General features: G+C 43.4%; 197 protein-coding genes, 6 rRNA genes, 2 pseudogenes and 2 riboswitches (2 of these 207 only partly in view). Of the genes and pseudogenes, 180 read left to right on the top strand and 25 right to left on the bottom strand.

Translation table 11 applies throughout. The features are described from left to right. Together DESACI_RS17130 and DESACI_RS17125 are read left to right on the top strand one after the other, a co-directional pair. Positions 1-430: the final stretch of an iron-containing alcohol dehydrogenase gene (locus tag DESACI_RS17130; RefSeq protein WP_014828461.1), read on the top strand. The gene continues 773 nt to the left of window position 1, outside the view; only the last 430 of its 1203 coding nucleotides appear in the window; its start codon lies off the left edge, out of view; the stop codon is at positions 428-430. Positions 431-467: 37 nt separating this feature from the next. Continuing rightward, on the top strand, positions 468-1838 hold the full coding sequence (locus tag DESACI_RS17125) for an aldehyde dehydrogenase (RefSeq protein WP_014828460.1): 1371 nt from the start codon (positions 468-470) through the stop codon (positions 1836-1838). Between the two features lie 149 nt (positions 1839-1987). Here the strand turns inward: DESACI_RS17125 and DESACI_RS17120 are convergent, their stop codons facing one another. Both DESACI_RS17120 and DESACI_RS17115 read right to left on the bottom strand, forming a co-directional pair. Further along, a complete protein-coding gene (locus tag DESACI_RS17120) occupies positions 1988-2263 on the bottom strand; it encodes a hypothetical protein (RefSeq protein ID WP_014828459.1) in 276 nt (91 codons plus the stop codon). A 255-nt stretch (positions 2264-2518) separates the two neighbouring features. Beyond that, complete coding sequence (locus tag DESACI_RS17115; protein WP_014828458.1) at positions 2519-2734, bottom strand: hypothetical protein; 216 nt, start codon at positions 2732-2734, stop codon at positions 2519-2521. A gap of 430 nt (positions 2735-3164) precedes the next feature. Here DESACI_RS17115 and DESACI_RS17110 point away from each other — a divergent pair, with 430 nt between their 5' ends. Beyond that, complete coding sequence (locus DESACI_RS17110; protein ID WP_014828457.1) at positions 3165-3443, top strand: hypothetical protein; 279 nt, start codon at positions 3165-3167, stop codon at positions 3441-3443. 179 nt (positions 3444-3622) lie between these two features. On the opposite strand, the gene DESACI_RS17105 is transcribed toward DESACI_RS17110, so the two are convergent. Then, a complete protein-coding gene (locus DESACI_RS17105; RefSeq protein ID WP_014828456.1) occupies positions 3623-4621 on the bottom strand; it encodes a G1 family glutamic endopeptidase in 999 nt (332 codons plus the stop codon). Between the two features lie 371 nt (positions 4622-4992). Here DESACI_RS17105 and DESACI_RS17100 point away from each other — a divergent pair, with 371 nt between their 5' ends. Next, the gene (locus DESACI_RS17100; protein WP_014828455.1) at positions 4993-5625 is read left to right on the top strand and encodes a YajG family lipoprotein; all 633 of its coding nucleotides are present in this window, start codon (positions 4993-4995) and stop codon (positions 5623-5625) included. A gap of 214 nt (positions 5626-5839) precedes the next feature. After that, the gene (locus tag DESACI_RS17095; RefSeq protein ID WP_014828454.1) at positions 5840-6769 is read left to right on the top strand and encodes a polysaccharide deacetylase family protein; all 930 of its coding nucleotides are present in this window, start codon (positions 5840-5842) and stop codon (positions 6767-6769) included. Positions 6770-7000: 231 nt separating this feature from the next. On the opposite strand, the gene DESACI_RS17090 is transcribed toward DESACI_RS17095, so the two are convergent. The 4 genes from DESACI_RS17090 to mch form a co-directional block, all read right to left on the bottom strand. Continuing rightward, complete coding sequence (locus DESACI_RS17090; RefSeq protein WP_014828453.1) at positions 7001-7375, bottom strand: MerR family transcriptional regulator; 375 nt, start codon at positions 7373-7375, stop codon at positions 7001-7003. Positions 7376-7394: 19 nt separating this feature from the next. Next, entirely contained in the window at positions 7395-8501 is a 1107-nt protein-coding gene (locus DESACI_RS17085; protein ID WP_014828452.1) for a DUF362 domain-containing protein, read from the bottom strand. A gap of 347 nt (positions 8502-8848) precedes the next feature. Beyond that, a complete protein-coding gene (locus DESACI_RS17080; protein WP_014828451.1) occupies positions 8849-9787 on the bottom strand; it encodes a ribonuclease Z in 939 nt (312 codons plus the stop codon). Between the two features lie 32 nt (positions 9788-9819). Next, positions 9820-10794 carry a methenyltetrahydromethanopterin cyclohydrolase gene (mch, locus tag DESACI_RS17075; protein ID WP_014828450.1) on the bottom strand — a complete coding sequence of 325 codons (975 nt, stop codon included), beginning with the start codon at positions 10792-10794 and terminating at the stop codon, positions 9820-9822. Positions 10795-11554: 760 nt separating this feature from the next. On the opposite strand from mch, the gene DESACI_RS17070 reads away from it, so the two are divergent. The 7 genes from DESACI_RS17070 (at position 11555) to DESACI_RS17040 (ending at position 20226) form a co-directional block, all read left to right on the top strand. Then, positions 11555-12691 carry a BMP family ABC transporter substrate-binding protein gene (locus tag DESACI_RS17070; protein WP_014828449.1) on the top strand — a complete coding sequence of 379 codons (1137 nt, stop codon included), beginning with the start codon at positions 11555-11557 and terminating at the stop codon, positions 12689-12691. Positions 12692-12773: 82 nt separating this feature from the next. Continuing rightward, on the top strand, positions 12774-14294 hold the full coding sequence (locus DESACI_RS17065; RefSeq protein ID WP_041276121.1) for an ABC transporter ATP-binding protein: 1521 nt from the start codon (positions 12774-12776) through the stop codon (positions 14292-14294). Beyond that, on the top strand, positions 14284-15357 hold the full coding sequence (locus tag DESACI_RS17060; RefSeq protein ID WP_014828447.1) for an ABC transporter permease: 1074 nt from the start codon (positions 14284-14286) through the stop codon (positions 15355-15357). The genes DESACI_RS17065 and DESACI_RS17060 overlap by 11 nt, the downstream gene beginning before the upstream one ends. A gap of 4 nt (positions 15358-15361) precedes the next feature. Then, the gene (locus DESACI_RS17055) at positions 15362-16294 is read left to right on the top strand and encodes an ABC transporter permease (protein ID WP_014828446.1); all 933 of its coding nucleotides are present in this window, start codon (positions 15362-15364) and stop codon (positions 16292-16294) included. Positions 16295-16675: 381 nt separating this feature from the next. Further along, positions 16676-17374, top strand: a complete 699-nt coding sequence (locus tag DESACI_RS17050; RefSeq protein ID WP_014828445.1) for a response regulator transcription factor — start codon at positions 16676-16678, stop codon at positions 17372-17374. Position 17375: 1 nt separating this feature from the next. Further along, the gene (locus tag DESACI_RS17045; protein WP_014828444.1) at positions 17376-18770 is read left to right on the top strand and encodes a sensor histidine kinase; all 1395 of its coding nucleotides are present in this window, start codon (positions 17376-17378) and stop codon (positions 18768-18770) included. Further along, positions 18763-20226, top strand: a complete 1464-nt coding sequence (locus tag DESACI_RS17040; RefSeq protein ID WP_014828443.1) for a hypothetical protein — start codon at positions 18763-18765, stop codon at positions 20224-20226. The genes DESACI_RS17045 and DESACI_RS17040 overlap by 8 nt, the downstream gene beginning before the upstream one ends. 387 nt (positions 20227-20613) lie before the next feature. Here the strand turns inward: DESACI_RS17040 and DESACI_RS17035 are convergent, their stop codons facing one another. Then, on the bottom strand, positions 20614-20802 hold the full coding sequence (locus DESACI_RS17035; RefSeq protein ID WP_014828442.1) for an alpha/beta-type small acid-soluble spore protein: 189 nt from the start codon (positions 20800-20802) through the stop codon (positions 20614-20616). 297 nt (positions 20803-21099) lie between these two features. On the opposite strand from DESACI_RS17035, the gene DESACI_RS17030 reads away from it, so the two are divergent. Next, entirely contained in the window at positions 21100-21711 is a 612-nt protein-coding gene (locus DESACI_RS17030; protein WP_014828441.1) for a DUF3786 domain-containing protein, read from the top strand. 37 nt (positions 21712-21748) lie between these two features. On the opposite strand, the gene mazF is transcribed toward DESACI_RS17030, so the two are convergent. Together mazF and DESACI_RS17020 are read right to left on the bottom strand one after the other, a co-directional pair. Next, complete coding sequence (mazF, locus tag DESACI_RS17025; RefSeq protein WP_014828440.1) at positions 21749-22087, bottom strand: endoribonuclease MazF; 339 nt, start codon at positions 22085-22087, stop codon at positions 21749-21751. Continuing rightward, a complete protein-coding gene (locus DESACI_RS17020) occupies positions 22081-22305 on the bottom strand; it encodes an AbrB/MazE/SpoVT family DNA-binding domain-containing protein (protein ID WP_242833077.1) in 225 nt (74 codons plus the stop codon). Before DESACI_RS17020 ends, mazF begins: the two co-directional genes overlap by 7 nt. A gap of 326 nt (positions 22306-22631) precedes the next feature. Here DESACI_RS17020 and ku point away from each other — a divergent pair, with 326 nt between their 5' ends. The 44 genes from ku (at position 22632) to dapA (ending at position 66196) form a co-directional block, all read left to right on the top strand. Then, positions 22632-23519, top strand: a complete 888-nt coding sequence (gene ku, locus DESACI_RS17015; protein WP_014828438.1) for a non-homologous end joining protein Ku — start codon at positions 22632-22634, stop codon at positions 23517-23519. Positions 23520-23642: 123 nt separating this feature from the next. Continuing rightward, entirely contained in the window at positions 23643-24761 is a 1119-nt protein-coding gene (dprA, locus tag DESACI_RS17010; RefSeq protein ID WP_014828437.1) for a DNA-processing protein DprA, read from the top strand. 204 nt (positions 24762-24965) lie between these two features. Next, positions 24966-27056 carry a type I DNA topoisomerase gene (topA, locus tag DESACI_RS17005; protein ID WP_014828436.1) on the top strand — a complete coding sequence of 697 codons (2091 nt, stop codon included), beginning with the start codon at positions 24966-24968 and terminating at the stop codon, positions 27054-27056. 30 nt (positions 27057-27086) lie between these two features. Beyond that, the gene (gene trmFO / locus DESACI_RS17000; RefSeq protein ID WP_014828435.1) at positions 27087-28415 is read left to right on the top strand and encodes a methylenetetrahydrofolate--tRNA-(uracil(54)-C(5))-methyltransferase (FADH(2)-oxidizing) TrmFO; all 1329 of its coding nucleotides are present in this window, start codon (positions 27087-27089) and stop codon (positions 28413-28415) included. Beyond that, a complete protein-coding gene (gene xerA / locus DESACI_RS16995; RefSeq protein ID WP_014828434.1) occupies positions 28409-29320 on the top strand; it encodes a site-specific tyrosine recombinase/integron integrase in 912 nt (303 codons plus the stop codon). The genes trmFO and xerA overlap by 7 nt, the downstream gene beginning before the upstream one ends. 87 nt (positions 29321-29407) lie before the next feature. After that, on the top strand, positions 29408-29938 hold the full coding sequence (hslV, locus tag DESACI_RS16990; RefSeq protein WP_014828433.1) for an ATP-dependent protease subunit HslV: 531 nt from the start codon (positions 29408-29410) through the stop codon (positions 29936-29938). Positions 29939-29955: 17 nt separating this feature from the next. Then, positions 29956-31338, top strand: a complete 1383-nt coding sequence (hslU, locus tag DESACI_RS16985; protein WP_014828432.1) for an ATP-dependent protease ATPase subunit HslU — start codon at positions 29956-29958, stop codon at positions 31336-31338. Positions 31339-31371: 33 nt separating this feature from the next. After that, positions 31372-32166, top strand: a complete 795-nt coding sequence (gene codY, locus DESACI_RS16980; protein WP_014828431.1) for a GTP-sensing pleiotropic transcriptional regulator CodY — start codon at positions 31372-31374, stop codon at positions 32164-32166. A gap of 24 nt (positions 32167-32190) precedes the next feature. Beyond that, positions 32191-32649 carry a hypothetical protein gene (locus DESACI_RS16975; protein ID WP_014828430.1) on the top strand — a complete coding sequence of 153 codons (459 nt, stop codon included), beginning with the start codon at positions 32191-32193 and terminating at the stop codon, positions 32647-32649. A 181-nt stretch (positions 32650-32830) separates the two neighbouring features. Next, positions 32831-33559, top strand: coding sequence for a 30S ribosomal protein S2 (gene rpsB / locus DESACI_RS16970; protein ID WP_041276589.1), 729 nt, complete (start codon positions 32831-32833; stop codon positions 33557-33559). A gap of 135 nt (positions 33560-33694) precedes the next feature. Continuing rightward, on the top strand, positions 33695-34348 hold the full coding sequence (tsf, locus tag DESACI_RS16965; RefSeq protein ID WP_014828428.1) for a translation elongation factor Ts: 654 nt from the start codon (positions 33695-33697) through the stop codon (positions 34346-34348). Positions 34349-34444: 96 nt separating this feature from the next. Continuing rightward, positions 34445-35170, top strand: a complete 726-nt coding sequence (gene pyrH / locus DESACI_RS16960; protein WP_014828427.1) for a UMP kinase — start codon at positions 34445-34447, stop codon at positions 35168-35170. Continuing rightward, positions 35167-35724 (top strand): ribosome recycling factor, encoded by a 558-nt coding sequence (gene frr / locus DESACI_RS16955; RefSeq protein ID WP_014828426.1) that lies wholly within the window; start codon positions 35167-35169, stop codon positions 35722-35724. The genes pyrH and frr overlap by 4 nt, the downstream gene beginning before the upstream one ends. Continuing rightward, positions 35721-35939: a hypothetical protein gene (locus DESACI_RS23795; protein WP_014828425.1), complete on the top strand. Its 219-nt coding sequence runs from the start codon at positions 35721-35723 to the stop codon at positions 35937-35939. Before frr ends, DESACI_RS23795 begins: the two co-directional genes overlap by 4 nt. A 75-nt stretch (positions 35940-36014) precedes the next feature. Continuing rightward, entirely contained in the window at positions 36015-36779 is a 765-nt protein-coding gene (gene uppS / locus DESACI_RS16950; RefSeq protein WP_014828424.1) for an undecaprenyl pyrophosphate synthase, read from the top strand. 9 nt (positions 36780-36788) lie between these two features. Then, positions 36789-37571 (top strand): phosphatidate cytidylyltransferase, encoded by a 783-nt coding sequence (locus tag DESACI_RS16945; protein WP_014828423.1) that lies wholly within the window; start codon positions 36789-36791, stop codon positions 37569-37571. 10 nt (positions 37572-37581) lie between these two features. Beyond that, positions 37582-38685, top strand: coding sequence for a sporulation integral membrane protein YtvI (ytvI, locus tag DESACI_RS16940; RefSeq protein WP_014828422.1), 1104 nt, complete (start codon positions 37582-37584; stop codon positions 38683-38685). 54 nt (positions 38686-38739) lie between these two features. After that, positions 38740-39879: a 1-deoxy-D-xylulose-5-phosphate reductoisomerase gene (locus DESACI_RS16935; RefSeq protein WP_014828421.1), complete on the top strand. Its 1140-nt coding sequence runs from the start codon at positions 38740-38742 to the stop codon at positions 39877-39879. A gap of 142 nt (positions 39880-40021) precedes the next feature. After that, positions 40022-41092, top strand: a complete 1071-nt coding sequence (gene rseP / locus DESACI_RS16930; RefSeq protein ID WP_014828420.1) for an RIP metalloprotease RseP — start codon at positions 40022-40024, stop codon at positions 41090-41092. Between the two features lie 23 nt (positions 41093-41115). Continuing rightward, positions 41116-42195, top strand: coding sequence for a flavodoxin-dependent (E)-4-hydroxy-3-methylbut-2-enyl-diphosphate synthase (gene ispG / locus DESACI_RS16925; RefSeq protein ID WP_014828419.1), 1080 nt, complete (start codon positions 41116-41118; stop codon positions 42193-42195). Between the two features lie 38 nt (positions 42196-42233). Next, a complete protein-coding gene (locus DESACI_RS16920; protein ID WP_014828418.1) occupies positions 42234-43958 on the top strand; it encodes a proline--tRNA ligase in 1725 nt (574 codons plus the stop codon). Between the two features lie 325 nt (positions 43959-44283). Next, positions 44284-44742 (top strand): ribosome maturation factor RimP, encoded by a 459-nt coding sequence (locus DESACI_RS16915; RefSeq protein WP_014828417.1) that lies wholly within the window; start codon positions 44284-44286, stop codon positions 44740-44742. Between the two features lie 40 nt (positions 44743-44782). Further along, positions 44783-46090, top strand: coding sequence for a transcription termination factor NusA (gene nusA, locus DESACI_RS16910; RefSeq protein WP_014828416.1), 1308 nt, complete (start codon positions 44783-44785; stop codon positions 46088-46090). A gap of 19 nt (positions 46091-46109) precedes the next feature. Next, the gene (gene rnpM / locus DESACI_RS16905; RefSeq protein ID WP_014828415.1) at positions 46110-46373 is read left to right on the top strand and encodes an RNase P modulator RnpM; all 264 of its coding nucleotides are present in this window, start codon (positions 46110-46112) and stop codon (positions 46371-46373) included. Beyond that, positions 46370-46666 carry a L7Ae/L30e/S12e/Gadd45 family ribosomal protein gene (locus tag DESACI_RS16900; RefSeq protein WP_014828414.1) on the top strand — a complete coding sequence of 99 codons (297 nt, stop codon included), beginning with the start codon at positions 46370-46372 and terminating at the stop codon, positions 46664-46666. The genes rnpM and DESACI_RS16900 overlap by 4 nt, the downstream gene beginning before the upstream one ends. A gap of 44 nt (positions 46667-46710) precedes the next feature. Beyond that, positions 46711-49629, top strand: coding sequence for a translation initiation factor IF-2 (infB, locus tag DESACI_RS16895; RefSeq protein WP_014828413.1), 2919 nt, complete (start codon positions 46711-46713; stop codon positions 49627-49629). Positions 49630-49649: 20 nt separating this feature from the next. Next, positions 49650-50024 (top strand): 30S ribosome-binding factor RbfA, encoded by a 375-nt coding sequence (rbfA, locus tag DESACI_RS16890; protein WP_014828412.1) that lies wholly within the window; start codon positions 49650-49652, stop codon positions 50022-50024. Further along, on the top strand, positions 50017-50997 hold the full coding sequence (locus DESACI_RS16885) for a DHH family phosphoesterase (RefSeq protein WP_014828411.1): 981 nt from the start codon (positions 50017-50019) through the stop codon (positions 50995-50997). The genes rbfA and DESACI_RS16885 overlap by 8 nt, the downstream gene beginning before the upstream one ends. Beyond that, positions 50981-51865 carry a tRNA pseudouridine(55) synthase TruB gene (gene truB / locus DESACI_RS16880; RefSeq protein WP_014828410.1) on the top strand — a complete coding sequence of 295 codons (885 nt, stop codon included), beginning with the start codon at positions 50981-50983 and terminating at the stop codon, positions 51863-51865. The genes DESACI_RS16885 and truB overlap by 17 nt, the downstream gene beginning before the upstream one ends. A gap of 19 nt (positions 51866-51884) precedes the next feature. After that, positions 51885-52808 (top strand): bifunctional riboflavin kinase/FAD synthetase, encoded by a 924-nt coding sequence (locus DESACI_RS16875; protein WP_014828409.1) that lies wholly within the window; start codon positions 51885-51887, stop codon positions 52806-52808. A 157-nt stretch (positions 52809-52965) separates the two neighbouring features. Continuing rightward, positions 52966-53232 (top strand): 30S ribosomal protein S15, encoded by a 267-nt coding sequence (gene rpsO / locus DESACI_RS16870; protein ID WP_014828408.1) that lies wholly within the window; start codon positions 52966-52968, stop codon positions 53230-53232. 199 nt (positions 53233-53431) lie between these two features. Beyond that, positions 53432-55585 (top strand): polyribonucleotide nucleotidyltransferase, encoded by a 2154-nt coding sequence (locus DESACI_RS16865; RefSeq protein ID WP_014828407.1) that lies wholly within the window; start codon positions 53432-53434, stop codon positions 55583-55585. Positions 55586-55656: 71 nt separating this feature from the next. Beyond that, positions 55657-56415 (top strand): polysaccharide deacetylase family protein, encoded by a 759-nt coding sequence (locus tag DESACI_RS16860; protein WP_014828406.1) that lies wholly within the window; start codon positions 55657-55659, stop codon positions 56413-56415. A 22-nt stretch (positions 56416-56437) separates the two neighbouring features. Further along, positions 56438-57655 carry a D-alanyl-D-alanine carboxypeptidase family protein gene (locus tag DESACI_RS16855; RefSeq protein ID WP_014828405.1) on the top strand — a complete coding sequence of 406 codons (1218 nt, stop codon included), beginning with the start codon at positions 56438-56440 and terminating at the stop codon, positions 57653-57655. 37 nt (positions 57656-57692) lie between these two features. Further along, entirely contained in the window at positions 57693-58964 is a 1272-nt protein-coding gene (locus tag DESACI_RS16850) for a M16 family metallopeptidase (protein WP_014828404.1), read from the top strand. A 14-nt stretch (positions 58965-58978) separates the two neighbouring features. Then, complete coding sequence (gene dut / locus DESACI_RS16845; RefSeq protein WP_041276588.1) at positions 58979-59428, top strand: dUTP diphosphatase; 450 nt, start codon at positions 58979-58981, stop codon at positions 59426-59428. 283 nt (positions 59429-59711) lie between these two features. Next, entirely contained in the window at positions 59712-60023 is a 312-nt protein-coding gene (locus DESACI_RS16840; RefSeq protein WP_014828402.1) for a membrane protein, read from the top strand. Positions 60024-60027: 4 nt separating this feature from the next. Beyond that, positions 60028-60297, top strand: a complete 270-nt coding sequence (locus tag DESACI_RS16835; protein ID WP_014828401.1) for a YlmC/YmxH family sporulation protein — start codon at positions 60028-60030, stop codon at positions 60295-60297. A 110-nt stretch (positions 60298-60407) separates the two neighbouring features. After that, the gene (dapB, locus tag DESACI_RS16830) at positions 60408-61211 is read left to right on the top strand and encodes a 4-hydroxy-tetrahydrodipicolinate reductase (protein ID WP_041276587.1); all 804 of its coding nucleotides are present in this window, start codon (positions 60408-60410) and stop codon (positions 61209-61211) included. 85 nt (positions 61212-61296) lie between these two features. Then, positions 61297-62208, top strand: coding sequence for a dipicolinate synthase subunit DpsA (gene dpsA, locus DESACI_RS16825; protein ID WP_014828399.1), 912 nt, complete (start codon positions 61297-61299; stop codon positions 62206-62208). An 18-nt stretch (positions 62209-62226) separates the two neighbouring features. Next, entirely contained in the window at positions 62227-62814 is a 588-nt protein-coding gene (locus tag DESACI_RS16820; protein WP_014828398.1) for a dipicolinate synthase subunit B, read from the top strand. 94 nt (positions 62815-62908) lie between these two features. Beyond that, a complete protein-coding gene (locus DESACI_RS16815) occupies positions 62909-63898 on the top strand; it encodes an aspartate-semialdehyde dehydrogenase (RefSeq protein ID WP_014828397.1) in 990 nt (329 codons plus the stop codon). Positions 63899-63971: 73 nt separating this feature from the next. Further along, on the top strand, positions 63972-65201 hold the full coding sequence (gene dapG, locus DESACI_RS16810) for an aspartate kinase (protein ID WP_014828396.1): 1230 nt from the start codon (positions 63972-63974) through the stop codon (positions 65199-65201). Positions 65202-65242: 41 nt separating this feature from the next. Next, a complete protein-coding gene (gene dapA, locus DESACI_RS16805; protein ID WP_014828395.1) occupies positions 65243-66196 on the top strand; it encodes a 4-hydroxy-tetrahydrodipicolinate synthase in 954 nt (317 codons plus the stop codon). A 279-nt stretch (positions 66197-66475) separates the two neighbouring features. Here dapA and DESACI_RS23790 read toward each other — a convergent pair whose 3' ends face one another. Beyond that, positions 66476-66625 carry a DUF1540 domain-containing protein gene (locus DESACI_RS23790; protein WP_014828394.1) on the bottom strand — a complete coding sequence of 50 codons (150 nt, stop codon included), beginning with the start codon at positions 66623-66625 and terminating at the stop codon, positions 66476-66478. A 434-nt stretch (positions 66626-67059) separates the two neighbouring features. Here DESACI_RS23790 and DESACI_RS16800 point away from each other — a divergent pair, with 434 nt between their 5' ends. The 4 genes from DESACI_RS16800 (at position 67060) to rrf (DESACI_RS16785) (ending at position 74691) form a co-directional block, all read left to right on the top strand. Further along, on the top strand, positions 67060-68724 hold the full coding sequence (locus tag DESACI_RS16800; RefSeq protein WP_014828392.1) for a ribonuclease J: 1665 nt from the start codon (positions 67060-67062) through the stop codon (positions 68722-68724). Positions 68725-69606: 882 nt separating this feature from the next. Further along, positions 69607-71174: ribosomal RNA gene (locus DESACI_RS16795) — 16S ribosomal RNA — on the top strand. Positions 71175-71540: 366 nt separating this feature from the next. After that, positions 71541-74453, top strand: a 23S ribosomal RNA gene (locus DESACI_RS16790). A gap of 122 nt (positions 74454-74575) precedes the next feature. Continuing rightward, positions 74576-74691: ribosomal RNA gene (gene rrf, locus DESACI_RS16785) — 5S ribosomal RNA — on the top strand. Together the 16S, 23S and 5S rRNA genes form the textbook arrangement of a ribosomal RNA operon. 156 nt (positions 74692-74847) lie before the next feature. Here the strand turns inward: rrf (DESACI_RS16785) and DESACI_RS16780 are convergent. Next, positions 74848-75351 (bottom strand): DMT family transporter, encoded by a 504-nt coding sequence (locus DESACI_RS16780; protein WP_014828391.1) that lies wholly within the window; start codon positions 75349-75351, stop codon positions 74848-74850. A gap of 338 nt (positions 75352-75689) precedes the next feature. Between DESACI_RS16780 and DESACI_RS16775 the strand changes: the two genes are divergently transcribed. Further along, positions 75690-76055: a hypothetical protein gene (locus tag DESACI_RS16775; protein WP_014828390.1), complete on the top strand. Its 366-nt coding sequence runs from the start codon at positions 75690-75692 to the stop codon at positions 76053-76055. Positions 76056-76240: 185 nt separating this feature from the next. Here the strand turns inward: DESACI_RS16775 and DESACI_RS16770 are convergent, their stop codons facing one another. Continuing rightward, positions 76241-77140: a LysR family transcriptional regulator gene (locus DESACI_RS16770; protein ID WP_014828389.1), complete on the bottom strand. Its 900-nt coding sequence runs from the start codon at positions 77138-77140 to the stop codon at positions 76241-76243. 120 nt (positions 77141-77260) lie between these two features. On the opposite strand from DESACI_RS16770, the gene DESACI_RS16765 reads away from it, so the two are divergent. The 11 genes from DESACI_RS16765 (at position 77261) to larA (ending at position 95343) form a co-directional block, all read left to right on the top strand. Continuing rightward, entirely contained in the window at positions 77261-78541 is a 1281-nt protein-coding gene (locus tag DESACI_RS16765) for an amino acid permease (RefSeq protein WP_014828388.1), read from the top strand. Between the two features lie 969 nt (positions 78542-79510). Further along, positions 79511-79873, top strand: coding sequence for a hypothetical protein (locus tag DESACI_RS16760; RefSeq protein ID WP_014828387.1), 363 nt, complete (start codon positions 79511-79513; stop codon positions 79871-79873). Between the two features lie 607 nt (positions 79874-80480). Next, positions 80481-81782, top strand: coding sequence for a putative DNA modification/repair radical SAM protein (locus DESACI_RS16755; protein ID WP_041276585.1), 1302 nt, complete (start codon positions 80481-80483; stop codon positions 81780-81782). After that, positions 81761-82594, top strand: a complete 834-nt coding sequence (locus tag DESACI_RS16750; protein WP_014828385.1) for a TIGR03915 family putative DNA repair protein — start codon at positions 81761-81763, stop codon at positions 82592-82594. The genes DESACI_RS16755 and DESACI_RS16750 overlap by 22 nt, the downstream gene beginning before the upstream one ends. A 275-nt stretch (positions 82595-82869) precedes the next feature. Beyond that, on the top strand, positions 82870-85065 hold the full coding sequence (gene recQ, locus DESACI_RS16745; RefSeq protein WP_014828384.1) for a DNA helicase RecQ: 2196 nt from the start codon (positions 82870-82872) through the stop codon (positions 85063-85065). A gap of 83 nt (positions 85066-85148) precedes the next feature. Beyond that, positions 85149-86660: an MDR family MFS transporter gene (locus DESACI_RS16740; protein WP_014828383.1), complete on the top strand. Its 1512-nt coding sequence runs from the start codon at positions 85149-85151 to the stop codon at positions 86658-86660. Positions 86661-87263: 603 nt separating this feature from the next. Further along, positions 87264-88831 (top strand): 16S ribosomal RNA (locus DESACI_RS16735). A 372-nt stretch (positions 88832-89203) separates the two neighbouring features. Then, a 23S ribosomal RNA gene (locus tag DESACI_RS16730) occupies positions 89204-92116 on the top strand. Between the two features lie 117 nt (positions 92117-92233). Next, positions 92234-92349, top strand: a 5S ribosomal RNA gene (gene rrf / locus DESACI_RS16725). Positions 92350-93169: 820 nt separating this feature from the next. Next, positions 93170-94033 (top strand): methyl-accepting chemotaxis protein, encoded by an 864-nt coding sequence (locus DESACI_RS25575; RefSeq protein ID WP_014828382.1) that lies wholly within the window; start codon positions 93170-93172, stop codon positions 94031-94033. A 47-nt stretch (positions 94034-94080) separates the two neighbouring features. Further along, positions 94081-95343 carry a nickel-dependent lactate racemase gene (larA, locus tag DESACI_RS16710; RefSeq protein ID WP_014828381.1) on the top strand — a complete coding sequence of 421 codons (1263 nt, stop codon included), beginning with the start codon at positions 94081-94083 and terminating at the stop codon, positions 95341-95343. A 184-nt stretch (positions 95344-95527) separates the two neighbouring features. On the opposite strand, the gene DESACI_RS16705 is transcribed toward larA, so the two are convergent. Continuing rightward, positions 95528-95752, bottom strand: a complete 225-nt coding sequence (locus DESACI_RS16705; protein ID WP_014828380.1) for an alpha/beta-type small acid-soluble spore protein — start codon at positions 95750-95752, stop codon at positions 95528-95530. Positions 95753-96057: 305 nt separating this feature from the next. Between DESACI_RS16705 and hypA the strand changes: the two genes are divergently transcribed. Together hypA and hypB are read left to right on the top strand one after the other, a co-directional pair. Then, on the top strand, positions 96058-96399 hold the full coding sequence (hypA, locus tag DESACI_RS16700; protein ID WP_041276120.1) for a hydrogenase maturation nickel metallochaperone HypA: 342 nt from the start codon (positions 96058-96060) through the stop codon (positions 96397-96399). Further along, positions 96399-97070 (top strand): hydrogenase nickel incorporation protein HypB, encoded by a 672-nt coding sequence (gene hypB, locus DESACI_RS16695; RefSeq protein ID WP_014828378.1) that lies wholly within the window; start codon positions 96399-96401, stop codon positions 97068-97070. The genes hypA and hypB overlap by 1 nt, the downstream gene beginning before the upstream one ends. A gap of 460 nt (positions 97071-97530) precedes the next feature. Here hypB and DESACI_RS16690 read toward each other — a convergent pair whose 3' ends face one another. From DESACI_RS16690 to DESACI_RS16675, 4 genes are read right to left on the bottom strand one after another with little or no spacing between them, the layout of a single operon-like run. Further along, the gene (locus DESACI_RS16690; RefSeq protein WP_014828377.1) at positions 97531-98019 is read right to left on the bottom strand and encodes a HyaD/HybD family hydrogenase maturation endopeptidase; all 489 of its coding nucleotides are present in this window, start codon (positions 98017-98019) and stop codon (positions 97531-97533) included. Between the two features lie 2 nt (positions 98020-98021). After that, a complete protein-coding gene (locus DESACI_RS16685; RefSeq protein ID WP_014828376.1) occupies positions 98022-98606 on the bottom strand; it encodes a cytochrome b/b6 domain-containing protein in 585 nt (194 codons plus the stop codon). A gap of 16 nt (positions 98607-98622) precedes the next feature. Next, complete coding sequence (locus DESACI_RS16680; protein ID WP_014828375.1) at positions 98623-100185, bottom strand: nickel-dependent hydrogenase large subunit; 1563 nt, start codon at positions 100183-100185, stop codon at positions 98623-98625. Position 100186: 1 nt separating this feature from the next. Then, positions 100187-101287: a hydrogenase small subunit gene (locus tag DESACI_RS16675; protein WP_014828374.1), complete on the bottom strand. Its 1101-nt coding sequence runs from the start codon at positions 101285-101287 to the stop codon at positions 100187-100189. A 319-nt stretch (positions 101288-101606) separates the two neighbouring features. Here DESACI_RS16675 and hypF point away from each other — a divergent pair, with 319 nt between their 5' ends. The 32 genes from hypF to trxA all read left to right on the top strand — a co-directional run bounded on the left by hypF (position 101607) and on the right by trxA (position 133246). Beyond that, on the top strand, positions 101607-103898 hold the full coding sequence (hypF, locus tag DESACI_RS16670; RefSeq protein WP_041276584.1) for a carbamoyltransferase HypF: 2292 nt from the start codon (positions 101607-101609) through the stop codon (positions 103896-103898). 2 nt (positions 103899-103900) lie between these two features. Next, entirely contained in the window at positions 103901-104131 is a 231-nt protein-coding gene (locus tag DESACI_RS16665) for a HypC/HybG/HupF family hydrogenase formation chaperone (RefSeq protein ID WP_014828372.1), read from the top strand. Then, positions 104109-105206, top strand: coding sequence for a hydrogenase formation protein HypD (hypD, locus tag DESACI_RS16660; RefSeq protein WP_014828371.1), 1098 nt, complete (start codon positions 104109-104111; stop codon positions 105204-105206). Before DESACI_RS16665 ends, hypD begins: the two co-directional genes overlap by 23 nt. After that, a complete protein-coding gene (hypE, locus tag DESACI_RS16655) occupies positions 105206-106198 on the top strand; it encodes a hydrogenase expression/formation protein HypE (RefSeq protein ID WP_014828370.1) in 993 nt (330 codons plus the stop codon). The genes hypD and hypE overlap by 1 nt, the downstream gene beginning before the upstream one ends. 19 nt (positions 106199-106217) lie before the next feature. Then, positions 106218-106637: a DUF3842 family protein gene (locus tag DESACI_RS16650; protein WP_014828369.1), complete on the top strand. Its 420-nt coding sequence runs from the start codon at positions 106218-106220 to the stop codon at positions 106635-106637. Positions 106638-106866: 229 nt separating this feature from the next. After that, positions 106867-107790, top strand: a complete 924-nt coding sequence (cysK, locus tag DESACI_RS16645; RefSeq protein WP_014828368.1) for a cysteine synthase A — start codon at positions 106867-106869, stop codon at positions 107788-107790. 108 nt (positions 107791-107898) lie between these two features. Next, positions 107899-108651 (top strand): YebC/PmpR family DNA-binding transcriptional regulator, encoded by a 753-nt coding sequence (locus DESACI_RS16640; RefSeq protein WP_014828367.1) that lies wholly within the window; start codon positions 107899-107901, stop codon positions 108649-108651. Between the two features lie 86 nt (positions 108652-108737). Continuing rightward, on the top strand, positions 108738-109103 hold the full coding sequence (locus DESACI_RS16635) for a hypothetical protein (protein ID WP_014828366.1): 366 nt from the start codon (positions 108738-108740) through the stop codon (positions 109101-109103). A gap of 69 nt (positions 109104-109172) precedes the next feature. Continuing rightward, positions 109173-109670: a crossover junction endodeoxyribonuclease RuvC gene (gene ruvC / locus DESACI_RS16630; RefSeq protein WP_014828365.1), complete on the top strand. Its 498-nt coding sequence runs from the start codon at positions 109173-109175 to the stop codon at positions 109668-109670. Then, entirely contained in the window at positions 109667-110269 is a 603-nt protein-coding gene (gene ruvA / locus DESACI_RS16625; protein ID WP_014828364.1) for a Holliday junction branch migration protein RuvA, read from the top strand. The genes ruvC and ruvA overlap by 4 nt, the downstream gene beginning before the upstream one ends. A gap of 32 nt (positions 110270-110301) precedes the next feature. After that, positions 110302-111330: a Holliday junction branch migration DNA helicase RuvB gene (ruvB, locus tag DESACI_RS16620; RefSeq protein ID WP_049804074.1), complete on the top strand. Its 1029-nt coding sequence runs from the start codon at positions 110302-110304 to the stop codon at positions 111328-111330. Between the two features lie 44 nt (positions 111331-111374). Continuing rightward, positions 111375-112739 (top strand): SpoIID/LytB domain-containing protein, encoded by a 1365-nt coding sequence (locus tag DESACI_RS16615; protein ID WP_014828362.1) that lies wholly within the window; start codon positions 111375-111377, stop codon positions 112737-112739. Between the two features lie 25 nt (positions 112740-112764). Continuing rightward, positions 112765-113787 (top strand): tRNA preQ1(34) S-adenosylmethionine ribosyltransferase-isomerase QueA, encoded by a 1023-nt coding sequence (gene queA, locus DESACI_RS16610; protein ID WP_014828361.1) that lies wholly within the window; start codon positions 112765-112767, stop codon positions 113785-113787. A gap of 34 nt (positions 113788-113821) precedes the next feature. Next, complete coding sequence (gene tgt / locus DESACI_RS16605; RefSeq protein ID WP_014828360.1) at positions 113822-114946, top strand: tRNA guanosine(34) transglycosylase Tgt; 1125 nt, start codon at positions 113822-113824, stop codon at positions 114944-114946. Between the two features lie 102 nt (positions 114947-115048). Beyond that, complete coding sequence (yajC, locus tag DESACI_RS16600; protein WP_014828359.1) at positions 115049-115450, top strand: preprotein translocase subunit YajC; 402 nt, start codon at positions 115049-115051, stop codon at positions 115448-115450. Between the two features lie 211 nt (positions 115451-115661). Next, complete coding sequence (locus DESACI_RS16595; protein ID WP_427846753.1) at positions 115662-116357, top strand: HD domain-containing protein; 696 nt, start codon at positions 115662-115664, stop codon at positions 116355-116357. A 112-nt stretch (positions 116358-116469) separates the two neighbouring features. Beyond that, complete coding sequence (gene secD / locus DESACI_RS16590; protein ID WP_014828357.1) at positions 116470-117714, top strand: protein translocase subunit SecD; 1245 nt, start codon at positions 116470-116472, stop codon at positions 117712-117714. Then, the gene (secF, locus tag DESACI_RS16585; protein ID WP_014828356.1) at positions 117714-118658 is read left to right on the top strand and encodes a protein translocase subunit SecF; all 945 of its coding nucleotides are present in this window, start codon (positions 117714-117716) and stop codon (positions 118656-118658) included. Before secD ends, secF begins: the two co-directional genes overlap by 1 nt. Positions 118659-118953: 295 nt before the next feature. Continuing rightward, complete coding sequence (locus DESACI_RS16580; protein WP_014828355.1) at positions 118954-119826, top strand: polysaccharide deacetylase family protein; 873 nt, start codon at positions 118954-118956, stop codon at positions 119824-119826. Positions 119827-120089: 263 nt separating this feature from the next. After that, the gene (locus DESACI_RS25570; RefSeq protein ID WP_014828354.1) at positions 120090-120215 is read left to right on the top strand and encodes a hypothetical protein; all 126 of its coding nucleotides are present in this window, start codon (positions 120090-120092) and stop codon (positions 120213-120215) included. 35 nt (positions 120216-120250) lie between these two features. Continuing rightward, complete coding sequence (locus tag DESACI_RS25565; protein WP_014828353.1) at positions 120251-120385, top strand: hypothetical protein; 135 nt, start codon at positions 120251-120253, stop codon at positions 120383-120385. A gap of 459 nt (positions 120386-120844) precedes the next feature. Next, positions 120845-121297: a hypothetical protein gene (locus DESACI_RS16565; RefSeq protein ID WP_014828350.1), complete on the top strand. Its 453-nt coding sequence runs from the start codon at positions 120845-120847 to the stop codon at positions 121295-121297. A 346-nt stretch (positions 121298-121643) separates the two neighbouring features. After that, the gene (locus DESACI_RS16560) at positions 121644-122615 is read left to right on the top strand and encodes a cation diffusion facilitator family transporter (protein ID WP_014828349.1); all 972 of its coding nucleotides are present in this window, start codon (positions 121644-121646) and stop codon (positions 122613-122615) included. Positions 122616-122695: 80 nt separating this feature from the next. Next, positions 122696-125119, top strand: a complete 2424-nt coding sequence (gene recJ, locus DESACI_RS16555; protein ID WP_014828348.1) for a single-stranded-DNA-specific exonuclease RecJ — start codon at positions 122696-122698, stop codon at positions 125117-125119. A gap of 15 nt (positions 125120-125134) precedes the next feature. Beyond that, complete coding sequence (locus DESACI_RS16550; protein ID WP_014828347.1) at positions 125135-125653, top strand: adenine phosphoribosyltransferase; 519 nt, start codon at positions 125135-125137, stop codon at positions 125651-125653. A gap of 36 nt (positions 125654-125689) precedes the next feature. Further along, the gene (locus DESACI_RS16545; RefSeq protein WP_014828346.1) at positions 125690-127909 is read left to right on the top strand and encodes a RelA/SpoT family protein; all 2220 of its coding nucleotides are present in this window, start codon (positions 125690-125692) and stop codon (positions 127907-127909) included. A 1-nt stretch (position 127910) separates the two neighbouring features. After that, on the top strand, positions 127911-128360 hold the full coding sequence (dtd, locus tag DESACI_RS16540) for a D-aminoacyl-tRNA deacylase (protein WP_014828345.1): 450 nt from the start codon (positions 127911-127913) through the stop codon (positions 128358-128360). Positions 128361-128375: 15 nt separating this feature from the next. After that, the gene (locus DESACI_RS16535; protein WP_014828344.1) at positions 128376-128996 is read left to right on the top strand and encodes an MBL fold metallo-hydrolase; all 621 of its coding nucleotides are present in this window, start codon (positions 128376-128378) and stop codon (positions 128994-128996) included. Positions 128997-129398: 402 nt separating this feature from the next. Then, the gene (hisS, locus tag DESACI_RS16530) at positions 129399-130670 is read left to right on the top strand and encodes a histidine--tRNA ligase (protein WP_014828343.1); all 1272 of its coding nucleotides are present in this window, start codon (positions 129399-129401) and stop codon (positions 130668-130670) included. Between the two features lie 3 nt (positions 130671-130673). Next, complete coding sequence (aspS, locus tag DESACI_RS16525) at positions 130674-132443, top strand: aspartate--tRNA ligase (RefSeq protein WP_014828342.1); 1770 nt, start codon at positions 130674-130676, stop codon at positions 132441-132443. 152 nt (positions 132444-132595) lie between these two features. Beyond that, positions 132596-132877 carry a metal-sensitive transcriptional regulator gene (locus DESACI_RS16520; protein ID WP_014828341.1) on the top strand — a complete coding sequence of 94 codons (282 nt, stop codon included), beginning with the start codon at positions 132596-132598 and terminating at the stop codon, positions 132875-132877. Positions 132878-132910: 33 nt separating this feature from the next. Next, positions 132911-133246, top strand: coding sequence for a thioredoxin (gene trxA, locus DESACI_RS16515; RefSeq protein ID WP_014828340.1), 336 nt, complete (start codon positions 132911-132913; stop codon positions 133244-133246). A 424-nt stretch (positions 133247-133670) separates the two neighbouring features. Here the strand turns inward: trxA and DESACI_RS16510 are convergent, their stop codons facing one another. Next, positions 133671-134954, bottom strand: a complete 1284-nt coding sequence (locus DESACI_RS16510; protein ID WP_014828339.1) for a replication-associated recombination protein A — start codon at positions 134952-134954, stop codon at positions 133671-133673. A 262-nt stretch (positions 134955-135216) separates the two neighbouring features. Here DESACI_RS16510 and DESACI_RS16505 point away from each other — a divergent pair, with 262 nt between their 5' ends. The 18 genes from DESACI_RS16505 (at position 135217) to DESACI_RS16420 (ending at position 150548) form a co-directional block, all read left to right on the top strand. After that, on the top strand, positions 135217-135669 hold the full coding sequence (locus tag DESACI_RS16505; protein WP_014828338.1) for an RrF2 family transcriptional regulator: 453 nt from the start codon (positions 135217-135219) through the stop codon (positions 135667-135669). 34 nt (positions 135670-135703) lie between these two features. Beyond that, positions 135704-136888, top strand: coding sequence for a cysteine desulfurase NifS (gene nifS / locus DESACI_RS16500; protein ID WP_014828337.1), 1185 nt, complete (start codon positions 135704-135706; stop codon positions 136886-136888). 119 nt (positions 136889-137007) lie between these two features. Further along, positions 137008-137385 (top strand): Fe-S cluster assembly scaffold protein NifU, encoded by a 378-nt coding sequence (gene nifU, locus DESACI_RS16495; RefSeq protein WP_014828336.1) that lies wholly within the window; start codon positions 137008-137010, stop codon positions 137383-137385. Positions 137386-137391: 6 nt separating this feature from the next. Continuing rightward, positions 137392-138495: a tRNA 2-thiouridine(34) synthase MnmA gene (gene mnmA, locus DESACI_RS16490; protein ID WP_014828335.1), complete on the top strand. Its 1104-nt coding sequence runs from the start codon at positions 137392-137394 to the stop codon at positions 138493-138495. A 73-nt stretch (positions 138496-138568) separates the two neighbouring features. After that, positions 138569-139063 (top strand): PRC-barrel domain-containing protein, encoded by a 495-nt coding sequence (locus DESACI_RS16485; RefSeq protein WP_014828334.1) that lies wholly within the window; start codon positions 138569-138571, stop codon positions 139061-139063. Further along, the gene (locus tag DESACI_RS16480) at positions 139060-139254 is read left to right on the top strand and encodes a hypothetical protein (protein ID WP_014828333.1); all 195 of its coding nucleotides are present in this window, start codon (positions 139060-139062) and stop codon (positions 139252-139254) included. The genes DESACI_RS16485 and DESACI_RS16480 overlap by 4 nt, the downstream gene beginning before the upstream one ends. Positions 139255-139558: 304 nt before the next feature. Further along, the gene (locus DESACI_RS16475; protein ID WP_014828332.1) at positions 139559-140617 is read left to right on the top strand and encodes an AI-2E family transporter; all 1059 of its coding nucleotides are present in this window, start codon (positions 139559-139561) and stop codon (positions 140615-140617) included. Positions 140618-140925: 308 nt separating this feature from the next. After that, complete coding sequence (gene alaS / locus DESACI_RS16470; protein ID WP_014828330.1) at positions 140926-143556, top strand: alanine--tRNA ligase; 2631 nt, start codon at positions 140926-140928, stop codon at positions 143554-143556. Positions 143557-143629: 73 nt separating this feature from the next. Next, complete coding sequence (locus DESACI_RS16465) at positions 143630-143881, top strand: IreB family regulatory phosphoprotein (protein ID WP_014828329.1); 252 nt, start codon at positions 143630-143632, stop codon at positions 143879-143881. 121 nt (positions 143882-144002) lie between these two features. Then, on the top strand, positions 144003-144944 hold the full coding sequence (locus tag DESACI_RS16460) for an aldo/keto reductase (RefSeq protein ID WP_014828328.1): 942 nt from the start codon (positions 144003-144005) through the stop codon (positions 144942-144944). Beyond that, entirely contained in the window at positions 144926-145129 is a 204-nt protein-coding gene (locus DESACI_RS16455; RefSeq protein ID WP_207643899.1) for a hypothetical protein, read from the top strand. The genes DESACI_RS16460 and DESACI_RS16455 overlap by 19 nt, the downstream gene beginning before the upstream one ends. 25 nt (positions 145130-145154) lie before the next feature. Continuing rightward, positions 145155-145577 carry a Holliday junction resolvase RuvX gene (ruvX, locus tag DESACI_RS16450; RefSeq protein ID WP_014828326.1) on the top strand — a complete coding sequence of 141 codons (423 nt, stop codon included), beginning with the start codon at positions 145155-145157 and terminating at the stop codon, positions 145575-145577. 63 nt (positions 145578-145640) lie between these two features. Beyond that, on the top strand, positions 145641-145964 hold the full coding sequence (locus DESACI_RS16445) for a DUF1292 domain-containing protein (protein ID WP_014828325.1): 324 nt from the start codon (positions 145641-145643) through the stop codon (positions 145962-145964). Positions 145965-146176: 212 nt separating this feature from the next. Then, positions 146177-147469, top strand: a complete 1293-nt coding sequence (locus tag DESACI_RS16440) for a VanW family protein (RefSeq protein WP_014828324.1) — start codon at positions 146177-146179, stop codon at positions 147467-147469. Between the two features lie 35 nt (positions 147470-147504). Further along, complete coding sequence (gene mltG, locus DESACI_RS16435) at positions 147505-148524, top strand: endolytic transglycosylase MltG (RefSeq protein WP_014828323.1); 1020 nt, start codon at positions 147505-147507, stop codon at positions 148522-148524. A 187-nt stretch (positions 148525-148711) separates the two neighbouring features. Continuing rightward, a complete protein-coding gene (locus DESACI_RS16430) occupies positions 148712-149971 on the top strand; it encodes a peptidase U32 family protein (RefSeq protein ID WP_014828322.1) in 1260 nt (419 codons plus the stop codon). 65 nt (positions 149972-150036) lie between these two features. Further along, positions 150037-150282, top strand: a complete 246-nt coding sequence (locus DESACI_RS16425) for a DUF4911 domain-containing protein (RefSeq protein ID WP_014828321.1) — start codon at positions 150037-150039, stop codon at positions 150280-150282. Between the two features lie 26 nt (positions 150283-150308). Further along, positions 150309-150548: a DUF4911 domain-containing protein gene (locus DESACI_RS16420; RefSeq protein ID WP_014828320.1), complete on the top strand. Its 240-nt coding sequence runs from the start codon at positions 150309-150311 to the stop codon at positions 150546-150548. Between the two features lie 174 nt (positions 150549-150722). On the opposite strand, the gene DESACI_RS16415 is transcribed toward DESACI_RS16420, so the two are convergent. Continuing rightward, the gene (locus tag DESACI_RS16415; protein ID WP_014828319.1) at positions 150723-152588 is read right to left on the bottom strand and encodes a cell wall-binding repeat-containing protein; all 1866 of its coding nucleotides are present in this window, start codon (positions 152586-152588) and stop codon (positions 150723-150725) included. Between the two features lie 323 nt (positions 152589-152911). On the opposite strand from DESACI_RS16415, the gene DESACI_RS16410 reads away from it, so the two are divergent. The 15 genes from DESACI_RS16410 (at position 152912) to DESACI_RS16340 (ending at position 168263) form a co-directional block, all read left to right on the top strand. Then, positions 152912-153373 carry a type II secretion system protein gene (locus DESACI_RS16410; RefSeq protein WP_041276117.1) on the top strand — a complete coding sequence of 154 codons (462 nt, stop codon included), beginning with the start codon at positions 152912-152914 and terminating at the stop codon, positions 153371-153373. Positions 153374-153446: 73 nt separating this feature from the next. Continuing rightward, positions 153447-155798 (top strand): O-antigen ligase family protein, encoded by a 2352-nt coding sequence (locus DESACI_RS16405; protein ID WP_014828318.1) that lies wholly within the window; start codon positions 153447-153449, stop codon positions 155796-155798. Between the two features lie 169 nt (positions 155799-155967). Beyond that, positions 155968-156456, top strand: a complete 489-nt coding sequence (locus DESACI_RS16400) for a prepilin-type N-terminal cleavage/methylation domain-containing protein (RefSeq protein WP_014828317.1) — start codon at positions 155968-155970, stop codon at positions 156454-156456. Between the two features lie 88 nt (positions 156457-156544). Continuing rightward, positions 156545-158260, top strand: a complete 1716-nt coding sequence (locus DESACI_RS16395) for a GspE/PulE family protein (protein ID WP_014828316.1) — start codon at positions 156545-156547, stop codon at positions 158258-158260. Between the two features lie 19 nt (positions 158261-158279). Next, positions 158280-159494 carry a type II secretion system F family protein gene (locus DESACI_RS16390; protein WP_014828315.1) on the top strand — a complete coding sequence of 405 codons (1215 nt, stop codon included), beginning with the start codon at positions 158280-158282 and terminating at the stop codon, positions 159492-159494. Beyond that, a complete protein-coding gene (locus DESACI_RS16385; protein ID WP_014828314.1) occupies positions 159494-159985 on the top strand; it encodes a pilus assembly FimT family protein in 492 nt (163 codons plus the stop codon). Before DESACI_RS16390 ends, DESACI_RS16385 begins: the two co-directional genes overlap by 1 nt. Before the next feature lie 30 nt (positions 159986-160015). Further along, on the top strand, positions 160016-160408 hold the full coding sequence (locus tag DESACI_RS16380) for a type IV pilus modification PilV family protein (RefSeq protein WP_014828313.1): 393 nt from the start codon (positions 160016-160018) through the stop codon (positions 160406-160408). Then, complete coding sequence (locus DESACI_RS16375; protein ID WP_083845611.1) at positions 160405-160986, top strand: PulJ/GspJ family protein; 582 nt, start codon at positions 160405-160407, stop codon at positions 160984-160986. The genes DESACI_RS16380 and DESACI_RS16375 overlap by 4 nt, the downstream gene beginning before the upstream one ends. Before the next feature lie 15 nt (positions 160987-161001). Further along, entirely contained in the window at positions 161002-162525 is a 1524-nt protein-coding gene (locus DESACI_RS16370; RefSeq protein WP_014828311.1) for a carbohydrate-binding protein, read from the top strand. A 63-nt stretch (positions 162526-162588) separates the two neighbouring features. Then, the gene (pilM, locus tag DESACI_RS16365; protein ID WP_014828310.1) at positions 162589-163719 is read left to right on the top strand and encodes a pilus assembly protein PilM; all 1131 of its coding nucleotides are present in this window, start codon (positions 162589-162591) and stop codon (positions 163717-163719) included. Beyond that, complete coding sequence (locus tag DESACI_RS16360) at positions 163720-164262, top strand: PilN domain-containing protein (RefSeq protein ID WP_014828309.1); 543 nt, start codon at positions 163720-163722, stop codon at positions 164260-164262. A 55-nt stretch (positions 164263-164317) separates the two neighbouring features. Beyond that, positions 164318-164932: a type 4a pilus biogenesis protein PilO gene (pilO, locus tag DESACI_RS16355; protein ID WP_014828308.1), complete on the top strand. Its 615-nt coding sequence runs from the start codon at positions 164318-164320 to the stop codon at positions 164930-164932. Positions 164933-165029: 97 nt separating this feature from the next. Continuing rightward, entirely contained in the window at positions 165030-165773 is a 744-nt protein-coding gene (sigK, locus tag DESACI_RS16350) for an RNA polymerase sporulation sigma factor SigK (RefSeq protein WP_014828307.1), read from the top strand. A gap of 581 nt (positions 165774-166354) precedes the next feature. Beyond that, complete coding sequence (locus DESACI_RS16345; protein ID WP_014828306.1) at positions 166355-166963, top strand: DUF2087 domain-containing protein; 609 nt, start codon at positions 166355-166357, stop codon at positions 166961-166963. 16 nt (positions 166964-166979) lie between these two features. Further along, on the top strand, positions 166980-168263 hold the full coding sequence (locus DESACI_RS16340; RefSeq protein ID WP_242833076.1) for an MFS transporter: 1284 nt from the start codon (positions 166980-166982) through the stop codon (positions 168261-168263). Positions 168264-168307: 44 nt separating this feature from the next. On the opposite strand, the pseudogene DESACI_RS25825 reads toward DESACI_RS16340, so the two are convergent. Continuing rightward, positions 168308-168472 (bottom strand): annotated as a pseudogene (locus DESACI_RS25825) (ATP-binding protein); the annotation flags it as partial. Positions 168473-168625: 153 nt separating this feature from the next. Between DESACI_RS25825 and DESACI_RS16335 the strand changes: the two are divergent. The 29 genes and pseudogenes from DESACI_RS16335 (at position 168626) to DESACI_RS16195 (ending at position 209390) form a co-directional block, all read left to right on the top strand. Next, positions 168626-169090 carry a hypothetical protein gene (locus DESACI_RS16335; protein WP_427846752.1) on the top strand — a complete coding sequence of 155 codons (465 nt, stop codon included), beginning with the start codon at positions 168626-168628 and terminating at the stop codon, positions 169088-169090. Next, positions 169077-169661, top strand: a complete 585-nt coding sequence (locus tag DESACI_RS16330) for an accessory gene regulator ArgB-like protein (RefSeq protein ID WP_014828303.1) — start codon at positions 169077-169079, stop codon at positions 169659-169661. The genes DESACI_RS16335 and DESACI_RS16330 overlap by 14 nt, the downstream gene beginning before the upstream one ends. Then, positions 169658-169780 (top strand): cyclic lactone autoinducer peptide, encoded by a 123-nt coding sequence (locus DESACI_RS23780; protein ID WP_014828302.1) that lies wholly within the window; start codon positions 169658-169660, stop codon positions 169778-169780. Before DESACI_RS16330 ends, DESACI_RS23780 begins: the two co-directional genes overlap by 4 nt. Positions 169781-169889: 109 nt before the next feature. Then, positions 169890-171665 (top strand): two-component system sensor histidine kinase NtrB, encoded by a 1776-nt coding sequence (locus DESACI_RS16325; protein WP_014828301.1) that lies wholly within the window; start codon positions 169890-169892, stop codon positions 171663-171665. Between the two features lie 438 nt (positions 171666-172103). Beyond that, positions 172104-172373, top strand: a complete 270-nt coding sequence (locus tag DESACI_RS16320; RefSeq protein ID WP_041276115.1) for a type II toxin-antitoxin system prevent-host-death family antitoxin — start codon at positions 172104-172106, stop codon at positions 172371-172373. Between the two features lie 5 nt (positions 172374-172378). Next, positions 172379-172690 carry a type II toxin-antitoxin system RelE/ParE family toxin gene (locus DESACI_RS16315; RefSeq protein ID WP_014828299.1) on the top strand — a complete coding sequence of 104 codons (312 nt, stop codon included), beginning with the start codon at positions 172379-172381 and terminating at the stop codon, positions 172688-172690. Positions 172691-173030: 340 nt separating this feature from the next. Further along, positions 173031-173219: a hypothetical protein gene (locus DESACI_RS24990; protein WP_049804073.1), complete on the top strand. Its 189-nt coding sequence runs from the start codon at positions 173031-173033 to the stop codon at positions 173217-173219. 129 nt (positions 173220-173348) lie between these two features. After that, the gene (locus DESACI_RS16300) at positions 173349-174860 is read left to right on the top strand and encodes an IS5 family transposase (RefSeq protein ID WP_049804021.1); all 1512 of its coding nucleotides are present in this window, start codon (positions 173349-173351) and stop codon (positions 174858-174860) included. A 114-nt stretch (positions 174861-174974) separates the two neighbouring features. Beyond that, positions 174975-175592: pseudogene (locus DESACI_RS16295) on the top strand (alpha/beta fold hydrolase); the annotation flags it as partial. 202 nt (positions 175593-175794) lie between these two features. Next, positions 175795-177192: a hypothetical protein gene (locus DESACI_RS16290; RefSeq protein WP_014828298.1), complete on the top strand. Its 1398-nt coding sequence runs from the start codon at positions 175795-175797 to the stop codon at positions 177190-177192. An 898-nt stretch (positions 177193-178090) separates the two neighbouring features. After that, a complete protein-coding gene (locus DESACI_RS16285) occupies positions 178091-178321 on the top strand; it encodes a hypothetical protein (protein ID WP_014828297.1) in 231 nt (76 codons plus the stop codon). A 787-nt stretch (positions 178322-179108) separates the two neighbouring features. Beyond that, complete coding sequence (locus tag DESACI_RS16280; protein ID WP_014828296.1) at positions 179109-179837, top strand: LytR/AlgR family response regulator transcription factor; 729 nt, start codon at positions 179109-179111, stop codon at positions 179835-179837. Continuing rightward, complete coding sequence (locus DESACI_RS16275) at positions 179828-181816, top strand: sensor histidine kinase (protein WP_242833074.1); 1989 nt, start codon at positions 179828-179830, stop codon at positions 181814-181816. The genes DESACI_RS16280 and DESACI_RS16275 overlap by 10 nt, the downstream gene beginning before the upstream one ends. Positions 181817-181947: 131 nt before the next feature. Then, the gene (locus DESACI_RS16270) at positions 181948-182280 is read left to right on the top strand and encodes a hypothetical protein (protein ID WP_014828294.1); all 333 of its coding nucleotides are present in this window, start codon (positions 181948-181950) and stop codon (positions 182278-182280) included. Positions 182281-182613: 333 nt separating this feature from the next. Continuing rightward, positions 182614-186825: a cell wall-binding repeat-containing protein gene (locus tag DESACI_RS16265; protein ID WP_014828293.1), complete on the top strand. Its 4212-nt coding sequence runs from the start codon at positions 182614-182616 to the stop codon at positions 186823-186825. Positions 186826-186887: 62 nt separating this feature from the next. After that, positions 186888-187064, top strand: a riboswitch (cobalamin riboswitch). Between the two features lie 99 nt (positions 187065-187163). Further along, entirely contained in the window at positions 187164-188282 is a 1119-nt protein-coding gene (gene cobT, locus DESACI_RS16260; protein ID WP_014828292.1) for a nicotinate-nucleotide--dimethylbenzimidazole phosphoribosyltransferase, read from the top strand. A 31-nt stretch (positions 188283-188313) separates the two neighbouring features. Beyond that, a riboswitch (cobalamin riboswitch) is annotated at positions 188314-188489 on the top strand. Positions 188490-188571: 82 nt separating this feature from the next. Beyond that, positions 188572-190116 carry an ABC transporter ATP-binding protein gene (locus DESACI_RS16255; protein WP_014828291.1) on the top strand — a complete coding sequence of 515 codons (1545 nt, stop codon included), beginning with the start codon at positions 188572-188574 and terminating at the stop codon, positions 190114-190116. Beyond that, positions 190088-190834 (top strand): energy-coupling factor transporter transmembrane component T family protein, encoded by a 747-nt coding sequence (locus tag DESACI_RS16250; RefSeq protein ID WP_242833073.1) that lies wholly within the window; start codon positions 190088-190090, stop codon positions 190832-190834. Before DESACI_RS16255 ends, DESACI_RS16250 begins: the two co-directional genes overlap by 29 nt. Before the next feature lie 33 nt (positions 190835-190867). Beyond that, a complete protein-coding gene (locus tag DESACI_RS16245; protein ID WP_014828289.1) occupies positions 190868-191398 on the top strand; it encodes a hypothetical protein in 531 nt (176 codons plus the stop codon). Positions 191399-191460: 62 nt separating this feature from the next. After that, a complete protein-coding gene (locus DESACI_RS16240; RefSeq protein ID WP_014828288.1) occupies positions 191461-192834 on the top strand; it encodes a UbiD family decarboxylase in 1374 nt (457 codons plus the stop codon). 12 nt (positions 192835-192846) lie between these two features. Next, positions 192847-194925, top strand: a complete 2079-nt coding sequence (locus tag DESACI_RS16235; RefSeq protein ID WP_014828287.1) for a hydantoinase/oxoprolinase family protein — start codon at positions 192847-192849, stop codon at positions 194923-194925. Next, a complete protein-coding gene (locus DESACI_RS16230) occupies positions 194906-196624 on the top strand; it encodes a hydantoinase B/oxoprolinase family protein (RefSeq protein ID WP_014828286.1) in 1719 nt (572 codons plus the stop codon). Before DESACI_RS16235 ends, DESACI_RS16230 begins: the two co-directional genes overlap by 20 nt. 687 nt (positions 196625-197311) lie before the next feature. After that, positions 197312-197599: a LapA family protein gene (locus DESACI_RS16225; protein ID WP_014828285.1), complete on the top strand. Its 288-nt coding sequence runs from the start codon at positions 197312-197314 to the stop codon at positions 197597-197599. A gap of 289 nt (positions 197600-197888) precedes the next feature. Then, positions 197889-199913 (top strand): oxygen-binding di-iron domain-containing protein, encoded by a 2025-nt coding sequence (locus tag DESACI_RS23160; protein WP_014828284.1) that lies wholly within the window; start codon positions 197889-197891, stop codon positions 199911-199913. Continuing rightward, positions 199910-202924: a glycosyltransferase gene (locus tag DESACI_RS23155; RefSeq protein ID WP_014828283.1), complete on the top strand. Its 3015-nt coding sequence runs from the start codon at positions 199910-199912 to the stop codon at positions 202922-202924. The genes DESACI_RS23160 and DESACI_RS23155 overlap by 4 nt, the downstream gene beginning before the upstream one ends. A gap of 644 nt (positions 202925-203568) precedes the next feature. After that, positions 203569-204963 (top strand): MFS transporter, encoded by a 1395-nt coding sequence (locus DESACI_RS16210; protein WP_014828282.1) that lies wholly within the window; start codon positions 203569-203571, stop codon positions 204961-204963. Positions 204964-205051: 88 nt separating this feature from the next. Beyond that, positions 205052-206242: a M20 family metallopeptidase gene (locus tag DESACI_RS16205; RefSeq protein WP_014828281.1), complete on the top strand. Its 1191-nt coding sequence runs from the start codon at positions 205052-205054 to the stop codon at positions 206240-206242. A 129-nt stretch (positions 206243-206371) separates the two neighbouring features. After that, the gene (locus DESACI_RS16200) at positions 206372-206995 is read left to right on the top strand and encodes a trimeric intracellular cation channel family protein (protein ID WP_014828280.1); all 624 of its coding nucleotides are present in this window, start codon (positions 206372-206374) and stop codon (positions 206993-206995) included. 25 nt (positions 206996-207020) lie between these two features. Continuing rightward, positions 207021-209390, top strand: coding sequence for a helix-turn-helix domain-containing protein (locus DESACI_RS16195; protein ID WP_014828279.1), 2370 nt, complete (start codon positions 207021-207023; stop codon positions 209388-209390). Positions 209391-209590: 200 nt separating this feature from the next. Here the strand turns inward: DESACI_RS16195 and DESACI_RS16190 are convergent, their stop codons facing one another. Further along, the gene (locus DESACI_RS16190) at positions 209591-210397 is read right to left on the bottom strand and encodes an MBL fold metallo-hydrolase (RefSeq protein ID WP_014828278.1); all 807 of its coding nucleotides are present in this window, start codon (positions 210395-210397) and stop codon (positions 209591-209593) included. Positions 210398-210881: 484 nt separating this feature from the next. Here DESACI_RS16190 and DESACI_RS16185 point away from each other — a divergent pair, with 484 nt between their 5' ends. The 11 genes from DESACI_RS16185 (at position 210882) to DESACI_RS16135 (ending at position 226951) form a co-directional block, all read left to right on the top strand. After that, on the top strand, positions 210882-211526 hold the full coding sequence (locus DESACI_RS16185; RefSeq protein ID WP_014828277.1) for a Crp/Fnr family transcriptional regulator: 645 nt from the start codon (positions 210882-210884) through the stop codon (positions 211524-211526). Positions 211527-211997: 471 nt separating this feature from the next. Continuing rightward, entirely contained in the window at positions 211998-213380 is a 1383-nt protein-coding gene (locus DESACI_RS16180; protein WP_014828276.1) for an MFS transporter, read from the top strand. Between the two features lie 42 nt (positions 213381-213422). Beyond that, a complete protein-coding gene (locus DESACI_RS16175) occupies positions 213423-215303 on the top strand; it encodes an aryl-sulfate sulfotransferase (protein WP_014828275.1) in 1881 nt (626 codons plus the stop codon). A 382-nt stretch (positions 215304-215685) separates the two neighbouring features. Continuing rightward, the gene (locus DESACI_RS16170) at positions 215686-217173 is read left to right on the top strand and encodes an aryl-sulfate sulfotransferase (protein ID WP_014828274.1); all 1488 of its coding nucleotides are present in this window, start codon (positions 215686-215688) and stop codon (positions 217171-217173) included. Positions 217174-217199: 26 nt separating this feature from the next. Further along, complete coding sequence (locus DESACI_RS16165; protein WP_014828273.1) at positions 217200-217526, top strand: thioredoxin family protein; 327 nt, start codon at positions 217200-217202, stop codon at positions 217524-217526. Positions 217527-217564: 38 nt separating this feature from the next. Further along, positions 217565-218788, top strand: coding sequence for a thioredoxin-disulfide reductase (trxB, locus tag DESACI_RS16160; protein WP_014828272.1), 1224 nt, complete (start codon positions 217565-217567; stop codon positions 218786-218788). A gap of 375 nt (positions 218789-219163) precedes the next feature. After that, positions 219164-219946, top strand: coding sequence for an ABC transporter ATP-binding protein (locus DESACI_RS16155; RefSeq protein ID WP_014828271.1), 783 nt, complete (start codon positions 219164-219166; stop codon positions 219944-219946). A 3-nt stretch (positions 219947-219949) separates the two neighbouring features. After that, the gene (locus tag DESACI_RS16150; protein ID WP_014828270.1) at positions 219950-221623 is read left to right on the top strand and encodes a hypothetical protein; all 1674 of its coding nucleotides are present in this window, start codon (positions 219950-219952) and stop codon (positions 221621-221623) included. 262 nt (positions 221624-221885) lie between these two features. Then, positions 221886-222458, top strand: coding sequence for a TetR/AcrR family transcriptional regulator (locus tag DESACI_RS16145; protein WP_014828269.1), 573 nt, complete (start codon positions 221886-221888; stop codon positions 222456-222458). A gap of 184 nt (positions 222459-222642) precedes the next feature. Further along, positions 222643-225735 carry an efflux RND transporter permease subunit gene (locus DESACI_RS16140; RefSeq protein ID WP_014828268.1) on the top strand — a complete coding sequence of 1031 codons (3093 nt, stop codon included), beginning with the start codon at positions 222643-222645 and terminating at the stop codon, positions 225733-225735. Beyond that, the gene (locus DESACI_RS16135; protein ID WP_014828267.1) at positions 225725-226951 is read left to right on the top strand and encodes an efflux RND transporter periplasmic adaptor subunit; all 1227 of its coding nucleotides are present in this window, start codon (positions 225725-225727) and stop codon (positions 226949-226951) included. The genes DESACI_RS16140 and DESACI_RS16135 overlap by 11 nt, the downstream gene beginning before the upstream one ends. A gap of 369 nt (positions 226952-227320) precedes the next feature. Here the strand turns inward: DESACI_RS16135 and DESACI_RS16130 are convergent, their stop codons facing one another. From DESACI_RS16130 to dltA, 3 genes are all read right to left on the bottom strand, one after another. Beyond that, positions 227321-227605 (bottom strand): hypothetical protein, encoded by a 285-nt coding sequence (locus DESACI_RS16130; RefSeq protein ID WP_014828266.1) that lies wholly within the window; start codon positions 227603-227605, stop codon positions 227321-227323. Positions 227606-227785: 180 nt separating this feature from the next. Beyond that, positions 227786-229138 (bottom strand): D-alanyl-lipoteichoic acid biosynthesis protein DltB, encoded by a 1353-nt coding sequence (gene dltB / locus DESACI_RS25265; RefSeq protein WP_014828265.1) that lies wholly within the window; start codon positions 229136-229138, stop codon positions 227786-227788. A gap of 1 nt (position 229139) precedes the next feature. Further along, positions 229140-230686, bottom strand: the 3' portion of a protein-coding gene (gene dltA, locus DESACI_RS16120) for a D-alanine--poly(phosphoribitol) ligase subunit DltA (protein WP_014828264.1). 52 nt of this gene lie beyond the right edge of the window; the window shows 1547 of its 1599 coding nt (coding positions 53-1599); its start codon lies off the right edge, out of view; its stop codon occupies positions 229140-229142.

Below are 230686 nucleotides of genomic sequence, written 5' to 3'. Positions count from 1 at the left end.
CATGCAGAGGGCTTCATATTTAGCCGGCTTGGCCTTTACTCGTGCTTATGTTGGCAATGTCCATGCGATAGCTCATACACTCGGCGGATTTTACTCGACTCCCCACGGATTAGCAAATGCGGTTGTCTTGCCTTATGTTTTGGAGTATTATGGTAAAAATGTATATAAACCTTTGGCGGAGTTGGCCGATTTAGTTAATCTAAACATCCGTCAAGAGGACAGCAACAAAACTAAGGCTGCTGTCTTTATTGAAACCATTAAAACTCTTAATAAGAATATGGGGATCCCCAGTAAAGTAGATTGTATTGTTGAGAAGGATATTCCGTTAATGGTTGGACGCGCCTTGGCAGAAAGCAACCCGCTTTATCCTGTGCCGAAGATTATGACGAAAGAGGATATGACGAAAATTTATTATTTAATTAAAGAGTAACACCGATATCGAAGGAGAGAGGGGAGGAGTTGAAACCATGAGCATTAAGGAGATCTTAAGTAACCAAAGGAAGTATTTTAATACCGGTCAGACCTTTGCTCTCGATTTCCGTTTAAATGCCTTAAAGACTTTAAAGAAGTCGATACGTGGACATGAGAAGGAAATTTTGAATGCCTTAAAAAGTGACCTGAATAAACCGGCGTTTGAAGCATATGCCACCGAAATCGGGACAGTCTTAGAAGAATTGAATTACGCACTTAAGCATCTGCCACGTTGGCTTAGGCCTAAAAGAGCTGGGACACCCATTCTGCATTTTAAGTCATCTTGCTATACAATTTCCGAACCCTATGGCATTGCTTTGATTATGTCGCCATGGAACTATCCGTTCTATCTGACCCTGGCACCTTTGATCGGTTCCATAGCTGGAGGGAACTGTTCAGTCGTCAAGCCTTCCGCCTATTCGCCGGCGACTTCATCGATAATTGCTCAAATTTTAGGAGAATGTTTTGAGTCGGGGTTTGTTTCGGTGATTGAAGGTGGGAGAGATGCCAATCAGGCGTTGCTCGATGAAACGTTTAATTATATTTTTTTTACCGGCGGGATTTCTGTCGGAAAAACTGTGATGGCTGCGGCTTCCAGAAACCTCACCCCAGTTACCCTGGAACTGGGAGGGAAGAGCCCGTGCATCGTTGATCGAGAGGTAAATATTGATCTTGCTGCCCGTAGAATTGTATGGGGGAAATTTCTAAATGCCGGCCAGACCTGTGTCGCTCCTGATTATCTCTTGGTTCACAGTCAAGTAAAAAAGCAGCTTATCGCAGGCATTCGGGACTATATATTAAAATTCTATGGAAAAACTCCTTGCGAAAACGAAGAATTTCCCAAGATTATTAATGATAAACACTTTAAACGAATTAAAGGATATCTGGATCACGGGGAGGTTATTATTGGAGGACATTATAATGAACAACGTCTGCGAATGGCCCCAACGGTAATTGATCACATAAGTTGGGATGATCCGATTATGCAAGAAGAAATATTTGGACCCATATTACCAATCCTGGAGTACTCGGATATTTCGGAAGTTATTCAATTAGTAAATGCTCGTCCTAAACCCCTTGCTTTGTATTTGTTTACCACAAACAAGGAAGTGGAAAGAAAAATTATTGGACGCATATCTTTCGGCGGAGGGTGTATTAATGATACGATCGTCCACTTAGCGACCTCTGAAATGCCTTTTGGAGGAGTGGGGGAAAGTGGAATGGGCAGCTATCATGGGAAATGGAGCTTTCATACGTTTACCCATACCAAAAGCATTCTTAAGAAGTCCAATCTGATTGATATTAAACTGAGATACCCACCTTATGGGAATAAACTAAGTCTTCTCAAAAAGTTATTTAGAGAATAAAATAAAACCCAAAGCAGATCCAATAGACAAAGGCGTATCATTTCACTAGAGTGAACTGACAACGCCTTTAATGATTAGGAAACAAAGTGGGTATACAATGAGAGGTCAACAAGCTCTGGTACTGCAACTTTTATCAGGAGACTGTTCTTTTAGGAATCAAGAAGTTGTTCAACGATAGATCTTCCTAAAGGGGTGAGTATTTGCCCTCTTCCTTTGCATTCCTTACAGACAAAGAAGATGGGTTCATCGAGTTCTTCCAACGTTGTTGTATCTTTAACGTCTACTAATCCATGACCGTTTAAAACTTCAAAGGCATTAATACAGTTACTGTGCGCTGCCCAAAGTGGGTACCAGTCTGGGTTAACAGTTTTTCCGAGTCCGCTGCATTCGGGGCATTGTTCTTTTAGAGCATCAAGGTTAATCATAGTCAACCTCCTCTCTATTAATATCTTTAATATCATTATACTAAAAAATATCATAAGTAGATATAATTCCAGCATTAATATTTTTGATACCGCTGATCCAAATAGTGAGGGATTCGAGAATAAAAAGTATAAGAGTTAGATCGGATTTATAGAGTAAGCTTAACCGAAAGGTTTGGTTTATAATTAAATTTCAAGATTATTGTTGGTGTTCTTATGAAAAAAATACACTCGGATTAGGTGATTTAGCTTAGTATTTTATAGCCAAGGTATTTTATCCATGTAATCTCCTCGAAGAATGGGCAAGAGTTTAGATTTTAGCGGCTCCTGTACATCTTTTAGTTTAAGATTATCAATATTCAAGATTTCAATTGTGTCCAATTTTAACTGGTCTGCTAGTTCTTTTGCAGTTAGGTTTTGATTTTTACGTAATTCCTTAATGGTTAGTTTCATTAATTTGCCTCCAAAGAACATGACCATTCCTCCGTTTACAATGAATTCTCTGATCTATATTCTGATTCCCAGGTTTCCGAATTTGATTGCTTGAACTAGACCGAAGCCTTAGGCTTATATCTTTTGCAGAGATAATTCAATAAAATAAATATCCTTCTATTTAAATTATTTAAATGGAAGGAATATTAAGGAAAAACGTAGAAGATAATCTATTAAGCTATATCCACATTCCTGCCCTATATTATAGCACGTAAATACAGCTATTTTTGATAAGAGGCAAAGATTGAAAGTGGGGATTGCATAAAGTGGTTTTATCATGGACTATCATGCTGCGACTGGGCTAAAGCCACTCGTTTCCTGATGCAGAGACTATCGATATAGTCTTCTGCATTCCGCATATCCGGATAAAACCTTTGCCTACGGCAAACACTTTATGCAGGGAGAAGAAAAAATGAACGAAGAAGTTGCGATCATTGAAGGTGTGTTCGACCTCCTTTTACCCGAAGTGCCGTCATCTCGACATAGGTGGGGAAGAAAGGTATGGCTTCGTGACATTGAAGTTGGTTCTAAGGGAAAATTAATATTTTTGGAAGATGGAGTCTTCACTGTCACCAGTCTCAGTCGGATAAAAAGTATTAAAAGAACCTCTGAACAATTAGAAATCTACACTAACAGCAGTATCTATAAATTAAGGCTTTTGCCCGGCGAACCCGAGAGTCAGTTCGAATAGAACTCGACGTTGCAGCCTGCCGGGATATTAAAGATACTGCAAGTACAATAAAAACCAGGCAATTAAGCCTGGTTTTAACTGCTTCAATAAATATAACGTTTGCTTGTTCTGCAAGAAGGGCTAATACGTACGAAGACAGTGTCTTCGTTCTCTTGCTTAAGTGTCAACAATCTAGTGGACTAGAATTCCCAAGTCCAGGTAAAATTGTCACCTTGAGATCCTTGAATAATCGAAACATGTATCCAGCTTGAAGGATACTGTGGGCCTCTGCTTTGACGATATCTTGAGGTAGTTCCTGTATTAGTATTCGAACTTATGACATTCGTTGCGAATGATTTTTCATCGGATCCTATTTCTGAAGGGGCAATCAATACATTTCCGGTTTTTGAGACAAGGGCTAAAGGCTGTACATTGCCAATAGAATCAAAAGGCTGTCCGTTGACCGTCGCCGCTTGGTAGGATACTGATCCCATATTTGCCAAAGGATACAATTGACCATTTTGATTAGAAGGATCCTCACTAATCCATTCTGCAGAAGTTCCGATTCCTTGGGCGTAATCTGAATCTAGGGTTACTGGGGGAATTGTCTGAGCCGGAGATTGGCCGTTAACAGTAAAGGTCAAATTCCAGGTTGAACTTGAGTCTGCCGATGGAGAGATGCTTGCATTGATGGTTGAGCCAATCGGAACAGTCATTACATTTTGCGCAGTAGAAGGCAACTGTTCCCAAAATATTTTAGCAACGGGTTGTCCGTTTTCTATTTCTTCAACTGTCCCCATTTGTAACAAATCGTTCGAGGAAACCCCGCCTAAACCGATCCACTGTGCTGCGACAGCATCATCTTGACTCGCACTTATGTTTGGTACTGTCCAGGTACCGGAAACACTTGTATAGCTTTTACCGGCATCAGGAGTATTAATATATCCTGCCCAATTATTGGAGCCTTGTGTATTGGCGGGAAGGTTGGCAACGGCATTGGAACTTTGCGTTTGCGGTTGTTGGTATTCCGGCATGGGTAAATGTTTATGCCTAAAATTCCTGGACATAACGAGATTGGCAGCTAGCTGCTTATTAGCTGGGAGAACTTGTGTCCCATTGACGAGAGAGCAGGTTCCCAATACAACAAATACAGCTAGAGCAATCATTTGAGTCTTCTTTTTAATGGTTATAATTTTCATATTTGGCACTCCCCTCTAGCTTTAGATAACAGAAGTATTGAAACATTGCTTTCTTTAGTTTTCTATTTCTTTGAAAGTTATTTAGCTGGTCACCCCCAAAAGAATAAGGTAAAGAATCTGAGTGTAATATTCTCTGCGAATGCCCGGAATCCTTTCGATTAAATCAATGTTCACAGTTTCTTAAGACAATGTTCACAATAGCTCTCCTCTTTGTAACCGTTTTTGTAAGGGCTGTTGCTATTTGTTCCGCTTTGAGAGAAAATATAATAGAAAAAGAAGTGCCGGCAGGGTTCACATGACGATTATTTGCAGTCCTAATAGTTACTTCAGCAGGGTATATAAGCTAATTCATACTAAGAGAGGTGAATCAGGTGAAACTTATAAAAATTCTTGTTTCGTTAATGGTAATTTTCGCACTTATAGGATGCGGTAGTGCTAAGCCTAAAACATCAACGGCAACCTCCCCTAAAACGAATACTCAACCTCAATCATCTAGTTCGCAAACTCCTGCTTCACAGGGACAAACTGCAGCGGCCGATTCAACACAACTCACTGCGGTTTCATTTAAGTGGATAGGCATAGATAAAGACCAGTTGAGTCCAAGTGACTTAAAAACTGATGGGAAGCCAGACGGGCATTTTCACTTAACGGTCCCGTTTAATCAATCAGTGGCTGTAAAGTCTATATGGATTCGGTATTCTGAATTTGGAAAGTCCTTCAAATGGGGATGGGTATATAATAAAAACCTTTCGGTAGACGGATATATGATGGCAGTATTTGATAAGCTTGGCAAACAAATATTGCCTCAGGCCGATTATGGCTATCGTGTTGATGGTTTAACAGATTTCGATTTATATATTTCGGAACTTAATAATGAAAATGGCCGGGATACTTTTAAGTTTGAAAAAAACCAGACGTTTAATGTAGAACTAGATTATGTAACACAAGATAACCAGGAAAAACAATATACCGGCTCAGTTACGTTAACTGATTTTAAAAGTTAATTTACAACGAATTGTTATTTCTTACTTAAAGAGGTCCTCACGCCTAGGCGTTTTGAGGACCTCTTTTCAATAAAAATAGAGAAGGTAATTAGTTAATCATGTCGAATTAAATATGAGGGAGATATGTAGAATTTCACTGGGTATGGAGTATACTATATAAATTTAATGGGTTCGCAATGGGTTGCAGCTTTTATGAACTAAGGATGTGCAAAGTATGAAGAGAAAGAAAGCATTGGTAGCTACTATACTGACCGTTTTCACCGGAATAGTTCTAGGAGTTATTTTTGGGATGATGTTTTTGAATTATAATAATGCAGCAACGAAAGCTTCTGATGCATCCGCAGGAAAACCTAATGTTCCACCGACAAAAACGGAAACAATGATTAGCCCCTCTGCTGCAAATACTCCTGGATCTGAGTCTTCATCTACATCCTCATCCTCATCATCGCCGGCTCAAAGCTCGCCGATTGAGCAGGAAAAAAGCAGTTCGCCAACCCAAGCTCAAACAACGGCAGCCCATTTGAACGGACCGGTTTCTGATGTTATCTGGTCACTTCCAACAACAGCTTCGGCAGTGTTCATTACTATTGACGACGGGTGGTATCCCGATGAATCCGTGTTGAAGATCATGCACGCGCAGCATATACCCATATCTACTTTTTTAATTGAAGATGCAGCCATGAAGCATCCTGATTTTTGGCGATCCTATGTTGCTGCAGGAGGAGACATCGAGAATCATACAGTGTCTCATCCTGATTTGACGAAAGATACTCCAGAGGAAGTGTTAAGTCAAATCAAAACAGCAGAGAATTATTTAAACTCATTTTCGGGGGCAACACTCTTTCGTCCTCCCTACGGGAAGTATAATCAAACGGTTTGTCAAGCAGCTTATCAAGCGGGAATAAAGCATGTAATCATGTGGAATGCGACGATGGATGAAAGTGGTTTGCAGACATATAATGGAAAACCTCTCGCTCCGGGGAGCATTATTCTGTTACATTGGGATCCAAAGTTGGGTTCACAATTAGAGAAACTTCTGGCTATTTTAGAAAAACAACATTTAGGGGTCGCTTCACTTCCATATGCCTTAAATCATCCCAATAAATTCCCCATAGTTTGGCCAACTGCCGAAGCGGTAAATTAAAGATTTCTGGAAATTCTAACAGGATAAATTATAAAGAAAACTTAGCTGTCGTTCGAAGATACTGTCTTCGCACGAATTAATTCTTTTCAGTATTTAACCGAAGGTTATACTTTCCGATAGTATAAGAAAAGCTTCCTATCTGCTCTGAAATTCTCATGAGCAAGTAGGAAGCTTTTGCAACTCATTAAACGTACCCCCAATATGATTTGCTGTGTCTCTAAAGCCATAAAACTATTTCTCTGAGGAAATATTACAGCTAGTATCGTAACACTTAAGTTTTTGATCGATTGTTTTAAGGTTCTCCCTTAAATCATCCATCTTTTTTAAGACTTCTTGGCGGTGGGCAAGAAACATTTGTCGTCTGATTTCTAAAGTTTCATCCCCTATGAGACACCATTCAATATATTGTTTAATTTGCTTAATGGGCATTCCGGTATTTTTTAAACAACAAATTAATTTTAACCAATCAAGGTCACTGTCCGAGAATTCTCTGTTTCCTGCTTTGCTGCGATCGACAAAGGGCAGCAGTCCTTCTTTATCATAATAGCGAATGGTGTGGGCAGTAAGATCAAATTTTTCAGCTACCTGGCTGATGGTATATCCCATTCGGAAGTCTCCTCCAACGTTAGATTGTGATCAATTCATAGTCCTTACTACCTAAACCCATTTTTACTGCATGATCTATTCCTACTTTCCAATCGGTGGTCGGATTGACATCGGTAAAATGATCCTTATGATTTTTTAGGCTTTTTTCCAGCAGGCTTCCTGCCATGACCGGCTGACCGTTTACCGCATCGGCGCAAGCGACGTCCAAGGCAATGGGATCAAAGGAAGCAAACATGCCAACATTCGGGACAATGGGAATGTCGTTTTCGGCGTGACAGTCGCAGAACGGAGATACATCAATAACCAAACTAATGTGAAAGTGAGGTCGTTCATGCAGCACAGCCCATGTGTATTCGGCCATTTTTTTATTTAAGATGTCATTGGATTCATCCCAGGCAGGGACAATAGCCCCAGTTGGGCAAACTCCAATACAACGGCCGCAGCCAACGCATTTATCGTGATTGATCGAAGCTTTACGGTCTGTTATGGTGATGGCGCTATGGGCACAAATTTTAGTACACATGCCGCAGCCGACACACTGTTCTTGGGAAACTTGGGGCTTGCCGCTGCTGTGCATTTCCATCTTTCCTGCACGGGACCCGCAGCCCATGCCGATATTCTTTATCGCTCCGCCAAAACCGGTAAGCTCATGCCCTTTGAAATGGTTTAAAGAAATTATGATATCGGCATCCATAACAGCCTGACCGATTTTTGCTTCTTTAACGTACTCGCCGCCCTCAACAGGAACTAAAGCTTCGTCCGTCCCTTTTAATCCATCGCCGATGAGGATGTGACAGCCGGTGGAAAAAGGGGAATATCCATTGACATAAGCGGACTCTAAATGGTCAAGTGCGTTTTTTCTGCCTCCTACGTATAATGTATTACAATCTGTTAGAAATGGCTTGCCACCCAGGTCTTTAACGATATCTGCGATAGTTTTAGCGTAATTTGGGCGTAAATACGCCAGATTGCCAGGCTCGCCAAAATGAATTTTGATGGCGACGAACTTTTTATCAAAGTCAATCCCTTGAATCCCTGCTGTTTTAACTAGGCGGCTTAATTTCTGCGGCAAATTTTCGTTCATTGTTGTGTGCATGTTGGTAAAATAGACTTTTGATTTTTCCATATCATGATACCTCCAAAATCTAAAGTATGTTGCTTTATAAAAACACTGGTTTAGTTTAATGAAACTCCGTTCTTATCAATGAGCTGTAAAAGAGTTCATAGAGATAGGAGCATAATTACCTTAATAGGATAAACCTTAGAGTACACTTTAAGTCAAGGGGAAACTTAGCAAAAAGTATGCAAAAAGTATTGTTGCAATTTTAGCAAACTGGATCTTTTAATTTCTTCATGATTTACGTATAATTCTTCGCCTTATCAGATTTTCTACGTTATCCCCAGCTAAGATCCTTCTTCTATAAGTAAGTTCTATCAGTAAGGGTTTCTTTTATTAGCTTGAGCTGAACGAGTTCACTTCCCGAAATCGGCTTCGGTGTCAGTGTCATTAAACTTTATAGTTTTGCTTTGCAGATCCTTGCCGGCAATGGTCTTTTGAAAAATTGCTCGTACCCCCTCGATATGGACTTCCGGGTCCTTTAAAGAGGGGCTATAGTGAGTAAGCCAGAGTTCGTTCACGTTTCCTCTTTTAGCCAGCAAGGCAGCTTCAGAAAACGTCATGTGTTTATTTTGTCTTGCCTTTTCTAATTCGTCATTTTTGCCGTACATTCCTTCACAGATAAATAGATCAGCTCCAGAGATAAATTCTTCTAAATCTTCTGTTGGTCGCGTATCGGTACAATAGCAAACTTTGATTCCTTTTCTTAAAGGCCCCAGAACCATGTCCGGGCGAATTGTCTTATTTTCCAAAGTTACCGAAATCCCTCGCTGAAGGTCCTTCCAATATTGAATAGGAATATTGAGTCCCTTGGCGCGTCCGGCATTAAATCTCCTGTTCCTAGGCAGTTCAAAAGAATAGGCTAGGCAGGGCAAGGAATGATCTGCCGGTAAGCTGTTGATATTGATATTATGCAGAGATGTACTGTCGCCATTAATATCCGACAACTCAATTAATTCTAATTCATAAGGCAGCTGGGGTGAAATAACCGTTAACCCATCAACCACTTGTTTTAGACCAGGCGGTCCTATCAAGGTTAAAACTTCTACTTTTCCCGAATTAGCAATTGTCAAAAGTAAGCCGGGCAAACCGGCTATATGGTCTGCATGATAATGAGTCAATAGAATGGCTTCAATGGCTTTAAAACCCCAGGCAGCCATTCTTAACGGGATTTGAGTTCCTTCGCCACAATCTACAAGGATCATTTTCCCGTTACATTTTATTAAAAGAGATGACAGCCATCTGCCGGGAATCGGCATCATGCCGCCTGTTCCTAATAAACAGACATCAAACATTATGTTCTCTCCCACAGTAACATTTAGGTAGTTTACGCTCCTAGACAGAAGGATTTTCGCAAGAGTTCAATATTAATTCTCCCGGCGTGAAAGGAATTACCGCTGGTCATATTGTTAAGCCAGACTTCCGCCGGACTGAAAATAAAGGGATCCAGATTATAAAAATTTCCCTGACATTTTAATACTTCTTCAAAAGCTTGATCATCATCCTGAGATAGATTTGAAGGGACTTGTTGAGCGATGGATTTTAAGTTCTTATCTTCATCCTGAAGGTTGAATAAAACCGTCGAGCCATAAAGAATAGCTGCATTTGTCCTCGCCAGGGCTTGAAGATTGTCTCCCGTTACAGGGGGAACGGGACAAGTGCTCAATCCCGAACTAATCTTTCCTAAATCATAACCTAGCAGCATCAATTTTGACAGTCCCGTTTCCAGGGCTCTGGCGCTCACTTGAACAGAACCTACTAAGGAAGCCGTTGGAGCAACTAGAATATATAAGCTTGTGGGAACGCAGCGGCAACCTTCGATAATTTGACTTATTGCATCATCGGTCGGTAGAGTTTCGCTTTCCAAGCAAATAATTGCAGTTTCGGATTCATCATGGTACCCTAACTTTTCAAAAATGTCACCTTCATGAAGAATAGAACGTATGGGTCCGGAACCCATAACAACTTTATTGCCATTTTTTATGGGCCATCCTGCATATTGAGATGCCAAACAAGCCCTAAGAGGCTGATCAGTTCTAACTTCGACCGATGGCCAATGGAAATTCAAACGATCAGACCAATGCAAATCTACCCTAGCCAGTCCGCCTAAGCATGCCGAAGCGAATAATATTCCTGCCTCCCAACCTCCTGGGACTTGGACACCACAGTCGATAACAGTTACGCCGTGTCGTTTAGCCACACAGGTCCTAAGTTGCCGACTGCGGTTTGCGAGTTGCTCAACGTAAGGAAAGGCTTGGCAATTTGGGCTAAGTTCTGGCAGCTGATTTGAAGGTAATCGCATAACTTCCCCTTTATCAAAAGTTTTAAATGCAAAGAGTTTTTCGAGGTCAAATTAATTTTAAGTATTCCCTATTGATTCCTAAATACATACATATTAAACCGGGTACTCCAGGTAGGAGCTTTTCGGACAATAATATTATATAATTATAAGAATATTGCTTCAAAAAGGGCAAAGCGTTCAAAGAGATTTAGGAAGCTATCAGGGCCTAGACTACTTGAACTATCGACAAAAACCTATTATAATTTACTTGTCAGCTAATCTTCAATGTAGTAGATTAGGTAGCAAAGAAGCTATAATTCTCGGTCATCATCGGGATATATAACTTCTCTTTTTTGTTTATTTGGAAAACTTATGAAGTTGAGTTATTTTTTATATCCGAAAGTACAACCTTTGGTTGTATACTGAAAGAAGAGCCTATTCGTGCGAAGACAGTTTTCAAGCGCTGGCTGAGTTTTATTTACATAATTGTCTTGGTATTTGCTATATAACTTATAATTATTCTTCTATATTAAAAACTTCACAATTTAGTTGACAAATTTGCATACTAACTCAATTTTGGTTGCATTGCCTCGGCATTTTTAGAATAGAAATATAGAAATAAACCATTTAGCGAAGTCTACTGAATTATTCGCAAAAATAAGAAGCAAACACATGGCAATGCAGCTTTGTTTTTGTGAATTTAATTATCAAATCGGGAAGAGGGGATGAAAAACCATCATTTTAAGTGAAAAATTAAAGAAAGATAAGTGGAGGAAAGAGAATGAAATTAACTAAAAAAATCAGTATATCTACGCTAGTTTTTGTCATGATATTGACCCTGTTACTCAGCGGCTGCTCCCAAAGCAGTAAGCCGGCAGCAACTTCGGACCAAGGAAGCAGTCAGTCCGCAACTCAGAAAATTAAAGTTGCCTTTGTTTACGTTGGACCAGTGGGTGACTTTGGTTATACTTATGCACAGGACCAAGGCAGGAAATACCTGGAATCCCACATGAAAAACGTCGAGACAACCTATGTTGAAAACATTCCGGAAACTGCTGACTGTGAACGTACGTTCACAGATCTTGCTCAGAAGGGTTACAATATTATTTTTGGTACCAGCTATGGTTACATGGATTACATGAAAGATGTATCCAAAAAATTCCCCAATGTTGTCTTTGAACATTGCAGTGGTTACAAAACAACAGACAATTTAGGAACATATTTCAATCGTGACTATCAAGCCCGCTATTTAACCGGTATGGTAGCAGGAAAATACACAAAGAGCAATATTCTCGGCTTCCTGGCACCGTTCGGTACCCCTGAAGTCATCCGTAATATCGATGCTTTCACTCTCGGTGCTCAATCAGTAAACCCAAAAGTTCAAGTCAAAGTAGTCTGGACAAATTCCTGGAATGATCCGGCAACAGAGAAAACAGCAGCTAATAGTTTGATTGATGCAGGTGCTGACGTTCTGGCTATGCACGTTGACTCCCCATCCTTCGCTCAAACTGCCCAGGACAGAGGTGTGCTGGCAATCGGCCACGATTCCGATATGTCCAAATTTGCCCCTAATTCTATCCTCGTAGGTGACGTTTCCAATTGGGGCCCATACTTTGTTCAAGTTGTTAAGGATGTTATGAACAAAACCTGGAAGTCAACTCAATACTTTGGCGGAATTAAAGACGGTGGTATTATCGATATAACGCCTTTTAGTTCCAAAGTCGATAAAGATTTCCAAGCAACTGTCATTGCTAAACGACAAGACATTATCGATGGTAAATTTGTTCCCTTCACAGGGCCGGTTTACGATCAAAACGGCAACTTAAAGATTAAAGACGGTGATAAAGCCACAGATGAGATGCTCCTTTCCATCAACTGGTTTGTCAAAGGCGTTGTGGGATCGATTCCCAAATCGTAATCGGTTATAACAGAAGGATGATGTTATCCGCAAACCGGCGAGTCTCTCGCCGGTTTGCGATAATGTTGAAAGGGTGAGAGCGATGGGGAATACACCCATGGTGGAAATGCGCAATATTACGAAAGAGTTCCCGGGTATCTTGGCAAATGATCAAGTTTCTCTAGTTGTTAACCAAGGTGAAATTCACGCTCTGCTTGGTGAGAATGGAGCGGGGAAAAGTACGCTGATGAGCGTACTGACGGGGTTGTACCGGCCCGATGGGGGCGAAATATATATTGAAGGAAAGAATGTTGAATTTTCTTCGCCTAAAGATGCTGTCAATAGGGGCATCGGTATGGTCCATCAGCATTTTAAGCTTGTCCAGCCCTTTACAGTGGCTGAAAATATCATGCTGAGTATTAAAGGTTTGAAACAAATATACAATCTTAAAGAGATCCAAAAGCAAATTATTGAGCAATCGGAGGCTTTTGGACTTTCCATTGACCCCAAGGCGAAAATTTGGCAGCTTTCCGTTGGTGAACAGCAAAGGGTAGAAATTATTAAATTATTGCTTTTAGGGGCTAAATTCTTAATTCTCGATGAACCAACAGCCGTATTGACACCACAGGAAGCCAAGGCGCTCTATAGTACCCTGCAAAAGATGGCCGAAAGCGGCAAATCTATCGTCATTATCTCTCATAAAATGAACGAGGTTATGGAAAATACGGATTCTATCACTGTCCTCCGGGACGGGAGATCTATTGGTACTGTTCAAACGAAAAATACCACTGAAAAAGAACTTGCTAAAATGATGGTTGGCAGAGATATTTCTTCCGCAACCGCTAAGACGTTGTCTTTGAAAACGGATAAGCTTATGACGTTGGCTAATATTTCAGCCTTAGGGGACAATGGCTTATTAAAATTGAAAAATATTTCAATGGATATATATAAAGGAGAAATCCTCGGTATAGCCGGCGTTGACGGTAACGGGCAGAAAGAACTGGCGGAAACGGTGGCAGGCCTGCGTTCTGCAAAGCAAGGAACTATCTCTTTCTGCGGTAAGGACTGTACAAAATCAGGCCGCAAAAAGCGTATTGACCTTGGCATCAGTTATGTACCGGAGGATCGTATGACTACCGGTCTGGTAACGGATCTCAACGCTCATGAAAATGTAGCCCTTAAAAGCTATCGCAAGTATCCCGGTGCTTTTATCTCCTGGGATAAAGTTAAAAACGATTGCGAACAGTTAATTAAAAAATTCGATGTTAGGTTAGCGAGCATGACCAATCCCGTCAAAATGATGTCGGGCGGAAATATCCAGAAACTCCTTTTGGCACGGGAAATTGATTCTGATCCAAAATTGATTATTGCTGTGTATCCCATGCGCGGTCTTGACATCGGTGCCACGGATTATGTGAGACGTTTGCTGATAGGTGAGAGTGAAAAAGGTAAGACCGTGCTCCTTATTTCGGAAGACTTGGAAGATATCCTTTCCATGACGGATCGCATCATGGTAATGCACGAAGGGGAGATCATGGGCGTCGTTAAGCCGAATGAAACATCACGTGAAGAAATAGGTCTGATGATGGCCGGCAAAAGAAAGGTAGATCTTCATGAAGCGTAAAACGATGGGAAATTGGGAGATTAGAAAAACAAATACAAGTTCAGGGGGAAAGAAGGTTGTCATCTCTGTAACTTCCATCATCTTGGGTTTAATCTTTGCAGGTCTTTTTGTGCTGATCACCGGGAAAAACCCCTTGGAGCTTTATAGCGAAATATTCCAATCTTCGGTAGGTTCTATCTATGGCTTAAGTGAAACTATTGTAGAAATGATTCCCCTTGCCTTATGCTCCCTGGGGGTTTCTCTGGCTTTCCGGATGCAATTATGGAATATCGGAGCGGAAGGCCAATTTTACATGGGAGCTTTCGGTGCTACCTATTTCGCTCTCTTTTTTCCGTCTCTGCCTAAACTAGTGCTTCTTCCCTTGATGCTGATCGCAGGGTTTATTTGCGGAGGACTATGGAGCTTAATTCCGGCTTTACCGAAAGCCTTTTGGAATGTTAATGAAACCATCAGCTCACTCTTGCTAAACTATGTTGCTTATCTTTGGATTGCCTATCTTGTATATGGTCCGTGGAAGGATCCGAAAGGAAATAACTTTCCCCTTACCAAACAGTTTTCGGAAAGTGGTACGATTCCTGTTTTTGGAAACACTCGGATCAGTTTTGCTTTTTTCTTGATGCTTATCATCGCGGTTGTCCTGTTTTTCATTCTTAAATATTCCAAATGGGGATATGAGATACGTGTCAGTGGTTCAAGCCGCAAAGCGGCCGATTATGCGGGGATGAGTTATATTAAAAACGTTTTAATGGTTATGTTTTTAAGCGGAGCCATATCGGGAATCGCCGGAATGGCTGAGGTTTCAGGCGTCCTTCACCGCCTCCAACAGACCATTTCTCCGGGTTATGGTTATACGGCCATACTTATAGCCTTGTTGGCGCGTCTAAATCCCATTAGTATTCTCCTTGTATCCTTTTTGATGGGCGGATTGCTGGTAGGGGGTTATAGTTTGCAGACCTCCGGATTCCCTTCCAGTATGGTTTCTATGTTTCAGGGTTCGATTCTATTCTTCGTGCTGGCTGGGGAGATGTTTAATAATTATCGTTTAGTAAGAAAGAAGGCATGATGGTATGGATCTTAACTATTTAATCGCCATCCTTGCTTCCGGGGTCGTTGCCGGCACTCCGATTTTGTATGCTTCTTTGGGTGAGGTTATCACTGAGCGGGCCGGCATTTTGAATCTGGGTGTTGAAGGTATGATGCTCGTGGGGGCAGTAAGTGCTTTTTATGTAGGGACGTTTGCTCAGAATAAATGGCTGGGTTTATTAGTGGCAATCATTGCGGGTGGACTTATGGCTCTGATTCATGCGGTGATAACGATTGTTTTTCGGGCCAATCAAGTGGCGAGCGGCTTAGCTTTAACGATTTTTGGCACGGGCTTATCTGCTTTTCTTGGTCGAACGCTCGTCGGAATTCCACCGACATCTACCTTCAAGGCCGTTGCTGTACCGGTACTTTCTCAAGTTCCCATCATCGGCAAAATTCTCTTTAACCAAGACCTGCTGGTTTACCTAAGCGTAATTCTTGTCATTATACTTTGGTTTATCTTTTATAAGACAAAAGCCGGTCTTCTCCTTAGAGCGGCAGGGGAGAATCCGTCGGCGGTCGATGCCATGGGACATAATATTTTTCTGGTTCGCTATGCGGCAGTGATTATAGGAGGCATGTTTGCCGGTGCCGGGGGAGCCTATCTATCTCTGGCCTATTCTCCTTCCTGGGTTGAAAACATGTCGGCAGGCCGAGGCTGGATTGCTGTAGCCCTGGTTATCTTTGCTGTCTGGGATCCTGTCCGTGCTTTGCTTGGAGCCTGGCTGTTTGGTGTTATCGCTTCACTGGGCTTACATCTTCAAGCTCTTGGAGTGATGATTCCGTCCTATTTTTTGCAGATGCTTCCTTATATTTTTACGTTTATAGTTTTGGTAATTACGACGAGAGAAACAAAAACCAGGCGTTCAGGGACTCCGGCCGCCTTGGGAATTCCTTATTCGCGTGAGGAACGCTGATAGAGATATATTGTTATCGGCTAGGGGTTTTCGGCAAAGCTGTCCACAGGACACTTTCGTCACCGAAGCCCCGATATTCGCCTTTAGCTGAACGAGTTCACTATCGAACTAAGTTAACACTAACGTACTAAACGGATCAGGAGACGAGCTAACAAGAAAGTTTGCTCGTCTCCTTTTTTCTTAATTATTTCGTAAATATTTTTAAGAACTTTGTAAAAAAGAAGGGGACTAAAAAGTGTATTGTATTAATAACCAGATAAAAAGACAAGCATGTGAGAATGACAATGTGGAAAATAAATCCCCAACTGAGAACAATTTGATTTACAATAAAAGAGCAGGCAACAGAAGAACCTGCCAATAGCTGATAAATGGAGTGGTCTGATGAACGAGAAGAAGACGAAAATACTAGTCGTTGAAGATGAAGAATCTATCAGGCGCTTTATTACACTTAACCTATTTGCAGCCGGATATCAGGTTGATGAAGCAATTACCGGTGAAGAAGCTCTCCCCAAACTGAAGACCTTCTGTCCTGAGGTTGTCGTTCTTGATCTCATGCTGCCTGGTATTGGCGGCTTGGAAGTTTGTCAACAGATTCGTGTATCTGCACCGGAAACATTGGTAATTATCCTGACGGCGAAAGGCCAGGATACTGACAAGATTTTAGGCTTGGAACTTGGTGCTGATGATTATATGGTGAAACCATTTAATCCCTTTGAATTAATTGCTCGAATCAAAGCAGTACTTCGAAGGCGGGTTATACCCAAAGAGACAAAACAAGTTATAACCTGTGGTGAACTGTGCTTAGATATCACTTCTAACAAATTTTTCAAACAGGAGATTGAGATTGAACTGACTCCTACAGAATTTTCATTATTAAAAGTATTTATGGAAAACCCAGAGAAGGCGCTTAAGCGCAACGAGATGCTAAATGCTGTCTGGGGAGAAGATTATTTCGGTGATACTAAAACACTGGATGTGCATATCAGGCGTTTGCGGGAGAAAATAGAGGATAATCCTTCACAGCCTGCGTACATTAAGACTGTCTGGGGGTCCGGGTACCGATGGCAGCGGGAGTCTTAAGATGAGTGGGATAAGAGCAAGACTCACGGCCAATTTTATGATGGTCATTATTATTACGGTTTTAATTTTGGAACTGCTTCTTATTTATACTGTTCAGCGCAATTACTATGGTAGTTTGGAAGGAAGTCTTACCAATCAGATCAAAATTTCCGCTGATTTATATGCCAAATATTTTTCTGACACTTCCCTGAAAGAAAATGTCCTTTATAACGTAGATGCCTTCTGGAATCAGAGTAATGCAGAGGTTGAGATTGTTGACAAAGACGGCAATATCGTTATGGATTCCCAGGGGACGATTCCTTCTGAGAAGGCTGTTTTCAGCGATATACATGATGCCTTAACGGGTAAAACCGGGAAATGGATTGGAACCTTAAGCGGACAAAAAGTTATGGCTGTTGCCTACCCTTTAAAGGCCAAAGATCAAATCGTGGGTGCCTTGCGATTTATCAGCTCGTTACGTGCAGTAGATCAAGATATACAAAATACGGCGGTTATTTTCATTGCTATTGGCATTATTGTCATCGTTATAGTGGGGTTAATCAGTATCTTCCTAGCGAATACTATTATAGTGCCGTTGCAAGAAGTGACTGAAGCTGCTCAAGAAATGGCTGCAGGCAACTTTCAAGCGCGGAGTCATAAAACTCATGACGATGAAATTGGCAAGCTTTCAGACACCTTGAATTATATGGCTGATGAAATTGTTAAGAAGGAACAGTTAAAAAATGACTTTATTTCTTCCGTGTCTCATGAACTTCGTACTCCGTTAACCTCAATTTTGGGCTGGGCGATTACCCTGCAAAATGAAAAATTTCAGAAGAAAGAAACTCTCAATGATGGCTTAAGTATTATTGCTAAAGAGAGTGAACGTTTAACACATATGGTGGAAGAACTCCTAGATTTTTCTAAATTTGTGTCGGGGCGAATCAAACTGCAGAATGAGGAAATTGATCTGGGAAATCTCATGGAATATATTCATAAACAGTTGACTCCTAGAGCTGTGCGGGAGAATATTTGCTTCACAGTACAATATCCGGAAAATTTACCAAGGATACTGGCAGATGCCAACCGTTTGAAACAGTTGTTTATTAATATTATAGATAATGCGTTTAACTTTAATTCCCCGGGAGGATGGATTGCTTTTCAAGCTAAAGTTCTGGAAAAAGAATTAGAAATTTCAATTTCTGACAATGGATGCGGAATCCGTGCAGATGAACTGCCAATGGTCAAAGAGAAATTTTATAAAGGGAAGAGCTCTCGTTCTAAAAATGGGATTGGGTTGTCAATTTGTGAGGAGATTGTCAGTCTCATGGGGGGCAAATTAGAAATCGAGAGTGTTGTCAATCAAGGAACAAAGGTTATTGTCACCCTGCCAAAAGGGGTGAACCTGAATGGTTAAACTATTTAAGCTTTTTAAGCTTCTGCTGATGGTGTTTTTGCTTCTCTTGCTTGGTGGATGTACAAAGATGTCTTGGACAACTGCGGGGAAGATTGTTCCGCCAATCAGTAATATATGCCCTCTGGAAGGAAAATGGATTGTGCTCCAAGACTTGAGTGCCGGCGGGCAGAGTGGGAGGAAAGAAGAAAATTGGGTTGGCAACACTGCTCAATTCACCCGTGATGTTGCTATACTTGGAGATTATGTCTGGAACAGTCCTTCCTATAAGATCAAAAAAGTAAATGCTACAAATTATTTGATGACTAAATATCTGATGCTGCCAAGCAGCTTAGTTCCAGATAATAAGATAGTTGAGGTAACCACAGTATCAACGTCTGAGAGTTTTTTAGGAGAATTTATAAGAATTAATGATTCAAAACTAATAGCCTTAGTGCAAAATAAAGTTTTGCTTCTGCAAAAAGTATCGGATCAAGCAGATAATTCGTTAATCGTCATGAATCCTAATGGCCCTAATCTAAAACAATCGAGTAAGTCGGCAATATCTGGCGTGTTATTAGGATTGAAAATTCCTGAAGGTAATGATGAAACTTATCAGACTCTCTGGTTAGCGGCCAGTGCTAAAAAACTTCATCCGGTATTGATGGGACCCAACATTTTTTTCCCCAGGAGTAGTGGGTTCTGGGTGCTACAAGCACAAAAAGTAATCACTGGAGCTTTAAAAGACGATGAATTATCGGCACACGACATTTCGACAAAGATCTTGGAAAACCAATCAAAAACTATGAAAACGAACAAATCGGTTGTTTCCGAGAAAAACCAGCAAAGAATTATCGATTATGTAGGTAATGATTACGTTACCATAGAAAATAAAATTGATGGTGTCGATCAATTGCAAGTATTACCTGTCGACAAAATCTCAGCTCAGGAAGGTGTTAAAATATCTGACTTGCTGGAAAATGGCGGTTCGAACGTTTATAACAATGCTAGAGCGCAAGTCCTTCAAGCCTTAAAAAACGAAGGAATTTTGCCAAAGGATAATGACCGGAGTGGAGAGAATTTTGGACTGGCCCGCAAAAATGGGCATTGGTATCTCCAGGGAAGGGTAAACTATCAATATGAAGGATCCCCCCGTTACATAGACTATAATGTCAATCTGATCCCGCCTGCTAAAATGATTTCCTACGATACTTTGTGTCTGAGCTGGCAAAATATCAAAGACCGAATACCCGATGCAACGGATGCGTTTACTTCACCTAATCGGGACATCGCCTTAATTACAACCAAAACTGAGCTATATGTCTATGGAATAACTAACGACCGGTTAGATCGCGAACCCCTGACTGACCTAAAATTGAAAGAAGGGGAGGCAGTGATTATGTCTGAATGGGCTACCGGATCTTATGTTGATAATTGGGAGAAGGCTTTCCTGGCATATGGAGCTCAAAGATTTAACTAAACTTGACGTGATAATTAAAACGACATTGGCCATTGGCAGAAACTAAAATGGGAAGGTATAAAAGAGATGAGTTTTGATTTTTTTCTTACGGCCTCAGTCTTTTCAGTTTTAGGTTATGGTTTATGTTATATTACTATGGCTCATAAAAAAGAAATTAGTAAAGAATAACCTTTAGCTTAGTTAGCCGGAAATCCTAAAGGGATATCTGGCTAATTCTGTTGCTATACTATCGGAAATCCAAGCAGAGCAGTATCTCTTGGCAGGCCTCAAGAAAAACGTACCAAAGCTTTTCTAGCGGGAAAATCATTGGAGCTGATTCAGAAATGCGAAGAACCGAGCAATTGCTCGGTTCTTGACAAGTCGCTATTTTTAAAAATAGCTTGGAGATTAAGTTGTTGTTTTATTCCCAGGAAGGTTACGCTCGGCCAATTCAATAGCCATTTTCACCATATTCCCACAGTCCCTTGAAGAAACTCCTCCGAAACCTTCTTGGTGAAGGGTTCCAGCAAAACCTAACTCTTGAGCGATTTGCTCTTTTAACTGATAAGACATCATGCTCTTGCGTCGTCTTGACATGTGGAATCCTCCCTTCATGTGGTAGTTTCAACATCTATTTGACGAAAGCATTGATAGTATATGATTTTACAGCCATGATATGTATTTATAAACTTTAATTCTATTGGCTAATTTGGCAAAAAGTGATGGCATTTATATGGTATTTAAATAAAAAGAAGATATAATTAAATAAGCAAATTTTACTATTTTTGGAACATGTATTGATGACTACCATAATGATTAGGTAATTTAAGTACGAAAAGTTATCCGGAAAACAGACAACTATTGGTAAGCGTTGGAGAAAGAAGGAGCAGGAGTATGGTTAATTATTCGGCAGCTCAGCAATTGGCGCTGGAAAAGTTTAGAGCAAGCTCTATTGAAGAGATCGCTCACTATTCTGGTTATCCTCGTGGTGACAACACTCTTTTTATTCCTTTTTTAGGGGAGCAATACACTCTGGACTATCCAAGCGCAATTTTCAAGTCCGTTGATAGTTCATCCCGGAAAGAATTGCCTGTACCCACTCAAATATTAATCCTGCATTATCTGACAAATATTTCTGAGGATAAAGAAACAGGTTCTTTGATATCGTTCAAAGAGTTGCCAGGAGGAAATATCTACATTCAGCCCTTTACTCACAGGGCCATCGATCCACTGGTCAGATCTTTCGGTGTTAATCCGGATAAACTGCAAGAAGTGGTCAGCCATTTAGGAGGAAATACAAATGGACATGGAGATGTGGGAATGACCCTTAGAGTTTTTCCACGTGTGCCGGTTGCATTAATTCTCTGGAGGGAAGATGATGAATTTCCGGCTTCGGGAACTATTCTCTTTGATTCTTCGGCACCTTCGATTTTACCAACAGAAGATTACGCTGTACTGGCCAGCACTGTTGTTTGGAGACTAAAAGAGATAAGTGCTAGTTTGTGAACGTGATTTTAGCGGGAAGTTGCTTTAATGAAGGAACTTACTTTATAATTGCTTCTAGTTTAAGAATAACCTCTTCCATGATTTCCTCTGCCACTTTGCATATGAAACTGGCATTTCTGCTTCGCCAATCCAGGGATTTAATTTGGTCGGCCAAGACAACACCTCTGATTTCCAATTTCTCCGGAAGTTTAACTTCAAATGGGAAGCCCTTCACCCGGCTTGTAATTGGGCAAAATATACCCATCCCTGTCTTGCTGTTATATTCTTTTGCAGATAAAACTAAAGCCGGTCTAGTTCCTTGCTGCTCATGCCCGAGCTGTGGATTTAACTGAATCCATACTATGTCACCGCGTTCTGGAACGTACTGGCTCACCATATCTCTTCTCCCACGGGTTCTCCCCAATCGATCTCTTCCGGCTCGTATTCATCTGGAATTTGGGCAAGTAATTCTTTTAAGTCGAATTTTTTTCGGGTAATTATGATCCTTTCGCCATCAAGTTCAACGTCAATGGGGGTTCCGTCAGTGATTTTTATTGAATTAGCCATTGAAGCAGGAATTCTTATGCCAATGCTATTTCCCCATTTTCGTGCCATTGCTTCCATAATATCACCGCTATTTCATTAAAACGTTTATACAAAGTATACACATTCTCGTGATATTAATCAAGTTCATACCTTCGGATCAGGCAGCTTCGCCCACATCGTTCACTCAGCATTCCGAGGCTCGCTCACTTGCTAAATTCCCACTAATAACAGTGACAGCACCATTACTATCAATTTACTTGAAACTTTGCTCGATTTAGAGCAGAGTTTTTGTTTTTATTCCTGCTGATGCCAGGTATGTTTTGTTGTGTGAGTAAGATTATTATATTGCATTAATCTATCCTTTGCGGTTCACACTATGTTGAGGAGGTGACTTTATGCATACTTTATGGAAAGGTTCGATCAGCTTTGGTTTGGTAAATGTTCCTGTTAAGATGCACACAGCCACGGAATCTCAGGAATTCAAATTTAATTATTTGCATAAAGATTGTCAGCATCGCATCCGATCAATTAAGAAATGCCCTAACTGTGAGAAGGAAGTTGAAATGGCTGACTTAGTCAAGGGATTCGAATATGAAAAGGATCGTTATGTGATTCTCGAGGACGAAGAACTGGCTGCCTTAGAACAACCCACGAGCCGTTCTATTGAAATTCTTGACTTCATTAATTTAAGTGAAATCGATCCGATATATTACGATAAATCATATTACTTATCCCCGGAAGAGGCAGCTCAGAAAGCCTATCGTTTGTTGTGCCAAGCCATGGTGGAAAGTGGGAAGGTTGCTTTAGCCCGCGTTACCATGCGATCTAAACAACACTTAGCTTGTCTGCGAGTTTTTGAAGAGGGGTTGGTCCTTGAGACGATGCACTATCCTCAAGAAATTCGGCATATGGATGCAACTTGGGGCAGAATTGTCCCGACAGAGACGGAATTAAGCATGGCCCGACAACTGATTGATAATTTAGCCCGGCCTTTTGAACCGGAAAAATACAGGGACGAAGTCCATGAACAAGTGGCCGAGATGATTGAAAGCAAGATAACTGGAGAAAGCTTTAAAGTAGAAAGTCCAGTGAAAGGTGGCCAAGTAGTTGATTTAATGGAAGCCCTGCGGGCCAGTATTGCTTTAACTGAGCAAGAAAAGGAGAAAATAGAAACCAATCCTGATGTGGATAATCAGGAGGCTGCCTCTCAATCGGAAGAAAGAAAGCCAAAATCCACCTTAACCCCGAGGAAACGAACAGCACGACGTGCCAAAGGAGCTTAGGCGGATTAGTCGAGTATCTCCGAATTCTTTCATTATTTTACTTGATATCTGAAAAATCAACATGTTTCCACGCAGGAGATGCGTCCTTAAGCCCCGAAATGGTGGGCAAAGGAGGTACTTGGAGTGGAGATTGATATTGATAAAGAAAAACTCTTTCGGGCAGCATTCCGTACCCTAAAAGGTGTAGGAAGTCAACATTTGCGGCTGCTTATTGCCTGCTTTGGAAGCGCCAGTCAAGCGTGGGATGCTGCCGATAATGACTATCTAAAAATAAAACCTCAAGGTCAATGGATTATTGAAGTTCTTAAGCAGCGAAAACGAATCGATCCCTGGAAAATTGGAGCTGATCTAAGGGAACAGGGCATTAAAGTGATCATTCCCCTGGACCCTCATTATCCCCCCTCATTACTAGAAATACCGGACCCTCCGCCTATCTTATATTATCGCGGAAGTCTTGACTCCAATTCGGAAGCGTTGGCAATCGTCGGCTCAAGACGGGCAAGCGCCTACGGAAAATCTGCTGCGCGTATGCTGGCTCATGAAGCGTCAGCCCAAGGGATTACTGTCGTCAGCGGACTAGCTCGCGGTATTGATACGGCTGCTCATCATGGAGCTCTCGAAGGTAATGGGATAACCTGGGCGTTTTTGGGATGTGGCTTAGACCAAATCTATCCTCGGGAAAATAATCTTTTAGCTGAAAATATCCTGGTTAAAGGTGCACTAATCAGCGAATTCCCTCCTGGGACACCGCCGCTGGCAGCTAATTTTCCTGCGCGGAATCGGTTGATCAGCGGAGCTTCGTGCGGGGTCGTGGTGGTGGAAGCAGCCGAACGGAGCGGTGCAATGATTACAGTTGATTTCGCCTTAGAACAAGGGCGCGACGTTTTTGCTGTCCCCGGCCCTATCTTCAGTCCCTTAAGTCGCGGCCCTCATAATCTTTTGCGGCAAGGAGCAAAAATCGCCGCAGGATTCGAAGATATCTGGAATGAATGTTCCTTTTCCGGGAAACCTCAAGAGAGTTCATTTAACCATCGCCAGATGGACCTTAACATAATTCCTGAGAATGATGAGCAAAGAGCTGTTCTAGAGCAACTCAGTGATATTCCTCTTCATATTGACCAGCTTGCTTTACAATCTACCTTGCCGGCTGCTTCACTTTCTTTAGCCTTATTGGAATTGCAATTACAGGGGAAAGTCAAACAATTACCCGGACAAAATTATGTATTAGATCATGAACGCTAGACATACGGTTAAAAAGGCGTTAAGATAGGCATTAGTTTTACCAATGTTTAAAATTAATTCTTCAATATCTGAAGTGTCGGTTCTTTAGTTAGAAATTTCTGTATTAATAGTTATTTAATAAATTCGCAAATAGAAATGAATTAAGTCTTATATCGTTGGAAGACAAAATCTAAAAGGGTCTTAAGTTTATTTTGAGGTGAAGTTATGTCGAAAACACTCGTAATAGTAGAATCTCCAGCCAAAGCTAAATCAATCAGCAAATTTTTAGGAAATCGTTATACCGTAAAAGCCTCCATGGGGCATTTGCGGGATCTGCCTAAAAGTCAGTTAGGAGTCGATTTAGAGAATGACTTTGAGCCAAAATATATTGCAATTCGCGGCCGCGGGGATTTGATCAAGGATTTGCGCTCGGCTGCTAAAGGAGCCGATAAAATCTTCCTGGCCTCTGACCCGGATCGTGAAGGGGAAGCCATTGCCTGGCATCTTTCCTATCTTTTAGGGCTTAAACAAGGGGACAAAAATCGTATCGAATTTCATGAAATTACCAAATCGGCAATTCAAGCTGCAATTAAACAGCCTCGTGAACTTGATATGGACCGGGTGGATGCCCAACAGGCTCGCCGGGTTTTAGACAGATTAGTCGGTTACCAGTTAAGCCCGCTGCTCTGGCGAAAAATCAAGAAGGGTTTGAGTGCTGGCCGGGTTCAATCTGTGGCAGTGCGTCTCGTTGATGATCGTGAAGAACAAATTCGCTCGTTTGTATCTGAAGAATACTGGAGTTTAACCGCAAATCTCGAGTCTAAGGGCGGTAAGTTCACAGCAAAATTATTAAAAAATGATGATAAAAAGATATCCATTTCCTCCAAATCAGAAATGGAAGTCATATTAAATGATCTCCAAGGCAAAGAATTTAACGTAACAGACGTTCGTGCCAAAGAAAAGAAAAAGCAGCCTGCCCCTCCGTTTACAACGAGCAGCTTACAGCAAGAAGCCCATAGGAAATTGAGCTTTTCACCGAAACGTACCATGATGTTAGCCCAGCAGCTTTATGAGGGCCTTGACTTAGGGGAAGAAGGTACCGTCGGTCTTATTACTTACATGCGTACTGACTCTGTTAAAGTGGCCGAAGTTGCTCAAGCAGAAGCGAAAGAGTGGATTATATCTCACTACGGAAATGACTATTATCCCCCGGAACCTCGCCAGTTTGCCAATAAGGGCCGATCACAAGAGGCCCATGAGGCCATTCGGCCCACAGTTCCGTTACGGACTCCGGACTCATTGAAGGGGATTTTAACACGCGATCAATTACGCTTGTATCGTTTAATATGGGAACGGTTTATTGCCAGTCAAATGAGTTCAGCAGTTACGGATACTTTAACGGTTGACATCGTTGCCGGATCTGCCCTTTTTCGTGCTAACACTTCGACAATACGTTTTGCTGGCTTTTTAGCGGTGTACGAAGAGGGCAAAGACGAGGGGGACGTTCAGGATGATGAGCAAAATTCCCTGACCTTTGACCTTTCTGTTGGCGAACCTCTTAAACTTATTCAACTATCGGAGAAACAACATTTCACAGAACCTCCGCCGCGTTATACCGAGGCTTCCTTGGTGCGAAAATTAGAAGAAGAAGGTATCGGGAGGCCGAGCACCTACGCGCCAACCATTGAGACCATCCAGACAAGGGGTTACGTCGTCAAAGAAGAAAAACAATTAATTCCGACAGAGTTAGGAGATATTGTTATAGCCCTACTTAAAGAACATTTCCCCGATATCGTCAACCTGGAGTTCACGGCGAATTTGGAGGGAAAACTCGATCTTGTGGAAGAAGGCAGGGTTCCCTGGAAGTCTGTTATAAACGAATATTATCAGCCGTTTTCCGAAGCTTTGGCCCTGGCTGAAGAACGAATCGGTAAAGTTAAAATAGAGGATCAGGTCTCCGAAGAACTTTGTGAGAGCTGCGGGCGGAATATGGTTGTCAAAATGGGGAGATACGGAAAATTTTTGGCTTGCCCGGGATTTCCGGACTGCCGAAACACAAAGCCGCTTTTGGAACAAGTGGGGGCCAATTGCCCTAAGTGCGGCAAACCGCTGGTCCTTCGCCGTTCGAAGAAGGGACGTAAATTTTATGGCTGCAGTGCTTATCCGGAGTGTGATTTTGTTTCTTGGGAAATGCCGGCCCCTGAACCTTGCCCCGAATGCCAGCAGATGATGGTCATAAAGTCGTCTAAGCGGCAGAAAAAACATGTTTGTACCAACCCAGAGTGTCGATTTACCAAGGTGATTGAAGAAGAGTAAGGCATCCGTAGGATAGGAGAGTTTAAAATCATGCATAAAATTACCGTCATCGGTGCGGGACTGGCAGGCTCTGAAGCTGCCTGGCAGTTGGCCAAACGGGGTGTGAATGTTGATTTATATGAAATGAGGCCCTCGAAATTCTCCCCGGCTCACCATAGCGAAGGGTTTGCTGAATTGGTCTGCAGTAATTCCTTGCGTGCAGCAGGCTTAGAGAATGCTGTGGGTTTATTAAAAGAAGAAATGCGGCGGTTGGATTCATTAATCATGAAGGCCGCTGATCAAACCATGGTGCCGGCCGGAGGCGCCTTAGCCGTTGACCGTGACTTGTTTTCCCAAGAGATTACCCAGCGATTAACAGACCATCCCAATGTTACTGTTCATAGGGAAGAAGTACACTCCTTACCCGAGGATACAACGGTCATTGTGGCAAGTGGTCCGCTTACCGCGGAGGATTTAGCCAAGGATATTTTACGTTTTACCGGAGAAAAGGCTCTCTCCTTTTATGATGCCGCAGCACCTATTGTTACGTATGAGTCTATCGATTTGAGCAAGGCTTTTTGGGCCTCAAGATACGATAAAGGTGAAGCGGACTATCTAAACTGTCCTATGTCTCAGGAAGAATATGAAGTCTTTTATCAAGAACTGATCAAGGCCGAAATGGCTGAAGTTAAAGGCTTTGAGGAAGGCGATGTCTTTGAAGGCTGTCTGCCCATCGAAGTGATGGCTAAGCGTGGTATCCAGACGTTAACCTTTGGTCCGCTCAAGCCCGTCGGTCTTCAAGATTCTCGAACCGGGAAAAAGCCCTTTGCAGTCGTTCAGCTTCGTAAAGAGAATCAGACAGGAACGCTGCTGAATCTGGTAGGATTTCAAACCCATTTAAAATGGGGTGAGCAAAAAAGGGTGTTTTCTTTAATACCGGGTTTGGAACGAGCTGAGTTTGCGCGATTTGGCGTAATGCACCGCAACACGTTTTTGAATGCCCCCAAAGTGCTTAAGGCAGACTTTAGCCTCAAGGGCAGAGAGTCGCTTTTTTTTGCCGGGCAAATTACCGGCGTAGAAGGGTATGTGGAGTCTGCGGCGAGTGGTCTCCTGGCAGGCCTAAATGCCTGGCGCCGCCTCCATCAGATGGAGACTTTGGTTTTCCCCCCGGAAACAGCTTTGGGGGGGTTAGCGCGGCATTTAGAGGGGTCACCCAGTCAGAGCTTCCAGCCAATGAATGTTAACTTTGGTTTATTGCCGCCGCTGACGGAGAGAATACGAAATAAACGTGAAAAGAACAGCAGAATTTCTCAGCGGGCACTGGAGGCTTTAAGCATATTTTGCTCTCGTGAAAATTTAGAGGAGGTAAGCAGGTGTTAGCCGATGAGGCCTTAAGTCTGTTTGCGGGTTATCAATATTCTCTTAATCGCTCAGAACATACGGTCATAGCTTATCAAAACGACCTGGGGCAATTTTTTCGTTTTGCGGCTCAGGAGGTTGGGCAAGAACCAGAAAGCCTTACTGTCCAGCAAATCGATGTTTATATTGTCCGCAGTTTTTTAGGAATACTGACAGATCAGGGATTAACACGCAAAAGTATGGCTCGTAAACTTGCTGCCCTAAGATCACTCTTTAAGTTTTTATGCCGGGAAGGGATTCTGTCAGTGAATCCAGTACAACGAATTGCCAGCCCCAAAATAGGAAAAAAACTCCCGCATTTTCTCTATCTCGATCAAGTTGAAGGATTGCTGCGGGCTTCTGACTGTTCAAAGCTTCTGGGCGCACGGGATCAAGTCATTATGGAACTACTTTATGGTTCCGGACTTCGAGTCAGTGAGCTTGTCGGTTTAAATAGAGATAGTCTTGATTTGGAGGGCGGTCTGATCCGAGTTTTAGGAAAAGGAAATAAAGAAAGAGTAGTGCCGATCACAAATTATGCGCGGCGAGCCATTGAAAACTATCTGAAGATGCGCAGCGATGAAAATGGTGCCTTATTGTTAAATTATCAGGGAACTCGTTTAACGGATCGTTCTGTCCGCCGTATTTTGGATAAACTAGTGAACAGAGTCTCCTTGGAACAACATGTCCACCCGCATATGCTCCGCCACTCCTTTGCCACCCATCTTTTAGATGGAGGAGCAGATTTGAGAAGTGTGCAGGAATTGCTGGGGCATCAGAAATTATCCTCAACTCAGATTTATACTCATTTGACTCGGGAACGCTTAAAAGACGTTTATGGCAAGGCTCATCCTCGAGCAAAAACGGTTATTGACCCATTAAAATAATAAATTTTCACAAAAAGTTGCAAATTGTCTACAATTGACTTGACATGGAGAAAATGCCCTAGTAAACTGCATAAAGGAGGATTAATCATGTTTCATGCAACAACAATTGTCGCAGTAAAGAGAGGGGAACAAGTTGCCATTGCCGGAGATGGGCAAGTGACTTTTGGACAGGCCACTGTGATGAAACATAAGGCCCGGAAAGTTCGCCGCTTATTTCACGGTAAGGTAATTACCGGCTTCGCTGGATCTGTAGCGGACGCCTTTACACTTTTTGATAAATTCGAACAAAAACTCGAAGAATATCATGGCAATCTGCAGCGCGCAGCTGTTGAGCTGGCCAAGGAATGGCGCACCGATAAAATGCTCAGGAATCTCGAGGCTTTGCTTCTTGTGGCTGATAGCCAAAATCTCTTAATTGTCTCGGGATCCGGTGAAGTGATTGAGCCCGACGATGGTATTGCCGCCATCGGTTCGGGAGGAAACTATGCTTTAGCTGCTGCCCGTGCCTTAGTTAATCATACAAATCTGTCACCGACGGAAATTGTCAAAGAAGCAATGCTTGTAGCTGCCGGGATTTGTGTTTATACCAATGAACAAATTCATGTAGAAGAGTTATAGGGGGTGACACTGATATTATGGAAAGCTTAACTCCTCGAGAAATTGTCCGTGAATTGGATTCATATATTGTAGGACAAGATGCAGGTAAACGGGCTGTTGCCATTGCTTTGCGCAACCGCTATCGACGTTCTTTGCTGCCGGAAAAATTGCAGGATGATATCATCCCTAAAAACATTCTGATGATTGGTCCTACAGGTGTAGGTAAAACTGAAATTGCCAGGCGCTTGGCCAAGCTGGTTCGTGCTCCTTTCATTAAGGTTGAGGCGACAAAGTTTACGGAAGTAGGCTATGTTGGCCGGGATGTAGAGTCTATTGTTCGTGACATCGTTGAAATCGCCCTGCGCATGGTCAAAGCGGAACGTGCTGAAATAGTTCAGACACAGGCTGCCGTCAATGCTGAAAAGCGATTAATCGAATTATTAGTGCCCATCAAACATTCTGAGAAATCCTCAGCCAATCCCTTTCAGATGCTTTTCGGTCAATCCTCTGAAACAGAGAAGGAGGAAACCGTAACTCCTGAGATTGAAAAAGAGCGGGCGTTGGTTGTGGAAAGTCTGCGGCGCGGTGAACTGGAAGAGAAAGTTATTGAAATTTCCGTTGAAGAGACAGCTCCTCTATCAGATATGTTAGGCAACAATATGATGGAAATGGGTATGAATATTCAGGATATGGTGTCAGGAATCTTGCCCAAACGACATAAAAAGAGAAAAGTAAGCGTTAAAGAGGCCCGCAAGATTTTACTGAACGAAGAAGTTCAAAACTTGATTGATCACGATGAGGCCGTTAACGAAGCTATTCATAGAACAGAACATGAGGGCATTGTATTCTTGGATGAAATAGATAAGATCGCTGGGCGAGAAGGGGCTGGAGGACCTGATGTGTCAAGGGGAGGAGTACAGCGAGATATTCTCCCTATTGTTGAGGGCTCTACGGTTGTTACGAAATATGGCCCGGTCAAAACAGATCATATTCTCTTCATTGCAGCTGGGGCATTCCACCTTTGTAAACCTTCTGACCTTATTCCCGAACTTCAAGGAAGGTTTCCTATTCGTGTTGAATTAGAATCCTTGAGTGTTGCGGATTTCAAACGAATACTTACCGAACCTCAATCATCCCTAATTAAGCAATATAGTGCCTTACTAGGGACAGAAGGGATAAAGGTTGATTTCACAGAGAATGCTATTGAGGAACTAGCAGAAGTTGCCTATAAGGTAAACTCTACCACTGAAAATATTGGCGCTAGACGTCTTCATACAATTATTGAAAAGGTATTGGAAGAATTGTCCTTCGAAGCGTCTGAACTTCCTGAAGATTATACCGTAACCATCAATAGGGAATATGTTCAGCACCGTTTGGGTAATGTAATTCAAAACCAAGATTTAGCGCGGTATATTTTATAACTAATTCGAAGCAATTTAAGGAGGAAAAAACATATGGAAAGTACATTACTGGAAAAAACAAGGGCTATCAATAAATTAATTCAACGTGCTGCCGGAAACCCTGTTGACTTTGAGGAAATGGCAAAGGTGCTTCGCCAGGCAATTATCGCCAATTGTTATATTGTGGGACGGCGGGGAAAAATCTTAGGTTATAGCTTTATGAACCACTTCGTTTGTGGAACCATGGACGAAATCGTCATGCATTCCGAGCGTTTTCCGGAAAGTTATAATGAAGGTCTTATGAAAATAAACGAGACTAAGACGAACACTACCCAAGTTGCCAATGGCTGCATTTTCGACAACGATACACCTTGTCATTTTAACAATAAGGTGACAACTGTCGTTCCAATTTTAGGCGGCGGCGAACGGGTAGGGACGCTTGTTTTGGCAAAATATGATGAGGAATTTAGAGAAGAAGATCTTGTTCTGGCCGAATATGGTGCTACAGTTGTAGGGATGGAAATCTTGCGGGTAAAAGCTGAACGTGCAGAAGAAGAAGCCCGTAAAAAAGCTGCCGTTCAAATCGCAGTTGGTACTCTATCCTACTCCGAGCTCGAAGCTGTTGAGCATATCTTTGCTGAATTAGGCGGCGGAGAAGGTCTTTTAGTCGCCAGCAAAATTGCGGATCGAGTTGGGATCACCCGTTCTGTCATTGTCAACGCCCTCCGCAAATTTGAATCCGCAGGTGTTATTGAGTCAAAGTCTTTGGGAATGAAGGGAACTTACATCCGGGTTCTCAACGATTATCTCTTAGATGAACTGGATAAGCATATCAAGCATACAAAATAGGGGAACGTACCGGAGGTGGTTTTCGTGGATGAACATGAATACATTTACCAACTGAAACCGCTTGTCATTCCTGGCCTCTTTTTTCTTCTTCTTTATCCCGTTTTATTAGGCTGCATCTATCTGTTTCATAAGTTTCCCAGCCTTGAATTACGAGTCCTTGCGGGGATCTATGTTATTTGTGCTCTTGGTATCTTGTTCTTATGGGTTATCGGCAAGAGTAAGCGTGTTCTTATTAAAGATCAGCAGATTGTGTTTAATTCATTGCTGGGGAAGCACGTCCTTGAACCCAAGGACATTCGCAGGGTGGCCTTTTATTTTGACGGAAAGGGACAAGAAGTTGCCCAAATTCGTACAGGTGATATCTTCTACTATTTGAGTGAATTTTACTTTCCCTTTCCGGAACTCATGAGTGACTTGGAAACCTTCATAAAGCTCCATGGTTTACGATCAAATTTACAGAACTATTTAGGCTTAAATGAATGATTGCACATCGCTAATTTGAGATGTTTTTTCATTGCATTGCGGCTGGTATTATGTTAATCTATTCTCGGTGTGATTAAATGACACACGCAGTGGGATTGGAACACTGTTCTTTGTTCAAGGACAAAGGGTGTTCGGAGATGAACCTGCGGAGGGAACAAAACAAAAGAAAGTGGGTATGAAAATGGCAGTTATCTCTATGAAACAATTATTGGAAGCTGGTGTTCATTTCGGACACCAAACACGTCGCTGGAATCCTAAAATGGCCCGGTATATTTTCACAGAACGTAATGGGATTTACATCATTGATCTGCAAAAGACTGTTAAGAAAGTTGATGAAGCTTATAACTTTGTCCGCAATCTGGCAACCGAGGGAGGCACCATGCTCTTCGTCGGCACAAAGAAACAAGCCCAGGAGTCTGTGAAAGAAGAAGCTGAACGCTGCGGCATGTATTTTGTCAACGAGCGTTGGCTCGGAGGAATGCTGACAAACTTCCAAACCATCCAAAAACGGGTTGATCGTTTGCGTGAGCTGGAAAGAATGGAAACTGAAGGGGTTTTCGAAGTGCTCACTAAGAAAGAAGTCTCTGCCCTTCGCCATGAGATGGAGAAGCTGGAGCGTTTCTTAGGCGGTATTAAAAATATGAAGAAACTCCCGGATGCGTTATTCATTGTTGACCCGCGTAAAGAGCGAATTGCCGTGGCAGAAGCACGACGCTTGAATATTCCCATCGTTGCTATTGTTGATACAAACTGTGACCCCGACGAGATTGATGTTGTCATCCCGGCTAACGATGATGCCATCCGCGCCGTAAAATTGTTAACAGCAAAAATGGCAGATGCAATTATCGAAGGACAACAAGGAAATGTGGACGAAGAAGCTGAGGAAGCCGGAGAAGCAGTTGAAGGTTAAACTCAAAATTCGAAGTTCGAGGCGCGAAATTTCGAATTCCGCGCCTCGAATTTTGTCTAGCTAATTTTTGCAAAATAATAAAATATTGACACCTTGCCTTGGGCATTGTGGATTGAATTCGGAGGTTTGATGATAATGGCTGAAATTACAGCAGTGCTGGTTAAAGAATTGCGGGAACGCACCGGTGCAGGAATGATGGATTGCAAAAAGGCCTTAACAGAGTGCAATGGTGAAATGGAAAAAGCAGCTGATTTTTTACGTGAGAAAGGCTTGGCTGCCGCAGCGAAAAAAGCAGGACGCATTGCAGCAGAAGGAATTGTGGAAGCTTATATCCATGGCGGCGGGCGTATTGGGGTATTGCTTGAAGTAAACTGTGAAACAGATTTCGTGGCTCGCGGAGAAGAATTCAAATTGCTGGTTAAGGATGTCGCCATGCACATTGCTGCAGCAAATCCTCAATATTTGAACAAGGAAGATGTACCGGCGGAAGTTCTTCAGCATGAACGAGACATCTTAAAAGCGCAAGCTCTTAACGAAGGCAAACCGGAGAAGATCATTGAGAAAATGGTCGAAGGACGAATTGAGAAATTTTATAAAGAAGTATGTTTAATGGAACAAGCTTTTGTCAAAGATCCTGATAAGAGCATCAGCGATTTAGTTCTCGACAAAACTGCTAAAATCGGAGAAAAAATTGTTATCCGCCGCTTTACCCGCTATGAATTAGGTGCAGGCATTGAAAAACGGCAAGAGGATTTTGCTTCGGAAGTTATGAAAGAAATAGGCCGCTAATTGTAGAAAATTAATCTAGAGAACACCCCGGTGTTCTCTTTTTCGAATGTGCAAGGGATCAGGAAGTTTAGCGAAAAAGTATTATGGAGGTTATCCATGGAAAAGCCGCAATATGGTCGAGTCGTTCTGAAAATAAGTGGGGAGGCTCTGGCAGGAAATCAGGGGTTTGGTCTTGAACATAATATGTTGGTAACCGTCGCCAGGCAGATAGCAGAGATTAGAGCTCTGGGAGTAGAAGTATGTGTGGTGGTCGGCGGCGGAAATCTCTGGCGAGGCATTGCCGGAAGCGCTCAAGGGATGGACCGTGCTACTGCAGACTACATGGGAATGTTGGCAACTGTGATGAATGCTCTGGCCTTGCAAGATGCTCTTGAAAAAGCCGGCTCTGATACCAGAGTATTATCAGCTATTGAAATGCGTCAAGTAGCAGAACCCTACATCCGCCGAAGAGCGATTCGCCATATGGAAAAAGGTCGTATTGTAATTTTTGCTGCCGGAACAGGGAATCCCTACTTCTCTACGGATACGACGGCTGCACTTCGTGCCGCAGAGATAGAAGCTGAAGTTATTCTCATGGCTAAAAAAGTTGACGGCGTTTACGATTCTGATCCTGTGAAGAATCCCCAAGCTAAGAAATTCAACAGCTTAAGTTATCTTGAAGTTCTAAGTAAGGGTTTAGGCGTTATGGATTCAACGGCGACTTCTCTCTGTATGGATAATAATATTCCTGTCATCGTTTTTGATTTAACAAAAGACGGTAATATTAAGCGAGTTGTCTTAGGTGAATCCATCGGAACTTATGTCGGGAGGGATAATGAATGATTTCTGAGGTAATCAAAGACGCTGAAGAACGGATGCACAAGGGTGTTGAAGCCCTGCGCAAAGAATATGCGTCGATTCGTGCCGGTCGAGCAAATCCGAATGTACTGGATAAGGTGATGGTTGAATATTATGGTGCTCCCACACCGGTTAACCAATTAGCCAATGTCTCTGCTCCAGAACCAAGAATGCTTCTGATTCAGCCTTGGGATAGAACTGTTCTGCCCGCCATAGAGAAGGCGATTTTGAAATCTGATCTTGGACTTAATCCCTCGAGTGACGGCTCCGTCATTCGCTTGCTGATTCCTCAGCTAACTGCTGAGCGAAGAACGGAAATCGTAAAAAAAGTTAAAAAAGAGGCTGAAGATGCGCGCGTAGCCGTTAGAAATGTCCGACGGGATGTTAATGATAAATTAAAGAAAATGGAAAAAGATCATGAAGCCTCCGAAGATGAGGTTAAACGTGCTCAAGATGAGGTTCAAAAAATCACGGATAAGATTATTAAAGAAATTGAACATGTGATGGAAACTAAGGAAAGTGAAATCACAGAAGTATGACATTTTTATGGTGCGGATTACCTTGGGATGAGGTTAGGAAGGATCTTGAATCCTTAGGAAAACCGTATGCTTTCCAAATCGCTCGTCCCCGTGGTAAAATGGAAACATGGGGGGACCTGCGAGTGGTCCGACTGCGGGAATTCGAAGATCATGTGGACTTGATTTTAGCCCATGAAAAGTACTCACTTTGTCAGCATCGACCCCCTAATTGTTAAGGGGGTCTTTAACCTCTCTATATGATTCTGGCCTGACCGTTATGGAAATCGAATATCGTATTATGGGGTGGAATAATGTGGTTCAAACCTAGGAATCAATTAAAAGATGATTTGCAAGACCAGGTTGCAATGGACCGCCTCCCTCGTCATCTTGCAATTATTATGGATGGGAACGGGCGCTGGGCCCAAAAGCGGGCTCTGCCGCGTTCAATGGGGCATCGTGCGGGCGTTGAAGCTCTGAGGAAAATTGTTAAGACTTGCTCTAAATTAGGAATTCAAATTCTGACAGTCTATGCTTTTTCTACAGAAAATTGGAGCAGGCCTAAAGATGAAGTCGGCATATTGATGAAATTGCTGACAGAGTATCTCAGAAAGGAACTCGAAGAACTGCATCAAAATAATGTAGTCATTAGGGCCATTGGGATACTTAAGGACCTTCCGATGGAGGCTCAACATGAATTAAAACGCGCTGTAGAGCGGACGAAGAACAACTCAGGGTTAGTCCTTAATCTTGCCTTGAATTATGGCGGGCGTGCCGAAATCATTGATGCGGTTAAGAAAATGAGCCAGGATGTTTTGGAAGGCAAACAAACAATAGAGGAAATTGATGAGAAACTTTTTAGTGACAAGCTTTTTACCGGCGGACTTCCCGACCCGGATTTGCTCATAAGAACTTCGGGTGAGATGAGATTAAGTAATTTTTTATTATGGCAGTTAGCCTATACCGAATTTTTAGTTGTTGAGGAGTTCTGGCCCGATTTTGGAGAAAACTCCTTGATTGAGGCGATAAAAGTATATCAGAAAAGAGATCGCCGCTATGGTGGAATACATAAAAATTGAGGAATTGTGATGCTTAAAAGGACCATTAGTGCCTTGATTGGTGCTCCTCTTCTTTTGGGGCTGACGTATTTGGGCGGCCCCTATACTGCTTTTCTTGTGGCTGTGCTGGCCTTCTTAGGTTTGCGCGAGTTTTTGCAAATTGACAAACACATGGGCATTAAGGTTTGGAATATACTGACTATCTTAGCGACAGTCGGTTGGTTTGTCGTTATTTTCAGCAATGGTTCTAAATGGATGACCGCAGCAGTAGTGTTCTGGCTACTCCTCGCGTTTGGCCGGCTTGCTTTGACTTATCCAGGAACATCTCTTACGGAAGCAAGCTTTAATTTTTTAGCTGTGTTGTACTCAACAGTTTTACTTTCTCATTTATACTTACTTCGACAACTTCCTCATGGCTTGGAATGGACCTTTCTGACGTTTTTTTTGGTATGGGCAACTGATACCGGTGCATACCTTATTGGAAGGGGATTTGGCAGCCATCTTTTAGCTCCTCAGGTCAGTCCCAAGAAAACCGTGGAAGGTTCACTAGGCGGATTGCTCTCCAGCGTTTTTGTGGCTCTTTTATTTTGGCGGTTTGCTAATGACGCTAACTTGCTCACCTATCTTGTCTTGGGGATCACGATTGGAGTAAGCGGGCAAATAGGTGATTTGTTCGAATCTGCCTTGAAACGCACTGCGGGGGTAAAAGATTCAGGAAGCATTATACCAGGACATGGAGGGATTTTAGATCGCTTTGACAGTCTAATGTTTGCTCTCCCCTTGGTATATTATGGTGTGATTCTGCTGTCGTGAGGTGAGAGTTATGAGCATTGATCAAAAACATCCTTTGTGGGCCAGTCTCAATAGGCTTGCCATAGTCACCAGTATCTTGGTTGTCTTGAAAGTATTTACCTATTTCTTTCAAGTGTTTTTGCCGGTTTTTGGCGATGTTTTGGGCAGGGCCTTTGGCGCATTTTTACCCTTTATAATCGCGCTTTTTTTGGCATTTTTACTTGAACCTGTGGTTGCGAGGCTTATGCGGGCAGTTCATTTACGACGACCCTTTGCTTCAATCCTAACCTTAATTCTGGCAATTGCTGTTATTAGTCTTTTTGTATTCTTAATTGTCGCTCGACTTTATACTGAGTTATCCGAACTAGCAGTAACTCTTCCTAATTATAGCTATATCGTGAATTTAGTGACCCATCAAATTGATACTGTGGAGAAGTATATAACGGTTAACCCTCAAATACAAAGCACATTGACGTCCTCCACTGAGAGCATAGCCAGAATGCTTCAAGAATGGGCAAAAAACGGGAGCTTATTTTTGCTGGGCTTTTTGACTGCTTTGCCTCGTGTCTTCATTGTCACAGTTGTGTCTCTGGTTGCTACTCTAATGATGAGTTCCAGCTATCCCGATGTCAGGCGATTTATTGCCAACATTTTTCCGCGGCGTTGGCATGTCAGCGCTCAAGCGGTCAGCCAAGACTTAGGGGCCGCCGTTGTTGGTTATGTTCGTGCTCTGGCCATTTTGATGTCAGTGACGGCACTTACCACCATCGCCGGACTATTGATTATTGGCAACCGTTATGCCGTGACTCTTGGTGTCCTAGCCGGAATATTAGACGCGGTTCCTATTGTAGGGACGGGGATCTTATTTGGACCATGGATTATCGGACTGTTGGTTTTGGGTTCTTTCGGAGTTGCACTTAAGGTCGTTATAATGTGGGTCATTACCGTGGTAATCCGGCAGTTTCTGGAGCCGAAAATCATGTCTCAAGGGATCGGCCTTCATCCCCTGCCCACTCTAATCTCCATGTATGTAGGACTAGAACTCTTGGGGTTCGTTGGTATTTTGGTAGGTCCGGGAATCGTCATCAGCTATGAAGCACTGCGCAAAGTAGGGATTTTTGGACGAAAAGATTAAACGGATGAGGCTCTCTTAAACTTAAGTAATCGACAGGGAGAAGATGATGTTGACTTGAAAACGATCACTATCTTAGGGTCCACAGGCTCCGTTGGACGTCAAACGCTGGACGTTGTCAGACATTCTAAAGATCAATTAAAAGTGTATGCTTTGGCAGCGGATAAAAATGTTAAACTGATGGAAGAACAGGCACGCGCCTTCCGCCCGGCAGTCGCAGTTATGATGAATGATGGCGCGGCTCGTGAACTACAGGGCCGTTTAGCGGATACGCCGATCAAGGTCATGCAAGGTATGGACGGCATTATCAATACAGTGATTGCCCAAGAAGTAGATACAGTCGTTACGGCTATTTCCGGCCGCATCGGTCTTGAGCCGACTCTTTCCGCTCTGGAAGCCGGTAAAGCAATTGCCTTGGCCAACAAGGAGACCCTAGTTGCCGGCGGTGATTTGGTGATGGCTAAGGCTAAAGCCATGAATCGACCGATTATCCCAGTGGACAGTGAACATTCAGCGGTTTTTCAGTGTCTCGAAGAGAATCCTGAAACCATCGAAACGATCATCTTGACTGCCTCGGGGGGCCCTTTCTTTAGTAAGCCTAAAGAGGAGTTAGAAAACGTAACCCTTGAAAACGCCTTACGCCATCCCAATTGGTCTATGGGAGCCAAGATTACCATCGATTCTGCCACTATGATGAACAAAGGTCTTGAAGTTATAGAAGCTCATCATCTATTTACTATGGATTACGATCATATTGAAGTTCTCATCCACCCGCAAAGTATTGTTCATTCTATGGTGCAATATCGCGATGGTTCTGTGCTTGCTCAATTAGGAAAACCGGATATGCGCTTGCCGATTCAATATGCTCTAAGTTATCCGACCCGCTGGAAAAATCCTTTTGAACGGTTGGATTTGAGGGGAAAAACTCTAACGTTCTTTGAGCCCGATGTTAAAAAATTCCCAGCTTTGGCCTTAGCTTATGAAGCAGGACGAAGAGGCGGGACCCTTCCTGCAGTGATGAATGCAGCCAATGAAGCTGCCGTTTCAGCCTTTTTGGAAAGGAAGATAACGTATCTTAAAATTCATGAGCTTGTTGAAAAGGTTTGTTCTGAGCATGATGTTTTAGATCATCCGGAATTGGGAAGTATACTCGATGCAGACACTTGGGCGCGGCAGCGAATTTCGGAACTCATTTAGCAGGGGCTGTTCGCTAGCTGCCTGAGAGTCTTACAATGGGACCGAGATCAATTTTGTCTTGTTAAACGGCTGTTGATTGCCTTATTTCTTAGATTTGAAAGCCGAAAGTTTTTACACGTCAAGGATAAAGGAGGGTTTAAATATGACTACAGCACTCGCCATTATTTTCGTTTTTGGAAGTATGGTTATGATTCACGAATTTGGTCATTACATTGTTGCAAAATGGATCGGAGTAAAAGTCATAGAGTTCAGCTTTGGTTTTGGCCCTAAAATTATAGGGTATCAAGGGAAAGAAACTCTCTACGCTTGGCGGATTATCCCCCTGGGGGGATTCGTAAAACTCTATGGCATGGATGCAGAGGTTGATGAAGAAGGACGAACCATCATCGCTCCCATTGATGATGAGCGAAGTTTTATGAACAAACCAGTCTGGCAGCGCATGGCAGTGATTGCTGCGGGACCGATCATGAATTTTGTTTTAGCGGTGTTCTTATTTGTCAGTGTTTTTGCCTATCTGGGAGTGCCGACTCAGAGCAACGGCAATAGTATTGGTTCCCTTGTCAGCGGCAAACCGGCTGCCGCCGCAGGTTTACAGCCTGGTGATAAAATTGTGGCAGTTAACCAAGAGCCGACCCCTGATTGGAATCGCCTTACGGAAGTAATTCATGGTAAGCCAAATCAACAACTCAATCTTACCATTGAAAGTGCACAGGGCAATAAGACACACACCGTCTCGGTCAAGACTGAGAAAGATCCTCAGACAGGCTATGGAATGATTGGCATAGCACCGGACGTTGTTTACGTACATGCGTCAATTCTCCAGTCAACTCAATTCGGCCTGGGACGGACCTTAGACTTCACGAAGTTTATCGTCGTGACGTTGACTCAAATGATAACGGGTAAAATTCCCGCGGACGTGGGGGGACCTGTGATGATCGCCCAGGCCATCGGCGAAGGTGCGAAGGAAGGCTTATCAAATCTGCTGGGTTTAACAGGCGTTTTAAGTATCCAATTAGGACTGATTAACTTGTTCCCGATTCCGGCTTTAGATGGAAGTCGACTTGTCTTCCTGTTATTTGAAGGATTACGAGGAAAACCACTCAACCCAGAAAAGGAAAACATGATTCATTTGGTGGGCTTTGTATTGCTTATGGCCTTAATGGTTGCTGTCACATACAAAGATGTGGTGCGCCTCTTTGTTAAGGCCGGTTAAACGAGGAGAAGACTGGAGGTCTTATGTTATTAAGAAAGAAAACTAAGCCGGTTCAAGTTGGTTCTGTCGTTATCGGCGGGGGTGCTCCAGTGGTTGTTCAGTCAATGACCAATACAGATACGCGGGATGTGGAGAAAACCCTAACCCAGATTAACAATTTGGCGTCAGCCGGATGCGAAATTGTTCGCTTAGCTGTTTTGGATATGGAGGCGGCGGAAGCTTTAAAAGCCATCGTCCTTTCCAGCCCAATTCCGACCATAGCCGACATTCATTTTGATTATCGTCTGGCCATCCGTGCTCTGGAGCAAGGAATTCACGGGCTGCGTTTAAATCCGGGAAATATCGGTTCACGCTGGAAGGTTCAAGAAGTTGTTAAAGCGGCCAAAGAACGACAAATACCCATCCGCATCGGGGTCAATGGTGGATCCTTAGAGAAAGAGTTTTTAGAAAAATATGGGGGGACAACAGCCGCCGGAATGGTGGAAAGTGCCCTAAGACATATTCGCTTATTGGAAGATGAAGGCTATGATAAAATTAAAGTTTCTCTGAAAGCCTCTTCCGTTCCTTTAATGCTGGAAGCTTATCGCCAAATGTCGGAACGTGTTGATTATCCCTTGCACCTGGGGGTCACTGAGGCTGGAACCGTTCGTTCGGGCGTTGTCCGATCAGCCGTCGGTATAGGGACATTACTTGCAGAAGGGATAGGAGATACCATTCGCGTGTCCCTGACAGGTGACCCTGTCCACGAGATCCCTGTTGCCCTGGAAATTTTGCATGTTCTCGGTTTAAGACAGCGGAATATCGATTTAATCAGCTGTCCCACCTGCGGTCGGACGCAAGTTGATTTGGCCGCTATGGCAGAAAAAGTGGAAGAACATCTTTCCCAGCTTCCTCCCTTGGACAAACCTCTGAAAGTTGCTGTTATGGGATGCGCAGTTAATGGGCCGGGTGAAGCACGTGAAGCTGATTTCGGAATCGCCGGGGGCAAGGGAAAAGGGCTATTATTTCGAAAAGGGGAAATCATCGCCAGCCTTAGTGAAGAAGAACTCCTGCCGGCGCTGCTCCGAGAAATAGAAAACTTCGTTTCAGCCCACAAAAAATAATAGGACTTATTTGTTACATTAAGAAAGGAATGGGTATAATGCGCGTTAGTCAGTTATTGAATCCTACATTGCGTGAGGTACCTGCTGAAGCGGAAGTTATCAGTCACCAACTTATGCTTCGGTCAGGTTTGATTCGCAAGTCCGCAGCGGGAGTTTATACGTATTTACCACTTGGCTTAAGGATCTTAAAAAAGATCGAAGCTATTGTTCGTCAGGAAATGGATGTTAAAGGCGGGCAAGAAGTTTTGATGCCAATCATGCAGCCCGCGGAATTGTGGCAAGAAAGCGGACGCTGGGACGTCTACGGCGAAGAAATGTTTCGCCTGAAAGATCGGCATCAAAGAGAATTCTGTCTGGGACCAACCCATGAAGAAATCATCACAGACTTAATCCGTGGAGAAGTACGTTCCTATAAACAACTTCCCCTGTTGCTTTATCAGATTCAGAATAAATACCGGGATGAACGGCGGCCGCGCTTTGGTTTGATGCGGGGACGGGAATTCATCATGAAAGACTTGTATTCCTTTGACCGCGATGAAGCGGGTCTCGATGTCAGCTATCAGAAAATGTACGACGCTTATTGCCGGATTTTCTCTCGCTGTGGTTTAGCTTATCGACCGGTAGAGGCAGATGCCGGCGCAATCGGTGGGACCGGCGGCACCCATGAATTTATGGTTTTGGCCGATTCGGGCGAAAACTCTGTGGTTTATTGCCCTGATTGTGATTATGCTGCCAATGTGGAAAAAGCTGAGTGTAAGCCTCAAGTTGTTAACGATGCAATGGCAGAGGCTGAACAGCAACTTGTGCATACTCCCAAGGTTAAAACAATTGAAGAGGCCGCTGATTTTCTGAAATTACCAAAGACCGCTTTTATTAAATCCCTTCTCTATCAAGGGGACGATAAGGTTTTCCTCGTCCTTGTGCGCGGAGACCGTGAATTAAATGAAATTAAATTAAATAATGCGTTAGGCGGTTTCCTTTCCCTTCAACTTGCTTCGCCTGAAGTTGTCCAGAAATTATTAGGATGTCCGCCAGGTTCTGTCGGGCCTGTTGAGCTACCGGAAAATTTGCCGGTCATTGCTGATCAAGAGATCCCCTTAATGGAACATGCTGTGTGCGGCGCCAATAAAGAGGACTATCATATTGTGGGTATCCAACCGAAAACAGGAATTCGCCTCAATCAGGTTCACGATTTGCGGACCATCATTCCGGGTGAGGCTTGCCCCAAGTGCGGGACTCCTCTAAAAGAGGCTCGCGGTATTGAGGTTGGTCAGGTATTCAAGCTTGGCACTAAGTACAGTAAAGCTCTGGGGGCGACATTTTCAGACGAAAACGGTGCTGAAAAGCCTTGTGTCATGGGATGTTATGGAGTAGGTGTGAGTCGGACTATGGCGGCAGCTATTGAGCAGAACTATGATGAGATGGGGATCATCTGGCCTATTCCCATTGCCCCTTACCATTGTATTCTTGTCCCGGTAAGCACGAAGGATTCAGAAGTGGTGGAAGCAACTGAAAGACTCTACCAGGAACTTCAAAACTTGGGGATAGAAGTTATACTGGATGACCGTGATGAACGGGCCGGTGTTAAGTTCAAAGATGCCGATTTAGTTGGATATCCCTTGCGGATTACCATTGGGAGTAAGACACTGGCCAATGGACAAGTTGAGCTTAAAGAACGAAAAGCCGGGGATACCCGCTTAGTCTCTGTCGCGGAGGCGGCCCAGCAGGTTAAAGACATTGTCGAAAAAGCCCTGGCATTCTGAGGCCATGAAAAGTCCCTGGTTCTTAGGTTGCACATGTTGTAGGTATATGCTATATTAATATAAGGAATTTGTAGTGATTGTTGGAAAGGAGTGGGTAGTAGCCCGCTCCTTCGTTTGTTCCTTTAAAAAGAGAAACTTGGCTATCATCCACGAAGACACGGCATCGTACTTGTTAGCCTTCAGAGATCGGCAGATCCACACTGCAGGAGTTTGCGTAATCAGTCGCAGTGTGGCGATAAGCTCGTATGGCAAAGTATAACTTGCGAACATCTTCGTTAGAATATACTTAGAACTTTTATTTTTAATTATTAAAGGGGCGCTTTACATGAATCAAACATTGGAACAACAAATTGCTTTGCTAGTTGAGCCATATACTAAAGAAAAAGAACTTGAATTAGTCGACGTTGAGTACGTAAAAGAAGGTGCACATTGGTATTTGCGTCTCTTTATTGATAAAGAAGGCGGCGTGGACATGGATGATTGTGCTGAGATGAGTCACGCCGTGAGCGACTTGCTTGATGAAAAAAACCCAATTCCCCAGGCCTATATGTTAGAAATATCTTCACCAGGTCTAGAACGTCCGCTCAAGAAGGACGAGGATTTCGTCCGCTTTCAGGGAAAGTTGGTTACTGTTCATACAACATCGCTTTTTCAAGGATACAATGAGTTTACCGGACACCTCGTCGGTTTAATCAACGATGAAATTGTCTTGGAACATGAGGATAATCGAGTTTCAATTCCGCGTGCCTTGGCGAAAAATACTCACCTAGCATTAGATTTTTAAAATAGGTTAGGGACAATAGAATAAGGAGGAACATGGAAAAATGAATATGGACTTCATCGAGGCTCTTCATGAATTGGAAAAAGGGCGGGGAATTTCTGCTGAGATTTTATTCGAAGCCATAGAGGCAGCACTTATTTCTGCTTATAAAAAGAATTTCGGATCTTTACAAAATGTGAGAGTTGTTATTGACCGCTTAACCGGGGAGTTTAAGGTTTTTGCTCGTAAGACCATAGTTGAAGATGTTGAAGATTCGCGAACTCAAGTCAGTTTGGAAGAGGCCCAGAAACTTAATCCCAGCTATCAGCTCGAAGATATCGTTGAATACGAAGTAACTCCACGGGATTTTGGGCGAATTGCTGCTCAAACAGCGAAACAAGTTGTTGTCCAGCGTATCAGAGAAGCTGAACGAGGGATGATTTATGACGAGTATGTTAATCGAGAAGGTGACATTGTCACTGGGGTTGTGCAGAGATACGAACAAAAGAATGTCATCGTTGACTTGGGTAAAGTTGAGGCAGTCCTGCCTGCTCAGGAACAAATTCCGGGTGAAGTTTATCAATCCTTTGAGCGGATAAAAACATATGTAGTGGAAGTAAAGAAAACTACAAAAGGTCCCCAAATCATGCTGTCGCGGACCCATCCGGGCTTGATCAAACGTTTATTCGAATTGGAAGTGCCGGAGATTCACGATGGAGTTGTTGAAATAAAAGGCGTTTCTCGTGAGGCAGGCGCGCGCTCCAAAATCGCAGTATATTCAAGGGATACTAATGTAGATCCAGTAGGCGCTTGTGTAGGGCCTAAAGGAACGAGAGTTCAGACCATCGTGACAGAATTAAAAGGGGAGAAAATAGATATCGTTAATTTCTCTACTGATCCCCACGAATTTGTTGCTAACGCGCTTTCTCCAGCCAAGGTCGTAGGAGTTTATCCAAGAACCAATGAGAAAGTTGCTGTGGTGGTTGTTCCAGACTACCAGTTATCCCTGGCCATCGGCAAAGAGGGGCAAAATGCACGATTAGCTGCTAAATTAACGGGTTGGAAGATTGATATAAAAAGTGAATCCCAGGCAAGTGCCTTAAATCTTGTATCCGAGGATACAGGAGAAGGCTACGAAAATTTTGAAGACTACGGTGAATATGAAGAGTATCTGGAATATGATGAATTTGCAGATGCAGATAAATATCAGGACTATGAAGAACAGGAATATGTTGAGGATGGTCACTCTGAGCTCAGCGAATATGACGAGGAAACCAAGGATCAGTTGTCTGATCAAGAAATGAATGATGTCTTGGATTGGGAATCTGAAGAAGATTTAGATGAAACTATCAATCATACGGAGAAAAAATGAAAAGAGAAAGGGTGAAGGTATGAAAACACGGAAAGTTCCCATGCGGATGTGTTTAGGGTGTCAACAAATGAAGCCCAAAAAAGAGCTTCTGAGAATCGTAAGGACTCCGGAAGGATCTGTTGAACTCGATACAACAGGAAAAAGGAATGGACGTGGGGCATACATTTGCTCTGATATAACTTGCTTTAGGACTGCGGTTAAAGAGCATCGATTCAGGAGAGCCTTTGAAGTGGATGTTGATCCTAAAGTGTTTGCAGATTTAGAAGGGAAGATTTCTCCGTGAATTCACGAATCCAATCGTTAATTGGGCTCGCACGGCGAGCAGGGAAAGTTGCTTCCGGAGAGGCTCAAGTCGAGGCTTTATTAAAAAAAAGGATGGGTTATTGCCTAATCCTGGCCGAAGATGCTCCGGGGGCTCAGAAAAAATTTGAACATTGGGCAACAGATTTGAAACTTCCGGTGGTTATTACCGGAACTAAGCACGAATTGGGTTATTCTATAGGACTTTCGCCGCGTTCAGCAGTTCTTATATTAGATCAAGGGTTTGCAAAAGCTATTTTACTAGCAAGGAGCTGATGCTTGGAGCGTAATGGGGGAGCCGAATATGTGGGGGTGGTTAAATGAGTATTCGTGTTCATGAATTGGCAAAGGAATTAAATTTTAGCAGCAAAGAAATAATTTCAAGACTTTTAGCTTTGGGAACCGATGTAAAAAATCATTTAAGTACGGTCGATGAAAAAGACGCCGATCGTTTAAGGGGTCAAATGAAAGGAAAGGAGATAAATTTGGATCATTCTGAACGCAAAAATTCTGAGGATATAAAGCAAAACTCATCGGAGACCGTTCAAGAAGGACGGACACCGGAAACTCGTCATGGAACAGAAGGACGCCCCCAGGGCTCTAGAGTGGGTACAGATGGAAGGACATCAACTCCACGTTCGGTTTCTCAAGGACAGCCGCAAGGTTCTCGTCCGAGTGCTCAAACTAATCAAGGTCCTCGACCTAACACGCCGGGACCATCTCAAGGAGCCCGTACGGGTGCTCAAGGCCCGCGTCCGGGTTATCAGGGACAACCATCAGGTCCGCGTCCCGGTTATCAAGGACAGTCCCAAGGTCCGCGTCCAGGCTATCAAGGACAGCCCCAAGGCCCGCGTCCGGGCTATCAAGGCCAGTCTCAAGGACCGCGCCCAGGCTATCAAGGACAGCCCCAAGGCCCGCGTCCAGGCTATCAAGGCCAGTCTCAAGGACCGCGTCCCGGCTACCAAGGCCAGTCTCAAGGTCCGCGCCCAGGCTACCAAGGCCAGTCTCAAGGCCCACGTCCGGGCTATCAAGGCCAGTCCCAAGGCCCACGTCCGGGTTACCAGGGTCAATCCCAAGGACCGCGTCCGGGTTACCAGGGTCAATCCCAAGGACCGCGTCCGGGTTATCAAGGCCAGTCTCAAGGACCGCGTCCGGGTTACCAGGGTCAATCTCAAGGACCGCGTCCGGGTTACCAGGGTCAATCTCAAGGACCGCGTCCGGGTTACCAGGGTCAATCCCAAGGACCGCGTCCCGGATATCAGGGACAATCCCAGGGGTCCCGCCCATCACCAGCACGTGCCGGTGCGGGAGTACCGCAGGCTCCGGCAATTGCCGAGCAAGTAAAACGACAAACTCCAGCCACAAAGAAAGCCCAAGATAAGGCTTATGAACGAAAACGTGAAATGGAAAAGGAACGGGAGAATGCTCTGCGAGCTCCTCATAAGCGTTTTCAAAAACAACCGAAGAAAGAAGTTAAAGACACATCTCCGAAACACATTGTTATTCAGGAATCAATCTCTGTCCAAGATTTGGCCCTTAAAATGAGCCGTAAGGCCGGAGAACTCATCAAGCATCTCATGAATCTAGGAGTCATGGCTACGATTAATCAAGAACTTGATTCAGAAACAGCCACAATCCTGGCCAATGAAATGGGTGTTACGGTTGAAATAAAGGCAGAAAAGTCTTTGGCTGTGATCGAAGAAATTGAAGATGATCCGAAAGATCTTGCTTTCCGTCCGCCGGTAGTAACGGTTATGGGGCATGTTGACCATGGAAAAACTTCGCTCTTGGATGCTATTCGCACCACGAATGTTACCTCTTCGGAAGCTGGAGGAATTACCCAGCATATTGGTGCCTATCAAGTGGAAATTAAAGGTCAAAAGATCACCTTTTTAGATACTCCCGGACACGAAGCGTTTACTGCCATGAGAGCACGTGGTGCCCAGGTGACGGATATTGCCGTACTTGTAGTGGCCGCTGATGACGGCGTTATGCCTCAGACCGTTGAGGCTATTAATCATGCTAAGGCTGCTGAAGTTCCAATTATTGTTGCTATCAACAAAATTGATAAAGAAAATGCTACACCAGAGCGAGTTAAACAAGAATTAACTGAGTATGGGTTAGTCGTTGAAGAATGGGGCGGAGACACTATTGCCGTTCCCGTCTCGGCAAAGTCTAAGGTCAATATTGAACAGCTTCTGGAAATGATACTGCTTGTAGCTGAAGTTCGTGAACTAAAAGCGAATCCTAATCGGCCTGCAGCGGGAACCGTTATTGAAGCAGAGTTAGATAAAGGAAAGGGACCTATCGCGACGGTACTTGTCTCTAAGGGAACACTTAATGTTGGAGATGTAGCTGTTGCTGGCTGCGCCTTTGGCAAGATTCGAGCCATGTTGGATGACAAGGGACGGCGTGTTAAGAAAGCAGGTCCGGCAATGCCTGTCGAAATACAAGGTCTGTCAGAAGTACCGGAAGCCGGTGAACCTTTCTCGGTGGTTGCTGATGAAAAGTTAGCTCGGCAAATTACGTCTGCACGAACGGCAGTACGAAAAGTCGAAGAATCAAAGCGTACTGTTGGCAAGGTAAGCTTAGAGGATCTTTTTGATAAGATTAAAGAAGGAGAAATCAAAGAGCTCAATATTATCATTAAGGCAGACGTTCAGGGTTCTGTAGAAGCTCTTAGACAATCCTTGGTAAGGCTTTCAACGGATGAAGTTCGCGTCAACCCTATTCATGGCGGTGTCGGTGCCATCAATGAAAATGATATTATGTTGGCGTCTGCCTCCAATGCCATTATTATTGGCTTTAATGTCCGCGCAGATTCCAATATGAAGGCCACAGCAGACCTTGAGGGCGTTGATTTGCGCTTCTACCGAGTCATCTACGATGCCATTGAAGATGTTAAGGCGGCTATGACCGGTCTTTTAGATCCAACCTTTAAAGAAGTTGTCTTGGGACGTGCCGAAGTCCGTCAAGTCTTCAAAGTTCCTAAGGCAGGGACGGTTGCCGGATGTTTGGTAACAGAAGGAAAAATTCTTCGCTCGGCAAAAGTTCGAGTTATCAGGGATAGTATTGTGATCCATGAAGGAGAAATGGAATCACTGAGACGTTTTAAAGATGATGTCAAAGAGGTCCTGGAGAGTTTCGAATGCGGCATTGGTATTGAAAAATACAATGACCTCAAAGAAGGAGACATCATTGAAGCATTCACTTTAGAAGAAGAAAAACGAACATTATAGTAATCCCAGGAGGGATACCTATGGCAAAACATCGACCGAACCGCTTGGCAGAAACCCTTAAGGAAGAAATTTCCCAATTAATTTTAGTTGAGCTAAAAGACCCTCGTATCGGTTTTGTAACCGTGACGAGTGTGGACGTAGCTAATGACTTAGCCCATGCTAAAGTTTATGTCAGTGTTATGGGCAGTGAAGAGGATGGAAAAGTGTCTTTAGATATTCTTAACAGAGCTGCCGGCTTTTTTAGGAGTGAGATTGGGAAACGTATTCGTTTGCGGCATGTACCTGCTATTGTTTTCGTCAACGATCCTTCGATTCAACATGGTGCCCATATTGCCAAGTTATTGCGTGATGTTGGCGCTGCGGATGATATAGACAAGGATGAAACACATGACTGAGCATTCATTAACGAAAGAAATTATAGAAGTTCTGAGAAAAGCGCCGTCGGTGGCGCTTTTCTCCCATGTCTCGCCGGATGGAGACTGCCTGGGATCTATGTTGGCCCTGGGGCTTGCCTTGGAAACAATGGGCAAGAAGGTTGCCTTTTTTAATCCGGATCGTGTTCCTGAAGCTTTGACCTTTTTGCCGGGTTCTGATCGTATTCAGCAATTACTGCCGAATCCTTTGCCGGAAGTTTTAGTCTTTACGGACTGTACAGACTTAAAACGTGTGACTTTAACCCCCGGTAATTTAGGGGACAGTATTGTTGTAAATATTGATCATCATATTTCCAATCAGAGATTCGGCAAGTTTAATTGGGTTGATGACAAGGCCAGCGCCTGCGCCGAAGTTTGTCTGACCCTGATCAAACAATTAGGTGTACTCATGGACAAAGATATAGCGACGAATCTCTATACCGGCATTGTAACTGATTCGGGATGTTTTCAATACAGTAATACGACAGCCAATACTCATCGCTTGACAGCAGAACTTATTGAGACGGGCTTAGATCTAACAATGATCCATCACCACCTTTTCGACCAAAAACCTCTTGCTCAAGTTAAGCTTCTGCAAGCTGCCTTAAATACTTTGGAGCTTTATGCTGATGGTCAGTTGGCGGTAATGACCTTAACCCTCGAGGACTTTCGGCAAAGCGGAGCTGTTCAGGAACATAGTGAGGGACTGGTTAATCATGCTCGAAGCATTCAAGGGGTTGAAGCTGCTGTTCTGCTCAAAGAAGTGGGCCCCCAAGAGATCAAGGGCGGTTTTCGCTCGAACTTGTGGTTTGATGTCAACAAGGTTGCCGCACAATTTGGCGGTGGGGGGCATAAGCGGGCTGCGGGATGTACCATGAAGGTTTCACTAACCGAGGCCAAGAAACAGGTTATCAGAGCCATAGAGGAGGGGTTAATTGTTGGACGGGCTCATTAACGTCCTCAAACCACCGGGTATGACTTCTGCTGATGTTGTGGGCTGGCTGCGTAAAACTCTTAAGACCAAAAAAATTGGCCATACCGGTACTCTGGATCCCGGAGTTGTAGGAGTCTTGCCAATTTGTGTAGGAAAAGGAACTCGACTTGCTGAATATATTACTGGGCAAGGGAAAACCTATCTAGCCGAGGTTACCTTTGGGATTGCCACCGACACCCAAGATTCTTTCGGGCAAAGAATCTTTGAACAAAAGCCTCAATTGCAGCGAACTGAAGTTGAGGAAGCCTTAAGGAAATTTGCCGGGAACGTTTCACAAATTCCCCCTATGTATTCGGCGGTACGCAAAGAAGGCAGGCACTTATATGAATATGCCCGGCAGGGATTTTCTGTCGAGCGTGAGGCGCGTGAAGTCACAATATCCAAGATTGAGCTGAAGAAATGGTATGATGAAGAATTTCCGAGGGCCTTACTGCATATTGAATGTTCCAAAGGGACTTATATTCGAACGTTATGTCATGACTTAGGTGAGGCTTTAGGCTGTGGGGCGTATATGTCCTTTTTGCTGCGAGTTCGTTCGGGACCCTTTGAAATTCTAAGCAGCTGGACTCTTGAGGAGATAGAGGAAGTTGTTCAAAAGGATTCGTTTCCCTTTTTACTGCCTCTAACAACCGGCATCGATCTTCCGAAGGTATATTTAACAACCGCCCGAGCTAAGGCTTTTCGCAATGGGTTATCAACTAAGAGAGAGTTGGTTCGAACGTCAAGTCCTGTTTCAGATTCTCAGGTTCAAGTGCTTGAGGGGGATATGCTGATCGGCATCGGAATGTGGCGTGAGAATTCTCTCGTCCCTTATAAAGTTATTGGATGATTTAGGAGGTCAGAAATCCGTGCAAGTTCGAACAAGTATGCCAATAAATAATGAACCATGCGTGTTGGCATTAGGAAACTTTGATGGAGTACACCTTGGACATCGTCGCTTGCTTGAACATGGATTGAGACAAGCCGAAGAATTAGGGGTAGACCTTAGCGTTTTGCTCTTTGAGCCGCATCCCTTAAAAGTTTTGCATCCCGAGCGAGGAATTCAGCTGCTTACAACCAATCAAGAACGTTTAAATTATTTTGAGAAGATTGGGGTAGATACTGTATTTCTTATTCCCTTTACCCGCGAGATGGCGGATACTTCTCCGGAGGACTTCGTTGAGAAGATTCTCATTCCTCTGGGAGCTGTTCGTGTGGTGGTGGGATTTAATTATTCCTTTGGTGCTCAAGGTAAGGGAACTCCGGAATTAATTCAGTTATTGGGTAAAAAACATGGATTTGGTGTCAGCGTTCTCCAAGCCCAGATGCTTGAGGGAAGGGTTATTTCTTCGAGCAGTATTCGCAAAGCTCTGCTCCAGGGAGATATCCCTTTGGCATTTTCTTTACTGGGGCGATCACCTAGTTTAAGCGGAACTGTGATTCATGGGGAAGAACGAGGACGATTATTAGGTTTTCCAACAGCAAACATTCTTCCTGCTGAGGATTTACTAATTCCCAAGCGAGGCGTCTATGCCGTTTGGTCAACAATTGATGACCGTTGTGTATCGGGCATGATGAACATTGGTATGAAGCCGACATTTCATGATATGTATGGTATAAGTGTTGAAGTTAATTACTTTGATTACGACGGAGACTTATATGGCCGCGAATTAACAGTTCACATTAAGGAACGTTTGCGTGACGAACGTAAATTCAATGGTATTAACGAACTATTGCTTCAATTAAAGACCGATAAAATGAAAGCGGAGAGTCTGCTTAAAGAGTGTCTTTAAGCCCGTATCCTAAAGTAATTGCCCTAATACTATATGAACTTTACAAAAGCCATAGAACCATGTATACTTAAAGACTGTGGAACCACTGACTCGGCTTATACGAATCTCCGACGATGAGCTGGGCAGCAGGGAATATTAAATATTGGAGGAAACTAACATGATGACACCTGAGAGAAAACAAGAGATTATACTTAAGTATGCTCAACACGAAGGCGATACAGGCTCACCGGAAGTACAAATCGCCCTCCTCACAGAGCGGATTGCCTATTTGACAGAACATTTTAAGACTCATAAAAAAGACCATCATTCACGTCGTGGCCTCTTTAAGATGGTAGGTTCCAGACGTTCGCTCTTAAACTACCTTAAGAAAGTTGACTTTGAGCGTTATCGTAATATTATTACCTCACTCGGTCTGAGAAGATAATAATGGTATCACGAACAGAAGTGGATCTAATGATCCACTTCTTTTTAACGTTATTATATTAAAGAGTGCCCTTGAATTAGCGAATAATTAAGAGATATTCCAATATGAAGAGTTTTTTTTGCAAATTGCAGGAAATACTAATAATATGTCGAAGAGGAAACAAGTTAAAAAGGATTGAAAGTTTTAAGGAGGTTCCATTGTGAAACAGGAAGTATTTGAAAAGTCAATCTCCGTCGGTGGGCGAACGATGACTTTCCAAACCGGAAAAATCGGTAAACAGGCGGGGGGCGCAATTTTTCTTCGTTATGGAGATACGGTGGTTTCTGCTTTTGCTACCTGCAGTTCAGCGCCCAGGGAAGGTATTGACTTTTTTCCCTTGACGGTAGAGTTTGAAGAGCGGATGTATGCTGCTGGGAAAATTCCGGGTGGATTCATTAAGCGTGAAGGCAGAGCCAGTGAAAAGGCTACATTATCAGCCCGTTTAATAGATCGTCCTATTCGTCCATTATTTCCGGAAGGGTTTCGAAATGATGTTCAAGTGGTAGCAACAGTTATGTCCGTCGATCAAGACTGTGCCACGGATATCACAGCGATTAATGCCGCATCAGCGGCCCTGGCTGTCTCAAATGTTCCTTTTGAGGGACCTATCGCAGCGGTTACTGTCGGACTCGTGGATGGGGAATTTATTATTAACCCTACAATTGAACAGAGCGGCAAGAGTCAGATGCACCTGACGGTAGCAGGAACCCAAGAAGCGGTTATGATGGTTGAAGCAGGTGCTCAAGAAGTCGCTGAAGATTTAATGCTGGAAGCGATCATGTTCGGTCATCAAGAAATCAAAACGATTGCCAAGTTTATAGCTGATTATCGTGAAGAAGCTCTGGCTTTGGGATTAGCAAAAGAAAAAATTGAAGTGCACTTTGAAAAAATCCCTGACGCGATGGTTGAAGCGGTTAAAGCCTATGCTTATAATAAATTAGATGCAGCGGTGCGGGTGGAAGAGAAAAAGGCTCGGGAAAATGCCATCGATGCCGTTAAAGCTGATGCCTTGAATTATTTTGAGGCTGAGTTTCCGGATGATATGAAGACGGTCGGAACCATTTTAGAGGACATGGTGCATTTAATCGTTCGCCGCTTAATTACTGATGAACATATCCGACCCGATGGGCGTGCAGTTGACGAAGTGCGGCCGCTCAGCATAGAAGTGGGTCTTTTACCCCGTACTCATGGGTCAGGACTTTTTACACGAGGTCAAACTCAAGTGTTGACGGTTGCCACCCTCGGAGCTGCCGGCGATGAACAAATCTTGGACGGATTAGGCCTCGAACGCTCAAAACGTTACATACATCACTATAATTTCCCGCCCTACAGTGTGGGAGAAATACGGCCTATGCGAGGACCCGGCCGCAGAGAGATTGGCCATGGCGCTCTTGCGGAAAGAGCTCTTGTTCCTGTCTTGCCGGATGAAAATGAATTTCCCTATACGATTCGCCTGGTATCGGAAGTATTAGAATCCAACGGCTCCAGTTCTATGGCCTCAGTTTGCGGTAGTACTCTCTCGCTGATGGATGCAGGCGTACCTATTACTGCACCGGTAGCCGGGGTAGCCATGGGACTCATTAAAGAAGGGGATAATTTCGCAATTCTCACGGATATCCAGGGCTTAGAAGATCATTTTGGAGATATGGATTTCAAAGTTGCAGGAACGACTAAGGGAGTTACTGCCTTGCAAATGGATATAAAGATCAAAGGAGTTTCCCGTGAAGTCCTAGCTCAGGGTTTGAAACAGGCCAAAGCAGGTCGTCTTTTTATCCTTGATAAAATGCTGGCTGTTTTAGATAAACCTCGCCCGCAGCTCTCAGTCTATGCTCCGAGAATTATTACGACATCAATTCATCCTGATAAAATACGCGATGTCATTGGACCAGGAGGAAAAACCATCAAGAAGATCATCGATGAGACGGGTGTTAAAATTGATATTGAAGATGACGGCCGCGTCTTTATCTCTTCCCTTGAAGGAGAAGGCGGCGAACAAGCTTTAAAAATTATTGAATCTTTAACTCAAGACGTTGAAGTCGGTAAAATCTACAAAGGGAAGGTTACCCGGGTCATGGATTTCGGAGCTTTTGTTGAGGTTATTCCCGGAGTCCTAGGTTTAAGCGGTAAAGAAGGTCTGGTGCATATTTCTCAGCTCTCTTCGGAACGGGTGGAAAAAGTTGAAGATGTCGTCAAGGTTGGGGATGAAATTACGGTGAAAGCTACGGCCATTGATAAACAGGGACGCTTAAATCTTTCCCGTAAAGAGGCCATGGCCAGCACTAGAAAAGAGCCTCCCGTAAATCCCGCGAAATAACGTTAATATTTTTTCAATGACCAGTCTGTAAGTTCCCCCCCAAGCATAAATTTAGGGAAGGGGGGAAGCTAATGTTCATTAACTTAAAAATCTCGCGACGAATTCTCTCGTTAGGCGGGATTTTCTTTCTATTATTCGTTGGTATATTGCTGGAACACAAGATGGTGCTTACCGGTGTTCGCAGTTCCAAACCTGTGGAGCAGATCAGTACCGAAGAGAAAGTCATTGCCCTGACCATCAATGTTGATTGGGGCGAAGAGTTTATTCCGGCAATTTTAGACGTTTTAGATAAAGAAAACGCTAAGGCGACGTTCTTTGTGACAGGCCGATGGGCTAAGAAAAATCCCGAATTGTTAAAACGGATAGCGAGTCGAGGACATGAAATTGAAAATCATGGGTATTCACATCCCCATCCAGATAATCTATCCGTTGGAGCAAATCAGGAAGAGATCAAGAAAACAGAAAGCATTATTCAGGGGATTATTGGCAAAAGGACCCACTTCTATGCACCGCCTTATGGGGAAAAGGGGGCTTCAGGCTTACGAGCTGCAGATTTATTAGGTTACCAGACAATTTTGTGGACGTTAGATACGGTGGATTGGCGGGAAGACAGTACCCCGGAAGTTATTGTCCAACGTATTGTTAATCCTGCTGTGAGGTTCGGCATCAGACCGAAAAAAAATGGGGCTATAGTCCTGATCCATCCAAAATTGAATACTGTGAAGGCCTTACCAATCATCTTAAGTCAGTTGACGCGTGATGGATTTGCGTTTCAAACACTCGATGCACTAATAACATTTGATCAGATCGGAAATACTACCTCACGATGAACTTAAAAGTTGAGGTGGTTCGATGATCAGTAGAAAGTGGACGCGTGCTTGGGCCTGCGTCCTTCTTTGTACCGTAGGTTTTACTTGGTTTGGGATAAAGCCTGTGGATGCAGCTCAGTCAAATCAAGCGGTTAAATCGTTAAAATCGACTAAAACGTCCCGTCCCCAACCACGCTTAAAACGGAAGATTCCGGCAAAACCTTCGGTTCCCCCGGAATCTTCCGTTCCAGAGCAAGGTCCTGGCAAGATTAGTGCAGATGCAGCTGTTCTTATGGATGTTAAGACAGGTGATGTTCTTTTCGGAAAACAGGAAAATAAACCTCGACCGCCCGCCAGTACGACTAAGATAATGACCGCGATTTTGGGGTTGGAACTTGGCAGTTCGGACGAAGTGGTTACGGTCAGTCAAAAAGCTGCTAATGTTGGTGAAGCAACATTGCATCTTGACCCAGGTGAGAAAATCAATCTTTATGAACTCATTACCGGAGCCTTAGTTAAATCGGGAAATGATGCCTGTGTGGCGATTGCAGAGCATATTGCGGGAAGTGAACAACAATTTGTTCATTTCATGAATATGAAAGCCTTAGCCTTGGGAGCGCAAAACACCCATTTTGGAAATACCAACGGGTTACCCCTTAAAGATCATTATTCTACGGCCTATGACCTTGCCCTTATGGCTCGTCATGGCTTATCTATACCTCAATTCGCCTCAATTACACGTCAAAAAGAAACGGAGATTCATTTTCTGGAACCTGACGTTATTATGGATTTACGTAACACCAATAAACTGCTATGGAACTATCCTTATGCAGATGGTGTCAAAACCGGAACTACCACGGCAGCGGGCAAATGCCTTGTTGCTTCGGCGACTAAAGACGGTCGCCAACTCTTAGTGGTTGTACTCAAAGCTCCTGACCGGTTTGGGGATGCTAAGAAATTATTGGAGTGGGGGTTTAACAATACTGAAATTGTACGTTTGGCGAATGCCGGACAGGCTATTGGGGAATTTACTAAGTCCAAGGATCCTGTTCAGGTATTTACGGAAACTCCGGTAGAAGTTAGCATTCCTAAAGTTGAACATTCGAAACTCCAAACCCATATTGTATGGGAAAAGAATGGAGATCTTCCAATAAAGGCAGGAGAGAGACTGGGGCGCTGGGAAGTCTGGCTGGGCAAACAAAAAGTAGGCAGTGTTCCTTTGCTGAGTGAGTGTGATGTAGCTAAGAATCACTCGTTGTAAAGTTTCTATTCCTTTGGGAAATAGGGGAGTGAATTAATTGTATCAAAAGATGGTGTTACCAAACGGAGTTAGAATTATTACGGAAGAAATTGAACATGTAAGATCAGCTGCCATTGGAATTTGGGTCGGAGCGGGATCAAGAGATGAACGGACAGGATATGAGGGTATATCTCATTTTATTGAGCACATGTTTTTTAAAGGCACTGAACATAGGAATGCCCGTGCTTTGGCAGAGTCGCTGGAAGCAGTGGGCGGTCAATTAAATGCCTTCACCACAAAAGAATATACGTGCTACTACGCCAAGATTCTCGATGAAGATCTGGACCTGGCTATTGATGTTTTGAGTGATATGTTTTTTAGCTCACTCTTTGATGAAAAGGAAATTGAAAAAGAAAAAAACGTGGTTATTGAAGAAATAAAAATGTATGAGGATTCTCCGGATGAATTGATTCATGATATTTTTTCCGAACAAGTCTGGAATGATAATCCTTTAGGCAAACCGATTTTAGGAACGGAGGAGAGTATCCGCGATTTAACTCGGGAAAAGATTTTGACCTTCCTTTCTGAGCATTATGCTCCGGATAATGTGGTTATTTCCGTGGCAGGCAAAATTAAGCATGATGATATTGTGGCAAAGCTTTCAGCTCATTTTGGGACCTTTAGACGAGGTGGACGACGAATTCTCGAAGAGACTCCCATTGGAAAGAAAGTCGAACGTTACCAGACGAAAGACACGGAGCAGATGCACATACTTATTGGAGTTCCCGGTTTGGGTCAGGACGATGAGGATATTCATGCTATGCATATCTTCAATAACGTCTTAGGCGGTGGCTTGAGTTCCCGCTTATTCCAAGAAATCAGGGAACAGCGCGGGCTTGCTTATTCTGTTTACTCGTATCACTCCACCTATGTAGATACCGGCTTGTTTGCCATCTACGCCGGAACAAGTCCCAATAATACTCAAGAGGTTATTGAATGTATTCTTGAGGAGATAAAGACGATTCAAAAGAACGGGATTACTGCTGAGGAACTTGAACGAACAAAGGCCCAAATTAAAGGTGGGCTTTACTTAGGATTGGAATCGGTAAGCAGTCGCATGAGTCGTTTAGGGAAGACTGAACTAACCTACAATCGAGTAATTTCTCCGGAAGAAGTAGTGGAAAAGCTCGAAAAAGTGACTCAAGAGGATGTCGTACGAGTGATTGGCCGTCTTTGGCAAAAAGACAAGATTAGTATTATGACCCTAGGCCCTTCTGGTCATGAAGTTATTTTAGCCGATTTGTTAAAGAAGACAGGCTGGGGTGACTAAGGTTGGAGGTTGGAATAACAAATTCAATCCCTGTGAAGGTAAAAAAAGTTTCTTCTCAGGCAGTGCTTCCGGCTTATGCAACTCCGGCCTCAGCGGGTGTCGACCTGTGTGCCTGCCTTGAAGAAAAGTTCGTTATAAACCCCGGCGACCAGGTAAAGATCCCTACGGGAATTGCCATTGAGCTGCCAAGCCAATATATGGTTGCTTTAGTTTTTGCCAGGAGCGGATTGGCCAGTCGGTCCGGTATTGGGCTCACCAATGGAGTAGGTGTGATTGACTCCGATTATCGAGGAGAAATTCAAGTGCTGCTGCAAAATCTTGGCTCAGTTCCGGTGACGATAAACCCTGGAGATCGGATTGCTCAAATGGTTTTTATGCCGGTATTTCAGGCCCATTTGCAAGAGGTATCAAACCTTGGAGAAACGGTTCGCGGCACAGGTGGTTTTGGCTCCACGGGTATTTGAGACTATCCCGCCAAAGAAATCTTGCCTTCACATTCCCACGTTGCATGCCTAATTATTAAAGAAAGGCGTTCTCACAGCACTATAGCAGTAGCGTGACAACGCCTCTGCTATTTATCCCCACTTTCTATAAGTTGGGTTTTTCATTTCTCTTGTATGATGAGATAAATTCTTAGATGAGATTATTAATGCTGGAACTGGAAGGAGGAGGAAAATAATGATCCTTCTCTTTTCTTGTTCTAGGGTGGTAGGCTTAATCATAAAATCCCCTTGAGGGGGAATGACGATGCAAGCCCTTGGGGTTATGATATTGGTGGCAGGTGTGATTATATCCGTGCGCGAGCGCAGGTTTATGATCATGTGGCGGTCGAAACCGCCTTCAAATCAGTTAGCAACTGCTTTGAGTCAATTAGTAGGTACTGCCGGTGGAATTTATCTTTCTCTTGAATTATTATTTTCGTTTTTAAAGATTCCTGAGGATTGGTGGAACAACTCAAACTTTTTTGTAGAACCTTTAGCAGTGTTTTCTTTGATCTTGGCTATCCTACAGCCATTTGGCTTAAAGGCTTGGCTGAAACTGAAAAGAATCGGGGGGTGAATAGATGCTGTTAAGTGATCTGGCCGGAAAAGAAATTATTAATTTGAACGATGGAGCAAAACTAGGTCTCGTTGGTGATGCAGACATTGATATCTCTTTAAATGGTAAGATTGAAGCTATTATTATTGCCTCCCGGGGAGGATTTTCGGGTTTTTGGAGTTCCAGAGGTGATCGAGACCGGGATCAGATGGTAATTCCCTGGCAAACAATAAAAAAAGTGGGTTCAGAGGTAATTATTATAGATTTACACGATAAGTCTGAGAATAAACGGTAATATTCAATTTGACAGAGAAGGTCATAGCAAATAAAATGAAGGGAAAAGCTTTAACCCCGGATTGCATTCAGCAACGGGGTTTTGCCTTATTATCGCAGGAGGGGTTTCCATTGAAAAAAATCCGTGTTTTCGTAGCTGGGGCAAGTGGAAAGATGGGACAGGAAGTGATACGAACTCTTGTCAAAGAAGATGATCTAATTTTGGTAGGCGCTTCAGATACACGTCAGCAAGGGATGGACGTTGGATTTGTGGTGGGCCTCCCGCGAATGGGCTTAGATATATCAGGTCCTTTCGACGTAGAAAGTCTACGTACGTTTCAAGCGGATGTTTTAGTGGATTTCACAAATCCGCAATCGGTCTTAAAGAATGCCAAAACTGCAATTCTTGCCGGGGTTGTTCCAGTCATTGGGACTACTGGCTTGGATGAAGCTGAATTAGAAGAGATACGGACTCTGGCAGTAAAGGAAAGTGTGGGGGCTTTCATTGCACCAAATTTTTCTATCGGAGCACTTTTAATGATGAGATTTGCCAGAGAAGCAGCTAAATATTTCCCTCATGTCGATATTCTTGAACTGCATCATGATCAGAAGCTTGATGCCCCCTCAGGAACAGCCATAAAAACGGCCGAACTGATCTCGGAAGTGCGCCCTCCCATGGTTCAGGGACACCCCAATGAATATGAGAAAATCCCAGGAGCACGTGGTGCTGATCTAGGAGGAATTCATATTCATTCGGTACGTTTGCCGGGATTAATTGCTCATCAAGAGGTATTATTTGGAGGTTTAGGACAAGCTTTAACAATCCGGCATGATGCCTATACCAGAGAGACCTATATGCCGGGGATAATGCTTGCCATACGCAAAGCTGCTGACTTAACTGAACTTGTAGTAGGCCTTGAGAATTTCCTCGATTAGGTAATGATCACGCGTAACCGCTGCTCTTCTTCCCTCATATAATGAATAGTAGTCAATGGGACACTGTCTCAAAGGGGGCATAAAGATGAGTGCGGGTCTGAAAGGAATTCGTGTGGCGGTAATTGGGGGTGATGATCGGGAACTGTTTTTGATTCCCGAACTTCAAAAACAGGGGGCCTACATAGTCGGGGTCGGATTTGAAAAGGCTTCACCCAACCCGGGAGTGACACTTGTATCATCCCTTCTCGAAGCGGTTGGTCAAGTGGATGTGTTGCTTTTTCCAATGTTCGGCACCGATGAACGTGGGACAGTTAAAGCCAAATACTCTGCTTCGCCAATCGTGCTGAATAAAGAGGTGCTTCAGGCTATTCCGACACGCGTTCCGCTGATTATTGGCTTTGCGCGTCCGGCTTTGAAATCAGCAGCAGAAAACATGGGAATCCAGTTAGTGGAAACGATATACCTTGATGAACTTGCTATCCTTAATTCTATCCCTTCAGCAGAAGGAGCTATTCAGATGGCCATGGAGGCCACGAACATAACGATTCACGGAAGTGAAAGTTTTGTTCTGGGATTAGGTCGAACCGGCTGGTCCTTAGCGAGAATGCTCCAGGGCATTGGCGCAAACGTCAGTGGGGTTGCCCGTAAGCCAACCGATTTAGCCCGTGCTGTAGAGATGGGACTCAAACCAGTTCATTTTGCGGATCTAGAAGAAGAGATTGGGCGTGCAGAGATTATTTTCAACACAGTTCCTCATCTCATCTTAGACCGTGTTATGTTGGAAAAGGTGGCAAGAGATGTGGTAATCGTCGATTTGGCTTCTATTCCGGGCGGAACTGATTTTGAATTTGCCCAATTATTGGGCCTCAAAGCAATCCTTGCTCCGGGTCTCCCTGGTATTGTAGCACCCAAATCTGCCGGCAGAATTCTCGCTCAAATTTATCCGCAACTTATTCTTCGTCACTTGACCACCACGATTGCCAATGTTCAGTCTTAAATGTGGAGGTGCGAAGGGATGCAGTTTGACGGGTTAAAAATTGGTTTTGCTCTTACCGGATCACATTGTATGTTGCATGAAGTAGTCAAGGTCATGAAACGTTTAGCAGATGAAGGAGCGGTCGTGACACCAATTGTCTCCTATTCTGTAGATACTATGGACACTCGCTTCGGCAAGGCCGAGGATTGGAAAGGCCAGTTTAAGGAAATAACGCAGAAGGATATTATTCACACGATCCCTGAAGCCGAGCCAATTGGTCCTAAGAAAATGTTTGATTGTGTGGTAATAGCCCCATGTACGGGCAATACTCTCGCAAAGCTAGCCAACGGGATCACGGATACTCCTGCTCTCATGGCTGCTAAATCCCACCTTCGCAATCAAAGTCCAGTAGTACTTGCTATATCAACTAATGATGGACTGGGACTTAACGCTCGTAATATCGGAACACTGCTCATTACCAAAAATGTTTATCTCGTACCCTTTGGTCAAGATAATCCTGCCATTAAAGCAAATTCATTAGTAGCACATATGGATAGAATTCCAGATACCATACTAATGGCACTTGAAGGAAAACAGATTCAGCCAGTCCTGTGGGATTATCGATAATATTATGATTATATTAAGTAAAGGTATCAGGTGCCTTGTTCAAGACAAGGCACCGCCCTGATAAGCCTTTTACTTACTAAGGAGGAAAATTTGTATGTCAAATGTAGCAATTGTTGGTGCAACCGGTGCAGTCGGGCAGGAATTCTTAAAAATTCTTGCCGAACGTCATTTTCCTGTTGAAGAACTGAGACTATTGGCAACGAAACGATCTGCCGGAAAACGGGTGACCTGGCAAGGGCGTGAACTAGAGGTTCAGGAGACAACTCATGAGAGCTTCAAGGGTATCGATATCGCACTTTTCGCAGGCGGTTCTGCAAGTACGGAATATGCACCTTCTGCCGTAAAAAGCGGAGCAGTGGTTATCGATAACAGCAGTGCTTTTCGTCTTGATCCGGAGGTTCCGCTGATTGTCCCTGAGGTAAACCCAGAGGATGTAAAAGGCCATAAAGGGATTATAGCAAACCCTAATTGCTCCACGATTATCATGGCTGTAGCCCTAAAGCCAATTTTTGATATAGCCGGTATACGGCGTGTCGTCGTATCCACATATCAGGCCGTTTCCGGAGCAGGGCGTGAGGGTATTGAGGAATTGGAAGCAGAGGTTAAAGCTTGGTCGAAGGGTGATGGAATGACTCCCGCTGTTTTCCCTTACCAAATTGCCTTTAATCTTATTCCCCGCATTGATGTATTCCAAGAAGGAGATTACACTAAAGAAGAGTGGAAAATGGTTAAAGAAACACAAAAGATTTTCCATGCCCCGAATATGGCAATTACAGCTACCACCGTGCGGGTGCCGGTCTTCCGCAGTCATTCGGAATCAATTAATGTCGAAACTGAAAAACTCGTCAGCGTCACTGAAATTCGGGAGGCTTTAAGTCAAGCGCCGGGCGTTATCGTCGATGATGATCCTAGCAATGATCGCTACCCCATGCCGTGGTTCAGCGCAGATACGGACGAAGTTTATGTTGGCCGTTTGCGTAAAGACTTTTCGATTGCTCAAGGGATTAATATGTGGGTTGTGGGAGATCAAATTCGTAAAGGTGCGGCCACTAACGCAGTGCAAATTGCGGAACTGCTGCTGTAATAATTCGAGGCACGAGAAACATAAAATTTGATGGGTAAGGTTCGAATATCGAACCTCGAAAGAGGGGATTGGTTTGCGGATATTGGTTCAGAAGTTCGGGGGGACTTCTGTAGCGACACCGGAGCGCAGGTCGCAAGTGGTGTCCAAAGTTTCAGAAGCAGTTCACAGCGGGTATTCACCAGTTGTTGTCGTATCGGCGATAGGCCGATCCGGGGATCCCTATGCCACGGATACCTTTCTGAATATGGTTAAAGGAATTTATTCGGATTTACCGAAACGGGAATTAGATTTATTAATGAGCTGCGGTGAAGTTATTTCCGGGACTGTGCTGGTAAGCACCTTGAATAGTATGGGCTTTGAAGCGGTACTTTTTACCGGAGCTCAAGCCGGGATTATTACAAACAATGATTATGGGGATGCCAGGATTGTCCGAGTCGAACCGGGAGCTATTTTAGAACAGTTGAGTGAGGGTAAAGTTGTAGTAGTAACCGGTTTTCAGGGCATAACAGAAGATGGTCAGATAACGACTCTCGGGCGCGGAGGAAGCGACACCACGGCATCGGCCTTGGGGGTTGCCTTAGAAGCAGAAACCATCGATATCTACACCGACGTCGATGGCATCATGACGGCAGATCCACGAATCGTTGAAGATGCGCGAATTATTGATACCGTTACTTATAATGAAATTTGCCAATTAGCATATCAAGGAGCCAAAGTGATTCATCCTAGGGCCGTGGAAATTGCGATGCAGCGCAACATTCCCCTGAGGATAAAATCTACGTTTTCCGATGCACCGGGGACATTAGTCACGAATATGCACCCTGATCGAGGAGTTGGGACGGATATAACCAATGACCGGATTATTACTGGGATTGCTCATACCCCCAATGTCACGCAAATCAGAGTTTTGACGAAGGATGCTCCGGATCTGCACCTCACAGTTCAACGGATTTTTAAAGCAATGGCTCTTGCTGATATAAGTGTGGATTTTATTAGTGTTCAGCCTGAAGTAGTATTATTTACGGTTTCTGATGAAGTTGCCGCAAAGGGCGTTAAAATTTTGAAAAACACGGGATTTGAGCCGGAAGTTATCCCAAGCTGTGCGAAAGTATCCATAATTGGAGCAGGAATTGCCGGGGTACCCGGAGTCATGGCAGATATGGTGGAGGCACTTTCCGAAGCCGGTGTAACGATTTTGCAATCGGCAGATTCCCACACGACTATTTGGGTTTTAGTTCACAAGGAAGACATGGTTACTGCGGTCCAGTCGTTACATCAGAAGTTTAGGCTGGGTGTTTGTTAGGATGAGGAGAGAACTGACGTCAATGAGAAAGGATGAGTAAAATGCCTTTTGGAAGAATACTCACAGCCATGGTAACTCCTTTCAACGAAGCTCAGGAGGTAGATTATCAGGAAGCGAAACGCTTGGCAGAGTATTTAATAACCCACGGTTCTGATGGAATCGTCGTTTGCGGAACAACCGGAGAATCTCCGACTGTGACGGAAACGGAAAAAATAGAACTTTTTAAAGTCGTCAAAGAGACTGTGGGATCCAAAGGAACGGTGATTGGCGGAATTGGCACAAATTCTACCAAATCAAGTATATCCCTGGCTCGTAGAGCCGCCGCTATCGGTCTGGATGGCCTGATGGCAGTTGTACCCTATTATAATAAGCCTTCTCAAGAGGGAATGTATCAGCATTTTAAGGCGATTGCCGAAGCTGCGCCGCTGCCTTTAATGTTATATAACGTGCCGGGAAGAACCTCTGCGAATCTTCTGCCGGCAACGGTTAAACGTTTGTCTGAAATACCAAACATCGTTGCTTTAAAAGAAGCAGCGGGCTCCCTAGACCAAGTAAGTGAACTAAAAAGAATGCTGCCGGCTAATTTTGCAGTTTATAGCGGCGATGACTCGATGACCTTGCCCATGTTAGCGTTAGGCTGCAGCGGTATCGTGAGCGTAGCTGCCCATGTGATCGGAGACGAAATGAAAGCCATGGTTGATGCCTGGTTTGCAGGTGATATTGCTCAAGCGACCCAATGGCATCTCGACCTCTTTCCGGTATTTAAAGGGATCTTCATTACCGCAAACCCTGTTCCCATCAAAGCCCTCTTAAATATGTCAGGACTTAACGTTGGGGGCGTACGCTTGCCGTTAGTAGAGGCTACTAAAGAAGAAATTAAATTTTTGCAGGATCTTATGGAAAATGTCAAACGGATCGATCCAAGTAACGAAGACATATTACCGGAATTTGAACTTAGGGCAGCAACAGGTAGACCCATGGACCCAATGGTATAGATATACATCGTAATGAAATAAAGAACATAGTAACTTCGCTTATCGTCAGAGATGATGGTGCGAAGTTATTTTTTATGCTATTAGCTCTCCATGTAGCATCTCCACACTGCAACTCAATTATTAAAATATTCACCCTTCACAAGAATATTTTATTTTTCGGTGAGTATTCTATGTTAAAATTCTTATTTCTCCGGCGAAAAAACAGAGTCATTACTCCCTGAGGAGTAATGACTAAATACACGTCTATAATGGATAATTCCTTCAAATTATAAATCAAACCTAACTTTCTTTTTCACTTGGCTCGTAAAAAGCACACTCTGCTTCACGATCCATGACACTGGAAGTAACGCTTAGCGTCTCCAATTGACAATGACCTTCTTCGTTGTGGCTGCATTCAGTAGCGGAACATACTACATTCGTTTTTCCCATGATAGTTTAACCACCTTTCTCAAACAGAATCTAGAACTATAGTTCTCCAGAATGATTCACATTATTCCTAATATAGAATAGATAGATTTTCTTGAGTTTGATTGCGTTTGAGATTTGGGATATTCCTGATATTTGGCATTGCCAAACATCCTCAATCAAATATTTAAATAAATGTAATATGGTACTATCATCTTGAAAAGGTTGAAGGAGCTTGCCAGTGAACGATTTGCGCGCTATAATGAATTATATTTATTGTGCGGCTAGTTTCATAGATGCTTTCGAAATACTGACGAACACTGGACGTCATTGTGTTCGTTTAGAGTATTTCGCTTTTTTTGTTGCCTCAATTTCGGCGTCAAAAGAAACAACGAGGGTCTCCTTAGCTTTTAAGGCACAATGCAAGAGATAAAATAATTTACTGGAGGTAGATTTTATTGCCCAAAGAACACAAACTGCAAATTATCCCCTTGGGAGGGCTTGGGGAAATAGGAAAAAACATGACCGTGATACGTTATGATAATCAAATGGTGCTTATTGATGCCGGTCTGGCATTTCCTGAGGACGAAATGCTCGGTATCGATATTGTTATCCCTGATTATTCATATTTAATTGAAAACAAGGATTTGCTTCTCGGCATATTAATAACCCACGGACATGAAGATCACATAGGTGCTTTGCCTTATCTTTTGAGAGATATCGACGTACCTATTTTTGGAACGCGTTTGACCCTCGGGATCATTCAATCCAAGATGAAAGAAAGTAATTTAAATAGTATTAAGGCTACTGTGGTTCAGCCGCGTGATACTATTAAGCTCGGAGTTTTCAGAATAGAATTTATTCGAGTTAATCACAGCATTCCCGATTCTGTCGGAATAGCAATTCATACTCCCTTGGGGACTATTGTTCACACCGGTGATTTTAAACTGGATCACACACCAGTATCGGGAGAAATTCTGGACATCCATAAATTCTCTGAATTAGGGGATAAAGGGGTTTTATGTCTCCTCTCTGATAGCACCAATGTAGAAAGAGCCGGCTTTACACCCTCAGAAAGAAATGTCGGCGAGATGATTGACGAGGCGTTCCGCAATGCCAAAGAGCGGGTTATCCTGGCAAGCTTTGCCTCAAATGTCTACCGTTTGCAGCAGGCTATTACTTCTGCGGTCAAAACCAATCGGAAGGTTGCCGTTGTAGGGCGAAGTATGCTTAATATTGTGGGAATTTCAGCCGAATTAGGATATTTGGATATACCGGAAGGTACTTTGGTTGATATTGATGAAATCATCGGTCTGCCGGGTAATCAGGCTTGTATCCTGACAACAGGAAGTCAGGGAGAACCTATGTCTGCTCTTACCAGAATGGCTAATCACGACCATCGTCATGTGGCCATTCAGCCAGGTGACACAGTCATTATTTCAGCAAGTCCCATTCCGGGCAATGAAAAGTCTGTCGCCAGAACTGTAGACCAGTTGTTTAAACTCGGTGCCAACGTTATCTATGAATCGGCAGAGGGAATGCATGTTTCCGGTCATGCAAGTCAAGAAGAGCAAAAGTTAATGTTAAATATGGTACGTCCTAAGTATTTCATGCCGGTTCACGGCGAATATCGCATGCTGATTAAGCATGCTCAATTAGCGGAGCAGTTGGGAATTCCGCGTGAAGATATTTTTGTCTCTGAAAACGGCGGAATCGTCGAGTTTACTCGCCATGGGGCAGCTATCGGCGGCAAGGTAACGGCGGGAAAAATATTGATAGATGGCTTAGGTATTGGCGATGTGGGAAACATTGTCCTGAGAGACCGTAAACAACTCTCTCAAGACGGCATTTTAATCGTCGTGATGACGATTAGTCGTTCAACAGGGGCAATTGTGGCCGGACCCGATGTGGTCACTCGCGGTTTTGTCTACGTTCGAGAGTCAGAGTCTATGTTGGATGAAGCGAAATTAAAGGTTAGACAGACTATGGCCCGCTGCCGTGAGAATAATATAACAGAATGGGCGGTACTGAAGAGCCAAATCAGAGATGCTTTAAGCAAGCAATTTTATGAGAAAACCAGACGCAGACCTATGATTTTGCCGATTATTCAGGAAGTTGAATAATCAATTTATGAAATCATTCATGAATTGATTCGTAAAATCAAGAGATAACCATTCGACTAGTAAAGCTTGTCTGAAAAATTATTTAGAGAAAACTAATCATTATAGAATTCATAGATACCGATGTTTGCGTTATCGTATAGATAATTGAAAAGATCAGTCTATGAATTCTATTTTAGTTTCTTCTTCCTAATCCATCTTGCAAAATAATGTGCTCTGTATTAGGGATGCTTCGCACTGCTTTGCAGCTTCGTCCTTGACATATAGTTCATTTTAAGAGGTTGGGTAGCTAAGATGGTTAAGGAAAGGAACGATAAGAAGATTTGCAAGACTAACTTCCACCTCTAAGCGTGGTAGGGGTGGAAATAACTTTTACAATTGAGGTTTTTTTCGCAAGACATAAAACTTATCGACATACAACCGGAGTTTTGCCAGACTAAATGCCACTACTCCCCCAGGGGAGTAGATATTATAAGTTTGTTTGACTAAATGCAACTTGTCGTTTTGTCAAATTAAACGCGACTATTAAGTAAATCACTGGTTGCATTTAACTTGTCAACTTAGGGGGGTGAAAAAATTTAGCGAAAAAGCAAAAAAAGAGTTGACACGATGATGTGAGAAGTGTTATTATAACAAAGCGCTCAAGAACAGCGCTTTTAAATTCTCTCAAAACCTGTTGCTTAAATAATCTGGTTTGAAAAAGTGATTGACAGAATAAAGAGAGAGTGTTAAGATGAAATTCTGGCGCAAATGCCGGGAAGATAAAAAGATGGTCTTTGAAAACTAAACAACAAGGACAGCCAATGAGAGAAACTCGCAAGAGTTTCAAAAGAATCATGAAATCATGAGCAAGAAATCATCTTCTTACGAAGAAGTTGAATAACTTTTTTGGAGAGTTTGATCCTGGCTCAGGACGAACGCTGGCGGCGTGCCTAACACATGCAAGTCGAACGGAGAATTTCGTTAAGTTTACTTTACGAAGTTTTTAGTGGCGGACGGGTGAGTAACGCGTGGGTAACCTGCCCATAAAACCGGGACAACTCTTGGAAACGAGGGCTAATACCGGATACGCTTAAGAAGCGGCATCGCTTTTTAAGGAAAGATGGCCTCTGAAAATGCTATCGCTTATGGATGGACCCGCGTCTGATTAGCTGGTTGGTGGGGTAAAGGCCTACCAAGGCGACGATCAGTAGCCGGCCTGAGAGGGTGAACGGCCACACTGGGACTGAGACACGGCCCAGACTCCTACGGGAGGCAGCAGTGGGGAATCTTCCGCAATGGACGAAAGTCTGACGGAGCAACGCCGCGTGTATGATGAAGGTCTTCGGATTGTAAAGTACTGTCTTTAGGGAAGAACGGTCTCTTCAGGAATATGGAGGAGACATGACGGTACCTAAGGAGGAAGCCCCGGCTAACTACGTGCCAGCAGCCGCGGTAATACGTAGGGGGCGAGCGTTGTCCGGAATTATTGGGCGTAAAGGGCGCGTAGGCGGGTATTTAAGTCCGGTGTGAAAGATCAGGGCTCAACCCTGAGAGTGCATCGGAAACTGGGTATCTTGAGGACAGGAGAGGAAAGTGGAATTCCACGTGTAGCGGTGAAATGCGTAGATATGTGGAGGAACACCAGTGGCGAAGGCGACTTTCTGGACTGTAACTGACGCTGAGGCGCGAAAGCGTGGGGAGCAAACAGGATTAGATACCCTGGTAGTCCACGCCGTAAACGATGAGTGCTAGGTGTAGGGGGTATCGACCCCTCCTGTGCCGGAGTTAACACAATAAGCACTCCGCCTGGGGAGTACGGCCGCAAGGTTGAAACTCAAAGGAATTGACGGGGGCCCGCACAAGCGGTGGAGCATGTGGTTTAATTCGACGCAACGCGAAGAACCTTACCAGGGCTTGACATCCTCTGAACTCTCTAGAAATAGGGAGGTGCCCTTCGGGGAGCAGAGAGACAGGTGGTGCATGGTTGTCGTCAGCTCGTGTCGTGAGATGTTGGGTTAAGTCCCGCAACGAGCGCAACCCCTGTATTTAGTTGCTAACACGTCAAGGTGAGCACTCTAGATAGACTGCCGGTGACAAACCGGAGGAAGGTGGGGATGACGTCAAATCATCATGCCCCTTATGTCCTGGGCTACACACGTGCTACAATGGCCGGTACAGACGGAAGCGAAGCCGCGAGGTGAAGCCAATCCGAGAAAGCCGGTCTCAGTTCGGATTGCAGGCTGCAACTCGCCTGCATGAAGTCGGAATCGCTAGTAATCGCAGGTCAGCATACTGCGGTGAATACGTTCCCGGGCCTTGTACACACCGCCCGTCACACCACGAAAGTCTGCAACACCCGAAGCCGGTGAGGTAACCCGCAAGGGAGCTAGCCGTCGAAGGTGGGGCCGATAATTGGGGTGAAGTCGTAACAAGGTAGCCGTATCGGAAGGTGCGGCTGGATCACCTCCTTTCTAAGGAGAACGGTTTAGAGCTTAGGCTTTAAACGAACATCCTATGGGTCGATGCTCTTAGAAGAAAACGAAGGTTATACTTAAGTTTTTAATAAGAGATCAAAAAGAGTCGCAAGACTCAGCCGAGGGATCGGCAAACTCATTGGCAAAGCTGTTGTTTAGTTTTGAGAGACCAGGAAGATGAACCGCATAAATTATGCGATTTAATCAAAAAGGAATCTCATCTACAAAAATATTTGTAATTATCGAACAATCTGTTCTTTGAAAACTGCATAGAGAAACAATTTCTAGTAAGTCAAAGGAAACATCACCTCAAAACGACGTGTCAACGAAGTTTTGAGAAACCCTAACGTAGTATAGATTTTAGGTCAAGCTACTAAGGGCGTACGGTGGATGCCTAGGCGCTAAGAGTCGAAGAAGGGCGCGGTTAACAGCGAAATGCCACGGGGAGTCGTAAGCAGGCTTTGATCCGTGGATACCCGAATGGGGCAACCCCACCGGAGTCATATCCGGTGATCTGCAGCTGAATACATAGGCTGCCGAAGACAACCCGGGGAACTGAAACATCTAAGTACCCGGAGGAAGAGAAAGAATCATCGATTCCCTGAGTAGCGGCGAGCGAAACGGGAAGAGCCCAAACCAATCCCTTCGGGGATTGGGGTTGTAGGACCCTCTTTTAGGCACAATGTTCTAGCTGAAGAGATCTGGAAAGGTCGAGCAAAGAAGGTAACACTCCTGTAAGCGAAAGAGCAGAGTGCTGTGAGGGAATCCTGAGTACCGCGGGACACGTGAAACCCCGTGGGAAGCAGGGAGGACCACCTCCCAAGGCTAAATACTACTTAGCGACCGATAGTGAACCAGTACCGTGAGGGAAAGGTGAAAAGCACCTCGGAAGAGGAGTGAAAAAGAACCTGAAACCGTACGCTTACAAGCAGTCACAGCACTTCGGTGTAGTGGCGTGCCTTTTGTAGAATGAACCGGCGAGTTACGGTATGCAGCGAGGTTAAGGCGAAGAGCCGGAGCCGAAGCGAAAGCGAGTCTGAAAAGGGCGACGAGTTGCATGCTGTAGACCCGAAACCGTGTGATCTACCCATGGCCAGGGTGAAGGTGGGGTAAAACCCACTGGAGGCCCGAACTCACTGTCGTTGAAAAGGCAGGGGATGAGCTGTGGGTAGGGGTGAAATGCCAATCGAACACGGAGATAGCTGGTTCTCCCCGAAATAGCTTTAGGGCTAGCCTCAATTGATGAACCATGGCGGTAGAGCACTGAATAGGCTAGGGGCCTTACCAGGTTACCGAACCTTATCAAACTCCGAATGCCATGGTCTTAAGATTGGGAGTCAGACTGTGGGTGATAAGATTCATAGTCAAAAGGGAAACAGCCCAGACCATCAGCTAAGGTCCCAAAGTATACACTAAGTGGGAAAGGATGTGGAACTGCACAGACAACCAGGATGTTGGCTCAGAAGCAGCCACCATTTAAAGAGTGCGTAATAGCTCACTGGTCGAGTGGTTCTGCGCCGAAAATGTAACGGGGCTCAAGTGTATCACCGAAGCTATGGCTTGCACGTTTACGTGCAGGGGTAGGGGAGCGTTCTAAATGCAGGGAAGTCATTCTGTAAGGAATGGTGGAGTGTTTAGAAGTGAGAATGCCGGTATGAGTATGCGAAAAGACAAGTGAGAATCTTGTCCGCCGAAAATCTAAGGTTTCCTGGGGAAGGCTCGTCCGCCCAGGGTAAGTCGGGACCTAAGCCGAGGCCGAAAGGCGTAGGTGATGGACAACTGGTTGAGATTCCAGTACCACCGAGAAGCGTTATTAACAATGGGGAGACACAGAAGGATAGGTTAAGCGTGCCGTTGGTCGAGCACGCCCAAGCGAGTAGGAGGTAGGGTAGGCAAATCCGCCCTGCGATAACTCTGAGACGTGATGGGGAGCGAAACATAGTAGCGAAGTAACCGACTCCAAGCTGTCAAGAAAATCCTCTAGTGAGTGACTGGGTGCCCGTACCGCAAACCGACACAGGTAGATGGGGTGAGAAACCTAAGGCGCGCGAGAAAACCCTCGTTAAGGAACTCGGCAAAATGGCCCCGTAACTTCGGGAGAAGGGGCGCTCACTGCAAGGTGAGCCGCAGAGAAAAGGTCCAGGCGACTGTTTAACAAAAACACAGGTCCCTGCGAATCCGCAAGGAGAAGTATAGGGGCTGACACCTGCCCGGTGCTGGAAGGTTAAGAGGAGAGGTTAGCCGCAAGGCGAAGCTTTGAATTGAAGCCCCAGTAAACGGCGGCCGTAACTATAACGGTCCTAAGGTAGCGAAATTCCTTGTCAGGTAAGTTCTGACCCGCACGAAAGGTGTAACGATCTGGACACTGTCTCAACGAGGGACTCGGCGAAATTGTAATACCCGTGAAGATGCGGGTTACCTGCGACAGGACAGAAAGACCCCATGGAGCTTTACTGCAGCTTGACATTGGATTTTGGTATAAAATGTACAGGATAGGTGGGAGACAGAGAAGCTAGGGCGCCAGCCTTGGTGGAGTCGCCGGTGGGATACCACTCTTTTTGTACTGAAGTTCTAACTAGGTCCCCTGAATCGGGGATTAGGACAGTATCAGGCGGGCAGTTTGACTGGGGCGGTCGCCTCCTAAAGAGTAACGGAGGCGCCCAAAGGTTCCCTCAGCGCGGTTGGAAATCGCGCGCAGAGTGTAAAGGCAAAAGGGAGCTTGACTGCGAGACCTACAAGTCGAGCAGGGACGAAAGTCGGGCTTAGTGATCCGGTGGTACCGAGTGGAAGGGCCATCGCTCAACGGATAAAAGCTACCCTGGGGATAACAGGCTTATCTCCCCCAAGAGTCCATATCGACGGGGAGGTTTGGCACCTCGATGTCGGCTCATCGCATCCTGGGGCTGTAGTAGGTCCCAAGGGTTGGGCTGTTCGCCCATTAAAGCGGTACGTGAGCTGGGTTCAGAACGTCGTGAGACAGTTCGGTCCCTATCCGTCGCAGGCGCAGGAAATTTGAGAGGATCTGTCCCTAGTACGAGAGGACCGGGATGGACGAATCACTGGTGTACCAGTTGTCTCGCCAGAGGCACAGCTGGGTAGCTATATTCGGATCGGATAAGCGCTGAAAGCATCTAAGCGCGAAACCGGCCTCAAGATGAGATTTCCCACAGTGAGAGCTGGTAAGACCCCTGAAGGAAGATCAGGTTGATAGGCCGGATGTGGAAGCACCGTGAGGTGTGGAGCTGACCGGTACTAATCGGTCGAGGGCTTGACCTAATTGAACTACGGCAGGAACGTGGCTCAGTGTTTCCGAAGAAGAGAAGACGAAACTAGAAAGAAGACTCTATGTGGTTTTGAGAGAGCAGGGTTCTGTAAAAGAAAACTGAAAATCTCAGAGATCTGGTGATCATGCCGGAGGGGTTCCACCCGTTCCCATACCGAACACGGAAGTTAAGACCTCCAGGGCCGAGCATACTTGGGGCATAGCCCCTGGGAAATTAGGTCATCGCCAGGTAAACAAGCGAAAGACTGCCTTATGGGCAGTCTTTCGTTTGTTTATTGCAGGAATCGTGTAAGCATATTAAGTAACCCGCAAAGACTTTTTCATTTTACAATCGGCTTTTTGCGGCGATAGGCATTTCGCCCCGCCTTCGTATTTTAGTTTCCGAACCTACATTTTCACATTATTTCCCTTAACAAGCATAATTGTCCTTCTCTCAGAAATATAAAGCCCTGCCAAAGTAAGGATCGCTCCTACAAATGCGACCCAGGTAATTATTTCATGGAGGATAAGAGCAGATGCCGCGATGGTAATGACGGGAACAATATAAATGTATACACTCATTTTTACAGCACCTAAAATGCGGACAGACCAATTCCAACTGACAAAACACACAGCGGAAGCCCCTAAACCCAAGAATAATAGATTAAACATGTTTTGTACTTTTGTAAACGCATAATAATCAAAATGATAGGGTGCAAAGAAAAGAGACGGAATCATAAAAAGTAGTCCATAGAAGAAAACCTTGCGGGTACAGCCAATGGTATTATAGCGGAATTTGCTGATTTTGCGCATAAGAACAGAGTAAACTGCCCAGACAATCGCTGCGAGAGACGCTAATATATCCCCTAAAGGATTTACCTTTAAAATATAGCTGCCGTTGAGCAGAACCAATACTATCCCGAGGATTGCGATGATAAAGCCGATAAAAAACTCTGTCCGTAGATATTGCTCACATAGTCTTAACAGAACCTGAATTAATGGCTTCGGACCGGGAAGAAAATTGTCAGCTTAAGAGGATCTGGAAGGGTGTCGGTATTTTTGTTTGGAAGGCCGTAATGCAGCTAAAACTCCTAAAAATCAAACAGCATATGGGATGCAATTATGACATATTGCTATTGAAATATTTCGGATTAAAGTGGTAAAGTAAAAAATAGAACAATTAGAAATGAAGAAGCTATGAAGTCATAGGGAATATATTTTGAAATTCATTAAAGGAGATTTTTAGAAATATGCAAAAAAAATATGTAATCTGGAATTACGAGGAGCATGGGGATGTTACGAAATTTCCGGAATCATCTCTCAAAGAGATGGTATACTTCGGAGAAGACTCAAGTAACTGTCGTTTCCCGAATATAGAAGTTAACGAAGAAAATCAGGCGAAGCTTCTGAAGCTCGTCGAGGAGTATAATTTGCTTAGTGAGGAAGAACGCCAAGAGTTAAGCCTGATAAGTTTCTTTAAAGGGAAGGGAATTAATGTCGAGCATGTCGACGAATTTGAAGAACCCCGCAAAATCTTCATTTTACTCGTCTATTTCAAGGAGATTTGCAAACTGACAGACTTTGACCCCCTGCTTGCGCTTGAAAAAACAATTTAAGGAAAAGAGTATGAACAGCGTAATCAAGCAAACAAGGAGGGGTTCAAGGATTTCGGATACATTTAAAGTGCAGAGTCCTCGGGGCTCTTTTTGTGTGGGCGAAATACGGGATAACTTTAAGCAGTACATCGTTCTGCCGCATTATGCGAGCCGGATTCTACAAGTTTTAATAGAACTCTGTGATTTCAAACCTGCCGCCATTTTTCAGCGTGCCGGCCAACAAGAAGCAAGAATTCATGTAATGCCGGTGATTGCCACTTCTTTTTGTGATATGCAATCTGGGTGGTTAGACGTTCTTCCCTGTCATCCCAGGCAAGTTGAATAAGTTTACCTTCACGCACTTCATTTTGCACGGTGATCAGTGGAAGAAGTGAAAGGCCTAATCCTGACATAACACAGTTTTTAATGGCTTCAATACTCCAGAACTCAAGGTCAGGATTGGGGAAGATTCCATGTCTGTTAAGATGGTGCTCGAATAATGCCCGGTAAGTACATCCCTGCTCAGTTTGCAGTATCGTTTCGTCTTTTAAATTAGAAGGCTCTACATGCTCACAGTGGACAAGAGGATGGTCCGGTGGTGCAATGAGAGCCATTTTTTCGTGTACGAGGGTTTCGATGTGGAGCTCTCGGTCTTCAGTCTCCGGTTGAAGCAGGAAAGCAAGATCCAGTTCTCCAGAACGGATAAGGTCGCGTAATTCCCAACATACACCGGGCTTTAAAGTTATTTTAACTTCTGGATAACGGCTCTTATAGTCACGGATAATACCCGGCAAGCGAAAGGCTGCCAGTGATTCCGGAGCGCCAATTGTCAGTGTACCGACTAGAGCAGTGTCCGACCGGATCGCTTCTTTGGCCAAGGCATGCATTTTAGTGATTTCTTGGGCGTAAGGTATTAGTCTCTGTCCGGCATCGGTCAGAACAATTTTTTTGCCTAACCTGTCAAACAACGGCGTTTCAAGCTCTGCTTCGAGTGCTTGAATTTGAGCAGTTACACTGGACTGGGCGTATCCTAATTTATTAGCGGCGCGGGTAAAACTGCCAGCTTCGACTACGCTAAGAAATGTAAACAAATTACGTATTTCCAACGTTAAATCCCCTTCTATCATCGGTTATTACGATGCATATCATCGAAATATTCCGTTTTCCTGATAATATCATTATCTGGTACTATTAGAGGAAATTCAAGTGAAGTGGGAGATAGAATTATGAGTAATGAAAGAAGACTCAAGGGTACTATCGGATTGCCGCAGGCAATAGCTCTATATATCGGAGCCGTACTAGGATCGGGAGTTCTAATTGTGCCTGGGTTGGCGGCGGAGATTGCTGGCCCGGCTTCCCTGCTGGCGTGGGGCCTTATGACGTTGCTTATTTTACCACTGGCATTGTCTATGGGGTTGCTTTCATCTAAGTTTCCGAACGCTGGAGGAGTTTCCTATTTTGTAACAAAGGCATTTGGTCCGGAAGCCGGCTCGCTTGTTGGCTGGTTTTTTCTCATGTCTGTACCTATTGGTGCTCCAGTGGCTGCCTTGACAGGTGCTGGCTATATGTCAGCAGCTATGGGCTGGAGTGATAGTATGCGAGTTGCCCTGGCAGCAGTAATGCTTGCGGTCGGGCTATTTATTAACATTGTCGGCATGAAAGTAGCGGGTCAAGTGCAAATTGCTGTTGTCCTGGCAATAGTTGCTGTGTTGATGGTAGTCATTGTAGGAGCTGTTCCTAATATTGAGTATGTAAATTTTAAGCCGTTCATGCCCCATGGTTGGTGGAGTGTTGGCAAGGCTGCTTCTATTTTGTTCTGGTGTTATATTGGCTGGGAGGCGGTCTCTCATTTATCTGAAGAGTTTATAGATCCTCAACGTGCGGCAGTCAAAGGGGTAACTATTGCGGCTGTCATTGTTGGATTTCTGTATTTTCTCACAGCCTTTGCGACTGTTGGGACACATAATTACAATACGGCTGGATCAGATGCTTCCCTCGTCTTGGCTATAAGTAAGCTTTTCGGGCAATGGGGGGCTTTGGCTGCTGGATTAACTGGTGTGTTTATCTGTACCGCGACTATTATCGCCTATACGGGTGCAGCTTCCCGTCTTGCGTATGCCTTGGCCCGAGAAGGGAAGGCCCCACACTGGATGAGTGTTTTGTCTAAACGATTTGGTACACCAATCGGTGGAATTGCCTTTCTTGCTCTATGCTTTGTTGCTGTTCTTTATGTATATGCGAGTGGAAGAATATCCCTAACAACTCTTATACAAATACCAAATGCTACCTTCATTCTTACATATCTTGGTGGCTGTGCGGCCGGAATCCGGTTGTTAAAAGGAAGTTTTTGGGGAGTGCGCCTAAGCTGGCTTTCTTTTCTTTCAACAGCGGCTGTATTTCCATTTGTCGGTTGCGCGATTTTGTACCCCGTGGTCATTATTGTCTGTTTCGGGATGACAAGAGGGATAAGAAATAGAATCAGTTTGTCATTTAAATTTCGTAGTTAGCTTCGGTTGAGAAGCAGAATTGCGGTGAAGAGAGGTGATTAAACAAAGCAGAAAAGAAGGCAGAAAAGAGAGATATAAATAAAAAACGAGCTCCTAATTTTTAATCAGGAACTCGTTTTCACTCACATAAGGTTTGGCTATATGAAATTAGCATCATTTTTCATCACGCCCCTTTTTAGGAGATTTTTTTAAGGACACTCTTTGGCTCAGAAGCTTTTAAAGATTCAAGTCCAACTGAAGCGAGAATTTCATGAATCATATTAATCTGTTTCTTACTCAAATGCACACCTCCTTTTATAAAATTTAATATTAACATAGAATATATAATTGTGCAAGGTAAATTTATTGATCTGACAAGTATTCCGACTATTTATTTTAACTTTAATTCTAAAGATATGTTTAATATGCAAAACAATGGTTATAATTATATAAGGAATAGATGTACGTCACGGAAAGCTACTATATATTGTAACGATCCACCAAGGGAATTTTCTAGACGAAGTAAAAACTAATTAGTGAAAGAGGCTTCTTGTCGAGGATTATTAACTGGTAAAACACAACATACATTCTCCTTCAGGAGAAATGGGTTTTTCACAAACATAAATCCCTTTCTGACTGGATAAAAAAATAAGGACTTATCTGCAGGAGTAGGTAAGTCCTTGTTTTTTATTCACACGCAGATGGCTGCTATATATGTTGTGTAGTCGGACAATAGTTGAGATCAGTTGCCGCTTGATTCATACTTAATTGATGATCCCTATGATAATTAAAACAATGAGGACGACAGTCATAACAATAAAGAAGATGATGAAAAAAACACTACATGAGTTAATAAGTGGGAATCCATGTTATGTGTCAAAAGGATCGTCCCCCTTGCACCTCTATTTAGCTGCTAAAGTAAAAAACTAAGGACTAACGATTCGTTATATGATAAAACATACTATAGACTAGATGATGAGGTGAATTACTATGGAATATTCAAGAGAAGAATTGGCAGAAGCGTCACGAGTCGTATCTTCAACGATCAGCCAATGTGAAAAAATACAGCCAAAATTTGCAGAGGGTACTTCTCAGCACGGACTCCTCAAGAACAGAATTAAAGCAATGTATATTTCAAAATCGTTGATAGCCGATGAAAGTAGTATGAACAAATATTCAAAAGAAGAATTAATAGAAGCAGTACGCCCTGTATCCTCAATTATCAGCAAATGTGAAAAGGCGCAGCTAAAATTTGCGGAGGGGACATCTCATCACACTCGCTTTAGGAACATACTAAAAGCTATGTATATTTCAAAATCATTAATTACCGATGAAATTAATAAGAGAGGTTAACTTCCGGTTTTTGGTTGAGATTATAAACCTATTATGCTTTGCTGGAATCAGGAGAAAGGAACCTAGGATAGGATTTTGTGAAACTCGGTTATGAAAGGGGGTTACAGACTTTATTTCTTGTATTCGATGAGCTTCTTGATGAATTAGGTAAATTTGGAATGGCTTGACTTGTTTTAATTGGTGTCGCTACGGGTCAGCGAATCTATTCCGGACAAGCCATCCCAACGATATTAAGAGGGCTGTCTATTTCCTTATTGACAAAGCAATCATCGAATAATAGGGGCGTGGCGATTATCAGTTTGTGGAGCCAATGCTGCGAGATTACGTGAATCGCAGAATAGAGGTCTATTAGGTTTATTAGGACTTACTGTGTAATAATTTAACGTTCAAAACCCAAAGTGGGTGCAAAATGGCTAAAGGCTTTCTCACATCACCAGAGTAAAGAGTAAAGAATCAAGAGTCAAGAGCATAAAACATTAGTGTTAGATGTGCAATTTCGCTTCCAAGTATCATACATATGTTTGGTTATTTCCTTTGACAAGAACGTATGTTTTGTATTATAGTGTTGACAAGATCTTGGATAAACTAGACTATGGAGGGGATCGACATCGATATTTATGATAAATTGATGATTTTATCAGACTCGGCTAAATATGATGTAGCATGTACCTCCAGTGGTATCGATAGACGAGGGAAACAAGGGAGCATAGGAAATGCCGCGAAAGCGGGTATTTGTCATAGCTTTGCAGCCGATGGGCGTTGCATATCCTTACTGAAAGTATTAATGACCAATGTCTGTATTTATGATTGCAAATATTGCGTTAATCGCACCTCAAATGATGCCAGGAGAGCGTCCTTTACTCCCGCAGAGCTGGCAGAACTGACCATCAATTTTTATCGTAGGAACTATATTGAGGGACTGTTTCTTAGTTCCGGCGTCATTAAAAGCCCTAATTATACGATGGAGCAAATGATTAAAGCATTAACACTACTGCGGGAAACTTATCGTTTTAATGGATATATCCACGTTAAAGCCATACCGGGAGCTGATAGTGAGTTAGTTTCTCGCTTAGGGCTTTTAGCTGACCGTATGAGTATTAATATCGAATTACCCTCTCAAGAAAGTTTAAATCTTTTAGCTCCGAACAAGACAAAGGATTCCATCCTGCGGCCCATGGGATTGATTAGTCATAAGATCCAAGAGAACAGTACTGATCTTGTGAAGTTTCGACATGCATCAAAGTTTGTACCTGCAGGGCAGAGTACACAGCTGATTGTTGGGGCGACGCCGGATACGGATCATAAAATACTAACCTTAAGTGAAGGTCTCTATAAAAAATACCGCCTGAAAAGAGTTTTTTATTCAGCGTACGTACCGGTAGCAGAACATACACTTTTACCATCTGTAGACACTAAGCCTCCGCTTTTACGCGAACATCGCCTTTATCAGGCAGATTGGCTGTTGAGATTTTATGGCTTTGAAGCCAATGAACTGCTTGATGAGCAAAACCAAAATTTCGATTTACAAGTTGACCCTAAGTGTAATTGGGCAATGAACCATCTTGAACTGTTTCCCGTTGAAATCAACAAAGCCCCTTATGAAATGCTTTTGCGGGTTCCGGGAATAGGTGTTATTAGCGCCATGCGCATTCTCACGGCAAGAAAAAGTAGTGTAATCGACTTTGACGGACTTAAAAAGATGGGTGTAGTCCTGAAACGAGCACAATATTTTATCACCTGTAAGGGGAAAATTATGAATGGCTTTAAGATATCCTCTGACATTACTTTGAGAGCGCTGATGTCTGATCAACATAAATTATTGAACGGTTTTGCGGAGCAGCTTTCTCTTTTTTCTGATCCTCCCATGTCGAGAGAGGAAGTGAGTCAGTGTTTGACAGAACCGAGATAGTTTATGAATATGATGGAAGTTTCGAAGGTTTAATGTGCTGTGTTTTTGAAAGCTTTTCTCTTAAGGAGGTCCCCAGTGTTATCCGTACTCCAAGTGATCAGCAAAGTTTTTTTGATACGGCGAAATGGATTGAAACGGATATCCTCAAGTTCAACCGGGTCTATAAATCAATTGCTGCCAAAATATCTATTCAAGCGCAAGAATTAGTGCAGTTGGGTTTTTGGACCAATGCTCCTCAGAAGGAAATGTTAATCTATCATTTTTTGCGCTTAGGCTATAAACACGGGAGCAAGGTTATGTCGATGCTGACTGATGATACTGTCAGTACCCTGCAAAAAGCCGTTCGTCATTTGACGTCTGAGAGTCATAAGTTTAAGGGATTCGTACGATTTTCTGTTTATGATAAAGTTATGGTGGCGGTCATCGAACCTAAAAATTTTGTCTTGCCTCTTATCTCTTATCATTTCTGTGATAGGTTTCGCGATGATTCGTTTATGATTTATGATAAAACACATAGCATGGCTTTAGTTTATCATGGCCAAAAAGCGGAGCTGATCCGTGTCGATCAATTAACTTTACCTGAAGTTGACGAATCTGAAATTGAGTATCGTCACCTTTGGAAGCAATTTTATAACACCATTGCTATTGAAGCTCGCAATAATCCAAAATGCCGTATGACCCTAATGCCCAAAAGGTATTGGGGGCAAATGACGGAATTTGCCAAAGAAGAGGAATTACAAACTGTCATTAAAAATCAGCAAAATCCGAGCAAACAAATGATTCTAAATCATGAGCCTCAGCGATTGCTCTAGAGTTTATTGCGATCCTACGCAAACGTAAGATTTGTCTTTCGCCTCCAGCAAAATGCAGAAGTGTTGGAGGCTTTCTTAAACTGTGAGAGCGTATAACTTTCGGTTCTGTACTGCAAGAAGAGTTAATACGTGCGAAGATAGTGTCTTCCGCCGCCAGCCAAGTTTTCATTATACTTACAGGACTTACTGATTTTAATGAAATAGGAAGTAAGATTTAACCTTATTTTTTTGCTATAATTATGGAGTAAAGGAATCCTTTTAAGGAGTTGTTCATAGTGCTCATAGAAACGGCTCTAGGAGTATTGCAAAAATATTTTGGTTATACACAGTTTCGAGACGGTCAGCAAAAAGTAATAGAGAGTCTGCTTATGGGTAAGGATACGTTGGCTATCATGCCGACAGGGGCAGGCAAATCATTGGCATATCAAGTTCCGGCCTTAATTTTTCAAGGAACCACTCTGGTTATTTCGCCTTTGATTTCTTTAATGAAGGACCAGGTTGATGCCCTCCAGCAATTTGGAGTTTCGGCAACGTTTATCAATAGTTCCTTATCCCTTAAAGAAGTAAGGTCCCGTATTGCCAGAGTCCTGCACGGAGACTATAAACTTCTCTATATTGCTCCGGAACGATTAGAGTCGGAGAATTTTCGTACACTTTTAGAATCACTAAATGTCTCCTTTTTGGCAATTGATGAGGCTCATTGTGTTTCGCAATGGGGGCATGATTTTCGGCCAAGTTACCTTCAACTGGGGCCTTTTGTCAGATCTTTGCCACAAAAGCCGTTGATTGGGGCTTTCACAGCAACAGCAACGGAGGAGGTTCAAAGAGATATTGTTCGTTTGCTCCAGCTTGATACTCCTAACGTTTATGTGACGGGTTTTGACAGGCCTAATTTATCGTTTACCACTCTGAGGGGAGAGAATAAGAAGGCCTTTATTTTGGACTATGTACAGGTCCATAAGGATCAGTCAGGGATCATTTATGCGGGAACCCGGAAAGATGTAGATCAACTCCAGGCTTTTTTAGCGAAACATGGATTGAAGGTCGGAAAATATCATGCCGGGATGAATGATGATGAGCGTAAAAAACACCAAGAGGATTTTCTTTTCGATGAAACATTGATCATGGTGGCGACGAATGCTTTTGGGATGGGTATCGATAAATCGAACGTGCGTTATGTCATCCATTACAATATGCCGAAAAATATGGAAGCCTATTATCAAGAAGCGGGACGTGCGGGACGTGATGGAGAACCTGGGGAGTGTATTTTGCTTTTCTCACCACAAGATGTTGTTCTGCAAAGATTTTTAATCGAACAAAGTGTTCTGCATCCGGAGCGGAAATTGAATGAGCATAAAAAGCTCCAGGGAATGGTAGATTATTGTCATACTCCTCGCTGTTTAAGGAAAACCATATTAGAATACTTCGGAGAAGAAGATGTTCGGGATGATTGTGAAAACTGTAGTAATTGCAATGATGGACGTGAGATAGTTGATATTACCATCGATGCGCAGAAAATATTTTCTTGCATATATCGGATGAGAGAACGTTTTGGTATTGGTATGGTTGCAGAAGTTCTTAAGGGATCGCGTAAAGCGAAGATCATTGAACTTAATTTTGATAAACTTTCCACCCACGGACTTTTAAAGGATATGCCGCTTCAAGAAATAAAAGATCTTATTAACTTTTTAGTGGCAGAGAGTTATTTGCAATTATCCACCGGAGAATATCCGGTATTAAAATTGATGCCTTCTGCAGTTTCTGTGATAAAAGGTGAAACAAACGTTATGAAAAAAGTGTCTCCCCAACCATCGAAAGACGCTGTGGAGGAGGTTAGCCTCTTTGATCAGCTTCGGGCTCTGCGTAAAGAATTAGCGGCAGAAGAAAACTTGCCTCCTTATATGATTTTTGCCGATAGCACCCTGCGGGAAATGTCCCAGGTCTGCCCGGCGAATCATAGGGAGATGATTCGAATCAGCGGAGTTGGGGAGCGGAAGTTAGAAAAATATGGGGATAAGTTCTTAAAGGCAATTGCTGATTTTATGGACTCTGCCAAGCTCAAAAGGGTTAAGTCACTTTCCCTGGCTTCCGAGAGTAACAATGATATGCAGGCTAGAAAATCTAACAAGGAGACAGGGGTTAATCTAGCGGTTAAAGATATGGAAGATGATAAACTTCCAAGTCATATCCAAACGCTGGTCTTATATCAAGAAGGGTATTCTCTTGAAGAGATAGGGAAGATTAGAAAAATAACAGAAATAACTGTTCAGAATCATCTTGTGCGCTGTGGTCTTGAGGGACATGCTGTACCATGGGATGACTTTATTCCCAGCGATCAAGAACGCCTAATTTTGGAAGCAGTTCAAAAAGCCGGACGTGAAAAGCTGCGTCCCATAAAAGAATTACTCTCCGATGATATTGAGTGGTTCACAATTAGGGCAGTATTGGAGAAATATAGAGAATTAAGTTAAGTTTTTACCGGTTGCTTAGTCTATCAGACACAGATGATTAATATTTATAATTTAATGCGCTTCCGTTGCAGAAGGAGTTATCAATGCAAAGTAACGAACAAACTCGTCCTAGGGAGAAGGCCCAGACAAATCGAAAGGTCGTTTTGGCTTGTATTATGCTGGCTATGTTTATGGCGGCTATAGAAGCGACGATAGTTGCGACAGCGATACCAAGTATTGTCGGTGATTTGGGAGGATTTTCGAAATTCAGCTGGGTGTTTTCAGCTTTTCTTTTGGCGCAAGCTGTAACAATCCCTATCTACGGGAAATTAGCTGATTTGTATGGTCGAAAACCTATTTTCTCCTTTGGCGTAATTGTCTTTTTAATTGGGTCATTGCTCTGCGGGATGGCTCAAAGTATGAATATGCTCATTCTCTTTCGCCTGATTCAGGGAGTTGGAGCGGGAGCTGTTCAGCCTATTGTTACCACCGTTGTCGGGGATATTTTTGATATATCAGAACGCGCGCGGATTCAAGGATATCTTTCTAGTGTCTGGGGAGTATCCTCCATCATAGGCCCGGCTTTAGGTGCTTTTTTTGTCCAATACGTACGTTGGTCTTGGATATTCTGGATAAACATTCCCATTGGCCTGATCTCTATGGTAGGAATATGGCTCTTTCTGAAGGAGACGGTACATACACAAGACCATAAAATAGATTATTTAGGATCGGCTTTGATCTTTATTTCAATTAGTGCCTTGATGATTATTTTTATCCAAGCAGGAACGGTTTGGCCAATAACGTCCGCTCCGGTACTTGGTTTAACTGTAACAGTGATCCTCGGAATTTTCCTCTTTGTTTTACAAGAAAAGAGGGCCGTCGAACCCATTATGCCTTTGTGGATTTGGAAACATTCTCTAATTCTCATTTCGAATTTAGCGACCTTAACAACGGGCGTTGTTATAATCGGGATATCATCATTTTTACCAACCTATGTTCAAGGAGTAATGGATAAAACACCGTTAGTTGCGGGATTTGCTCTTGCTTTTATGTCGATGGGCTGGGTAGTAGCGGCAACTTATTCCGGAAAGATTATGTTTAAGTATGGGTTTCGCAATGTTGTTATCGTTGGGTCCATTTGGGCTTTGTTAGGTTCTCTATTCTTTGTAACGTTACAGCCCGCCAAAGGATGGCTTTGGGCCGGAGCTGGGTCATTACTTATTGGTATCGGCATGGGTTTAGCAAGGACCGTTTTTATTGTAGGAATTCAGAACAGCGTCGATTGGAAAATGCGTGGAGTGGCCACAGCTTCAAATATGTTCATGAATATCCTGGGTAATACCATGGGTGCCGCGCTTTTGGGCGGTGTTTTGAATTTGAACTTGGTAAATTATTTACGGAGTCATGGCGCAAGTAGGGGTATGCAATTAGATGTCATTAATCTTTTGCTTGACCCGATTAAAAGAGGAGCTCTGCCACAGAGTGAGCTGAGATTATTGACTTCAGGGCTTGCCTTATCTCTGCATTATGTTTTTTGGGGTTTGTCAATATTTGCTGTGTTAAGCTTTGGATTAGTCATGTTTTTCCCCAAAATGGTCAATCATAAGAATAATTAAAGAACGTTTTATGATTTTAGGATTTAATTAGATTATCGCTTCAACGCAAATATTTAAAGATTAAAATGCCCCGAACTTAACGATTGATGTGCCTTCGCAATATCCGAGTCTTGTTTTCCTTAAATGGATTGTGGCCCCGGATTTCCTATGTGATTTTGAGTAAAGTAACAATCCGTGTAGTATTACACTCACGAAATTTTATAAGAGAACTAACATTTCACATGATCTTAGAAAGGCAAGAATTAAAGAATTAAAGGTGGATTAAACAGGTAAAATAAGGTGTGACACAAACTTAGCATAAAAGATAAAAAAAGAGTTGACACGATGATGTGAGAAGTGTTATTATAACAAAGCGCTCAAGAACAGCGCTTTTAAATTCTCTCAAAACCTGTTGATTAAATAAACTGGTTTAAAAAAAAGTGATTGACAGAATAAAGAGAGGATGTTAAGATGAAATTCCTGGCGCAAACGCCGGGAAAATGAAAAGATGGTCTTTGAAAACTAAACAACAAGGACAGCCAATGAGAGAAACTCGCAAGAGTTTCAAAAGAATCATGAAATCATGAGCAAGAAATCATCTTCTTACGAAGAAGTTGAATAACTTTTTTGGAGAGTTTGATCCTGGCTCAGGACGAACGCTGGCGGCGTGCCTAACACATGCAAGTCGAACGGAAACAAACTCTAAGTTTACTTAGAGTGCGTTTTAGTGGCGGACGGGTGAGTAACGCGTGGGTAACCCTGCCCATAAAACCGGGACAACTCTTGGAAACGAGGGCTAATACCGGATACGCTTAAGAAGCGGCATCGCTTTTTAAGGAAAGATGGCCTCTGAAAATGCTATCGCTTATGGATGGACCCGCGTCTGATTAGCTGGTTGGTGGGGTAAAGGCCTACCAAGGCGACGATCAGTAGCCGGCCTGAGAGGGTGAACGGCCACACTGGGACTGAGACACGGCCCAGACTCCTACGGGAGGCAGCAGTGGGGAATCTTCCGCAATGGACGAAAGTCTGACGGAGCAACGCCGCGTGTATGATGAAGGTCTTCGGATTGTAAAGTACTGTCTTTAGGGAAGAACGGTCTCTTCAGGAATATGGAGGGGACATGACGGTACCTAAGGAGGAAGCCCCGGCTAACTACGTGCCAGCAGCCGCGGTAATACGTAGGGGCGAGCGTTGTCCGGAATTATTGGGCGTAAAGGGCGCGTAGGCGGGTATTTAAGTCCGGTGTGAAAGATCAGGGCTCAACCCTGAGAGTGCATCGGAAACTGGGTATCTTGAGGACAGGAGAGGAAAGTGGAATTCCACGTGTAGCGGTGAAATGCGTAGATATGTGGAGGAACACCAGTGGCGAAGGCGACTTTCTGGACTGTAACTGACGCTGAGGCGCGAAAGCGTGGGGAGCAAACAGGATTAGATACCCTGGTAGTCCACGCCGTAAACGATGAGTGCTAGGTGTAGGGGGTATCGACCCCTCCTGTGCCGGAGTTAACACAATAAGCACTCCGCCTGGGGAGTACGGCCGCAAGGTTGAAACTCAAAGGAATTGACGGGGGCCCGCACAAGCGGTGGAGCATGTGGTTTAATTCGACGCAACGCGAAGAACCTTACCAGGGCTTGACATCCTCTGAACTCTCTAGAAATAGGGAGGTGCCCTTCGGGGAGCAGAGAGACAGGTGGTGCATGGCTGTCGTCAGCTCGTGTCGTGAGATGTTGGGTTAAGTCCCGCAACGAGCGCAACCCCTGTATTTAGTTGCTAACACGTCAAGGTGAGCACTCTAGATAGACTGCCGGTGACAAACCGGAGGAAGGTGGGGATGACGTCAAATCATCATGCCCCTTATGTCCTGGGCTACACACGTGCTACAATGGCCGGTACAGACGGAAGCGAAGCCGCGAGGTGAAGCCAATCCGAGAAAGCCGGTCTCAGTTCGGATTGCAGGCTGCAACTCGCCTGCATGAAGTCGGAATCGCTAGTAATCGCAGGTCAGCATACTGCGGTGAATACGTTCCCGGGCCTTGTACACACCGCCCGTCACACCACGAAAGTCTGCAACACCCGAAGCCGGTGAGGTAACCCGCAAGGGAGCTAGCCGTCGAAGGTGGGGCCGATAATTGGGGTGAAGTCGTAACAAGGTAGCCGTATCGGAAGGTGCGGCTGGATCACCTCCTTTCTAAGGAGAACGGTTTAGAGCTTAGGCTTTAAACGAACATCCTATGGGTCGATGCTCTTGCTAAGCAAGAGATCAAAAAGAGTCGCAAGACTCAAGCCGAGGGATCGGCAAACTCATTGGCAAAACTGTTGTTTAGTTTTGAGAGACCAGGAAGATGAACCGCATAAATACTTGCGAATTAATCAAAATGGAATCTCGTTCACAAAATTATTGGTAACATTGAACATGCTGTTCTTTGAAAACTGCATAGAGAAATAATTTCTAGTAAGTCAAAGGAAACATCACCTCGAAACGAGTGTCATGTGATGGATCGAGTCATCGATTGATCCATAAAACGAAGTTTTGAGAAACCCTAACGTAGTATAGATTTTAGGTCAAGCTACTAAGGGCGTACGGTGGATGCCTAGGCGCTAAGAGTCGAAGAAGGGCGCGGTTAACAGCGAAATGCCACGGGGAGTCGTAAGCAGGCTTTGATCCGTGGATACCCGAATGGGGCAACCCCACCGGAGTCATATCCGGTGATCTGCAGTTGAATACATAGGCTGCCGAAGACAACCCGGGGAACTGAAACATCTAAGTACCCGGAGGAAGAGAAAGAATAATCGATTCCCTGAGTAGCGGCGAGCGAAACGGGAAGAGCCCAAACCAATCCCTTCGGGGATTGGGGTTGTAGGACCCTCTTTTAGGCACAATGTTCTAGCTGAAGAAGACTGGAAAGTCTCGGCAGAGAAGGTAACACTCCTGTAAGCGAAAGAGCAGAGTGCTGTGAGGGAATCCTGAGTACCGCGGGACACGTGAAACCCCGTGGGAAGCAGGGAGGACCACCTCCCAAGGCTAAATACTACTTAGCGACCGATAGTGAACCAGTACCGTGAGGGAAAGGTGAAAAGCACCTCGGAAGAGGAGTGAAAAAGAACCTGAAACCGTACGCTTACAAGCAGTCACAGCACTTCGGTGTAGTGGCGTGCCTTTTGTAGAATGAACCGGCGAGTTACGGTATGCAGCGAGGTTAAGGCGAAGAACCGGAGCCGAAGCGAAAGCGAGTCTGAAAAGGGCGACGAGTTGCATGCTGTAGACCCGAAACCGTGTGATCTACCCATGGCCAGGGTGAAGGTGGGGTAAAACCCACTGGAGGCCCGAACTCACTGTCGTTGAAAAGGCAGGGGATGAGCTGTGGGTAGGGGTGAAATGCCAATCGAACACGGAGATAGCTGGTTCTCCCCGAAATAGCTTTAGGGCTAGCCTCAATTGATGAACCATGGCGGTAGAGCACTGAATAGGCTAGGGGCCTTACCAGGTTACCGAACCTTATCAAACTCCGAATGCCATGGTCTTAAGATTGGGAGTCAGACTGTGGGTGATAAGATTCATAGTCAAAAGGGAAACAGCCCAGACCATCAGCTAAGGTCCCAAAGTATACACTAAGTGGGAAAGGATGTGGAACTGCACAGACAACCAGGATGTTGGCTCAGAAGCAGCCACCATTTAAAGAGTGCGTAATAGCTCACTGGTCGAGTGGTTCTGCGCCGAAAATGTAACGGGGCTCAAGTGTATCACCGAAGCTATGGCTTGCACGTTTACGTGCAGGGGTAGGGGAGCGTTCTAAATGCAGGGAAGTCATTCTGTAAGGAATGGTGGAGTGTTTAGAAGTGAGAATGCCGGTATGAGTATGCGAAAAGACAAGTGAGAATCTTGTCCGCCGAAAATCTAAGGTTTCCTGGGGAAGGCTCGTCCGCCCAGGGTAAGTCGGGACCTAAGCCGAGGCCGAAAGGCGTAGGTGATGGACAACTGGTTGAGATTCCAGTACCACCGAGAAGCGTTATTAACAATGGGGAGACACAGAAGGATAGGTTAAGCGTGCCGTTGGTCGAGCACGCCCAAGCGAGTAGGAGGTAGGGTAGGCAAATCCGCCCTGCGATAACTCTGAGACGTGATGGGGAGCGAAACATAGTAGCGAAGTAACCGACTCCAAGCTGTCAAGAAAATCCTCTAGTGAGTGACTGGGTGCCCGTACCGCAAACCGACACAGGTAGATGGGGTGAGAAACCTAAGGCGCGCGAGAAAACCCTCGTTAAGGAACTCGGCAAAATGGCCCCGTAACTTCGGGAGAAGGGGCGCTCACTGCAAGGTGAGCCGCAGAGAAAAGGTCCAGGCGACTGTTTAACAAAAACACAGGTCCCTGCGAATCCGCAAGGAGAAGTATAGGGGCTGACACCTGCCCGGTGCTGGAAGGTTAAGAGGAGAGGTTAGCCGCAAGGCGAAGCTTTGAATTGAAGCCCCAGTAAACGGCGGCCGTAACTATAACGGTCCTAAGGTAGCGAAATTCCTTGTCAGGTAAGTTCTGACCCGCACGAAAGGTGTAACGATCTGGACACTGTCTCAACGAGGGACTCGGCGAAATTGTAATACCCGTGAAGATGCGGGTTACCTGCGACAGGACAGAAAGACCCCATGGAGCTTTACTGCAGCTTGACATTGGATTTTGGTATAAAATGTACAGGATAGGTGGGAGACAGAGAAGCTAGGGCGCCAGCCTTGGTGGAGTCGCCGGTGGGATACCACTCTTTTTGTACTGAAGTTCTAACTAGGTCCCCTGAATCGGGGATTAGGACAGTATCAGGCGGGCAGTTTGACTGGGGCGGTCGCCTCCTAAAGAGTAACGGAGGCGCCCAAAGGTTCCCTCAGCGCGGTTGGAAATCGCGCGCAGAGTGTAAAGGCAAAAGGGAGCTTGACTGCGAGACCTACAAGTCGAGCAGGGACGAAAGTCGGGCTTAGTGATCCGGTGGTACCGAGTGGAAGGGCCATCGCTCAACGGATAAAAGCTACCCTGGGGATAACAGGCTTATCTCCCCCAAGAGTCCATATCGACGGGGAGGTTTGGCACCTCGATGTCGGCTCATCGCATCCTGGGGCTGTAGTAGGTCCCAAGGGTTGGGCTGTTCGCCCATTAAAGCGGTACGTGAGCTGGGTTCAGAACGTCGTGAGACAGTTCGGTCCCTATCCGTCGCAGGCGCAGGAAATTTGAGAGGATCTGTCCCTAGTACGAGAGGACCGGGATGGACGAATCACTGGTGTACCAGTTGTCTCGCCAGAGGCACAGCTGGGTAGCTATATTCGGACCGGATAAGCGCTGAAAGCATCTAAGCGCGAAACCGGCCTCAAGATGAGATTTCCCACAGTGAGAGCTGGTAAGACCCCTGAAGGAAGATCAGGTTGATAGGCCGGATGTGGAAGCACCGTGAGGTGTGGAGCTGACCGGTACTAATCGGTCGAGGGCTTGACCTAATTGAACTACGGCAGGAACGTGGCTCAGTGTTTCCGAGGAAGACGAAACTAGAAAGAAGACTCTATGTGGTTTTGAGAGAGCAGGGTTCTGTAAAAGAAAACTGAAAATCTCAGAGATCTGGTGATCATGCCGGAGGGGTTCCACCCGTTCCCATACCGAACACGGAAGTTAAGACCTCCAGGGCCGAGCATACTTGGGGCATAGCCCCTGGGAAATTAGGTCATCGCCAGGTAAACAAGCGAAAGACTGCCTTATGGGCAGTCTTTCTGTGTTCATAGTAAGAATTATGTAGGCATATTAAGTTAATTACAAGAAGGAAGTCCGGGGTTCCACCCGTTCGATCCACGTTGCAGGAGTCTGCGTTACGGGACGCAACGTGGCGAAAAGCTCGTCCGCTTTTCGTATACCGAACACGGAAGTTAAGACCTCCAGGGCCGAGCATACTTGGGGCATAGCCCCTGGGAAATTAGGTCATCGCCAGGTAAACAAGCAATAGACTGCCAATTATGGCAGTCTATTTGTGTCTATAACAAGAAATATAAAGCAAAACAACCAGGGTTCCACTCGTTCGGACCCACATTCAGGAGAATGCGTATGGGGACGTATGGGAGCGTAATCCTCAGAGAATAAAGATCAATTAGGAAGAAGTGAGAATAAATGTGATGTTTTTTGTTGGTTAAAAAAACTCGAGGGCTCCTTTAACGTTTTCGTGGTTAAAGTTTAATAGAATTTATCCGATGTAAATCGGTATTGATTAATTTCAATATTCTATATTAGTCTTCAATAAGAAGTTAACTAATTAGAATTATTTGATGTATATAGTCAGAAAACAGATATTTAAAAGATGTCTTCTGTAAAAGATAAATACTATAAATTTTATTACATTTTTTCGCCAAAATACGAGAATAATATTGTAATGCATGATAAACTACTTATAGATTAAATTGCTAGGACCATTTTTATGTAATATAGGGCATTAAATCAGGTATTGATAACTAGTTGTGTCTTGTCATGTCATCTTGGAATGACATGCTAAAAAGGAGAGGTTAAAAGTGGAGCGGGGACTAAGTACTAATATAGCACAAAACATAGTTGAACTAGTCTATCAAACTAGCGGTTTCCATGCAATAGTTTGCGACGCAACCGGTACGATTATCGCTGACTCAGCCAATAAAAGAATCGAGGTTAAACACAGAGGGAGTCAGGAAATATTATCTTCAGATCGTAACTATATAGAGATTACTGAAGAGGAAGAGATTGCTTCTTCCGGACAAATGAAAGAAGGATATAATGGAGCAATTGAGTCTCAAGGAATCAAAATCGGTACCTTCGGAATAGCTGGAAGGTTGGAAATCGTTCGGCCGGTTGCTAAGGTTGCCGTAGGAATGATTGTTCTTTTAATAAAAGATGAGGAGCTCAAGGAAGTCATTCGCGATCAAGTCCAAATACTTAGCAGCGCGGTTGAACAGGCTGCAAGTTCAGTTCAACAGACTGCGGCTTCTTCACAAGAAGTGGCTTCAATTAGTCAAGTCATTGCCCAAGAGGCAAAAGAAGGTGAGAATCAACTACAGTCAACAACAATGATGTTAGAATTAATTCATAAAGTCGCGAAACAAACCAACCTTTTGGGACTAAATGCTGCGATTGAAGCTGCCCGAGCAGGAGAAAATGGTCGTGGTTTTTCCGTCGTTGCCGAGGAGGTTCGAAAGTTGGCTGAAGAGAGTAACCGTTCGGCAAATGAAATCAAAAACACTTTGATGGTTTTCCAAACTATTATTCAAAAAATTGTCGAGAGTTCTTTACGTAACAGCTCTATTACTCAAGAGCAAGCTAAAGCAAATCAAGAAATTGCTCATATGATTGATGGGGTAGTTCAAGTCAGTGAGAATTTAAAGTCGTTAGCGGTAAATAACTAAATTTAGTCTCAGGACTATAATAATACACATAGAAAAGGAGAAACAGGATGGAAGTTGCTCTTGCTTATGGAAAAAAGGGATTAAAAATTAACGTTCCTGACTATTCGAAAGTAGTCACCCCTAATTATGTAGAGTTACCTGAAGATGATCACGCTATAGTTGTAAACGCGCTTCGGAACCCCATCGGGACAAAACCCCTCAAAGAGCTGGTTAGCCCAAAGGACAAGATTGTCATTGTCATCAGTGATATTACTCGTCCTACTCCAAACCACAAATTAGTGCCATGGTTATTGGAGGAGCTTTCTCATATTCCGATTGAAAACTTTACGATTATTAATGGGACTGGTACTCATCGCGACGAAACTCGAGAAGAGCTCGTGGAGATGCTTGGAGAAGAGATTGTAAACACAGTCCGCATAATTAATCATCATTGCCATGAGATGTCCGAACTTAAAAAAGTTGGCAGAAGCAGCTTTGGTTGTGACGTTTATTTAAATAAAGAATATGTAGAGGCAGACTTTAGAATTGTAACGGGATTTATTGAACCTCATTTTTTTGCCGGCTTTTCAGGGGGACCCAAAGGAATTATGCCCGGGATTGCAGGAATAGAGACGATCTTAACATTTCATAATGCCAAAATGATTGGTCATCCTCTCGCAACATGGGGAGTGATAGAAAATAATCCTCTTCAAGAGATGACTAGGGAAGTAAACTCTTTTTGCAAACCCGATTTTCTCCTAAATGTAGCTTTAGCGGGTAATAATGAAATAACCAAAGCTTTTGCCGGTGAGCTTATTGCCGCTCATGAGACAGGATGCGCATTTGTTAAAGAGCATGCCATGGTCAAATGTGAGGAGCGTTTTGATGTAGTGATTACAACAAACGCGGGGTATCCTTTAGATCAGAATCTCTATCAAGCGGTTAAAGGTATGAACGCTGCGCAAAAGATTGTGAAACAAGGCGGAACGATCATTTGTGCGGCGGAATGTATAGAAGGAATGCCGGAACACGGCAACTTTTCTAAGATACTACAAATGCGTGATACGCCAAAGGCACTATTGGAAATGATTAATGAGCCATCGTTTAGTATGTTTGATCAATGGGAAGCTCAGAGATTAGCCATGATTCAAGAATGGTCTGATGTTATTGTCTATTCGACACTTCCGGAAGAATGGGTTAAAATTGCCATGCTTACGCCGACCAAAAGTATTGAAACGACATTAAGTGAACTTCAGACTAAATACGGCAAGGATATGACGATAGCCGTTTTGCCCTTAGGGCCGCTGACAATTCCTTATGTTGAAGAGTAAAATTAATTGTTGATTAGCCTATGATAGAACATGAAGAAGGGATGAAGCATTATTACGCTCATCCCTTCTTCCTCGGAGAGTTATTACTAAAGAAAGTCTCATTCTAGCAATAATCTCTGATGGTAGGATATCCTATTGTTAAAAATCGCGTTGGCCGAAACACGATCTTAACAATTCTAAATAATTAATCGTTCATTATATCGGAACCTTCGTTAGCCATTTCCTTTTCTGCAAAATTGATCATTTTTCTGACCATGTTTCCACCTATTTGTCCAACTTCACGAGTAGTCATATTGGCAAACCCTTTGTCTTCAATATCATCGTCTAATTGTAATTCTTCAGCGACTTCCCATTTTAACTTATCCAACTGGCTTTCGGATTCAGGAACTTCCGGCGTATTACGACTCATATTACCATCCTCCTTATCAGTTGTTTTATAGTTTGATACAATGTTAGCATATCCTTTTTGTAAGAGATTATACATAAATAATTTTGGATTATAATTTACGATAGGAACTGCATTATTCTGTTGCTTACCATATCTATTTTTATTCTTCTCTTAAATTAATATTGATTAAAGGGAATTTCTTAGTTTTGTCGAATTACTCAGATAATAATTTATTACAATTAATAATTCCTGACAATCCAACCAATAATAAGTTATTTGGAACGCAAAAATACTGTGGAGAAGATTTCCCATTAAGGGGTGATAATGTGCATGAGATGTCCTTAATGGGGGGAGTTTTCGAGGTAATCGATCAGACTCTCTCCTCACATAATGTAAAGAGGGTTTTGAAGGTTAAGATAAAGGTTGGTGAGCTAACCAACGCTGAACCAGATGCTTTGGCAATGGCTTTTGAGGCTTATAGCAAGGATACTGTATGTGAGGGAGCCGAATTGGTCGTGGAACGTGTCCCATTGCGCGGATTCTGCAAGAATTGTCGTCGTGAGTTTAATGTTAAGACTATGTGTTTTCTGTGTCCTGACTGTCAATCTACGAGTATAGAAATTACTCAGGGAGAAGAACTTTTACTGGAAAGCCTGGAGGTTGAATAATGGATAATGAACGTCGCGAAATCGAAGTAATGGCAAATTTAAGGGATTCCAACGATATGCAAGCAGAAGTTAATCGCGCTCATTTTCGCAAGAATAAGTGTCTTGCCGTCAATATAATGGGTTCGCCAGGTGCCGGTAAAACCTCTCTTCTGGAGAAAACGATGCCACTGCTCAATAGAAACATGCATGTGGCAGTTATTGAAGGGGATATCTTTACGAGCAAGGATGCTGATCGGATTTCGGTCCACGATATTCCGGTCATACAAATTAACACCGGAGGCAGTTGTCATTTGGACAGCAAGATGGTCGCCAAGGTATTGCCTGAATTTGATTTTCAGAATTTGGACCTCATGATTATTGAAAACGTGGGTAATCTTGTTTGTCCTGCGGATTTTGACTTAGGTGAAGCCTTTAAAGTTATTGTTTTGAGCATTGTTGAAGGTGATGATAAACCGGCAAAATATCCGGTAATCTTCAGAAAAGCTAAAGCTGTTATCCTCAATAAGATGGATTTAGAGGGATTAACGGATGTCAATATGGAGAGAATGAAGCAAGATATCCGTAGTATTAATCCGGCCATCGTTATTTTCGAGATTTCTTGCCGTAAAGGGGAGGGACTCCAGGCTTGGACGGATTGGCTAAAACATGAAGTGGAAGCCTTTCAAGATTGAAATCAATCAGTGGCTGAATTAATCTGGAACGAAACAAAAGTAGGATAGTGAAGACCTCGAAAGAGTAATCCCCACTTATAGAAATAGAGGTCTTAGCTGAGGATAAATACAAAATAAATTAAGAGCCTTTCACACTGTGAAAGGCTCATTATTGGAGTGGGGACTACATTGTATTGCCCACAACATGAGAAAACTGGCTACCGTCTTGGGATAGACGATCAGCCAGTTTTTTCATTCCGAAACTTTGAGAGGCCATGAGAAACTAAAGTTTCAGCACGGCCTCATTTAATAATGAATAAGTGTTCTTTGCAGAAGTTTTGTGATTAATCCAATTGTATTTTTGGATATAAAATATGCGAGACCGACTTCCTTCGAGCAAGCCTTTTTCCAAAAGAGTCATCTTGTTTCTAAAAAGTATAGTTATCTCTAAGAAAACTATTCTCTAAGTAAACTAAGTAACTTACTTCCGAGTAAACTTGCCTTCACGCTGAATAGAGTCTATTTCAAGAAGAACCAATTCAGCAAGCTTAGGGAAAAGAGTTTCGATTTCCGGGCTTATTTCCATTCCCCATTCAAGTTTTTTGGGTTGCACACCGAAAATTAAGGTTTGAGGAGCACGCCCTAAAACATTCGCCATGGTTAATACTTCGATTATTCCGATTTGGTGGAAGGAAACCTCGAATTGTTCAGGTAACACTTGTATATCACCGGGTTGAAATCGGAATAGGGCTCCGGGTTCGGACTGAGCATTTATGGCGTCAATAATAATTAGAAAGTCCACTTCTTGAATTAAATGAACGAGTTCGAGTCCAGCAGTACCCCCTTCAAGGAGTTCAACATTTTCCGGGAGGGATTTCTGAGCCAGTTCGTCCAAAAATCGAACACCCAAGCCTTCGTCGGAAAGAAGAATATTTCCGACTCCCATGACCATAATTTTTGGCGAGTGCATGATTAAATTCCCTTCTCATTCCTCATTTTGCCGAAGAACATAAACAAAAACTGTTCGAAGGCAGTTGTAAAGACCAAATAGACGTGAATTGCAATAATTGCCAGTAATATGCACATGATAAGGAAATGAAGTCCCCGTACTGCAGCAAGTCCTCCTAACCAACCCAGCATTTTTGCAGACTGTTCAGGTTTGTAAAGGATAAACCCGGTGAACGCCTGAAAAACCGTTAGGATGGGAAGGGCAATGTAAGCGATTTTCTGCAGCGGATTATATTTTCCTGTTTCCGGATGCTTGCCGAGGAATAAATAATATTTTGTCTGCGGCCAAATATTTTTTACATCCTGTGTATTGAGTAAAATAGAGTCATAATCTTTATTTTTCCCAAAAAAGGAAATATAAAAACGTACAATCCCATTAATGAGAAGAAAATAGGCAAAGATGAAATGCAAATTACGAATTAAGCTCATAGGCACACCCGGATAAGGGAAATGAATAAACCAACCTGTAAGGCATAAGACCAAGAAATTAATAAGATTAATCCAGTGGCTTAAACGTTGGGTAAATGGATGGTCGAGCGGGTTAACCATGTCCTTTCCTCCTTTTCTACCAACCGATCCGGAATTTCTTTACATCATTTGTCACAGGATCGATGAGGTGAATTGCGCATGCCAGGCATGGGTCATAAGAACGAGCAACTCTGACGATGTTTGCAGGGTTTTCAAGGTCGGGAACGGGTACCCCGATTAAAGCTTGTTCGAAAGGTCCGCGAACTCCTTTATCATCTCTGGGCGAGAAGTTCCAAGTGGTGGGTACTACCATCTGATAGTTTTCGATTTTGTGATCTTTAACTTTAACGAAGTGTCCTAAGGCTCCTCTGGGTGCTTCAGTTAAGCCTGCGCCTTGCCCGGTGGCAGGAGCTTCCCAGTGATCGGTATCATGGATGCGGAAATTAGAGCCCATTTCTTTTTCTAACGCATCAAGCCAAGTTAACATATCTTTAGCAAGGAGGAGGGTCTCATAGGCACGTGCTGCGTGACGCGCAACTGCTCCGGGTTTAATGTTGTATTTAGTGATAATATCCATGAGTCCTTTTGGCTGCATTACAAGCATGCGGGCAAGAGGTCCCACTTCCATAGGCTTTCCGTCGTAGCGAGGCGCCTTTACGAAGGAATAAGCGTCCTTTTTATCAAGGTCAGGAACAGTATCCTCGGTATAAGGTGTTTTGCCGTTGGCACTGGGCTTATACCATGAGTATTGTACATCTTCAGTGATCTTGCTTTCGTCAACAGGCAAGATCTTGCTCAAGTCGCCGTCCATAACAATGCCGGGTTTCAGGAATAGGTCTTTGCCGGCGTCATCCTTAGCAAAGGCGCCATAGGACAAGAAATTAACTGCACCCGCTCCGCCAACGCCTGCTTGAGCTAAAGGCAGCAAAGGTCCGGTACCAAAAGTTAACACATCTTGCAGGTATACTTTTTCAATAAAATCTATTTGCTCAAGAAGCATTGAGCGATATTGTTCAACAACTTCAATACTTGGCAGTATCGTTACTCCACCCACAACAATTGAGGATTGGTGTGGCTGTTTGCCGGCAAACAAGGCCGACATCTTCTTTGCTTTAGCTTGCATTTCTAAGGCCTTGAGATAGTGGGCAACTGCCATCGTTACTAATTCAGGGTCTTTGACACTGAATTCATCGGGTTTATAACGCGGCGTCAAAGGTGCAGTATCTCCAGCGGCGGCCAGTTTTACTATTTTATCTTTAACAGCTAAGAGAGCCGGGTCTTTGCCTTGGTATTGGGCAACGGCCATAACATCTAAATAATCCAGTGCACTAAGATGATAAAAATGTAAGGGATGATCGTGCAGCCACATGGCGCCTATTATGAGATTGCGGATAAGACGTCCTCCAGCCGGAACGCTAGCACCGAAGGCTTTATCTAATGCCTGAGAGGAGGCCCAGCCGTGGGAACCGGCACAAACGCCGCAAACACGCTCAGTCACATAGGTGGCATCCCGAGGATCTTTTCCGCGCAGCATTGCTTCAATTCCCCGGTACATGGTGCCTACAACATGTGCATCGGAAATTTTGCCATTTTCAACTTCAACTTCTACCTTTAGGTGTCCTTCTATTCGTGTTAAGGGATCGACAACAATTTTTGTCATCTTATAAATCCTCCTTGTGGTCGTGGCCTTGATTATGTCCGTGACCTTGGTTAGTCAGTCTTCCGCTGGCAGCAGTAGCAATTAGGTGAACTCCGAGACCTATAGCGGCGGCCCCTCCAATGACAGCTCCAACCGTATCGGTATTAACTTGACCTATGCCTGGAAGTTTGAAATTTTCCTGTTTTGCATATAAGGGTGTGAATTCCTTATAGAAACTTTTCTCGGAACAACCGGAACAGGGAGAACCGGCATTGATACAGAAGTTAGCATTGTCATTCCACCATACTTGAGCACAGTCCGTGAATGTCTTCGGTCCTTTGCATCCTTTTAGAAGCAGGCAATATTCCTTTTGAGCCGGGTTATTCCAATCCGTGAGGAACTCTCCGTTTTCGAAATGACCGCGGCGAGGGCAGTTGTCATGTAATAATGTACCATAGAAGGCTACAGGACGATTTTGCGAGTCAAGTGGCGGAACCTTCTGATAAGTGAGATAATAGAGGATCGTGCCGATAAGGGTGGTTGGTTTAACCGGGCAGCAGGGAAGATTGATAAGGGGAGTTGTAATACCCTCAGCTTTAAGTATCTCAGAAACTCCCACAGCTCCTGTTGCGCAGGCTCCGGGGATTCCGGCGCCTTCGGAAGCGCAGCTTCCGATAGCGATAATGGCTTGAGCCTTTTTAGAGGCTTCGATAAGTGTTTTACGGAAGGGCTTTCCTCCGACCATGCAGTAACGATCTTCCTGAGCGGGAGTAGAACCTTCAACGACGAGTATGAATTTATCTTTGAGTGCGTCTTGATAGGCTTCTTCAGCAGTATTTCCAGATCCGGCCATAATTGTTTCATGGTACCGGATTGAGATCATGTCAAGAACGAGTTCGGCAGCTGAGGGATTTAACGTTGCGATGGTTGATTCCGTACATCCAGTACAATCCATTCCTTCCAACCAAATAACCGGGGGCTTCTTAATTGCTTGTTCCATAGCTGAAGCTGCTTGGGGTACGAATAATTCGGGTAATCCAAGCGCGGCTGTTGTTGCGCCAATTAACTTCATGAAATCACGCCGAGAAACCCCTTTGACTTTGAGTAGATCGAAATTCCCCATAATTTGATGAACACCTCCTAAATATGTCTTGTCCCCTTTTTTGACACGGGTAAAAAATAGAAATTTCTTAATTATTATCTATTCGAGATAAGCTATTTTTTTCCTGCTTGTGTTTAACAATTATTCAGAATTAAGTAGAATAAAGTGCAAAAATAGTTTTTTCTAAATTATTTTATTTGTTAAAAGACTTGTAGAATAGGGAGTACGACGTGTAAAATAAGGGGGTTATCAGAAGTTTGGTCGACATTATTGATCAAATTCTGCATTAATTACTAAACAGTAGGTTTTTATGAAGAAATCAGAAAGCTGGAAGAAGGAAATGACCCTAAATGCGAAGAAAATATATTTAAATGGAATTGTCCAAGGAGTGGGTTTTCGTCCTTTCGTATTTAAACTTGCTGAGGAATTAGACATTAAAGGATGGGTCAATAATTCGAGCAAGGGTGTGACTATTCATGCCGAGGGGGAATCTCTTGATGTTTTCTTTCAGCGTTTGCTTTCCGATGCACCGCCGTTAGCCAAAATATTATCGATTCGATCTGAAGAAGCCAGAGCGGAGAGTTACGAATCTTTTAAGATCACTCAAAGCGAAGCTCAACAGGAAGCGGACGTTTTAATCTCTCCTGATGTTGCTACTTGCCAGGATTGTTTGCAAGACATGGCGGAAGAGAACAACCGTCGTTTTGAGTATCCTTTTACTAATTGTACAAATTGCGGACCACGCTATACGATTATTCGTGATGTGCCTTATGACCGTGCCCAAACAACCATGTCAACGTTTCCTATGTGTGAAGCTTGTGGAGAGGAATATCAAAATCCCCGGGACCGGCGTTTTCATGCCCAGCCAGTTGCCTGTAAAAATTGCGGACCGAAGGTTAAGCTGCTTGATAGTTCAGGTCAGCAGCTTTCCGGGATTGGCATTGAACAATTGCTTCAGGGAGGGATTCTTGCAGTAAAGGGACTCGGCGGATTTCATCTGGTTTGTGATGCTCGCAACGAACAGGCAATAGAACGTTTGCGCAAGCGCAAAGAACGGGGAGCCAAACCCTTTGCTCTTATGGCCAGATCCATAGAAAAAGCACGTAAAGAAGTGAAAATAGAAAATAAACAAGAGGAATTATTACTAAGCCCGGCTGCTCCCATCGTGATTTTGGAGCGTGTTCAAAACTTTTCTTCATCATTGCCGGAGAACATTGCTCCCGGTATTCATACCCTTGGAGTGATGCTGCCCTATACGCCGCTTCACCATCTTCTTTTTAAAGGGCCTTATGATTTTCTCATCGTAACCAGCGCCAATCTCAGCGGTCGCCCTTTGATCTATAGGAATGAGGAGGCTTTGACAGCTCTGCAAGGTATCGCTGATTATTTTTTAGTACACGACCGGGAGATATATCATCCTTGCGACGATTCGGTGGTACAAGTCATAGGAGAGGAACCGGTTTTTTTACGCAGGGCCAGAGGTTATGTGCCCTTGCCGATTGTGCTGACGTCTTCTCGCTTTAAGAAACCACTCTTGGGAGTCGGCGGGGATTTAAAGAATGCTTTCTGTTTAGCACATAATCAACGCGCTTTTTTAAGTCAGTATCTCGGGGACTTGGAAGGTTTCGAGACAATGGAGCGCTTTCAACAGGAATTGGAATCCTTCCAACGGGTCGTCAACATCACCCCTTCTGTCATAGCCCACGATAAACATCCTAATTATTATTCAACGAGATTTGCTCAAGAGGAGGACTATCCCAAATTGCCGGTTCAGCATCATCATGCTCATCTAGTGAGTGTCTTGGGAGAATGGAACATATCTGAACCTACTTTGGGAATTATTTGTGACGGGACAGGTTTTGGCAGCGATCATTGTATCTGGGGTTTTGAAGTTCTCTATGGAAATGCAGCAAGTTGCGAACGCCTGGGACATCTTGAGTATTTGCCGCTTCCCGGCGGAGATGCGGGGGTTAAACATCCTCTGCGCATTGCCTATGCTTACCTCAAAACGCTTCTTGCAGAGGAAGATTGGCTGAAAACGCTGCCTTTATGGAAGTCTTTTTCCCAGAATGAACGCCAAATTTTAGATCGCCAGTTAGAAAAGAAGATTCAAGTTTTTCAGACTTCCAGTGCGGGTCGACTCTTTGATGCAGTCAGCGGTTTGATGGGGATTTGTACTGAGGTGACTTATGAAGGACAAGCCGCTATCGAATTAGAGAGCGAAGCAGCAAGATTTTTTAAACAATCATTGTCTGAGAGCACCGACGGCAGAGCAGAGGTGATTTCAGAGTATCCGTTTGAATTAAGAACAGAGGAGGGCGAATATATTCTTGGAGTTGCACCGCTTTTTAAATCAATGGTGCTGGACTTGACGCAAGGGATATCTCGCGGAAAAATTGCCTATCGTTTTCACCTGACTATGGCACGAGCTATCGCAGAGCTGGCCAAGAAATTTCAAAAGGAAGGTTTTCTTGCCTTAAGCGGTGGAGTGTTCCAAAATAAACTTCTGACAGAGTTAGTTCTTCAGAACTTAGAAACTACAAATCTCAAAGTCATACGTTCTCGGACCTTGCCGCCAGGAGACGGCGGGCTGGCTTTCGGACAAGTATTAATTGCAAACGAGGTGTTATAAAAATGTGTTTAGCCATTCCAGCTAAGATTGTCTCAATTGACGGTATCATCGCCAAGGTGGATATGATGGGAAATGAACGAATTGTCAGTATTGATTTGGTTCCGGAGGTCAGGATTGGCGAATATGTTTTAGTTCATGCAGGGTTTGCTATTGGGGTTATTGATGATCAGAGCGCCAAAGAAACTGAAGAATTATTGCTGGAGGTTGCCGATGCCTATGAAGAAGGGGAGTAAGGAGGTATTAGCTAAGGCAGAAGAGTATCTTGCGGAGATACAGGCCTTAGCCGTCAAGCCTTTTACAATTATGGAAGTCTGCGGAACTCATACAGTGGCTATCGCTAAAAATGCCTTAAGGGAGTTGCTGCCGCCAACGGTCCGCTTAATCTCCGGTCCGGGATGTCCTGTATGTGTAACAGACAGCAGTGACATTGATCGCTATTTGCATCTGGCTGCTCAACCTAATGTTATCACTACAACCTTTGGTGATATGATCAGAGTTCCCGGCAGTGATAAGAATTTGCAGGCCTTAAAGGCAGAAGGTGCCGATGTTCGGGTCGTATATTCAACCCAGGATGCGCTGGAAATTGCCAAGAAGAACCCTGAGAAGGACGTTGTTTTTCTGGGAGTGGGTTTTGAAACTACTACTCCCACAGTAGCTGTCAGCTTGGATATCGCTAAGCGAGAAGGGATTAACAATTACAGCGTTCTGTCAATGCATAAGGTTGTTCCTCCCGTTTTAAGGCTATTGGCAGAAGATAAGGAACTGGAAGTGGACGCGTTTCTGGATCCCGGACATGTCTGTGCCATTATTGGAACGAAACCAATAGAATTTATGGCTGAAGAATTCGGCAAACCGGGGGTTGTGACAGGATTTGAGGCTCTGGACATTTTAGAGGCTGTTGTAATGCTGCTTCGCCAGCGACAGCAGGGACGTTCGGAAATCGAAATTCAATATCGCCGAGTTGCCAAGGTGGAAGGTAACCCTCACGCTCAAATGATTGTGCAGAAGGTTTTTGAACCGGTGGATGCCTCCTGGAGAGGAATGGGGCTGATTCCGAAAAGTGGCTTGGGAATTCGGGAGGAGTATGCTTCTTGGGATGCAGCTCGCAAATTTTCCTTACCGGTTTTCCATTCGCCTGAGACACCAGGGTGTCAATGCGGCGAAGTTTTGAAAGGACGAATTTATCCTACTCAATGTGCCTTATTTGGTAAACGCTGTACGCCTCTTAAACCCGTTGGGCCCTGTATGGTCTCTTCAGAAGGGTCTTGCGCAGCTTATTACCGATATTTTCAAAGGAGCGATGATTAATGGAACGCATTTTGATGGCCCATGGAAGCGGCGGACGGCTTAGCCACGAATTAATCACCTCTCTTTTTCAAAAGTATTTAGGGAATTCTTTTTTGAATCAAATGAATGACGCAACAATACTGCCGGGGCAGGAGCAACTGGCCATAACGACAGATTCCTTTGTGGTTTCCCCTTTGTTTTTTCGCGGAGGAAATATCGGCAGACTGGCAGTATGCGGAACAGTCAATGATCTAGCGGTAAGCGGCGCGGCCCCTATGTTTTTATCCTTAGCGTTAATTTTGGAGGAGGGCTTACCGATTGCGGAACTGGAGCAAATTATTCAGAGCATAGCAGAAACTGCTAAGGAAGCCAATATTGCTATTGTCTGCGGTGATACCAAAGTCGTGGAACGGGGAAGTGCCGACAAGTTGTTTATAAATACAACAGGCATAGGCTATGTCTCTCGCACGTTAGTTAATCCTCAGCAAATTCAGCCAGGAGATGTGATACTTGTCACCGGAACAATCGGAGATCATGAGATTGCTATTTTGTCAGAACGTGAAGGACTTGAGTTTGAAACCCCGGTGACTAGCGACTGTGCGCCTCTCAACGGCCTTATTGATTGTTTTTTTCAAACAGGGGTAAAATGTATGCGTGACCCCACCCGGGGCGGGGTAGCAACCACCTTAAATGAATTAGCTCAACAAGGGGGAGTATGCATGCTTTTGGATGAAGAGGCCCTGCCAATCCTGCCAGGGGTAAAAGGAGCCTGCGATATGCTGGGACTTGACCCTCTTTACCTGGCTAATGAAGGTAAGGCTTTAGTCATTGTCAAACCTGAGGCAGCGGAGACAATCCTTCATAAAATGCATTCTCATCCCTTGGGTCAAGGAGCTGCCCAAATAGGGGTAGTTATGGAAGGAAAACCAGGACTTGTGCTCTTGAAAACTCCTCTTGGCGGGAAGCGAATCCTTGGCATGCTTGAAGGCGAGCACTTGCCGCGGATTTGTTAAGCAGACGGAGGAGGGTATTATGCGGATAGCTGTTATCGACGGGCAAGGCGGCGGAATTGGCAAACATATCGTAGAGCAGTTGCGTAAAGGAATTCCTGAGTTAGAAATTTTAGCGTTGGGAACCAACGCTTTAGCTACGGGAGCGATGCTGCGCGCCGGAGCAACTGAGGGAGCTTCCGGTGAATCGGCAATTTGCTATAACGCCGGGAGAGTAGATCTCATCGCCGGTTCAGTAGCTATAATTATGGTATATGGCTTGTTGGGAGAAATTACACCCGCTATGGCCGGTGCAATTTCCGACAGCAAAGCTGACAAGCTGCTCATTCCGATCCAACGCGGGAATGTTCATTTCATTGGGGTCCCGCGCACTCCGCTGCCCCATTTAATTGAGGCCTTGGTTAAGGACGTTGAAATGAGAGTTGCTGAAAGTATGCGCTAAATTATTCCATTCCCGTTTTTCCTATCCTAATTATTCTTGCTTATTTATTAAAAGAAAGGCGTTGTCACTCTACTGCAGTAGTGAAATGACAATGCTTTTGTCTATTTACAACCCATGTTGAGTCTTTAAGTTGAGTTTTTAAACGGGTCCTTACTTCTTGACTTGACAAACAACCATATGATTGGTACCATTAAAACACAGTAATTTGATATGAATTGGGGGATTTAAAATGCGAGTTGTAGATTCGATTATGGATTTGATTGGCCAAACGCCTTTAGTAAGGTTACAAAGAATAGTAAAACCGGGAATGGCAAATATTTATGTTAAGATGGAAGCCTTTAATCCCGGAGGGAGCATTAAAGACCGGATTGCCTTGGGCATGATCAAGGATGCCGAAGCACGAGGTACCCTTCGTCCCGGTGGGACCATCGTGGAACCGACCAGCGGAAACACTGGGATTGGCTTAGCCATGATTGCTGCTGCACGCGGCTATCGCCTGATTGTAGTCATGCCTGAAACGATGAGTATTGAGCGACGATTGCTAATGGCGGCTTATGGCGCAGAATTTGTACTGACTCCGGGGCCGGCAGGCATGAACGGCGCCATTGAAGAAGCTAAGCGGCTTGTAAGGGAAAACTCTGGTTATTTTATGCCGCAGCAATTTGAAAATCCGGCAAATCCGGAAGCCCATCGTAAAAGTACTGCTTTAGAGCTTTTAGATCAACTCAACCCGATTGATGCTTTTGTAGCCGGTATTGGCACCGGCGGGACGATCACAGGAGTTGGCGAGGTCTTAAAGGAACATCTGCCCAAGCTGAAAATTATTGGCGTAGAACCTGCGTCCTCGCCGGTGATCTCCGGGGGAAAAGCCGGACCTCATAAAATACAAGGAATCGGCGCCGGATTTGTGCCCAAGGTTCTGAATACAACAATTCTTGATCAGATTGTTACTGTTCAGAATGATGATGCTTTAGAGACGGCGCGAAAACTTGCCCGGGTCGAGGGGATGTTAGTGGGTATTTCCTCCGGAGCCGCCGTAAGTGCAGCGCTTCAAGCCGCAAGTGATTTAGGTGAAGGCAAAAACGTCGTCGTTGTTGCTCCCGATACCGGAGAGCGGTATTTAAGCACCGAACTTTTTGCCAATCGCAGCTAGTCTTGAGAAAATCTCAAACCATCGTCATTATTCGGAAGATTAAGGTCTTTACAAGGGAATTTGCCCTATGCTAAACTATTAAGCGGACTAGCATAAGGAGGAACATGTATGTCGGGACATTCAAAATGGGCAAACATTAAGCATAAAAAAGGCAAAGCAGATGCCCAAAAGGGAAAAATCTTTACTAAACTTGGACGAGAAATCGTCGTAGCTTCTCGAGCTTGTGGCGGGGACGTTAATAATTTTCGTTTAAAAATTGCCATAGAAAATGCTAAAGCAAATAATGTACCCAATGAAAATATTCAAAGGGCTATTCAGAAGGGAACCGGGGGCGCCGAAGGGTCAACTTATGAAGAATTGCGTTATGAAGGTTACGGTCCCGGCGGGGTCGCAGTCATGATTGATATTCTGACGGACAATCGTAATCGAACAGCGGGTGAGGTGCGTCATATTTTCTCCAAAAATGGCGGAAATATGGGTGAAACCGGGTGTGTTGGATGGATGTTCCAGGACAAGGGTCAGTTGACGATTCCCCGTGATGGACTTAAGTTGTCTGAGGATGATTTAATGATGATCGCCTTGGAAGCAGGGGCAGACGATTTAGAAGCGGATGCGGAGGAGTTTGTGATTTACACTTCACCGGAAGCTATGGAAGGTGTAAGCAAGGCGTTTGAGGAGCAGAACATCGTTGTCAGTGAATCGGTGCTCAGCCCGGTTGCCCAAAATACCATCGAAATTACCGATGCTGAACAAGCTCGCAAACTTGTTCATTTAATGGAGACCCTGGAAGATCATGACGATACCCAAGGGGTGTATTCTAATTTTGAATTATCTGAGGAACTGGCAGATCAAGAGTTTTAGATAATTTTATAATACACTATAACGATTAAATTATGCCCTCCTGGCAAGACTAGAGTAAAAAGGCAATGTCGGGAGGGTTTTTACTTATGTCTCGCTGGAAAACTATGAGTTTGGTACTTATTCTGGGTTTGGCAATCGGGGGCATTGTACCGTTTGCAACGTCATGGCTTTATGATAAGAAGTTTGCTTCTAATAAAAGCTATCTTAAAGATAGTACTTCCGTATCAACAAGCGCTCTTGGAGAGGGCGAATATCATTTTAGCCTTACTAACGATGTACTTACTGTTCTGGAGGGAAAACCTGGAACCAAGGGTAAGGTCATCATTACCGGTCTGGACGTGAAAACTTGGCCAAAGGCTATGCTGGATATGGCACCTACCGTTGAATTTCATTCCTTGGATGAAGTTCAGTCATTTATCGATACAGCCAATGAAGACTTTTGGCAAGAGTAAACCTTTATCTTAAGCCGAAAAGGAATCCTACGTCTTCTGTCGAAATTTAATGCAGAAAGGAAGACGCAGATGATTATTTTAGGGATTGATCCGGGAACTGCAATTATGGGTTATGGCCTCATTGAACAAAAAGGAAATCGCCTGAGGGCACTGAATTATTCATGTTGGCGCACGTCTGCTCATACACCTTTGGCAGAACGTTTACTGATACTTTACAATCAAATCTGTCCTTTTCTAAGGGAACATCACCCTGATCATATTGCCGTTGAGGAGCTCTTTTTCAACCGCAATACTACCACCGCCATATCTGTAGGGCAGGCCCGGGGGATTATCTTGTTAGCGGGGGCACAACAGAGCATTCCCATCTATGAATATACTCCCCTGCAAGTGAAACAATCGGTTGTAGGCTATGGAAGAGCTGAGAAACAGCAAGTTCAGCAAATGGTGAAGGGATTATTAGGTCTGGACAAGATTCCTAAGCCCGATGATACGGCTGATGCTTTAGCTATAGCGATTTGCCATGCCCACAGCTTCGCCTTAGAACGGAGAATGGAGGATTTCCGATGATAGGAATGTTGCGCGGGACAGTTTGGGAAATCCAAGCGGAACGTTTAGTGCTGGATGTCCAGGGAACTGGCTATTTGCTGACGGTACCAAGCGGTCTTTTAGCCAAGGTTTTTCCGGGTCAGAAACTTGTTCTTTATACTCATGTGGTGATGCGTGAGGATGATTTATCTCTTTATGGATTCATGTCCCTGGGGGAAAAACAACTATTTTTAGAGATGCTGGGTGTTTCGGGCATTGGTCCCAAGGCCGCCATATCGTTATTGTCCACCTTTGGAGCAGCACAGATAGAAAGTGCTATCGTTAGTGAAAATCTTAATCTCTTAACAAAGGTTCCAGGGATAGGAAAGAAAATTGCCCAACGCTTAATTTTAGAACTTAAAGAGAAGTTTAAAGGACTCTCCTTAGTTTCAAATAATCAGGAAACAACCATGGCTGATTTGAATCCGACCCAGCATTCCGATGCCCTTCAAACCTTGCTGGCTCTTGGCTTCGGCCTGGAGGAAGCCAGACGGGCCCTGGGTCACGCCGGAAAAGACGGAGGAGATTTACCCACGGAGGAGCAAGTGAAAAAAGCCTTGCGCAAGCTGGCGGGAGGTTGATCCTTTATATCGGATGAGAGGAGGGGCAAAAAATCGAAGAGCGTTTGGTAGCTCCGCAAGAACAACTTTCAGATCAAGAAGGGGAAGCTTTGCGCCCCAATCGAATGAAGGAATATATCGGGCAAAAAAAAGTTAAAGATAATCTCAGTATTTTTATCCAGGCTGCATCGACCCGGGGGGAAGCTTTAGACCACGTCTTATTATATGGTCCTCCCGGTTTGGGCAAGACGACTTTGGCTAATATCATCGCCTCGGAAATGGGTGTGAGTATCCGGACGACTTCCGGACCTGCCATTGAGCGGCCCGGCGACTTGGCGGCTATTTTAACAGCGTTGGAACCGCGGGATGTCTTGTTTATTGATGAGATTCATCGCTTAAATAGTTCGACAGAAGAAATCCTCTACTCTGCTATGGAGGATGGTTGTTTAGATATTGTGATCGGGAAAGGCCCCAGTGCCCGCTCGATTCGCCTCTCCTTACCGCCTTTTACATTGGTGGGGGCTACAACCCGTGCCGGTCAGTTAACCTCGCCCTTGCGGGATCGTTTTGGTGTTATCAGCAGACTCGAATTTTATGAAGTTGATGACTTAAAAAACATCATTCTGAGGGCAGCAAGCATCTTAAAGTTAGAAATAACCGATGAGGGTGCCGATGAAATTGCCCGTCGTTCGCGTGGTACTCCCCGAGTAGGAAATCGATTGTTAAAGCGGGTCAGAGATTTTGCCTTGGTGTGGGGAGATGGGATTGTAACACAGACCATTGCCCGGGACGCCCTCAATCGCTTAGAAGTTGATCCGGTAGGGTTGGATAATATCGACCAAAAAACATTAAGAACCATAATTGAAACATTTGCCGGAGGGCCCGTCGGCTTGGACACTTTAGCATCTACCATAGGAGAAGAGTCTGAGACCTTGGAGGATGTCGTAGAGCCCTTTCTCCTGCAGATGGGTTTCTTACAACGTACCCCCCGGGGGCGAATGGCAACGGCAAGGGCCTATCAACACTTCGGCTATGCTCTGCCGCAAAAATTCATGGCTGAAGAGGGCCGCCCAGGCATATAAGCAGGAAAAATGGGGTAATCTGAACACAGAAGGTGTGTGATGTCATGCTCTGGAGTGTTCGGCGCTGGCCTTTTTTATTGTTAATTGTTTTTGGGCTCATGGCGATTCAGGCCCAAACGTGCCAAGCCAAGGAAATTTCAGTTAAACTAGTCTGGAAGTTCGGACAAGCCGGATGGGTTGAAATTCAAGTTAGAGAAGGGTCCTATCAATTAGTTTGTGATGATAAGACGATAAATTTCCCTCAAGATTCTACTCTCCAAATTGGCTGGGGAGGGTGGAGTCCGATTTTGAGGATTAACCAGGGAGATTTTCAAACCTTAAAAGGAACTCGGCTGGAGATCAAGGGTGAAGAGAACGGCAGTCTCCGGGTTAGAACGCCGGATGGTAAGAAGGCAGTCTATCGCGGCAAACTGACCATGGATTGGCAAAGGGATCACTGGCAATTGATGAATCAACTGGACAGTGAAGACTATCTAAAGGGTGTTGTGCCCATTGAGATGAGTAATTCATGGGCTAAGTACGGTCTGGAGGCATTAAAAGCACAGGCTGTGGCGGCGAGGACTTATCTTATGAAGCAGACTCAGCATCGTGAAACTATCACGGATTCTCCGGATATTGACCAGGCTTATGCCGGTATGAATGTAGAAGGAGAAGCCTCTGCCGCCGTTGAGGCGACGCGGGGGAAGATCCTGGTTGACGGGCAAAGCGGTGAACCCATTGAAGCCTTGTATTCTGCCCATAGCGGAGGATATTCTGAAGATGCTAAGAATGTATGGGGAAATTCCGATATTCACAATGTAGCCCATCCTGATCCATTTTCTGACGAAATTGGAGGAGCAGCGGGCCGCTGGCATTTTGTTGTTTCTGCGCCGCAGTTGGGTTCCGCTTTTGGCTTAGGACCGATTAAAAAGGTGAAACTTGATAAATTTGTTTCCGGTCGGGTTAAAAACGTCATACTAACGGATAGCTTTGGCAACTCTTTATCCATCTCGGGCCGAAAATTTGTTCAGGCTTTTTATCCTTTTGGCCAAGAAATACAAGCGAATGCTTTTTTGGGGACATTATTTAAGACCTATAATTTTCCCACAAGCGAAATAGAAGCTAACTTTCGGGGTGTGCCCCCCTTGCTGGGGGTTTTAGATTACGGAAGGCTTAGAGATTCTTCGGAGCGATACCCGGCCAATTCAGGACCGCGTCTTTCCAAGATCGTCAGTTCTTCTTTAGGGGTTAGTCCGGTTCCTCAGCCCTACGGTGTTTTTATCTTTGAAGGAAGAGGCTGGGGTCACGGCGCAGGGATGTCTCAATGGGGAGCCTATCATATGGCGCAGTTGGGATATAGCTACGCAGATATTTTGCATTTCTACTATAGTAATGTGTCGATTGCAACAGCTGATGGAAATGGTGCTTAAGGCCATGATTTAAGGAGAAGATAGCGTGAATGTTTCGGAGTTCGATTTTGATTTGCCGGAGGAGTTAATTGCTCAACATCCGGTAGAGCCGCGGGATGCCTCGCGTTTAATGGTTGTGGACCGGCAGAGCGGTTCCCTAGAGCATCATTCCTTTCGCGATCTCCTTGCTCTTTTAGATGCAGGGGATGTACTGGTACTTAATAATACCCGGGTGATTCCTGCGCGTTTGATTGGCGAAAAAGAAGGTTCCCAAGCTAAAATGGAAGTCCTTCTTTTAAAACGCCTGGAACTCGATGTCTGGGAGGCGTTAGTCAAGCCGGGCAAGCGCTTAAAGGTCGGCCAAAATGTAACTTTTGGCAATGGCTTGCTTAGCTGTGAGCTGTTGGAAATCTTAGAAAATGGCAATCGAAAGATTCGATTTATATACACAGGAGTTTTTGAGACTATTTTGGATCAACTCGGAGAGATGCCTTTACCTCCGTATATTACTGTTCAATTAGAAGACCAAGAACGTTATCAGACCGTATATGCCAAAGAACGCGGTTCAGTTGCCGCCCCTACAGCCGGATTGCATTTTACTCCTGAGCTTATCAGTGATTTACAAGCGAAAGGCGTGGAGATTGTGGAGATTCTTCTCCATGTAGGTCTGGGAACCTTTCGGCCGGTAAAGGTAGAGAATGTTCAGGAACATGTTATGCATTCCGAATATTATCGAGTGGAAGCAGAGGCAGCAGAACGAATTAATCGGGCCAAACAGGAAGGGCGACGAGTAATTGCAGTGGGCACAACGGCTGCTCGGACGTTGGAGTCTGTGGGACGGCAGGGAAGGGTAATCCCTGGAGAGGGATGGACAGATATATTTATCTATCCGGGATATGCCTTCCAGATCGTGGACGCTCTTTTGACAAATTTCCATTTCCCTAAGTCCACTTTGGTGATGCTAGTCAGTGCTTTAGCGGGACGAGAGCTTATTCTACGGGCTTATAAGGTTGCAGTGGAGCAGAACTATCGATTCTATAGCTTTGGAGATGCTATGTTTATTCGTTAAATGAAAGTATCAGATTGAGAAGGAAGTGAAAGGTTTGGCAGCAGTCCATTTGGAAATACTTAAAGAAGATTCTCGAACAAAGGCGCGCTTAGGAAAATTACATACCCCACACGGGGTTATCGATACGCCTGTTTTTATGCCGGTGGGAACACAAGGTACCGTGAAAGCAATGACTCCGGAGGAAATTCGGGAGGTTGGAGCCGGAATTATCTTAAGTAATACCTATCATCTTTTTTTGCGGCCAGGGCAGGAATTAATCCGTGAAGCAGGCGGGCTTCATCGTTTTATGAATTGGGATGGGGCGATTTTAACCGACAGCGGCGGGTTTCAGGTATTTAGCTTAGGAGATTTGCGGACAATCCAGGAAAGCGGTGTAGAATTCCGTTCTCATATCGATGGATCACGACAATTTTTAAGCCCAGAAATTGCAACTCAGATGCAAATGACCATAGGTTCAGATATTGTGATGGCGTTTGATGAATGTGCACCTTATCCCAGTACCCGTGAGTATGTCAAGAATTCCTTAGAAAGGACAACGCGTTGGTTAAAGCGCTGCAAAGAGACCTTGACCACCACAGAGACTCAGGCTTTGTTTGGCATCGTCCAAGGAGGCATGTATGAGGATCTGCGCCGCCAAAGTGCCGCCGAGATTACGGAGCTGGATCTTCCCGGTTATGCCATTGGCGGATTGAGTGTGGGAGAACCAAAAGAACTCATGTATGAGGTTTTAGACTATACAGTACCACTTCTGCCCCGAGAAAAACCACGCTACCTCATGGGAGTCGGGTCACCGGACGCAATTATTGAAGGGGTTATGCGAGGAGTAGATATGTTTGACTGTGTTCTCCCTACAAGGATTGCCAGAAACGGAACTGCCATGACGCGCTTTGGCAAGGTTATTGTTCGCAATGCCGGTTCTGCTCATGATTTTGGTCCGATAGACCCCACTTGCGACTGCTATGCCTGCCGAAACTATTCCAGAGCTTATATAAGGCATTTACTCAAAGCAGAAGAAATACTGGGACTTCGTTTAATGACGATACACAATTTAAGATATCTCCAAAATCTAATGCGGGAGATTAGAGATGCCATTCGGGAAGATCGTTTGCCGGAATATCGTCAAAAATGTTTTGCCGATTATGGGTATGAGTACGAATAGGCAATTAAAGCAAGTGAGTTTTTATTCGTGAATCCAAGAGAAGGATTTTTGCCATAACATAGGGAATATGTACCAAGAATAAATTAAGGGGGATTTTAAAAAATGAATCAGTCGACCATGTCTTTAGTCCTTTATTTTGTTGTCTTTTTCGGTATTATGTATTTTCTGATGATTAGACCACAGCAAAAACAAGCAAAACAGCGGCAAGCGCTGCTCGCTGGGATGCGTGTAAGAGATCGTGTCTTAACTTCCGGCGGAATTTATGGCAAGATCACAAAAGTAAAAGATAATTCCGTGATGCTGCAAATTGCCGACAAAGTAGAGATTGAAGTTGCAAAATCAGCAATAACAAGTGTTGAGAATCGGGACATTAATGCTGAGGATCCTAAAAAGAACGCTAAAAAGAACGACAAGAACGACAAGAACGATAAGACGAATAACAAAGAAATCAATCTGGAAAAAGAAGATTCACAGCCCAATGATTCTGAAAAGGAAAACGCCTAACTCTTTGAGTCCTTGGGTATACTGATAAATCTCACTTGAACAATTGGATAAAAGCAAGTGGCGGCCCCACTTGTTTTTTACACTGTCAGAAAGTATAACTTTCGGTTGTATACCGCAAGAAGAATTAATACGTGCGAAGCCAGTGTCTTCGGACGCCCGCCAAGTTTTTTTTACACTTCCTGAAAGAAATAAGAAGACGAAACGAATTCTCATGATTTATGCTCGCCGGCAGGAGGAGATTGTTTTGCCAAGGGTTACATTGCTGGATATAAAAGGAGATCCTTATGTACACAGTCTGATAGAAGCAGGGAACAGACATCTTGCGGCAATTGGATATACCGAGCATGGCCTAAGGCATGTCGGTCTTGTTTCCCATATTGCTTCGAATATATTAGAGAAAATGGAACATACTGAACGAGAGTGCGAATTGGCTGCCATCGCCGGTTATCTTCATGATATCGGGAATGCAGTTAACCGAGTTTCTCATGCTCAAACAGGAGCGATCTTAGCTACAAGCATCCTGCAAAGACACGGTATGAACCCCGAAGAAATTGCCGTAATTATCGGAGCGATTGGCAATCACGACGAAACTGACGGGAATCCGGTCAATAATATATCCGCAGCCTTGATCCTAGCCGATAAATCAGATGTGCACCGTTCTCGAGTTCGAAATTTGGACTTATCTACATTTGATATTCATGACAGAGTCAATTATGCTGTGGAAAAATCGTTTCTGCGCGTTTATCCTCAAGAACGGGTGGCTTTGGAATTAACCATTGACACTGAGATTTGCCCAGTTATGGAGTATTTCGAAATCTTTCTGGCACGAATGTTATTATGCCGCAAAGCTGCAGGATTTCTCAATACGAAGTTCGAACTGAAAATTAATGAGGTTAAACTACTGTAATTTTTACTGGGGATCCCAGTGTTCTTTCTCAGATTGACATGGGAATCCTGAAGGTTTTATAATGAGGATTGGCATGGGCAAGTCCCATTCATACTAAAAGGGAGGAAAGCAGATGAAACGGGGAAACATCATCAAACTCGTAACGCTGGTGCTTGTTGTAGCGGCAGCAGTGGCGCTATCGATAAAACCTCTTGTGGATCCCGCCAAGGGTATCCCATTGGGACTTGACCTGCGCGGTGGAGTTCACTTGGTTTTACAAGCCCAGCCCAATAAAAGTGGGGCACCAATTACTAATGATGATATGGATAAGGCAAAGGCGATTATCTCTAAACGGGTTAACGACCTAGGGGTATCCGAACCGATTATCCAAACAGATTACAACAATAAACGTATAGTCCTGGACTTAGCGGGGGTTTCCGATCCCGATCAGGCAGTTAACGTCCTGAAAACTACGGCTCAGCTAACCTTTAAAGATCCTAAAGGTAACGTGGTTTTACAGGGGGCTGAACTTACCGATGCTAAAGCGGGTCAGGACCAAAGTACCACGGGTGCTGGAGGGTATGTAGTTAATTTAACCTTCTCATCGGACGGTGCCAAAAAATTCGCTGATTTAACGACAAAATATATCGGTCAAAGGATCGGAATTTATCTCGATGACAAGTTATTAACGAATCCAACTGTTAACGTTCCGATTACCAATGGACAGGCTGAAATTACCGGTTATGCAACTCTTCAAGCCGCTGCCAATGATGCAGTTTTGATGCGTTCAGGTTCTTTGCCTGTCAGCATGTCGATTACTGAAAAACATCAGGTAGGAGCTTCCTTGGGGATTGACTCTCTACATAAAAGTATTCAGGCAGGGATTTATGGTTTAATCTTTATTTTCTTATTTATGCTTGTCTTTTATCGTTTGCCGGGAGTTGTCGCTGATTTCTCATTAGTTGTCTATGGCCTCATTGTATTATGGGTTTTCTGGATGTTCCGAGTGGTACTTACTCTTCCGGGAATAGCCGGATTCATCCTTTCTATAGGGATGGCAGTGGATTTCAATATTATTATTTACGAAAGAATCAAAGAAGAAGTTCGAGCCGGAAAATCCTTGCGAGCAGGTGTTGAATCAGGTTTTAGCCGTGCCTTTATCACAGTTATTGATGCTCACGTTACAACGTTGATAGCTGCTTTAACTTTATATTATTTTGGTACGGGGACCATTAAAGGATTTGCCTTGACTTTGGGAGTTGGTATTGTTGCCAGTTTGTTTACAGCACTTACCTTTACACGTTTAGTCTTACGTTTAATTGTAGGGATAAGCGCAAAATTAAATACGGCATGGTTTGGCATTAGGAGGGATGTATAATGGAAAAAGGACATCCGGCAACTTATGAAGAAGTTCAAAAAATACATCCGCTCTATTTTAATATCGTTAAAAAACGTTATTGGTGGTTTGCCCTTTCGCTGTTAGTTATTATCCCGGGAATCATTTCCCTCTTTATTCACGGGCTAAATTTGGGCATTGATTTCAAGGGCGGAACGATGATTGAAGCAAACTTTACTAAAGCTGTGACTCAAAGTGCAGTAACCGATACTATGAAATCTGTCGGACTGAGCGGTGAAGTTCAATTATCTAATGGAAATAAATCAGTTCTGATTAGAACAGAAGCCCTTCAACAAGAGAAGCAAACTCAATTAATGACGGCTTTGCAGAAGAAGGTAGCGGATTATGATAAAAAGACGTTGCAAGTAGATGAGGTTGGACCGGCCATGGGACAAGAACTTACCCGCAATGCCTTTTGGTCCTTACTTATTGCCATGGGTTTAATGATAGCCTATATCTCTTTCAGATTTCAGTTTGTTTTTGCCATCTCAGGGATTATTGCCTTGCTGCATGATGTTTTAGTAGTTGTCGGTCTGTTTTCTCTGTTCCAATGGCAAATCGATTCTACGTTCGTGGCAGCAGTCCTAACCATTTTCGGATATTCCATTAATGATACGGTGGTTATCTTCGACCGGATTCGTGAAAACGAGACAAGAATGAGACGCGGCGACAGCTATGAGGATATGGTTGATAAGTCCGTATGGCAAACAATGCGTCGTTCCGTTAATACGGTTGTAACCGTCTTAATTGCCTTGTTCTCAGTATTTATTTTAGGTGGAGAATCAACGAAAGTCTTTTCGCTTGCTATGCTTATCGGGGTATTCAGTGGAGCGTATTCCTCCATATTTAATGCCAGTCAAATTCTCGTAGAAATTAAAACTCGTATGAAAAAGCCAACAAAAGGCGGTAAAGCTGTTCGTGCCTAATTAGATCCTTTAAAGAGCGGGGTTGTGTAAAAACTTAACTCAGAAAACCAAAAGCGGGGCAAAATACCCAAAGGCGTTGTCATTTCACTACTATAGTGGAGTGACAACGCCTTTCTTTATCAATGCAACCTGGCAGTCGTCTGCCTCTGGGGCTAAACACCTGCGAAAAGAATTTCTGTAAGGATGATAATACATGCGAAGACAATATCTTCGTGGGCGTCAGCCAAGGTTTCTTCAGAGATTGACAGGTTTTTAAAAGCAAGGAATATATGGTAAAATATAGGATGAATGTAAGGTGGTGACTGAAGATAAGATGTTGGCGAAAATCATTAAGCTGACGATGTTAATAAGCCTGACCCTTGTTCTTGCCGGCTGCACCTATCAAAGGTCAATATCTAACAACCAGAAAGTGCAAGTGCCTGCTTCTCCGACTCTTAATTCTGACATAAAACCATCACATAATTTGCCCTCAACTTCAAATGATACGAATGCTGAGAAGTTTCCCCCCGAGGTACCTGTTCTTTATTATCATTCCATTATGCAAGAGGCAAACAATGAAATACGAATGCCGCCAGAGCAATTTGAAGAGCAAATTGCCTATTTATCCAGTCATGGGTATCATTCCATCACCCCTACTCAATTATATGAATCCATATATCATAATGGGGTGCTGCCCCAGAAGCCTTTTCTCTTAACGTTTGATGATGGATATGCCGATAATTATCAAACAGCGTTTCCAATTCTAAAAAAATACGGTTATGTGGCAACTGTTTTTATGATATCGGGATGTATTGGCGAAAAGGGTTTTTTAACATGGCCGCAGCTCAAAGAGCTGTCTGCAAATGGCTGGGACATCTCGGACCATACGCAAAATCATTCCTATTTGACTAAATTGGCCCCTTCGCCTCTTTTAAGCGAACTGATAAATTCTAAGAATACTTTAGAAAAGGGTTTAGGCCGTTCTGTGGACTATTTTGCTTATCCTTATGGAGATTTTAATGATAAAGTTGTTCAAGCTGTGAAAAAGGCTGGGTTTCGCATGGCTTTTACAACCCTTCGGGGATGGGCTGATTCTCATAGAGATGCTTATCATGTTCATAGGGTATTTTGTTATTCGAATATGGGAATGAAGGAGTTTATCCGGCGTATTCAACATCCTAATTATTAAACGATAGAAATACTCTTTGCCGTAAGGCGGTGAGTATTTTTTTGTAGTAGAACGGACCTCTCTGCCACAAAGCGGTACCTTTTCTGCAGTATAAGGAGCTAACTTCTGCTGCCCGGGATCGGCTGGAAGAGACTGTATCCAACCGGGTTTAAAAAAACCATTATGGACGAATAAGGATTTAGAGTAAAATATTAACATTTTTGAACCTCTAACATAAATTAAAGTGAGCCCGAAAATAATGTTTCAAATAGGAGGTAATTGATATGGCTTTCGGAGCAGGTCCTGTTAACGGTGTTGATGGAGTAGTTTGCACACCCAATTTCTTGCCAGGAATTGCTGTTGTAGTAGTGATTATTCTTCTCTTAATCGCAATGGGTATCGTATTTTAATAATTTTCTTCGAATGGAATTAGGAGGTTAAAGTTATGTACGGATATGGTGTAGGATACGGAGCCGGATGTTGTGCGCCTGTTGCCCCAGTGGGAGTAGGCCGTGGAGTTGGAGTAGGAATTATCGCAATCGCAATTCTTATTCTTATCGCACTGGGTGTTATATTCTAAATCAACCTTTAGGGGATAGATAAACTATAGATTTTAAGGAGGAAATTTCGATGGCTTTCGGAGCAGCTGGAGTAGGTTGTGGAACAGGTGTTGGTTTTGGTGCAGGAATTGGAATCGTTGTTGTGATCATTCTTTTGCTTATCGCTTTAGGTATTGTATTCTAAGTAAACTAGTTCGGGGGTGATTTAATGTACGGATATGGTTTTGGCAGCTGTGTAGGGGTTGGAATTATCGCTATAGCTGTGTTGATCTTAATTGCTTTAGGAGTCATCTTCTAAGATTTAGATAGATAAGGATCACAATAATTAACCGAGAAAAGGGGGTAACGCAGCCGTTACCCCCTTTCGCTATGTGCCGCAAAAGTGTGTCAAAAGGACCATCCCCCTTACACGCTTTTCCTCTGGATTAGATTGGATATTATTGGGCCATAATAACATTAAAGAAAATCGGGGGCGAGAGTTGTTGGGATTTTTACAATTAGTGGCATTTGAAATATTGCTCCTAGTTTCCGGAGGAGTAATTTTCTTTGGAGGGATAAGAGGAACCATAGCTGCTATGGCAGTCCTTTCGATATTAAATTGGGGATTTCATTCCTTAGGGCCACAATTTTGGCATTGGGAAATCCCTTTATTTATTGGTGGTGCTTTTGGCATCCTCTCACAGTTTGTTCTGGGGAAAATTGCCGGCAAAACCCATATTGTCAGCGGCTTAGTTGGAGGATTGGTTGGACTAATTTTTTTTGGAGCATTTATGACCCCTGTGGCGGCAATTATTTTATGGATTCTTGTGATCGGAATGGGCCTAATCCCAAAGAACAGCAATAGAAATTTACTATGGAGTTTTGCTCCCGCGATTTTTCGCATAATCCTTTGTATCGGGGGAATTATCTTTGGAAATATTATGACACTCTAGAAAATCCAATAAAAATCTTGCTATAAGTTGCACAATTTGATATCTTTGTCATATACTGAAATTGTCAGGCATTTGCTGGGCCCAAAATTTGGGGCAGCGGAGAAATCCGTGGGACTTCTTTTGATAAAGAAGTCCCATTTTTATAGTGTCAGAATACTGGGCGGCCGCCGGCGAAGATGATAAGCGGACGAGCTTATCGCCACACTGCAACTCTTTACGCATATTCCTGCAGTATGGTTGGTTGAGTGTCTCTGAAACCAAACAAGTGCGATACTCTCACTGGAGATCTATGGGGATGGAGAGAAGAGATCGATGGCGAGGGTTCTTTAAAGGGGGGAGATTATAATTGAATGAAAAAACTCAAGTGGCGAGTTTATCGGTTGCTTCAAATACGTTTTTAACGCTGGCGAAAGTTGTAATTGGCTTGCTAGGTGGTTCCATAAGTATTTTGTCCGACGGGATTCATTCGGGAATTGATCTGATTGCGGCACTTATTGCACTTTTTGCCGTGAAGCAATCTGAGAAACCTGCCGATTCCGATCATGCTTATGGACATGGAAAAATTGAAAATGTTTCAGGTACGATTGAGGCTGTTTTAATTTTTGTGGCTGCAATTATGATTATTGTTGAAGCAGTGCAGAAAGCCTCAGACATTTTAGCGGGCAGCGATACTGCTGTTGAAAATTTAGAAATAGGTCTTTTGATTATGGGTTCCTCAGCACTCATCAATTTTTATGTATCTTCCAAGTTAATGAAAGTAGCTAAACAAACCGATTCGATCGCCTTGGAAGCGGATTCTCTCCATTTGCGAACGGATGTGTACACCTCATTGGGTGTTTTCTGCGGCCTGTTATTGATTAAAATAACGGGCTGGCTGATCTTGGATCCTATTGTGGCAATTGGAGTTGCGCTTTTGATTATTAAAGCTTCCTTTGCTTTGACGCGAGAAGCATTTGCCCCGCTCGTGGATGTCAGCTTGCCGGAGCAAGAGCTGGAGATCATAAACGAAGTGCTGAAGCTTCATGAAGACGAATTTGTGGAGTTTCACAAATTAAGAACTCGAAGGGCTGGGTCAGAAAGACATGTCGATTTGCATTTAGTGGTTGCTAAATATACTCCCGTAGTTGAGGTTCATGACTTGTGTGATCGCATAGAAGCTGAAATCAATCAGAAACTTCAGGGAACTCATATACTTATTCATGTCGAGCCATGCAATAGCCTTGGAGCGGAATGTCCTGTTGAGGATGGTGGAAATCTTAGATGTGAGAGTTGTCAGAGGTCAAAAGACCAAGTCCATAGTTTGGACAGCAGAGAATAAGGATTACTGAGAGATCATATTTCGACAATGGTTGCTGTAGTTTTTCTTCTAGCTTATAATGATAGTCTAGGGGGTATACTGTGAAACGTATTTGGGCACTGCAATCAACGCCGGAACAAATCTCTAAAGGAATCAGCGAATCTCTTGGTATCTCTACCATCGTTTCAGATATTCTTGTGCAAAGGAAGCTTCGGGAACCTAAGGAAGTTATTGAATTTTTGCATCCAACGGTCTTAAGCTTAGCTTCGCCTTTTTGCTTCCAACCTATGGAACGGGTTATTCAACGACTGACCTTAGCCTTGGAAAAGCAAGAAAAGGTTCTGGTCTACGGAGACTACGATGTCGATGGTGTAACCAGTACTGCTTTATTATATAAGGTACTGACTGATCTTGGCTTTCAAGCTGTAGCCTATATTCCTCACCGGCAAGACGAGGGATACGGGCTGAATGAAGAGGCAGTCAGACGAGCCGCGAAGGCAAATGTTAAAGTGATTATTACCGTTGACTGTGGAGTAACGGCTGTTTCCGAGACGGCCATTGCTCGTGAACTGGGTATTGACATCATTATTACCGATCATCATGAACCGCCTGAGCTTTTGCCGGAAGCTTTTGCCCTATTAAATCCTAAAATTGGCGGTTCGGGGTATCCCTTTCGAGATCTGGCCGGTGTGGGTGTGGCCTTTAAATTAGCCCAAGCACTTATTCAGTCTTTAGGGAATGGCAGCAGTGATTTCCAGATAGAAATTAATTTGCTCGATCTGGTGGCCCTGGGGACCATTGCTGATTTAGTTCCATTGGTCGGAGAAAATCGGGTTTTGGTTGATTATGGTCTTCGGCAGATGGAAAAAACTTGCCACCCAGGCTTCGATGCTCTCCTTGAAGAATGCGGTCTCAAGAACAAACCTCTTAAGGCCGGCCAAATCGGATTTATGGTGGCACCAAGAATCAATGCAGCGGGCCGTATGGATAGTGCACGAGAGGGTTTAGAACTACTCATCACCGAAGATTCAGCCAGAGCCGTAGAACTGGCGCGTTTGCTGACGAAGGAAAATCGTTCAAGGCAGGATACGGAACAGGAAATTTTAGCAGAAGCGATTTCCCTAATCGAGCAGGGTCCTCTGCCCAGAGTCATTGTTCTTTCTGCAAACCACTGGCATCATGGGGTTATCGGGATTGTAGCTTCTCGCTTAGTGGAACGTTATTATCGTCCGGTGTTTATGATTTCGGAAGAAGGAAATGAAGCCAAAGGGTCGGCTCGAGGAGTTCCGGGTTATCCGGTGTTGGAACAATTAAAAACACAGGATAGTTTTTTAATAAAGTATGGGGGCCATACCGCTGCTGCTGGGTTTTCCCTTCTTACAGAAAATATCCCGCGGCTGAGGGAAGGACTTAATCAGCAAGCAGAGGCCTTTGAGGAATCACTATTTCAAGAAATTTTAACGATCGATCGCAAGATTTCCATGGAAGAAGTGACCGCAGGATTGCTTCATGAACTTGAACAATTGGGGCCTTTTGGTTTCGGCAATTCCGGTCCGACCCTGGCGATTCAAGGGATTCCAATGTATTCCTTGAATGCTGTGGGCAAAGAAAGGAACCATTTAAAATTTCAGTTTGGAACTCATGGTGAACTTGAGGGGATTGCTTTTCGAATCGGTGACCGGTTAAAGGAACTCGTAAATACCTCAAGGCTGGATACGGCCTTTAGTTTAGACTGGAATACATTTCAGGGTAAAGATAAAGTTCAATTGATGATTAAAGATATACAACCACAAGCGGACTGGATCAGCAAAGATGATAAGAACAATAAGGTTTGGCAAGAAATTGCTGTGGCCCAGGAAGGTTATGAGATTGTCTGGTTAAACGGGCATCAATTATTTCCTAACCAGTGGGATTCAGAAGATAAAAAAAGAATTTGGGTTTGGGATACGACGCAAAATGAGTTGCGATTACAACCTTGGGATGATACGTTGTTTAGAGACTATTTCCGATCTGAGGCAATGAATCCTCCAAGTCCTCATCCAGGCGGATTTAGACAGACTGAGGGTTTGGGCTTAATCCTTGGACTGCCGCTCTCCGAAGATGATTTTGAGGCAGGAATAGAAAAATTTGCAGGTTTGGGGATCTCTCAGTTAGCCTTGCTTGGCAGCCGAGAAGTTCAAGAGGAGAAGATTCGTAAACAATGCAATTATTTAACCCGTGAGGAACTTATTCAAGTTTATCGTGAACTTAGGAATTTAGCGTCTGAACGATCACCCTTTGAGGTTCGGCTTACCTCTGAAAAAGAGCAGGATTGGAGGACAGCTCTGAAGGTCTTTGAGGAATTAGGACTTGTCCGCTGTCTTGGCGGATGCGCGAAAGTTTCCCTGGAGTTGGTACCGGTGGAAGGTAAATTAGAGCTTGAAGCTTCAGTTCGTTATCGCTACAGTAAACGGCGGTATGAACAAGCTTTAAATTTTCAAAAAACACTTTTAAAAACTATTACAATATGGGGAGAGAAACTATAGAAGGGCGGCAAGATCATGAAGTTTAATGAACATATTCGCGTCATCGCTGATTTTCCCAAGGAAGGTATTTCGTATAAAGATATTACGACACTTCTGAAAAACGGAGACGTTTATCGTGCGGCAGTCAATGAAATGGTAGAAAAAATTAAGCCTTGGAAACCTGAGGTTATTGTTGGACCAGAAGCCCGGGGATTTTTATTAGGTGCTCCCGTGGCCTATGCTTTGGGGATTGGCTTCGTACCGGTTCGCAAGCCTGGAAAGCTGCCGGCTCGGACCATCAGTGAAACCTATGCCTTAGAGTATGGTTCAGATACTTTAGAGGTTCACGCAGATGCCATTCATTCCGGTGAACGAATTGTGGTTGTCGATGATTTACTCGCTACCGGCGGGACGATGGCAGCGACAGCAAACTTAATGAGAAAAATTGGGGCAGACGTTGTCGGAATGGGCTTTCTCATTGAACTGACATTTTTAAAGGGGCGCGAAAAACTCGTTGATTATCCTGTTTTTTCTTTGGTAGAATACGAAAAATAATCTTTGCTTCTTAGATCGGATGAGAGGAGTTCTCCAATGTCCTTCGCAGAATTATGGATAAAACTGCAAAATACGACTCCCCAAGCACGCCTGGAGATTGTGGACAAGGCCTATCGATTTGCTGAAAAAGCACACCGCAATCAGCTTCGCAATTCAGGAGAGGATTATATTCTTCATCCGCTGGAAGTCGCACAGATTCTGGCTGATTTGGAAATGGACGAGGCAACCATTGCGGCAGCCTTGCTTCACGATGTTGTGGAAGATACTGAGTATACCATTGCAGATATTGAAAGAGAATTTGGCCCAGAAATCGCCTTGCTAGTCGATGGCGTAACAAAGCTTGGCAGAATTGCCTATAAAAGCAAGGTTGAACAACAGGTTGAAAATCTGCGCAAAATGTTTTTGGCCATGGCCAAAGATATCCGTGTAATATTGATTAAACTTGCCGATCGCTTGCATAATATGCGCACTTTGAAATATCATTCCGTAGAAAAGCAAAAAGAAATTGCTCAGGAAACATTGGAAATATTTGCTCCTTTGGCGAACCGCTTGGGGATTTTTCGGATTAAATGGGAGTTGGAGGATTTATCGTTTCGTTACCTTAAACCTCAGGAATATTACGATTTGGTAGAAGGAATTGCTTTAAAACGCCGAGAGCGGGAAGCCTATATAAATGAGGTCATTGTTCAAATGCGCAAACGTTTGAACGAGGTGGAAATTTATGCCGATATTGCTGGACGCCCAAAACACTTTTACAGCATTTATCGAAAAATGACCACTCAGCATAAGGAATTAAGTGAAATCTACGATCTTATGGCCATTCGAGTGATCGTAGAAACTGTCAATGATTGTTATGGTGCTTTAGGGATTATTCACACGCTCTGGAAACCGATTCCGGGCCGTTTTAAAGATTATATTGCCATGCCTAAGCCTAATATGTATCAGTCCCTTCATACAACCTTAATCGGCGAGCATGGAGAGCCTTTTGAAATTCAGATTCGTACCTGTGAAATGCATCGAACCTCTGAGTATGGAATTGCTGCCCACTGGAAATATAAAGAAGCAAGCAGCAAGGAACCTGCCGGTGGCGGCGGAGGCAGGTCGGCGGCCAGTGTCAATTTTGAGCAGAAGCTGTCCTGGCTGAGGCAACTTTTGGAATGGCAGCATGAATCGAGAGATGCCGGGGAATTCATGGAGTCCTTAAAGATTGACTTGTTCGCCGATACGGTGTTTGTCTTTACCCCGAAAGGGGATGTTGTGGAATTACCGGCTGATTCTTGTCCGGTGGATTTCGCCTATCGTGTGCATACCGATGTGGGACATCGCTGTGTCGGAGCAAAACTTAACGGTCGGATAGTACCTCTGGACACAAAGCTGGCCAACGGGGATATTATTGAAATTCTCACATCGAAACAAGGCGGTGCCCCAAGCCGGGATTGGCTTGCTTTTGTCAAGACCTCCCAGGCAAAGAACAGAATTCGCCAGTGGTTCAAGAAGGAGCAGCGTGAAGATAATATTATCCGTGGCAAAGAAAGTCTAGAGAGAGAAGTTCGCAAGCTCGGTTTAGATCCAACGTCTGTCTTGAAGCATGAGAGCCTTATGGCCATAGGGAAGAGTCAAAACTTGGTCGGCATCGATGACTTATATGCATCGATTGGAGATGGGGTACTGACTCCCAATAAAGTACTGATGCGTTTGCGTGAAGACCTGACTAAAGAAGAACGAGAAAAGATGCAATTAGCAGCTCTTCAGCAAAGTGAAGGAAAAACTCCCGCTCAGAATCATTATGGGAAGGCTTCCCAGGGTGTAAGAGTCAAAGGCGTGGACAATGTCTTAGTGCGTTTTTCCCGTTGCTGTAATCCCTTGCCCGGTGATGCGATTATCGGTTATATAACCAGGGGACGCGGGGTTTCGATTCACCGTAAAGACTGTACTAATATCTTGAATCATTCTCAAGATGAGCAGGAGCGGGTGGTAGAGGTTGTTTGGGCTGATGAAGTGGATTCTACCTATCCGGTAGACATTAAGATCCATGGCATAGATAGGCCGCGACTGGTCACAGAAGTTATGAACACGGTCTTAGACACAAGAACTCATATCCTGGGAATTAACGCTAAGGTAGGAAAAGATGATGCGGCTCACATTCAATTGCGGGTGGAGATTCGCAATCTTGAACAATTAAAAATGGTCATGCACAAAATTCGCAAGATCAAAGACATCACGGATGTCGAGCGGATTTACTCAGGAGGAAAATAACATGCGCAGTGTTGTTCAGCGTGTTAAACGCGCTTCGGTTAAAGTAAAGGGTGAAACAGTGGGGGAAATTTCTGCCGGGCTCTTGGTGCTCTTAGGAGTGGGCCTGAAGGATGGTGAATCCGATATTGCGTGGATGGTAGATAAACTTGGCGGTCTGCGGATATTTGAAGATAAGGCAGGAAAAATGAATTGTTCCCTCCAAGATTCTGGGGGAGAAATTTTGCTGGTTTCCCAGTTCACCCTCTACGGAGATTGCCGGAGCGGGAAACGGCCAAGCTTTACGGCAGCGTCGCCGCCGGACAGGGCGAGGGTTCTCTTTGAGCAGACGGCAGAAGGGCTTCGCAGCAAGGGCTTCATTGTTAAAACCGGTATATTTCAAGCGGAAATGGACGTAGAACTGATTAATGATGGGCCGGTGACTATTCTCTTAGACAGTGAGAAAACGTTCTAGAGGGAGGTTAAGTCAATGATTGAAGGACAGGCAGTGGGGCCCATGGGGGCAAATTGCTATCTCTATGCCTGTATGGATAGCAAGAAAGCCGTACTCATTGACCCGGGGGCTGATGGGAAAAGGATTTACAGATGGGTGCAAGAGAAAGGTCTCCAAGTTGACTATATTTTGCTGACCCATGGGCATGTTGATCACATTGGAGCGGTGGATGAACTTAGAAATTTATTAGGAACAGTCCGAGTCGGCATTCATGCAGGAGATGCGGAAATGTTAACGGACGGCAAAAAAAATCTCTCCAGCTATTTCGGTCCGGGAGTCGTCCTTAAGAGCGCTGATTTCCTCTTGGAGGACGGACAGGAAATCGCTGTGGGCAAGGAACATTTGAAGGTCATTCATACCCCCGGTCATTCCCCGGGAGGAGTATGTTTCTGGAGTCCGGAAGGATTATTCAGCGGCGATACTCTCTTTGCCGGTTCAATCGGACGAACAGATTTTCCGGGAGGCTCCATGGAATTGCTTCTTGGCGGGATTAAAGAGAAGCTTTTTATTCTGCCTGATAATACAAGAGTTCTGCCCGGTCACGGGGAAGAGACAAGTATCGGAGAGGAAAAACGAGATAATCCTTTTTTGTTGTAACATTCTGAAAAGTGTTGCATAACAGGCTGTTTTTCGTTCCATTGACAAATAGCAATTATTTGTTAAAATAATGGATAAACTATTATGTACATGTTAAATGTTAAAGTATTAGCTATTCACGAAAACCATCTGGAAGCTTCTGTGTATAACTTTCTACAGGGAGGGCTAGCATGACTGGAACTAGCCTGAGAGATACGCAGCGGGACAGCCAAATGGGAGTAGCTGACACTGCGGCTGGTCTCGTTAACGACTAAAAAGTGGGCGGATGAATTCCGTCAATAAGGGTGGCACCACGAGAAGTTCTCGTCCCTTGCGCAAAGCAAGGAACGAGGACTTTTTTTAAACTATCGGAAAGTATAACCTTTAGTTGTATTTTCTTTAATAACAGAAGGAGGCAGAACTATGGCAATTCAACGACCCAAAGGTACGCAGGATTTGTTGCCGGGGACCATTGAACAGTGGCACTATCTCGAAGAAACGATTCGCAGAGTTTGTCGAGACTATGGATATGAAGAAATTCGGACGCCAATCTTTGAGGCGACAGAACTTTTTCAGCGAGGGGTAGGACAAACCACCGATATTGTCAAGAAAGAAATGTATACCTTTTTAGACAAAGGTGATCGGTCCATGACCTTACGACCGGAAGGAACGGCTTCTGTTTGCCGTGCCTATGTTGAGGACAAACTCTATGGACAGCCTCTGCCTGTTAAGTTGTATTACCAAGGGCCGATGTTCCGTTATGAACGCCCTCAAAGCGGACGATTTCGTCAATTTCATCAATTTGGAGTGGAGGTCTTAGGGGCTGATCAACCCCTAGTAGATGCCGAGGTCATTTGTTTGGTTTGGGATTTATATCAGAGGCTCGGACTGTCTGGCTTGGAAGTGCATCTTAATTCGGTAGGATGTCCGACTTGCCGGGCCGCTCATCGGGAGCAATTGCATAAGTTCTTGGAGGAACGTAAGTCCGAGTTGTGTCAGGACTGCCAGGAACGTTATGAACGAAATCCTCTGCGGATTTTAGATTGCAAAAACCCTCACTGTCAGGCAGTAACTGAAGGAGCGCCGACGACGTTAGACACCCTTTGTGATGGCTGCCGTTCGCACTTTGATAACGTGCTCAGCCTCTTATCCGGTGCGGGAGTATCCTATAAAGTCAATCCCCGCTTGGTTAGAGGTCTGGATTACTATACTAAAACAGCTTTTGAAGTCATGGTGGAGGAAATCGGAGCTCAGAGCGCCATCTGCGGAGGCGGGCGTTATGACGGCCTTGTGGAAGAAATCGGGGGTCCTGCCACTCCGGGCATTGGCTTTGCCATGGGGTTAGAGCGGGTTTTAGCTGCCCTGCAAGTTCAGGGTAAATTTCCCGAGGCTAAGCCTAAACTTTTTGCCATGCTGGTTGCTTTGGGAGATAAAGCTCAAAATGAAGGATTTGCCCTTATGAATGCTTTACGGGGGAAGGGCATCCCTGTCCAGATGGATCTTCTGGGCCGCAGCTTAAAAGCGCAGATGAAAGCTGCCGATCGGGAGGGCGCTGAGTTTGCCCTTATTCTCGGAGAAGAGGAGTTGGAGCGACAGGTTCTTCTCTTAAGAGATTTAACATCGGGCGAACAGACCGAAGTTCCTTTGCCTAAAGCCATTGAAGTAGTTTATTCGAAGTACCAGAGAGGAGTTTAAGTAATGACAGTATTTTCAGAACGCGTTCCCAATGGAGAGTTAGATTTAGACCGCGTGGGCGAAGAGGTACGCCTGTTAGGATGGGTTCAGCGCCGCCGTGACCATGGGGGCTTGATATTTGTTGATCTTCGGGATCGCTCAGGTCTTGTGCAAGTCGTTTTTGACCCCGAAAAAATGAAAGAAAGTTTTAGTTTAGCGGAAAGTCTCCGCTCAGAATATGTTGTCTCGATTTTAGGACAAGTCATTGCCCGCCCTGAAGGGATGGTCAATCCCAATTTAGCCACCGGAAAAATTGAAGTCCTGGCAGTTCAGCTGGAAATTTTAAACGGAGCTAAAACACCGCCTTTTTATCTTGTTGATCAGGTTGATGTGGATGAAACCGTGCGATTGAAATATCGTTACCTTGATTTGCGCCGGCCGGAAATGCAAGCTGTATTTAAAACAAGGCACAAAGTAACCCAAGTCATGCGCAATTTTTTTGACAGCCAGGGTTTTTATGAAATTGAAACACCGATGCTTGTTAATTCTTCACCTGAAGGGGCCAGAGATTATCTTGTTCCCAGCCGCGTTCACCCGGGAGAATTTTATGCCTTGCCTCAGTCTCCGCAACAATTCAAGCAATTGCTGATGGTTGGGGGATTGGAAAAATACTTCCAAATCGTCCGTTGTTTCCGGGATGAAGATCTTAGAGCAGACCGGCAGCCGGAATTTACTCAGCTTGATGTTGAGATGTCTTTTGTAGAAGTAGAAGATATTCTTGCTATGATGGAGCAGCTGATGGTTAGAATCTTCTCGGAAACCATCGGCAATTCCATCACAGTGCCTTTCCCGCGCCTAACCTATAAAGAAGCGATGGACCGCTATGGTTCGGATAAACCGGATACGCGCTTTGGCATGGAACTCATTGATGTGGGAGAAATCGTTGGAAAGTCGGGGTTCAAGGTATTTGCCAATGTAGTGGCCAATGGCGGAAGCGTAAAATGCCTTTGTGCCAAAGGGTGCGCGGGAATGCCCAGGCGTGAAATAGATGATCTGGGAAAATTCGTCGGTGCATACCGGGCGAAGGGCTTAGCCTGGATTGTCTTTTCCGAGGAAGGAATCAAATCTCCTATCACGAAATTCTTCACGGAAGAAGAAATGCAAGCCTTGATCGATATTACAAAGGCGGAAACCGGAGATATTTTATTCTTTGTTGCCGATAAGTACTCCGTTGTTTGTGATGCTTTGGGACATCTGCGCTTAGAACTTGCTAAACGAATGAATCTTATCCCTGAGGATATGTTTAATTTCTTATGGGTCACGGAATTTCCTCTTTTGGAGTATGATGAGGAAGAAAAACGGTATGTCGCTATTCACCATCCGTTTACTGCGCCCATGGATGAAGATCTGCCGATTTTAGAGACAGAACCGCTCAAGGTACGGGCTAAAGCTTATGATATGGTTCTCAACGGTACCGAACTTGGCGGCGGGAGTATTCGGATTCATCGCCGGGGAGTTCAAGAGCAGCTATTCAGGCTGTTAGGATTATCCGAGGAGGAATCAGTCGCTCAATTTGGACATCTGCTGGAAGCCTTTGAATTTGGAACACCTCCTCATGGCGGGATTGCCTTTGGACTTGATCGTATGATCATGCTCCTCACTGGAAAAGATAACATTAGAGATGTTATTGCCTTCCCGAAAACACAAAGTGCCTCGGATCTAATGGTTCATGCACCGTCACCTGTAGCGGAGAAGCAATTGAAGGAGCTTAGTATTAAAATAGTTTTAAAATAGTTTTAAAATAGTACTTACACCTAGAGAATCATTGCCTGCAAATTATCCGGCATAATACTCTTGAATTTTTCGGGGAACTATTTGACATAACCGTGATGCTTAGATATAATAGCATTGTAGCTACCCCCTTAGGGTATCGGAGGAAATACGGTATGATAAATTCAACGACTTATGCAGAATCAAAAGAAGATCTCCTGCGCAGACTTAAAAAAATTGAAGGTCAAGTTAAGGGAATCCAGCGTATGGTTGAGAGCGACAAGTACTGTGTCGACGTGCTGATCCAAGTCGCGGCAGTGCGTGCTGCCCTTAACAAAGTCGGTACCATTGTTTTTGAACATCATTCTCGCGGATGTATGCGTAACGCTGTTGAAAGCAATGATCAGGAAGGTGCTATTGAAGAACTAATCGGGGTGCTCAGCAAATTTATTAAGTAACTAATTTAAATTAATTTAAATGGGGGGATTATCATGGCAGGTGCAAATGTAAAAACCTTTACGACAGCAAATTTTGACTCGGAAGTATTAAAGTCTGACAAACCGGTCTTAGTAGATTTTTGGGCTCCATGGTGCAGTCCGTGCCGAATGGTAGCACCGGTGGTTGAAGAGTTGGCAGATTCTTATGTTGGTAAAATGGTCATCGGGAAACTCGATGTTGATGAGAATGGACCTATTGCCGGCCAATATGGAGTTATGAGCATTCCTACCCTTGCGATCTTTAAAGGCGGCAGGTTGGTAGAAAAAATCGTAGGATTCCGCGGAAAACCCGACCTCGTGAAAATGATTGAAGCTCAACTCAAATTCTAAAACAAATCAAGAATAGACACAGACGAGTCTGTAAAATAAGTTCTTAGACGACCAGGTTGTTGAAAAACAGCCAAAGAGAGACCGCTGAAAATCCTAAGATTTCGGCGGTCTCTCTTTATAAATATGATCAAGCAGGACTACTTTAGGTTTTATACTTTTCTCTAGCTTAAGTGAGACTAACCTGACATCGGCCGAGACGATGAGCAAGGTGGATAGAGGCCATCCTTCAGCACAATAGCATTTGTTATTGACTAGGCGCTTTCGGCGAAACTGTCCAACAGGATACTTTCGTCACCGAAGCTCTGATGTTCAGCTTTAGCGGAACGAGTTCACTCCCCATACTCCCGCAGCGTGCAATTGGCCGAGTGTCTCTGAAGATACTCTCCACGGGAGGCTCTTGGGATGGTGTGAAGAGCCCCCTTTTTTAATCTTTCGAAGGTTCTTTTCCCATACCTGAGGGAGTGTAAAAAACTTGTCCCTGGATCTGGGAAGGAAGGTAACTTTGCTTTACCCAGTGATTGGGATAGTTATGAGGATAGAGATATCCTTGACCATTGCCTAATTTATCGGCACCTGGGTAGTTGCTGCTTCGCAGGTGGAGGGGAACCTCCCCTGTGGGATGCTTTTTTACATAGGCAAGAGCGTTGTCGATGCCTTCCACAGTGCTATTGCTTTTAGGTGCGGTTGCAATGGCTAAGACCGCCTGGGCCATCGGGATTCTTGCCTCTGGCATCCCAACCCATTCCAAGGCATTGGCGGCGGCCTGCGCCTGAAGCATAACCAGGGGATCGGCAAGGCCGACATCCTCTGAAGCATGAACGATAATTCGGCGCATAATAAAACGAGGGTCTTCGCCTGCTTCCAGCAAAACAGCGAGCCAATAGAGAGCGGCATCGGGGTCCGAACCACGCATACTTTTAATAAATGCGGAAATGATGTCATAATGGTTATCCCCGGATTTGTCGAAACGCAGTGCTCTTTGCTGAATTGATTCTTCAGCTATTTCCAAAGAAATATGACGAATTCCCTCCGCTGCAGGAGTGGTCATCACGGCCAACTCCAAGGCATTCAGGGCTCTGCGCAAATCACCGTTGGCATAATTTAACCAATGCTCCCAGGCTTGGGGTGATATTTCAACTTTATACCTGCCTAAGCCGCGCTCCGCGTCATTTAAAGCCTTTTCCAGGCCGAGACGAACTTCTGCGGAAGTAAGCAGTTCCAAATGAAACAATGTTGAGCGGCTGAGAAGTGCTGAATTTAACTCAAAAAAGGGGTTTTCGGTAGTTGCTCCAATGAAGGTAATGGTTCCATTTTCCACAGAGGGCAAGAGGGCATCTTGCTGACTTTTATTAAAGCGATGAACTTCATCGCAGAAGACTAAGGTCCGTTTTCCATAGAGGTGAAGATCTTCGCCGGCCTGTGATGTTATTTCGCGGAGTTCTTTAACACCTGAGGTAACAGCATTAATCCGCACAAAGTGCGAGGTGGTTTGGGAGGCAATTACTTGAGCTAAGCTGGTCTTGCCTGTACCGGACGGGCCGTAGAGAATCAAGGAAGAAATGCGGTCTGCTTCAATAGCGCGGCGGAGAAGTTTCCCCGGACCAAGGATGTGGCGCTGTCCAATATATTCATCGAGGGTTCTAGGGCGCATTCTTTCTGCGAGAGGCGCAACTTGATGTTGATCAAAGGTTGCTGAGAATAAATTCATTGGTTGAACGGTCCTTTCTAGGTACTATTAGAACGTTAAACTTGCATTATACACTTTCTTAGCATAAGTATTACTTAAATTATAGCACATGGTTTTCCAAGGCTTAAGGAGATTTTTACTATATCCTTAAGCTTATATGACCCCTGCTAAAAACAATAGTAAAAGAGTTGGATATAGCCTTGACAAATCCCGACTGTTTTAATAAGATATAGTTGAAAAAAGGTTATAGAACATTTAATCTTTCTTGGAAAGAGGTGAGGGTGTGAAACTCTCAACCAAAGGTCGATATGGTGTCAGGGCTATGTTCGATTTAGCCCAGCATATGGGAGATGGTCCCGTATCTTTAAAAAGCATTGCGGAAAGGCAAGGAATTTCTGAACATTACCTTGAGCAACTTATTGCGGGATTGCGTAAAGCCGGACTGGTGAAAAGCGTTCGAGGAGCGCAAGGGGGGTACTTATTAGGGAGAGAACCCGACAAAATAAAAGTCGGTGATATAATACGTGTTTTAGAAGGCCCTATTGCTCCCACAGAATGTGTTTCCGAGGAAGATCCGGAATGTTGTACTAAGGCGGAATATTGCATTACCCGGACGATTTGGGAGAAAGTTCGAAACTCGATAGCAGACGTTTTAGATTCAATCACGCTGGAAACAATGCTGGAAGATGCTCGAAAGCTTGAAACTGAACGCAGCTTGTATATGTACTATATTTGACCATTTAGCAGCAATAAATAAAGGGAGTGAGCCTATGCGGCGTGTTTATTTAGATCACAGTGCAACCACCCCGGTTGATCCGGAAGTAGCGGCTTTAATGATGACTTACTATACTGAGAAATATGGAAATCCCTCAAGTGTTCATAGTTTTGGCAGAGAAGCCAAACAGGCACTGGAGGAAGCCCGGCGTCAGGTTGCTGAACTAATCGGTGCTGAACCTTCAGAAATTACCTTTACCAGCGGAGGAACAGAGGCTGATAATCTGGCTATTCTAGGATCAGCAGAAGCCTTGAGTAAGAAAGGCAAGCATATTATTACGTCTTCGGTGGAACATCACGCTGTTCTCGAGACTTGCGAATATTTGGAGAAAAACGGTTTTGACCTAACAATTATTCCGGTAGATGAAGAGGGTATTGTTTCGGTCGAAAACATCAAGAAGGCTATTCGCCCGGACACAATTCTGATTACAATGATGCACGCCAACAATGAAGTTGGAGCAATTCAGCCTGTTGCCGAAATCGGCAAGCTGGCCAAAGAACACGGCATAGTTTTCCATGTGGATGCTGTTCAGTCTCTTGGCAAAATTCCCATTGATGTAAAAGCCATGAATATCGATCTCTTGACCATCTCAAGCCATAAAATCTACGGTCCTAAAGGGGTCGGAGCACTCTATATCCGTAAAGGAGTCCGGGTTGCTCCCCGGATTTATGGCGGCGGACAGGAAAAGAAACGTCGTTCGGGGACTGAAAATACACCGGGAATTATAGGCTTCGGCAAGGCTTGTGAACTTGCCGGTCAGCGAATAGCTGAAGATGCTCAGCGGCTCAGTAAACTTCGGGATAAACTTTTAAATGGCATTGTTGAGAAGATTGACTATGTCAAGATCAACGGACCTCTGGGCGAAAAGAGATTGCCCAACAATGTCAATGTCAGCATCCAATTTGTTGAAGGTGAGTCCCTGCTGCTTTCTCTCGATATGCTTGGAATTGCGGCTTCCAGCGGCTCGGCCTGCACCTCGGGTTCCTTGGACCCTTCCCATGTCTTGCTGGCAATGGGGTTAGTTCACGAAATAGCTCATGGTTCGCTGCGCTTTACTCTTGGACGTCAAAATACCGAAGAAGACATTGACTATGTACTTGAACAATTACCGAAGATCGTTGAGCGTTTGCGTATGATGTCCCCGCTCTACGATCAAGCGATGCACGCAAAGCAAGCATAGAAATTCGAATGACGCAAACTCAATTGAATCTAAATTAAAAGTCTCTGATGCTGTCAGAGAGCCAACTAGAAAATCATTCAAAGCAATTGTTGAAAAACGGATAAAGGAGTGGGTGAAGAATGTACACTGAAAAAGTGATGGATCATTTTACAAATCCTCGTAATGTAGGAGAAATTGAAAACGCTGACGGTGTCGGCGAAGTTGGGAATGCTAAATGTGGAGATATCATGCGTATTTACCTGGACGTAGAAGGGGATATTATAAAAGACGTTAAGTTTAAGACTTTTGGCTGTGGAGCCGCCGTTGCGACAAGCAGTATGGTTACGGAAATGGTTAAAGGAAAAACTCTTGAAGAAGCCTTGGAAATTTCCAATGCCGCTGTGGCCGAAGCCTTAGGCGGGCTGCCACCGGCAAAAATGCACTGTTCCAACCTGGCAGCCGATGCCCTTCATGCAGCCATTAAAGATTACCATGAAAAACAGGGAAAAAAGGAATAGGTGATTATGGCTCTGACAACAAAGCCTAAAGTTGTGGTTGGTATGAGCGGCGGTGTGGATAGTTCCATGGCCGCCGCTTTACTTAAAGAACAGGGGTATGAAGTGATTGGGGTAACTTTGCAGATCTGGGAATCGGCCGGACCGGAAGTAGAAGGCGGCTGTTGTACTATATCGGCTATTGACGATGCCCGGCGGGTTGCGTATCAACTGGGAATACCCCATTATGTTATGAATTTTCGCTCCTATTTTCAGGAATCAGTGGTAGACTATTTTACTAAGTCTTATTTGCAGGGAGAAACTCCTAACCCATGTCTGGCCTGCAATAAATATGTTAAATTCGGAGAAATGCTGCGCAAAGCTCGTGGCTTGGGAGCGGACTACATAGCAACAGGTCATTATGCCCAAGTATTACGCGACCCTGTCAGCGACCGCTTTCTGTTAAGTAAAAGTTCTGATGAACGTAAGGATCAAACCTATGCCCTCTATATGTTAAATCAAGAACAACTGGCGCATACAATATTCCCTTTGGGAGAGTATACGAAAGATCAAGTTCGTAAAATGGCCGGTAAATTGGGCTTAGGGGTCGCGAACAAACCGGACAGTCAAGAGATCTGCTTCGTACCTGATAATGACTACGCTTCATTTGTCCGCCAGCGATCCAACGCTAAGATTAAACCTGGGAATTTTGTAGATCTCCAGGGAAATATTTTAGGAAAACATCAGGGGATTATTCATTATACCGTTGGTCAGCGCAAGGGACTGGGGATTGCTTTTGGAAAACCCAAATATGTTATCGGTTTAAACCCCTCTCGTAATGAGGTTGTTTTGGGAGAAGACCAGGAGGTCTATTCCGACTCCCTTTGGGCAACGGATTTAAACTGGATTTCAATTTCCGATTTAAAAGAACCAATCAAGGTTAAAGCGAAAATTCGTTATAACTCTGCCGGGGCTGAAGCAACAGTAACTCCTTCAACTCACGGAAAGACTTCCGGTGTCCTAGTGAATTTTTCTGAACCTCAGCGCGCAGTGACACCAGGGCAAGCCGTCGTTTTTTATCAAGGAAATTTGGTTGTAGGCGGGGGCAAAATCACCTCAAAAACTGTTTATTAATTTTACCAATTTTATGAATGAATTTCTGAGTACCGGGGAAGAGTATAGTTAGGATTTCTTAGGAGGTGAAGAGGTGCGTCGCTCACGTGAGATTGTCGGTTTGCCGGTCTTGGATTTGAAAAATGGAGCCGCCGTCGGGTGGGTCCAGGATTTGGTCTTGGATACTACCAAGGATGAACTTGCCGGGATTCTCCTAGAAGGCGGGCATCTTTTTCACTCAACGAAAGGAATTCCCCGCAGGGCCATTGTGAGCGTGGGCAAGGATGCTGTAACAATCCAAGAAAAGAATTTGGAAGAACTCCAGGGAACACGATGGTCTGAAAAAATCGGGAACGAAGTCTATACCCAAGCTGGAGACTCAAGAGGAACGATTGAGGATATTTTTGTTGATGATTCCGCGGAAAAGTTGGTTGGCTTTGAGATCTCTGACGGACTCTTCGCAGACCTTCTTCATGGCCGGGGCACGATCCTGCGGCCGCACGTCATGATCGATGGGAAAGATATCTTAATCGTTGATAATCAAGTATCTCCCTTGGATCAAGCAAATGAAGGGGGCTTTCAATCATGAATTGTCCGGTTTGCTCAGGGCGCGCCATTGGTAAAGTAGGGGTTGAACAGTTCTATTGTTGGGATTGCTGTGTGGAATTCACAACCCAGACAGACAAAGTTGTCGTTTACGATTTGGCAGAAGACGGTTCGCTGGTTGCTTGGAATGACCCGTCTATAGCCCAGGAGACTTCCAGCGCAGTCGCAGAATAATTTTTCGAACCTCAAGGAGGTTAAAGGTAGCACGTTGATGGCAGTTTTAGGCCTTCGTGTGATTCTTGCAGGGCCTAAAAGCGGGTGACTGAAGCGTGGTATGAAGTTTCTAGAATCCGAGTTAAGGAAATGAATCTAATTTGGATTTGCTAAAGCGCGCGCTTGGCGCGCTTTTTTTATACTATCTGAAAGTATAACCTACGGTTAAATACTGCAAGAAGAGCTAATTCGTGCGAAGACAGTGTCTTCGCGCGCCAGTCAAGTTTTCTTTATACCATTATGATGAGCGAGGGCGTTATCCTTGATGAATGCGAATATAACCCATCCCTATTGGAAGAGGCTTCCTTGGAAATGGTTATTTGCCGTTTTCTGCCTTGCTCTGGGAATACTGGTGCTGATAAGAGTTCGAACGATCTTGGGCCCCTTTGTTTTGGGATTTTTGCTGGCCTATTTATTGAACCCCTTTGTTGAAGGGCTGGAGAGGTATGGAATTAGTCGTAATAAATCAATTGCTATAATTTTCACCGGAATATTATTTATTATTGCCATGACAATCTTTCTGGTACTTCCGACGATTTATACGGAACTAGGTAAGTTAGCTTCAATTCTGCCGGCCACGCTGCAGACAATGTCAGAACGAATCGATGAATTTCGTGAGCATTTTAAAGAAAGTGGATTGCCCAACAGGGTAGCTATCGTCATAGACCAACACCTTGGGCAGGGGGAAATTTTACTTGCTGAATGGCTCAAAAAGGTTATAGCCAGTTTACCCAGTGTTTTGTCCAGTGTGACGCTTTACATATTATCTCCGATGATTACTATCTATTTGTTGGCTGACTGGAAGAAGATCGGAATACGATTTTTCCGCTTGGTTCCTCAGCGCCAGCGTATGGGTTGGAGACGTTTGTGGCAAGACATAAGCCATACCGTGCGGCGATTTGTGAAGGGTAATCTGCTCGTGGCAGTAATTGTTGGATTCCTTATTGGGATCGGGGTAAAATTGGTGGGGATGGATTATGCCTTACTGATCGGCTTGTTGTGTGGGGTATTTGACTTAATTCCCTATTTCGGGCCTTTCATCGGAGCCGTGCCTTCAGTACTGCTAGCCTTAATTAAGTCTCCGGGAATGGCCTTAAAGGTAGTTCTGGTTATCTTGGTTGTTCAGCAGATTGAAGGAAATTTAATATCACCAAAACTGATGGGAGACAGTGTTGGACTTCACCCGCTGTGGATTATGTTTGTCCTGTTGGCCGGCGGCGAGGTAGCGGGGTTTTGGGGATTGTTGTTTGCAGTTCCTCTTGCAGCTGTCATTAAGGTTGTGATCAAGCACATCTATAATAAGCTTGTCTCATCCCGCGTTTAAGGTGGTTGACAAAGAACTCATTCCCTGTATATACTTTAGAAACAATGAGAATTTGTGTAAAACAATGAGAATAAATGTTTATCAGCCCGAAATTAAGCAGGGTAGCAGCTCTAAGACATCTCGTCCCTGACAGTAACAGGGAAGAGATTATTTTTTTATACCTGCCGCTTTCGCCGGAGGCTGCAAGAATGCTAATTCGTGCGAAGACAGTGTCTGCAAGTATGCTAATTCGTGCGAAGACAGTGTCTTCGTGAGCGCCAGCTAAGTTTTCTTTATTAGCGGGATGAAGCTAAAGGAGTGTTTAAGGAATGTATACAGGTAATGAATTAAGGGACATGTTTCGTAAGTTTTTTGAAGAGAGAGGGCATAAGATCTTACCTAGCGCTTCACTCATTCCCAAGGACGATCCAACCTTGTTATTAACGGTTGCGGGCATGGTTCCCTTTAAACCATATTTCCAGCGTCGCGTCGAGCCACCTTTTCCCAGAGCGACAACGGCTCAGAAGTGTGTCCGGACACCTGATTTAGAAGAAGTGGGGAAGACCGCACGTCACCATACATATTTTGAAATGCTGGGGAACTTTTCCTTTGGCGATTATTTCAAAAAGGAAGTTATTCCCTGGGCTTGGGAGTATGTTACTCAAGTCTTGAAGATTCCTGCAGAAAAACTTTGGATCACCGTTTATCCTGAAGATGATGAAGCCAGACAACTATGGATAGAGAAAGCAGGGGTTAAGCCGGAAAGAATTATCGGCGACCCGGAAAATTTTTGGGCCGCCGGCCCCACAGGTCCTTGCGGACCTTGTTCGGAAATCTATGTTGATCTCGGTGAGACCAGAGGGTGCGGTCGGCCGGAGTGCGCTGTAGGGTGCGATTGTGACCGCTTTTTGGAAATTTGGAATTTGGTCTTCATGCAGTATAATCGGGATGAAGCAGGCGTGTTAACGCCACTGCCTAAACAAAATATTGATACCGGGATGGGTCTTGAACGTATTGCCTCAGTCATGCAAGGGGTGGAGACTAACTTCGATACGGATTTGTTCCGACCCATTATCGATTTCGTTGCCGATCTTGCAGGCATTAAGTATAAGGAGAATCCTAAAAATGATCTGGCCTTGAAAGTAGTGGCAGATCACGTTCGGGCTATTTCTTTCATGCTGGCCGATGGCATACGACCGAACAATGAGGGGCGCGGGTATGTCTTGCGTCGGATTTTGCGACGGGCTGTTCGTTATGCGAAGCTTCTCGGAATAGATAAACCATTTTTAGAGTCAGTATTCCGAATTATTCAAAGAGATTATGCTCAAGCCTATCCGGAACTGAAAGACAATGAGAATTTTATTATTAATCATTTGAATTTAGAAGAGAAAAACTTTCAGGCTACCTTGGATCAAGGAACCCAAATGCTGCAAGAAAAGGTCAGGGAGCTTGTCGAGAAGGGTGAAACAGTTTTAGGCGGTTCCGATGCTTTCTACCTATACGAGACGTATGGCTTCCCGGTGGAGTTGACGGAAGAAATCCTAGCTGAGCAAGGACTTTCTGTGGACATGCCTTCGTTCCAGGCTTCAGCGGAAGAACATCGTCAGCGGGCTAAAGAACAGTCTCAGCAAATGAGGGCTGCCGCCGAAAGCGCGGATTTGATCCAAAGGGCCAAAGCCTTGGGAGTAACGCCTTTTCTCGGTTACCATCAAGTATCATGTGAGGCCAAGATCGAAGGCTTGTTTGTGGATGGAGACGAAAGGCAAGATGCCGGAGAAGGCGAAGAAGTGACAATTTTTCTCTCAGAAACTCCTTTCTACGCCGAGAGCGGCGGTCAAGTTTCAGATGAGGGTGTTCTGAGAACACCCCGTGCTGAGGCACGAGTCTTGGAGGTAAAAAAAGGAGTAACAGGTACCTTCTATCACCGTATTCAAATCCTCACCGGAGTGTTGCATTTGGGCGAAACGGTGGAAGCCGTCGTTAAAACATCTGCGCGTTCTGCGACAGCACGGCATCACAGTGCTACGCATCTTTTGCAGGCGGCACTGCGTTCTGTTCTGGGAGAGCATGTACAGCAAGCCGGATCTCTGGTGACACCTGAACGCTTGCGTTTCGACTTCACTCATTTTTCGCCGCTTACCCCTAGTGATTTAAAAGCAGTTGAAGGATTAATTAATGAAGCAATTTTAAAGAATATGAACGTTGATGCAACGGAAATGTCGTTGGATGAGGCTAAAAAGAGCGGGGCTACTGCTCTTTTCGGAGAAAAATATGGCGATACAGTACGTGTTGTAACTATGGGAACCTTTAGTAAAGAATTGTGCGGCGGGACTCATGTCCACAGCACCGGTGAAATCGGGCTGGTCAAAATACTCAGTGAAGGCGGGATTGGGGCTGGTTTGCGCAGAATCGAAGCAGTAGCCGGCTTAGAAGCTTTAGCTTATCTTCGTTCTCTTGAAGAGCAAGTAACAGAAGTCGCTCAGGCCCTGAAGGCTCAACCGGCCGATGTAGGCAAACGCGTTCAAGGTTTAGTGACCCAAGTTAAAGATCTGGAACGAGAGGTATCCCATCTTCAAGCTAAATTGAGTAAAAACGAAGCGGAAGGGTTATTAGGCAAAGTCGTCGAGATTGAAGGGATTTCTGCTCTTGCTGCCCAAGTCCAAGCTGCCGATATGGAAGGACTCCGCCAGATGGCCGATCTATTACGAGGCAAACTTAAGAGCGGTGTGATTGTTCTGGGTGCTGTCAGTGAAGGAAAAGTAAACTTTGTAACAACTGTCAGTCCTACAGGTTTAAGCGGGCTTCATGCCGGACAGATTATAAAAGAAGTGGCAAAAATCGCCGGTGGAAGCGGCGGCGGCCGACCGGATATGGCTCAAGCAGGCGGAAAAGATCCCGGTAAGGTGGGCGAGGCTATAGATAAAGTGCCAACAATTCTTCGAGGTCAACTGAAGAAATAGAGGAGAAAAAGTAGGACAGCGAGAATATATAGTTAGTAGGTTATGCTAAGGACAGCGAAAGGGGGACAGGAAAATGGATCGTATGGAAGAAACCATGATGTTTAAGGCTGTCGGGGAAGATGTATCCGCTCGTGATGTTCTGCAGAAAGTCTATGCGGCATTACAAGAAAAGGGATATGACCCTATTAACCAAATGGTGGGCTATCTGATGTCGGGTGACCCGGTCTATATCACCAGCCACAATCAGGCCCGGGCAATGATTCGTAAACTTGAACGCTTTGAGCTGATTGAAGAGCTTGTTAGGACCTACTTGCAAGAGAAATAAAGCCAGATCAAGGCTTAGACTTTTAAAAGAATGTTTTATGTAAAATCACTTCGAAACTCCGCATTACAATATCGTGGTGCGGGGTTCGTTATTTCGCCTTTGACCACGGAAGGAGATAGAGATGAATCAGGTTAAACTAGGTTCGTGGGGGCCGGAAGTGTCTGAGATTTGCTTCGGGAGTTTGGCAATTTCCCCTTTGCAAGGCCGGGTCACTGAAGCTCAGGGAACTGAAGTTTTAAAGTATGCCTTTGAGCAGGGAATAAATTGGCTTGATACAGCAGAAATTTATGATAACTACGGTCAAATAGCCCAAGCTATCAAGGGTTATCCTCAGGTTCGCATCATCAGCAAGTCTTACGCTGTGACGGAGCAAGACATAAGGAAAAGTTTGGAGAAAGCACGTTCCGGACTCAATAGAGATTGTTTGGATTTCTTTTTGCTCCATGAACAAGAAAGTGCACTGACTTTAAAAGGACATTCAAGAGCTTGGGAAGAATTATTGCGTGCAAAAGAAAAGGGGATGGTGCGCTGGATTGGAATTTCAACTCATGCTGTGGAAGGTGTTCGTGCAGGGGCACTTCAGCCCGGACTGGATGTGATTCATCCAATCCTGAATTTTCAAGGGCTGGGTATTATAGATGGTTCTTTAGACGATATGTTAAAGGCCCTATCTTTTGCAGCAGAGCTCGGAATCGGGATTTATGCGATGAAAGTTTTTGGGGGCGGACATTTAAGCCAAGACCCTCAAAGAGCCGTTGATTTTGTCAGAAGGATTCCGGGGGTTCAAGCCATGGCTTTAGGCATGTCTAGTCAGGATGAAGTAGATTATAATCTTCTTCTGGTATCAGGCCAAGAAGTGCCTGGTGCCCTTAAAGAAAGGGTTAGGCATAAACCTAGGAAACTGTACATTGCGGATTGGTGTCAAGGATGCGGGCGTTGTGTGGAGGTTTGTCCGCAGAAGGCGTTGCAGCTTGAGGAGACGGCGGTTGTTGATCATGAGGCGTGTGTGTTGTGTGGATATTGCGGGAGGGTTTGTCCGCATTTTTGCTTAAAAATCGTATGATTAGAGATGAACGGGCGATTTGCACGGGAGACGTTGGGGTCGGGGGGAGTTGTATGGGCTCCGCTTCGCAAACTAGCGTAAATCGCTCAGCTCCGGCCATACAACTCCCCCAGCTCAGGGGTCAGGTGGAAGAGGTTTTTTGGGGGGATCGCCCGTTTCTTGTGGGGCGTGGGGCTTTGATATGAATTCTGGGTTGAGGAGGGTAGTTATATGCGGATTATGGGTTTGGATTTTGGCTCGAAGACGATTGGGGTGGCGGTGAGTGATGAGTTGTTTTATACGGCGCAGGGGGTTAAGACAATTCGGCGCTCTAAATCTGAGATAGAGGAACTGGGGATGTTGATTCAGGAGTATGGGATATCTGAGATTGTTATCGGCTATCCGAAGAATATGAATGGGACGTTAGGGCCTCGCTGTGCTTTGACGGATGAATTCATAGAGCGCTTGAGCTCGGAGTTTGGGCTTCCTGTAGAACGCTGGGATGAGCGTCTCAGCACTGTTGCGGCCCAGAGGACTTTGCTGGAAGCCGATGTGTCCCGGGGTAAAAGGAAACAGGTGATTGATAAAATGGCGGCGGTTTTTATTCTTCAAGGATATTTGGATCGCAGACATGCAAGAAATATTCCTAATTGAATATTTGACAATCATTACCTATAATAGTACAATGACCATATTCTTAGATAAGAGGTGAATCACATGTCTGATCATAAGCATGACCATGACCATGACCATTGTGAGCACGACGCTGAAGAGTTTGATACAGTCGTTCTCACAGATGATGAAGGAAAAGACCATGAGTTTCTTCATCTAGACACATTGGAAGTCGATGGCTCGACCTATTTTGTCTTGATGCCTATTTCGGAGGAAGACTCTGAAGATGAAGATGCTGATGAAGCCATTATTCTTAAACTCGGAAAGGATGCCGAGGGAGGCGAGATGCTGCTGGACATAGAAGATGACGAAGAGTGGGAAAAAGTAGCTGACGCCTGGGAAAATTTAGTTGATGCTGAAGAGGACTAATTTCGAGATTTAAATAGTAATATTTAACAATGAAAAACAATGAAACTCTGAAATTATAATACTGTCATGACAGAAGACCTCACGGGGATTATTCTTGTGAGACTTCTGTCATTTGTATTTTTAATGATAGTTATTTTTTAAATGATTAAATCCTCGCGATAAAGCCTGATCTCAACGGAAATACTAAATCCACGAAAGTGGAGGTGTGGGCGTTGAAAAAAGTTATTTTGTTATGCAGTTTAATGTTTTGGCTAATCGGAGGTTGTAGTCCGAATTCGAATTCGAATCAATCGAATCTCAATACCCAGAGACCTTCCACTCAAAGCTCGGTAATTCCTCAAGGAACAAAAGTGGATGATTTAGATTTAAGCGGGACACAGGTAAATGAGGTATCCGCGAAAATTGAGGACTGGGCGAAGGACAAACTGGAAGAATCTCGAATCCTGTTGTACAATGGAACAGAGGTTCCGATCACCTTAAAAGAGTTGGGGTTCGACTTGGATACCGAAAAAACCGTGGAAAATACTTTGCAAAGTCCCCAAAAAGTAACCGCGAGTGTTTTGAAAGCGGAACCATCGGTGGCGGTTCAGGTTCTCGAAGAGAAATTAAAGAAATTTAACAAGCCGCCTCAAAATGCTACGTATAAGATCCAAGGTGATAAAGTTGTCATTACTCCTGCCCAAAATGGCAGTAAAGTTGCCGTGGATCAATTCATCTCTAACCTACAAAAGAATTCCCTTGCTGAAGTTCCTCAAAAAATTGAAGTTCCGTTGGCAGAAGTTCCCGCCGCAGTTAGCACTGAATCGCTTAAGGCTTTAGCTTTTGATTCTGTTATAGGTGAATACAGCACCAAATTTTCTACCGGGGAAGTCAACCGTACTGAAAATTTAACGGCGGCCGCTAAAGCATTAAATGGTAAAGTCATAAAACCGGGTGGAACATTTTCCTTCAATCAAGCGGTAGGGCCTCGTGAGGCTGAAAATGGGTATAAACAGGCTTATGTCATCATCAACGGCGAGTATGTTAAAGGGACAGGAGGGGGCGTTTGCCAGGTTTCCTCGACCCTTTATAATGCTGTTTTACTTAGCAATTTAAAGGTGGCTGAAAGAGTGCCTCATGATGTCGCTGTAACTTATGTTCCGGCGGGTCAGGATGCTACAGTCAATTATCCCAATATTGATTTTAAATTTCAAAATAATACGGGCAGTTTAGTTTACTTAAAAAGTGATGTTAAACCTGGGGTTTTGACGATTAAGCTCTATGGTAAGAAAAATGGACAAACTGTTCGTATTGAACGACAAGTCGAGAAGGTTACTAAATATAAAACTATAAGGCGTTATGATGCGAGTTTGCCGAAGGGCAGAATAAAAGTGGAACAAACCGGCACGAATGGTACTATTGTCAGCGTGTATAAAGTAATACAGGATAATGGAAGTGTCACAAAGCAGTTGGTGGGTCGTGACTCTTATGCACCGGCAAATCGTATCTTGAAGGTCGGAACGTAAGGGTTACCTAGGGGCTTCGGAAAGAGAGAGTGGAAATGTGTCCTAAAAAAAAGAGTAGGGAGTTACGTACGGGAATCATATTGCTTATCTTAACGGGCTGTATGGTATTGTTGGCTTGGTGGTCTTGGGCCACTAAGCCCTACTCGTCTACAGGGAATAGTGTTAAAATTACCATTACGTCAGGGACGACAACCGATCAATTAGCAGAAGAATTAGTACAGCGTCATATTATCCGAAGTTCTTTCATGTTTCGTTGGTTAGTCAAGTCACAGCAGACAAGTTTTAAGATGTTTGCCGGGGAATATGAACTTGCACCGACGATGACACCGGAGGAAATAATTGAACGCTTAATTAAAGGGCAACAGGTTGCAGATTCTATCAGAATTACGATTCCGGAGGGTTATTCCACGGAGCAGATTATTGAGCTTCTTGTGCAAAAGGGACTGGGAAGTAAAGAAGAGTATACAAAGGTAGTAACTGAAGATACATTTCCCTACGCATTTTTACAAGGGACTCCCAAGGGAAACCATCGTTTGGAAGGGTTTCTTTCGCCAAACACTTATTTTATCGATCCCAAGACGAGTCCTCATGCTGTGATTGACATGTTTCTTCAACAGTTTGCCAAGGAACTGACACCAGAAGTTCAAACTCGGCTTTCAAGCATGAAACTATCAGTACTTCAGTGGGTAACCTTGGCCTCACTCGTAGAAAAGGAAGCAGTAAAAGAAACAGATCGCCCGTTAATTGCCTCAGTTTTGATGAATCGTTTAAAGGACAATATGCCTCTCCAGGTTGATGCCACAATTCAATTTCTGTTGGATGCGCCCAAGCAGAAACTCTTTAACAAGGATCTTCAAATTCCTTCGCCATATAATACGTATCTGCATCGTGGCTTACCCCCTGGTCCCATAGCCAATCCGGGAGATGCTTCCCTTCAAGCGGCTCTGTATCCGGCTAAAACGGATTATTTGTACTATGTGGCTAAGAAAGATGGCTACCATGCCTTTGCTAAGACTTATGCAGAACATCTGAAAAATATCAAATTGTATCAGTAGCAGGACTACTTTCGTATCATTAATTTCATAATGGTCCGATCAAGTCCCTCGAACGTTAATTTATGCACCGGAACGATGTTCCGTACCATTTCTATTGCTTCATAATCCTGGATTCTTTTCCGGTACCACTCAGGGATGGGATTGAGCCAGACGTACGCTGATTTTGAAAAAGATTAGGGGATACTCAATGAAAAAGCCTGAATTATTAGCTCCTGCGGGAGATTGGGAAAAGCTTACTTATGCACTGGCTTATGGGGCCGATGCAGTTTATATGGGAGGACAATCCTTTGGTCTGCGAGCTTACGCAGGCAATTTTGATCCGGATGAATTGGCGAGGGCTGTTGTTTGGACTCATGAGTGCAAAAAAAAGATCTACATTACCGTAAATATTTTTGCCCACGAAGCAGATTTTAAAGAATTGCCGGCTTATTTAAAACACTTAGAAACATTAGGAGTAGACGGGGCTATTGTCTCAGACCCCGGAATTATTGCTCTAGCTAAAGAAGTGTCTCCCCGCTTGCCTTTACATTTGAGTACTCAGGCCAATAATACCAATTCTTATTCCGTTCGTTTCTGGCTAAAACAGGGAGTAGAAAGGATTGTTCTCGCTCGGGAGCTGTCACTGGAAGAACTGCGGGAAATGCGTACTAAAGCTGAGGGCGGCTTGGAGGTTTTCATTCACGGGGCCATGTGCATGTCCTATTCAGGCCGGTGTCTGCTGAGCAACTATTTGACAGGAAGAGATGCCAATCGAGGGGAATGCACTCAACCATGCCGCTGGGGTTATGGATTGGTGGAAGAGAAACGCCCGGGGGAAGTTTTCCCCATCGAAGAAGATGAACGGGGAACATATATTTTTAACTCCCATGATTTATGTTTGCTGCCTCATTTGCCCCTTTTAAAACCTCTTAACTTGGACAGCTATAAGATTGAAGGACGGATGAAAAGCGTCCATTATGCAGCCAGTACCATTAAAGTCTATCGAGAAGCGATAGATACCCTCTGGGAGGAGGGAGAAGCAGCCTTCCGGGAAAAACTGCCCCGCTGGCTGGAGGAGATGGATAAAGTCAGTCACCGGGATTATTCTGATGGCTTCCTTTTTGGCAAACCAGGAGCTAAATCCCATAACCTCGAAACGTCTCATTATGTGCGGGACTATGATTTTGTAGGAGTTAGTTTGCGGGAAGAAGATGCCCAAGGTCTGTCAATGCCATCAGGCGAAGTCATGTCCTGGGTGGAGCAGAGGAACAACTTCAAGCGGGGAGAGGTTCTGGAAGTCTTGACGCCCCAGGGGGATCCCTGGTCTTTCCAAGTGCAGGAGATGTGGAATACTGAGGGGGAACCTGTAGAGGTGGCTCGCCATGCTCAACAGAAGCTGAGGATTAGGACTCCTAAGAAAATTCTGCCCTACGGTATTTTGCGGCGGGCGAAGAGTGATAAGAAATAGGTGATGTGGTTATTAGCTTAGCTTATATTACCTGTCGATAGCTTATAAGTTGGGGAGAGAAATGGATGAATTGTAATCTGCCAGAGTTATCAAGCCGCTTGTTTTCGGATGTTGATGTCGTTGTTAAAGCGCGTATGGAGCGGTCGGAGATGCAAATGCTCGATAAACTTGTTGAAGGTTTGGGACATTTGGGTGTTGTAACAACAACGAATAAGGCACTAGGGGAAGTAATGATTCAATCGACGAAACATTGCTGGCCCGATTTGAGGAGAGCTATCAAACAGATGCCCTTTGAAATAGAGTTCTTGTAAAAAAGTGATTGGGGATGTAAATAATAATGAATTTCTCGGAGCAAGCAGGAATTCGAGTTCCAGACGATGGCCTCGTGATAAGAGCGCGCATAGATCGTTCGCAAATTCAAATGCTTTGTAAGCTTGTGGAGGGGTTAGGCCATCTTGGTATTGTGACGACCACCAATAAAGAGCTAGGAGAAGTCATGTTTCAAACAACGAAGGATTGTTGGCCTGAGCTAAAGCAAGCAGTAGAAAAGATGCCTTTAGAGGTGCATTTTGTCTGATACCATAGACCTGCATTATGATTGTCTCGAAAAAACAAGAGTTCATGCTCCTTTAGAAGTGGAAGGAGCATGAACTCTTGTTTTTTAATCTCTAATACTAAATTCAAATTCTGAGTTCTTGGATAATAAAATTGGATTTGTATTTATTGGTGTCAATATTCTTGGGCTGCACAGTTAAAGGTTGAAGTCTTTTTCGGTAAGATAATTGTAATAGGCTTTTACAGGGCTGTAATCTCTGGTGAGATTCCCGCTTAGATACAACGACCTTAGCGTTGTTAATTCTTCCAGAGGAGTAAAGTCATCAATATTATTTACTGCTACATCAAGAAAGGTTAAAGAGGTTAGACCTTTTAAGGGAGAAACATCGTCAATCCCGCAGTTTCTAAGATCTAAATGGGTTAAGTTCGTCAGTTTTGCCAAACGGTTAAGATTACTGAGCTTATTTTTGCTGAGGTAAAGAGATTTTAAATTTGTAAAGTACTCTAATCCGCTTAAATCTGTAATTCCTGAATTTACAGCATATAAGTCTGTTATGCCAAGAACATCACTCTTATAAATTATTGAGCCGGGGGCTTTATTGATTCTTTGATAAATAATCTGTTTAAGGGCGGCATCTGGAATTTCAAGTTCACTGTCTGCTGTGACTTTCAGTATTAAGCTTACCTTTTGGGTAAGATCAGGAACGGTTCCTTCAAATTTATAGGTGCCAACTTTGCTTAAATCTACAGTCGTAATATCCCAAGTGACGGGAAGTGTTTTCACGGTATGATCCTTTAGAATGGCATCAACGGTTGTCGGAAATTCATAGTGCCCATTTTGAATGACTTCAGCAGTGATTCTATTCCAAACCGGGGTAACAGTTAAACTAAGATGAACTTTTTGGCTGAAATTCTTGATTGTCCCCTCCAAATCATAGGTTCCGGCCGACTGGGCGTTCAGAGCAGTCATTGTCCAGGTTACGGGAACTTTAGCCTTTGAACCGTTTGTGGTCGTCACAGTAACAGTTTTCGGAGGCTCGTACGCTTGTTTTTCTTGAACAGTGTCTGACATATTATCAACTGAGGCGATTTGGGGGGGAAGATCTGCAAGGTTTGCTTCAGTGGAGGCGCTGATTACACTTTCTCCCCCCATGATATAGAGTTGAGAAATAATGTTTGAGCTAATAAATGAGTTTGCCTGGCTTGATATAGTATTCCCTTTGAGTAAGAGCAAAGGATTCTTGTTTTTAGGTGCTAAAGCTGAAGCAGCCAGTGCATCCGGGAAATTCTCACCGGTTGCAAAATAAAGAGTATCAAAGTCAAGATTATCTTCGAACCTTGTGATTAAATTGATATTTCGCTCATAAGGGTCATCTCCGTTAATTTCTTCGTAATTCGGAAACTGCCGAATCACTTGGTCACTAAGTTCCGGATTGTCAATAATAATACTTGAGGGAATTATATTTCTATCGAGAAAGACCTTTTCACTTTCGGTTAAATCTTGTGGCGGGACTAACAAGAGAGGCATATCATTAGCCGCTGCAACCGGTCCTGCCGACAGAGCGTCGGGAAAATCTGTGCCGAGGGCAACAAACACTCCATTACTTAATCCGACTTTCTGAGCTACTTTAAGAGCAGTATCATAACGATCATCTCCTGCAAGCCGGATAGCAACAATATGCATGGCAGAAAGCTTGCTTTCGATGTGTTTAGAGACAACCGCATATCCTCCGACGATATAAACTTTACGGACTTTCAGACGCAGTAACTCCTCGGCCGTATCTGGATTTAAATCAGAAGAACCGGTTAATAAAATCGGTGCATCGAATTTGTGGGCTAAGGGTCCGGCGCTTAGAGCGTCAGGATAATCGTCGCCATAGGTGAGGACGGCAATATCTGATCCGTCAGGCCAACCCTTTTGACTGGCAGCTACGGCGGTTTGATAGCGGTCATAGCCGGAAATCCTGTCAGCGGGAGTAGCCGCACAGGCGGATGGCACATTAATGAAGATAATCATCGTAATAAAGAACGTGCAGAGAAGTACGTGTTTTCTGGTAAGCAATTCTTCACCCTCCTTTACCAATAATTTCTCTATCTATAATAAAAATCCTTTTTATTAAATAAATGAAATTTCAGGATTGCGTTGTTCAATGGCAAAAGGCTAAGAAACTTAACGAATAGGGGATAGCGGAGAACACCATTCGAAAGTTATTAATCATGTTATGCTAAAAAAATTGCTGTTTAGAAGATTAGCAATGGTATGAATTTCAATTTCTGGTATAATGATGAGGATATATTAAAATGTGCAAACTGAAGATGGAAATTATCTTTCAAGGGAAATTAAATGTTATTAGAAACATTTTTATGTGAATAAAGGGGCGATATATGACGGTGATTAAATTACATAGAGATGATGGGTTTACACTCATTGAACTTATGATAGTGATCGCGATTATTGGGATTTTGGCCTTAGCCTTAATTCCTCACTTCGGGGAGGTCAAAACAGCCGCTAAGGTAACAGGTATTGAAACGAATGTCAGATCTGTTGTAATAGCAATCTCAGGTATGCCGTCAAAGGACGATATTTCTGATGATTTAAATGCAACCATGGCCAATATGGCTAATCCTATAACTAATGAAAAAGGAGTCGACACACTTGACTCTCTCGATCAAACAAGCACCAAAGCAGTATATGTTTTCGATTCTGAAGAAACTACCTGGGATGATAACCCAAACTATAATGGAGCGGTTGTAGTCTATTCCCATGCTGACCACAGTGCTGATGTTTTTGCCATCGATGAAAACGGAAAGTCTATTGAGGATCTTCAAACAAAAGTAGAGCGCTAAACTTAAAGCAAAACAAGGCCCAGAAGGCCATTGCTTAGTTATTGCTTAACTGTAGGAGTTGGTTGTAATAGATATGGAGTATCAAATACAGAATAATCATCTAAAAAAACGATTCGGCTTGCGGGTCTGGCTGCAGCTTGGGATAGGGATCGTTCTTTTTTTGTCCCCATTTTTTCGAGGACTTTATTTTAACGATGACTGTTTCAATTTTCTAATAATCATAGGTATCATTTCAGGAGTCACTGCTTTAAGACGTTTTTTTTCCAGAGAAAGCTTCCCCTTTTCTTTGAACTTGATGGATCTTGGATTTACAGGTTTAGCATTATGGTACTTAGTATGTATTCCTTCGGCAGCCAGTATTGGAGATGCAATATTAGCCGCAATGCGTATCCTTGGTTACCTAAGTCTATACTATGCATCAGTTCAGCTGCTCACCAAGGATGCCATTAAGGTAGGTGTTTGGATTTTTGCCCTAACAGGAGCTTTGGTGACTTGTGTCGGAATCGGCTCCAGCATTGGCCTTCCCCAGGTTGCCGGAAGTTGGGGCGCAATCCTGAGCTCAACGTTTCAATATCATAATGCGTTAGGCGGCTATATGCTGATGGTTATTCCTGTCTGCATATTGCTTTTTCGGGAAGCAAAGCCCGGATGGCAGCGATATCTGGCCGCAAGTTTATTGTATCTGAATCTTTTGGGCTTAGTTGCTTCTCAGTCTCGCGGAGCTTATGTTCTATTTTTGCCGGTGCTCTTGCTCGTTCTTTTATCGTTTCGGAAAAAGGATAGGTTCCTACTTATGCTGCTGGCTCTTGGTTTGTGGGGCGCTGTGGATAATTGGACTCAGATTGCCTGGGCGGGTAATATGAAATCTCTCTCCGTACTTGTATGGCCTTGTATCGGATTGATGGGTATATGGTTTATCGTATGGCTTGAGCAGGGAATAAGGGGACGTGTGCCGGGTAGAGAAATTAGAACTGCGGGAATCATCGTTATTTTGGGGATATTAGTCCTTGGAACACTGCCTTTAATCGCGCCCGCCTGGGGTGAAGGCAGAGGGTCCAATACCATAGTGACTAAAATCCAATCTATAGATCCCCAGGATCATAATTTACAGGAACGATTCGCGTTTTATCACGATGCTCTCAAAATGGTTAGGGAGCGGCCGATCTTTGGGTTTGGGGGAAACGGCTGGGTTGTCGCATATAAAGGTTATCAAAGTTATTTATATTCTTCGAAAGAAACTCATGACGAACCTATTAAAATCCTAGTGGAAGCGGGGATTCCCGGATTATTGTTCTACTCTCTGATCTGGCTGGGCTTTCTTAGGCGCTGGCTAAAAACATGGCGAGAGCGAGCCAATGATTGGAATTATTTGCTGGGAATTTCGGTCATCGGCATCTTCCTGCATAGTTTGATGGATTTTGATCTTTCCGAAAGTGCTATCTTTTTTGCAATGGTAATTTTGATGGCAGTGCTGGGTTGCGATGAGAAGAATGAGGATCTTGCTTTGTCAGTGGAGCAAGAGACTCACGGTAAGAAACTTGTTTCTCAGAACTTCCGTTATTCGCCGAAGTTTGTCCGCGGAGTTACGGCGCTGATGATTCTGTTGGGAGCCGCCCTGGTCTCAGGAAGTATTAATATGAAGGAAGGGACACGCCAGGCTGCTCTAGCTGCCGATTCTCTCAGGGCCGGGTCTTATATAGCCACCATTCAAGAAAGCCAAACGGCTCTGAACTATTTTCCCTTCCAGTCAAGTGTTTACGCCAATTTAGCTCAGGCAGAGCTGGCGGAAGGATCTGCAGATCACAACCAAGGCCTGATTCGTCTGGCTGCACAGCATGTCCAACAGGCCACTTCATTGAATTCTACCGATCCGACTCTGCGCAGTGCAGCGGCAAGAGTCTATTCTTTTACGGGGTATCCGGAAAGAGCTTATCAAGAAGCTATAAAATGTCAGGAACTGTCATATCTTTATTCCCAGGGATATGAAGAAAGAGCTCAATATGCCTTGGACTATGCGGAACAGCTTCTTGAGAACGGAAATAAGCAGGAAGCAGTACAAGTCCTGGAACAAGTCCAAAGCTTACCCGGCCAAATTAATACTCGTTTTGCTCAACGAACCGATCAACAGCAGCGAATGCGGCGTTCCGGGCCAATGGTGGCGGTTACGCCACGTTTATGGATTTACCATGCTGAAGCATTAAGCCTCCTGGGGCAAAGAACGTTAGCCATTAATGAACTGGAAATGATTCGTTTTGACAGGGAATACGGCTGTGCAGCCCTACTGCTTGAAGGAATCATTAAGGAACAGGGGGGGAATAAAGCGGAGGGTTCCAGAGATATTCACCTTGCCGTACAAAGTCAGCCCCAGTTAAAGAGCAGCGAAGGAAAATTAAGAAAACTAATAGGAATTGGTCTTTTAAGCTAAAGTCCTCTGATAATTATGTTAGTTTTTATATTTCCTTAAATTTATTTGTCGAATAACAATGTATTTTTTCTAATATTATACAATTTATCCTGTTGACGGCTAATAAGGTAAACGTTTAATATTGCTTATATGAGACAAGTCAATAGGGCGAAGGACTTATATTTCCTTAATGAAAAAATGCAAGAAAGGGATGAATAAGTTGAAAAAGATGATCAAGCGCGGAAATGATGAAGGTTTTACGCTCATCGAACTTATGATTGTTATTGCGGTGATTGGGATTTTGGCCATTGTGTTGGTACCTAAAGTGGGGACGGTTAAGACTCAGGCGAGAACAACTGGTTTAGATACTAATTTAAGAATGGTGCAAGGATATGTGCAATCGAGAATAAGCGATTGGAATACTACATCTGGCCATGATGCAAGCACCATTGCAAGTGAAGTTTACAATGCTCTTATAACTGATCCCACTGACAAGATGCAAAATCCGTTTGAGAATAATAATATTGCAATACCCAGTACAGACGGAGTTGGACCATCTGTACCTGGTGAGGTGTATTTAAACACAACCATGGGTTCTAGTGGTTATGTATCTCAGGTAAATATAACGGCTTTAGATAGTAAGGGCATCGTCTATAAGACAATAACTATTAAGCCATAGGATAAATATTAGGTTGTTTTAGAAAAGGGTGTTTATCTAAACACCCTTTTACTATCTTCTTTTAAGTCCAAGAAAGGAGGCCCCCCCCTTGTCCCTACGACAGGATCGCAAACGTCTCGGAGAAATTCTCGTAACAGGTGGGGCAATTTCACCGACTCAACTAGATGAGGCTTTAGCTTTGCAGAAGACCTTGGGTCTTCGTCTTGGTGAAGTGTTAATTAAACAGGGTCTTGTCATGGAAGAGGAAATTCTGCGGACCATGCAAAGTCAATTGGGGCTGCCTTCCATAGATTTGAACCGCTTGGCCGTGCCGGAACAGGTGCTTAAGGCGCTCCCGGAAAACGTTGTCCGAAAATATGGCGTTTTACCTGTAGAACTAGAAAATGGACAGTTATTGGTGGCGATGAGTGATCCCACCGATTATTTTGCCTTAGATGATTTACGTTTGGCGGCAGGTATGGCTGTTAAGCCTTGTTTGGCCAAAAAGGCAGATATCCTTCTGGCCATTGATCGTTTCTATGGACGGAGCGGAGCGGAAAAGGCTGCTCGGGAATATGCCAAGAAAATGGGAGTAACGTCTATGGCGATGACCTCAACTTTGGCCTCACTAAACGCTATTGAGGGAGAAATCATAGATGAGGAATCAACTCCTATTGTCAAATTTCTCAATACAATTATCGAGAACGCAGTCAACAATCAGGCCAGTGATATCCATATTGAGCCGATTGAAGAAGAACTGAGAGTGCGTTTTCGAATTGATGGCGTGCTGCGGGAGATTATGCTTACTCCTATCAGTATGGCCAATCCGGTGGTCAGCCGGGTAAAAATTATGGCGGACCTAAACATTACGGAGCGTCGTTTACCGCAGGATGGCCGGATTTCCTATCTGGTCGGGGAGAAGATGATTGATCTTCGGGTATCCACAACACCAACCATGTATGGCGAAAAAGTTGTCCTGCGTATTTTGGACAAATCAAGTGTTATCCTGGATAAAGAAGCTCTGGGGCTTAGCGGAAGCGATTTAAACCTCTTTGAAAGTTTAATCTCCAAACCTTCCGGCATCGTCCTGGTTACCGGTCCGACGGGAAGCGGAAAAACTACGACGCTTTATACGGTTCTGAAAGAACTGAATGTCCCGGAAAAAAACCTGGTGACTCTGGAAGACCCGGTGGAGTTTAACTTTAGGGGAGTCAACCAAATTCAGGTTAACCCGAAAGCCGGACTTACCTTTGCCACAGGATTACGCTCTATCTTAAGGCAAGATCCGGATGTGATTATGGTGGGAGAGATGCGGGACAATGAGACAGCCCAAATTGCTGTGCGCTCAGCCTTAACAGGACATTTTGTGTTATCCACGATTCATACCAATGACGCTGCAAGTTCTATCGCTCGTCTTATGGATATGGAGATTGAGCCGTTTCTAATCTCTGCTTCGGTTTTGGGAATTATTTCCCAAAGATTGGTGCGGCGCATCTGCCAGCAATGTGCCATGGAGTATGAAGCGGGACCTTTAGAACATACCCTGCTTGAGATTCCCCCTGAGAACCGGATTCTCTTAAAGAAGGGAAAGGGCTGCCCCTATTGCAATAAAAGCGGCTATAAAGGAAGAATCGCGGTTTTTGAAATAATGCAGCTTACAGCTGGGCATCGTCAGCTCATTGACCGGAGAGCAACTGCGGATGAATTAAGGGCTTATGCCCTTGCTCATGGAATGAAGCCGCTTAAGCAAGCTGCATCACGGTTGGTTTTAGAAGGCGTTACCACCGTCGATGAGCTCCTGAGAGTTGCTTATGTAAACGAATAGGCTGAGGTGAACAGCAGAAATGCAATTTCGCTATCGAATTATTAATGAAGAAATGCGCGTGCAGAACGGTGTCTTGGATGCAGTTGATCTTGAAACCGCGAAACGGCAAATGCTCGAAAATCATTGGCAGGTGATCTCCCTAGAGAAGGTATCTGGGATTAGCCGATTGCTGACAATAAGTTTTAAAAATAAAGTTAAAGCTGAATCTCTGGCCTCCTTTTGTTCGCAAATGGCAATGATGATTCGTTCGGGGGCCAATTTAGTACGCGGTCTGGAGATTCTTCAGGCCCAGGTGGAGGACAAGCGTCTTCAAGAGGTTGTGGGTACCATTCACCGCAGTGTCAGCCGCGGAGATTCATTATCCATGGCCATGAGAGACTGCCCGGGAGCTTTACCGGAGCTGCTGATTAATTTAGTCAATGTTGGTGAAGAAAGCGGGAATCTGGATTCTGTTCTTGTCAGTATGGCTGAGTATTATGAGCGAGAAAACTTTATTCGCAAAAAGGTGACCAGTGCTTCAATTTACCCTATCATACTTACGATTGTCTTAATCGGACTTGTCATGCTGTTTATCAACTTTATTCTGCCGGAAATCACCGATTTAATGAAAGGAACGGGTCAAACCCTTCCCATTCCAACTCGGATGATTATTAATGGAGCAGATTATCTTAGTCACAACGGACTTTATCTCTTGCTCATGGCAATGATTATCATGGGTTTGATTGTCCGGCTGTTCAAAATCCCAAAGTATCGTTATGTCCTGGATTCCTCGCTGCTGCAAGTACCTGTTATTGGCAAGAGCATGAAAGACGTTGTCATAGCTCGCTTCAGCAGAACTCTTGCTTTATTTTTACATTCCTCGCTGCCCATTGTTCCGATTTTAACGTCACTGGAAAACATCGTGGGTAACGAAGTACCTCGTTTGGCTGTTGGGAGAGCCAAAGAGCGAATAATCCGGGGAGAAACCATGGCCTTGGCTTTTGGGGCGGAACCGTTCTTTGATCCTTTGGTTATACAAATGATGTCCATTGGCGAAGAGACCGGACGTATGGAGGAATTAATGCTTGAAGTTGCCAATCACTACGATAAACGAGTCGAGATTGGACTTACACGCCTAGTGTCTTTAATAGAGCCGCTTTTTACCATCATCATCGGTATTTTTGCCGGTGGGTTAATTATTTCCATTGCTTTGCCGATCTTCAATATGGCAAGCGGCGTCAGCGGTGCCAGATAATGAAAGAACGCGGCTTCACTCTGATTGAGATCATGTTGGTATTGGCGGTCATTGGGATAATAGCCACCGTGACTCTTCCTAAGTATCAGGCGGTGATGGATTATTATCACTTGGAGTCTTCTGCCCAGACGGTGATCGGACAGTTGAGATATGCAAAGCAGCTTGCCTTGGATCAGAGGAAAGAAATCTATCTGGCCATGGACAGAACCAGTGTTGAGGTAATTGATGGCGATGACAAGGAGTATGGAGGGGCGCAAAGCTTAGACAGTGGGGTGAACTTTGATGCTTCCGGCGCTGAAAGCCAAGGTTTAATGATTAATGCCGGTAAGGCAAAAGGCCTGCCCTATGTGGCTTATGATGCTCGGGGCTTTGTGGAAAACTCACCGGGCAGCAACGGTAAGATTAATATTGTCTTATCTGCAGTTCGAACGGGCAGTTCAGTGGTTATCGTTCTTGAGATACAAACAGGAAACATTACAGTTCAATGGTAATTGCGTTCTGGCATAAGACAGGGAGACGTTATGATGAGGCACAAGGGAGACGAGGGTATGACCCTCCTTGAGGTGGTTTTTGCCATCAGCATTTTGCTAATAGGTGTTACGTTTGTCGTTAAGAGTGACTCAGCGATGTATCACTATCGTTCTCACGATGAGCTTCGGCAACGGATGCTTTTTTATGCCGCCGGTCAAATGGAACGTGTGCTTGAAAATCAGTCAATTATTCAGGGAAACGACTCAGGGAGCCCTGAATACTCTGGTTTTCAGGTGGTGGTTAGTTCCAGCGATTATTCCGGAACTGAACTGGCCCCTATTCAGGGGCAGATGAAAGTTATTACGGTGACTGTTTCTGTTGTTCCCCCAACGACACACTCACCAGATCCTATCACACTAACAACTTGCAGGGTGGAACAATGATGAAAAGGCAGGGAACAATTCAGAACAGCACCCGAGGGTTTACGCTCCTGGAAGTTATGATCGCCCTATCAATTTTTAGTTTATTGTTGCTGTATGCTTCTCAGTTCATGCACTCCGAGATATCCGGTTATAATTCCGCTTCTAAGCAAAATGAATTAGAACAAAAAGAACGGATTGCCATGATGCAGCTCTTAGATGAACTTCGGTTAAACTGCTATACCTATTTTAAATCCACCTCCACGAACCAGGGAATCTATCAATACGCCAACGCGGCCGCGGCAGCGTCCGAATCGCAGGGAGATAACGATCCTTGTTTAATCTTTATTCAGACACCCGACTCCGAAGATCAGCCGCCGCCTTCAACGAAGATATTTTTTGAATACGATCAGAGTAAAGCCGCAGGCAGCCTATGGTACTTGAAGGACGAATTCAATAAGTATCTAATTGCCGATGACATTGCACAGATCAATCTTACCTCGGACGCTCATGATGAACGTATGGTAAAAATCAATATTACGGTCGGTGGTCACAACGATTCTCAACCCTATGAATTGATGACCTGGGCTCGCTTGAATTAAGGGGAGGAGAACGCTTTGCAAGAAAGAGGTTCAGCCCTGCTGACATCCGTAATTATCGTGATGGTTTTGCTGGCTATTTCGGGAATATTTTTCACGACCATAATCTATCAAGCTAAAAATGAATCTTCGGAAGATAAGGGGCTAAAAGCTTATTATTTGGCTGAAGCGGGCATCCAGTACGGAATAGCCGCCGGACTTAAGGCTATAGCGGATGGGACTCTGGCGAAGGGAGGGACTCTTACACTGCCGCCATTGACACCTCCCGGGCAAAGCGGTGACTTTAAGGTTACGGTCACTAACGGAACGACTTCCTTTACTGTGACAAGCACCGGCGAGTATCTTGAGGATCGAAGGGTTAAACAAGCGGAATATGGGTATGGTGGCAACGGTGGAGATGATTGTCAAGAAGAGGATCTAAACCTGAATTATCCCCTTTGGGATCCTAAGGCCGTTTATTCTATCGCAAATACGCATGTAACCTATATAGATGACAACGGTAATAAGCGATATTTTTATAATCTTTGGTATGCGGATCAGAATGAAATACCCGGAAGAGATGATGTTTGGCAGGAGATCACCATAAAATGGCGGTCATTTAATCGCTATGAGCTTGATGCTGTAAATATTGTTTGTTACCAAGGTAAGAAGTTTAAAGTGACTCAGAGCAATTGGTCCGAAAATCAACAGCCGGGACTATTAAATAATCCCTGGAACGAGATAACCTACGAGTGGCGGAATTTTAATGTTTATCATGCTGCGGGAGACTATGTAACCTATAATTCTCAGTTATTTAGATCCAGGTGGTACACCTATAATCAACAACCGGGTTTAATAGGCAGTCCTTGGCAAGAACTGACAAATGATTGGGCGAACGCTAATGATTATAACGCAGGGGATATCGTTGTTTACAATGGTGAACTTTATCGAGCCCATGATAACGGCAATGCGGACTTCAAGCAGCCCGGATTAGACAGTAGTTGGCAACAATTAACCACTGAATGGAAATCTTTCAATATTTATGACCCCGGCGACGACAACACCTATAATGACGTCGTTTACAATGGACATTGGTATAGAGCGAATTACTATAATAAAAATAAAATACCGGGGACTTCAAATGCCTGGTATTTATTATCTTCGCAACCTGCAGACCCTGTTCTTTTGGGAGTGATGATATCCCCGATGACGGCCTCTGTCACTGTAGGCCAGAAACAAACCTATACTGCGAAAGCCATTTACTCTGATGGTTCTACAAAGGATGTAACAAATTCAGCAACCTGGAGCAGTTCTAATTCTAGTTATGCGACGGTTGATCACAATGTTGCTACAGGCCTATCTGCCGATGCTGTCACAGGTACGATTCGTGAGTCTACACCTATCTCGATCCCAATACCTAAGACTGTTCCTATTACAGCCATTTATAGGGGAAAGGTAGGGAACGGATATATAACGGTTAACCCGCCGGCCTCAAATTCCGGTACCGGTGGAACGAATGGCAAAGGGCTTTTATGGGAAAAAGAAACTATTTTGAACAATTAAATATGCAATAAGAGGATCTAACCTTAAAGATGACCTAGTATTAGCTTAAAAAGGGGATTGACAGTGCTTATACGGAAACAATGGCTGGCAGTTGTACGAGGTGACCGCTGGATTGTCGCTAAAGTCGCCCGCCGCAAATTAAAATTGGATATTCTTCATATAGCTGAATATCATGCGCCAATTGAATATAAAACCTTAGGGGATGAGGGCGAAAGCTTAGAAAAGAACTTATCTATTGAAGAAAAAGATCCCGAAGTGAAGCTTCCGTTGGGCGGAACAAAAACAGACCTGCTTAAGACGTGGCTGCATAATAATCATGTTCCTATCAATAAACTTCGTATTGCCATCTCTTGTCCGGGGGTGATTACACGAATGATCACTCTGCCGCTTCTGGCGAACCACGATTTGGACAAGCTTTTAACTGATCAAGTGGAGCAGTACTTCACTTTGAATATTTCGGACTACGTTGTCGACTATCGCTTGCTGGAACGTTTTTCCGAAGAGGGGGAACTCCGCCAGCGGGTTCTTCTGGCCGCTATTCCCAAGTATCACTGGGAAAGGTTATGGTCTGAGTGGAGAGAAATTGGCATTCAACCCAAAGTGGTGGATTTAGCTGCTGATAGTTTGGCCAGGCTTTATTCAAAGTTAACTTCGAAGGATTTGCTCAAGGCTAACGTTGAGACGGAGACTTCCTTGGATTTAGCCATTGTAGATATGAATTCAGAGCGTGTGGAGTTTATCCTCTTGGAGCACGGAGTGTTTTTTTTGTATTCAGATATAGAGGTTTCGTTGGACGGCTTAGATCAAGTGAAAAATGCTTTAAGTTCTTTATCAGTAGGGCATGAGAATGGACACCCAGAAGAAACAGACGATGATTTGCAAACCGCTAAGCTGCAGGCTTGGGCCAAAAAGGAGATTGAGACGGCGTTACAAAATGTTTTGCAATCCTTGGCAAACTTTTTTAGTTTTTTTGCAGCCCGGCATTTTGGTAAAACTCTAGATTTTATTTATCTGACAGGGGAATATTCGGATCTTCCCTACTTGGAAGAAATTTTTCAATCTAATTTGGATATCAGTACTCAGGTGGGTTTTCCCAATGCTTGGCGGCCTCGTTTTAACCGTAGGACGAAAACATTTCAAAAATACGGAATGAAATATGGCAGTCTTTATGGTATAGCCATGCGGGAGGGCTAAATGAAAGAAAAAAACGAATTCAATTTTGCCCAACGTTGGGTTACCAGTCTGGCTCGTGAATCAAACGGCCCTTCAAAGTTTAAAACACAAGCAGTAATTTGGGGAATCGTAGGTCTCATGATCTTTGGAATTATAGGCAGTACTCCTTGGCTCTGGGATTATAAATTAGCACGAGATATTAACAAGGCTGAAGAGAACATCTCCTCCCTTAGAGAGATTTCAACCCAAGTCAGCAAAATGAATGCTCTTAAAAAAGAAGTTCAAGAAGAGCAACAGACGTTGAATACTATCCAAAAAAGCACTCATGATCCGGGGTCTGTTTTGGATAAGCTGAAGGGGATGTTACCGATTGGAACAATTATCAACTCGTTTGCCCTACAGGAAAATAGCGTAGCCCTGAGCGTAAGTGTTCCGAACCCAGTGGATGTGGCCCGTTTATGGGTCAGCCTTCGTGATTCAGGGATGTTTCAGGAAGTTAATCTGCAAAATGTTTCTTTACAGGATAAGGTTCAAAGTTTAAATCTTAATTTATTGTTAAAGTAGATTCTCTTTCAGTCAACTTCAGCAGGTTGGATGGAGGGGTCAAGGAGCAGAAAGGATGAAAAAGGAAAAGCTGCAAGCCATTATACTTTTAGTGATCATAATGTTCGGCCTCTGTTATTCGTACATAAAATTTCTATTTCTGCCCCAGTGGGAGGTCATTAAAAGTGATAGTTTACGCCTAAAATCATTGCAAAATAAGTATCAGGAATTATTATTGCACAAAACTGATAGTACCGGGTTGCAAAAAAACATTGAAACCTTAGAGAAGGAAGTCATGCAATTAAAAGCTAAACTTCCTAATCGACTGGATAAGCCGCAAATAATCGTTGCCCTTTATACCTTAGCCAAACAACACGGAGTAAATCCTCAGTCAATTACCTTCGATCAAGCCCAAAACAAAGGTGCCTATCAAGAGATGGGAATAAGCTTAAGCTGCTTGGGCAAAACAGCGGATTTACTGGCAATGATTCATGATTTGCAATTTGGAGCGGGACAGCGTCTTGCAGTTAAAAGTGTGAATCTCTCCGGTTCGCAAGGAAATATGCGGGCGGATTTGAAACTGACGGCCAGTGCCCTTAATGGAAATTCCAACGTTTCCGGCGGCGATAAACCAACCTTTATGAATTCCCCAATCGGTGTGGATTCTCCGGAAAAGATGTTTAGCCCCTAAGAGGTTTTATCTGTTAAAAGAGTTTATTATTCAGTGGAAAAGCACAATTCTCCTTTTTCGAGCATAGTTATGAACATGGCTCGAAAGGGGTGAGAGGGTGTTCGCTGAATTTTTGTTGGTTACAATTGCCTTATCTGCGCTTAAGGGAGTATCCCTGCTAGTTTCCTATATCAATAACAATGCTTTTCCCCAGCCTTTAAGTGAACATGAAGAAGCTCGGTATCTAGCAATTTTGAGCAAGAGCAAATCTGCCCAGCCGTTTACTCTAACTCCTGAAGTGGAGGACGCGCGTAATACTTTGGTTGAGCACAATTTGCGCTTAGTGGCTCATCTTGTCAAAAAATTTGACGGAACGGGAGAGGATGGGGATGATCTGATCTCCATCGGAACGATTGGTTTAATTAAAGGCATTAACACCTTTGATCCCGGGAAGGGGACTAAGCTGGCCACCTATGCGGCCCGGTGCATTGAAAATGAGATCTTGATGCATCTGAGATCCTTGAAGAAATCCCGGGGTGAGGTATCTATTTACGATCCCATTGGCATGGATAAAGAAGGGAATGAGATTTCTCTCATTGATGTTTTAGGTTCCAATGAAGAGGATATTTCTATCAGGGTTGAAAATGCTTCGGAGCAGAAAGCGTTATTGGAGCTCGTTAAAAAGCTTACCAAGAGAGAAAAGATGGTGCTTCAATTGCGCTATGGGCTTATGAACAGCCCTAAGCGGACCCAGCGTGAGATCGCTAAAGTTCTTGAGATTTCACGGTCTTATGTGTCAAGGATTGAAAAAAAGGCGATTCAAAAGCTGATGGAAGAGATGAAGAGGATTGATCCGAAATAATATGGCAATGATTTACTGGAAAGGGAAGGATAGAACTTCTTTAACTCTGCATTGATAGAAAAGAGCTTCCTTATGGGCATGAACAACTTGTTGCCCATAAGGAAGCTTCTTTAATTAGAGAAAAGATATTTGTAAGTGCAAAATAAGCATGTGCATGGTCAACCGTGAGGTCTTAATTTTGTAAGTGGTGGATATGTTGGCGTCGTGAAGTAACCTCCTGCCATCGCTTACCATTACTGGACTTCGATCGGGCTGTAGGTGATCGCCATAATTTTGTCATAGCTGTCCCCGTTTGGGGGAGTAATGTCTGCAGCGATGTAACGCCGCCAATTGCCGGAACTAGCATTAGAGTAGGTTTGAGTTTGAGGCTAAGATAATGGTAATTGACGATAGCTGAAATCGATGAGTGATGATGTTTCACTGAGCATAGACAAAAATGGACAGGAGTGGGAATACAGTGGCAGAAACTTGACAACAATACTAATTGGATTACAATCTAATTAGATACTTGTCAAATCCTTTTTGGTAATTCTTATAAATAGGGTGTTGTCGGGGATTGTAGAAAAGGGAGTGATAAACCATTGCAACTAAATCGAATTATTAATTTTCACAAGGCATTATCTGACCCTACACGTATTCGTATTCTGGCAATTTTGGCGAAGGAGCCTCACCATGGTCAGGCCCTTGCTGAACGCCTTGGAATAACCCCTTCGACGATTACTCACCACATGGCAAGACTTCGCGATGCAGGTCTTGTGAAAACTAGACGAGAGAAGAACACGATTTATTTTTCTTTGGAGGAAATGACATTACAACAGGATGCTCAGGCAACGATAAATGTCATCCTTGAACCAGCAAACAATAGGCTCATGAAAATTGAATGGGAGGCAAGCATTTTAGATAGTCTGGAAAAGGAACGTGATGGCGTTCTCAGGAATTTCTTTACACCTGATGGTAAACTGAAACAAATTCCTGTTCAGCATAAGAAAAAACGATTTGTTTTGGAACGGATGTTAGAAGGATTAGTGGTAGGGCGAAAGTATTCGGAAAAAGAGATTAACGAGCACATTAAAAACTTTTATCCTGATTACGCAACCATTCGGCGCGAGTTCATTATCTACCGATATATGTACCGAGACAATGGGATCTATGAAATGAATCCTCCAGAACTATGGAAAAGAGAGGATTAAGACATTGTGGGGAAAAGTGGGTTTTATCCGTGACAATATATTATTCCGACGCATAATTTACGCGGCGTTTGTCAGTTCATTGGGAGATTGGTTTAATAGTATTGCTGTCATAACGTTAGTTCTAACTCTAACTCATTCTTCTCTTGCTGTGGGAGTGACCTTGGCGATGCGCGTGATTCCATACCTCATCGCGGGTCCGATCGGGGGGGTTCTAAGTGACCGATTGCGTAGGACACAGGTGATGATTGCTTGTGACCTTATTCGCTCCGTTTTGGCCCTCGGTTTTTTATTTGTTTTGCGTATGGAAGATATATGGCTTGTCTATGTATTAAGCACAACTCTCGTATTCTTTTCAGCTTTTTATGGTCCTGCCCGCTCGGCATATCTTTCGAGCATAGTTAAGAAAGAAAATATCGGCATTGCCAGTTCTATTACGACTGGGCTTAATGGCATTGCCATGATTTTGGGATTTAGCTTGGCTGGAATTACTATTGCGGAGTTTGGCGTTTCGATTGCCTTTGTGTTCAATGCGTTCTCCTTTATCTTTTCAGCTTTCTTTCTTGTAAAAGGCGCTCGTAGTGAATTTGCTCAATATAGGGATTCCGTTATGCCTATCGCTAAGAGTAAAAATGCAAATGTTGATGTTACGAAGCTAATCGTCAGTTATTGGGCATCCTTTAAAATCGGTGTATACGGAATTACTCGGAATAAACCTGTTGCATTCGTTGTTTATCTCTTCATGGGTGGGGCGATCGGAGGGGGGGCCATCAATGTTTTAATTTCTGTCATGGTGGATCAGGTATTTGGTGGAGGGAGCAAGGGGTTAGGGCTTCTGTATGCTTCGTTGGGGGTCGGAACCATAGTGGGTAGTTTTACAACAGAGCGTTTGTTTAAAGGAAACTATAAACGAATGCAAGCAACTGTGGGCTTAACCTTAGTCCTTGATGCATTGTTTCAGATCTTTTTTGTCAATAGTCCGAACCTTAGTGGAGCGATGCTTGGGCTCATAGGCGTAGGCTATGCAAGTGCGTTAAGTAATGCTATTGAACTGACGATTATCGCTTCCTTAACGCCAAATGTGATACAGGGAAGAGTTTTTTCTGTATCCGAAACCCTGAAAGCAACCCTTCTTGGAATATCCATGGTGCTCGTTGGGTTGTTAACGAGTAGGGTTGGTCCTCAACATGTAGGTGATTTAGGAGCAATAATAATTTTTTGTTCTGGTCTACTCTATACTTTGATGTATAAATCGTATAAACGTAAAGATGTTGATGTTATTCAGGGTTCTAGTAAGATTTGAAAGAAATAAAGATATCGATGGTCTTTGAACTATAAGCAAACCTAACCTAGGTTTAAAGCCTGTACCTCTAAGGATATAGCCAAATGCATAATTCCCAATACCGGGTGGTCCCAGGAAACAAATGTTGAACGCTTGCTCACCCAAGTCATATCGGACAACCTTAGCATCTGTTCATTGGATACGCTGCGTTGGAATCCGAAGTCGAAAGCGGGGAAGAACTGGAGAATCGTTCGTAAGCGGGTAATAGTTATTGAATATTATAGTAAATTCACAAAATTATTAGCAGGAATATTGTCATATTTATAGAACTATTATTAAAATATAAGTAGTTTGAAAATTCAGGGGGATTAAAATTGAACTCAATGCCTTTTATCAGCTTGATATTTCAAGGAATCCCGGAGCAAATTGCTCTTACAGTGTTAGCTTTTACTATTGCGAATGCCAAAATGAAATGGCCTAAAATAGTTACTATTGGAACTTGTTTAGCAATAGCAGCCTATTTAGTAAGGAAGCTTCCTGTCCCTTTTGGTTTACATACTATCATTTTAATTATTTTATTATTTTTATTCTTAGTCTTTTGGGCTAAAGGAGACATTGCAATTTCCTTTTTAGGAAGTACGCTAGGCTTTTTGATACTTATTGGTTATGAATTAGTTTGTGTCTCAACGCTAATAAAAATATTTAATATTGATCCAGATACTCTAATGACGAATTTAATTCCCCGAATTTTAATATTTGAACCTCAAGTGATTCTATTGTTTTTAACCGCCTTTCTCTTGGAAAAATACAGAAAAAGAGGTTTTATAGGAAAACATGAATCTTTCTGATCTCAGTAACCAGATTTCAGACACCATTGTTATGGAGACGAAGTTGGATAATGAAAAAAAAGAAATATTGTCTTACGCTGTCGAGACGTTTATTCTATCTATCACTGGAACGCTTTTAGTCGTTCTAACTAGCTACATTTTCCATGTAATGATTCCTGCTTTAATTGCAACCTTCTTCGGCGGATCTCTAAGGAGATTATCAGGGGGGGCTCACTTCAATACTCCGTTCAAATGTTTGATGTCTGGAGCGATTATTTATACCTTTATTGGCTTCATTTCAGAACAAGCCATTAGGTTTGAATTAGTGCAGGTAAAATTTGGATTACCGTTCATTTTATTTTGTTTAATTACCGTTGGAATATTGGCTCCCGTCGATAGTCCCGGAAAACCCATCCGTTCAAAAAAACTACGAAGAACGCTTAAAATTCTGTCGATTATCTTTGTCTTGGTAGTTATGGTAGTTTTAAATTTTACCCAGTTAAACCTTCTAAAAGTGAGTTCACTTTTAGGGATCACTTATCAATGTATAACCTTGTTCCCGATTTTTAACAGAAAGGAGGTGGAACTATGAAGCGAGTAATATTTACATTCATAGCAGCGGGTCTTCTTTTGTTGGCTAACGTAACCTCAGTTTTTGCTTGTGGATGGCTTGGTTACCAACCCACAGCTCCAAAATCCTTACAAAAGTAAGTCCAATTTATAAGTTGCAATAGTATATTATACAAGGATTACAATTTAAAGCTGGGTTTATGACCCAGCTTTAAGTTGTAATCCTTACCCTTATCTAAGGAGCCTAAAGATGTTAAAAAATATAAAAACGATGTTAAATAAACAATCTGTAATTCAGAAAACCTTAACTAAAATAACAGTGATTTTATTTATTTTCATGATAATATTTGCCATATCTACAGAGAATCTATTTTGGAATAATGTAGAATTAAAACTCGAAAACCAGTCCTGGATGAGGGAATCGTCTATTGAACAAGATCTTAATAAAAATGCTCTTTTGATAAATAGGATTAAAAGAAAGGCCGATGAAAGTAAACAGGCAAAAATTAATGAGATAGATACAATATTAAGTCCTCTGCTAAAAAGTGACAACAAAGATCTTTCCGGTTACTATGATATTGATTTGGACACCAATTTTCCTTTAAATAATACTAAGTATGCCTCATTAAAAGAAATGGTTTTAGATCATCATACGAATACTTCATGGGGCGAGAATGGGGCAATATTTACTAAAAAACCTGTCTATATTAATGGTACATTGAACGGTTATGCCTGGTTATATCTTAAAGCCACAAATGTCCTTTTCGAGCCCTTTCAGATTTTAACACTTACAATTATTGCATTGCTTTTAGTATCTGCCTTAATCGTGAATTTAGTTCGCCGATATTTTAACGAGATACAATTTTATTTGGAAGAATTCACCGAGATGATAATCCAGAGACATGAAGCATCTACTGAAAATGAAGGAATTATCCAAAAACTTCCGGAACTGAAACCCTTGATGAATCAATTATCTTATTATACAGAAAATCTTAATCAAATGAACTCAGAATTGGAATTTGAGAGATTAAGAATAGAAAGAATATTAGAAGGGGTAACAGATGGATTTTTGACGTTTGATAATAATTGGCAGTGTACTTATATAAACAGGGTTGCCAAAGAACTATTTGATAATGAAAACATTTTAGGATTAAATTTATGGGAGGCTTGTCCTAGAATAGCAGCTACAAAAACAGAGCTTAAAATTAAACAGGCAATGATAGAGAGGAAATCTCTTCATTGGGAGGACGTAGGCTTTGGACAACTTCATCAATACTATGAATATCATGCATATCCATTCGAAGACGGATTAACCATCTTCTTTCAAAATGTTACCAGTATCAAAGAGCAACAAAATGAGTTAAACCGTTTACAAAGAGTTAACTTAATCGGCCAATTGGCGGCAGGAATCGGCCATGAAATTCGAAATCCACTAACTTCGGTAAGAGGGTTTCTTCAATTACTGAGTACAAAACCAAATTTTAAAGAACAGAGTGAGGTTTTGGAGTTGATGATTAGTGAAATTGATCGCGCAAACCTCATTATTACGGACTTCTTGTCGTTAGCAAAGGTTAACGTCGAACATGCAAAGTACCAAAATATTAATGATATTGTTTACAATTTATATCCTCTAATGCAGGCGGATGCTTTTAACAACAATAAAGAGGTGCGTCTAAATTTGAATGAAACTGAGAATATACTGCTTGATACAAATGAAATAAAACAACTTATCTTGAACATTGTTCGGAATGGACTGGAAGCTACTCATACTGGGGGGAGTGTAACCATCAGTACGCTGCAAGAACCTGCAAAAGTTGTTCTGGTAATTCGAGATGATGGACCAGGAATACCTCTTGAAATCCAGAAAAGAGTGGGGACTCCCTTTTTCACGACAAAAGATACTGGTACAGGTCTTGGTTTGGCAATTTCTCAAAGCATTGCGCAACGACATAATGCTTCGTTCGATTTTGAGACGGGAAAAAATGGAACCTCTTTTATTATAAAATTTCCCAAGCATGTTGGGTAAGATCAGCGTAACCGCCATCAATTTATAGGTGAAGAGCCTGAGGTTCGTATTTACCAGATAATTGATGGCTACATTGCTGCATTGGGGAGCTTGGTACGCAATGATGAGGGATATGATACATAACGTAATGGAGATCCAGCTCTCGTCCTCGGAGGTCATCTAGAGGAGAAAAGACGCTAAACAGGTATTCTTTCCCGTACCTTATCGGAAAAGCACAAAAGAGAGAGCACCAACTTTCTCGTTGGCGTAACTTTATTGTAAGTTTTCAAGGAAAATCTGTTTCCATGAACGCAGCATACAGGGACAGTTGTACTACTGAAGAAGAAATGAAATAGAATAAGAATATATCATCATAATATACGGCAAGAATAATTGATTGAAAGAATAGTCATTTTACGATATGATATGACTATATATATATCGAAAAGCGGTGATATCATGGAAGCAGCAATCAGACCGTCAGCAGATTTAAGGAATCATTATAGTGAAATTTCTAGGCAGTGCAGAGAATCAAGGGATGCAGTAATTATTACGGTAAATGGACGAGGAGATACAGCAGTTCTTGGATTGCAGGATTACTATCAGATGAAATCCGAACTGGAATTACTCAGAACACTTGCGGAAGCGGAAGACGATGTGAAACATGGAAGGGTAGCAGCAATTCAGGATTCGTTTGATGATCTTCGTGCATCTTTACTGGAAAGGTAGAATGGATGAAGTATAAAATCTTACGAACGGATAAAGCAGAGGAACAGCTCCGTGAACTCGTTTTTTATATTGCAGATGATTCAGGTAATGTTGATATTGCACTAGGCTATTTGGATAAGATTGAAACGGCAATCAATCGTCTTCAGGAGTTTCCAGAGTCGGGAAGTATTCCTAGATATTCGATTTTAAAAAAGCAAGGGTATAGAGTAATAATTGTCGAAGGACCTCTTGTGTTTTATAAGATAAACGAAGAGGCTGAGTTAGTTATTATATATGCCATCGTGGATGCTAGAAGAGAATATCGAAATTTAATATAAGAAGTATAATAGGTGCATTCAGACTAAAATCTGGATGCTTTTCTCTTATGCAAGAAAGATGGTAAAAACAAAAAAATATGACCGTCAAAAACTAATGGCCTTCGTGACTCAGGTACTGTCAATAATCTTTCGCAAATTTATTTCTGCTTGGCATCAATTTCTTGGTTATACTACCGTTGCCCCCCCCCCTTGTGTCAGAATAGTTGTCATAGACCTCCGAGAGAAGTATAGTGAGTTAACGGCACTCGGAGGAGGATAATAATGGCAAAGTATAGTGAGGAATTTAAGTATTCACTCATGATGAAGATGATGCCACCACAAAATCAAGCGGTAAGTGCTATTGCTTGAGAAACAGGATTATCGGAGGCTACCCTGCATCAATGGAGAAGACAAGCAAGAGCCAAAGGAATGGCGGTTCCAGGTTAAATTTGATGAAAATGCCAGTCAGTATGATGGTCAAAGAAAAAAGCGTATTCCCTGTTTCGATGATTTCTATTCTATAGCAATTTCACTGACCCGCATATTATAAGGCTAAATTAGGGATTACTGAATAACCTCGAAACCTGCATGGGAGTAGGAACTAAGGCCATTTTCGTGGTATAATAAAGCAAGATAAAGGATGAATATGGTCGAAAAACCTTGCAGATGGGGGACGAAAATGTACCGAAAACCTACAGGTCAAATTAGCTTACTCGAAGACTTCAGATTTTTTGCAGGCGGCAAACTTGATGCGAATAACCGTTGGGTCAAGATGGCCGATTTGATTCCCTGGAACGTTGTTGAAGAGCGATATGCTTCTCATTTCCCAAAGCATACTGGAAATGTTGCGAAACCAGTTCGTGTCGCATTGGGTGCCCTCATCATCAAAGAAAAGTGTGGATTTTCCGACGAAGAAACCGTCCAACAAATCATGGAAAACCCCTATTTGCAATACTTCATCGGGCTGGAGGAATTTCAAACCACTCCACCGTTCGATTCATCGAGTATGGTCCATTTTCGGAAACGCCTCGACGCTAAGGTAATTGCTGAACTGAACGAAGCCTTATGTAAGGGAGAAACAAAGACGGAAACTGAAGATCATAAAGATCAAAACACTCCCCCACCAAGTTCAGGTTGTACAGACGACAATCGTCGTGAAGATCAAGCAAGCAGTGAGCAACCACCCCAACAAAACCACGGAAAACTCATTTTGGATGCCACATGCACCCCGGCCGATGTGAAATATCCCACGGATTTTTCTCTACTAAATGACGCACGGGAAAAGTTAGAGGCCATGGTGGACACCTTGCATGAGAATCAAATAGGGAAAGAGCTCAAGCCAAGAACCTATCGACAAAAGGCACGTAAACTCTATCTGAAGTTAGAAAAGAATCGGAAACCCAGAAGTCGTGAAATCCGCAAGGCCATTCGGAAACAGCTGAGCTTCGTTACAAGAGACCTTCAGATCGTCTTGAAACTATCAGCCAAGTACCCAGAAGGACTCAGTAAACGGCAGCAAAAAGACTTAGAAACCATACAAACACTCTTTGAACAGCAAAAAACCATGTATGACAAACGAGTCCACACTATAGAAGAGCGTATCGTGAGCATTAGCCAACCGCATGTTCGCCCGATTGTGAGGGGTAAAAAAACAGCAGCCACAGAATTTGGAGCGAAAGTTGCCATAAGTATCGTCAACGGATTTGCTTGGATCGAGAAGTTGAGTTGGGAAGCCTTTAATGAGGGCACCACCCTGATTGATTCGGTAGAAACCTATAAGGAGCGCCATGGAAACTATCCTGAATCCGTGATTGCCGATAAAATATATCGGAACCGAGACAACCTGCAGTACTGCAAGTTACATGGCATTCGGCTTAACGGGCCCAAACTAGGTCGACCCTCGAAGGATAAAAAAGAGCATTTAGAACAAAGGCGGCTAGAGAAACAAGAGGCAGGCCTAAGAAATGCAGTCGAGGCGAAATTCGGTGAAGGAAAACGTCGTTATGGACTAGGTCGAATAATGGTACGTCTCAAAGAAACGAGTGAGACGGTCATTGGCTTACAGTTCATCATCATGAACCTGGGGAAGCGCCTCCGGGATCTTTTGTACCTTTTTTGGGAAACGCCTTTTTTCGAGTTGGGAGATTTTGTTTGTTGCCTAGAAACTAAAAATATGGGGACTGTTCAGTAATCCCTAAATTACAAACTAGTTGGGAAGGGTAACACACCTTTGTTGTTCTTACATGGTAATACTGCTTCTTCAAAGATGTTTACACCAAAAGTTAAATTCTAAGCCGAACGATTCCGGGTTGTTTTAATAGATTATCCTGGGCATGGCAAATCTGAAATGTTGCAGGAGTTTCCAGTGGATTATTGGCGTTATAATGCTAGGGTTGCCATTAAGTTATGTCAAACGTTAAACTTTAATAAAGTAAACCTAATCGGAACGAGTGGGGGAGCCATTGTCGCCTTAAACATGGCTTTATTAGAACCATTGCTTGTTGGCAAAATCATTGCAGATAGCTTTGGAGGCGATTCTCTAAATAGTGAAGATGTTGCTACTCTGAGAGACCAGCGTGAAGAAGCGAAGGGAAATTTACGTTCAATACTATTTTGGTTTCTGATGCACGGCCTTAGGTGGAAGAAAGTAGTAGATGCTGATACTAAAATGATCGAACAGTCTAGTTTATCCAGAAAGGGATACTATTGCGGTGATTTATCAGAAATAACCGTGCCAGTATTAATAACCGGAAGTCTTCAAGATGAATTGATTAGGGATATAGAATTTCGTCTGAAAACATTTTCCAATAAGTTGAGAAGTTCGAAATTGCTTTTCTACCCAACTGGTTCACATCCAGCTTTGTTAAGTAATAGCAGAGAATTTGACAAACTAGCTCTTGAGTTTTTAGAAACAGATACTTAAATCGTCAGATTGTTCCATGCTTTTAATGTATTAAAAGGACTGAGCTATCTAATTGGATAGCTTAGTCCTTTTAACGTTACTATTTTCAGGATACTTTCAGTTAATGTTCATTATAGATTCAGTATAATCATGGATAATACTAATAGGGTTATTAAATAATTGATAGGGTGTTAAACATAAGTTTCAAGGAGGCCAATGGAAAATGAAAAGAAAATTTATTATTCCGGTATGCATGTTAATTACATCTTCACTACTTTTTTTAAATGGTTGTGGAAGTGCGAAAAGCTCAAACAGCGCCATAGCTTCAGTCTCAACGTCAACTTCAGCATCTTCTGGAAACAATGGACCAAGCGGCCCAGGCGGGCAGCCAGGCGGAGCAGGAAATACTGCCGCTGTCACAGGAACTGCAACATATACCCAGAGTGGAAATTCTGCAACTAAGACCAATCAGACAATTACTGCAGCGAAGGCTAATGAGTCAGCCGTAAAGATTACTAACAAAGGTTCATATACTCTGACAGATTCAAAAATATCGACAACCGGCAACAGTTCTTCGATGGACAGCAGCAGTTTTTACGGCCTTAACGCCGCAGTTCTAGCTGAATCGGGCAGTAAAACAACAATTTCCAATACAACAATTACGACCAGCGGGTCAGGTGCTAACGGTGTCTTTGCAACTGGTACGGGTTCGACAGCTGACCTAACTGATGTAAAAATTAATTGCACCGCTACAGGGGCACATGGTGTGGACGCAACTTTAGGCGGAGTATTGAATCTTAAGAATGTTGATATCAGTACTGCAGGTAATGGTGCTTCTGCTGCCATTGCAACGGATAGGGGTGGTGGAACGATAAATGCTGCAGGTGGTACAGTTACCACAACCGGAACAAAGTCACCCGGCATTTATTCTACTGGCAACATCACGGTTTCCGATGCCGCCATTAAAACCGCTGCGTCAGAAGCCGTGGTTATTGAAGGCAAAAACTCTGCAGCAGTTATGAATTGTACAATTAGCTCTGCCAAGAATTGGGGTGTTTTTATATATCAAAGTTTTTCTGGTGATGCTGAAACTGGTACGGGCAATTTCACGATGAATGGCGGATCTATTACAGCGAATGAAGGCCCAATGTTCTATTCAACCAATACAGATGCAATCATTAATTTGAAAGGTGCAGTCATAAATGCTGCTTCAGGAACTCTTTTAAAAGCCGGTGCCGACCAATGGGGTACAAAGGGTTCAAATGGTGCAACTGTAACCCTAAATGCTGATAGTGAAAACCTTGCAGGAAATATTGTACTCGATAACATTAGCTCAGCTAAATTAAACTTCAAGAATTGCACAATCTTAAAAGGTGCCATAAATACAGGCAATACTGCCAAATCCATAACGGTTGACCTTGATAAAACAAGTACTTGGCAAGTTACAGGGACTTCTTATCTTTCGAGTTTGACGGATGATGATACGTCTCTAGCTAACATTGTCAGTAATGGTAACACCATATATTATGATTCAAGCGCTAGTGCTAATAGTTGGTTAGGCGGTAAAACAATTTCCTTGGCTGGTGGTGGTAAGCTTTGTCCGGTTACCAGTATGAAATAGGGCTGGAATGGTTTAAGAATGTTTTAAGTTTAAAAGATGAAAGAGATCTCCAAATACCATATTTTAATAAACTTTTCTTAGCGTCCAACTCACTAAAGATTGCTGTTAAATACAACAAAGTTAATTAGGATTAAATGTTTGAGTTTAAATTATATCCATAACTTTTCTAATGCTTTTAAGACATGGCTTTGCGGGGAATATAATCCAGGGCGTGTTAACATGCTCTGGGTTTTTACCTATATAGGTAAAAGCGGAAGACGCTGAACAACATTCTGCCTAGGTACAGTGGTATAATTGATTCAGATGAGATATAAGATACATCAATCCTGGCCTAAGGAGCGTTGATGACTGAACAGTGCTTTTTATTTCACTGTCCTATCTGGGGGATAGCATAACAATATGGAGGTGCCGACTGGACCACTACCTGCTGGTTTGTAAGGAATTCTATTTGTGCAGCTAAGTCTTCAGTGGATAATTATTGTAACCGAGCGGTAGTTCTTTGAAAGATGGGATATTGTGATGAAGACACATCAACCCACGTTGAGTGCGTGGTAAGTTTGGAAGACTCACAGATTAAGAATCCGCTATTCATGCGGGTTGTGTGGTTTTGGAATTTTCGGAATTAGATAAAAAACAGGCACAATGTTTTCAACCTACGTTCATGAAACATTGCGCCTGTTATATTTTACATAATATAGGTATAGAGGAAATAAATAGTTGTAGCGCGTGATGGGAAAGTGAGCGCAAGATGCTGGTGTTGAAGGTGGTGTGAAGTGAATACGAAACAGAGTTAGATAATGAGCGCATCGCGAAGTTGGATGAGGAAATTGAGAAACTCATCAAACAGGAACGGGCGCTTTTTTAAATAGAAGAAAAAGGTTATGCTGACCACAATCTAGTGAAATCTGAACACGAAGAACTGGTCAAAACCTTAACCCAACTTCAAACCGGACGATCTGATTGGATGGCCGAAATCAATGAGCGAGCCACTAGACTGGCAAGAACTCTGGAACTTGAGGGGATTATTGAAGCTCTTGGGAGCAACTTTATTGAATTTGATGATGATTCATATAGGAAGATAGTCCAGAAAATCGTGGTTAAGGAACGAACCAAATTATATTCCATCTAGAATATGGCCATGATTTTGAGGAAACGTACACCTTGAAGAGAGGCCATGAAATTACGGTTGCAGGCATGTAGGCAGAGGATGAAGAGTTATGAGACCGAGAGGGTATGGAGAGGCAGAACGAGAGGAGAGTTTACAATCTTTTTAGCATCCTTGAATTTGCATAATTCATACTTGAAGATATTTGTAAAATTTTTCGGGCCAATATTTGACGATTTGTGTTGTTGTTATATTGGGGGGGGAATAAAAAGGAAAATAACAAAGTTTGCAGAATAATGTAAATATAATTTGTCAATTAAGCTAAAATTGCTTTTAAGTGTTTTGCTTAGTTAAAAATGCCTTGTATTATCCAAGAAATTATTTGAATTATGCTCGTATGAAAAGTTATTATGACAGGTTGGGAAAACCACAAAGGAAATATTAAACATAAGAAAAACACCTTTTGGCTTTGAATTTTATCAAAAATAAAATAGATTGGTTAATAGTTTGTGACTCAGAATGGAGTAACTCATCAGAGGTTTCAATCTAACACTCCATAAAGCTATGTATTATATGTAAAATTATGCACGAAAAGATAGCGCACTACGATAACGGATACCTATTGGTTTAAAATGAAGAGAGCACCATCACCCATGACGAATTCAGATTCAAACAAACTATTTTGGATTAATTTTTGTCCGGGGATGCTAGCAGCTTCCATCAGATTGACAAAGAACACCGGAAATGACAACACAGCAGCTTTGAAAAGTGCTGGTGAATGGAATTGTTCACAGTATAGGGAGGCGGTTTTATGCCGATTAAAATTGCTATTTGTGACGACACGGCGGAGGATACCGAGTTGTTGTCAGGTGCTCTTTATACCTTCGACCCTTCCTTTGAGATTGTCATCTATACCAACGGAGAAACACTCATCGATGATTTCCGGGATTCCGGCCTCTCCGCCGACATCCTTTTTCTGGACATCTATATGCCCGGAATCGACGGTATAAAGACAGCGCAGAGTTTACGCGGCGAGCGAAAAGATCTCAAAATTATTTTCATTTCCTCGAGCAAGGAGCACTATCCACAGGCGTATGAGGTGTTCGCCTTCAATTATATCCTGAAGCCGTTGGAAAGAGAACGATTATACAGCGTGCTGGACCGCGCCATCGACGAGATCCGGAGGGAACACAGCCATAAAATCAGCTTCAGTTACAAATCGGCCGTGTACAGCGTGGACTGTCGCGATATCCTGTACATAGAAAGCAGGGACAAACTCCTACTGTTCCACTTGGCAGACGGAAGCACCGCGCAGTGCTACGGGAAACTGGACGTGATTGCTCAAGAGCTGCCGATGCAGTCCTTCATCCGCTGTCACCAGAGCTTTATCGTCAATACTTCTTACGTCACGGAAATGGCGGAAAATCACTTCCGTCTCGGACAGGTTGTAATCGGCATTTCCAAAAAGTATTTGAAGCCCTCCAAAGATCAATATTACGCCTGCTTATTTTCGCATATGGGCAGAGGACCATGGGGATGAAGGAAGCAAAGCATACGAAAGCCCACCTGATTGCGGGGCTGATCTTCGTGATCCTGTTCAGCCACCTGCCGGTCATTTATACTTTGTTTTATCATAACCTAACCGGCGCTCCCACCGCGTCAGGCGGAAACATTAATCTAACGGGGCGTTCTCCCGCCCGGAAAATCGTTCTGGACGGGAAGTGGGAATTTTATTGGAACCGTCTGATTACCGGCGAACCAGAGCAGGCTGACAAGCCGAATTTTCTCATCAGGGTGCCGGATTATTGGTCGAAGTACAAAATCAATGGAAAGTGGCTGCCCGCGAGCGGCTTCGCAAGCTATCGCCTTACGCTGCAAGGGCTTGACTATCCCCGTCCCGTCACGATTTACCTGCCGGATTTCGGCAGCGCCTACCGCGTCTTTATCGATGGCATGCCGGCCGCGGAAAGCGGTATCCTGTCAAAGGACACCCGAAAAATAGTTACGGTTCCCGAGGCGAAACTCTACCCTGTGACGCTGTCTGCGGGAGAAACGCACGAGGTGGTTATCGAAGCGGCGAGCACGCGGTTTTCCGGACTGTACATGGCCCCTGTTCTCGAGGATTATGGACGTGCCATCCAGGAACAAAGCGCCCGGGACAATATCCGGTTTATTCTGTTCGGAACGGTGCTGTTTTCCTTTTTCGTTCTGAGCGTTATCTACAGGCTGTCCTTCCGCAAAGGAATACGCTCCGCCTGGCTGCCGGCGATGATCGTCTTCGTGCTTTTGCGCCTGATGCTGACCACGGAGTTTTACAGCTTCTGGCAGAAAACCGTCTTTTTCAATCTCTCCTATGAAGCCACCAACGGGCTGATGTTTTTTGCCACCTTCGCGCTCAAATTCCTGCTCATTTTTCTGGTTCAGGAGCAATTCGGGATCGCTTTTTCTCGCAAGGAGAAGGGGTTCTTTTTCCTTTACTATACAACAATCTACCTCATGTATCTGTTCATCCCGCACGGGGTATACAACCGGCATCTGACGATTGTGCTGCCCGTCGCCACCTTTGCTTTGGAGTTCTACTCCTTTTTTAAGGTCTACTTCGGCCGGCAGCAATTGAAAAAATACGGCTTGCTGATTTACTGGGGCGTTGTCATGGCCATTTCCGGACTGATCATGGACTGCTATTATATCAACGGCAACATGTATCCCAATGTGTCACTGGCGCTGATCGTTTTGCTTTCGGCCTACCTGATGATCCTCAGCCTGGCTTACGCCTTGCGTACTGCGGACGTCTACAACGATTTGGCCTTGTCTTCTTCCCGGCTGGCGCTGGCCAAGAGCCAGATTGCCATGCAGAAGGAATATTATGACACCTTAAGCGGGCAGATGAACGAGATCCGCGCGATCCGGCATGACTTGCGCCATTTTGTCGGCGTGATCAGGGGGCTGGCCGGGGAAGGGCGCTATACCGAACTGGAACGGTTTGTGAGCGAATATGCGGAAAAGAGCGAAACCGATCCGCTTCCGGTCTTTTGCGAAAATGTCGTGGCGAATTCCATTTTGGGATATTACTCCTTGAAGGCCAGGGAAGTTGGCATTCCGTTTCACTGCGCCTGCAGCATTCCAAGCCGTCTTGCCATGAGCGACAGCGATCTTTGTGTCGTTTTGGGCAATGCCTTGGAAAACGCCATCGAGGCGTGCGGGAATCTGGACAATCCGGGGGCGCGGTTCCTAGCGGCGGAGGCGCGAACTGTCAACAGCCAGTTGCTTTTAAAAATCGAGAATGCCTATAACGGCAGCCTGAACATCCAGGATAGGGGCTATCGCTCAACCAAAAGCGGAGAATTTCACGGGATGGGCCTGCAGAATATCAAAAAGGTCGTGGAAGCCTGCGGGGGATTCGTCAAAACTCAACACAGCGGGAAGGTTTTCACTCTGATGGCCGCGTTTCCCAATCCCTGCGCCGCGGAGGAAAGCCGGAGCGTGAGTTCGCCGGATTCATCCTTTCGCTCATCATAAATCATGAATTCTTTACCCTGCAAAATGTTCCGCAGGGTCTTTCAATACCAATTTCGGCGAAAAAGGGGGTCAAATTCGCCATGTCCATGATGCCAGCTCTTTTCTATGTATAATAAAAAAGGGTGATCGGAATGCATTATCAGCTTTATCCGCAAACAAACCAGACCCGGATTTTCACGGAGAAAAACAGCCGAAGCAAAATTCCCTATTGTACCGCAAGAAAGATGAGGGAGCTGTATCCGGACGAAGACTTTGTCATTATCGGAGAAATCGGGAACTTTGCGGAGGTGTTTGGCGGTCAGGATGTGCTTCTGACAGGCTCAGGCAAAGCGATCCCCATATTCCCGAGGGGGAGCCTGATGAAACCTTTGGAGTGGATCGCGGGCTATGTTGCGGTGGGGGAGAATACCTATGTCGCTGCGGTCAGGAGTATAATCCCCACTTTCCTCCGCTGCCGGAAGTGAAGGTTGTCACATACCTGTTATAAAAATCAATAGCATATTATTACAAATGCCCGAAAGCTCCCTGTAGCATGCTTTTAGGTCTAATGACTCTTTCTATGTAAAGTCACGAGAACATGAACCATCGAAATAATAACAATGAAGCCAAGGGGTGAGGTTTAAGTGCGTTCGCCGCCAAATAAGGAAATAGCGAAATGACGTACAAGAAATGCGTTGAATGCAATATCGCAGCTGGATATCAACCCTATGATCATGGGCGCAAGTCAGTTTTTTTTTAAGTACGGGTAACAAGCTATGGAAAGCTTTCCAATGAAAATTAAAAACGGAGGCGTGAAGATGAGGAACAAATATGCAGCCTTAGCCATGGTGGTGGCATTGTGTTTTTTAACGTTTTTGCCGGGTTATACCACTACCGCTATGGCGAATACGAATCCCTATACCTATGATATTTCCCAAGGGAATATCCAGATATCTGCAGGTACGAATTTCGGTATTAAAGTATCCTGTGGCAGCGGACAGCCTGTAGATAATATTACAACTAGTCAGGCAATCACCATAACAGACAGCAGTCCAAGCACCCCAACCGCAAATTATGTGACGGTAGGCGCAAACCTTGGCACATTAAATATCACCATGGAAAATGTCAACATCAACACCAGCAGTGCATGTCCGTTTTTGATCAATAACGGAACGACGGTAGACTTAACTCTAATTGGCTCCAATACCCTGAATGCCGGCTCTAGCTATAACGCGGGACTTGGCGTGCCTTCATACGCCACCCTCAACATAACCGCTGACAGTACTGGTTCCCTTGTGGCGACAGGCGGCAGCGGCAGCAATGGCGGCGGCAGCGGCATTGGCGGCGTCAGCGGCGGCAGCGGCATCAACGGCGGCAGCGGCGGCACTGTGACCATCAACGGCGGCACGGTTACTGCAACAGGCGGTGGCGGCGGCAGCGGCTTCGGCAGAGGCAGTGGCAGCGGCATCGGCGGCGGCAGCGGCTTCGTCGGCGGTAGCGGCGGCACTGTGACCATCAACGGTGGCATGGTTACTGCAACAGGCGGTGGTGGCGGCGGCGGCAGCGGCATCGGCGGCGGCGGCAGCTATGACAACTACATTGTCGGCGGTAGCGGCGGCACTGTGACCATCAACGGCGGCACGGTTACTGCAACAGGCGGCAGCAGCGGCGGCACTACCGGTGGCGGTAGCGGCATTGGCGGCGGCGGTGGCGGCTCAATCGACCCCGGCACCGGCATCGGCGGCAGCGGCGGCACTGTGACTATCAACGGCGGCACGGTTACTGCAACAGGCGGCGACGGCATTTACTTCAACGGCAGCGGCAGCGGCATTGGTGGCGGCGGTGGCAGCGGCAGCGGCGGCAGCGGCGGCAATGTGACCATCAACGGCGGCACGGTTACTGCAACAGGCGGCATTGGCGGAAGCGGCAGTGGCAGCGGCATCGGCGGCGGCAGCGGCGGCAGCGGCGGCACGTCGACCATTAACGGCGGGTCTGTAAAGGCAAGCTCAATCCAGCCCACCGTGTATAACAGCAGCAATAACCAAGAATATCTTGTCACAATATCGGGTCTGCCGGCTTCTGCCGGCATGTCGTATTCAGTCAACGGAGGAAGTTCTTTTTCCTGCTCGACAGATGCAAGCGGCAGCCTCTATCTGTGGCTGCCACAGACGACAGGCTCCGCGGACACCGTTTTAATGACAACCAGCGGTACCCGATATTTAGCCTCCGGCGCGGTCTCAGCTACAAGTGCCAATAATTTCACAGCGAAGGTACTTCCGGCAGCAACGACCAATACGGCAACAAATGTAACAAGCAGCGGCGCCACATTGAACGGGACAATCAACGCCCATGGAGACAGTACGACCGTAACCTTTGACTACGGCACTTCAACGAGCTATGGAAGCACAGCACCAGCCGGCCAAAGCCCGGTGACAGGTTCAGCCGATACACCTGTGAGTGCTGCTATTACAGGTCTGCAACCGAATATGACCTATCATTACAGAGTAGAAGGAGTCAATTCAGGAGGGACGACAGACGGCTCAGACGAAACATTTACCACCGATGTAGTGCCGATATCAGACTTTGCAACTACGGCAAAGACCTCCAGCACAGTGACATTCACCTGGACGGCAGCCAGCGGGGCGACAGGTGTTATCATCCAGCAGTCGCCGAGCGGAGCCAACACCTGGACGACGGCAAGCACAACTTCAGGGGCGATAGCCGTTGATGCGACGACAGCCACAGTAACAGGTCTTAGTCCAGCGACCGGCTATGACTTCAGGTTGTTGGTGACCGGGGGAGCAAACGCGGGGAACTCCAATTCAGTCACTGTAACCACTGATCCGGCCCCGGTAGTTCCTACTACCTACAGCGTGACCATCGGAAGTCTGACTGGGGGAAGTATTACGGCTAACCCAACTTCAGCAACTTCAGGAACAGCTATTAACTTGACGATAACCCCGAATGCCGGAATGAAGTTAACACCGGGGACACTAAAGTATAATGACGGAACAACAGATTACCCGATCAGCGGCACGAGCTTCACGATGCCGGCGGCCAGTGTGACGGTCTCCGCCCAGTTTGAGCAGATTCCAGCAAACAGTTATACGGTGAGTATCGGAAGTCTGACTGGGGGAAGTATTACGGCTAACCCAACTTCAGCAACTTCAGGAACAGCTATTAACTTGACGATAACCCCGAATGCTGGAATGAAGTTAACACCGGGGACACTAAAGTATAATGACGGAACAACGGATTACCCGATCAGCGGCACGAGCTTCACGATGCCGGCGGCCAGTGTCATTATATCGGCAGTGTTTGAAGCGGAACCTGATTCTACACACGAAGGGGGTGGAGGAGGTTTCTCCGGAGGTGGAAGCACATCCGGCGGAGGAACGACCATAACTGGCAATGTCATCAATGGCACGACCGGTACAGTTGTTTCCAATCTGACAGGAACCGTAACGACAGATAGTAACGGAAATTATACCGTTTCCATGAAGGCGGCTCAAACTGTAACCTTTCAACAACCTGACGGAACATCGAGCTCTTTAAGTGATCTTTCTAAAGTAAGCTACGTATCAATAGGGGGTTCGTCGGTAACCGTTTCAGCTGATGGGACTATCAATCTTCAGAACCTGGCCAAAGGAACGGACAATCAATATAAGATCACCTACGATTTAGGCAACGGACAAACGCTTACGCTTGGAACTCTGGAAGTCATCGTTTCGAAGGATGGAACTGTCAGTTTAAAATGCTCCTTAATTGATCCCTATGGCATCATTACGGATGCGGCGACGGGCAAACCCATTGTCGGAGCAAAGGTTACCTTGTATTATGCCAATACGGAACGAAACAAGACCAATGGCAAAACCCCGGATACCGTCGTATCCTTACCGGGTATTGACGGATTTAAGCCCAACAATAATCAAGATCCGCAGACCAGTGATGCGTATGGAGCCTATGGCTTCATGGTCTTCCCAACGACAGATTACTACCTCGTGGCCACCAAGGATGGATATAACCAATATACAAGCCCGACAATCTCTGTGGAACAGGATATCGTCAAATGGAATTTCAAAATGAATCAAACCAGCTTAGGAGTCATAAGACTTGCAGGCATGAGCCAAGTTGATACTGCATTGGCCATTGCTAATGCAAACTACACTGGGAAGCTCTCTAATGTTGTACTAGCCACGGCAGAGAACTATCCTGATGCCTTAGCCGGAAGTGTCCTAGCCTACAAGCTGAATGCACCTATATTATTAGTGGGAAGTTCAGATGCTGACCAGGAAAAGGTATTGGACTACATGAAGTCAAATCTTGACCCGGCAGGAACAGTCTATATCATAGGAGGCACGGCGGTCGTCAGCAGTGCCATGGAAGGTAAAGTAACAGCGAGTGGTTTCGCCGATATCACCAGATTAGGTGGAAATGACAGATATGATACTTGCGTTAAAATTGCAGATCAATTACAGGTCAAGAACGGAACACCCATTGTACTGGCCTATGGAGAAAACTATCCGGACGCTCTGTCCATCAGCAGTATTGCAGCGGAAATGCAGTATCCCATACTCCTAGTCCAAAAAGACGGACTCAGTGATGCCGTCAAAAATGAAATAGCCACTATTAAACCCAGCAAAGTTTATATTATCGGAGGAGAAGGGGTTATCAGCTCGGCGGTGGAAAGTCAGGTAGACCAGATCACCTCATTAGACAAAACAAATATCGTAAGAATTGCTGGACAGGACCGCTACGATACCTCCCTGGCCGTGGGCCAATACTTTAACTTGGCAAGGCAAAGCGTTTGTATCGCTACAGGCAACAACTTTCCGGATGCCTTAGCTGGAAGTGTCTATGCAGCTAACCACAACACCTCGATTATTCTGGCAGACGGAAGTCTTTCCGATCAAGTTGTGAATTATCTGAAAGGAAAAAAACTGATCGGGGCGACTATATTTGGGGGAGAGGCCGTCGTGAGTAAAGAGATTGAACAGCAGCTTGGTCAGTTGATAGGGAAATATTTTTAACTCAGAAAACCGTTTAATCTTAACTTGACTTTTAGTGAGATTTTGGTAAACTCAGAATTATAAATTAATATTTGCTTTTAGGTGCCCCAATAAGGGGAGAATAGGGAAACCGGTGAAAACCCGGTACGGACCCACCACTGTAGAGACGAGTCCTCGCTAATCCACTGGCATATGCTGGGAAGGAGCGTTAAGGGCGATTGAGTCTGAGTCAGGAGACCTGCCTAAGAGAGAGGCTATCGACTATAGAATAGCGGCGGCGATGACGGCAAAGTCCCGACCACAACTAACAATTGTGGCGGGACTTTATTTTTTAACAAAATTTAGGGAGGAGTTTAAAGATGACTACACTGAAGAAAATTCATGGCCTTGACAATCTCAAAAAAGCGGATATCCAACAACTTGAGGCTGCTTTACAAGAGCTTACGAATGGAATTGAAAAACTCGATCAAGAGTCTATCTCAGGCATGCAAAAACGACTGGATGCTAAGATAAAGCCTCTTAGGAGTTTAGGTGTCTTGGAGGATATTTCCCAACAACTTGCAGGAATCCAACGCACTTCTCAACCGGAAATCAAGGGAAAAGCAGTACTTCTTATGGCCGGAGATCATGGAGTTGTAGCTGAAGGAGTCAGTGCTGCCCCTCAAGAAATTACTGCACAAATGTTCTATTCTTACTTAAATGGCGAGGCAGGTATCAATGTCCTTGCTCGAAATAGCGGAGCTAAAGTTATCTGTACCGACATAGGCATTGCCTTACCCTTAGATCCCCCTGAACTTATGGCCAACCGTGTCAAAAACGGAACAGGAAATATAGCCCATGGCCCGGCAATGACAAAGCAAGAGGCTCTTCTCGCTCTTCTCACCGGTGCAAAAGTTGCTGCAGAGGCAATTGACTCTGGAATCAATTTATTGGCAACAGGTGAAGTTGGTATCGGCAATACAACTCCCAGCGCTGCTTTAATTTCAGCTTTTACAGGCCATACGGTTGAGGAAGTTACAGGGCGCGGCACTGGATTAAAGGATGACGCCTTAAAGCATAAACAAGATGTAATCAAGCTGGCGATTCGGGTAAATGAGCCTGACCTTGCTGACCCTCTCGATACCCTTGCCAAAATCGGTGGATTGGAAATTGCTGCACTGGCAGGTGCAATCCTGGAAGCGGCCTACCAGCATGTACCCATTATTCTCGACGGTATTATCTCAACTGCTGCCGCACTTACAGCAGCTCAGATTGCTCCTCTCTCAGCTCTCTATATGATTTCTTCCCACAATTCAGAAGAACAAGGTCACCGGATAGCCCTCAAGCAACTTGGCCTCAAACCGAGGCTTGATTTTAACATGAGATTAGGTGAAGGTACAGGAGCTGCTCTCATGTTTCCGATGGTTGAAGCTGCTCTCAAGATCGCCGATGAAATGGCCACCTTCGAATCAGCAGGTGTAAGTACAGGAGACTTTTAATCATAAACCACAGAAATGCCGACTACGCACAGTTAAATACGATTTTATAGGTGCCCCAATACAGGGAGAATAGGGAAACCGATGAAAATTCGGTACGGACCCACCACTGTAATTAGACGATGAAAATGTACATATGCCACTGGGAGACTGGGAAGGCGTACCTTGGAGTCTATAAGTCAGAAGACCTGCCTATAGAATTATGCAAAGAGGACAATGGTAAAGTTCTAGCTTATTAAGCTGGAACTTTTTTGTACTATCAGATCTTAGTTCAAAATTACAGGAGATTGCCATGAATGTCATAGCAAAAATTAAAATTGATAAACTCAAGTTTCCGAATAATGAGAGTCTGGTCCTTAAAAACATTAATTTGGAAATTAATCAAGGAGATTTCATTGTCATTACCGGGGGGGTGGCCTCGGGAAAATCAGCATTATTGCACGTCATGACGGGTGCGATTCCTCATTACCATAACGCGGAATTATCCGGAACGGTAACAATTATGGGACAAGACATTAAAGAAATGCCTCTCAATAGAATGTCGGATTATATGGGATTCATGATGCAGGAACCCAATAATCAGATTATTAGTTTGAATGTCTACGAGAACGTTGCCTTCGGACTCGAAAATCAAGAACTTCCTTGTGACCAAATTGATCAGGTTGTTAAAAACACGCTGGAGTTTGTGGGTTTGGGGGGTTACGAAAAGAGACAAACTTCGTCTCTTTCAGGTGGTCAGGCCCAACGCATTGTTTTAGCAGGGGTATTAGCACTCAAAGTTCCGATTTTAATTCTTGATCAACCGACTGCTGAACTGGACCCACAAGGCCGTCAGGAGATCTATAAGCGGCTTGGAGAGTTAAATCAAACCCAAAATCTTACGATAGTCTTAGTTATGGACCGAATTGAAGAAGTGCTTAACTACGCTAACAGAGTTTTGATTCTTAAAGACGGTGAAATTATAAAGGAATACTCGCCCAGGGAATATTACTGGGACCAAATCAAGTACCGAAAAAAAATGCTCAGAACTGGCAGGCATTTCTTTCTTAACAGTAATAAACCCAAGGAGAGCATAGCTAAAATCAGTGATGTTTCCTATCAATATAATAATCAACTACCGGGTTGTGAAGATATTAATTTAGAAGTTTTTAAAGGTGATTTTGTGTCAGTTGTCGGTTTGAATGGTTCAGGAAAATCAACCTTGGCGAAATTACTGATTGGTTTGCTGAAGCCTGCCAAGGGTGAAATTCACTTGTTTGATCAGAAAATCGCTAAGAGGAACCTGAGAAAGATTTTGGCTCGTGTCGGATTTTTATTTCAAAACCCAGACCATCAGATCTTTGCAAGCACATTGGAGGAAGAGGTGGGTTTTTCCTTAAAGTTAAGAGGTGAACGAAATGACTTTCTCAATCAGAAAATTGATGAATGTTTGCAATTCGTAGGACTGGCGGAATACAAGGAAATGCATCCCCAGCGTCTAAGCCGTGGTCAGCGTCAACTTTTGGCATTAGCATCGATACTTGCCGGAGAGCCGGAGTTCATTATTGCTGATGAACCTACCTCCGGACTGGATGAGAACCAAGGTTACATGATTATGGAGAAACTCTACGACTTATCGAACAACGGCAAAACCATTCTGTTGATTACCCATGATCTGGCCATGGCCAAAGACTATTCAAACCGCTTAGTTGCCCTATATAAGCATCGCATCAGGCTGGATATTGAGACAAAAGACATAGAGCGACATCGTGAGGAACTGAAGGCGATTGGTCTGGATTTCCCAAACAGTGTTACTTTCAAGGAGGGTTATGATGACACGGGCACTTCCGAAGTTTGATCCCCGCACTAAGCTTGTCTGGTATATTTTGATGATTTACTTTGCACTGCTCAGTCAAACTGCTGCTCAATTAGGAATTACGTTACTGGTGTGTATTACGTCCTCGTTAATTCTAAGTGGTTCATTTAAACACTCTAAGGCTATGGTAATCATCCTTTTGCTTTTGGGACTTCAGATCTTGATTATTCAGTTACTGTTTTGCCGGGAGGGTACTTTGATCTATCAATGGGGCATCTTGAAAATCTACAGTGATGCTCTGCCGCTGGCGATTACCGGCATACTGAAAGCGACCCTGATTTTCTATACCAGTCTGCAGTTCTTTACCTCCGCCTCAGCTCAAGACTTTACCCTGATGCTTGTGAAATTTAAAATTCCCTATCGTTTTGCCATGCTGGTGGGACTGGGCGCCCGTTTTTTACCCCTTATGAAAGAAGAATATCAGTCGATCATCGACAGCCAGCGAACCCGGGGCCTTAAAATGGATAGCGTTTGGGATGACCTGAAAGCAATTATTCCAACCTTCCTGCCTTTTTTATATCGTGCCGTTCGTCGTTCAACGGAAATAGCCTTAGCTATGGAGTTAAGAGGTTACGGGCGGAGCAAAAAGCGAACGTTTTCATCCGATATAGCTTTGAAGTCTCACGATGTTGTCTTAATTGCCTCGATGTTCTTGGTAATAAGCCTCAGCATAACAACAAGGCTGTTGCCATTAATATAAATACCATAATTAATGATTTAGGAGGAAAATAAAGTGAAAGAAAAATTGTTCAGGACTGACACCAAAGCACTTGTAGGAGCTGTCATTATCGGGATTGTATTTGTGATCATGGAGCAGATAACGGGTCGGATCGACGGTATTTTAGATCCCACTCTCTTACTGCTTAATGGTACATGTTGGGCATTTTTTACAGGCCTTATCGTTTTAATGTACAAACAACCGGCGGGTATTATCGCAGGTTTAGTGGAAGCTATTGTAGCCATGGCAACAGCTTATTCCCCTTTAGCCTTTTTCTTCATTTTTGCCAATACTATCGGTTCCATTGTTTACTCTTTGATTGCTCTTAAGTTATCGATGACAAAATTAAGCCATCACCTCCTAGCTATGTTGGGCTGTAATGTTATTGGCAACTTATGTGTTACCATCGGCTTGATTTATGTTATCCATCTTGATTGGAAAATTGCCCTTTTGTCTTCTGCTCTGACAGCTTTAGTCGGAACTATCGTAGCAGGAAGCCTAACGAAGAGTGTTTATGGTTCTTTACAGAAATCAGCACTACTCTAAAAGCAATTTGCAGTAGATCTTCAATGGGAAATAGGCCAAAGCTACTAAAGGAGGCATATTCGTTGGAACAGGATTTGAGAGGGTTCATTGAACGCGTTAAATCTCAGAATCCGTCGGAGGTTATCCGCGTTCAAGAGGAGATAGACCCTAAGTATGAAATAAGTACGTTAATCATGGAACTGGAGAAAGCCCGCCGCTGCCCGTTAACGATTTTTGATAACATAAAAGGTCATGCTATTTCTGTGGTTGCCAATGTCCTGGCTCCTCGTGACCGTCTGGCTTTGGCGCTGGAGGTTGCACCTCATGATCTGGCAGCAGAATATTCCAAACGTATTAATCAGCGTATTGACCCTGTGGAGGTCGATGAAGCACCTTTCCGGGAGAATGTCTTGATTGGTTCCGAGGCAGACCTTTTTAAATTGCCAATTTTAACTCACTTTCCAATTGATGCCGGCCCTTATATCACTGCGGGCCTGGTCATTGCCAAAGATCCGGAAACAGGCGTAGAAACCGCCGGATATCATCGGATGCAGCTAAAAGGGAAGGATAAATTAGGGATAAGTCTTCATTCCCGTCAACGTCTTTGGGAGTATTTCCGTCGTTCGGAAGAACTGGGGAAATCTCTCGAAGCAGCGGTAGTTCTGGGCATTCATCCCAACATATCGATGGGTTCGATGGCCTTAGTCCCTTATCATCTCGGAAAATATGCGGCGATGGGAGGATTATTCGGTGCTCCGTTGGAAGTCGCCCGCTGCAAAACAATCGATCTGATGGTTCCTGCATTCGCTGAGATAGTCATTGAGGGAGAAATTGTCGCTGGAGAGCGGGAATCTGAAGGGCCATTTGCAGAATTTACGAATTATGCTTGTTATCGCAGTACGGAAAATGTTTTCCGGGTAAAGGCAATCCAATACCGAACGAAACCTCTCTTTCAAGACATAACACCGGGAATGAGTTCTGAACATATTACCATTGTTGCGGTCCAAAGAGAAGGGGATGTCTTAAATGCACTGAACAGAACTCTTCCTAATGTCAAGAATGTCCATGCTCCGGTTTCGGCCTGTGGCTTATTTCACTGCTATATTTCCCTGAAAAAGATTGCCGAGGGGCAAGCCCAGCAAGCAATTTTTACGGCCTTTTCGGTTGATCATAATCTGAAAATGGTGGTGGTTGTGGATGAGGATGTGGATGTCTTTGATGAACGGCAGGTTCTCTGGGCCATGGCTACCCGACTGCAAGCCGATCGGGGCGTGACGATTGTACCGCAGCATATGGGTATGGGCTGTACCCTTGATCCGTCATCCGATGAGTTAAGCCGTACTTCAAAAATGGGTATAGATGCGACGAAACCTCTCTCAGGGTTTGCACCGACCGTTGAAATGTCAGCAGAAGTTCAAAAACAGATTCGTAGGTTCATGGGATCTTTTGGTTTATAGAGGAGGCAAGGAATGTACGAAATCGCTGTAGACATCGGAGGAACATTTGCTGATTTTGTTGCGAGGGACAAACAAGGGCGCGCGTTGACAGTAAAGATTCCTTCTAAGCGGGAAGACCCAGAAGAAACCATAATCTCAGGATTAAGAGACTTGGCTCAAAAATCAGGCCTGAAACTCAAAGAATTCATGCCGCAAATTGATAAATTTGTTCATGGTACAACTGTGGGAATTAACGCGTTACTTCAGGGACAGGGAGCAAAAACGGCTTTGATTACTACCGAAGGTTTTCGCGATGCCTTAGAATTACGGCGCTCTCAACTGTCGGAACAATGGGATTTCGGACTGCCATTACCTCCCGTTTTAGTTCCTAGGTATCTGCGGATTGGTTTGCGGGAGAGGATGGATTATCGAGGAGTGCCGCTAATCAGTATTGATCAAGCGCAAATAGCCGAAATCGCTGAGTTTTTAGTACAAGAAAAGGTAGAATCTGTCGCCGTATGTTTGCTGTTCGCCTGCCGAAATCCTACGCATGAAAAAGAGTTTAAGTATTTATTACAGGCTCTCCTGCCCAACGTTTTTATATCGTTGTCATCAGAACTTTCCTCACAAGTGGGGGAATATGAACGAACCTCTACAACAGTCTTAAATGCTCGGCTCAGCCCGTTGTTAAGCAATTATTTACTGGAAATAAGCAATCATCTGCAGGATTTCGGTCTAAAAGTACCTATATCAATCGCCCAGAATAATGGTGGTCTGACAGATCTAGTCCAAGCAAGAAAGAAAGCAGTTACTACCCTTTTTTCCGGTCCGGCCGGAGGAGTAAAAGGGGGATGGGCCTTAGCTCATGAGTTATCACTTTCAGAATTAGTCGTAACAGATATGGGGGGAACTAGCTTCGATGTTTCCCTCATCCGCCTGGGCAAGATGGAAGTAACACCTCAGTCAGAGGTTGCCGGATACCCGCTCCAATTACCGATGTTAGATATTCATACTGTAGGTGCGGGCGGGGGAAGTGTTGCTTGGCTGGATCATGGTGGGATGCTGCGAGTTGGACCTCATTCTGCAGGGGCTAATCCAGGACCGGCTTGTTATGGCTTAGGAGGGGCAGAACCGACGATTACTGATGCTGCTCTCGTGATGGGTTTAATTGATGCTCATGATTTCTTGGGTGGACGAATGATATTAGATGTGGAGCAAGCCTTTAAGGCCATTGAAACAAAAATTGCCCATCCCTTAGGGTTATCTGTCCCTGAAGCAGCCTACGCAATTTATAAGGTAGCCCTCTCGCTGATGATTGATGCGGTCTATCTCATGACTGTCAAAAAAGGATATGATCCCCGTTTATTCTCCTTGGCAGCAGTAGGAGGTGCTCTGCCCTTGTTTGCAACAGCTTTGGCATCTGGAATTGGCATAAACAAGGTCGTGGTCCCCGAAATGGCTCCGGTTTTTTGTGCTCAAGGGTTACATTATGCTCCTTTTCAAGTTGAGGTATCGAGTACCGTCTTCGAACCTTTAGGTGAAAGCGTTAACTCGAATTTGCAGCAAACGCTGCTACAACTTAAGGATCAGGCGGATCAGGAAATGTCTCGGCTAGGTATTACTGAGGATCAGCGTAGTTATGTTTGGTCAGCAGATTTAAAATATCCTGATCAACACCATGAAATCAGTATCGAATTGCCTTGCGACGTAGCGGACTTTCCGCTTTGGCAGCAGTTGGGTCAGGAATTCCACGCCCAACATCAAAGGCTTTACGGTTATTGTCAGACTGAGAAATCATTAACACTGGTTAATGTAAAACTGCTCGTTAAAGAGAAGGAAAAAATTCCTTCGGACCAAACAGAGCATTATACAATTCTGGAAACGCCAGACGATGGCATGTGTTCATTATATCTAAACGGGAAGTTTCAAACGCTCAAGAGTTATCGGTGGAAAAATTTGAAGCCAGGAATGTGCTTAAAGGGACCCGCAGTCATTAAAAAAGAGTACACCACTGTTTTATTAGAGTACAATTGTCAGGCATACATCGATCAGTTCGGAAACTTGTTAATCTATTTAGGAAGGGATGCTCTAAATGAATGCCAAAGTGGATGAGGTTATTGAGCGTTCTGTAATAGCGAATCGCTTGGATACGATCACCAAAGAAATGGGCTGCGCGTTGGAAAAGTCATCCAGATCCCCGATTTTTGCCGAGGCATGCGATTTTGCCTGTGGTATATGCAACGGAAAAGGAGAGTTAGTTTCCCAGATCAATGGTATCCCAATTTTAGCCGCGGCAGGAACTTTTAGCGTTCAGGAAGTCATTAAGAAGTACTCTGGCCAGATTCATGATGGCGACGTTTTTATCATCAATGATCCTTATCAAGGTGGAAATCATCTGCCGGATATAGGAATTATTACACCGTTATTTGAAAATGGAGAGATTCTCTTCTATTGTGTCAGCAGGGCTCACCATGGAGATATCGGAGGTTCTGTCGCCGGTAGTTATAATCCTAAAGCAACTGAGATTTACCAGGAAGGTTTACGTATACCCCCCATCAAATTAATAAGTCGGGGCCGGATAATCCCTGAGGTTCAAGAGTTGATCCTGCGCAATGTCAGAAATCCGCAAATGCTACAAAGTGATTTGTGGTCGCAAATTGGTGCTAACAATATTGGAATTGCTCGTCTAAGAGAATTATTGAACCACTACTCTGCGTACCGAATCAAAGAAACAGTGGAATACCTTTTAAATCATGCGGAAGAACTCACGCTCCAAGCTATAAAACGAATCCCAGATGGAGAATATACCGGCGAAGAATGGGTAGACGACGACGGCTTTCAAGCTAATCCGATCAAAATCAGGGTTACAGTGAAGGTTCTAGAGGAAAAGATGACTCTCGACTTTTCCGGCACCGATTCACAAGTCCTGGGCTTCGTCAACTCTGCCTTGGTGACAAGTACATCTGCCGCTTGGATTGGGGCCCTTTGGGCACTGGGTTCTCATATTCCACGGAATAGCGGGGCTTTTAGGGCAATAAGTGTAGTCTTGCCTGAGGGGAGCCTTCTCAATCCCGCCGATCCCGCACCGGTGACCTTGAGTACATTGACTCCCGCCAGTGAGATCATTAGTGCTGTTTTTCAAGCTTTGGAACCTGTAGCCTGTGGACAACTGCCGGCCGGTTTTGGACGTTACTGTGGTCCGTCTTTCTATGGTATCGATCCGAGAAATCATGAATTTTACGTTGGTTTTGCTTTCTGTGCGTTGGGTTCCGGAGGTGGACTAGAAGGTCGCGACGGCTATCCTTACATGGCTCCGCTATCCAACTATGGAGGTGTTCGCGCGCCCAATATTGAGGTCAATGAGATCCAATATCCCCATTTAACCTTGTGTCATGAATTTGAGATGGACAGCGCAGGTTCGGGAATGTGGCGCGGTGGACCAGGTATTCGATACAGCCTCAAATTTTATGGTGGCAACACAACTATTGTCATGTTTGGAGATGGAATGAAAATACCACCATTTGGCTCTTCCGGGGGTAAACCGGGAAGTTTGAATCAGGTTGAATTAACTTCAGCAGAGGAAGAAACTATTTATCTAAGAAGCAAAGAAGGTGCGCGTTCGTTGCAAAGTGAGGAAGTTCTCACAATTATTTCTTCAGGTGGGGGCGGGTGGGGAGACCCTTATCAGCGAGATCCTGAGTTGGTTCGACAGGATGTTCGAGACGGAATTATTTCCTTACTTAAGGCCAGACAAGATTATGGAGTAGTCTTAACGGATAAGAGTATTGATCAAGGGGAAACAGAAAAATAACGCAGTATGGGCAAAATGGATGTGTAGGGATGAAAGAGCTTTCTTATGGGTGATGAACAAACTTGTTGCCCATAAGGAAGCTTCTTTAATTGGAAAACGATATTGGTAACTGTAAAATAAACATGCGCATGGGCAATAGTCCTATAATATCTTAATGTGAGGTCTTATTTTTTTAAACGGTGGGTATGATGGCGTCGTTCATATTGTAAATTAGTCAGTTGGCGAGATTGCTTTATTCTTTACAAGTAATTTTAATTACAAAGAAGGAGTATTTTTATTTACCAAGAATACCCTAATATACAATCGTATCAATATTGGGGGTGAAGTGAATGAGTTTCTATGGATGCAGCAATGAGACTTAGCCTGCTTCATGACGAAGATAAATGTAGCGTTAATGAACAACTTTAGGATGCAAGAAACAATTTTACGAGAAGGGCATTTAGAAGATGAATAGGATCGGTGGTGTCAGTAGCTGGATGAATTAATATAAGTGTAATCGGCGGCTTTAGCTTATAATTGCTGAGGCCGCTGTTTTTAGTATCAAGTTTCCTTTTCTGGAATTTGGCAGTTAAAGTTTATGTGACATAAAGGGCTTTTCAGGCAGTTCTATTTGTTTTGATGCAGGAATTATCATAGATTGACTCGAACATAAAGAGAAATGCCGAATAATAAGGGAGGCTTAATAATATGATCATCTTAATATTGACTTTAGTCTTTGCTTTGCTTGTTGCGATTTTTGCCGTGCAAAATGCTGATTCGGTAATAATTCAATTTTTCTGGGTTACGGAAAAAGTCCCCCTGGTTTTAGTGATTTTGGCCTCGGCTTTAGCAGGAGCCCTTATTGTGTTCCTTTTAGCGATATGGAGAGAGTTCAGATACAAAAGGAAGAAAGCGGTTAATTCTAAACCACTCGCAACCAGTGATGTAATAGCTCATAAAGAGAAGGAGGAAACACCAGAACCTGAAGCTAAGTGAGTTCGAAATAATCGTGAGTTCCATCCGAGTTAGAATTCGTTGGATGGTTCTCAATAGAGCTAATTGGCCAGTAGCTTGTGGCTAACAAGGTCAAGAACCATTTTTGGAAGGCGAAAACACTGTAATCAGGCGTTTGAATTGACTGATTACAGTGTTTTTAGATGGAGCTGTGTCGTATTTTAAGACGTTTACAAATTTTGTATTTAGAATTATGAAGGAATTAAGTATTTATTGGAGAATTTTTAAACGTAACTATTTAATTTGCAAATAAGGGGCCAAAGGTTGAATAATGAATACGAATGTCGTTGAAATAGCTGAAGATATCTTTTGGGTTGGAGGGAGTGACCAGGAAGGCGGCCTTCACTGCAATCCCTATCTGCTAATTGATGGAGATGAGGCGGTTCTCATTGATCCCGGCTCAGTCCTGGATTTTGATTATGTCTTTGAAAATGTTTGCAGTATAGTTCCCTTAGCTAAAATCAAATACATTGTACTCCATCACCAAGATCCAGACCTGTGTGCCAGTGTCCCTTTGTTTGAGCAGAAAGGTGCAGTGTTTGAGGTTGTGACCCATTGGCGGACTCAAACCATAGTAAAGTATTATGGTATCAAGTCCAAGTACTATAGTGTAAACGAACACGACTTCAGGCTAACTTTAAAATCAGGGAGAGTTTTGGGTTTTGTACAAACACCGTATCTTCATTTTCCAGGCGCTATAGCAACGTACGATTATTCTTCAAAGACCCTATTTTCCAGTGATCTTTTTGGAGCCTTTTCCTACGGCTGGAGTCTTTATGCCGGAGAAGATTATCTTGAGAAAATGAAAACGTTTCATGAACACTACATGCCTTCTAATGATATCTTAAGACCTGTTATGGAAGTCTTCCTCGGCATGGACATATCTATGATCGCTCCTCAACATGGATCGATTATTAGGAATAACGTGACAAAGTATATAAAGGCCTTAAGGGATTTAGAATGCGGGGCATTTATGGCCCCGCTTAAAAAAGATCTTGCTAAGTCTGGCGGGTATCAATTAATCTGCAGCTTAGTCTTTAAGCGCTATGCAGCTATTTTTAACAAGACCGAAGTACTTGAAGCAATTAATGACTTAGATATCAGTTTTGATCAAGAGACTTTGGAAATTTCCGATTATAATTATACAGGTAAGGTACTGTGGAATTTGCTGTTCGAACGTTTTTTGGCTCGCAAAGGACTACAGTGGCTTATAGTCATTGAACCTTTTGTCAAACGGTTAGCCGAGGAATATGATATCTCAATTCCGGAGGTATTTATTACAACCTTAAAGCGAGCTGAAGAAGAAGCTGTCAATCTAACGAACGAAAACGTAAGACTTAAGGAAATGAATGATAAACTTAATAACAGTGTTAGAGAGGCTCAGGAGAGTCTTATTAAATGTCCTGTTACGGGTTTATATAACTATCAATTTTTTAGAAATTATCTGGAGAGTGAACTGAAAGATTTACTTACTGAACAGTTTTATCAAAACCCGGCTCTAATCCTTATTAATACCGACAATATGGCTAAAATCAAATTCTCATACGGCGATAAAGAAGTTGATGAGGTTTTAAAGAACATTGTTTACATAATAAATGACCTCAAAGATGAAAATACGGTTTTATTTAGGCTTCAGGGTGCATCCTTTGCCTGCTATCTTCCGCACATCTTAAAGGAAACAGCTGTAGAATTTGCAGAAAAGGTTCGAAATGAGATCGCCGCTTCCAATAAGTTTATTGAGAAAATAACGGTATCCATTGGGGTCATTAGTTTGGAAGAAATAAGGGATCTGGATACCTATGTCAACGATCCTGCTGAAGCATTGTATAATATTGCCCTCATGAGAGTAAGGCTTGCCAAAAATATGGGTATGAACATCGTGTGTCAAAGCTCTTCGGTAGAAACCTATCAAGAGGAGCTAGGCAGAATTTTGGTAGTAGATAACGATGCTATGAGTATCGATGTTTTGAAAACCTTCCTGGAAAGTTTAAATTATCAAGTTTTTACAGCGAACGACGGGGAACAAGCCCTGGAGATTGCTGAAAGGCAAAGCTTGGATCTCATTATTTCAGACGTTATGATCCCGAAAATAGACGGCTTTTTAGTCCGCGAAAAACTTTTGTCTCAATCCCATACCAAGAATATTCCCTTTATTCTCATCTCACATTTAAAAAATGACGATTCGGTCAAGAGAGCCATGAGCTTAAATATAGACCATTATCTTAAAAAACCCTTTATGCTTTCTGAATTACTTGGTTTAGTTACCAATAGGGTCAAAGGAGCAGCTTTTCTATGAACTATAGTATTCAGCTTAGCATGGTTGTTGTCTTTTTCTTAAGCGCTTTAAATCTCGTTATAATTGGCAGCTTGCTGTACGGAAGACTCCACAATTCTATAGCTGAAGGGATATCATTAGAACAGCAACGAAGATTGTTGAAATTATTATCGGGAAAAATTGTCGATCTAAAACAAAAAGGTTTGATTATCAACTATTTAAATCTTAGGGAGACTATTGAACTGAATGAGCAAACTATTGGAAATGTCAACAAAGCCGTGGATATATTCAAATCCAATAGGAACTATTTGCAAAAGCTTAAATCCAGGTCCCGAATAAAGAGAATTGAGGCAGCTGTTTTTCTTGGGTTCATGGGAAACGATGCTGCTCGGATAGCAATGGAAAAGGCTATTTTGCGGGAAAAAGATTATCCTGTCAAATTATATATTGCCAATGCTTTGACGGAGATTGCTGACCCTGAATCACTGCCGGTGCTCGTTTCCTCATTAAAAAATTCTCATCGTTGGTATAGAGAACGGGTAAATATGTTAATCTCAGACTTTGGGGACGCTTTCAACGCCTATTTAACTCAAATTTCCGGCAGCGAACTTATTGAGATTAAGGAACTCATTGTAGATTTTGCGTCTGTCAATTTTTCTGAGACTGTAAAAGACTATTTGCTGGAATTAATCGATTGTAAAGAGGAAGCCATTAAGAAACTTCAGACTCTCTATGGAGCTAGTACTGAGAAAGCATGCCGTAACTGCATTTTTTATGCTGGATCAGAGGATCAGGACAAAGGCGTTTGTAAATTCCAAGGAGCAGTCAGCTCATCTTACGTGTGCCAAAGACACCAAGTACTTCCCGTCAGTGTCAATTATAAGGAAAACTATACTAAATTGGTTTACAAGGCCGCTGATATATTGGCGCGCTATTATCCTAAAGTTTTGGATCATCCTAAGTACTTAAGTTCCGAGGATATAGAGCTTAGAAACCTTGCGATTCAATCACTGGCCAACATTAAGACGCTGGGTAATTTAACCAAGGTGCTTTCTCTGCTGAACAATGAGGGCAATGCCAGAAGTGTGGTTAATTCCGTTACCAAAATCATTGAACGCAATCCCAGTTATATCCATGTGGTAGTAAAGCAATTCGAAAAAGAAAAAGACTCCGCGGTTCGCCTCAGGTTATCCGAAATTCTGGCTAATAAAATAGCTTATTTCATTATGAAATTGGGTAAACAGGACGGAAAAGCGGTCGGAGACATTATTAAGCAGGTCATTCTTCTAGGACATACCAGCGAAGTTATTGATTTCTTAAATAAAAACAAGGACTTGGACCTTGAAAATGAACTGTTGGCGATTATTAAAGACGTCATCAGGCAATCTGACAAACATAAGAACGAATTTAAGCGCTACTTAAATGAGAGACTTGTCCATAAATGTGGTCTGATTAAGACTGAGGAGATACCGGCTAAAAAGGAAGAACAAAAGGACTGGAAGCTTATCCGCAGCCTTTATCTTATCTTGTTCTCAATCCTTGTATTTTTCCCCACTCTTTATTGCCTAAGGCATCAGGATATTCTTTTTACAGCCCCTCTTGCGGAACAAGTCAAGCTATTTGTCATCGATTTTAACTATTACCTAGCTTATTACTCTATAACCATTAATTTGATCTATCTGACCCTGCTGGCACTTTCCTATGTTAATGTAAAAAAACAGCTCAAACTATGGAGGATAAAAAGTCTTTCCCTCTTGTTTAAGCCTAAAATGCTTCCCACTATTTCGATTATTGCTCCGGCCTACAATGAAGAAAAAACGATTATTGAGAGTGCTAATTCACTGCTTAATCTCAAATACCCCGACTATGAACTTGTCATTGTTAATGACGGATCAAAAGATAATACTCTGGAAGTGTTAATTAACTATTTTGATCTGATGAGGGTTGATTATGTGTTTGACAATAAATTAAACACGAAGCCTATACGAGGGGTTTATCAGAATCGTTCAATTCCCAAACTTATTGTTGTAGACAAGGATAATGGGGGGAAAGCTGACTCCCTAAACGCAGGAATCAATATCTCCAACAAAGAATATTTCTGTGGGATTGATGCCGATTCTCTGCTTGAAGATGATGCTTTGCTTAAATTAGCTTCACTGACGTTAGACAAGGGTGTTGAAACACCGGCGTTAGGCGGAAATATCTTTCCTATCAATGGGTGTACCATTGAACGGGGGCAAATTAAAGATGTTCGGATACCCGAGAATCCGTTAGCGCGATTTCAAACCATCGAATATATCAGGGCGTTTATGGCCGGGCGTTTGGGCTGGGCTTTAACGAATAGTTTGCTCATTATTTCCGGAGCATTTGGCCTCTTCCGAAAGGAACGAGTTATCAGCGTTGGCGGGTATCTCACGAGCAGCGGTAAATATGCTAAAGATACTGTAGGCGAAGATATGGAGTTAGTTGTTCGTATCAGCAGGTTAATGAGAGAGTTGGGCCAAAACTATAGAATTTGTTACGCCTTCAATGCCAATTGCTGGACGGAAGTCCCTGAAGATCTCGAAAGTTTAAAGAAACAGCGCTATCGCTGGCACAAGGGTCTGATAGACATCTTAACGTTTCATAAAACGATGTTGTTTAATCCGAGATATGGCAGAATAGGGATTGTTGCCATGCCTTATTTTCTATTCTTTGAGATGATCGGTCCTCTTCTTGAAGCCTTGGGTTATCTCATGGTCATCGCAGCTTTTATATTAGGGTTACTAAATGCTCAAATTGCCCTTCTTCTCTTTATATCTACCATTTTAATGGGTGTGCTTGTATCCGTCTCTTCGTTACTCATTGCGGAAAAAGACAAGACGTATTTCAAGCTGCGTGATATCATGCTACTAATAATTTACGCCATAATTGAGAATTTTGGCCCCAGACAGCTTTTTAGTTTATGGCGCGTGGGGGGCTATTTGAACATGCTGAAAAAACCCGGTGGCTGGGATAAACCGGTGAGAAGGGGGTTCACAGCAAAGGTATAGGCGCTAGAGATTCAGTCATAAGGCCAGAGAGTTTAGTTATATCCCTGAGAGACAACTTCCGGTTGTACCGCAGAGGCTCCGAAAAATAAAACGTGTCCGTTTTGTTTTTCGGAAATCAATATCAAGGCTACAAGATGTCCCCATTGTACAGCAAATATTGAAGATTGATGAAGAATTCTGCAGGAAGTTCTTTGCGGCCAATCACAATACCCCGATCATTCTGGCAAATGGCTGCTTGTCTGATTTAGTCTCTACTGAGACCCTTACGACATTGTCCGCGGTCGAGGCACGTTGATATCATTTCGGCTCCTATGTCGGTATTATGCTGGAATGTCGTGTGATGAGCTAATGGCTAAAAGCTATTGGCTCAATTTTTTTGCAAAATTGTGCTATCAATCCTCGTAAAAGGTATCTTATCTTTTTAGATTGGTATATTAGTTGGCTGAAAATTATTGACTACCCAATTCAACAATTAAGGTCAAATTATAAAGGCTGTTTTTTTACGTATCTTTACTAACGTTAAGAAGATTATTATTCATAAGCCATAACTGGTCAAAAATACGCTTATTTGTTACGCAATATTTTTGTATAATGTGCTCAGTGATCGATCATTATTCATTCTTAATTTTTAAGGAGGTTGCCCTATGAGTACAAGTTATAAAGGTACAAATAAGATGATTACGGGTATTGTCTTTGGCGTGATTACATTTTGGCTCTTTGCTCAGGCTATGGTCAATATTGTTCCGGCTGTCCAGGCAGACTTAGGCATTTCGCTCGATATTCTTAATATAGGGATTAGTTTAACAGCCTTGTTTTCGGGTATTTTCATCGTAGCTGCGGGGGGAATTGCGGATAGGGTAGGCCGCAAGAAAATTACGTACTTGGGTTTGATTTTAAGTATATTGGGTTCACTTCTCCTTGTTTTAGCACACGGGCCGGCCCTGCTGATTATCGGTCGGATGATTCAAGGACTTTCAGCTGCCTGTATCATGCCTTCAACAATTGCCTTAGTAAAAACCTATTATGAAGGTGCTGAACGGCAACGTGCTTTAAGTTTCTGGTCTATTGGTTCCTGGGGAGGATCAGGTGTCTGTTCTTTTGCAGGCGGAGCGATTGCAACCTATATGGGGTGGAGATGGATATTTATCTTCTCAATTATCTTTGCCCTTCTTGCTATGTATCTCATTAAAGATACTCCTGAGAGCAAGATAGAACAGTCGGGTCATTCTTCTTTTGATATCAGCGGTTTATTGACTCTTGTCATCACTCTGCTGGCCTTAAACTTAGTCGTTACGCGTGGTTCAAAATTCGGATGGACCAGCATGATCACCTTAGGGCTAATTGTAGTTACCGTAGCAGGATTCTACGCTTTCTATAAAATTGAATCTCATAAATCGAACAGTTTAGTTGATTTTTCCCTGTTTAAGAACAAAGCCTATACCGGTGCTACCGTTTCTAACTTTTTGCTCAATGCTGTAGCTGGAACTCTTGTCGTGGCAAATACCTATGTTCAAGTCGGAAGAGGATTTACAGCCTTCCAATCAGGAATGCTATCCTTGGGATATCTTGTAAGTGTCCTGGCCATGATTCGGGTCGGCGAGAAAATTCTGCAAAAAATCGGAGCCAGGTTACCGATGATTTATGGCTCAATTATATCGTCAATGGGTATCGCCCTAATGGCGCTGACCTCATTACCGGGTGCAATTTATAGTGTCCTATTATTCGTGGGGTTTATCTTATTCGGTGTCGGCTTAGGAATGTATGCAACTCCTTCGACCGATACCGCCGTTTCCAATGCTCCTGAAGATAAGGTGGGGATAGCTTCCGGAATTTACAAAATGGCCAGTTCCCTAGGCGGTTCCTTCGGAGTAGCCATATCCGCCACTGTTTATGGCTCTATCACGAATGTTCAAACAGCTGCATCTGCCGGTTTAATCACCAATGTCCTGTTTGGTGTACTCGCCTTAATTTCGGTTGTGCTTACTATACCGGGACACTATAAAACACAAATCAAGCTAAGCGCACCGAGCAAAGCTTAAATTAAGTTATTTATAAGTTAAGCATCAACTGAACGAATTTCTCATTATTATTTGTGCCGCCGGCGTCAGCGGCAGAATGGAGGTTACTATGAAAAAGCAATTAATGGAGATGCTGGAATCACGTAAGGACGAGATCATTCAAATTCGCCGTCACTTGCATGAAAACCCGGAGGTATCCTTTAAAGAGGAAAAAACGGCTCAATATATTGCGGACTTCTATCAAGGAAAAGATGCCGAAATCGAAACGAATGTCGGTAACGGCTATGGGATTATCGTAACCATCAAGGGGGGTAAGCCGGGTAAAACGATAGGCTTGAGGGCGGATTTTGATGCCGTTCCTGTTGATGAAGAAACTAATCTTCCTTTTAAATCCAAAAACAAAGGGGTTATGCATGCCTGTGGGCATGATGGACACACGGCCTATTTAATGGTTCTGGCGGATTGCCTTATTCAATTAAAAGCATCCCTTCCAGGCACGATTAAGATTATACATCAGCCTGCTGAAGAAACTCCCCCCGGTGGTTCGAAAGGCATGCTTGAATCTGGACTACTCGATAATTTAGACGCCATTTTTGGAATTCATTTGTTCCCAACCGACCCAGCGGGAGTTGTTGGTTGGCGCAGCGGGTATGCAATGGCGGGAAGAACGTATTTTAAATTAATTATTCAAGGTGTAGGCGGCCATGGATCTTCTCCGCATTTGGCAAACGATGCCATAGTTGCCGGTTCCTATTTTGTCACCGCGATTCAGAGCATCATCAGTCGCCGCCTAAACCCCTTTGATGTCGGTGTTATTACTATCGGTTCCTTCGATGGTAAGGGATCCTTTAATGTCATTAAAGATAGTGTTGAGCTTGAAGGCGACGTGCGCTATATGACAACGGAAACTCAGCAGTTAATTGAAAAGGAAATTCATCGTATCGTGGACGGGATAGAAACCGAATTCGGGGTCAAGTGCCAATTGACCTATACCGCTGACTATCCTCCCTTATATAATAATCCTGAACTTACAGCCCAAGTAAAAGCGAGTCTTGAAAGTACGAATGATCCCGATATCAAGCAAGTGATTGAATTTCCCATGTTCTCTGGTTCAGAAGATTTTTCCTACTATGCTCAAAAGATTCCGGCGGCCTTCTTCTATATTGGTTGTAAGCCAAAAGGTGTAGAAAAAGCGTATTTTAATCATAACCCCAAATTTGAAATCGATGAAGACGCTCTTTTAGTGGCTGCAAAATCAGTGGCCCAAGTAGTTTGTAGTTATTTCCAAATCAATGACTAAAAATTGAGTTAATTGAATTTACGTTCGCGCATAACAAGTGCTGTTTTATATCTTTCTTCCTTAATGAATTTTTGAGGGATATAATAGCACTTGTTATGTTGGTTTAAATCATTATTGAGGTGAATGTTGATGTTGCTGGAGGATTTAAGTATTATCGGTACGATTGCCTTTGCCTTGAGCGGAGCCTTAGTCGCTATAGAAGAAGAATACGACATCTTCGGGATCTTAGTGCTTGGCTTTATTACTGCTTTTGGGGGCGGGATGATTCGAAATTTAACCATTGGGCTTCCCGTTGCTTTGTTCTGGAATCAAAATTTGGAGTTTATGTATGCACTAATAGCCATAATTCTTGTTATTATTTTACCAACTATCTGGATCAGATTTGGACAAAAACCCATTCTCTTATGTGATGCCCTTGGATTGTCAGTTTTTTCGGCCCAAGGAGCAATATATGCTCAAAAAGCAGGTTATTCGGTTGCCGCCATTATGGTCGCAGCTGCCTTAACCGGTATCGGAGGCGGGATGCTGCGAGATGTCTTGGCTCAAAGAAAACCTATCGTCTTACGAGATGATGTTTATGCCATCTGGGCATTATTTTCTGGCGCAATGATTGGCTTAAAATGGATTAATTTAAATGTTGATTGGCAAGTCTATGGATTGATCCTTGTAGTCTTTCTCTTGAGAGTTCTGTCGATTTTCTTTAAGTGGAAATTGCCGCGCGTTATAATTCATAAATCCAGTGTGCTAAAATAGGATATGCTCCTTTTCAGAAAATGAGGTGTTAACCCTGGATCATTTAATAGCGGATTTTCAGATTATCTTTCAAAGAATACAGTTCATATCTAACAAAGTAAATTCGGGCCTGAAATTTATTTTGGTAATAAGCGGTGATTTAACGCTTGAAACGAATAGCCGGTTTTATTCCTTGGAAGAAAAGGACTTTATTATAATCAACCCCAATCAGCTTTACCAAATTCGGGGAAGCGCGAATAATTGTGTGCTTTTACTCGATATTTCAGATACTTTTATCGAGCAATATTATCCAGACTACCGAAAGACTGGGTTTGAGTGTTATTCCCGTGAAGAAGGCCAAGGGCGTGAGGCGATGATCGGTAAGATCCGCAAATTACTGGCCGAAGTGGTTATCACTTATCTGCGGAAGGATGAAAGTTACCGGATTGAAATTCAAGGATTAATCTGCCAGATGTTGCTTATTCTAATTCGTCGCTTTAAACATGAGGGACAAGTTTTCCGGAAGATTGATACAGATGACCAGCGGCTGGATCAGATAACTGCTTACTTAGAAAAAAATTATGACCAGCCGATTTCACAAGAAAGCGTGGCTCGTCTATTTTATTTATCGACGAGTTACTTATCACGTTACTTTAAGCAGAAACTAGGGATTGGATTTAGTCAATATTTAATGAATATACGGCTCACCCATAGCCTCAAGGATCTTTTATATACCTCACATTCCATCTCACAAATTTCAATGGATAATGGGTTTCCTAATACAAAATCTTTCACTGATCTCTTCAAGAAACTTTATGGCGAAACTCCGCGGACCTATCGTGAAAAACATAAAGAGCAAACGCCAGATGTCGTCCATACCTTTAATTTAGAAGATAAGACGGCTCCTATTAATTCGCCAGATATCTTACGACCTTTAGCTCTATTATTAAGAGACGAAGATAGTACCTACAGTAATACGGATGATTATTTTGATGAATTACGTCTCGATTTACATAGTCCCGACTTCTATAGGCTTCATTATCCTGCGCACAACCTGATTATTGGCGATTTGAAAACTATATTAAGAGAAGATGTTAGGTCCCAGATTCTAATTGTCCAAGAAGAATTAGGCTTAACCTATATTGGCGTCATGCATTTGTTAAACGAAACGTTGATTTCTCCTGTGGCTGAAACAGATGAGACAATTGCTACGTCCTCTCCTTTTTTCACCTTAGACGCAGCATTGAATTTTTTGAAGAAGAAAGGCTTGTCGCTCTTTGTTCATATTGATTATCGGGAAATCGTCCTAAATGAAGAGAGTTATTTCCATCAATTAAAGAAATTATTAAACCATTGTCTGCAATGTTACGGAGAGGATTATTTGTCCTCATGGCTTTTTATGTTTTCCGAACCTTCCGGAGCGACTATTCCAGCGAAAGAATCAAGTCGGGTTTATCTAAAACTCCACCATTTGCTCAAGGAAAAGGTACAGGGTATTCAAGTGGGAGCTTTTTTGCCCTTTAGTCGAGATGAAATAAGCTATAGTCATAGCTGGCTGCTTAAGGATAACGCTAATGTTGATTTTTTTGGCTTTGATGCCAACCAAAATGAAGTGATCGATTTTAGCGAGATGGACAATGAGCATTTTCTTTTAACCAAGGACTACATTCGAGAAAGAACGAATCATCTCAAGATGTTTCTCAAACAAAGTCATATAGAAAAACCGCTTCACCTTGTGGCTTGGAACACGCTTTCCGGAGATACCCGCTATACCAATGGAATCTTCTTTCGAGGTGCCCTTGTGCTGAAGAATGCGTTAGACGTCGCTCAAAACGTCAACTCTTTGGGTTTTTGGATTAATACAGAATTACACGAGAAAGAGAATAACAGTCGTCTGATTCAAATAGAAGGACTTGAATTATTTTATTATTTTAGTGGAAAACGTCCGGCCTATTATGCAATGGTATTCTTCAAGAAATTACGGGGAAAAATCATTGCTCAGGGGTCAGAATATATCATGACAAAAACTGAACTTGGCTATCAGTTAGTCCTGATGAACTGTAATAATGTCAATCCGTATCTTTCTCAGGAGGAGACATTTCTTCGGAAATTAAATATTGATCTTCACGTAACAATAAGTGGATTAGAACCTGGTGAATATCAGATCCGGAAACACATTTTTGACAAAGACCACGGAGCATTATATATAAAATGGCTGAATTTAAATAGCAAACATGGACTTGATGAGGAAATCATTGAGCATATCAAACGCATAAGCCACCCTGCATTGGAAGTCTCTGATGAATATATTGCAGGAGACTGGTCTTTCTATTCATACCTTCTCCTCAATGCAATTCATTTTTTTGATATTCGAAAGGTTCGGCCTTTAGCCGGTTCTGAAAAACAGGCAAATTAAGATTCCATGACCTAACAATAACGCCTTATCCTAATTGATGCACCTCTAAAAGAATGTTTCTTTCGAATCTGGGGTCAGGTCGAATAGATATTTGATAACATTTACTTGGAGCCGTTGAAGGGAACGGCTTGATTTTTTGGGTCCGGAGAGTATGAGACTAGTTTTGGAGTTTATGCGAAATTAAATGAGTCGGTTTGTCCTTATAGTGTGATAACATTCAGATCGTCGGGAACGTAGAGATTTCCGCAGTAGTATTTTTTTCCCTCAGCGGTATATAGCTCTTTTCGATGAGTTATATTCGTGTCCTCTGTGTGCCACAGCACCAGGTTTTTAACATTAAGGAGAGCAGCAAGTTCACAAGCATCTTTAACTGTGCTGTGATGTTTTTCATAGGGCTTGAATTTTTTCCGGTCATTATAGAGACAAAAAGCCTCACATAAAAGCCAATCGCTATTTAATACATATCTCTTACATAATTGGTTAAAAGGTTCGTCGCCTAAAAAGGTCAGAATTTTTCCGTTACTCAGTTTAACGGTAAAACCAAACTGTTTTACCTTGGTGGAGTGAATATCAAAGAAGGTAAAGTTTTGACCTAGGAGGTTTTCCGATTGCCCATCGGTAACAGGGACAAGAATAATTCGACTCCCAATTAAGTCCGTTAATTTTTCATCAAGAGTTGCTTCTACAAGAGTAATGATGTTGTCAATTAGCTCCTCATGGCAATAAATTTTTAGGTTATCCTGATACTGACCGGATAGCATGGACGACGCGATCATTCGAATAATCCAAACTATCCCGAGCAGATGGTCGGAATGCTTATGGCTTACAAAAACGTGATGAATCTTAGTTAGACCAATACCGGCTTTTTCTAGAGCTGCTAAGATGCCATTACCACCTCCGGCATCGACTAATAGATATTCATTGTTCTCATTTGCGAGGGCAAAACATGTGTTATAGCATTTTGTTACTCCAGCATGTCCTGTTCCTAAGACAATTAAATGATTCATTGGTCTTCACTCCGTTGTCAGCTTGATTTTGCATCGATTAAAATTCAATTTTAGGCAATAATAAATGCCAAGTTATTTTTTAAGCCCCTCACTTCTTAAGAGGGGGGGGCCTTCGTTCAGGTGGGGTAGAGTCCTCCTTCGCCGCTAAGTATTCCTATTGGGAAAGGCGGCTCGGCAATAATGTCCACTGGACATTATTGTATCTGAAGCCCCGATGTTCAGCTTTAGCTGAACGAGTTCACTTAAAATTAACGTTTCTTATTGCACCTGTCAATAACAATTTTCCAGAATTGAAGTTTTAGGGTTTAAATTTTATGGAAAGTATTAATAATTGCTGAAAAAATGCTCGTTCAACAGTATAATTAGTACAAGAGTATATATCGTAGATGATTATTAGGAAAATTATATAATTTCTGATGTTGTCGTCAGTGATTTTTAACGATTGATAAGAAATCAGGCTGAACTTTGTGAGAGGAGAGTTAGGATGGAGCTTTTGGAAATGGATGGTCTCGTAAAGTGTGAATTTAAAAAAGGCTCATATATTATCCGACAAGGTGAAAAGATGGATTATGTATATTACTTAATAAGCGGCACCTGTCATCGAACGTTAATATCAGAAAAGGGTGACGAAGTAATTTATGGTGTTAAGGAATCCGATAATTCGTTTCAATCGGTAATAGGGGCCTTAACGATATTTGACAATGGATTAAGCGATTATGACTTTGTTGCCAAGAGTAAGTGCATTTGCTATAAAATACCTAAGGAAATGTTTTGGCAATATGTGCAAAATGACCCGGTTGCCTTAAGCCAACTATTGGAAATGGCGATAGGACTTATTCGGGAGCTGGTTGACTCTTTGCAAGCCAGGAACGAAGGTAAGGTAGGCAACCGTCTGTGTAAATTTTTACTGACGAATGCTCACGTTGATCAAGGCTTGCTGCTGGTTGATAAGCGCTTTAGTAATGCGACAATTAGCCGTTTCTTAGGTATCCATAAGGTAACAGTGGCTAAAATATTAAGAGCTTTGAAGAGTGAAGGTATTATAAAAAAAGAAAAAGAGGGCATTATAATTCTTGATGAGAGCAAATTAGAAAGCTATGCAAATGATGAAAGAGTTATTGATTACTAATCAATTGGATATAAATTCACGTGTTATATTTAAATCAGGGCGCGAGGGAATGCAGTGTTTACCTCGCGCCTTTTTGTCGTACTATGGGAAAAATAAACGTACATTATCTACTTCCCAAGCATTGGTGCAAGTAGTGGATTCCGCTTGCTTAGGGCTGTAACAAGATCAATGAGTGTGCAGACAGAGTTTTCAGGGCGTAAGCTGGTTTTCTCTATTCGAAAATTTAATAGCAGCATAGGTTATTCTAAAATGATAGTCTATGCTATTTTCTGTGAAATCTTATACCTGTTAAAATGTCGCTAAGACGACAACCTGCAGGAAATTTTTAAATACAGGGGAGGGAAATAGAGGAGCTTAAGTGCTTCGAACTTAAGAGTTGGGGAAAATTCCATTTTCTAAAAATCGGTATCTATATCTATTGTTGTTTAGATAAGTACTTGAGAATACAAGGACAATTGGAGGTTATTTAAGATGGCAATTGGAACAGGAGCAAATTCCATCGCCGAAATGCCCGATTCCGTAAGTACTCTAACCGGAAAAAAGGTAAACAATTACTTTGATGGTTTAACAGTATGTAAGAAACATAAAATGATCTTCATGATCATTATGGTCGCTTATTTCTTTGAGCAGATTACAAATTGGAATTTTGGATTTATTGCACCTTCTTTGATTAAGTCCTGGGGGCTGACCATGGCCGATATCGGGAGAATAAGCTTCGTGTATTTCATGGCCATGACGTTCGGAGGCCTCCTGGGAGGGGTAATATCGGATTCAATTGGTCGCAGAAAAACGTTCCTTGGTTCAATTTTTCTCTTTTCAGTCGCTTCGATACTTAACGGGTTCGCCAATAATGTGCTGACCTTTACAATATTTCGGGCATTAACGGGATTTGGCGTCTTTTGCCTAATGGTAACTTCACAAGCCTATTTTTCGGAGATGGCCCCGGCTGAATGCCGAGGAAAATGGCAGAGCCTTTCCGCTGCAGTGGGATTTACCGCTGCCCCCATTATTGGCGGATTGTGCAGTTTGATTATTCCTTTAAGTCCGCAGGCGTGGCGGTATATCCTCGTTTTGGGAGGTTTGGGGCTGGTTCCCTTTGTCGTTGGCTTAAAATATTTACAAGAGTCACCGCGTTGGTTGGTAGCCGAAGGAAAGGTCGACTTAGCAGAAAAAGTTGTTTGGGAAGTTAGCGGCGTTCCGGTGAGTTTGAAAAATGTGCCTTTACCCTCAGGAAAGAAAGAAAATTTGTTAGGAAGAATCACCGGAATGTTTTCCTGGAAGTATCTTAAACGCACCTTAGTTATATTAGCCTTTGTCTTGTTAACTACACCGGCAACTTTTGTTGTCACAAATTGGACCACAACCCTTTTGAATCAACGCGGATTAGATGTTGCCGAAAGTTTGCGAGTCTCGTTTATTCTGATGATCGGCGTTCCTGTTGGCTTATACATTTCTTCGTTTATTGCGGATAAAGGCGGCAGGAAAATACCCATGGTGATCCTTTGTGCTTTGGCAAGTGTGCTTGCTGTAATGTTTGGGAAGGTTTCGGGATTTTGGCCGATTTCATTGATTGGGTTCCTTTTGATCGCGGCAATCATGGCGTTTGCTTTTATCTCTTATAGTTATATTGCTGAATCCTACCCAACAAGCCTGAGAAATACGGCTGTAGGGATTCATAATTCCGTGGGCCGATTTGCCACAGCGGCTTTTCAATTGGTCATCCCGGTGATTTTTGCTCAGTATAAGTTTGTAGGAATCTATAGTATTGTAGCGATTATGATTTTGGTTCCAGCTGGGATTTTAGCCATTTGGGGTGCTCGTACAGGGGGCAAATCGTTAGAAGAAATAAGCTAAAAGAGAATGGGTCAAAGAAAAAACAATACAGGAGTGATTACGATGAGAAATATTTTAGAGACAGAAAAACACCTCATTACTTTGCAAGCTGTGTCCGAAGAAAAGTATTTAGCCGAGTTTCATTCGGGCAACTACACTTTAGAAAATCCATTGGTTGTCAAAAATCCCTATCTGATTAACCCTCTTTCCGCCGTCATTTGTTTTAATACGGCTGAAGAAACGACAGCGGAAATTACGGTTAAAGGTAAGGCTAAAGAAGGCGATATAACTCATACTTTTGCAGCAAGTAAAGAACATGTCTTGCCGATCTACGGATTATATGACAATTATACAAATACTGTAGTGATAACTCTTGGCACCGGAAACACATCAGACGTGAAAATTGAGGTAGAGGAATTAAATGTTAACAGAGCTCTCTATTGTCATACCACGTCGGAGTATTTCGGTAAGGATCTTATGCTGATCTCCACGACGACTCCCTTAATTGATTCTGCCAGAACGGTTGGTTTCGACTATGCAGGGGATTTACGATGGATGATCACTAACAAACAAAGCTGGGACATTAAAAAACTGGAAAACGGAAGACTTCTCTACACTTCCTATCGAACCATCCAAAAACCATACTATACGGTTGGCTTCATGGAAATGGACTTTTGCGGCAAAATTTATAAAGAATACCGCTTACCAGGTGGTTATCACCATGATGGCATAGAATTGGAGAATGGTAATTTTCTAGTCGCTTCGGACAATGACTTTGAGGAATCAGTGGAAGATTATATCGTCGAAGTCGATAAAACAACAGGGGAGATCGTTAAATCCTGGGATCTTCTCAAGATTCTGCCTAGGGAAAAAGGTAACGCGGGAGATTGGAATCACCACGATTGGTTCCACAACAACGCAGTTTGGTACGATAAAGCCACGAACTCCATTACGATGTCCGGACGACACAAGGATGCCATTATTAATTTTAATTATGACAGCGGAAACTTAAACTGGATACTGGGCGATCCCGAAGGCTGGGGCGAAGAATGGCAAAAATACTTCTTTAAAAATGTCACTAAAGGTGATTTTGACTGGCAATATGAGCAACATGCTGCTCGAATTTTACCAAATGGCAACGTCTTTGTTTTTGATAATGGAACTTATCGCTCGAAAAATGAAGCAACATGGATTCCGCCTGAAGAAAACTTTTCGCGTGGCGTGATCTATCGAATTGATACGGAAAAAATGGAAATTGAACAAGTATGGCAATACGGTAAAGAACGCGGAGCTGAATTCTATTCTCCCTATATCTGTAATGTTGATTACTATAGCGAAGGCCACTATATGATTCACTCAGGGGGAATTGCGACTTACCGTGGCAAGCACACAGACGGTTTGGGAGCTATGCTTCTTAATAAATATAAAGATGAACATATTCATCTAACCTTAGAATCCATCACTGTGGAAGTCCAAAACGATGAAGTGAAGTATGAAATGAAAGTTCAAGGCGGCAATTATTATCGGGCGAGAAGACTTTCCTTATATGATGAAAAGACCCATTTTACACTCGGCAAGGGAGAATTTTTGGGCGGTTTTGGCGTAACACCGGAGTTCGGCAAAGTAAAATTTAAAGATGCCGAAGGTGGAGTTCCGGCCAAACATAATTTATCGTTAATCCTGGAGGAAGATCGTCTGGCTCTTCGCGCGGCCTTTCAAGAAGGATCGGAAGTGTTTCTGGAATTAAAAGGTGCGAGTGAAGCGAAGTTCTACTCCATACCAACCGTAGTTCATGATGTGACTGCTGCCTGTGTCTCCTTTGAAGAACAAAAAGACAATGACTTTCAATTCTATGTTAGTAGGGAAGGATTAACCGGTGACTTTGATATTTACCTGAATATTGATAACAAAAGGTACGATACCGGATTTTCAGTAACGTTATAAAAGTCAGGATCATAAATAATCGGAAAAGATGATCATTGGAGGATGCTCCCCGAAAGCAGGCAGAAACTATTAAAACAATCTGTTGGCTAAAGGGGAGTTTTCTCTTCTAATGTATTGAGAGGATAGTAATTCAAGGAGTAACCTAACGTCCACTTATAAGAAGTGGGAGTTCTTGCTGGGATAAATGATTTTGAAAAAGCCAAGGGGTTTCTACGGAAATGTCTTAGGTATTAAGTAATTTTATGGCTTTGATTGTTAAAAGAATAACATGTGTTATCTGTTATCTCCTTGCTGAATGTCTATAATAAACACGAGTTTCGGGAACTTAAATCAAACAACACAGGGCTTAACAAAAATTTTTAATAAAGAGGAGCGTTGTTCTATGGGTCAACCATTTGTTCATCCTACAGGAGTGACTATTTATAATCCGGAAAAGTGTTTTAATGGTTATACTATCATGGCTGTAAAAAAGCTTGGCTGCGTTCTTATTGATATGAACGGCAATGTTGTTCGGGTTTGGCAGGATTTGCATGGGTTTCCCAATAAGTTGCTTCCTGGTGGCTATGTTTTGGGAAGCCGCGGTGTAAGAGACCCCAAATTTGGTTATCAAGACCAAATTGACCTCGTTCAAGTGGACTGGGAAGGTAACGTGGTTTGGAAATTTGACGGAAAAGAATTAATCGCAGATGAAGGTCATGAACCTCAATGGATGGCGCGTCAGCACCACGATTATCAACGGGAAGGGAATCCGGTTGGATATTATGTTCCGGGTATGGAGTGTCAAACCAATAAAGGGAATACATTGATCCTTGTTCATGAGAATTGTTTTAATAAAAAAATCTCCGACAAAAACCTGTTAGATGATGTCTTTATTGAAGTTGACTGGGAAGGCAATATCGTTTGGGAGTGGCATGCCAGTGATCATTTTAAAGAGTTCGGTTTTAGTGAAGCAGCCAAACTTGCACTTTATAAAAATCCGAACATGCATGAAGCCGGCGGTGGAATGGGTGACTGGATGCATATCAATTCCATGAGTGTCCTCGGCCCCAATAAATGGTACGCTAAAGGAGATGAGCGCTTCCATCCGGATAATATCATTTGGGATTCTCGTGAAGCGAACATTATTGCTATTATCTCTAAGGAAACCGGGAAAATCGTCTGGAAAATGGGCCCTGATTATTCCGCCGATAAAAAGCTTGCTAAGATCGGGCAGATCATTGGTCAACACCATGTGCATATGATTCCCCAAGGTCTTCCGGGAGCAGGAAATATTCTTATTTTTGATAATGGCGGTTGGTCAGGCTATGGCAGTCCAAGCAATATTTCTAAAGATGGCACAAAAGTTAATATTTCTGACCGGTCCCGTGTCCTCGAACTCAATCCTGTTACCATGAAAGTAGTCTGGCAGATCCTTGGAAGCGAGCTTATGGGATATGGTCAGCCCGGAATCTCCGACTATCGTTTCTATAGCCCTTTAACCAGTGCAGCTCAGCGTCTGCCAAACGGCAATACATTGATAACCGAAGGAGTGGGCGGACGCTTCTTTGAAGTAACACGCATGAAAGAAGTTGTCTGGGAATTCATTTCTCCATTTACAGAAAATCCATCAACCATCTATTATCGTGCCTATCGTTACCCTTATAGTTATATTCCTCAACTTCCTGAACCCCAGGAAACGCCGGTACAAATGCTCGATATTCGTAAATTCCGTGTACCGGGCGCGGCGGATTGCGAAGTTCAAAATGTGGTGGGTGTTGAAGGGACTACTGGCTATCCTGCCATCCAACAAGCCTGTGTTGCCGCAGCCGATCAGGATTTGTCCCTGAAGGATGACGATGATGATGACGAGGATAGTTTCACGCAATTTTAATGAAAAACTTCTAAGGAGTGAGGAACATGTCGTTGGAAAAGTTAAATGCCGATCAATTTGAAAAGATTATTTATAATAATGGAGAACCTTCCTTGGTCATTTTCTCCAGAAAAAGCTGTCATGTCTGTCAAGGAGTTATCCCTGTTTTAGAAGATCTAAAGCCAAATTATGAAGGGAAATTCGGTTTTTATTATGTTGACGTCGAGGATGATAAAGCATTATTTCAAAGCTTTTCCCTTAAAGGTGTTCCTCAAATCCTATTCTTTAATGAAGGTGAATATCAAGGAAAGCTGGCAGGAGCCGTTGACGAAGAAAAAGTCGAGGATAAGATTGCGGAGGTCCTTGAAGGGTAAAACCTCAGCAATTTGGAGAAAGGAAGTCGTAGAGGAGTATGGGAGACATAACAAGTACCTATGATTTAATTATTGTGGGCGGTGGCCCGGCAGGGCTTTCGGCCGCTATTTATGGCGGAAGAGCCAAGTTAAAAACCTTGGTCATCAATAAAGGCACCGTTGGCGGGTTGGTGAATACAACGCGGGAAATTGTTAACTATCCCGGATATGGACAAATCAGCGGGGAAGATCTCATGAAGGACTTTAAAAAGCACGCTGAATCCTTTGGAACAGAATTCTTACGTGATGAAGTTATTAGAACGGATTTCTCACAGGAAGATAAAGTAATCACTACGAAAAAAGGCAAAGTCTTTTCGGCTAAAGCAGTTATTATCGCCTGCGGCAGTGAACCAAGACTGCTGAATATTCCCGGTGAAAAGCGGCTCCAAGGCAGCGGGGTTGCTTACTGTGCTACTTGTGATGCCGAGTTCTTCGAAGGTGAAGATGTCGTAGTTGTCGGCAGCGGGGATCAGGCCATTGAAGAAGGCATGTACATCACTAAATTCGCTCGTAAAGTTACTGTGATTGTGCTCCATGACGAAGGAATTCTTGATTGCAATAAAGTGAGTGCAGAGAGAGCGTTCCAAAATCCAAAAATGGAATTCATCTGGAATTCAACCCTCGAAGAAGTTCAGGGTCAAGATAATGTTGAAGGGGTTAAGATCAAGAACTTAAAAACCGGAGCTTCAACGGAACTTGCTTGTCAGGGTGTCTTTTTCTTTGTGGGCATGGTGCCTTCAACCCATTTTCTTAAAGAAAGCGGCATCGAGATCGATAAAAGAGGCTATATCCCGGTCAATGAATTAATGGAAACAAATCTCGAAGGGGTTTATGCAGTTGGAGACAATCGGGTTAAATATCTAAGACAAGTGGTTTCCGCTGCCGGGGATGGAGCCACTGCCGCTGTTGCCGCCGAACGCTATATTGAAGAAATGAAAGCGTTCAATGTAAACGTCTTAGAAAGTGATAAGCAAGTTCTTTTGCTCTTCTTTAATGCCCTGGATAACAGAAGCTTGGAATTTGGCACTTCGTTAGAAGAAGTAAACAAAGAACTGCTGGAACGATACAAGATTGTAAACGTTGATCTGACCACGAAGAGAAGTCTCGCCCAGAAATATGGTATCGAAAAGGCTCCCTCCGTTGTGGTATTAGATAAGGGTCAAGAAGTTAAGCGGTTGGATTGTTCAACTACGATAGAAAATCTGAAATCCCAGGTATGCTAACCTAGAAAACATAGAAAACCATATTTTTTATTCTCACAGATAGCAAAATCATTTAGAAAATGCCCTCACTCCGATGGGGGTATTTTTGTTATTTTAATAAATATACGAAAACGGCTTCAGTTACCCTAGAAGCCCAACGGGGCTTTCAAATATTTTTTTAGAATATAGATTAAATACTCGCATTATAGATTATGTACGTAACGAAGCGATTGGCGTATTTCTATATTTTCAAACTAATTATGCAGGAAATTAAGGATAATTATGGAATGTCTAAGAAAGCTGCAACCGCTCAGGACATCGAGAAAGGGCAGTCAGAAAAAGGAAAATGAATTAGTAAGTTAAGCAATTAGCGAGTTAATAACTAGGAGGTTGGTAATGAACGTTGAAACCGTCGTAGATATCAAAGATCTAAGAATCAAATTTGGAACTAAAGAAGTTCTGAAGGGAATAAATTTGGAGATTTACCAAGGTCAGATAATTGGGTATATTGGGCCTAATGGGGCGGGGAAAAGCACGACTGTCAAAATCCTGTTAGGTTTAGTCGAGGGGTACAGCGGTGAAATTAGAATCCTTGGCGACGACATCTCTACTGGCGGCATAGAATACAAGCGGAAAATCGGTTACGTGCCTGAGGTAGTGGAGATATACGAAAACCTGACAGCTTTCGAATACCTGACCTTCATTGGTGAGGTTTACGGGTTAGGCTTAGAACGAGTAAATTATAAGTCCCAAAAACTTATGGCTTTGCTGGGTATTGATGAAGTTTATCACACGAGAATATCCGCTTACTCCAAAGGTATGAAACAAAAACTCTTAATTATCGCCAGTCTCATCCATAATCCAGACATTTTGTTTTTGGACGAACCCTTAAGCGGCTTGGATGCCAATAGTGTAATGATTGTCAAAGAGATTCTGGCAGAATTGGCATCCTCGGGTAAAACGATATTTTATTCATCCCATATTATGGACGTAGTAGAGAAGATTAGTAACAGAATAATCCTAATTAATGAGGGACAAATAGTTGCCGATGGGACTTTTGAAGAACTTAAGAAAATGAGCAGCCAAGGCTCCCTGGAAGAGATTTTTAATCAGCTTACAGGTTTCAATAAGCATAAAGAAATAGCCTGTGAATTCGTCAAGGAATTACAGGAGGTGTAAGAGATGATGAAGGATTTCTTGATCCTTAAGATCTTGGATTTCTTTAGCTTTTTCTACAGGCTTGGAGGAATCGATTATGGGTCAATGAGAAGAATATTGCAGATTAAGCTGTTGACGGACCAGAGAAGGGTACCGGCAGTCCTAGTTAACACTAAAAAAGAAAGTGGAAATAATTATCATTCAGCTCTAATAATATATGGATTAATGGGCATTGTTTTTATTTTCCTCCTTATTCCGCCGTTTCCGCTGTTCTTCAAAATGAATCTTGTATTTTGCATGTTAATATTTATGATAACGATGACCATGGTGTCTGAATTTTCCTCGCTTTTACTGGATACACAGGACAGGCAAATCCTATTGTCCAAACCTCTAAAGCCTCAAACTATCAATGCCGCCAAAATAACTCATATCCTAATCAATTTATGGACGATAACCTATGTTATGGCCGGACCATCCTTGATAGCGGGACTTTTAATGTTTGGCTTCCCCTTCTTTGCAATATACTTTTTTATCTTGCTCCTCATTTCGGGTCTTGTTCTTTTTTTAACAGTACTGTTATATTTTCTAATGCTAATGCTATTCGATGGTGATAAACTGAAAGATTTGATCAATTACTTTCAAATTGTCTTAACTTTTGCAATGTCGATTGGATATCAATTTTCCAGCCGAATATTCCACTTAATGGGGTATAAGTTTGTTTTAAGGTTTGAATGGTGGATGTATTTGCTCCCCTCCGCTTGGTTTGCTGCACCTTTTAGTTTGCTTTTAGAAAAAGGGGTGGAGGTTCAAAGTTATTTAGTGTATTTAAGTTTAACGGGTCTGATCGTTCCAATTTTACTCTTAGTAATATATTTCAAGATAGTAATTAAATATTTTGAGAAAAATTTAGGTAAACTTAATAAAGTTGCGGTCAAAAAGGGTAAGGGTTTGGAACGTAGAGCTTTAATTTTTAACAAGATAATAAGGCTCATAGTCCCCAATAGACTGGAGTATATTTTTTGCAGGTTTTCCCAAAAGATGATCGCCAGCGAAAGGAGTATAAGATTAAGGCTATATCCAAGTCTAGCGTTATCCATATTTATGCCTTTAATTATGTTGGGTAATTTCATCTATTCAGGGAATGGAGCAGACAATCAAGCCCCAACGGATATATCCCAAGGATCCTATTATCTGATCATATATATTACGGTCTTTATGTTATCGTTTACACCCCTTGCCATAAATTCAAGCGAATATTATAAAGGAGCATGGATTTACAAAGTACTGCCTATTGAATTTCCGGGTGTGATAATTAAGGGAGCTTTAAAAGGCTTAATATTGAAGTATTTTGTCCCTGTCTATCTGATCATGAGCCTTATCTTTGCAGTACCTTATGGAGTGCGGCTAATTCCGCAACTGGTTTTGATTCTGTCAAACATGCTCTTGTTAATTATCCTGCTGTTTAAGCTGTCACCCAAAGAGCTGCCCTTTGCCAAGAAATTTCAAACCGGAGAGAGCAGAGTGGGTTTAGTTTTCGGTTCCATCGCTTTATGCGGGATATTTGCAGCACTACAATATGCCTTAAGCGCTGAAGGGCTTTGGTGGTTTCTTTATCTAATAACAGCGATGATAGTATCGGTGTATTTATGGAGAACAAGCGGTAGGATCTCATGGGAAGATGTCTGGCGGGATATTTAATTTAACCTGGTTTCAGGAACGTTTTAATGTTCATTTTTTAAGGTCCTTGGGTTTTTCAAGAAAGCCTCTTTCGATGGTTAAAGTAATGTTAATTTTATCCCAGAATAAATCTATTAGATAATCCATCCTCGAAATTGACTAGAAGATAAAACAATTTGTTTCCTCATGTAGGATGTTTCGAAGATTCATAATTAAATATTATTTTTACTATTCCTCTTTTTTGTGTTATCCTAAAAAAGGAATAGTGAAAAGAGGTTCATTTATGCAATACCTTAAGGATGAAGTTCGAAACAGGATTATGACGGTGGCGATAAAAGAATTTCAAGACAGGGGGTTTTTACATGCGTCAATGAGGGCTATAGCCAATAACGCGGGTGTAGCTATCGGCAATGTTTACAGATACTTTAAAAACAAAGAAGATTTGTTTAACGAAATTGTTGAGCCAGTCTATAAACTTTTTTTGGGAATAGAAACAATACATAAGCAAGAAATATACTCGTTTGAGGAAATCGTTAATGACGTTATGGAAGTTATGAAGGAGTATAAATCCCAGTTATTGATTATGGTGGATAAAAGCACAGGAACCAAGTATGCGAATTTTAAGGAAGAAATAACTGCGTTGGCTGAAAAAAGTATAAAAGATAGTATATGGCCTGAATTGCAGAAAAAGGGGATTGAAGTTTCGGATCCTTTTATTTTTTGTGTGATCGCTTCAACGTTTATTGAGGGGTTATTTATAATATTGAGAAAATGTGAGGAGGAGGAGACCACGAAATATTTGATTCGTCAACTAATGATTCTGTTTTTTGACAATCTGGAAAAGCGTTTTGAGTAGATATTAACTTTTAATAGTTATTACAGGGTATTCTTAGGCAAAAAGTGAACTTTGGCACATTCTTTTATGTTAAATTGAAGACTAAGATGTAGTATTTTGACCAAAAGCGAATGATTTCTATAATTTATTTCGATAATGTTAAAATTGTTAGTTACTAAATTTAAATGGAATAAGGAAGTAAAAGATGAATTTAACAGAGATATCGGTTAAAAAACCAGCGGCTATGTGGATGGTCGTCGTATTATTAGTGGCGTTGGGAATCATAGGTTATACCAACATGGGAGCCAATTTACTGCCTTCCATGAATATCCCCATCATATCGGTTACAACAACCTATAGCGGCGCAAATGCTGAGGACATCAGGAAAGACATTATCAAGCCGATAGAAGATGCTGTTTCAGGTATAAGCGGGGTTGACACAATTAATTCTACAGCTAAAGAAGGATATGGAACCGTCACTGTTACCTTTAAAATGTCTGCGGACATGAACACCGCTTATTTGGATGTCCAAAAGGCTGTTGATGGTATTTCCAATACTCTCCCTGCAAACGCCGATAAACCCGTTTTGTTTAAGATGGATACTAACGCAATACCAATCTTGTTGCTTTCTGTCAAAGGAGATAAGGTTGGCAGTGATGAGCTCTATAATGAATCAGATATTATTAAGCAAAAAATAGAAAAAATCCCAGGTGTGGGTAATGTTACGATCAGTGGCGGAGAAAAGAAAGAATTAATGATTAATCTGGATAAATCTGCTCTGGAGTATTATGGAGTCAGCATTAACACGTTAATCAGCAAATTGAATTCCGTCAATGTAAACATACCTGCCGGAGAACTAAAGCAAAATAATTTTGATCAATCCGTTAGAGTTATAGGGCAGTTCCAAAGTATTGAAGATGCCCAAAATATGATGGTTCCCACAGCCAATGGAGGAACCGTCCGTCTTGGCGATATTGCCCAAATTAGTCTCGAGGAACCGGATGCGACTGCGCTGGCACGGTTCAACGGCCAGAAGACAATGACCATTATTGTCGGCAAACAAAGTGATGCTAATGTCGTTGAAGTAGCCAATAGTGTAAAAAAAGAATTAGAGTCTATTAAAAAGACCATCCCCGCCGGGATGCAAATGGATATCGCCTTTGATACTACTACATTTATTACAAACTCTTTAACCGAGGTAAAGCAGAACCTCATTGAGGGGGTTATTGTTACAGCTTTGGTGTTGTTTGCCTTTTTCCGCAGTTTCAGATCCTCTTTGGTTGTTCTAGTTGCCATACCGACATCCCTTATTGCCACCTTCTTCATGATGTATAAGCTTAATTTTACGTTGAATATGATGTCTTTGATGGGACTATCTCTGGTTGTCGGTACCCTAGTAGATGATTCAATTGTTGTTATCGAAAGCATTCAAAGACACCTGGCTATGGGTAAAGGGCTGATTCGAGCGGCAATTGATGGTCGGATGGAAGTTGGAATGGCCGCCATCGCTATCAGTCTTTGTGATATTGTTATCTTTGCTCCTATATCTATGATGTCTGGGATGATTGGTCAGTATTTCAAAGAATTTGGTCTGACTATCGTTATAGCCACCACATTTTCCCTTTTGGTATCCTTTACGATCACGCCAATGCTTTCCTCAAGGTTATTGAAAACCGAGAAAAAGCAAACGACTCCTGAACATAAAAAGGATGGTTTTTTTGGGAAAGTCACCCGAAAATATCGGGATACACTCGTTTGGGCCCTAGAACACAGAAAAAGGGTACTGGTTTTGGCAATAGCCGGTGTTTTTCTAAGTATTGCTCTTGTTCCTATGGGGATATTAAAAACAGAATTTGTGCCGACTGCTGATCAAAGCAGTTTTACCGTTAATATGAAGCTTGCTCCCGGTTCGACCTTGGAGCAGACAAGCAACAAGGTCGCGAAACTAGAAAATTATTTGCACAATACAAAAGAGGTTAAGAGCTATTTTTCTATGATTGGTCAAAGCGGGCAATCAAACACAGACAAATCTGTGGCCCAGATATATGTCAATTTAGTTCCCAAAAACAACCGTAAAAAAACTCAAAGTCAAGTTGCCAGCGAGGTTCGCAGCTTTGGAAAAAGCATGACCGGTGTGGATTTTGACGTTGAAGAGTCCCAAAGCGGAGGCGGAGCATCGAAGCCTATTTCAATCAGTATCAAAGGAGATAATCAGGCTACCCTTCAGACTCTGTCTAAACAAGTTGAAACTATCGTAAAATCAGTCCCCGGTGTCATAGATGTCGGTAATAGTGCAGATATCAAAAGCAGCGAGTTAAGGGTAACGATGGACAGCCTGGCGGCCTCCCAGGCAGGGGTATCCACTGCGGATGTGGGCAGCGCGGTCAGAACTGCTTTGCAGGGGACCAAGGTAGGAGTTTACAGAACTAATGATTCGGAGAATGATATTACCCTGAAGTTTATGGACGGGCAGATACAAAATGTTGACGATATTAAATCCATAAAGATCACTAATCAGACAGGTGAACAAATTCCATTAAGTCAGGTTGCTTCTGTGGTGAGAGGAGAGAGTGAACCATCTTTGTCCAGGGAGGATAAGCAAGACGTTGTGACAATTGATGCTAACCTTCAGGGAAGAACTCTCGGAGAGGTTACTCAGGATATTCAAAACAAGCTGCGTTCCGTAACGCTGCCTTCAGGCTATAGCTTAAACTATGGGGCAAGCCAGAAGAATATGGCTGATTCCTTCAGCTCACTGGGTTTAGCCTTAGGTGCCTCCTTAGCCCTGGTATATATGATCTTGGTTGTGCTTTATGAATCGTTCTTGACCCCGGCTATCCGAATGGTTTCTCTTCCTTTAGCCATTATTGGAGCACTTCCTTTGTTGGCCCTAACCGGACAAACATTAAATATGATGTCTTTTATCGGCTTAATTATGCTGGAGGGGCTGTCTTCGAAAAATGGCACGTTGTTAATTGACTATACTAATACGTTAATGCACAAAGGTCTGAGCTTAAAAGAGGCCTTAATCGAATCAGGGACAACAAGATTAAGACCCATCATTATGACCAGTGCAACCATGATTGTTTCCATGCTGCCTGTGGCTCTTTCCCTGGGAGAAGGAAGCGAGATGAAACAAAGTATGGCTATTGTCATCATCGGAGGCATGGTAATGTCTACGCTCCTTTCACCCATTGTTTTGCCGGTAGTCTATACTTTAATGGATGATTTAAAGAATCGTATTTCAAAAAATAAAAAAACAATAAATGCCGGGGAGGTTCCACAAATTGAAATTTAATCTTAGTAGAATCAAGCGGATTAAAAAACGAACTATAATTATTGGTCTGCTGGTAATAGCTGCGGCCCTGGGAGGGAATTATGCTCTAAAGCACAAAAAGGTCGAAGCCCCAGCTGTCACTGTAAAAAATGTCAAAACTCAAAAAGTTGCCCTCGGTTCTTTGTCAACTGAGGTTGATTATGCCAGTAAATTTGATCCTGTCCATGAAGTACAGGTTTTTCCCAAAACCGGAGGAAAAGTTTCCAGTGTCAATGTTGATATTGGTTCTAAGGTTTCCAGCGGCCAGGTTTTATTTACCATTGATGCGTCAGATCAGCAAGCTCAATTGCAAATACAACAGCAGGCCCTGGCTGTGGCAGAGGAAAACTTAGCAAAAACCCGTTCAAACTCAGAACAAACCTTAGAGAAAGATCAAATTAGTTATAATGACGCCCAAAATGATTACAATAATACAAAAGCTTTATATGATGGGGGAGCCGCTTCCAAACAGGATTTAGATAATGCCAAAACAAAATATGATAATGCGGCCATTGAGTTAAAAGGGGCTCAAAATGATCCGGCTGTGTCTGCAGCGGAAGCACAAGTAGAGCAAGCGAAAGCAAGTATTAATGCTGCTCAGATACAGCTGGATAATCTGACCGTAGTATCTCCTATTTCGGGCATAGTATCGGCTAAAGATGTTAAAGTCGGGGGTATGGTCAGCAGCCAATCAGGTTCGGTTACAGTGATTGATCCCAGCAGTATGATAGCAGAAATTAATGTTCCGGATGTTGTCATCGGTAAAATTAAGTTAGGCCAAACTGTACCTGTGAGCATAAATGCCGTGAAAGATAAGAAGGTTACGGGTGTCATCACAACCATTAGCCCTAACTCCAATGCGAAGGATAATTCTTATCTAGTGAAAGTAACCATTGATAATTCGCAGAATGATTTAACTGCCGGTATGTTTATAAAAATATCGCTTCCGGCTGAAAGTAGAAGCAACATATTGCTGGTTCCTAATGAAGCCCTCAGTATCGAGAATAATGTAAACTATCTCTATGCCGTTGTAGATGGTAAAGTTAAGAAAATAGCGGTGACGGTCGGTATTTCTGACAATAAAAATACGGAAGTCCAAGGAAATATCAGCAAGGATATGGATGTTGTTACTGAAGGACAGAGCTTCTTAAATGAAGGGGAAAAGGTCAATATTGTCAATGGAGATAGTAAGCAGTAAAAAAGATTTGTGAAATCAGAGTAATTCCCACTTAGAGAAGCGGGGATCTTAGATGAAAAGGTTAATAAAAATTAAACTGGTTGACTGTCTATCCAAAGACAGCAACCAGTTTTCTTTATACTATCAGACTCCCATGCCGCTAGGCGGCACCATCAAAGAATGAAAACTTGTGCTGTGGAAATATATACCTTATACGGCTAGCGAATCGAGGTCGCACTTTCGTGGTGCTTTGAGCCCGCCTATCAGACGGACCTCAGCGGCCTAGTGCATCACAAATTGTTTTTTTAGGACGCAGGGTAGATTATTTCCCTTGAGGTTGCTGCACTAGCCGTAGCAAATCTACTGAAATATGGGCTCGTGAGAGAAAGATTAATCGTTGCGTGCAGTAGTTTTTTTAACCTTTAATTTAGCGGCAGATGGTTTAACTGACTTAGTGGTTTTAGTTAATTTTGTTGATTTAGCTAATTTAGTCGATTTAACTGTTTTGGCAACCTTCTTAACCCCCTTAGAAGCATTAGTTTTAATTTGATGACTTGTTACCTTAGCTGCAGCAGCTTTAGTTTGATGTAATGAAGTTGTTTTAGCACATGCGATACTTGATGTTCCGAGTAAAAAAATTGTCATAATTGCGATTCCAGCACTAATACGTTTCAATAACTTCATCTCCTCAAATTTGATGAAGTTATTATGTTGCTGGGATGGTGGGGTTATGCTGAGAAAAACAGTCCTTTTGCATATTTCACAAATCCTTCACAATTTGGACATATAAATTTAACAATTATGGCAAAGTGGGGTATTTTTATCCGCAACCTTTGACAAACCATTTTTTTTTGTTCATCCTAAGCGCCCGGAGAAAATCAATAGACCAAGACAAATAAACTGAAGAGTAACCAAGCGGGCTAGTATATTCCAAGCTTTACCCTGGCCCCAAAAAGGGCTCTTCTTATTGAGGCGTTCCAGAAATTCGAAGCTGATCATTAGAAAAGCCATATAAGCTCCGTAAATAATGTAATGCCATTGTGTTCCGTGCCATATTCCCATAAGAAGGAAAAGCAAAAGGTAACCGATAGCTGATGCTGTGTAGCGGCTGCTAAAACGTTTCTTTTTGGCACTGTCCAGAACAAAGCGCATGTAGATATAGTCTCTGAACCACATAGAAAGCGAAATATGCCAGCGGTTCCAGAAGTCTTTAATATTTTTGGACCAGAAAGGCGCCTTAAAGTTTTCAGGTGTTCGAATGCCGAATAAGTTGCTTACTCCTATAGCAAAGGCGCTGTAACCTGCAAAATCAAAGAAGAGATAGGCACTGTAGACATACATATAGCGAATCGTTGACCAGAAACTATGGGTACCGTTCAGTGGAACAAGCAAATATTTGTTAATTAAATAAGCGATGATGAATTTATAAAGGAATCCACGAAAAATGTATTCTAAACCGTCAGTGAAACAAACAAGATACTCCTGTCTGGACATAATCCTTCTAAGATCTGAAAGAAATCTGCGATAGCGATCGATGGGTCCCGAGGCAAGGGTTGGGAAAAATAGAACATAACTGATGAAATCTCCTAAGTTAAGATCCTTAATGAGACCATCTCTGATCTCAATCAATGTTCCTAAGATTCTAAAACTTACATAGGATATTCCTAAGAAACCGAGGATTGAATTTTCTTCTGAGGACGCCAATTGACCTTGATTTGCGGCGGTTGGCATTGAAGTATGGGGAAGCCCCTGAGAGCCTGAAGGGATTTGAGTGCTGGTGAGCGTTTTAGATAAGCTTTGAGCCCCAAGAGTGACATGATTAAAACTTTGAGTTGTTGAGGTCTTAGCTGCTAAGCCACCAAAAAATGCTGCTGAGTGTAAACCCAAGAATGGGCTTAACTTTACTAATATTAAAGGTAATAAGCTTCCGGCGATAGCGAGATAAAAGATCAAAGCGTGGTTTTTTGTGTTTTCGGATTGACGATAATTCAGATACAACCTGATTATTAGGTACTCCCAGATAAAATAAACAATAGCCTGAGCTAAAGCGGCTTGAGGACCCAGAATGAGGTATAGCATGCCAAGGGACGAATGCATAATCCAGAGCGAACGGGTTTGGGGAGACGCTTCGGCTAATCCCAGAAAAATTGCAGGTAATACTGGTATGAGCAGTAACAAAAAGAAAGAAGCGTTATTATAAGGAATCATTTTATCCTCCTTGAAGAAGTGCTTTACGGTCAACCTTGCCGTTCGCTGTCATTGGCAGGCTGTCGATGAAGCGATAGCGCTGCGGCAGCATATAAGCCGGTAATACTCGTTCTAATGTTTGACGTATTTGCTGCTCCATCTCAGTTTGAAATGATTCGGGTTCTTGGTTAAAACCCTTTAAATCATGGCAGAGTTTAATAAACGCTTGAAGCGCAGCGTTTTTTCCTCTCCGTACAATTGGAACTACGATGGCATTTTCTATGTTAGGTATTTTGCGTAACTGTTCTTCTATTTCGCCCAATTCAATCCTATAACCGTGTAATTTTATTTGGAAATCTTGTCGTCCCAGGTAGTATAACTTACCGTCCAGCCAGTAACCCAGGTCACCGGTACGATAGCCTTGAAAGCCAATCCCATGTTTCCTCCACATAAAGAAGGTGCGTTTTGTAAGCTCGGGACGGTTAAGATAGCCTATGCTTACGTTAGGGCCAACGATGACTATCTCCCCCCTTACTCCAGCCGGAAGTGCTTTAAGGGGAGGGTCTAGAAAATCACCGCGAGTGGTCGTTCTATTCAAATCGTCAGGATCACAGATGAGGATTTGACAATCTGCCGAATCCTGTCCAACGGGCAGGGGGCCGGAGTTTTGCAGGATTTGTTTGGTTATAGTTACACCCGTTACTGCTACTGTGCACTCAGTGGGGCCGTAAAGATTTACGACCCGAGCTTGAGGAAAGCGTTCGATAAGATTTGAAGCCGTATTATGGGGAAGGACTTCTCCGCAAAAAAGAAAATAACGAAGTTTGGGCAAAAGCTTTTCTCTGAAGCTCGGATCCATGAGACACATTTCCACAAAAGAAGGGGTGGAAATCCAATAGCTTATTTGCGATGCTCGCAGAGAGGCAAATAAATCCTTCGGGTTATTAATTTGTTCCTTATCTATACTCCATAAGGTTCCCCCGTTGCTCAGGGCCATGTACAAATCCATGACCGAGAGGTCAAAAGAGAAGGGGGCTTGGTTGAGAAAAATATCTTCCTGCTGGTTTGGCTGGTATTGCTTGTTAACCCAAGTGATAAAATTAAGCAAAGAGCGCTGGGTAATTTGAACGCCTTTGGGTTCCCCGGTACTGCCGGAGGTATAAATAATATACCAGACATCATTCAACCCAATTTTCCATTCGGGTTTAGGTTTGGAATTTGGGGGGGCTAAATTAAAAGATGGAAGATGAAGGTTCTCCTGATAGAAGATGCCCTTCATTTTTGCTTTTTCCGGCAGGGAAATTGGCGAAAGAATGGCTAGGGCTCCCGAAGATTCGATAATTTTAAGGAGGCGCTCCGTGGGAATTGATTTATCAATTGGAATGTAGGGATGACCTGCTTTAAGGCAGGCTAAAAATAACACGAGCATTTCGCTTTCCTTATGTCCGTAGACGATGATAGGGGCGCGTTTTTCCAGTTGACTTATCCTCTGATAAAGCCAATAGGCAAGCGTATCTGAAAAGGTTTTTAACTCGGCATAGGTTAAGACTTGGAATCTATTTTTATGAG

Source organism: Desulfosporosinus acidiphilus SJ4 (assembly GCF_000255115.2).
GTDB lineage: Bacteria > Bacillota > Desulfitobacteriia > Desulfitobacteriales > Desulfitobacteriaceae > Desulfosporosinus > Desulfosporosinus acidiphilus.
Note: the sequence above shows the minus strand (reverse complement) of the source record. Positions and strands in the feature narration are given on the sequence as shown.

Excerpts from the sequence above, each read along its gene's own strand:
- DESACI_RS17125 (WP_014828460.1), top strand. The coding sequence starts at position 468 with ATGAGCATTAAGGAGATCTTAAGTAACCAAAGGAAGTATTTTAATACC.
- DESACI_RS17120 (WP_014828459.1), bottom strand. The coding sequence starts at position 2,263 with ATGATTAACCTTGATGCTCTAAAAGAACAATGCCCCGAATGCAGCGGA.
- DESACI_RS17115 (WP_014828458.1), bottom strand. The coding sequence starts at position 2,734 with ATGTTCTTTGGAGGCAAATTAATGAAACTAACCATTAAGGAATTACGT.
- DESACI_RS17110 (WP_014828457.1), top strand. The coding sequence starts at position 3,165 with ATGAACGAAGAAGTTGCGATCATTGAAGGTGTGTTCGACCTCCTTTTA.
- DESACI_RS17105 (WP_014828456.1), bottom strand. The coding sequence starts at position 4,621 with ATGAAAATTATAACCATTAAAAAGAAGACTCAAATGATTGCTCTAGCT.
- DESACI_RS17095 (WP_014828454.1), top strand. The coding sequence starts at position 5,840 with ATGAAGAGAAAGAAAGCATTGGTAGCTACTATACTGACCGTTTTCACC.
- DESACI_RS17090 (WP_014828453.1), bottom strand. The coding sequence starts at position 7,375 with ATGGGATATACCATCAGCCAGGTAGCTGAAAAATTTGATCTTACTGCC.
- DESACI_RS17085 (WP_014828452.1), bottom strand. The coding sequence starts at position 8,501 with ATGGAAAAATCAAAAGTCTATTTTACCAACATGCACACAACAATGAAC.
- DESACI_RS17080 (WP_014828451.1), bottom strand. The coding sequence starts at position 9,787 with ATGTTTGATGTCTGTTTATTAGGAACAGGCGGCATGATGCCGATTCCC.
- mch (WP_014828450.1), bottom strand. The coding sequence starts at position 10,794 with ATGCGATTACCTTCAAATCAGCTGCCAGAACTTAGCCCAAATTGCCAA.
- DESACI_RS17070 (WP_014828449.1), top strand. The coding sequence starts at position 11,555 with ATGAAATTAACTAAAAAAATCAGTATATCTACGCTAGTTTTTGTCATG.
- DESACI_RS17065 (WP_041276121.1), top strand. The coding sequence starts at position 12,774 with ATGGGGAATACACCCATGGTGGAAATGCGCAATATTACGAAAGAGTTC.
- DESACI_RS17060 (WP_014828447.1), top strand. The coding sequence starts at position 14,284 with ATGAAGCGTAAAACGATGGGAAATTGGGAGATTAGAAAAACAAATACA.
- DESACI_RS17055 (WP_014828446.1), top strand. The coding sequence starts at position 15,362 with ATGGATCTTAACTATTTAATCGCCATCCTTGCTTCCGGGGTCGTTGCC.
- DESACI_RS17050 (WP_014828445.1), top strand. The coding sequence starts at position 16,676 with ATGAACGAGAAGAAGACGAAAATACTAGTCGTTGAAGATGAAGAATCT.
- DESACI_RS17045 (WP_014828444.1), top strand. The coding sequence starts at position 17,376 with ATGAGTGGGATAAGAGCAAGACTCACGGCCAATTTTATGATGGTCATT.
- DESACI_RS17040 (WP_014828443.1), top strand. The coding sequence starts at position 18,763 with ATGGTTAAACTATTTAAGCTTTTTAAGCTTCTGCTGATGGTGTTTTTG.
- DESACI_RS17035 (WP_014828442.1), bottom strand. The coding sequence starts at position 20,802 with ATGTCAAGACGACGCAAGAGCATGATGTCTTATCAGTTAAAAGAGCAA.
- DESACI_RS17030 (WP_014828441.1), top strand. The coding sequence starts at position 21,100 with ATGGTTAATTATTCGGCAGCTCAGCAATTGGCGCTGGAAAAGTTTAGA.
- mazF (WP_014828440.1), bottom strand. The coding sequence starts at position 22,087 with ATGGTGAGCCAGTACGTTCCAGAACGCGGTGACATAGTATGGATTCAG.
- DESACI_RS17020 (WP_242833077.1), bottom strand. The coding sequence starts at position 22,305 with ATGGCACGAAAATGGGGAAATAGCATTGGCATAAGAATTCCTGCTTCA.
- ku (WP_014828438.1), top strand. The coding sequence starts at position 22,632 with ATGCATACTTTATGGAAAGGTTCGATCAGCTTTGGTTTGGTAAATGTT.
- topA (WP_014828436.1), top strand. The coding sequence starts at position 24,966 with ATGTCGAAAACACTCGTAATAGTAGAATCTCCAGCCAAAGCTAAATCA.
- trmFO (WP_014828435.1), top strand. The coding sequence starts at position 27,087 with ATGCATAAAATTACCGTCATCGGTGCGGGACTGGCAGGCTCTGAAGCT.
- hslV (WP_014828433.1), top strand. The coding sequence starts at position 29,408 with ATGTTTCATGCAACAACAATTGTCGCAGTAAAGAGAGGGGAACAAGTT.
- hslU (WP_014828432.1), top strand. The coding sequence starts at position 29,956 with ATGGAAAGCTTAACTCCTCGAGAAATTGTCCGTGAATTGGATTCATAT.
- codY (WP_014828431.1), top strand. The coding sequence starts at position 31,372 with ATGGAAAGTACATTACTGGAAAAAACAAGGGCTATCAATAAATTAATT.
- rpsB (WP_041276589.1), top strand. The coding sequence starts at position 32,831 with ATGGCAGTTATCTCTATGAAACAATTATTGGAAGCTGGTGTTCATTTC.
- tsf (WP_014828428.1), top strand. The coding sequence starts at position 33,695 with ATGGCTGAAATTACAGCAGTGCTGGTTAAAGAATTGCGGGAACGCACC.
- pyrH (WP_014828427.1), top strand. The coding sequence starts at position 34,445 with ATGGAAAAGCCGCAATATGGTCGAGTCGTTCTGAAAATAAGTGGGGAG.
- frr (WP_014828426.1), top strand. The coding sequence starts at position 35,167 with ATGATTTCTGAGGTAATCAAAGACGCTGAAGAACGGATGCACAAGGGT.
- DESACI_RS23795 (WP_014828425.1), top strand. The coding sequence starts at position 35,721 with ATGACATTTTTATGGTGCGGATTACCTTGGGATGAGGTTAGGAAGGAT.
- uppS (WP_014828424.1), top strand. The coding sequence starts at position 36,015 with ATGTGGTTCAAACCTAGGAATCAATTAAAAGATGATTTGCAAGACCAG.
- DESACI_RS16945 (WP_014828423.1), top strand. The coding sequence starts at position 36,789 with ATGCTTAAAAGGACCATTAGTGCCTTGATTGGTGCTCCTCTTCTTTTG.
- ytvI (WP_014828422.1), top strand. The coding sequence starts at position 37,582 with ATGAGCATTGATCAAAAACATCCTTTGTGGGCCAGTCTCAATAGGCTT.
- rseP (WP_014828420.1), top strand. The coding sequence starts at position 40,022 with ATGACTACAGCACTCGCCATTATTTTCGTTTTTGGAAGTATGGTTATG.
- ispG (WP_014828419.1), top strand. The coding sequence starts at position 41,116 with ATGTTATTAAGAAAGAAAACTAAGCCGGTTCAAGTTGGTTCTGTCGTT.
- DESACI_RS16920 (WP_014828418.1), top strand. The coding sequence starts at position 42,234 with ATGCGCGTTAGTCAGTTATTGAATCCTACATTGCGTGAGGTACCTGCT.
- DESACI_RS16915 (WP_014828417.1), top strand. The coding sequence starts at position 44,284 with ATGAATCAAACATTGGAACAACAAATTGCTTTGCTAGTTGAGCCATAT.
- nusA (WP_014828416.1), top strand. The coding sequence starts at position 44,783 with ATGAATATGGACTTCATCGAGGCTCTTCATGAATTGGAAAAAGGGCGG.
- rnpM (WP_014828415.1), top strand. The coding sequence starts at position 46,110 with ATGAAAACACGGAAAGTTCCCATGCGGATGTGTTTAGGGTGTCAACAA.
- infB (WP_014828413.1), top strand. The coding sequence starts at position 46,711 with ATGAGTATTCGTGTTCATGAATTGGCAAAGGAATTAAATTTTAGCAGC.
- rbfA (WP_014828412.1), top strand. The coding sequence starts at position 49,650 with ATGGCAAAACATCGACCGAACCGCTTGGCAGAAACCCTTAAGGAAGAA.
- DESACI_RS16885 (WP_014828411.1), top strand. The coding sequence starts at position 50,017 with ATGACTGAGCATTCATTAACGAAAGAAATTATAGAAGTTCTGAGAAAA.
- rpsO (WP_014828408.1), top strand. The coding sequence starts at position 52,966 with ATGATGACACCTGAGAGAAAACAAGAGATTATACTTAAGTATGCTCAA.
- DESACI_RS16860 (WP_014828406.1), top strand. The coding sequence starts at position 55,657 with ATGTTCATTAACTTAAAAATCTCGCGACGAATTCTCTCGTTAGGCGGG.
- DESACI_RS16855 (WP_014828405.1), top strand. The coding sequence starts at position 56,438 with ATGATCAGTAGAAAGTGGACGCGTGCTTGGGCCTGCGTCCTTCTTTGT.
- DESACI_RS16840 (WP_014828402.1), top strand. The coding sequence starts at position 59,712 with ATGCAAGCCCTTGGGGTTATGATATTGGTGGCAGGTGTGATTATATCC.
- DESACI_RS16835 (WP_014828401.1), top strand. The coding sequence starts at position 60,028 with ATGCTGTTAAGTGATCTGGCCGGAAAAGAAATTATTAATTTGAACGAT.
- dpsA (WP_014828399.1), top strand. The coding sequence starts at position 61,297 with ATGAGTGCGGGTCTGAAAGGAATTCGTGTGGCGGTAATTGGGGGTGAT.
- DESACI_RS16820 (WP_014828398.1), top strand. The coding sequence starts at position 62,227 with ATGCAGTTTGACGGGTTAAAAATTGGTTTTGCTCTTACCGGATCACAT.
- DESACI_RS16815 (WP_014828397.1), top strand. The coding sequence starts at position 62,909 with ATGTCAAATGTAGCAATTGTTGGTGCAACCGGTGCAGTCGGGCAGGAA.
- dapA (WP_014828395.1), top strand. The coding sequence starts at position 65,243 with ATGCCTTTTGGAAGAATACTCACAGCCATGGTAACTCCTTTCAACGAA.
- DESACI_RS23790 (WP_014828394.1), bottom strand. The coding sequence starts at position 66,625 with ATGGGAAAAACGAATGTAGTATGTTCCGCTACTGAATGCAGCCACAAC.
- DESACI_RS16775 (WP_014828390.1), top strand. The coding sequence starts at position 75,690 with ATGCAAAAAAAATATGTAATCTGGAATTACGAGGAGCATGGGGATGTT.
- DESACI_RS16765 (WP_014828388.1), top strand. The coding sequence starts at position 77,261 with ATGAGTAATGAAAGAAGACTCAAGGGTACTATCGGATTGCCGCAGGCA.
- DESACI_RS16760 (WP_014828387.1), top strand. The coding sequence starts at position 79,511 with ATGGAATATTCAAGAGAAGAATTGGCAGAAGCGTCACGAGTCGTATCT.
- DESACI_RS16740 (WP_014828383.1), top strand. The coding sequence starts at position 85,149 with ATGCAAAGTAACGAACAAACTCGTCCTAGGGAGAAGGCCCAGACAAAT.
- larA (WP_014828381.1), top strand. The coding sequence starts at position 94,081 with ATGGAAGTTGCTCTTGCTTATGGAAAAAAGGGATTAAAAATTAACGTT.
- DESACI_RS16705 (WP_014828380.1), bottom strand. The coding sequence starts at position 95,752 with ATGAGTCGTAATACGCCGGAAGTTCCTGAATCCGAAAGCCAGTTGGAT.
- hypB (WP_014828378.1), top strand. The coding sequence starts at position 96,399 with ATGGATAATGAACGTCGCGAAATCGAAGTAATGGCAAATTTAAGGGAT.
- DESACI_RS16690 (WP_014828377.1), bottom strand. The coding sequence starts at position 98,019 with ATGCACTCGCCAAAAATTATGGTCATGGGAGTCGGAAATATTCTTCTT.
- DESACI_RS16685 (WP_014828376.1), bottom strand. The coding sequence starts at position 98,606 with ATGGTTAACCCGCTCGACCATCCATTTACCCAACGTTTAAGCCACTGG.
- DESACI_RS16680 (WP_014828375.1), bottom strand. The coding sequence starts at position 100,185 with ATGACAAAAATTGTTGTCGATCCCTTAACACGAATAGAAGGACACCTA.
- DESACI_RS16675 (WP_014828374.1), bottom strand. The coding sequence starts at position 101,287 with ATGGGGAATTTCGATCTACTCAAAGTCAAAGGGGTTTCTCGGCGTGAT.
- hypF (WP_041276584.1), top strand. The coding sequence starts at position 101,607 with ATGACCCTAAATGCGAAGAAAATATATTTAAATGGAATTGTCCAAGGA.
- DESACI_RS16665 (WP_014828372.1), top strand. The coding sequence starts at position 103,901 with ATGTGTTTAGCCATTCCAGCTAAGATTGTCTCAATTGACGGTATCATC.
- hypD (WP_014828371.1), top strand. The coding sequence starts at position 104,109 with ATGCCTATGAAGAAGGGGAGTAAGGAGGTATTAGCTAAGGCAGAAGAG.
- hypE (WP_014828370.1), top strand. The coding sequence starts at position 105,206 with ATGGAACGCATTTTGATGGCCCATGGAAGCGGCGGACGGCTTAGCCAC.
- DESACI_RS16650 (WP_014828369.1), top strand. The coding sequence starts at position 106,218 with ATGCGGATAGCTGTTATCGACGGGCAAGGCGGCGGAATTGGCAAACAT.
- cysK (WP_014828368.1), top strand. The coding sequence starts at position 106,867 with ATGCGAGTTGTAGATTCGATTATGGATTTGATTGGCCAAACGCCTTTA.
- DESACI_RS16640 (WP_014828367.1), top strand. The coding sequence starts at position 107,899 with ATGTCGGGACATTCAAAATGGGCAAACATTAAGCATAAAAAAGGCAAA.
- DESACI_RS16635 (WP_014828366.1), top strand. The coding sequence starts at position 108,738 with ATGTCTCGCTGGAAAACTATGAGTTTGGTACTTATTCTGGGTTTGGCA.
- ruvC (WP_014828365.1), top strand. The coding sequence starts at position 109,173 with ATGATTATTTTAGGGATTGATCCGGGAACTGCAATTATGGGTTATGGC.
- ruvA (WP_014828364.1), top strand. The coding sequence starts at position 109,667 with ATGATAGGAATGTTGCGCGGGACAGTTTGGGAAATCCAAGCGGAACGT.
- DESACI_RS16615 (WP_014828362.1), top strand. The coding sequence starts at position 111,375 with ATGCTCTGGAGTGTTCGGCGCTGGCCTTTTTTATTGTTAATTGTTTTT.
- yajC (WP_014828359.1), top strand. The coding sequence starts at position 115,049 with ATGAATCAGTCGACCATGTCTTTAGTCCTTTATTTTGTTGTCTTTTTC.
- DESACI_RS16595 (WP_427846753.1), top strand. The coding sequence starts at position 115,662 with ATGATTTATGCTCGCCGGCAGGAGGAGATTGTTTTGCCAAGGGTTACA.
- secD (WP_014828357.1), top strand. The coding sequence starts at position 116,470 with ATGAAACGGGGAAACATCATCAAACTCGTAACGCTGGTGCTTGTTGTA.
- secF (WP_014828356.1), top strand. The coding sequence starts at position 117,714 with ATGGAAAAAGGACATCCGGCAACTTATGAAGAAGTTCAAAAAATACAT.
- DESACI_RS25570 (WP_014828354.1), top strand. The coding sequence starts at position 120,090 with ATGGCTTTCGGAGCAGGTCCTGTTAACGGTGTTGATGGAGTAGTTTGC.
- DESACI_RS25565 (WP_014828353.1), top strand. The coding sequence starts at position 120,251 with ATGTACGGATATGGTGTAGGATACGGAGCCGGATGTTGTGCGCCTGTT.
- DESACI_RS16550 (WP_014828347.1), top strand. The coding sequence starts at position 125,135 with ATGAAGTTTAATGAACATATTCGCGTCATCGCTGATTTTCCCAAGGAA.
- DESACI_RS16545 (WP_014828346.1), top strand. The coding sequence starts at position 125,690 with ATGTCCTTCGCAGAATTATGGATAAAACTGCAAAATACGACTCCCCAA.
- dtd (WP_014828345.1), top strand. The coding sequence starts at position 127,911 with ATGCGCAGTGTTGTTCAGCGTGTTAAACGCGCTTCGGTTAAAGTAAAG.
- DESACI_RS16535 (WP_014828344.1), top strand. The coding sequence starts at position 128,376 with ATGATTGAAGGACAGGCAGTGGGGCCCATGGGGGCAAATTGCTATCTC.
- hisS (WP_014828343.1), top strand. The coding sequence starts at position 129,399 with ATGGCAATTCAACGACCCAAAGGTACGCAGGATTTGTTGCCGGGGACC.
- aspS (WP_014828342.1), top strand. The coding sequence starts at position 130,674 with ATGACAGTATTTTCAGAACGCGTTCCCAATGGAGAGTTAGATTTAGAC.
- DESACI_RS16520 (WP_014828341.1), top strand. The coding sequence starts at position 132,596 with ATGATAAATTCAACGACTTATGCAGAATCAAAAGAAGATCTCCTGCGC.
- trxA (WP_014828340.1), top strand. The coding sequence starts at position 132,911 with ATGGCAGGTGCAAATGTAAAAACCTTTACGACAGCAAATTTTGACTCG.
- DESACI_RS16510 (WP_014828339.1), bottom strand. The coding sequence starts at position 134,954 with ATGAATTTATTCTCAGCAACCTTTGATCAACATCAAGTTGCGCCTCTC.
- nifS (WP_014828337.1), top strand. The coding sequence starts at position 135,704 with ATGCGGCGTGTTTATTTAGATCACAGTGCAACCACCCCGGTTGATCCG.
- nifU (WP_014828336.1), top strand. The coding sequence starts at position 137,008 with ATGTACACTGAAAAAGTGATGGATCATTTTACAAATCCTCGTAATGTA.
- mnmA (WP_014828335.1), top strand. The coding sequence starts at position 137,392 with ATGGCTCTGACAACAAAGCCTAAAGTTGTGGTTGGTATGAGCGGCGGT.
- DESACI_RS16480 (WP_014828333.1), top strand. The coding sequence starts at position 139,060 with ATGAATTGTCCGGTTTGCTCAGGGCGCGCCATTGGTAAAGTAGGGGTT.
- DESACI_RS16475 (WP_014828332.1), top strand. The coding sequence starts at position 139,559 with ATGAATGCGAATATAACCCATCCCTATTGGAAGAGGCTTCCTTGGAAA.
- alaS (WP_014828330.1), top strand. The coding sequence starts at position 140,926 with ATGTATACAGGTAATGAATTAAGGGACATGTTTCGTAAGTTTTTTGAA.
- DESACI_RS16465 (WP_014828329.1), top strand. The coding sequence starts at position 143,630 with ATGGATCGTATGGAAGAAACCATGATGTTTAAGGCTGTCGGGGAAGAT.
- DESACI_RS16460 (WP_014828328.1), top strand. The coding sequence starts at position 144,003 with ATGAATCAGGTTAAACTAGGTTCGTGGGGGCCGGAAGTGTCTGAGATT.
- ruvX (WP_014828326.1), top strand. The coding sequence starts at position 145,155 with ATGCGGATTATGGGTTTGGATTTTGGCTCGAAGACGATTGGGGTGGCG.
- DESACI_RS16445 (WP_014828325.1), top strand. The coding sequence starts at position 145,641 with ATGTCTGATCATAAGCATGACCATGACCATGACCATTGTGAGCACGAC.
- mltG (WP_014828323.1), top strand. The coding sequence starts at position 147,505 with ATGTGTCCTAAAAAAAAGAGTAGGGAGTTACGTACGGGAATCATATTG.
- DESACI_RS16430 (WP_014828322.1), top strand. The coding sequence starts at position 148,712 with ATGAAAAAGCCTGAATTATTAGCTCCTGCGGGAGATTGGGAAAAGCTT.
- DESACI_RS16425 (WP_014828321.1), top strand. The coding sequence starts at position 150,037 with ATGAATTGTAATCTGCCAGAGTTATCAAGCCGCTTGTTTTCGGATGTT.
- DESACI_RS16420 (WP_014828320.1), top strand. The coding sequence starts at position 150,309 with ATGAATTTCTCGGAGCAAGCAGGAATTCGAGTTCCAGACGATGGCCTC.
- DESACI_RS16410 (WP_041276117.1), top strand. The coding sequence starts at position 152,912 with ATGACGGTGATTAAATTACATAGAGATGATGGGTTTACACTCATTGAA.
- DESACI_RS16405 (WP_014828318.1), top strand. The coding sequence starts at position 153,447 with ATGGAGTATCAAATACAGAATAATCATCTAAAAAAACGATTCGGCTTG.
- DESACI_RS16400 (WP_014828317.1), top strand. The coding sequence starts at position 155,968 with ATGAAAAAATGCAAGAAAGGGATGAATAAGTTGAAAAAGATGATCAAG.
- DESACI_RS16390 (WP_014828315.1), top strand. The coding sequence starts at position 158,280 with ATGCAATTTCGCTATCGAATTATTAATGAAGAAATGCGCGTGCAGAAC.
- DESACI_RS16385 (WP_014828314.1), top strand. The coding sequence starts at position 159,494 with ATGAAAGAACGCGGCTTCACTCTGATTGAGATCATGTTGGTATTGGCG.
- DESACI_RS16380 (WP_014828313.1), top strand. The coding sequence starts at position 160,016 with ATGATGAGGCACAAGGGAGACGAGGGTATGACCCTCCTTGAGGTGGTT.
- DESACI_RS16375 (WP_083845611.1), top strand. The coding sequence starts at position 160,405 with ATGATGAAAAGGCAGGGAACAATTCAGAACAGCACCCGAGGGTTTACG.
- DESACI_RS16360 (WP_014828309.1), top strand. The coding sequence starts at position 163,720 with ATGAAAGAAAAAAACGAATTCAATTTTGCCCAACGTTGGGTTACCAGT.
- pilO (WP_014828308.1), top strand. The coding sequence starts at position 164,318 with ATGAAAAAGGAAAAGCTGCAAGCCATTATACTTTTAGTGATCATAATG.
- DESACI_RS16335 (WP_427846752.1), top strand. The coding sequence starts at position 168,626 with ATGCCTTTTATCAGCTTGATATTTCAAGGAATCCCGGAGCAAATTGCT.
- DESACI_RS16330 (WP_014828303.1), top strand. The coding sequence starts at position 169,077 with ATGAATCTTTCTGATCTCAGTAACCAGATTTCAGACACCATTGTTATG.
- DESACI_RS23780 (WP_014828302.1), top strand. The coding sequence starts at position 169,658 with ATGAAGCGAGTAATATTTACATTCATAGCAGCGGGTCTTCTTTTGTTG.
- DESACI_RS16325 (WP_014828301.1), top strand. The coding sequence starts at position 169,890 with ATGTTAAAAAATATAAAAACGATGTTAAATAAACAATCTGTAATTCAG.
- DESACI_RS16320 (WP_041276115.1), top strand. The coding sequence starts at position 172,104 with ATGGAAGCAGCAATCAGACCGTCAGCAGATTTAAGGAATCATTATAGT.
- DESACI_RS16315 (WP_014828299.1), top strand. The coding sequence starts at position 172,379 with ATGAAGTATAAAATCTTACGAACGGATAAAGCAGAGGAACAGCTCCGT.
- DESACI_RS16300 (WP_049804021.1), top strand. The coding sequence starts at position 173,349 with ATGTACCGAAAACCTACAGGTCAAATTAGCTTACTCGAAGACTTCAGA.
- DESACI_RS16290 (WP_014828298.1), top strand. The coding sequence starts at position 175,795 with ATGAAAAGAAAATTTATTATTCCGGTATGCATGTTAATTACATCTTCA.
- DESACI_RS16280 (WP_014828296.1), top strand. The coding sequence starts at position 179,109 with ATGCCGATTAAAATTGCTATTTGTGACGACACGGCGGAGGATACCGAG.
- DESACI_RS16275 (WP_242833074.1), top strand. The coding sequence starts at position 179,828 with ATGGGGATGAAGGAAGCAAAGCATACGAAAGCCCACCTGATTGCGGGG.
- DESACI_RS16270 (WP_014828294.1), top strand. The coding sequence starts at position 181,948 with ATGCATTATCAGCTTTATCCGCAAACAAACCAGACCCGGATTTTCACG.
- DESACI_RS16265 (WP_014828293.1), top strand. The coding sequence starts at position 182,614 with ATGAGGAACAAATATGCAGCCTTAGCCATGGTGGTGGCATTGTGTTTT.
- cobT (WP_014828292.1), top strand. The coding sequence starts at position 187,164 with ATGACTACACTGAAGAAAATTCATGGCCTTGACAATCTCAAAAAAGCG.
- DESACI_RS16255 (WP_014828291.1), top strand. The coding sequence starts at position 188,572 with ATGAATGTCATAGCAAAAATTAAAATTGATAAACTCAAGTTTCCGAAT.
- DESACI_RS16250 (WP_242833073.1), top strand. The coding sequence starts at position 190,088 with ATGATGACACGGGCACTTCCGAAGTTTGATCCCCGCACTAAGCTTGTC.
- DESACI_RS16235 (WP_014828287.1), top strand. The coding sequence starts at position 192,847 with ATGTACGAAATCGCTGTAGACATCGGAGGAACATTTGCTGATTTTGTT.
- DESACI_RS16230 (WP_014828286.1), top strand. The coding sequence starts at position 194,906 with ATGAATGCCAAAGTGGATGAGGTTATTGAGCGTTCTGTAATAGCGAAT.
- DESACI_RS16225 (WP_014828285.1), top strand. The coding sequence starts at position 197,312 with ATGATCATCTTAATATTGACTTTAGTCTTTGCTTTGCTTGTTGCGATT.
- DESACI_RS23160 (WP_014828284.1), top strand. The coding sequence starts at position 197,889 with ATGAATACGAATGTCGTTGAAATAGCTGAAGATATCTTTTGGGTTGGA.
- DESACI_RS23155 (WP_014828283.1), top strand. The coding sequence starts at position 199,910 with ATGAACTATAGTATTCAGCTTAGCATGGTTGTTGTCTTTTTCTTAAGC.
- DESACI_RS16210 (WP_014828282.1), top strand. The coding sequence starts at position 203,569 with ATGAGTACAAGTTATAAAGGTACAAATAAGATGATTACGGGTATTGTC.
- DESACI_RS16205 (WP_014828281.1), top strand. The coding sequence starts at position 205,052 with ATGAAAAAGCAATTAATGGAGATGCTGGAATCACGTAAGGACGAGATC.
- DESACI_RS16200 (WP_014828280.1), top strand. The coding sequence starts at position 206,372 with ATGTTGCTGGAGGATTTAAGTATTATCGGTACGATTGCCTTTGCCTTG.
- DESACI_RS16190 (WP_014828278.1), bottom strand. The coding sequence starts at position 210,397 with ATGAATCATTTAATTGTCTTAGGAACAGGACATGCTGGAGTAACAAAA.
- DESACI_RS16185 (WP_014828277.1), top strand. The coding sequence starts at position 210,882 with ATGGAGCTTTTGGAAATGGATGGTCTCGTAAAGTGTGAATTTAAAAAA.
- DESACI_RS16180 (WP_014828276.1), top strand. The coding sequence starts at position 211,998 with ATGGCAATTGGAACAGGAGCAAATTCCATCGCCGAAATGCCCGATTCC.
- DESACI_RS16175 (WP_014828275.1), top strand. The coding sequence starts at position 213,423 with ATGAGAAATATTTTAGAGACAGAAAAACACCTCATTACTTTGCAAGCT.
- DESACI_RS16170 (WP_014828274.1), top strand. The coding sequence starts at position 215,686 with ATGGGTCAACCATTTGTTCATCCTACAGGAGTGACTATTTATAATCCG.
- DESACI_RS16165 (WP_014828273.1), top strand. The coding sequence starts at position 217,200 with ATGTCGTTGGAAAAGTTAAATGCCGATCAATTTGAAAAGATTATTTAT.
- trxB (WP_014828272.1), top strand. The coding sequence starts at position 217,565 with ATGGGAGACATAACAAGTACCTATGATTTAATTATTGTGGGCGGTGGC.
- DESACI_RS16155 (WP_014828271.1), top strand. The coding sequence starts at position 219,164 with ATGAACGTTGAAACCGTCGTAGATATCAAAGATCTAAGAATCAAATTT.
- DESACI_RS16150 (WP_014828270.1), top strand. The coding sequence starts at position 219,950 with ATGATGAAGGATTTCTTGATCCTTAAGATCTTGGATTTCTTTAGCTTT.
- DESACI_RS16145 (WP_014828269.1), top strand. The coding sequence starts at position 221,886 with ATGCAATACCTTAAGGATGAAGTTCGAAACAGGATTATGACGGTGGCG.
- DESACI_RS16140 (WP_014828268.1), top strand. The coding sequence starts at position 222,643 with ATGAATTTAACAGAGATATCGGTTAAAAAACCAGCGGCTATGTGGATG.
- dltB (WP_014828265.1), bottom strand. The coding sequence starts at position 229,138 with ATGATTCCTTATAATAACGCTTCTTTCTTTTTGTTACTGCTCATACCA.